The 197,283-nt window shown below is 59.5% G+C and carries 164 protein-coding genes and 7 pseudogenes; 81 read left to right on the forward strand and 90 right to left on the reverse strand.

The features are described 5' to 3' along the window. Positions 1–68: 68 nt before the first annotated feature. Positions 69–1,703: a methyl-accepting chemotaxis protein gene (locus tag WH299_RS04320; protein ID WP_122726819.1), complete on the reverse strand. Its 1,635-nt coding sequence runs from the start codon at positions 1,701–1,703 to the stop codon at positions 69–71. Between the two features lie 218 nt (positions 1,704–1,921). Here WH299_RS04320 and WH299_RS04325 point away from each other — a divergent pair, with 218 nt between their 5' ends. Together WH299_RS04325 and WH299_RS04330 are read left to right on the forward strand one after the other, a co-directional pair. Then, the gene (locus WH299_RS04325; RefSeq protein ID WP_122726821.1) at positions 1,922–2,752 is read left to right on the forward strand and encodes an undecaprenyl-diphosphate phosphatase; all 831 of its coding nucleotides are present in this window, start codon (positions 1,922–1,924) and stop codon (positions 2,750–2,752) included. After that, a complete protein-coding gene (locus tag WH299_RS04330) occupies positions 2,749–3,132 on the forward strand; it encodes a DUF1294 domain-containing protein (protein ID WP_122726823.1) in 384 nt (127 codons plus the stop codon). The genes WH299_RS04325 and WH299_RS04330 overlap by 4 nt, the downstream gene beginning before the upstream one ends. Positions 3,133–3,494: 362 nt before the next feature. On the opposite strand, the gene WH299_RS04335 is transcribed toward WH299_RS04330, so the two are convergent. The 3 genes from WH299_RS04335 to WH299_RS04345 are packed head-to-tail and all read right to left on the reverse strand — an operon-like array spanning position 3,495 to position 6,195. Beyond that, entirely contained in the window at positions 3,495–3,851 is a 357-nt protein-coding gene (locus WH299_RS04335) for an MmcQ/YjbR family DNA-binding protein (RefSeq protein WP_339549672.1), read from the reverse strand. Then, positions 3,848–4,756 (reverse strand): LysR substrate-binding domain-containing protein, encoded by a 909-nt coding sequence (locus WH299_RS04340; protein WP_122726828.1) that lies wholly within the window; start codon positions 4,754–4,756, stop codon positions 3,848–3,850. Before WH299_RS04340 ends, WH299_RS04335 begins: the two co-directional genes overlap by 4 nt. A gap of 59 nt (positions 4,757–4,815) precedes the next feature. Continuing rightward, a complete protein-coding gene (locus WH299_RS04345; protein ID WP_339549673.1) occupies positions 4,816–6,195 on the reverse strand; it encodes an NAD-dependent succinate-semialdehyde dehydrogenase in 1,380 nt (459 codons plus the stop codon). 159 nt (positions 6,196–6,354) lie between these two features. Here WH299_RS04345 and WH299_RS04350 point away from each other — a divergent pair, with 159 nt between their 5' ends. From WH299_RS04350 to WH299_RS04360, 3 genes are all read left to right on the forward strand, one after another. After that, the gene (locus WH299_RS04350; RefSeq protein WP_339549674.1) at positions 6,355–7,281 is read left to right on the forward strand and encodes an AraC family transcriptional regulator; all 927 of its coding nucleotides are present in this window, start codon (positions 6,355–6,357) and stop codon (positions 7,279–7,281) included. A 119-nt stretch (positions 7,282–7,400) separates the two neighbouring features. Then, entirely contained in the window at positions 7,401–8,012 is a 612-nt protein-coding gene (locus tag WH299_RS04355) for an FMN-dependent NADH-azoreductase (protein WP_122726835.1), read from the forward strand. Positions 8,013–8,240: 228 nt separating this feature from the next. Next, entirely contained in the window at positions 8,241–9,278 is a 1,038-nt protein-coding gene (locus WH299_RS04360) for an alpha/beta hydrolase family protein (RefSeq protein WP_028616041.1), read from the forward strand. On the opposite strand, the gene WH299_RS04365 is transcribed toward WH299_RS04360, so the two are convergent. The 3 genes from WH299_RS04365 to WH299_RS04375 form a co-directional block, all read right to left on the reverse strand. After that, positions 9,272–10,447, reverse strand: coding sequence for an MFS transporter (locus tag WH299_RS04365; RefSeq protein WP_339549675.1), 1,176 nt, complete (start codon positions 10,445–10,447; stop codon positions 9,272–9,274). The genes WH299_RS04360 and WH299_RS04365 overlap by 7 nt on opposite strands. Positions 10,448–10,601: 154 nt before the next feature. Next, positions 10,602–12,188 carry an ABC-F family ATPase gene (locus WH299_RS04370; RefSeq protein WP_028616043.1) on the reverse strand — a complete coding sequence of 529 codons (1,587 nt, stop codon included), beginning with the start codon at positions 12,186–12,188 and terminating at the stop codon, positions 10,602–10,604. A 142-nt stretch (positions 12,189–12,330) separates the two neighbouring features. Beyond that, a complete protein-coding gene (locus tag WH299_RS04375) occupies positions 12,331–13,569 on the reverse strand; it encodes an MFS transporter (RefSeq protein WP_123477823.1) in 1,239 nt (412 codons plus the stop codon). A gap of 154 nt (positions 13,570–13,723) precedes the next feature. Here WH299_RS04375 and WH299_RS04380 point away from each other — a divergent pair, with 154 nt between their 5' ends. Beyond that, the gene (locus WH299_RS04380; protein ID WP_339549676.1) at positions 13,724–14,536 is read left to right on the forward strand and encodes a class I SAM-dependent methyltransferase; all 813 of its coding nucleotides are present in this window, start codon (positions 13,724–13,726) and stop codon (positions 14,534–14,536) included. Positions 14,537–14,544: 8 nt separating this feature from the next. Here the strand turns inward: WH299_RS04380 and WH299_RS04385 are convergent, their stop codons facing one another. Next, positions 14,545–14,931: a TIGR03067 domain-containing protein gene (locus WH299_RS04385; protein ID WP_339549677.1), complete on the reverse strand. Its 387-nt coding sequence runs from the start codon at positions 14,929–14,931 to the stop codon at positions 14,545–14,547. 291 nt (positions 14,932–15,222) lie between these two features. Between WH299_RS04385 and lpxO the strand changes: the two genes are divergently transcribed. Then, positions 15,223–16,122, forward strand: coding sequence for a lipid A hydroxylase LpxO (gene lpxO / locus WH299_RS04390; protein WP_122726845.1), 900 nt, complete (start codon positions 15,223–15,225; stop codon positions 16,120–16,122). Positions 16,123–16,143: 21 nt separating this feature from the next. Here the strand turns inward: lpxO and ligD are convergent, their stop codons facing one another. Together ligD and ku are read right to left on the reverse strand one after the other, a co-directional pair. Beyond that, positions 16,144–18,603: a DNA ligase D gene (ligD, locus tag WH299_RS04395; RefSeq protein ID WP_339549678.1), complete on the reverse strand. Its 2,460-nt coding sequence runs from the start codon at positions 18,601–18,603 to the stop codon at positions 16,144–16,146. Between the two features lie 3 nt (positions 18,604–18,606). Beyond that, positions 18,607–19,437 (reverse strand): non-homologous end joining protein Ku, encoded by an 831-nt coding sequence (gene ku / locus WH299_RS04400; protein WP_122726849.1) that lies wholly within the window; start codon positions 19,435–19,437, stop codon positions 18,607–18,609. Positions 19,438–19,621: 184 nt separating this feature from the next. Here ku and WH299_RS04405 point away from each other — a divergent pair, with 184 nt between their 5' ends. Both WH299_RS04405 and WH299_RS04410 read left to right on the forward strand, forming a co-directional pair. Continuing rightward, positions 19,622–19,936 carry a hypothetical protein gene (locus WH299_RS04405; protein ID WP_122726851.1) on the forward strand — a complete coding sequence of 105 codons (315 nt, stop codon included), beginning with the start codon at positions 19,622–19,624 and terminating at the stop codon, positions 19,934–19,936. 12 nt (positions 19,937–19,948) lie between these two features. Beyond that, a complete protein-coding gene (locus tag WH299_RS04410) occupies positions 19,949–21,106 on the forward strand; it encodes a PQQ-dependent sugar dehydrogenase (RefSeq protein WP_339549681.1) in 1,158 nt (385 codons plus the stop codon). A gap of 91 nt (positions 21,107–21,197) precedes the next feature. Here WH299_RS04410 and WH299_RS04415 read toward each other — a convergent pair whose 3' ends face one another. Together WH299_RS04415 and WH299_RS04420 are read right to left on the reverse strand one after the other, a co-directional pair. Next, complete coding sequence (locus WH299_RS04415; protein WP_122726855.1) at positions 21,198–21,677, reverse strand: nuclear transport factor 2 family protein; 480 nt, start codon at positions 21,675–21,677, stop codon at positions 21,198–21,200. A 54-nt stretch (positions 21,678–21,731) separates the two neighbouring features. Continuing rightward, on the reverse strand, positions 21,732–22,295 hold the full coding sequence (locus tag WH299_RS04420; protein ID WP_339549752.1) for a TetR/AcrR family transcriptional regulator: 564 nt from the start codon (positions 22,293–22,295) through the stop codon (positions 21,732–21,734). Between the two features lie 125 nt (positions 22,296–22,420). Here WH299_RS04420 and pssA point away from each other — a divergent pair, with 125 nt between their 5' ends. After that, entirely contained in the window at positions 22,421–23,764 is a 1,344-nt protein-coding gene (pssA, locus tag WH299_RS04425) for a CDP-diacylglycerol--serine O-phosphatidyltransferase (protein WP_122726858.1), read from the forward strand. A gap of 160 nt (positions 23,765–23,924) precedes the next feature. Beyond that, on the forward strand, positions 23,925–27,764 hold the full coding sequence (locus WH299_RS04430) for a hypothetical protein (RefSeq protein ID WP_339549683.1): 3,840 nt from the start codon (positions 23,925–23,927) through the stop codon (positions 27,762–27,764). 62 nt (positions 27,765–27,826) lie between these two features. Here the strand turns inward: WH299_RS04430 and efeO (WH299_RS04435) are convergent, their stop codons facing one another. From efeO (WH299_RS04435) to efeU, 4 genes are read right to left on the reverse strand one after another with little or no spacing between them, the layout of a single operon-like run. After that, positions 27,827–28,645 (reverse strand): iron uptake system protein EfeO, encoded by an 819-nt coding sequence (efeO, locus tag WH299_RS04435; RefSeq protein ID WP_339549685.1) that lies wholly within the window; start codon positions 28,643–28,645, stop codon positions 27,827–27,829. Positions 28,646–28,671: 26 nt separating this feature from the next. Continuing rightward, on the reverse strand, positions 28,672–29,970 hold the full coding sequence (gene efeB / locus WH299_RS04440) for an iron uptake transporter deferrochelatase/peroxidase subunit (protein WP_126570138.1): 1,299 nt from the start codon (positions 29,968–29,970) through the stop codon (positions 28,672–28,674). A 14-nt stretch (positions 29,971–29,984) separates the two neighbouring features. Further along, positions 29,985–31,187: an iron uptake system protein EfeO gene (gene efeO, locus WH299_RS04445; protein ID WP_339549686.1), complete on the reverse strand. Its 1,203-nt coding sequence runs from the start codon at positions 31,185–31,187 to the stop codon at positions 29,985–29,987. A gap of 10 nt (positions 31,188–31,197) precedes the next feature. Then, positions 31,198–32,043, reverse strand: coding sequence for an iron uptake transporter permease EfeU (efeU, locus tag WH299_RS04450; protein WP_028616059.1), 846 nt, complete (start codon positions 32,041–32,043; stop codon positions 31,198–31,200). Positions 32,044–32,212: 169 nt separating this feature from the next. On the opposite strand from efeU, the gene WH299_RS04455 reads away from it, so the two are divergent. Next, positions 32,213–33,229, forward strand: coding sequence for an AraC family transcriptional regulator (locus WH299_RS04455; RefSeq protein ID WP_339549687.1), 1,017 nt, complete (start codon positions 32,213–32,215; stop codon positions 33,227–33,229). 85 nt (positions 33,230–33,314) lie between these two features. Here WH299_RS04455 and WH299_RS04460 read toward each other — a convergent pair whose 3' ends face one another. From WH299_RS04460 to WH299_RS04495, 8 genes are all read right to left on the reverse strand, one after another. Beyond that, positions 33,315–34,730, reverse strand: a complete 1,416-nt coding sequence (locus WH299_RS04460) for a TolC family protein (protein ID WP_339549688.1) — start codon at positions 34,728–34,730, stop codon at positions 33,315–33,317. Next, entirely contained in the window at positions 34,727–37,906 is a 3,180-nt protein-coding gene (locus WH299_RS04465; RefSeq protein WP_122726871.1) for an efflux RND transporter permease subunit, read from the reverse strand. The genes WH299_RS04460 and WH299_RS04465 overlap by 4 nt, the downstream gene beginning before the upstream one ends. A gap of 15 nt (positions 37,907–37,921) precedes the next feature. Further along, positions 37,922–39,163 carry a multidrug efflux RND transporter periplasmic adaptor subunit MexE gene (gene mexE, locus WH299_RS04470; protein ID WP_122726873.1) on the reverse strand — a complete coding sequence of 414 codons (1,242 nt, stop codon included), beginning with the start codon at positions 39,161–39,163 and terminating at the stop codon, positions 37,922–37,924. A 231-nt stretch (positions 39,164–39,394) separates the two neighbouring features. After that, positions 39,395–41,008, reverse strand: coding sequence for an ABC transporter ATP-binding protein (locus WH299_RS04475; RefSeq protein WP_339549689.1), 1,614 nt, complete (start codon positions 41,006–41,008; stop codon positions 39,395–39,397). Further along, the gene (locus tag WH299_RS04480) at positions 41,005–41,904 is read right to left on the reverse strand and encodes an ABC transporter permease (RefSeq protein ID WP_323623559.1); all 900 of its coding nucleotides are present in this window, start codon (positions 41,902–41,904) and stop codon (positions 41,005–41,007) included. The genes WH299_RS04475 and WH299_RS04480 overlap by 4 nt, the downstream gene beginning before the upstream one ends. A gap of 3 nt (positions 41,905–41,907) precedes the next feature. Continuing rightward, on the reverse strand, positions 41,908–42,858 hold the full coding sequence (locus WH299_RS04485; protein ID WP_339549690.1) for an ABC transporter permease: 951 nt from the start codon (positions 42,856–42,858) through the stop codon (positions 41,908–41,910). Then, positions 42,855–44,465, reverse strand: coding sequence for an ABC transporter substrate-binding protein (locus tag WH299_RS04490; protein WP_339549753.1), 1,611 nt, complete (start codon positions 44,463–44,465; stop codon positions 42,855–42,857). Before WH299_RS04490 ends, WH299_RS04485 begins: the two co-directional genes overlap by 4 nt. Positions 44,466–44,509: 44 nt before the next feature. Then, complete coding sequence (locus WH299_RS04495; protein ID WP_445262698.1) at positions 44,510–46,930, reverse strand: TonB-dependent receptor plug domain-containing protein; 2,421 nt, start codon at positions 46,928–46,930, stop codon at positions 44,510–44,512. A 241-nt stretch (positions 46,931–47,171) separates the two neighbouring features. On the opposite strand from WH299_RS04495, the gene WH299_RS04500 reads away from it, so the two are divergent. Then, positions 47,172–47,618, forward strand: coding sequence for an anti-virulence regulator CigR family protein (locus WH299_RS04500; protein ID WP_122726888.1), 447 nt, complete (start codon positions 47,172–47,174; stop codon positions 47,616–47,618). Here the strand turns inward: WH299_RS04500 and WH299_RS04505 are convergent. The 14 genes from WH299_RS04505 to WH299_RS04570 are packed head-to-tail and all read right to left on the reverse strand — an operon-like array spanning position 47,599 to position 73,846. Next, on the reverse strand, positions 47,599–48,984 hold the full coding sequence (locus tag WH299_RS04505) for an isochorismate synthase (RefSeq protein WP_339549691.1): 1,386 nt from the start codon (positions 48,982–48,984) through the stop codon (positions 47,599–47,601). The genes WH299_RS04500 and WH299_RS04505 overlap by 20 nt on opposite strands. Then, the gene (locus WH299_RS04510) at positions 48,981–49,289 is read right to left on the reverse strand and encodes an isochorismate lyase (protein ID WP_028616070.1); all 309 of its coding nucleotides are present in this window, start codon (positions 49,287–49,289) and stop codon (positions 48,981–48,983) included. The genes WH299_RS04505 and WH299_RS04510 overlap by 4 nt, the downstream gene beginning before the upstream one ends. Beyond that, on the reverse strand, positions 49,286–50,044 hold the full coding sequence (locus tag WH299_RS04515) for a thioesterase II family protein (RefSeq protein WP_339549693.1): 759 nt from the start codon (positions 50,042–50,044) through the stop codon (positions 49,286–49,288). The genes WH299_RS04510 and WH299_RS04515 overlap by 4 nt, the downstream gene beginning before the upstream one ends. After that, positions 50,041–51,639 (reverse strand): (2,3-dihydroxybenzoyl)adenylate synthase, encoded by a 1,599-nt coding sequence (locus tag WH299_RS04520; RefSeq protein WP_339549695.1) that lies wholly within the window; start codon positions 51,637–51,639, stop codon positions 50,041–50,043. Before WH299_RS04520 ends, WH299_RS04515 begins: the two co-directional genes overlap by 4 nt. Continuing rightward, positions 51,632–52,351: a VOC family protein gene (locus WH299_RS04525; protein ID WP_122726899.1), complete on the reverse strand. Its 720-nt coding sequence runs from the start codon at positions 52,349–52,351 to the stop codon at positions 51,632–51,634. Before WH299_RS04525 ends, WH299_RS04520 begins: the two co-directional genes overlap by 8 nt. Beyond that, positions 52,348–53,493, reverse strand: coding sequence for a Gfo/Idh/MocA family oxidoreductase (locus tag WH299_RS04530; protein ID WP_122727437.1), 1,146 nt, complete (start codon positions 53,491–53,493; stop codon positions 52,348–52,350). Before WH299_RS04530 ends, WH299_RS04525 begins: the two co-directional genes overlap by 4 nt. Further along, complete coding sequence (locus tag WH299_RS04535) at positions 53,490–54,668, reverse strand: cytochrome P450 (RefSeq protein WP_126570163.1); 1,179 nt, start codon at positions 54,666–54,668, stop codon at positions 53,490–53,492. Before WH299_RS04535 ends, WH299_RS04530 begins: the two co-directional genes overlap by 4 nt. Continuing rightward, on the reverse strand, positions 54,665–56,335 hold the full coding sequence (locus WH299_RS04540; RefSeq protein ID WP_339549696.1) for a class I SAM-dependent methyltransferase: 1,671 nt from the start codon (positions 56,333–56,335) through the stop codon (positions 54,665–54,667). The genes WH299_RS04535 and WH299_RS04540 overlap by 4 nt, the downstream gene beginning before the upstream one ends. After that, a complete protein-coding gene (locus WH299_RS04545; RefSeq protein ID WP_123477311.1) occupies positions 56,332–57,366 on the reverse strand; it encodes a class I SAM-dependent methyltransferase in 1,035 nt (344 codons plus the stop codon). The genes WH299_RS04540 and WH299_RS04545 overlap by 4 nt, the downstream gene beginning before the upstream one ends. Beyond that, on the reverse strand, positions 57,363–58,466 hold the full coding sequence (locus WH299_RS04550; protein WP_339549697.1) for a saccharopine dehydrogenase NADP-binding domain-containing protein: 1,104 nt from the start codon (positions 58,464–58,466) through the stop codon (positions 57,363–57,365). Before WH299_RS04550 ends, WH299_RS04545 begins: the two co-directional genes overlap by 4 nt. Further along, complete coding sequence (locus WH299_RS04555) at positions 58,460–60,205, reverse strand: ABC transporter ATP-binding protein (protein ID WP_339549698.1); 1,746 nt, start codon at positions 60,203–60,205, stop codon at positions 58,460–58,462. The genes WH299_RS04550 and WH299_RS04555 overlap by 7 nt, the downstream gene beginning before the upstream one ends. Beyond that, on the reverse strand, positions 60,202–61,935 hold the full coding sequence (locus WH299_RS04560; protein ID WP_339549699.1) for an ABC transporter ATP-binding protein: 1,734 nt from the start codon (positions 61,933–61,935) through the stop codon (positions 60,202–60,204). The genes WH299_RS04555 and WH299_RS04560 overlap by 4 nt, the downstream gene beginning before the upstream one ends. Beyond that, entirely contained in the window at positions 61,932–67,388 is a 5,457-nt protein-coding gene (locus WH299_RS04565) for a non-ribosomal peptide synthetase (protein ID WP_339549701.1), read from the reverse strand. Before WH299_RS04565 ends, WH299_RS04560 begins: the two co-directional genes overlap by 4 nt. Before the next feature lie 38 nt (positions 67,389–67,426). Continuing rightward, positions 67,427–73,846: an amino acid adenylation domain-containing protein gene (locus WH299_RS04570; protein WP_339549702.1), complete on the reverse strand. Its 6,420-nt coding sequence runs from the start codon at positions 73,844–73,846 to the stop codon at positions 67,427–67,429. Between the two features lie 294 nt (positions 73,847–74,140). Between WH299_RS04570 and WH299_RS04575 the strand changes: the two genes are divergently transcribed. The 3 genes from WH299_RS04575 to WH299_RS04585 are packed head-to-tail and all read left to right on the forward strand — an operon-like array spanning position 74,141 to position 80,256. Beyond that, positions 74,141–75,025 carry an ATP-binding cassette domain-containing protein gene (locus tag WH299_RS04575; RefSeq protein ID WP_122726919.1) on the forward strand — a complete coding sequence of 295 codons (885 nt, stop codon included), beginning with the start codon at positions 74,141–74,143 and terminating at the stop codon, positions 75,023–75,025. Further along, a complete protein-coding gene (locus tag WH299_RS04580; RefSeq protein WP_339549704.1) occupies positions 75,022–78,075 on the forward strand; it encodes a hypothetical protein in 3,054 nt (1,017 codons plus the stop codon). The genes WH299_RS04575 and WH299_RS04580 overlap by 4 nt, the downstream gene beginning before the upstream one ends. A 33-nt stretch (positions 78,076–78,108) precedes the next feature. Continuing rightward, positions 78,109–80,256 carry a TonB-dependent receptor gene (locus WH299_RS04585; protein ID WP_339549705.1) on the forward strand — a complete coding sequence of 716 codons (2,148 nt, stop codon included), beginning with the start codon at positions 78,109–78,111 and terminating at the stop codon, positions 80,254–80,256. A gap of 84 nt (positions 80,257–80,340) precedes the next feature. Here the strand turns inward: WH299_RS04585 and WH299_RS04590 are convergent, their stop codons facing one another. Further along, entirely contained in the window at positions 80,341–82,392 is a 2,052-nt protein-coding gene (locus WH299_RS04590; RefSeq protein ID WP_339549706.1) for a TonB-dependent receptor, read from the reverse strand. 232 nt (positions 82,393–82,624) lie between these two features. On the opposite strand from WH299_RS04590, the gene WH299_RS04595 reads away from it, so the two are divergent. After that, the gene (locus tag WH299_RS04595) at positions 82,625–83,614 is read left to right on the forward strand and encodes a helix-turn-helix domain-containing protein (RefSeq protein ID WP_073859997.1); all 990 of its coding nucleotides are present in this window, start codon (positions 82,625–82,627) and stop codon (positions 83,612–83,614) included. Between the two features lie 711 nt (positions 83,615–84,325). Here WH299_RS04595 and WH299_RS04600 read toward each other — a convergent pair. The 3 genes from WH299_RS04600 to WH299_RS04610 form a co-directional block, all read right to left on the reverse strand. After that, positions 84,326–84,682: a type II toxin-antitoxin system RelE/ParE family toxin gene (locus tag WH299_RS04600; RefSeq protein ID WP_046036275.1), complete on the reverse strand. Its 357-nt coding sequence runs from the start codon at positions 84,680–84,682 to the stop codon at positions 84,326–84,328. Positions 84,683–84,684: 2 nt separating this feature from the next. Then, positions 84,685–84,975 carry a type II toxin-antitoxin system ParD family antitoxin gene (locus WH299_RS04605; RefSeq protein WP_046036276.1) on the reverse strand — a complete coding sequence of 97 codons (291 nt, stop codon included), beginning with the start codon at positions 84,973–84,975 and terminating at the stop codon, positions 84,685–84,687. A 201-nt stretch (positions 84,976–85,176) separates the two neighbouring features. Then, the gene (locus WH299_RS04610) at positions 85,177–85,392 is read right to left on the reverse strand and encodes a hypothetical protein (protein WP_046036385.1); all 216 of its coding nucleotides are present in this window, start codon (positions 85,390–85,392) and stop codon (positions 85,177–85,179) included. A gap of 519 nt (positions 85,393–85,911) precedes the next feature. Here WH299_RS04610 and WH299_RS04615 point away from each other — a divergent pair. Then, a complete protein-coding gene (locus WH299_RS04615) occupies positions 85,912–86,223 on the forward strand; it encodes a hypothetical protein (protein ID WP_126570205.1) in 312 nt (103 codons plus the stop codon). A 522-nt stretch (positions 86,224–86,745) separates the two neighbouring features. Here the strand turns inward: WH299_RS04615 and WH299_RS04620 are convergent. Continuing rightward, positions 86,746–87,693, reverse strand: coding sequence for a helix-turn-helix transcriptional regulator (locus WH299_RS04620; protein WP_099491913.1), 948 nt, complete (start codon positions 87,691–87,693; stop codon positions 86,746–86,748). A gap of 173 nt (positions 87,694–87,866) precedes the next feature. On the opposite strand from WH299_RS04620, the gene WH299_RS04625 reads away from it, so the two are divergent. The 3 genes from WH299_RS04625 to WH299_RS04635 are packed head-to-tail and all read left to right on the forward strand — an operon-like array spanning position 87,867 to position 90,332. Further along, positions 87,867–88,295, forward strand: coding sequence for a hypothetical protein (locus WH299_RS04625; protein ID WP_099491914.1), 429 nt, complete (start codon positions 87,867–87,869; stop codon positions 88,293–88,295). A 3-nt stretch (positions 88,296–88,298) separates the two neighbouring features. Beyond that, positions 88,299–89,660, forward strand: a complete 1,362-nt coding sequence (locus WH299_RS04630) for a M48 family metallopeptidase (protein ID WP_256591515.1) — start codon at positions 88,299–88,301, stop codon at positions 89,658–89,660. 3 nt (positions 89,661–89,663) lie between these two features. Beyond that, entirely contained in the window at positions 89,664–90,332 is a 669-nt protein-coding gene (locus tag WH299_RS04635; RefSeq protein WP_256591518.1) for a hypothetical protein, read from the forward strand. 124 nt (positions 90,333–90,456) lie between these two features. Here WH299_RS04635 and WH299_RS04640 read toward each other — a convergent pair whose 3' ends face one another. Further along, a complete protein-coding gene (locus WH299_RS04640; protein ID WP_099491915.1) occupies positions 90,457–91,008 on the reverse strand; it encodes an ankyrin repeat domain-containing protein in 552 nt (183 codons plus the stop codon). Positions 91,009–91,243: 235 nt separating this feature from the next. Here WH299_RS04640 and WH299_RS04645 point away from each other — a divergent pair, with 235 nt between their 5' ends. Then, a complete protein-coding gene (locus WH299_RS04645; protein WP_099491916.1) occupies positions 91,244–92,296 on the forward strand; it encodes a DUF1176 domain-containing protein in 1,053 nt (350 codons plus the stop codon). Positions 92,297–92,369: 73 nt separating this feature from the next. On the opposite strand, the gene WH299_RS04650 is transcribed toward WH299_RS04645, so the two are convergent. From WH299_RS04650 to WH299_RS04660, 3 genes are all read right to left on the reverse strand, one after another. After that, positions 92,370–93,185 (reverse strand): hypothetical protein, encoded by an 816-nt coding sequence (locus tag WH299_RS04650; protein ID WP_339549716.1) that lies wholly within the window; start codon positions 93,183–93,185, stop codon positions 92,370–92,372. A 69-nt stretch (positions 93,186–93,254) separates the two neighbouring features. After that, positions 93,255–93,749, reverse strand: coding sequence for a hypothetical protein (locus tag WH299_RS04655; protein WP_256591520.1), 495 nt, complete (start codon positions 93,747–93,749; stop codon positions 93,255–93,257). A gap of 396 nt (positions 93,750–94,145) precedes the next feature. Further along, positions 94,146–94,628, reverse strand: a complete 483-nt coding sequence (locus WH299_RS04660; protein WP_099491919.1) for a GNAT family N-acetyltransferase — start codon at positions 94,626–94,628, stop codon at positions 94,146–94,148. A 119-nt stretch (positions 94,629–94,747) separates the two neighbouring features. On the opposite strand from WH299_RS04660, the gene WH299_RS04665 reads away from it, so the two are divergent. Beyond that, the gene (locus tag WH299_RS04665) at positions 94,748–95,272 is read left to right on the forward strand and encodes a GNAT family N-acetyltransferase (RefSeq protein ID WP_099491920.1); all 525 of its coding nucleotides are present in this window, start codon (positions 94,748–94,750) and stop codon (positions 95,270–95,272) included. Positions 95,273–95,625: 353 nt separating this feature from the next. Here the strand turns inward: WH299_RS04665 and WH299_RS04670 are convergent, their stop codons facing one another. After that, positions 95,626–95,862, reverse strand: coding sequence for a hypothetical protein (locus WH299_RS04670; RefSeq protein WP_099491921.1), 237 nt, complete (start codon positions 95,860–95,862; stop codon positions 95,626–95,628). Between the two features lie 1,162 nt (positions 95,863–97,024). Here WH299_RS04670 and WH299_RS04675 point away from each other — a divergent pair. Together WH299_RS04675 and WH299_RS04680 are read left to right on the forward strand one after the other, a co-directional pair. Then, the gene (locus tag WH299_RS04675) at positions 97,025–97,270 is read left to right on the forward strand and encodes a hypothetical protein (RefSeq protein ID WP_099491923.1); all 246 of its coding nucleotides are present in this window, start codon (positions 97,025–97,027) and stop codon (positions 97,268–97,270) included. Further along, positions 97,267–97,518, forward strand: coding sequence for a hypothetical protein (locus WH299_RS04680; protein ID WP_099491924.1), 252 nt, complete (start codon positions 97,267–97,269; stop codon positions 97,516–97,518). Before WH299_RS04675 ends, WH299_RS04680 begins: the two co-directional genes overlap by 4 nt. Here the strand turns inward: WH299_RS04680 and WH299_RS04685 are convergent. The 3 genes and pseudogenes from WH299_RS04685 to WH299_RS04695 all read right to left on the reverse strand — a co-directional run. Then, positions 97,502–97,699, reverse strand: a pseudogene (locus tag WH299_RS04685) (site-specific integrase); the annotation flags it as partial. The gene WH299_RS04680 and the pseudogene WH299_RS04685 overlap by 17 nt on opposite strands. Before the next feature lie 101 nt (positions 97,700–97,800). Beyond that, entirely contained in the window at positions 97,801–99,519 is a 1,719-nt protein-coding gene (locus WH299_RS04690; protein ID WP_099491927.1) for a diguanylate cyclase, read from the reverse strand. A gap of 168 nt (positions 99,520–99,687) precedes the next feature. Then, the gene (locus WH299_RS04695; protein ID WP_099492267.1) at positions 99,688–100,017 is read right to left on the reverse strand and encodes a hypothetical protein; all 330 of its coding nucleotides are present in this window, start codon (positions 100,015–100,017) and stop codon (positions 99,688–99,690) included. Positions 100,018–100,478: 461 nt separating this feature from the next. Between WH299_RS04695 and WH299_RS04700 the strand changes: the two genes are divergently transcribed. Further along, positions 100,479–100,910: a tetratricopeptide repeat protein gene (locus tag WH299_RS04700; RefSeq protein WP_099491926.1), complete on the forward strand. Its 432-nt coding sequence runs from the start codon at positions 100,479–100,481 to the stop codon at positions 100,908–100,910. Positions 100,911–101,452: 542 nt separating this feature from the next. On the opposite strand, the gene WH299_RS04705 is transcribed toward WH299_RS04700, so the two are convergent. Further along, complete coding sequence (locus WH299_RS04705) at positions 101,453–102,232, reverse strand: AraC family transcriptional regulator (RefSeq protein WP_225930642.1); 780 nt, start codon at positions 102,230–102,232, stop codon at positions 101,453–101,455. Positions 102,233–102,319: 87 nt separating this feature from the next. Between WH299_RS04705 and WH299_RS04710 the strand changes: the two genes are divergently transcribed. Further along, entirely contained in the window at positions 102,320–102,925 is a 606-nt protein-coding gene (locus WH299_RS04710; RefSeq protein WP_240035891.1) for a VOC family protein, read from the forward strand. Positions 102,926–103,035: 110 nt separating this feature from the next. Continuing rightward, positions 103,036–103,278: a hypothetical protein gene (locus tag WH299_RS04715; RefSeq protein ID WP_178076783.1), complete on the forward strand. Its 243-nt coding sequence runs from the start codon at positions 103,036–103,038 to the stop codon at positions 103,276–103,278. Positions 103,279–103,665: 387 nt separating this feature from the next. On the opposite strand, the gene WH299_RS04720 is transcribed toward WH299_RS04715, so the two are convergent. Both WH299_RS04720 and WH299_RS04725 read right to left on the reverse strand, forming a co-directional pair. Next, entirely contained in the window at positions 103,666–104,019 is a 354-nt protein-coding gene (locus tag WH299_RS04720; RefSeq protein WP_099491929.1) for a hypothetical protein, read from the reverse strand. Between the two features lie 233 nt (positions 104,020–104,252). Then, positions 104,253–105,143, reverse strand: coding sequence for a LysR family transcriptional regulator (locus WH299_RS04725; protein ID WP_065876902.1), 891 nt, complete (start codon positions 105,141–105,143; stop codon positions 104,253–104,255). Positions 105,144–105,312: 169 nt separating this feature from the next. Between WH299_RS04725 and WH299_RS04730 the strand changes: the two genes are divergently transcribed. Beyond that, entirely contained in the window at positions 105,313–106,275 is a 963-nt protein-coding gene (locus tag WH299_RS04730; RefSeq protein WP_065876903.1) for an alpha/beta fold hydrolase, read from the forward strand. Positions 106,276–106,663: 388 nt separating this feature from the next. Here the strand turns inward: WH299_RS04730 and WH299_RS04735 are convergent, their stop codons facing one another. Continuing rightward, positions 106,664–107,497: an AraC family transcriptional regulator gene (locus WH299_RS04735; protein WP_099491930.1), complete on the reverse strand. Its 834-nt coding sequence runs from the start codon at positions 107,495–107,497 to the stop codon at positions 106,664–106,666. Between the two features lie 229 nt (positions 107,498–107,726). Between WH299_RS04735 and WH299_RS04740 the strand changes: the two are divergent. Together WH299_RS04740 and WH299_RS04745 are read left to right on the forward strand one after the other, a co-directional pair. Then, positions 107,727–107,869: pseudogene (locus tag WH299_RS04740) on the forward strand (IS5/IS1182 family transposase); the annotation flags it as partial. Positions 107,870–108,161: 292 nt separating this feature from the next. Further along, the gene (locus WH299_RS04745) at positions 108,162–109,112 is read left to right on the forward strand and encodes an alpha/beta fold hydrolase (RefSeq protein WP_158235493.1); all 951 of its coding nucleotides are present in this window, start codon (positions 108,162–108,164) and stop codon (positions 109,110–109,112) included. A gap of 52 nt (positions 109,113–109,164) precedes the next feature. Here WH299_RS04745 and WH299_RS29595 read toward each other — a convergent pair. Together WH299_RS29595 and WH299_RS04750 are read right to left on the reverse strand one after the other, a co-directional pair. Next, positions 109,165–109,314, reverse strand: a pseudogene (locus tag WH299_RS29595) (IS30 family transposase); the annotation flags it as partial. Positions 109,315–109,316: 2 nt separating this feature from the next. Beyond that, a pseudogene (locus WH299_RS04750) lies at positions 109,317–109,479 on the reverse strand (helix-turn-helix domain-containing protein); the annotation flags it as partial. A 384-nt stretch (positions 109,480–109,863) separates the two neighbouring features. Here WH299_RS04750 and WH299_RS04755 point away from each other — a divergent pair. From WH299_RS04755 to WH299_RS04775, 5 genes are all read left to right on the forward strand, one after another. Beyond that, positions 109,864–111,006 carry a tyramine oxidase subunit B gene (locus WH299_RS04755; protein ID WP_065873529.1) on the forward strand — a complete coding sequence of 381 codons (1,143 nt, stop codon included), beginning with the start codon at positions 109,864–109,866 and terminating at the stop codon, positions 111,004–111,006. 80 nt (positions 111,007–111,086) lie between these two features. Further along, on the forward strand, positions 111,087–111,461 hold the full coding sequence (locus tag WH299_RS04760) for a Rid family hydrolase (protein WP_256095395.1): 375 nt from the start codon (positions 111,087–111,089) through the stop codon (positions 111,459–111,461). Positions 111,462–111,513: 52 nt separating this feature from the next. Next, positions 111,514–112,806, forward strand: coding sequence for an NAD(P)/FAD-dependent oxidoreductase (locus tag WH299_RS04765; protein ID WP_339549724.1), 1,293 nt, complete (start codon positions 111,514–111,516; stop codon positions 112,804–112,806). A 43-nt stretch (positions 112,807–112,849) separates the two neighbouring features. Continuing rightward, a complete protein-coding gene (locus WH299_RS04770; RefSeq protein ID WP_065876905.1) occupies positions 112,850–114,253 on the forward strand; it encodes an APC family permease in 1,404 nt (467 codons plus the stop codon). 622 nt (positions 114,254–114,875) lie between these two features. After that, positions 114,876–115,832 (forward strand): LysR family transcriptional regulator, encoded by a 957-nt coding sequence (locus tag WH299_RS04775; protein WP_083221603.1) that lies wholly within the window; start codon positions 114,876–114,878, stop codon positions 115,830–115,832. Positions 115,833–115,927: 95 nt separating this feature from the next. Here the strand turns inward: WH299_RS04775 and WH299_RS04780 are convergent, their stop codons facing one another. The 5 genes and pseudogenes from WH299_RS04780 to WH299_RS04800 form a co-directional block, all read right to left on the reverse strand. Next, complete coding sequence (locus tag WH299_RS04780; protein ID WP_065876906.1) at positions 115,928–116,533, reverse strand: TetR/AcrR family transcriptional regulator; 606 nt, start codon at positions 116,531–116,533, stop codon at positions 115,928–115,930. A gap of 17 nt (positions 116,534–116,550) precedes the next feature. Next, positions 116,551–117,771, reverse strand: coding sequence for a multidrug effflux MFS transporter (locus WH299_RS04785; protein ID WP_056858394.1), 1,221 nt, complete (start codon positions 117,769–117,771; stop codon positions 116,551–116,553). Positions 117,772–117,844: 73 nt separating this feature from the next. Further along, a pseudogene (locus WH299_RS04790) lies at positions 117,845–118,093 on the reverse strand (hypothetical protein); the annotation flags it as partial. A gap of 284 nt (positions 118,094–118,377) precedes the next feature. Beyond that, positions 118,378–120,117 carry a methyl-accepting chemotaxis protein gene (locus tag WH299_RS04795; protein ID WP_445262699.1) on the reverse strand — a complete coding sequence of 580 codons (1,740 nt, stop codon included), beginning with the start codon at positions 120,115–120,117 and terminating at the stop codon, positions 118,378–118,380. Between the two features lie 210 nt (positions 120,118–120,327). Then, positions 120,328–121,518, reverse strand: a complete 1,191-nt coding sequence (locus tag WH299_RS04800) for an acyl-CoA dehydrogenase family protein (protein WP_056858396.1) — start codon at positions 121,516–121,518, stop codon at positions 120,328–120,330. A gap of 259 nt (positions 121,519–121,777) precedes the next feature. Between WH299_RS04800 and WH299_RS04805 the strand changes: the two genes are divergently transcribed. Then, positions 121,778–122,305, forward strand: coding sequence for a flavin reductase (locus tag WH299_RS04805; RefSeq protein WP_099491934.1), 528 nt, complete (start codon positions 121,778–121,780; stop codon positions 122,303–122,305). Positions 122,306–122,361: 56 nt separating this feature from the next. Here the strand turns inward: WH299_RS04805 and WH299_RS04810 are convergent, their stop codons facing one another. The 5 genes from WH299_RS04810 to WH299_RS04830 all read right to left on the reverse strand — a co-directional run bounded on the left by WH299_RS04810 (position 122,362) and on the right by WH299_RS04830 (position 127,738). Beyond that, entirely contained in the window at positions 122,362–123,303 is a 942-nt protein-coding gene (locus WH299_RS04810; RefSeq protein ID WP_065876909.1) for a LysR family transcriptional regulator, read from the reverse strand. Continuing rightward, the gene (locus tag WH299_RS04815) at positions 123,304–123,861 is read right to left on the reverse strand and encodes a cytochrome b (RefSeq protein WP_056858398.1); all 558 of its coding nucleotides are present in this window, start codon (positions 123,859–123,861) and stop codon (positions 123,304–123,306) included. It abuts the gene before it with no gap. Next, on the reverse strand, positions 123,861–124,937 hold the full coding sequence (locus WH299_RS04820) for a catalase family peroxidase (protein WP_065876910.1): 1,077 nt from the start codon (positions 124,935–124,937) through the stop codon (positions 123,861–123,863). Before WH299_RS04820 ends, WH299_RS04815 begins: the two co-directional genes overlap by 1 nt. 260 nt (positions 124,938–125,197) lie before the next feature. Then, positions 125,198–126,151, reverse strand: a complete 954-nt coding sequence (locus WH299_RS04825) for a PDR/VanB family oxidoreductase (protein WP_015372132.1) — start codon at positions 126,149–126,151, stop codon at positions 125,198–125,200. Positions 126,152–126,217: 66 nt separating this feature from the next. Beyond that, on the reverse strand, positions 126,218–127,738 hold the full coding sequence (locus WH299_RS04830; RefSeq protein WP_339549726.1) for an aldehyde dehydrogenase family protein: 1,521 nt from the start codon (positions 127,736–127,738) through the stop codon (positions 126,218–126,220). A gap of 384 nt (positions 127,739–128,122) precedes the next feature. On the opposite strand from WH299_RS04830, the gene WH299_RS04835 reads away from it, so the two are divergent. Beyond that, the gene (locus WH299_RS04835; RefSeq protein ID WP_339549728.1) at positions 128,123–128,755 is read left to right on the forward strand and encodes a TetR/AcrR family transcriptional regulator; all 633 of its coding nucleotides are present in this window, start codon (positions 128,123–128,125) and stop codon (positions 128,753–128,755) included. Here the strand turns inward: WH299_RS04835 and WH299_RS04840 are convergent. The 4 genes from WH299_RS04840 to WH299_RS04855 form a co-directional block, all read right to left on the reverse strand. After that, positions 128,739–129,737 carry a LysR family transcriptional regulator gene (locus WH299_RS04840; RefSeq protein ID WP_256095393.1) on the reverse strand — a complete coding sequence of 333 codons (999 nt, stop codon included), beginning with the start codon at positions 129,735–129,737 and terminating at the stop codon, positions 128,739–128,741. The genes WH299_RS04835 and WH299_RS04840 overlap by 17 nt on opposite strands. Before the next feature lie 236 nt (positions 129,738–129,973). Continuing rightward, a complete protein-coding gene (locus tag WH299_RS04845; RefSeq protein ID WP_065876914.1) occupies positions 129,974–131,278 on the reverse strand; it encodes an NAD(P)/FAD-dependent oxidoreductase in 1,305 nt (434 codons plus the stop codon). A 71-nt stretch (positions 131,279–131,349) separates the two neighbouring features. Further along, positions 131,350–131,790, reverse strand: coding sequence for a Rid family hydrolase (locus tag WH299_RS04850; RefSeq protein ID WP_003232737.1), 441 nt, complete (start codon positions 131,788–131,790; stop codon positions 131,350–131,352). Between the two features lie 53 nt (positions 131,791–131,843). Further along, positions 131,844–132,983 carry a tyramine oxidase subunit B gene (locus WH299_RS04855; protein ID WP_065876915.1) on the reverse strand — a complete coding sequence of 380 codons (1,140 nt, stop codon included), beginning with the start codon at positions 132,981–132,983 and terminating at the stop codon, positions 131,844–131,846. A gap of 483 nt (positions 132,984–133,466) precedes the next feature. Here WH299_RS04855 and WH299_RS04860 point away from each other — a divergent pair, with 483 nt between their 5' ends. From WH299_RS04860 to WH299_RS04895, 8 genes and pseudogenes are all read left to right on the forward strand, one after another. Further along, a complete protein-coding gene (locus WH299_RS04860; RefSeq protein ID WP_339549732.1) occupies positions 133,467–133,973 on the forward strand; it encodes a nuclear transport factor 2 family protein in 507 nt (168 codons plus the stop codon). Further along, complete coding sequence (locus WH299_RS04865) at positions 133,970–135,070, forward strand: amidase (RefSeq protein ID WP_065876917.1); 1,101 nt, start codon at positions 133,970–133,972, stop codon at positions 135,068–135,070. Before WH299_RS04860 ends, WH299_RS04865 begins: the two co-directional genes overlap by 4 nt. A 603-nt stretch (positions 135,071–135,673) precedes the next feature. Next, a complete protein-coding gene (locus WH299_RS04870; RefSeq protein ID WP_065873524.1) occupies positions 135,674–137,098 on the forward strand; it encodes an APC family permease in 1,425 nt (474 codons plus the stop codon). Between the two features lie 165 nt (positions 137,099–137,263). Further along, positions 137,264–138,547 carry an aromatic ring-hydroxylating oxygenase subunit alpha gene (locus WH299_RS04875; protein WP_065873523.1) on the forward strand — a complete coding sequence of 428 codons (1,284 nt, stop codon included), beginning with the start codon at positions 137,264–137,266 and terminating at the stop codon, positions 138,545–138,547. Next, positions 138,548–139,024, forward strand: coding sequence for an aromatic-ring-hydroxylating dioxygenase subunit beta (locus WH299_RS04880; RefSeq protein ID WP_099491937.1), 477 nt, complete (start codon positions 138,548–138,550; stop codon positions 139,022–139,024). Between the two features lie 505 nt (positions 139,025–139,529). Then, on the forward strand, positions 139,530–140,855 hold the full coding sequence (locus tag WH299_RS04885; RefSeq protein ID WP_339549737.1) for a hypothetical protein: 1,326 nt from the start codon (positions 139,530–139,532) through the stop codon (positions 140,853–140,855). A 468-nt stretch (positions 140,856–141,323) separates the two neighbouring features. Further along, positions 141,324–142,486: pseudogene (locus WH299_RS04890) on the forward strand (IS3 family transposase). Between the two features lie 425 nt (positions 142,487–142,911). Further along, positions 142,912–143,211 carry an Arm DNA-binding domain-containing protein gene (locus tag WH299_RS04895; RefSeq protein ID WP_339549739.1) on the forward strand — a complete coding sequence of 100 codons (300 nt, stop codon included), beginning with the start codon at positions 142,912–142,914 and terminating at the stop codon, positions 143,209–143,211. Between the two features lie 207 nt (positions 143,212–143,418). On the opposite strand, the gene WH299_RS04900 is transcribed toward WH299_RS04895, so the two are convergent. From WH299_RS04900 to WH299_RS04915, 4 genes are all read right to left on the reverse strand, one after another. Next, complete coding sequence (locus WH299_RS04900) at positions 143,419–143,775, reverse strand: type II toxin-antitoxin system RelE/ParE family toxin (protein WP_099491940.1); 357 nt, start codon at positions 143,773–143,775, stop codon at positions 143,419–143,421. Position 143,776: 1 nt separating this feature from the next. Continuing rightward, complete coding sequence (locus tag WH299_RS04905; protein WP_099491941.1) at positions 143,777–144,067, reverse strand: type II toxin-antitoxin system ParD family antitoxin; 291 nt, start codon at positions 144,065–144,067, stop codon at positions 143,777–143,779. Between the two features lie 262 nt (positions 144,068–144,329). Next, positions 144,330–144,578, reverse strand: coding sequence for a DUF4400 domain-containing protein (locus WH299_RS04910; RefSeq protein WP_339549742.1), 249 nt, complete (start codon positions 144,576–144,578; stop codon positions 144,330–144,332). Between the two features lie 38 nt (positions 144,579–144,616). Beyond that, on the reverse strand, positions 144,617–145,357 hold the full coding sequence (locus WH299_RS04915) for an SDR family oxidoreductase (protein ID WP_339549743.1): 741 nt from the start codon (positions 145,355–145,357) through the stop codon (positions 144,617–144,619). Between the two features lie 97 nt (positions 145,358–145,454). Between WH299_RS04915 and WH299_RS04920 the strand changes: the two genes are divergently transcribed. Next, a complete protein-coding gene (locus WH299_RS04920; protein ID WP_099491943.1) occupies positions 145,455–146,357 on the forward strand; it encodes a cupin domain-containing protein in 903 nt (300 codons plus the stop codon). On the opposite strand, the gene WH299_RS04925 is transcribed toward WH299_RS04920, so the two are convergent. Next, positions 146,354–146,728 carry a MarR family winged helix-turn-helix transcriptional regulator gene (locus WH299_RS04925; RefSeq protein WP_256591529.1) on the reverse strand — a complete coding sequence of 125 codons (375 nt, stop codon included), beginning with the start codon at positions 146,726–146,728 and terminating at the stop codon, positions 146,354–146,356. The genes WH299_RS04920 and WH299_RS04925 overlap by 4 nt on opposite strands. Before the next feature lie 363 nt (positions 146,729–147,091). On the opposite strand from WH299_RS04925, the gene WH299_RS04930 reads away from it, so the two are divergent. From WH299_RS04930 to WH299_RS04980, 11 genes are all read left to right on the forward strand, one after another. Then, a complete protein-coding gene (locus tag WH299_RS04930) occupies positions 147,092–147,520 on the forward strand; it encodes a RidA family protein (RefSeq protein ID WP_339549745.1) in 429 nt (142 codons plus the stop codon). Positions 147,521–147,548: 28 nt separating this feature from the next. Continuing rightward, a complete protein-coding gene (locus WH299_RS04935; RefSeq protein ID WP_099491946.1) occupies positions 147,549–148,463 on the forward strand; it encodes a tRNA U-34 5-methylaminomethyl-2-thiouridine biosynthesis protein in 915 nt (304 codons plus the stop codon). A gap of 51 nt (positions 148,464–148,514) precedes the next feature. After that, positions 148,515–149,330, forward strand: coding sequence for a tRNA U-34 5-methylaminomethyl-2-thiouridine biosynthesis protein (locus WH299_RS04940; RefSeq protein ID WP_099491947.1), 816 nt, complete (start codon positions 148,515–148,517; stop codon positions 149,328–149,330). A gap of 136 nt (positions 149,331–149,466) precedes the next feature. Then, positions 149,467–150,942, forward strand: coding sequence for a 2-hydroxymuconic semialdehyde dehydrogenase (locus WH299_RS04945; RefSeq protein WP_339549746.1), 1,476 nt, complete (start codon positions 149,467–149,469; stop codon positions 150,940–150,942). After that, positions 150,935–151,720, forward strand: a complete 786-nt coding sequence (locus WH299_RS04950; RefSeq protein ID WP_099491949.1) for a 2-keto-4-pentenoate hydratase — start codon at positions 150,935–150,937, stop codon at positions 151,718–151,720. Before WH299_RS04945 ends, WH299_RS04950 begins: the two co-directional genes overlap by 8 nt. A 9-nt stretch (positions 151,721–151,729) precedes the next feature. Beyond that, positions 151,730–152,500: a 2-keto-4-pentenoate hydratase gene (locus tag WH299_RS04955; protein ID WP_099491950.1), complete on the forward strand. Its 771-nt coding sequence runs from the start codon at positions 151,730–151,732 to the stop codon at positions 152,498–152,500. Positions 152,501–152,504: 4 nt separating this feature from the next. Continuing rightward, positions 152,505–152,942 carry a RidA family protein gene (locus tag WH299_RS04960; RefSeq protein ID WP_099491951.1) on the forward strand — a complete coding sequence of 146 codons (438 nt, stop codon included), beginning with the start codon at positions 152,505–152,507 and terminating at the stop codon, positions 152,940–152,942. An 11-nt stretch (positions 152,943–152,953) separates the two neighbouring features. Beyond that, positions 152,954–153,898, forward strand: a complete 945-nt coding sequence (locus WH299_RS04965; RefSeq protein WP_099491952.1) for an acetaldehyde dehydrogenase (acetylating) — start codon at positions 152,954–152,956, stop codon at positions 153,896–153,898. Between the two features lie 2 nt (positions 153,899–153,900). Continuing rightward, a complete protein-coding gene (gene dmpG / locus WH299_RS04970) occupies positions 153,901–154,920 on the forward strand; it encodes a 4-hydroxy-2-oxovalerate aldolase (RefSeq protein ID WP_099491953.1) in 1,020 nt (339 codons plus the stop codon). 154 nt (positions 154,921–155,074) lie between these two features. After that, positions 155,075–155,980 carry a SphA family protein gene (locus WH299_RS04975; RefSeq protein ID WP_099491954.1) on the forward strand — a complete coding sequence of 302 codons (906 nt, stop codon included), beginning with the start codon at positions 155,075–155,077 and terminating at the stop codon, positions 155,978–155,980. A gap of 59 nt (positions 155,981–156,039) precedes the next feature. Continuing rightward, positions 156,040–156,942: an alpha/beta hydrolase gene (locus WH299_RS04980; protein ID WP_339549747.1), complete on the forward strand. Its 903-nt coding sequence runs from the start codon at positions 156,040–156,042 to the stop codon at positions 156,940–156,942. Positions 156,943–157,466: 524 nt separating this feature from the next. Here WH299_RS04980 and WH299_RS04985 read toward each other — a convergent pair. The 3 genes from WH299_RS04985 to WH299_RS04995 form a co-directional block, all read right to left on the reverse strand. Further along, the gene (locus WH299_RS04985; protein ID WP_126570222.1) at positions 157,467–158,030 is read right to left on the reverse strand and encodes a cytochrome b; all 564 of its coding nucleotides are present in this window, start codon (positions 158,028–158,030) and stop codon (positions 157,467–157,469) included. An 82-nt stretch (positions 158,031–158,112) separates the two neighbouring features. Beyond that, positions 158,113–159,567, reverse strand: a complete 1,455-nt coding sequence (locus WH299_RS04990) for an aldehyde dehydrogenase family protein (protein WP_339549748.1) — start codon at positions 159,565–159,567, stop codon at positions 158,113–158,115. Between the two features lie 27 nt (positions 159,568–159,594). Further along, positions 159,595–160,971: an aspartate aminotransferase family protein gene (locus WH299_RS04995; protein WP_099491958.1), complete on the reverse strand. Its 1,377-nt coding sequence runs from the start codon at positions 160,969–160,971 to the stop codon at positions 159,595–159,597. Between the two features lie 210 nt (positions 160,972–161,181). Here WH299_RS04995 and WH299_RS05000 point away from each other — a divergent pair, with 210 nt between their 5' ends. Beyond that, entirely contained in the window at positions 161,182–162,198 is a 1,017-nt protein-coding gene (locus WH299_RS05000) for a helix-turn-helix domain-containing protein (protein WP_339549749.1), read from the forward strand. Here WH299_RS05000 and WH299_RS05005 read toward each other — a convergent pair. Both WH299_RS05005 and WH299_RS05010 read right to left on the reverse strand, forming a co-directional pair. Further along, a complete protein-coding gene (locus WH299_RS05005; RefSeq protein WP_339450642.1) occupies positions 162,146–164,284 on the reverse strand; it encodes a methyl-accepting chemotaxis protein in 2,139 nt (712 codons plus the stop codon). The genes WH299_RS05000 and WH299_RS05005 overlap by 53 nt on opposite strands. Positions 164,285–164,412: 128 nt before the next feature. Further along, entirely contained in the window at positions 164,413–165,906 is a 1,494-nt protein-coding gene (locus tag WH299_RS05010) for an MFS transporter (protein WP_099491961.1), read from the reverse strand. A gap of 307 nt (positions 165,907–166,213) precedes the next feature. On the opposite strand from WH299_RS05010, the gene WH299_RS05015 reads away from it, so the two are divergent. The 3 genes from WH299_RS05015 (at position 166,214) to WH299_RS05025 (ending at position 170,541) form a co-directional block, all read left to right on the forward strand. Next, positions 166,214–167,662 carry an APC family permease gene (locus tag WH299_RS05015; protein WP_099491962.1) on the forward strand — a complete coding sequence of 483 codons (1,449 nt, stop codon included), beginning with the start codon at positions 166,214–166,216 and terminating at the stop codon, positions 167,660–167,662. Positions 167,663–167,743: 81 nt separating this feature from the next. Next, positions 167,744–169,165, forward strand: a complete 1,422-nt coding sequence (locus tag WH299_RS05020; RefSeq protein ID WP_099491963.1) for an aldehyde dehydrogenase family protein — start codon at positions 167,744–167,746, stop codon at positions 169,163–169,165. 53 nt (positions 169,166–169,218) lie between these two features. Continuing rightward, complete coding sequence (locus tag WH299_RS05025; RefSeq protein ID WP_339549750.1) at positions 169,219–170,541, forward strand: hypothetical protein; 1,323 nt, start codon at positions 169,219–169,221, stop codon at positions 170,539–170,541. Positions 170,542–170,567: 26 nt separating this feature from the next. Here the strand turns inward: WH299_RS05025 and WH299_RS05030 are convergent, their stop codons facing one another. After that, positions 170,568–171,326 (reverse strand): IclR family transcriptional regulator, encoded by a 759-nt coding sequence (locus WH299_RS05030; RefSeq protein WP_065930139.1) that lies wholly within the window; start codon positions 171,324–171,326, stop codon positions 170,568–170,570. Positions 171,327–171,614: 288 nt separating this feature from the next. On the opposite strand from WH299_RS05030, the gene WH299_RS05035 reads away from it, so the two are divergent. The 9 genes from WH299_RS05035 (at position 171,615) to WH299_RS05075 (ending at position 181,085) form a co-directional block, all read left to right on the forward strand. Further along, complete coding sequence (locus tag WH299_RS05035) at positions 171,615–173,156, forward strand: acetolactate synthase large subunit (RefSeq protein WP_099491964.1); 1,542 nt, start codon at positions 171,615–171,617, stop codon at positions 173,154–173,156. An 11-nt stretch (positions 173,157–173,167) separates the two neighbouring features. After that, positions 173,168–174,658, forward strand: a complete 1,491-nt coding sequence (locus tag WH299_RS05040; RefSeq protein ID WP_099491965.1) for an aldehyde dehydrogenase family protein — start codon at positions 173,168–173,170, stop codon at positions 174,656–174,658. Between the two features lie 27 nt (positions 174,659–174,685). Beyond that, on the forward strand, positions 174,686–175,480 hold the full coding sequence (locus tag WH299_RS05045) for an SDR family NAD(P)-dependent oxidoreductase (RefSeq protein ID WP_053129953.1): 795 nt from the start codon (positions 174,686–174,688) through the stop codon (positions 175,478–175,480). Positions 175,481–175,492: 12 nt separating this feature from the next. Continuing rightward, positions 175,493–176,533, forward strand: coding sequence for a VPS10 domain-containing protein (locus WH299_RS05050; RefSeq protein WP_078833284.1), 1,041 nt, complete (start codon positions 175,493–175,495; stop codon positions 176,531–176,533). 11 nt (positions 176,534–176,544) lie between these two features. Continuing rightward, positions 176,545–177,003, forward strand: coding sequence for a VOC family protein (locus WH299_RS05055; protein WP_065930135.1), 459 nt, complete (start codon positions 176,545–176,547; stop codon positions 177,001–177,003). 15 nt (positions 177,004–177,018) lie between these two features. Further along, positions 177,019–177,621 (forward strand): amino acid synthesis family protein, encoded by a 603-nt coding sequence (locus WH299_RS05060; RefSeq protein WP_065930134.1) that lies wholly within the window; start codon positions 177,019–177,021, stop codon positions 177,619–177,621. A gap of 61 nt (positions 177,622–177,682) precedes the next feature. After that, a complete protein-coding gene (locus WH299_RS05065; protein ID WP_099491966.1) occupies positions 177,683–179,290 on the forward strand; it encodes a bifunctional 3-(3-hydroxy-phenyl)propionate/3-hydroxycinnamic acid hydroxylase in 1,608 nt (535 codons plus the stop codon). Then, positions 179,287–180,093 (forward strand): 2-keto-4-pentenoate hydratase, encoded by an 807-nt coding sequence (locus tag WH299_RS05070; RefSeq protein WP_099491967.1) that lies wholly within the window; start codon positions 179,287–179,289, stop codon positions 180,091–180,093. The genes WH299_RS05065 and WH299_RS05070 overlap by 4 nt, the downstream gene beginning before the upstream one ends. Before the next feature lie 50 nt (positions 180,094–180,143). Further along, on the forward strand, positions 180,144–181,085 hold the full coding sequence (locus WH299_RS05075) for a helix-turn-helix domain-containing protein (protein ID WP_065930131.1): 942 nt from the start codon (positions 180,144–180,146) through the stop codon (positions 181,083–181,085). 101 nt (positions 181,086–181,186) lie between these two features. Here the strand turns inward: WH299_RS05075 and WH299_RS05080 are convergent, their stop codons facing one another. The 6 genes from WH299_RS05080 to WH299_RS05105 all read right to left on the reverse strand — a co-directional run bounded on the left by WH299_RS05080 (position 181,187) and on the right by WH299_RS05105 (position 185,509). After that, positions 181,187–182,095 carry an ABC transporter six-transmembrane domain-containing protein gene (locus WH299_RS05080; protein WP_099491968.1) on the reverse strand — a complete coding sequence of 303 codons (909 nt, stop codon included), beginning with the start codon at positions 182,093–182,095 and terminating at the stop codon, positions 181,187–181,189. Continuing rightward, entirely contained in the window at positions 182,083–182,445 is a 363-nt protein-coding gene (locus WH299_RS05085; RefSeq protein WP_078833289.1) for a hypothetical protein, read from the reverse strand. The genes WH299_RS05080 and WH299_RS05085 overlap by 13 nt, the downstream gene beginning before the upstream one ends. 55 nt (positions 182,446–182,500) lie before the next feature. Continuing rightward, entirely contained in the window at positions 182,501–182,698 is a 198-nt protein-coding gene (locus tag WH299_RS05090) for a hypothetical protein (protein ID WP_099491969.1), read from the reverse strand. Between the two features lie 37 nt (positions 182,699–182,735). Beyond that, the gene (locus tag WH299_RS05095) at positions 182,736–183,827 is read right to left on the reverse strand and encodes an ATP-binding protein (RefSeq protein ID WP_099491970.1); all 1,092 of its coding nucleotides are present in this window, start codon (positions 183,825–183,827) and stop codon (positions 182,736–182,738) included. Continuing rightward, on the reverse strand, positions 183,824–184,552 hold the full coding sequence (locus WH299_RS05100; protein ID WP_099491971.1) for a response regulator: 729 nt from the start codon (positions 184,550–184,552) through the stop codon (positions 183,824–183,826). The genes WH299_RS05095 and WH299_RS05100 overlap by 4 nt, the downstream gene beginning before the upstream one ends. 132 nt (positions 184,553–184,684) lie before the next feature. Next, positions 184,685–185,509 (reverse strand): AraC family transcriptional regulator, encoded by an 825-nt coding sequence (locus WH299_RS05105; protein WP_065930128.1) that lies wholly within the window; start codon positions 185,507–185,509, stop codon positions 184,685–184,687. 183 nt (positions 185,510–185,692) lie between these two features. Here WH299_RS05105 and WH299_RS05110 point away from each other — a divergent pair, with 183 nt between their 5' ends. The 7 genes from WH299_RS05110 to feaR all read left to right on the forward strand — a co-directional run bounded on the left by WH299_RS05110 (position 185,693) and on the right by feaR (position 192,926). After that, positions 185,693–186,832: a tyramine oxidase subunit B gene (locus tag WH299_RS05110; RefSeq protein WP_099491972.1), complete on the forward strand. Its 1,140-nt coding sequence runs from the start codon at positions 185,693–185,695 to the stop codon at positions 186,830–186,832. Positions 186,833–186,865: 33 nt separating this feature from the next. After that, a complete protein-coding gene (locus tag WH299_RS05115) occupies positions 186,866–187,288 on the forward strand; it encodes a RidA family protein (RefSeq protein WP_017846980.1) in 423 nt (140 codons plus the stop codon). A gap of 58 nt (positions 187,289–187,346) precedes the next feature. Continuing rightward, positions 187,347–188,639 (forward strand): NAD(P)/FAD-dependent oxidoreductase, encoded by a 1,293-nt coding sequence (locus WH299_RS05120; RefSeq protein ID WP_099491973.1) that lies wholly within the window; start codon positions 187,347–187,349, stop codon positions 188,637–188,639. A 66-nt stretch (positions 188,640–188,705) separates the two neighbouring features. Further along, on the forward strand, positions 188,706–189,554 hold the full coding sequence (locus tag WH299_RS05125) for an alpha/beta fold hydrolase (RefSeq protein WP_145338149.1): 849 nt from the start codon (positions 188,706–188,708) through the stop codon (positions 189,552–189,554). Beyond that, the gene (locus tag WH299_RS05130) at positions 189,551–190,762 is read left to right on the forward strand and encodes a Bcr/CflA family multidrug efflux MFS transporter (protein WP_145338148.1); all 1,212 of its coding nucleotides are present in this window, start codon (positions 189,551–189,553) and stop codon (positions 190,760–190,762) included. Before WH299_RS05125 ends, WH299_RS05130 begins: the two co-directional genes overlap by 4 nt. A gap of 119 nt (positions 190,763–190,881) precedes the next feature. Continuing rightward, positions 190,882–192,003: an MFS transporter gene (locus WH299_RS05135; protein WP_256663586.1), complete on the forward strand. Its 1,122-nt coding sequence runs from the start codon at positions 190,882–190,884 to the stop codon at positions 192,001–192,003. A gap of 23 nt (positions 192,004–192,026) precedes the next feature. After that, entirely contained in the window at positions 192,027–192,926 is a 900-nt protein-coding gene (gene feaR / locus WH299_RS05140) for a transcriptional regulator FeaR (RefSeq protein WP_339549751.1), read from the forward strand. 49 nt (positions 192,927–192,975) lie between these two features. On the opposite strand, the gene WH299_RS05145 is transcribed toward feaR, so the two are convergent. Together WH299_RS05145 and WH299_RS05150 are read right to left on the reverse strand one after the other, a co-directional pair. Further along, positions 192,976–194,460, reverse strand: coding sequence for an aldehyde dehydrogenase family protein (locus WH299_RS05145; protein ID WP_099491978.1), 1,485 nt, complete (start codon positions 194,458–194,460; stop codon positions 192,976–192,978). Positions 194,461–194,597: 137 nt separating this feature from the next. Continuing rightward, positions 194,598–195,074, reverse strand: coding sequence for a MarR family winged helix-turn-helix transcriptional regulator (locus WH299_RS05150; protein WP_065930120.1), 477 nt, complete (start codon positions 195,072–195,074; stop codon positions 194,598–194,600). A 192-nt stretch (positions 195,075–195,266) separates the two neighbouring features. Between WH299_RS05150 and WH299_RS05155 the strand changes: the two genes are divergently transcribed. The 3 genes and pseudogenes from WH299_RS05155 to WH299_RS05165 form a co-directional block, all read left to right on the forward strand. After that, on the forward strand, positions 195,267–196,391 hold the full coding sequence (locus tag WH299_RS05155) for an amidase (protein ID WP_099491979.1): 1,125 nt from the start codon (positions 195,267–195,269) through the stop codon (positions 196,389–196,391). Between the two features lies 1 nt (position 196,392). Further along, positions 196,393–196,914, forward strand: a complete 522-nt coding sequence (locus WH299_RS05160) for a nuclear transport factor 2 family protein (protein WP_099491980.1) — start codon at positions 196,393–196,395, stop codon at positions 196,912–196,914. Positions 196,915–197,001: 87 nt separating this feature from the next. Further along, positions 197,002–197,175, forward strand: a pseudogene (locus tag WH299_RS05165) (NIPSNAP family protein); the annotation flags it as partial. Between the last annotated feature and the right edge of the window lie 108 nt (positions 197,176–197,283).

Below are 197,283 nucleotides of genomic sequence, written 5' to 3' on the forward strand. Positions count from 1 at the left end.
GCGCCGGCGGCGGGGGGGGGGGGGGGCGGCCCCCCCCGGCCGGCCCCCCCCCCCCCCCCACCACAGGGTCAGACCTTGAATTGGCGCAGCAGGCCGTCGAGCTGTTCGCTCAGGCCACGTAAATGCACACTCGCCACACTCGACTGTTCTGCCGCCAACGCCGTGCTGTGGGACAAGCCCGCGGCTTGGGTGACGTTCTGGTTGATGTCCTCCACCACGTGGGCCTGTTGCAGGGTGGCGCTGGCAATCGAGGCATTGAGGCCATTGAGGTTGCGCAGCGCCTGGCCGATGGCGGTCAGGCTGGCCCCGGCCTGGCCGGCTTGTTCGATGGTCAGTTGCGAGGCGCTGTGGCTGTCGCTGATCACCTTGACCGCGGCTTCCGAGTGGCCTTGCAGGCGTTCGATCATGCCCTGGATTTCGGCAGTGGATTTTTGCGTGCGCTGGGCCAAAAGCCGCACTTCATCGGCCACCACGGCGAAGCCACGTCCTTGTTCACCGGCGCGGGCTGCTTCAATCGCGGCGTTGAGGGCCAGCAGGTTGGTCTGGTCGGCAATCGAGCGGATCACTTCAAGCACGCTGCCGATCTGGGTACTTTCCGCAGACAGGGTGCGAATCACTTCCACTGCCTGGCTGATGGTGCTGGAGAGCTGGTCAATCTGCTGCAGGCTGCCGTCGATATTCACTTGGCCTTGCTGCGCCTGAGCCTGGGCGTCGCGCATTTCGCTGGCGGCGTGTTCGGCGTTCTTGGCCACGTCCTGCACGCCGTAGGTGACTTCGTTGATGGCGGTGGCCACCAGTTCCATCTGCTGGGATTGTTGCTGGCTGCGGTCATGGGCCTGGGTCGCGTTGCTGCCCAGTTCTTGGGACGACTGGCCCAGTGCATTGGCGCACACCTGCAATTGGCCCACTACCTGGCGCAGCTTGGCGGTGAAGCTGTTGAAATGCCGGGACAGTTGGGTGACTTCGTCCTGACCATGGGTATCGAGGCTGCGGGTCAGGTCGCTTTCGCCGCTGGCGATGTTACCCATGGCGTTCACCGCGTCCTGCAACGGCCGCACAATACTGCGTGCGATCAGTGAGACCAGCAGCGCCATCACCAGTGCGATCCCCAGGCCGATGAACGAGGCTTTCCAGACCTGGCCGCTGAACTCGGCCTGCACATCGTCGACGTACACACCGGAGCCGATGATCCAGCCCCACGGTTCGAACAGTTGGATATACGAGGTCTTGGCCACCGGCGCTTCGGCGCCCGGTTTTGGCCAACGATAGTTGACGATGCCGGCGCCCTTGGCCTTGGCCAGGATCACGAACTCGTTGAACACGGCAAACCCGTCAGGGTCGCGGATGGCCGAGAGGTTCTGGCCGTCGAGCTTGGGGTTGGCCGGGTGCATGATCATCACGGGCGTGAGGTCATTGATCCAGAAATAGTCGTCATGGTCGTAACGCAAGCCACGCACCGCGCTCAAGGCTTGCTTCTGGGCGGCTTCGCGGGTCATCACGCCCGTGGTTTCGAGGCCATGATAAAACGTCAGGATCCCACTGGCGGTCTGGACTACGTGCTGGGTCTGCTGGCTCTTGGCCTGGTACAGGTCGTCATGAATCTGCTTGAGCATCAGCAAACCCAAGGCCAGCAGCATCAGCACGGCGACTATCAGGATCAGCCACAGGCGCCGGCTGATCGACATATTGCGCAAACTGTTCATCGTCCTGTCACTCCGTGCTTTTATAATTGTGGGTGCTGCATCGACTTTTCCGCCTTGTCTGATAGGCTTTCGGCCTGTATTCGGAAAACCTGAGTACTGTCTGATTTTTCACAAGATTTTTGCAGGTCGGGGTTGAAACTCAACACCGCGTCTTGTCGTCAGTGAACCATTAAAAAGATTAACGAGGCTTGCCATAGCGCAAGACCTTTGGGGGAAGCATGGATTTTTGGACCGCCATACAGGCATTGATTCTTGGCGTTGTGGAGGGGCTGACCGAGTTCCTGCCGATTTCCAGCACCGGCCACCAGATCATCGTCGCCGACTTGCTCGACTTTACCGGCGATCGCTTCAATGCGTTCAACATCATTATCCAGCTGGGCGCGATTCTGGCGGTGGTGTGGGAGTTTCGCGGCAAGATTTTCGAAGTGGTCAGCGGCCTGCCGACCCAGCGCAAGGCCCAGCGGTTTACCGTCAACCTGCTGATCGCCTTCCTGCCGGCGGTGGTGCTGGGGGTGATTTTTGCCGACCTGATTCACCACTACCTATTCAACCCGATCACCGTAGCCACGGCGTTGGTGGTGGGTGGCGTCATCATGTTGTGGGCCGAGCGCCGCGAGCATGAAGTGCATGCCGAAACCGTCGATGACATCACTTGGAAAGACGCGCTCAAGGTCGGCATGGCCCAGTGCCTGGCGATGATCCCAGGGACTTCGCGTTCCGGCTCGACCATCATTGGTGGCTTGCTATTTGGGCTGTCGCGCAAGACCGCCACCGAATTCTCGTTCTTCCTGGCGATGCCGACCATGGTCGGTGCGGCGGTGTATTCGGGCTACAAGTACCGTGACCTGTTCCAGCCTGCGGACTTGCCGGTGTTCGCCATTGGCTTTGTGACCTCGTTCATCTTCGCGATGATCGCAGTGAAGGGCTTGCTCAAATTCATTGCCAGCCACAGCTACGCGGTGTTTGCGTGGTACCGCATTGCGTTCGGTTTGCTGATCCTGGCGACCTGGCAGTTCGGTTGGATCGACTGGGCGGCCGCCAAGGCATGATGATCCAGCACCCCCGCCTGAAGGCGGCGATCTTCGTGCTGCTGTGTGCAGCGCCGTTGCTGGGCTCGGTGCTGGTGTGGCAGCGCGGCGAGACTGTGATTCCGCTGGCGGCTTATGGCGTGGTCAGCGTGATCGCGTTCTTCCTTTACTGGAGCGACAAGCGCAAGGCGCGCACCGACAGTTGGCGCACCCCGGAAAATATCCTGCACGCTGTGGAACTGGCGGGCGGATGGCCGGGGGCGTTGATTGCGCAGCAGGTGTTTCGGCACAAGACGCGCAAGGTGTCTTATCAGGTGTTGTTTTGGGTGATTGTGTTGCTGCATCAGGTGTTCTGGCTGGATCAGTTGGTCCTGGGGGGCACCTTGCTTTCAGTGCTCTAGGCTTGGGCCAGACCTGTGGTGAGGGAGCTTGCTCTGATGGTCGACCGAGCTGTATCAGGTGTAATAGATCAAAATGTGGGAGCGGGCTTGCCCGCGAAAGCTATGTGTCAGGCGCTAGAGTTCTGAGATCGGAGTACATATCCATTTATTTGGTAACGGCTGATATTGGTTCCGCCCTTACGGCGGGTCACTTTTGGAAGAGCGCCAAAAGTAACCAAAAACGCTTCGCCCCACCACTCGGCACCTCGCCTAGGCTCGGTGTGCCCTCACTCCGGCCAGCGTGGTTGACGGGGCGCCTGAGATCAAAAGCAAATCAAAAGCAGAGCAACCGATATTCACTTAGATACCTAGGTGCGATTGCGTCAATCGTCCAGCAACAACCCAATCTGCGTACGCTTGGGCAACTTGCCGACGACAAGCTGGTGAGAGCGCCGCAACAACCCACGCAACTCCTCAGCACCCAGTGGATACGGCGTATTCATGATGACCCACTGCGCCCGCGCCAGGTACGGCGCCGGGTGAATACCTGGGCGGTCCACATGGCCGAGGAACAACTCCTTGTCGACCTTGAACGCCAACGACTCACCCCGCAGGTTCTGCAGCGCGAACATCTTGTTGCCCGCAATCGAAAATACGCGCACACCGCCCCATTTATAGTCCTCCCGCGCGCCGGGCAGGCTTAGGCAGAACGCGGCGACTTGTTCCTCGGTCATCTTCATAGCAGGCGGTCTCCGCAACCTTTGAAACCTTCTTCCAGATAATCGATCCAGGCACGAATGGCCGGCAACACGCCGCGACGATGCGGGTACACCGCCTGTAACCAGCCGCCGGGCAAGGACCACTCCGGCAGGAGTTGCACCAACCGGCCGTTGGCCAATTCCTCTTCGCAATACATCATCGGCAGTACGGTAAAACCCAGGCCCATGATGGCGCTGGCCTTGCGCACGATGAAATCGTCGATACCCAGCCGTGCTTCCATCGCCAGGTCGTGGGTGTTGCCCTGGGGGTCGAGGATGCGTTGATGCACCAGGCGATCCGCCTCCAACGCACCCAGGATCGGTAGCTGCTTGAGATCTTCAAGGGTCGCCACCTGGCGGCCGTGCATCAGCACGGGGCTGGCCACCAGCACCGTCTGGGCTTGACGCAGGCGTTTGGTGACCAGCAGCGGGTCCTCGTCCCCCAATTCGCGCACCCGCAAGGCGACGTCGATGCCTTCAGCGACCAGATCGACGCGGCGGTTGACCAGCGTCATCTCCAGTTGCACCTGGGGATGAGCCGCCAGAAACCCGGCCACCAATTCCGGCAGGATGTGCTGGGCCATGCCCACCGGGCAACTGACCCGCAGCCGTCCACGGGGCTCGCTGGACATGCTGGCCACCGCCTCATCGGCCATTTCCGCTTCCAGCAGCATCGCCTGGCAATGCCGCAGGTAGCGCTCGCCGACGGCGGTGAGGGTGAGTTGGCGGGTAGTGCGCTGCAACAGGCGCGCGCCGAGGCGTTCTTCCAGTTCGGCGATGCGCCGCGACAGCCGCGACTTGGGAATCCCCAGCAGCCGGCCGGCGGCGGCGAAGCCACCGGCTTCCACCACTTTGGCGAAATAGTAGAGGTCGTTGAGGTCTTGCATGGGCAACCTATTGTCCTGTCAGTGGGACGAACTATCCGCGTCTGACGAGGGCAAATCCACTACAAATGTGCGCCGGCCATCAACACGTACTTCACGTGCACATACTCCTCGATGCCGTAATAGCTGCCTTCACGGCCGTAACCGGACTGTTTGATGCCACCAAACGGCACGGAAGCGGTGCCCACTGATCCTGAGTTGAGGATCACCATGCCGGCCTCCAACTGGCGCGACAGGCGCAACGACCGTCCCAGTGCGCTGGTGTAGGCGTAGGCCACCAGGCCGAATTCGGTCTGGTTGGCGCGGTTGATCACTTCGGCTTCATTCTTGAACGAATAGATAGCGAACACCGGGCCGAAGATCTCCTCGGTCGCCAGGGGAGAATCGTCCTGCAAGCCAGTTAATACCGTCGGCTCGTAGAACAGACCGCCTTTGGCGTGGGGCTTGCCGCCCATCAACACCTTGGCCCCGGCGGCCTTGGCGTCTGCCACCAGGCGCGTCACCTTATCGAAGCCCAGTTGATTGATCATTGGTCCGACCACAAAGTCTTCACGCAAGCCTTGGTCCACTTCGATCTCGGCCACGGCGCGCTTCAAACGCTTGATGAAATCCTCGAGGATGCTGTGTTGCACGAAGATGCGGTTTGGAGAGATGCACACCTGGCCGGAGTTGCGCAGTTTGGCGCTGACCAGTCCTTTCACCGCTTCGTCGAGGTTGGCGTCCTGGAACACGATAAACGGCGCATTGCCGCCCAGTTCCAGGGTCATCTTCTTGATGCTGGCAGCGCATTGTGCGGCGAGCAACTTTCCGACGCCGGTGGAGCCGGTGAACGAGATTTTGCGGATGCGTGGGTCACCGGTCAGGATCGGGCCAATTTCGTTCGGGTCGCCCACCACCACTTCCAGAACGCCTTCCTCAATCCCGGCCTTGCGCGCGTACTCCAGCAACTTGAGGGCGGTGAGTGGGGTGTCTTCAGCGGGTTTGATCACCATGGTGCAGCCGGCCGCCAGCGCCGTGGCGACCTTGCGGGTGATCATCATGAACGGGAAGTTCCACGGAGTGATGGCGGCGACGGGGCCGATGGCTTCCTTGGTCACCATCACATTGGCATTGCGGTCGTGAGTGGGAATGGTGTCGCCGTACACGCGCTTGGCCTCTTCGGCGTACCACTCGATAAAGCCCAGGCCGTAGTCGATTTCGCCGCGGGCTTCGCTCAGGCACTTGCCGTTTTCGCGACAGAGCAGTTCGGCGAAGGCTTCCTTGTCGGCTTTTACCGCGTCGTGCCAGCGGCGCAGGATGTCGCTGCGTTCCTTGGCAAGCTTGGAGGACCAGTCAGCGAAGGCGACACAGATGCGGTCGACGGCAGCCTTGACCTCGTTTGCGGTGTGCTTGGCGACACGGCCGATTTCTTCACCGTTGGCAGGGTTGTAGACGATAAGCATGGGGGAGATCTCCGAGGGCTGAAAGTGCTGTTTCAGGCTACGCAAGTGCGGTATTCGAGCGAATATCCATTCCAATGTGCTGATTGCCTATTCCTATTAGTCCGTAGCCTCTTGGTGGATTGCGCGTTAACGTGGCGTTTTACGCAAAGGCCAGCAGTCATGGATCGCACAGGCAGAATCATCGAGCTGATGGGCGCTTTAGCGCCTGTGGAAGGCTATAACCTGAGCACACTGGATGACGTGCGTTTCCTGCGCTCCAATCGCCCATTACATCGGGTCCCGGTGCTGTACGACCCCGGCATTGTGATTGTCTGCCAGGGGCAAAAACGTGGTTACCTGGGGGATGACGTTTACTTGTATGACGCCCAGCACTACCTGGTGGTGTCGGTGCCGGTGCCCTTCACCATGGAGACCGACGCCAGTGAAGCCGAGCCGATGCTCGCGGTGTACCTGCGCCTGGACTTCACCCTCGCGGCGGAGCTGATGGTGGCGCTGGATGACTTCCCCCAATTGATCGAGGCCAAACCACGGGGCATGTATTCGTCACCCATGGATGACCGGCTCAGTGAGTCATTGCTGCGCTTCCTGCAAGCGATGAGCGTGCCGATGGATGCGCAGATTCTCGGGCCGGCCTTGATGCGCGAGATCTACTATCGAATCCTGACGGGCGAGCAGGGTGGTTCGATGCGTGCGGCCCTGAATCGCCAGGGCCAGTTCGGCAAGGTGGCGCGTGCGATTCGCAAGATCCATGGGTGCTATCACCAGCACCTGGACGTAGAAGTGCTGGCTCGGGAGGCGATGATGAGTGTGCCGAGCTTTCACGCGCATTTTCGCACCGTCACCGACACCTCGCCGATGCAGTACCTCAAGTCAACGCGCTTGCACCAGGCGCGCCTATTGATGCTGCGCAGCGATATTACCGCCGCCACGGCCAGTGCTCAGGTCGGATACGAAAGCGCCTCGCAGTTCAGCCGCGAGTTCAAACGCTTTTTTGGGCGCACGCCCCAGGCAGAGATCCAGTGGATGAAACGTACCTACGCTTTGCCCGCGCCGACGTCAGCGTCGATCTATGTGTCGTCGCACTGAGCATTGTCCTGCCAGCAGGACAAACAGTCGCATTTCAGCTGTCTAATCGTTCATTCGAATCATCTGTAGGATCAACCCCACTTGATCGCCACGTCGCGATCCTCACTTGGAGATCCCACATGAAACTGTTGCATATCGATTCCAGCATCCTCGGCGACAACTCGGCGTCCCGTCAGCTCAGCGCTGGTGTGGTCAAGGCTTGGCAAGCGGCTGAGCCGGGCGTGGAAGTGACCTACCGTGACGTGGCCGCCGAAGGCTTCAACCACTTCTCCGGCGCAACCCTGGGCGCCTTGGGCACTCCGGCTGATCAGCGTAGCGCTGCGCAGCAACATGAAGCTGAGCTCAGCGCCAAGACCCTGGCTGAATTCCTCGCCGCCGACGCGGTGGTCATCGCCGCCCCAATGTACAACTTCACCATCCCGACTCAATTGAAAGCCTGGATCGACCGCATCGCCGTCGCCGGCCAAACGTTCCGTTACTCCGAAGCCGGCCCCGAAGGCCTGTGCGGCAACAAGAAAGTCATCGTTGTGTCGACGTCGGGCGGCCTGCACGCCGGCCAAGCGACCGGCGTGGCCCATGAAGATTATCTGAAAGTGCTGCTGGGATTCCTCGGCATCACCGACATCGAATTCGTCCGCGCCCACGGCCTGGCGTATGGCGATGAGTTCCGCAGCAAGTCCCTGAGCGACGCCAACGTACTCATCAACGAACAATTGTTCGCGGCTGCGTAAAGCTTAGGTAAAACCCTGCCTTTCACCGTTTCATTCTGAAACGGGACGTCTAAACTCTGTATTCTGATCGCCTCAAAACGACCGGACTACGGAGTTTTTTCGTTTACCCGCTGTCATTACTTTGGCCCAGGTTATGCACGCATGGGTTTATCACCCGGTCGAGCGCCTTGAACCATGGACTTTTCAACCCGACATGCCGGTCTTTATGCAGCAAAGGTGGACATCCTCATGATGCGTCTTTGTGCTGTTATGGTTCTTTCCTTGCTCGGTGGCCTGGTTTCAGTGCACGCCGCACCTGCGCCGCACCCCCATTGGAGTGTGGGCTTCCATCGCATGACCTTCCTTGATCCGCTGGATTTGCAGCCGATGAAGGCCATCGCCTTCTATCCCTCCACCGGGCTTGAGCACAGCACACCGCTGGGCGCCTATCGTGTCGCCGCCACGGAAGATTCCAAGATTGCCATCGGCCGTTTCCCGATGCTGATGCTGTCGCACGGCAACACCGGCACGCCGCTGGCCTTGCACGACCTGGCCACCTCGCTGGCGCGCAAAGGCTTTGTGGTGGTGGCAGTGCTGCATCCTGGCGACAACTACAAAGACCACAGCCGCCTGGGCACGGTGAGTAACCTGTATGGCCGGCCGATCCAGATTTCCGAAGCGATCACCGCCACCTTGGGCGACCCGATGCTATCGCCGTTCGTCAATGTGGATCAGGTGGGCGTGATCGGTTATTCAGCGGGCGGCGAAACTGCGTTGATCCTGGCGGGTGCCAAGCCGGACTTCGACCGCCTGCGCCGCTACTGCCAGGAACGCCCGGAAGACCGTGACGCCTGCACCACCAAAGGCGAACTGGTGGTGGACCGCGACGACCTGCAACCGCAATCCGATCCGCGTATTCATGCTTTGATGTTGATGGCCCCGTTGAGCCTGATGTTCGGCCGTCACACCCTGGCCGACGTGCATGTGCCGGTGCTGCTCTACAGTGGCGACGGCGACAAGCTGGTGGCCGTGGACAAGAACGCTGCGGCGCTGGCGCGCAAACTGCCGGAACCGCCGGACTTCAAGCTATTGGCCGGGGCAGGGCACTTCGTGTTCATGGCGCCGTGTGACAGCGATCAGTTGGCGGCCATGCCCGCGATTTGCACCGATGCCGATGGTGTCGACCGCGAAGGTATTCACCGTGACCTGATTTCCGAGGCGGGGCGATTTTTCAGCCACACACTCGGCCAATCCACCCGCGCCGGGATGCAGACGGCAGATCAGTAAGCGCGACGCTTGAGCAGAACGGTCACGCCCAAGGCAGTCACCGACAACAGCGCGGCGCAGAAGAAGATCCAACCATAGCCGAGGTTCAGTGCCACGGCGCCCATCAACGGTCCTGCAATCGCCAGGGCCAAATCAAAGAACACCGCGTAAGCACTCAGGCCTGCACCTCGGCTGCTATTGGGCACCTGCTTGATGGCTTCCACGCCGAGCGCCGGGTACACCAGCGACAAGCCAAAACCGGTCAGCCCTGCGCCAATCAACGCCACGCCCGTCGATGGCGCCAGCCATAGCAGCGTCAGGCCCAGGGTCTCGATGGTCATGCAGGCGATGGCGGCACGAAAGCCGCCAAACCGGCTGATGGCAGAGATAAACACCAACCGCGACAGGATAAAGCACACGCCAAACACCGTCAGGCAGTACGCTGCACCGGCCCAGCCGCGATTGAGGTAGTACAGCGTAATAAAGGTGGTGAGGGTGCCGTAGCCAATGGAGGCCAGGCACAAGCTGGCGCCAAAGGGCGCGATACGCCCGAACACCGCCCAGAACGGCAAACGCTCACCGCGCACTACCGGCACTGAGGGTTTATTGCGGATCAGTACCAGGCCCAGCGCGGACAATACGGCCAGTGCAATGCCGAGGCTGTTGTAGCTGTATTCAGCCACCATCACCACGCCGAGCGGCGCACCAATGGCGATGGCTCCGTAGGACGCGATGCCGTTCCAGGAGATCGAGCGTGCCGTGTGTTCCGCGCCCACCGCGCCCATGCACCAACTGATGGTGCCCACGCCGATCAGCCCTTGAGCCACACCCAGCAACAGTCGGCCGACGATCAAAATGCCCAGGCTCAAGACGGGCATGCTCTGTAGCAATGTCGCAAAGAATGTCAGCACGCCGCTGACCAGAATCCCCGCCAACCCCAACACAATCGCGCGCTTAGTGCCGACGTTGTCCGACATGCGCCCGGCCATGGGCCGACTGAGCAAGGTCGCCAGGTATTGCGAGCCGATCGTAACCCCGGCCACCACGGCGCTGAAACCCAGTTGCTCATGCACATAGCCAGGAATCACCGCGATTGGCAGGCCGATGCAGATAAACGCGATGAAGGTATAGAAGACAATGGAGACGATCTGCAAGGTGATCGACAGGGAGTTGGGGGCGGCGGCAGACATGGGCACTCGTTCGCGGGCGGGCGGTGAGGGCATCATGGCAAGGGGAGGAGAGAAAAGGAAGCTGCCTAACGATAAACTCGGGCGGGCTCCTACAGGGTATGCATCAATAAAAAACCCCGTCATAGGACGGGGTTTTTTATTCGGCGCGCGGTGCTTAGAACACTACACCCTGGCTACGCAGGTAATCATCATAGGTGCCGCTGAAGTCGATCACGCCTGTGGCGCTCAGCTCGATGATGCGTGTGGCCAGGGACGATACGAACTCACGGTCGTGGCTGACGAAGATCAGCGTGCCCGGGTAGTTCTCCAGCGCCAGGTTCAGCGCCTCGATGGACTCCATGTCCAAGTGGTTGGTCGGTTCGTCCATGATCAGCACGTTCGGCTTTTGCAGGATCAGCTTGCCGAACAGCATGCGGCCTTGCTCACCACCGGAAATCACCTTCACCGACTTCTGGATCTCGTCGTTGGAGAACAGCATGCGACCCAGGGTGCCACGGATCATTTGCTCGCCTTGGGTCCACTGGCCCATCCAGTCGAACAGGGTCACGTCGTCTTCGAAGTCGTGGGCATGGTCCTGGGCGTAGTAGCCCAGCTCTGCAGCGTCGGTCCACTTGATGCTGCCGGCGTCCGGGGTCAATTCGTTGACCAGGGTACGCAGCAGGGTGGTCTTGCCAATACCGTTCGGGCCGATGATCGCCACGCGCTCGCCAGCTTCAACCTGGAAGCTGAAGTCTTTGAACAGCGGCTTGCCGTCGAAGCCTTTGGCCATTTTTTCGACCATGACTGCCTGACGGTGCAGCTTTTTGTTCTGCTCGAAACGGATGAACGGGCTCACGCGGCTCGATGGCTTGACTTCGGCCAACTGGATCTTGTCGATCGCCTTGGCACGGGAAGTGGCCTGCTTGGCTTTCGAGGCGTTGGCCGAGAAGCGGCTGACGAAGGATTGCAGTTCGGAGATCTGCGCCTTCTTCTTGGCGTTGTCCGACAGCAGTTGCTCGCGGGACTGGGTCGCTACGGTCATGTACTCGTCGTAGTTGCCCGGGAACAGGCGCAGCTCGCCGTAGTCCAGGTCAGCCATGTGGGTGCACACGCTGTTCAGGAAGTGACGGTCGTGAGAGATGATGATCATCAGGCTGGAACGCTGGGTCAGGATGTTTTCCAGCCAGCGAATGGTGTTGATGTCCAAGTGGTTGGTCGGTTCGTCGAGCAACAGCACTTCAGGATCGGAGAACAGCGCCTGGGCCAGCAATACGCGTAGTTTCCAGCCTGGAGACACTTCGCTCATCGGGCCGAAGTGTTGCTCCAACGGGATACCCAGGCCCAGCAGCAGCTCACCGGCACGGGATTCGGCGGTGTAGCCGTCCATCTCGGCGAACTCGGTTTCCAGCTCGGCAACGGCCATGCCGTCTTCTTCGCTCATTTCCGGCAGCGAGTAGATGCGGTCGCGCTCGGCCTTGACCTTCCACAGCTCTTCGTGACCCATGATCACGGTGTCGAGCACGGTGAATTCTTCGTAGGCGAACTGGTCCTGGCGCAGTTTACCCAAGCGTACGTTCGGCTCCAGCATGACCTGGCCGCCGGACGGATCGAGGTCGCCGCCAAGGATTTTCATGAAGGTCGACTTGCCGCAACCGTTGGCACCGATCAAACCATAACGGTTGCCGGCGCCGAACTTGACCGAGACGTTCTCGAAGAGCGGCTTGGCGCCGAACTGCATGGTGATGTTAGCTGTGGAGATCAATTACTTTACCTATCAATGGGTTGCGAGCGTGGCGGCAGGAGCCTTCAGGCATGCGTCAACAGCGACATCGAGGCGCGAAACCCGGTCGCTGAGCAGAAAATTTTGGATGTGTGTTGGAATTTGGCGCGCATTGTCGCATATGTCAGGCGACAGTTGTATGTCCGGCGAAGGATGGTTTTGCCAAGGTCTCCGGCATCGCCAGCCACAGCAGTGCCAACGCCAGCGCCGCCACGCCGGCCAGGGTCAGGAAGGCCGCGTTGTAGCCGGCCTGTTGCACCACGAAACCCGCCAGGCTGCTGCTCAATGCCGCGCCCAGGCCGAAGACGGTGGAGAGGGCGCCCAGGCTGACGTTGAAACGTCCGGTGCCTTGGGTCAGGTCCTTGACGATCACCGGGAACAGCGCACCGAAGATCCCGGCGCCGATGCCGTCGAGCATCTGCACGGCCACCAGCCAGTACGGATCGCTGGACAGCGTATAAAGCACGCCACGCAGCGGCAGGATCATGAAGCCAGCCATCAGCAAGGGCTTGCGTCCCCAGATGTCGGCCTTGAGCCCGACTAGCCAAGCCATCGGTACCATTACCAACTGCGCGGCGACGATGCATGCCGACGTCAGCGGCGTGGCCATCTGCAGGTTGATCTGCGAGAGTTTCTGGCTGACCAGCGGCAGCATCGCGGCGTTGGCCAGGTGGAACAGGGCACAGCAGATGGCGAACAGCAGCAGTGGGCGGTTGGCGAGCAACACGCGGATACCGGAGGGTTGTTCGTGGTCAGTGTGATGCTCCGGGTCAAAACCTCGGGCGACTTCATGGTCGATCGCCTCAGCCGACACGCAACTGATCGCAATAACGCTGGCCACCGCCATAAACGCCATCAGGTAGAACACCACCACCGGCCCGAACAGATACGCCAAGCCGCCGGCCAACAGCGCCGCCACGGCGTTGCCGGCGTGGTTGAAGGTTTCGTTGCGCCCGGTACGGCGGGTGAACGCGCGTGGCCCGGTAATGCCCAGGGAGATCGCGCTGATGGCCGGTGCGAATACGGACGCGGCGACGGCGCTGGCGGCCTGGGTCAACGCCACCAGGCTGAAGGAACTGACAAAGGGCAGCAGCAGGCAGCTGCCGGTTACCACGATGGCGGCCAATGCGACTACCGCGCGCTTGCTGCGGGTGCGGTCGATCAGTGCACCCGCCGGTCCTTGGGTGAGTAGGGCAGCGATGCCTGCCAGGGTCATGACCACGCCGATGCTGGCCGGGTCCCATTTGTGTACGGCCAGCAAATAAATGGCCAGATAGGGGCCGAGGCCGTCGCGCACATCCGCCAGGAAGAAGTTCAGGCTGTCCAGGGACAAGGTGTTGCGCAGATCGGAGTGTTTGGCCACGGCGCGGTCTTCGGAGATGGCGTTCAAGGGCTGAACACGCATTGCGTTAATGACCTGTGGGGCCTGCGTTAAGTTTCGTGCGCTGCTCGGGTTTTAATCCGAGGGCACTTGGCTTATTTTCTGACACCCGCTTTCGTGAATACTTGGAGAAGCAATGGACATGCCTTCAGCTCAACAGGCGATTGCCAGCAACAAGGACGCCTGGGACCAATCCGCCGACTTGCACAAAGCCACTGACACTTGGAGCGCGTTGCTCAACAGTGTCGGCGCGGCTGACTTTTCTTGCCTGGACCCCACGCTGACCGGCGTGTTGCGAGAAGTGGGCGTGGACGGTAAGGATGTGGTGCAACTGTGCTGCAACAATGGCCGCGAAAGCCTTTCGCTGTACGGCCTGGGCGCGCGTTCGGTGGTGGGCGTCGATCAATCCCGTGCGTTTCTGGAACAGGCCCGTGAACTGGCCGAGGTCTCACCGCACAACCCTGAGTTTATAGAAAGTGATATCCACCAGTTGCCGCAAGAGTTGCAGGCGCGCTTCGATATCGCTTTGGTGACCATTGGCGTGTTGGGCTGGATGCCGGATGTGGGGCAGTTCATGCGCCATGTCGCCAGCACCTTGAAGCCCGGTGGCACCTTGGTGATGTATGAAACCCACCCGTTCCTGGAGGTGTTTGATCCACGGGCGCAGAACCCTTTCCTGCCGGCCAGTTCCTACTTTCAGCGCGAGCCGTTTGTGCTGCAGGAGTCAATTGTCTACGAAGGCCAGGGCGAGGTTGCTGGGCCGACTTCTTATTGGTACGTGCACACTTTGGGCGACGTGGTCACTGCAGCGATCTGCGCACAGTTGCAGATCAGCCACCTGCAGGAGTATCCGCATTCCAACCGCGAAGAGGTGTACGACCAGTACGAGCAGCAGCCTGCGCAATTGCCGATGTGCTTTACGTTGACTGCCACCAAACGTCCCGATTGAGGGGCTTTTCAGTGGCGTCGCAGGAACGTGCGCATGGTTTGCCCTGGGCCCGTACTGAAAATGGTTGGCCTGGGCATACCTTCGTCGGCTGCAATGAATGCAAATTCCTCACCGTCAAGGCGATAGCTGGCGGGCAAGTGTTTACCTGCGTCATCTCCCATGGAGTCAATCCAGGTAATGCTCTTTGGCACGGTGCTGCTGTCCAGGAAAAAACGTCCTGCCAGCAACACCTCGCCGCTGACAGTCTTCACTTCGAAGCAGTCGCCACTGATCGTGGTGATCGCGCCAGGGGCACTGTGGGCATCGATGGGGTTGAGCATGCCGCTGTCTTCGAGTGACGTCTGCTCCCACGCACCTTGGAGGGCTTGAAAGTCCGCATCTGTAACGGATGACATACAAATTCCTTTTTGCTGAAGGGTGAATCGTCGATGGCGACGCCAAAGCGGCGCATTTTTATCATTTGAGCGCTGATTGCGCATCACATTCACAAGACAGCTTTTCACAATTCCTAGTTAACTTTTAGTTACAACCTGTGGCTAAATAACTAGCAAAGGGCCACGAACCGGGTTGTCACTGAGCCGGTCGAGCCGATTGTGTGAATCGTGATTTCAGGTGCTGCTATCCAACCTCGGCCGTTGTGGGCACGCAGGAGCAGCCTGTTCTCTTCTGACATGTGACGAAATCTCTTGAAACTCATCATTGTTGTTCTCTACGTTGCCTCGATTGCGTATGTACACCTGCGTGGCCGGGTGCGGCACAAGCTGGGCCGCCAGCTCAGTGATCATTCGACCTTCCTGGCGCCGATCAACTGCTTTCTCTACCTCTTCTCCAAACTGCCCAGCCGGCCGTATCTGTCGCCCAGCGATTTCCCTGACCTGAGCCCGCTCCAGGAACACTGGGAAGAAATCCGCCTGGAAGGGCAGAACTTGATGCGTGCCGGCGAGATCAAGCGCTCGGACCAATACAACGACGTGGGTTTCAACTCGTTCTTCAAGTCGGGCTGGAAGCGTTTCTACCTCAAATGGTATGGCGACAGCCATCCGTCAGCGATGAAGCTGTGCCCGCGCACCACTGAGTTGGTACAAAGCATCGGTTCGATCAAGGCCGCGATGTTCGCCGAGCTGCCACCCGGTTCCAAACTGGTACGCCATCGTGATCCGTATGCCGGCTCGTACCGCTATCACCTGGGCCTGGATACCCCGAATGACCCCGGCTGCTACATCAATGTGGACGGCGAAAACTACTACTGGCGTGACGGTGAGCCGGTAATGTTCGACGAGACCTACATCCACTACGCCGAAAACACCACGCAGCAGAACCGCATCATTCTGTTCTGCGACGTCGAGCGCCCGATGAAGTACCGCTGGGCCGCTGCGTTCAACCGCTGGTTCAGCCGTAACGTGATGGCGGCTGCAGGTTCGCCCAACGATGACGGTGACAAGACCGGTGGGCTCAACCGCGCGTTCACGCGCCTGTACAAGATTCGTCTGCGCGGTAAAGAGCTGAAAAAGCGCAATCGTACGCGCTACTACCTGGAAAAATGGGCGATCTTTGCTGGGTTGGCGGCGATTTTCCTGCTGATCTGAGTGTCGCTGTGCGGGCGCCGTTCACTTCGGTGGATGGGCGCCCAGTTTGTCCCACATCTTCTTGCTAATCTTCTGTCGATTGGCATACCCCGCCCAGGGATCCGCTTTCAAAGCGTCCAAGCGCTGCTGCAGATTGGCGACTGTCCATTGCTGCGCACCGCGTAACCCCTTCAACTCCTCACGACTGATCGGCACCGACACCGGCAAGCCTGGCCGTGCGCGCACGGAATACGCCGCTACGGTGCTGGCTCCCCGTGCATTGCGCAGGTAATCGATAAAGATCTTGCCGACCCGGTTCTTGGGCCCCGACGTCGCGGTAAAGCGTTCCGGCAACTGCTCGGTCATGAACTGGGCGATGGCCTTGGCGAACGCTTTTACGGTGTCCCAATTGTCTCGGCGCGCCAACGGCACGATCAGGTGCAGGCCTTTGCCGCCGCTGGTCTTGACGAAGGCTTGCAGCCCCAACTCATCCAGTACCGACAGGGTCAGTTGCGCAGCTTCGAGCATGGCTTTCCAGGGCAACGCCGGGTCCGGGTCGAGATCGAGCACAAACAGGTCCGGGGTTTCGATCTTGTCCGAGGTGGCGCCCCAGGTATGAAACTCTACGCCGCCCATTTGCACCGCGCCTATCAGGGCGCCGACGTTATCGATTTCCATCAGCCGCGCATGGCCGGGATCAAGTGCCTGATCCAGTTGCTTGATGTTGGGGATGGCCAGGCGCTCCGAGTGTTTCTGGAAGAATTGCTCGCCCTCGATACCCTCCGGCGCTCTCAGCAGGGACACCGGCCGGTGACGTAAAAAGGGCAGAATCCACTGGCTGATGCTGTCGTAGAACTGCGCCAGTTGCTGTTTTTGTGTGCCACTTTGTTTGTCGATCACACGGTCTGGGTGGGTGATATTGACATCACCGCGGGTCTTTTTGGCGGGTTTCATGGATTTGGCCGTTCGCGGTTGTTCATGAACGATCTGCGCTGCGGGTTTGTCGGTGCGCAGCCCGACGAACGCGGCTTGGCGGACCACGCCCTCGCGTGTCCACTCGGCAAACTGCACCTCACCGACCAACGTGGGCGCTACCCAATGCACGCCACGTGCTTGGGTGCTGGTCAGCGGTTTCTCAAGCGGCGATGTCTTGCGCTCCAACGGTGTGAGTTGCGCATAAATAGTCTTGAGCGACGCTTGATCAAAACCCGTGCCTACGCGGCCTGCGTACACCAGGCCAGTCTCATCATTTACCGCCAGCAACAACGCGCCGAACCCCGTGCGTGAGCCTTGGGGCCGGGTATAACCGACAATCACAAACTCCTGGCGCAACCGGCATTTGAGTTTGATCCAGTCGGCATTGCGACTAGAGACGTACGGACTGCCCAGGCGCTTGCCGATCACGCCTTCGAGGGCCAAGTCGCAGGCGCTTTCAAAGATGTCGCGGTGATGCGCGGTAAATGCCTCGGAAAACCGCAGCAATTTGCTGCGGCTAGCGGCCAGCGCGACTTTGAGGGTGGCGCGGCGATCCTCGACCGGCGTCTGGCGCTGGTCCTGGCCATTGAGAAAGGGCGCGTCGAACAGGTAGTAAACGATGTCCAAACTGCGGCCGATATCAAACGCATTTTGCAGCGCCTGGAAGTCAGGCAGGCCATCGCCATTGAGGCTGACCACCTCGCCATCCAGCCAGCTGTCCTTGAGCTTCAGAGCCTGCAATGCCTTGACCTGGCGGGGCAGACGGTCGGTCCAGTCGTGTCCGTTGCGGGTAAACAGGCGCACGTCCCCGTCGCGGATGCGTGCGAGCATGCGGTAGCCGTCGAATTTGATTTCGTATTGCCAATCGCCTTCCGGGGCGCGATCCACCAGGGTGGCCAATTGCGGATTGAATTGCTCGGGGAGGGCGGCTTTTCTGACTTTGGCCCCAGCCTTGGGTTTACCCACTGAGGCATCGCTGAGCACGCTGTTCGGCTGAGCCTGGACGATATCGTAGTCGTCGGCCGCACGCGCCTGCTGGTCCTTTTCCTTGATCAGCAGCCATTGTTCCTTGTCGCCGCTGCCTTTCAAGCGGGTACGCACCAGCGCCCAGTCGCCGGAGAGCTTCTCGCCTACCAGGGTGAATTTGAGCTTGCCGGTCGCGTAGGCCTTGCGGGGTTCGTCATGGGGCTGCCAGATGCCACGGTCCCACACGATGACGTCACCGGCGCCGTATTGGCCGGCGGGAATGCTGCCTTCAAAGCCGCCGTAGCTCAGGGGATGATCTTCGACGTGAACGGCCAGACGCTTCTGACTGGGATCCAGGCTCGGCCCTTTGGGCACGGCCCAACTGAGCAGCACGCCGTCGAGTTCCAGACGAAAGTCATAGTGCAGGTTGCGTGCGTCATGCTTCTGGATCACGAAGGACAGTGCCGAGGCTTTGCGCTTGCGTGCAGGCGAGTTGCCTGCGGGTTCGCCGGTAATACCGAAATCACGCTTGCGGTTGTAGTCGCTGAGGGGCTTGGACATGACTCAGGAGGCCTTGGTGGATTTCTTCGTGGCAGGCTTCTTCGCGGGTTTGCCGGCCAGGCTACGCTTGAGCAGTTCCGTCAGGTCGATCACATCGGCGGATTTGCGCTCTTCGCTGTCCCTGGTCTCCACATCCTCGATCTTGCCGGCCTTGGCCTTCTTGGCCACCAGCGCCATGATTTTTTCCTGGAAGCTGTCGCGGTAGTCATCCGGCTGCCAGTCGGCGCTCATGTCGTCCACCAGGCGCTTGGCCATGTCCAATTCGCCCTTGGCCAGGCTCGGTTTGGTCACGTCACTGCCCAGCTCCAGTTCGTCCAGGCTGCGCACCTCGGCGGGCCAGCGCAGCATCACCAGCACCAGCGCCGAGTCCAGGGGCATCAACGCCGCCAGGTGCTGCTTGGTGTGCAGCACCACATTGGCCAGGGCGACCTTGCGGGTTTTTTTAAGGGTTTCCCTTAGCAAGGCGTAGACCTTGCCGCCACGCTTGTCCGGTGCGAGGAAGTAGGGGGTATCGATGTTCTGCAACGGGATCTGGTCGCTGGCAACAAACGCGATGATCTCGATGGTCTGGGTCGATTTGGGGTGAGCCGAGCGGATTTCTTCTTCGCTGAGCACCACATAGCGGCCTTTCTCGAACGCGACGCCTTTGACGATGTTGTCCTTTGTCACTTCTTTGCCGGTGGTCTTGTTGATGCGCTTGTAACCCACCGGGTCCATGCTGCGCTTGTCCAGCCAGTCAAAGTCAACGCCTTGAGAGGAGGTGGCCGAAACCAGTGAGACCGGGATATGCACCAGGCCAAAGCTGATGGCGCCTTTCCAGATTGCCCGTGGCATAGGTGCGATTCCTTACGAAGAGGCTGTGTTCTGGTGACTCGGATGATGTGGGAAAAGTTTCCCCAAGCAGATGCGCGGACAGATCGTGTTACACCTGATGAGAAACTATTTAGTGTCGAAAGCCGAACCCAAGGCGTAGCGTGTTATCGAAAGCACGTACTCCTCGTCCCAGAGAGGCTTTGTCATGAACAGTTGTACGCGTCACGTAGCAGCGCTGTTGTTGGGTCTGGCCCTTATGCCTGTGGCCCAGGCGCAAAACCTGCCCGGCAACAACAACGGCAACAACGGCCCGATCCACCGGGCCAATCCCAACAGCATGCAGGGCACCCAGCCGAATGCGCCGGCCGTTCGCGGTATCCAGACCGGGCCGACCACGCGCACACCGACCCTGGAAAACGGCGGCATCGGCAACAGCTATCCAAAACGCGACGCTGCCCCCAGCCGCCCGGCCACCGAAACCAAAGCCCCCACTTATGATGCCAACGGCAATCGCCGGTAAGGATCTCGCCTTATGTTTCTACGCAAAAGCCTGCTAGCCGCCCTTTGCGCCACCACGCTGCTGCCGTTGACGGCCACTTACGCTGCCGATGCCCAGCAGTTCCCCAGCGAACAGGGCAGCATCACTGCGACGCCAATCGCCAAAGGCCTGGACCACCCATGGGCGGTGGCCTTTTTGCCGGACAAGCAAGGCTTCCTGGTGACCGAGCGTCCTGGCCACCTGCGCTTTGTCAGCCCCGACGGCAAGCTGTCCGCGCCACTCAAGGGCGTGCCGGAAGTCTGGGCCAAAGGGCAGGGCGGTCTGCTGGATGTGGTGTTGTCGCCGGACTTCAAAGAGGACCGCATGGTCTACCTGTCCTACGCGGAAGGCGGTGGCAAAGGCGGTACCGCCGGCACAGCAGTGGGCCGTGGGCGCCTGGCGGCAGACCTCAGTAGCTTGACCGACTTCCAGGTGATCCTGCGCCAGGAGCCCAAGCTGTCGACCGGTAACCACTTCGGCTCGCGCCTGGCGTTCGACCGCGATGGCTACCTGTTCGTGACCCTGGGTGAAAACAACGATCGCCCGACGGCCCAGGATCTGGACAAGTTGCAAGGCAAGGTCGTACGCATCTACCCGGACGGCCGCGTGCCGGATGACAACCCCTTCGTCGGTCAGCAAGGCGTGCGCCCGGAGATCTGGTCCTACGGCCAGCGTAACCCTCAGGGGCTGGCGCTGAATCCTTGGAGTGGCACGATCTGGGAAAACGAACACGGGCCGCGCGGAGGTGATGAGATCAACATCATCGAACGCGGCAAGAACTACGGTTGGCCATTGGCAACCCACGGCATCAACTACTCCCTGACACCGATTCCCGAAGCCAAGGGCAAAACGGTGGAAGGCACAGTGCCGCCCCATCATGTGTGGGAAAAGTCGCCGGGTATCAGTGGCATGGCGTTTTACGATGCGGATCGCTTCAAGCCCTGGCAGCACAACGTGTTTATCGGTGCGCTGGTCAGCCAGGAGTTGATCCGCTTGCAGTTTGATGGCGACAAGGTGATCCACGAGGAACGCTTGCTCGGTGGATTAAAAGCGCGGATCCGTGATGTTCGGCAAGGGCCAGATGGCTTTTTGTATGTGCTGACGGACGAGGATGATGGCGTGTTGTATCGAGTTGGCCTGAACCAGGATTGAAGCTCCATACAATCAGTAGGCGCCCGGCTTGCCGGCGATGGCGAGTTTGATACCGTCATCGCCGACAAGCCGGGCGCCTACAAGGGAGGGGTCAAAGGCCTAGTTCAGACAGCCCAGGATGATCATCCGGGCGTCGGCCCAGCGGCCAATGGAACTTGCGCTCGCTTTCCTTGATCGGCAGATCGTTGATGCAGGCAAAACGATTGGCCATCAGGCCGTTCTCGTCGAATTCCCAGTTTTCATTGCCGTAGGAACGGAACCAGTTGCCCGAATCGTCGCGCCACTCATAGGCATAACGCACCGCGATGCGGTTATCGGTGAATGCCCACAACTCCTTGATCAGGCGGTAGTCCAGTTCCTTGGCCCATTTGCGGGTGAGGAAACCTTTGGCTTCTTCGCGGTTATGCGCGAATTCGGCGCGGTTACGCCATTTTGTGTCCAGCGTGTAGGCCAGGGACACCCGCTGCGGATCACGGGAGTTCCAACCGTCTTCGGCCAGACGGACTTTCTCGATGGCCGACGCGCGCGTGAACGGCGGCAGGGGCGGACGTGTTTCTACAGTCGATGACATTGGGCAGTTCCTCAATGAATAAGGATGTATCTGAAGTTGCGCCTACTTGCGGGTTCACAGTCCCAATAACGTTTGCGCCATGCATTGCGCATTATCGGCAGCTGTTGAATCGCCCATCACCAGGGCAACGGTAATGGCGCCATCGATCAGGATCAGCAGTTGCGCGGCCTGCCGCTCGGGATCGGGGGTGCCATGTGCTTGACACAGTTCAACTGCGTACTCGAACAGTTTTTGTTTGTGCGCCTTGGCCAGCAGGCGCACCGGGTCGTGCGGATCACCGGTTTCGCCACTGGTGTTGATGAACGCGCAGCCCCGGAAGTCGGGAGTGCCGAACCAGTCCTTGAGCGCGCTGAACAGCCCCAGCAGGCGTTCTCCGGTGTCTTCGCGGCGTTCCACTTCAGTGCGCAGCCACTGCATCCAGCGTTCATCGCGACGTTGCAGGGCGGCAATCACCAGCTCGTCTTTATTGGCGAAGTAGCGGTAAATACTTTTTCTCGACACGCCGGCGGTTTTCACCAGGAAGTCCATGCCGGTGGCGGCGATGCCATGGCGATAGATCAACTTTTCAGTGACGTCGAGAATAATGTCGCGGGTTTCATTACGGGTCATGTCGTTCATGCTGCGAACAGTAGAACGATCGTTCTTCTTGGTCAATTAAAATTTTTCCATGCGCCGCAGCGAGACCTGAGCACCCCCATGGTGTAAGCTCGGGGCCTCTTCGGATTCGACCCATTGCGAGCCTTATGCCGTCGTTCTTCAAACGCTCCCTGTTGCCAAAACTGCGCGGTTTCCCCCTCACTCCCGATGCCCTTGAGGTGCTGTCCGGCGCCGACGCCTATCGTCGTTGCCTGCTGGAGAAGATTGCCCATGCCACCCGGCGCATCTATATCGTCGCGCTGTACTTGCAGCAGGACGAAGCGGGGCAGGAGATCTACGACGCCCTGCACGCCGCCAAAGCTGCGCGGCCGGAATTGGACATCGTGGTGGTGGTCGACTGGTTGCGCGCCCAGCGCGGCTTGATCGGTGCCGGCAAGCAGCCGGGCAACAGCGCCTGGTACCAGGCGATGACTCAAAGCCATAGCAGCGAAGTGCCGGTGTATGGCGTGCCGGTGCAAACCCGCGAGTTGTTCGGTGTGTTGCACCTCAAGGGTTTCGTGATTGACGACACGGTGCTGTACAGCGGCGCCAGCCTGAACAACGTGTACCTGCACAAATTCGACAAGTACCGCTTCGATCGGTACCACTTGATCCACAGCAAAGCGCTCGCCGACTCGATGCAGCACCTGGTGGAGCACGGCCTGGTGGCGTCCAAGGCGGTCAATCGTCTGGACCTGCCCAATCCGCCCACCACCCGCAGCCTGCGCAACGACATCGGCGATTTGCGCAGCCGCCTGAAACACGCGGCTTACGACACCACGGCCGGGCAACTGCCCAATGGTCACCTCTCAGTCAGCCCTTTGCTCGGGGTCGGCAAGAACAACCCCCTGAACCGCGTGATTCTCGAACTGATCGCCAGCGCCCAACATCAGCTGACTATCTGCACCCCATACTTCAACCTGCCGCTGCCGGTAACCCGCGAAATCAACCGCGCGCTGGCGCGTGGGGTGAAGATTGACATCGTCGTCGGCGACAAGACCGCCAACGACTTCTACATCCCGCCCAGCGAGCCATTCAAGGTCATTGCGGCGCTGCCCTACCTCTACGAAATCAGCCTGCGCCGCTTTGCCAAGCGCCATCAGCCGATGATCGACAGCGGCCAGTTGAACCTGCACCTATGGCGCGACGGCGATAACACTTACCACCTCAAGGGGATGTGGGTCGACCAGCGCTACACCTTGCTTACCGGCAACAACCTCAACCCGCGCGCGTTCCGTCTCGACCTGGAAAACGCCTTGTTGATCGATGATCCCAAGAGCGAGTGGCTGGGGCCGCGACGTACCGAACTGGCGCAGATTTTCCAGCACACCGCTCGCATCGAGCGTTATCAGGACCTGCAAACGCTGCCGGACTATCCCGAGGCGGTCGGCAAGTTTTTGCGTCGGGTCAGCCGGGTGCGGATCGAACGGTTGCTCTACCGCATCTTGTAAGTGCGCCTAGGCTTGCCGTAATGGGGCGCCTTTGTGTTCATATTCTTCCGTCAATGTATTGAGAAACCCCCTATGCCTGGGCTCCGGGGTAGACCGTAGGATTTTGGGGGCCGGTTCTTAAGGACGAGACCTCTTACGGTTAACCTTTAGAGAGCTTGATATGTTGACAGTCAATGAAAATCGTAGCGCCACGCAGGCTGTTGTTTTGGCGGGGGGCGGGGGCGAATCCCATGGCCTCACGAATGTACCGCGTTCTCAGGACCTGTCGGGTGCGGGTGGGCAGTCATCGGTTACAGGCGTGCTACGCCAGCGCGGCGGGCAACTGACCCAACTCAGGCTTGAGCAACCCTTGGTACGCCACAAACGGGCGGACTTATCGGCTGAAACCGGGCGCAACGTCGCGGTTTATCCAACGGTCGAGGCCGCGAAAAAAGCGGATGCCAGCCTGCAAAGTAACCTCACCCACTATTTGCTTACAGGCAGGCTCAAGATTTACCCCTTTCCTCCAGATGCGTCGATTCGTCCCTTCATGGATGCCTTTGTCGACGCCGCGCGCGAGCCACGGGTCCAGGCTTGGTTGCAGTCCAAGGGGTTGGATTTGGCGACGATGCGTGTTTTCAGCGACGGCGTTGAAGGCGCGGTGTTGATTGATGGCAAACACGTTACGCGAAGATTTACGACGACGGATGGTTCCGGTTGGTGGGAGGTGGGCGCAAACCTCAGTGAGGCAGCGAAAATGCTGCGCCCGGATAATGGGGGCGTTTTACTGCCGGGTGACTATGCGGTCCCATTCCGTGATTTAGATGCGGTCCTTCATTTTTACGGCGTGGAAATGTCCAGCCCTTCAGAAAATAAAAAGCAGATCGGCGAGCGGCTAAAAGAACACGGCTGGCCGGCCATCGCCAATGAGAAACGTACCGACTGGCGGCAACAGTTCGAGCAACTGACGCAAAATCACAGTGACGTCGCCGATCGCTCGCAGCTGGCGTCAAACCTGCAAGCACTGGTCAAAGGCAAGAGCGAGGGGGACACGCTCCCCTTGAGCAGCCAGCCCGCGCTCGTTTCCCCCGGATCGACGCTGGCGCAGAAAAGCCTGCTACCCCGTGAGCGTTTGGTTGAGTGGCTGCTACTGCCGGCGTTCAAGGCCTTCATCGAGAAGATTGGCTTGGCGGCTGCGGATAACGTTTACCGGATAGCCGACGGGAACCTTGAACTGCGCGACTCCGCCAATCAATGGATCTCCTTGCAAGTCTTTCTGGACGATGAGATCAGCAAGGTCTCTGCAGGCGGTAGCCCGGCCGAGAAAGCGGCGGTCAACACCCTCAATCATGATTTCAACCAACTGGTAGAGATGAGCGGGGTAACCGGGAACGTTCTGTATTCCCAGCCCCTGTATGACATGCGACAGATGCTGGCGTTCTCCGGGTTGGGTAGCCCCGAAACGGTTGCCCAGGTGAACTCGGCCATTGGCTGGTTGACGATCAAGCTGCCGCCTTCGCCAATGGCGGGTGACTATGCCGGTTTGTCGCCCTATAACTGGCGCCCTGGGGGGCTGTCTGCGGGTGATTTCACCGCGTTGAAGGTGGCGGCCGCCGCGCCTGGCTCGGTGACTCAACTGTTGACCAACTACATGGCCGGGGAGGGCTTGCCGAATGATCCGGACCTGCAACTGCAACGGTTTTTCGACTCGCCCCAAGCAGTCGTCAAGGCCCAAGCGTTGGCGCAGCAACTGAACATGGTGGAGGTCAGGGACGGCGCTCCGCTGCCAAAGGCAGTCCGTCATCAACTCCTGGCAGCCGCGATCAAGGCCAGCGTCAGCGATGAGGTGCCAGGCAAGCCGGGCGTGGTTGCCGGCTACGAAATCTATCAACCCGGCAACCTTGGTCGCGCAATGCGTGACGTGCGCGACGACATTCAAACGCAATTGAAAACCAAGGGTGCCGACGTCAGGACCGCGCCCTTGATCGCCCATTTGATGTTGGCACAAGCTGCTCCAGAGTTTCTGCTCAAACCTGATCCCAACCTGTGGGTAGACGCGCCTGAGTCGCTTAAGCTGTCTCCGGGGCTGGTGAGCATTGGGTCGACAGCCTGGATGAACCTGCGCCAGGGTTGTGAAATAGCGGAAAAACTGGGAGGGGCAGGCAGTTCGCGGGCATTGAACATCGCCGAAGCCCAGGCGCTCACCCGGCTCAACCCCATGGGGCCGGATCACGAGGTGCTTTTCAAGTGCCTCGGCGTATCGCCACTGCTGGATTGGGCGGTGATGAGCGGTGTGTTTCCGAAAAGATCCGATGGACTCTATTCACCTGGGGATTACAGCGCAGCCGCCCAGGCGTTTGCCGATCGCGAGAGCGTTACGCTTGCTGCGTTCCAGAGCTTGACGAGGGAACCCCCCACTCAGATGAGCCTGTTGATTGATCAATTGGTTGTGCTGTTTCCCGAAATGACCCGAGAGGAGATCGCCGCGTTCAAGCTGGAGCTCGATACCGACAAGCCGTTCAATCCCAGAAATGAGGCGCACCTGGAAACGCGTACTCCGTTACTGACTGAATTGATCCTGACAGAACAAGCTAAGTTGGACCCATTTCTTGCCTTCCAGAAGTGGCTGAACGATACAGTGTCCGGGGTGAAGAAATACACATTCACCCACCCCAGAGTCTCTCAGGAAACCTTCAACGAAAGAATCAAGCAACTGCCCATCATCGAGCCGCTGGTTGCGCCGGCCGTGAAGCAATACTTGGCTGACCAGCGTAAAGCCCAGGAAACAGTGATCAAGCTGATGATCTCCAATGCCCCCCTGGATGTCCGGCAGGGATTGGAGAATGGCGATGTGGAAATCTTCACTTTGCGTGAGGAGACCGGAGACCCCCTGGCACAGGACGATGGGGAAAACTCGAACGTTGCCGAAAAGAGGGCCAGGCAGGGGGTGTTGTTACGCTACAAAGACGAGGGGTCGAACGGCTGGTTCACCTATCTGGAAATGTTCCCGGGATCAATGAAGGTGTCCAAGCGCTTTATGCTGTTCTCGACGCTCAAGTTGGACGGCGTGGTTGAAAAAGGCCTCGTATCCTACGGTCCTTTCGCCTACGTAGAAAGGGACTTTCGCAAGGCAACACTGGTTGACTTCGACCTCGACGCCTACAAGACCGGCAGCGCGCCGCGCACGGGAGTGCGGACTAACGCCATTATTGAAAAGTTCGGGAGGACCTTGCCGGGTCAGACGGAATCGAGGAGGTCGGTCGGCACGGCGCGTTCTGTGCCCAACAGTTGGGCGTCGAGAAAAACGAACGATATCGCCAAGGCCATCGTCGATGCGACGTTCAAGGAAGAGTCTGGGCCGTTGATGGAGTACGCCAACCAGCCGACAGCGCTGAATACAAGACGCAGCTACCCATTTGATTCCGGAAAGATCTTCACCAAGGAAAACCTGAAAACGGTGTTAAGCCTTATCCCATTCGTAGGCGGCCTCGCTGATATCGCCGATGGGAACATTGGCGCGGGGGTCAAAGGGTTGTTGATCGACTTTGCATCATTCATCGTAACCGGCGGGGTGTCCGGCGCAAGACGTTTTTTCAGTGGGTTCAAGGCGCTTGTTCCATTCAGCGGCCGTGCATTCAGGATGGTGGCTGCGAAAGAGGCAGCACCTTTCTTTCGCAGTTTGTTCAATCCACTGGATGGCCTTTCGGATGTGCTCCGAATCGGCCCGAAGGCAATGGGTGCAGCCCAGCGGGTGATGAAGGGCGAACTGGTTTCTGTCGGACGAGGTTTTTTTCTGACGACCACGGCCTTTGAGAAATGCCGCTGGGGGATAGGGGCCTACAACGCGTTATCACCTCTGCCCGAGAGCCGTGCATACCCGGGAAGCCAGATGGGCGCGAGTCAAAATCAGCCGTTATCCGCCGTGAAACTCGGCGTTGACTGGTACGCCATTGACCCGATCACGCAAAAGCCGACCGGCACGCCGCTTGAACATTTCACGCCAGACACGCCTGCAGGGTAAACATGCGCAAGCCTCGTCCATGCATTGCAACACGGTCGCAATGCATGGACGAGGACTTGTTATCAGTTCAGGCCCAGCTTGCCACGCAGGGTCGACAGGTCTTCAGCCAAGGTGTTGACCGGGCCCACCAGGGCCTTGCGGTCATTGTCCTTCACCTTGTCATAGGTCTCGAAACCACCGTCCTTGGTCTTGTACTTGGCCAGGATCTTGTCCACGGTGGCGAAGTTTTTGTCGACCTTGGCCAGGAAGGCTTTGTCTTGTTTCTCGATCTGGCCACGGAATAGGTCGACGATTTTCTTCGCCCCGTCGATATTGCCCTGGAAGTCATACAGGTCGGTGTGGCTGTAGCGGTCTTCTTCGCCGGAGATCTTGGTGGCGGCGACTTCTTCCAGCAATGCTGCGGCACCGCCCACGACTTTCTCAGGCGGGAAGGTCAGACCATCGACGCGGGTCTTGAGATCGTTGACGTCGGTGTTGAGCTTGGCGGTCAGCGTTTCCAGGCCCTTGGTGGTGTTCTGCGAGAACAGCGCGTATTCGATACGGTGGAAGCCGGTGAAGTCTTCGGCGGTCACGCCTTTTTCGTGGTCGTCGACGCGGGAGTCGATGGACGCATCAAGGTCGCTGAACAGCTCGGCGATCGGCTCGATGGACTCATAGTGCACGCGGGTCGGCGCGTAGAGCTTCTTGGCGGTGGCCAGGTCGCCTTTGTTGATGGCGTCAGTGAAGGCTTGGGTCTGGGTGACCAGCTCGCCGATTTCTTCGGTGACGTAGATTTTGTAGTCCGACACCGGCCCTACCAGGTCCAGCGGCGCGGTAGCGGCGAAGGCTGCCAGCGGCGAAAGGGTCAGCAATAACGACAACGCGATAGACGACTTTTTCATGGGACGATTTCCGCTCTGGGTTTGTTTTAGGTCTGGGCAGTGGTTTGAGGGTGCGTTGCAGTTAGCAGCGTGCGCCCGATGAAATCCTTCGGCCCCGTGACGCCCGGCAAGGTGAAGAAGTACCCGCCACCGACCGGCTTTAGGTATTCCTCCAGGGGCTCGCCGTTGAGCCGGGTTTGCACGCTGATAAAGCCTTTCTCCAGGTCAGCCTGGTAGCAGATGAACAACAGCCCCATGTCCAGCTGACCGTTTTTGTTGACGCCGTTGGAGTAGTTGAACGGCCGGCGCAGGATCAGGTTGGCCTGAGTCTGCGGGGTGCGCGGGTTGGCCAGGCGGATGTGGGCATCGAGCTTGGTCACTTTGCCTTCGGGGTCCTTGCTGTAGTCGGGCACCTGGGTCTCTTTGTCGCCGTCCATGGGCGCACCGGTCGGCTTGATGCGGCCGATGATGCTCTCCTGTTCTTGCAGCGGGGTACGGTCCCAGCGCTCGACGAAGTTGCGGATGATGCGCACGGCCTGATAACTGCCGTTGGCCGCCCAGGCCGGTTCGTCGCTGCCCGGTTGTACCCACACAATCTGGTCCATGGCCTTGGCATCGTTGGAGTTCGGGTTGGCCGAACCGTCACGAAAACCCAGGAAGTTGCGCGCGCTCTGCGCAGGCTCGCCGGGTTTGCTCGGCGCTTGGGGCGGCACGCTGCCTTCCTGCTTCCAGCGCACCAGCAGCAAGTCCGGAAGATTCTTCACGATGTCGCGCAGGGCGTGGATATTGGTGTCCGGCGTGTTGGAGCTCAATTGCAGGCTCAGGTCGCCGTGGCACTGCGCCGGTTCCAGTGCATCGTTGGGGAAGCCAACCATGCGGCTCAGGCGCTTGGGCTTGACTGCGGTGAGGCCGAAGCGCTCATCGAACAGTGATTCTCCGACGGACACGGTAATGGTCAGGTTGTCCGGCGTGACCACCGGGCCGAGGATGCCGGAGTCGGTCGGCGGCAGTTTCGGATCGACTTGCGGCACGGTGCCGCCGGTCATCAGGAAAGCGATGCGTTCGTTCAGGGTGCGGAACAGGCGCTCCAGGTCTTCACGATCACTGGCCAGCACATCGAACGCCACGAGCATGCCGCAGGCTGGGCGCGGCGTGACGATACCGCTCTGGTGCTTGCCAAAGAAATCGTGGTGGTCCTGGGTCTTGTCGCTGCGCGGTGCGGTGGTGACTTGCTCGGCGGCCATGGCCGGGCAGGTCAGGGTGCTGCCGGCAATGGCGGCGCCGGTGGCGGCCATGCCCAGCAGGACACGGCGGCGAGTAAGGTCAAATTGTTCTGAATCACTCATGTTTGCGGTCGTCTTCACTGCAGGCCGGAGAGGCCAAGGGCGGGGTCGATTCCATCGAGTGCAGCGGCCAGAGCCTTGGCCTTGTCGGCGATCTGCTCGCGCTGATCGGCGGTTACGCTGTCGTAGCGGCGGTACTGGCCGTCGACTTTCAATTCGTTGAGTTGGCTGTCGAAGGCCGTGAGAGCGCTGTCGACTTTAGGCAGCAGGTCTGCGGCAGACTTGGTCAGCAAAGGGCGCATCAGGTCGACGACTTTGTGGGCGGCCTCCAGGTTGGCGGCGAAACCATTCAGGTCGACGTGGCTGTAGCGCTCTTCTTCACCGCTGATGGCACGTACATCGGCCAGGCTGTTGAGGTTGCGCACCACAATGCTGACCAACTGCTCCGGCGGCAGCGACTGGGCGAGCAGTTGTTGCTTGAGGGTGGTGACGTCGGTCAGCAGGCGCTGAGCAACCGGCGCCAAGCCATCGAGACTGCGTTGCTGGAACAGGCTGTATTCCAGGCGATGGAAGCCGCTGAAGGCCGGGTCCTGCTCGCGCTTTTCAAAGTAGTCGGCGCGGGCGTTGATCGCGTTGTCCAGCTCGGCCAGGCGTTGCGATGCGGGGGCCAGGCGTTGGTAAGCCTCGCGCGCCGGAACATAGAGCGCTTGAGCCTGGGCCAGTTCGCCGGCGTCGACGGCCTGTTGCAAGGCGGTGACGGCCTTGATCAATGCGCTGCCTTGGCTGCTCAGGTACACGCGGAATTCCGACAGTGGCCCGATAAACGCCACCATCGACGGCTTGGCCTTGGCTTGCGCATCGGACTCGGCGGTCGGCGTTACGTGCAAGGTGCCGCGCGGGTTGCTCAGCAGGCCGCAGGTGATCGCGTAGTCGCCGGGCAGCAGGTTAGCGTTGATCACCTGGCTCAGGCCGGGGGCGATATTTTCGCGCTCTTCGACCACTAGCACGCCGTCGAGGATTTCCCATTCCACCGCACGGTCGGAGCGGTTGATGATGCGAAAGCTGGCGCGGCCGGCGGGCACGGTCAGCTCATTCGGTTCGCAGGCGTGGCCATGGATGGTCACGGCGATTTCATTGTGGTTGGTCTGGCGCTTGCTGGCCGCCAGTTGCGAGGCGTAATAGAACAGGCCTCCGGCGGCGATCATCACGACCACCGAGCCCGCCACGGCCCAGCGCAGGGCGCGGGGTGGCGAGGACGGTTGAGGAGTAGGGTTGGACAAGAGGCGGTCCTTACTGGTTGGCAACAGAAGAAGGTGAGGCGGCAGGCTTGGACGGTGCGGTGGGCAGGAAGAACATCACCAGGGCCACCACCAGGTAAATCAGGTAGGCGCCGAGGGTGCTGATGGTGGGCGCTTCCTGATAGCCGAACATCCCGGCCAGCACCGAGCCCAACGGGCTGTCCATGGGCAGCGCGGCGCTGAAGTCGAACAGCACGGTTTGCAGGTGATTCCATACCCCCGCTTCGTGCAGGGCTTGCACCGAATTGGCCAGGATGCCGGCGGCCACCACGAGGATAAACAAGCCGGTCCAGCGGAAAAACGCGCCCAGGTTCAGGCGCATGCTGCCGGTGTAGATCAGGAAACCGACGATGATCGCCAGGATCAAGCCGAGCAGGGCGCCAATCGGCGCGCCTGGGCCTTCACTCTGTTGGAACACGGCCAGCAGGAAGAACACGGTTTCCAGGCCTTCGCGGGCCACGGCGAAAAACACCATGAGGATCAGCGCGGTGACCTGGTGCTTGGAACCGGCCAACGCGTGATCGAGAGATTCGTGCAGGGAATGCTTGATGGAACGCGCCACCTTGCGCATCCAGAACACCATGGAGCTGAGGATGCCCACGGCGACCAGGCCGACGATGCCTTCGAACAATTCCTGTTGTTTTTGCGGGAACTCGGCGCTGACCAGTTCCAGGCCACCACCGACCAACAGGGCCAGTGCGGCGGCGAGAAATACGCCGATCCATACGGCCGGCATCCACTGGCCGCGGCCGGTCTGTTGCAGGTAGCTGGCGATAATGCCAACGATCAATGCGGCTTCAATGCCTTCGCGCAGCATGATGAGGAAAGGAACGAGCATTCGGCACCGCGTGACAACTAGATAGGGTGCTAAGTTGTAACATAATGATACTCATTGCTAAACAACAATTCTTGACGTTTGCTGAACAGTGGCTGAACGGTGGTGGCAATGCGCATCCGCCCTTATGATGCGTGCCATTCTTTGCGCAGCTTTGGATACGCGGTCCACCATGTCGGAAAAAGACACCATCTCTATTCACCTTGTGCGCGAAGCCTTGCTGCAAAGCTGCGCGCCGGGGGCGACGAGTGCCGAAGTGCTGCACAAAGCCGGGATTGACCCACAGTGGCTGGCCGAGCCTGCCGCGCGGGTTTCGGCCACCACCTACGCACGGCTGTGGCGCCTTTTGGCACGGCGCACCGATGATGAGTTCTTCGGTATGGACCCGCGCAAGCTCAGGTCCGGCAGCCTGGCGTTTCTCTGCCGCGCTGCAATGGCGCAGCCAACGCTTGCCACGGCCCTGGAGGCCGGGCTGGAGTTCCTGTCACTGATGCTGGAGCGACTGCCCGCTGAGTTGGTGCGTCAACAAAGTCTGGCGGAGATCGTATTGGTCGAGCCCGAGGCTGAACCTAATCGGGCCTTCACTTACTTCACTTACTGGATGATCGTCCACGGTGTCGCGTGCTGGTTGGCAGGACGACGTATTCCAATCCTGGCGATTGAGCTGCGCTGCGCAAAGCCGGAATTCTGTGACGACTACCAGGTGATGTTTTCCGACAACCTGCGTTTCGACCGACCCCGCACGCGGATGATCTTCTCTGCCGACTGCCTGGACCTGCCGATCAAGCGCACCCCGGAAGAACTCAAGCGTTTCCTGGCCCATGCACCGGCCAATATCCTGGTCAAGTACCGCGACCCCGACAGCCTCGCCACCCGCATCAAGCACGACCTGCGCCAACTGCCCCCCGACACCTGGCCGGAAACCGAAGGCCTCGCGGTCAGCCTGTGCATCTCGGCCTCAACCTTGCGCCGTCGCCTGGCAGAAGAAGGGCAGACCTATCAGGGGCTCAAGGACAGCGTGCGTAAGGAATTGGCGATTGTGTGGTTGGCGGAGCCGCAGATCAGCTTTGCCGAGATTGCGGCGCGGCTGGGGTTTGCTGATACGAGTTCGTTTTATAAGGCGTTTCGTAAGTGGAGTGGGTCGAATCCGGGGCATTACCGGAGTTTGATTCTGGGTGAAGCTGGTTAATCAAGGACCAAAAAAAGCCCCGTGACCGAATGGATCACGGGGCAAAAAATTGGCTGGATGCGACCAACCAAAGGAGCTCTTTACATCACTTGGCGCTGGCGACCACCGTATCCGGCTTCCAACCACCACCCAGCGCCTTGTAGATCGCGACGATGCCGCGATACAAATCCACTTCGGCCTGGGCCTGGGAGTCTTCGGCGGCCAGGCGCTCACGTTGCGCGTCGAGCAATACCAGGAAGTCCACGGTACCTTCGCGATAGCGGATCGCGGCCAGGTCGGCGGCGGCGCGGCTGGATTCGCTTTGGCGGATCAGCGAAACCAAACGTTGCTGACGCTTGCCGTAGTCGCTGAAGGCGTTCTCGGACTCTTCCAGCGCCAACAACACTTGCTGCTCGTAGGTTGCCAGGGCGCCATCCGCCTCGGCATCGGCGCCGCGCAAACGGGCGCGCACGCTGCCCAGGTCGAAGGCTGCCCAGGTGATGCTTGGGCCCAGGGCCCAGGCATTCGCGGCGGACGAGCCGATCTGCGAGCCGCGCCCGGCGGTGAAGCCGAGGAACCCGCTGAGGCTGACCCGTGGGAACAGGTCGGCCTTGGCCACGCCGATACGCGCGGTGGCGGCGGCCAGTTTGCGTTCGGCGCTGAGGATGTCCGGGCGACGTTGCAGCAGTTGCCCTGGATCGCCGATCGGCAACGCCTTGGCAATCGCCGGCAGGTCTTTAGGGCCCAGGTCGACCGTCAGCTTGTCCGGACGCTGGCCGAGGAGGGTAGCGATGCGGTTACGCTCGCGCACTTGCTCGGCCTGTAGTTGCGGCACGCTGGCTTCGACTGCCGCGAGGCGTGCGTCGGCACGCTCCACGTCGAGTTGGTCGCCCACACCGGCATCCCGCAGGCTGACCGTGATGGTGCGCGATTCCTGCTGGTTCTTCAGGTTGTCCAGGGCAATGCGTTCACGCAGTTGCGCGCCACGCAGTTGGCCGTAGGCATCCACCAGTTCGGCAATCATGGTGACTTGCAGTTGGTACAAGTCAGCCTCGGCGGCTTGCTGGTCGGCGTCGGTGGCTTCCAGGTTGCGCTGGATGCGGCCGAACAGGTCCAGTTCCCAGGCCATGTCCAGGCCGAGGTCGTAACGCTCGGTCTTGACGCGGCTAGTGGTCTGGCCCGGGATCTGGCCTTTGCCCTGGTCACTGCTGACCCGGCTGGTGATGGTCGGCATGGCGTCATTGCTGGCGTCATCGCGGATCGCACGGGCCGCCCGTAGGCGGGCAAAGGCGACGCGTAGATCCCGGTTACCTTGCAGCGACTGGGTCACCAAACGGTTGAGGGTCGGGTCTTCGAACTGCTGCCACCAGATGCCTTCGAACTTGGCGTGGTCGTACTGCTTGGCATCGGCAGCGGCCGTGATGTTGGCCGCCTCCAGGGTCTGGGCTTTGTAGTCCGGGCCTACGGCACAGGCGCTCAGCGCCAGTACCAGCAAGCTCGGCAGGAATACTTTCACACTCATTGCTGTGTCTCCAGCTTCAAGGCCTTGGCCGCTTTGCGTGCCTCTTGGCGTTCCACATAGCGACGGATCAGTACGTAGAACACTGGCGTCAGCAACAGACCGAAGAAGGTCACACCGATCATCCCGGAGAACACCGCCACGCCCATGGCATGACGCATCTCGGCACCGGCACCGCTGGACAATACCAGGGGCACCACACCCATGATGAAGGCGAACGAGGTCATCAGGATCGGCCGCAGACGCAGACGGCAGGCTTCCAGTACCGCAGCGAGCGGGTCGAGGCCTTCTGCCTGTTTGTCCTTGGCGAACTCGACGATCAGAATCGCGTTCTTACACGCCAGGCCCACCAGTACGATCAAGCCGATCTGGGTGAATATGTTGTTGTCGCCACCTGAGATGATCACCCCGGTAATCGCTGACAGCAGGGTCATCGGTACGATCAGGATCACCGCCAATGGCAGGCTCCAGCTTTCGTATTGGGCGGCCAGTACCAGGAACGCCAGCAGTACGCAGAGCGGGAACACGAACAGTGCGGTGTTGCCCGAGAGGATTTGCTGATAAGTCAGGTCGGTCCACTCGTAGGTCATGCCGTTGGGCAGTTCTTCTTTCAGCAGTTTCTCGATTGCCGCTTCAGCCTGGCCCGAGCTGTAGCCCGGTGCAGCGTTGCCGTTGATTTCTGCGGTGATGAAGCCGTTGTAGTGCATCACGCGGTCCGGCCCGGAGGTGTCGCTGACCTTGATGAAGGTCGCCAGCGGGATCATCTCGCCTTTGTTATTGCGCACTTTCAGCTGGCCGATCTGGTCTTCGTCCAGGCGGAACTGCTGCTCAGCCTGCACGTTGACCTGGTAGGTCCGGCCGAAGCGGTTGAAATCGTTGGCATACAACGAGCCCAGATAGATCTGCAGGGTGTCAAAGATGTCGCTGATCGCCACGCCGTGGGTCTTGGCCTTTTCACGGTCGATGGCGGCATCGACCTGGGGCACGTTGACCGTGTAGCTGGTGAACAGGCCGAACAGTTCCGGCGTGGTGCGGCTCTTGGTGATGATGTTCTGCACTTCTTTGTACAGCTCGTCGTAACCCAGGTTGCCACGGTCTTCGATCTGCAGGCGGAAACCACCAATCGTACCCAGGCCCTGTACCGGCGGCGGTGGGAAGATCGCCATGTAGGCTTCCTGGATGCTGCTGTACTTGCCGTTCAGTGCACCGGCAATCGCTCCGGCAGACATGCTCGGGTCTTTACGCTCGTCGAACGGTTTCAAGGTCACGAACACGATGCCGCTGTTCGGGCTGTTGGTGAAACCGTTGATCGACAGGCCTGGGAAGGCCACGGCGGCTTCCACGCCCGGCTGTTTCAGCGCGATGTCGGACATGCGCTTGATCACGTCTTCGGTGCGGTCCAGGCTTGCGGCGTCCGGCAATTGGGCGAAGGCCACCAGGTATTGCTTATCCTGGGCCGGTACGAAACCGGTCGGGGTGTGGGCAAAACCGAACCAGGTCAGCACCATCAAGCCGGCATACAGGAACAACGCGATACCACTGCCGCGAATGACCCGACGCACGGTGCCGACGTAGCCGTGGCTGGCTTTGTCAAAGAAACGGTTGAACGGTTTGAACAACCAGCCACCGAAGAGCTTGTCGAGAACCTTGGAGAAACGATCCTTCGGCGCGTCATGGCTGCGCAGCAACACGGCGGCCAGGGCAGGGGACAAGGTCAGCGAGTTGAACGCCGAGATCACCGTCGAGATCGCAATAGTCAGGGCGAACTGTTTATAGAACTGTCCGGTCAAGCCGCTGATGAATGCAGCCGGGATGAACACCGCACACAGCACCAACGCGGTGGCGATGATCGGGCCGGTCACTTCGCTCATGGCTTTTTCAGTGGCCGGGAACGGTTCCAATCCCAGCTCGATGTTCCGCTCGACGTTCTCCACCACCACGATGGCGTCGTCCACCACGATACCGATCGCCAGTACCAGGCCGAACAGCGACAGCGCGTTGAGCGAGAAGCCGAACAGGTGCATCACCGCAAACGTACCGATCAACGATACCGGCACCGCCACCAACGGAATGATCGAGGCGCGCCAGGTCTGCAGGAACAGGATCACCACCAACACCACCAGGATCAGCGCTTCGAACAGGGTGTGCACCACCGCTTCGATGGAGCCGCGCACGAAGATGGTCGGGTCATAGACGATGCTGTAGTCCATGCCTTGCGGGAAGCTCTTTTTCAGCTCTTCCATCTTGCCGCGCACTTCGTTGGAGATCTCGATCGCGTTGGAACCTGGGCGTTGGAAGATCGGGATCGCCACGGCCGGCTGGTTGTTCAGCAACGAACGCAGGGCGTATTGGCTGGAACCCAGCTCAACCCGTGCGATGTCTTTGAGGCGGGTGATTTCACCGTTATCGCCGGAGCGAATAATGATGTTCTCGAACTCTTCCTCGGTCACCAGGCGACCTTGGGTGTTCACCGACAACTGGAACGCGGTAGCGGTCGGGGCAGGTTGTGCACCCAGGGCACCGGCGGCCACTTGACGGTTCTGCTCACGGATTGCCGTCACCACGTCAGTGGCCGTCAGGTTGCGCGAAGCGGTCTTGTTCGGGTCCAGCCATACACGCAGGGAGTAGTCGCCCATACCGAACAGTTGCACATCACCCACACCGCCCAGACGCGCCAGCTCATCCTTCACGTTGAGCAAGGCGTAGTTGGACAGGTAGAGCATGTCGTAGCGCTGATCCGGGGAGGTCAAGTGCACCACCATGGTCAGGTCGGGGGAGGCCTTGTCCACGGTGATACCGATGCGCGTCACTTCCTCAGGCAGTTTCGGCTGAGTCCGAGTCACGCGGTTTTGCACTTGCACCTGCGCGTTGTCCAGGTCGGTGCCCAGGGCGAAGGTGATAGTCAGGGTCAGCTTGCCGTCGGCGGTCGACTGCGAGGACATGTACAACATGTTCTCGACGCCGGTGATCGCCTGCTCCAGCGGCGCGGCCACGGTTTCACCGATGACCTTGGGGTTGGCGCCCGGGAAGTTGGCACGTACCACGACGGTCGGCGGCACCACTTCCGGGTATTCGCTGATCGGCAATTGGAACAGCGAGATCGCGCCGGCAATCAGGATCAGCAGCGAAAGCACCGCTGCGAAGATCGGCCGCGAAATGAAGAACTTGGAAAAATTCATCTTGAGTCGTATCCCTTAACCGCGTGGAGTCGCAGCGCTGGCAAGTTTCGGCGCGGCTTTATCCGGCGTTACTTGTTCCAGGTTGCTGGCTTCAAGCGCTTGTCGTTGTTGGGCCAAGGCGGCGAGGGTTTCCTTGCTGGCCATCGGAATGGTTTCCGGAGCGACCGGCGATCCTGGGCGCACGCGTTGCAGGCCCTTGACGATGATGGTGTCTTCTTTATTGAGGCCGCTGCGCACGATGCGCAAGCCTTCGATTTTCGGCCCCAGTTCTACCGAGCGATACGCCGGCTTGTCGCCTTCCATCACCAGTACGAACTTCTTGCCGAGGTCGGTGCCGACGGCTTCGTCGTTGATCAACACGGCGGAGTAGGTGCCGCTGCCGACCAGCTTCAGGCGGGCGTACAGGCCAGGGGTGTATTCGCCCTTGCTGTTGTCAAACACGGCGCGACCACGGATGGTGCCGGTGGCCGGGTTGACCTGGTTGTCGACGAAGTTCATCTGGCCCAGGTGCGGGTTGCCGGTTTCGTTGGACAGGCCCAGGTACACCGGGGTGGTCGCACCGCGACGGCCTTGGCGAGCCAGTTCGGTGTACTTGAGGAACACGCGTTCATCGGCATCGAAGTAGGCGTAGACCTTGTCGGTGGAGACCACACTGGTCAGCGCGGTGACATCAGCGGTCACCAGGTTGCCGGCGGTGATTTCGGCACGGCTGACACGGCCGCTGATCGGCGACGTGACGCGGGTGAAGCTCAGGTTCAGCTTGGCCAGGTCCAACTGCGCCTGGATCCCGGCGACAGCGGCGCGGGCTTCCTGAGCGGCGGTGGTGCGCGAGTCGGCCAGTTCGGCGGAAATCGCATTGCTCTGGCGCAGGCGTTCGCCACGCTGGGCTTCGTTATCGCTACGGGTGGCGGCGGCGCGGGTTTGTTGCAACTGAGCTTCAAGGCGACGCACTTCAGCCTGGAACGGACGCGGGTCGATCTGGAACAGCAGGTCGCCTTTCTTGACCAAAGCGCCTTCGGTGAAAGCGACTTGGTCAATCTGGCCAGAGACCCGAGGACGGATCTGCACGGTTTCCGGGGCTTCCAGACGACCGGTGAACTCATCCCACTCGTTGACCGGTTGTTCCAGCACCTTGGCCACGCTGACTTTGGCAGCTGGCATGGCGGCCGCTTGTTCCGGGGTCTTGCCGCACGCGCTCATCACCACCACGGCCAAAATCGCCAGGGGGAAGCGCAAATGTTTGAGTGACTGTTCCATGAGGTGCATCCGCCAATGTATTTGAGATGGGCGGATCATGCGCGGCGATGTGCTATGTCACGAATCGAATGAAGCAAAGGTAACTATCATTCGGAATGATATAAGCGCGAGATTAGCCCTCTAGCATGGGGGTTTCGTTAGGGGGCTATCAATAGGCGTGATGACAAAGGACCGTTGCATGGACTGCAAGGAACTCGCGCGCTCGCCGGTGTTCTCGCGAGCGCGCCTTGATTATGCGGCCCTTGTGGCGACGTGTCGGCCAGGGATCGCAGCAATCAATTCACGGGTGTATTCGTTGGCGGGGTGGTTGAAGATCCGTTCCACGCTGCCTTGTTCGACTACCTTGCCATTGCGCAACACCAGCACCTCATGGGCAAAGTTGGCCACCACCGAGAGGTCATGGGACACCAGCACATACGCAATGCCCATCTCCCGTTGCAACTCTTCCAACAAATCAAGAATGTGCGCCTGCACCGAGACATCGAGTGCACTCACCGGCTCGTCGAGCAGCAACAGGTCCGGCTTCAACGCCAGGGCCCGGGCGATGGCGACGCGTTGGCATTGGCCGCCGGACAATTCGCGTGGCAGGCGGTCCAGGTAGCTGGCTGGCAGGTGTACGCGGGAAATCAACTCGCGGGCGGCCTGTTCCAGCGCGGGTCCCTTGAGCAGCCCGAATGACACCAACGGCTCGACGATGCTATCGAACACCGTGAAACGCGGGTCCAGCGCGGCAAATGGGTTTTGTTGCACCAGTTGCAGGCGCTGGCGCAGCGGGCGGAAGTCGCGCCAGCTCAGGTGCGTGACATCCTGTTGTTCGAACCAGACCTGGCCTTGGCTCGGTTTCTCAAGGCCCAGGGCGATGCGCAATGCGGTGCTTTTGCCCGAGCCTGATTCGCCGACGATGGCCAAGGTCTGGCCGGGGTACACCTGAAGGTTGAGCTCTTCCAGCGCCACGAAAGTCGAGTGCTCACCCTTTACCTTGGGCAGCGCAAAGGTCTTGCCGACGTTTTTCAGGCTCAGGATGGGGGGCTGCGTCGGATCAACCCGCACCAGCGGTTCGCGACGCTTGGCGAACGCGGGCGCGGCGGCGATCAGTGCGCGGGTGTAGTCGTGTTGCGGCGCGTCGAGAATCTGCCGCGGCGCGCCCTGTTCGACCAGTTCGCCTTGTTGCATCACCAGGATCCGGTCGGCGCGGTCGCTGGCCACGCCGAGGTCGTGGGTGATGATCAGCAGCGAAATCCCACGCTCGCTGACCAGGCGTTGCAGGTGGTCGAGGATCTTGCGCTGCACGGTGACGTCGAGGGCGCTGGTGGGCTCGTCGGCGATGATCAGGCGCGGGTTGCCGGCCAGGGCAATGGCGATCAACACGCGTTGGCGCATGCCGCCGGACAGTTCATGGGGATACTGGCGTGCGCGCAGCACGGGCTTGTCGATACCTACCTGTTGCAGCAGCTCGACAATGTCTGCATCCACAGCGGGGTAGCGTTTGCCCTTGGCCAGAATCAGCGCCTCGGCGATTTGCTGGCCCACGCGCAGCGTGGGATTGAGGCTGACCATCGGGTCCTGGGGCACCAGGCCGATGGTGCGGCCGCGCAAGGCACGCTTTTGGCGTTCACTGGCGTGGGTCAGGTCCTGGCCGTCTACCCACAGTTGGCCGGCGGTGATCTGCGCACTGTCCGGCAATAGACCCAGGATAGCGTTGGCCAGGGTCGACTTACCCGAGCCGGACTCGCCGACAATCGCCACGGTCTCGCCCTGGGCGACGCGCAAGGACAGGCGATTGACCGCCGTGTTGCCGTGCCGATAGCGGACACTGAGTTGGCGAATATCCACTAAAGCATTCATCGCTGGGTTTCCTCGAAGGTGCGGGCGATATGGTTGAGACTGAACACCACGGCCACCAGGAACAGGCCTGGTAGCAGGGACACCCACGGGGCGGTGATCAGGAAGTGTCGGCCATTGGCAATCAGCGTGCCCCATTCGGCGGCAGGGGGCACCGCGCCAAAACCGAGGAAGCTCAGCCCGGCAGTCGCCAGGATCGCAGCGCCAAAGTCGAGCGTCGCCAACACCGCCACCGGGCCCCAGGCATTGGGCAGGATGTGGCGCAGCAACGTACGCCCCCAACTTGCACCGCCCAGGCGCGCGGCTTCCACATAGGGCAAAGTCTTGACCCGTAACACCTCGGCGCGGGTGGTGCGGGCGAACCCCGGAATGATCCCGACGCCCACCGCGATGGCCACCGGTACGGTGCCGAAGCCGATCGCCGTGACAATCGCCAGGGCCAGCAGCACGCCGGGCAAGGCCAGCAGGACATCGACGAAGCGCATGATCACCGAGTCGATACGCCCGCCGGCAAAACCCGACAGAATGCCCAGCCCTAAGCCGCCCAATAGGGCGATGCCGACGGCCAGCGAAGCGGCCAGCATCGACAGGCTCGAACCATAAACCACCCGGGTAAATAGGTCGCGGCCCAGTTCATCGGTGCCAAACCAGTGGGTGAGGTCTGGCGCGCGTAGCTTTTCGACAGGCGAGGTGGCGTAGGGGTCATAGCTGCTCAGCACGTGTGGCGCCACGGCTGAAATCAGTGCGAACAGCACCAGCAACAGTGCCAGGCTGAAACCAGGCCGTCGCAGCAAGGGCAACAACACTGCCGTCGCGCGCTGCCATCGGCTGCGGCGACGCCACAGCGGTTGGCTGGCCGTAAGGGAGGTACTGCGCAGATTCTGCTCAAGGATGGTCATGGTCTAGGACACCTTTGGCGTGTGGGAGATGCGCGGGTCGAACCAGGGGTAAAGCAGATCGACCAGCAGGTTCACCAATACAAAGGCCGCAGCCGACACCGCGACGATGGCCAGCACCACCGGGATATCCTGGCGCAACACGGCTTCCTGGGCCAGCCGGCCAATGCCGGATCGCGCAAAGATGGTCTCCACCAGCACCGCGCCGGACACCGTATTGCCGACCTGTAAGCCGATCAGGGTCAGGATCGGCAACGCGGCGTTCTTGAACCCATGGCGCGCCTGCACCTGACCCCGGCTGAGGCCTTTGGCGTAGGCGGTGGTGATGTAGGACTCTTTCCAGACACCCTGAAAACTGCGTTGCAATACCTGGGCGTACACCGCGGCACTTGGAATGGCCAGGGTCACGGCCGGCAGCACCAAGCTTTCGAAGCCCCGGCTGCCGGTGGCGGGAAACCAGCCCAGGCCAAAGGCAAACACCTGGATCAACAACAACCCCATCCAGAACACCGGCACCGAAAAGCCCAGAGACGGCAAGCGCGTCATCGCTTTCTTCAACGGTTGCCAGCGGATATAGGCGGTCAGGTAAGCCAGGCCAATGCCGCCAAGCAACGACAGGAAGATAGCCAGGCCCGCCAGGGACAAGGTTTGCGGCAGGCGTTCAACCAGTAGTTCGGCCACTGGACGGTTGAGGGAAAGTGACTGGCCGAAGTCACCGCGAACCGCCCCCCACAACAAGTCGAAATACTGTTCGAATACACCCTTGTCCAAGCCGTAGTAAGCCCGCGCCTTTGCCAGGTCTTCCACCGACAGCGCGTCAGCCTCCATGCCTGAGGCGCTGAGCATCAGTGACAGCGTGTCGCCCGGCAGCAGATAAAGGATGAAATACGTGATGCTGTAGGCACCCCACAACACCAGGAGCGCCTGGCCGACCCGACTGATCAGGTAGCGGCTCATGGTGTGCCGATCTCGATATCACCCAACAGCGCAAAACCCTCGGCGGTCCAGCGGAAATTTTTCACCTTGGGCGAGGTTGCCGCCTGCCACACGCGCTCGTAGATCGGGAACGCCGAGCTTTCGTCAATCAGCAGGTCTTGTAGATCGCCATAGGCGGCCGCGCGCTGCGGGGTCTGGGTGGCGGTGATGCCGGCATCAAACAACGCCTTGGCTTTATCCAGTACCGCCGGTTCGAAGGTGTTGGTCGCCACGGTGGAACTGTTGGCGCTGCGCGGATCGAGGATGGTTTGCAGGATGATCGGGTCGGCGCGGGTCATGTAGTTGATGGTCAGGTCGTAGTTGCCGGCGGAGTTGTTGGCGACCCATTCGGCGCGGGTGACCACGCTGAGTTTCAACTCGATGCCGACCTTGCGCAGTTGGTCCTGGATCAGCACGTCGCCGGCAGTCTCGGCCGGGCTGATGTTGTAGCTCAGGCTCAGGCGCTTGCCGTTTTTCTGCCGGTAGCCGTCCGCGCCCTTGGCCCAGCCGGCCTGGTCGAGCAGGCGCTCTGCACCGGCCGGGTCATAACCGAGCTTGGCGGCCTGGCTTTTGACATACGGCGTGGTCACATCAAACACGCCGTCCACCACTGGGAATTCGGCGTTGTACACCGTGCTGGCGTAGCTCTTGCGATCAATCGACTTTTGCACGGCCAGGCGCACGTGTTTGTCAGCCAGCAGGCGCTCGCCACGGGTGTTGGGGAAGAGGTTGAGCGCAGGGCCCGGCAACGAACGGCTCTGGATCGTCGCGCCCTTGGACTGAAACAGCTTCAGGTCAACTTCGGAGAACGGGTTGCGCGGCCACAGGATGTCGGCCTTGCCTTGCAGGAACAGGCCGTTTCGTACGCTTTCCTCGGGGATGTAGCTGATGTCTACCGCGTCCAGGTGCGCTTCGCCCTGGTTTTTCATATTGGCCGAAGCCCAGGCGTAGCCCTTGCGCTTGGTCAAACGTGCGCCGACTTCCGGCGTGTAGCTGGTCAATACGAACGGCCCGGTGCCGATGATCTTGCCCAGGGAACGCTCTTTCACCGTCAGTGCGTAGGAGGCGGGCGCGAGGATCGCCAGGTTGGTGGTGGAAGTCGCCTGCAGGAAACCCGCGTTGGGCTTGGACAGCACCAGCTTGACGGTGAAGTCATCGACCACTTCGGCATGGTCGTAACCTGCCAGGTAGGTGGCGCCGAAGGTGGCGGGTAGCTCGGTGGCCAGCGCTTTGTCGCTGTCGAACGCGGTTTTCACCGCCTTGGCATCGAAGCGCTCGCCATTGCTGAAGGTGACGTCCTCACGCAGGTGGAAGGTATAGGTCAGCGCGTCGTCACTCATCTCCCAACTTTTGGCCAGCCAGGGGATGATCTTGCCGGTCTCCGGGTCCTGGTCGGTCAAAGACTCGGCGACATTGCGCAACAGCACGCGGTGTTCCAACCAATACACCTGGAACGGGTCGACGCTGACCAGGGTGGTGTTGTCGCCAAAAAACGCGATGTTCAAGGTTTTGCCCGCCTGGGTGTCAGTCCCGGGCGAGCAGGCGGCGAGGCTCAGCGCCAAGGCGCAGGGGGCCAACAGACGGCTCATCAAGTTGGAGGTATTCAATGGGGTGCCCTCAGGTGGCGTTTGGATCAGAAGTCGTAGGCGAGCTTGGTGTACCAGTAGCCGCCGCCGGGGTAGAACGGCGGGTTGCCATAGGCGGCCAGGCCGAGGTTGCTGTACACCGCGTGCTTGTCGGGGCGTACGTCGAAGATGTTGGTGCCGCCGATGCTGACGGTGAGGCTGTCGACGAAGGTGTAGCTGATGTCCAGATCGGTGATCCACTTGGCGCCGAAGCTGCGGTCGCCGCTCGGGTTGACCGCCAGTGTCTTGACCGCGCCGTAACGGGCGGTTTGCAGGTTGACCGCCAAGTCCTCGACCTTCCAGTTGGCGCCCAGGATCCATTTGGTCTTGGGTGACGCGTCGGTCAGGTCGCCTTCACGGTCACGGCCCACCAGGGTCACGCCTGAACCGGCCAGCGCACCCGGCGTGTCACGTGTGCCTTCGATGGTGGTCTTGTTCCAGTTGAATCCCAGGCTCCAGCGCACATCGCCCCAGGCGTCCAGTGGCGTGGTGTGGTCGGCGACCACGTCCAGGCCCTTGGTGCGGGTGTCGAACGCGTTGGTGTAGTAGTTGACCCAGGTGCCAGTGGGCACGCCTTGGGCGGCGAGGATGGCGTTGATCGCGCCGTTGCCACGGTCGTAGATATTGCTGGTCAGGGCGATGCGGTCGTCGATGTCGATCAGGTAGGCATCGGCGGTGATGCTGGTGCGTGGCGCCGGTTGCCAGGTCAGGCCCAACCCGAGGTTGCGCGACTTCTCCGGCTTGAGGTCATCGCCACCGAGGGCTTTGGCCAGGTTGCTGCCGGACGGGGTCAGGCGGGTTACGGCTGGCACCACGTTGCCGTTCGCATCGATGGCCACACGGTTATCGGCCACGGTGTAGCCGATCTGGGTCAGGGACGGTGCACGGAAACCGGTGCCCACGGTGCCGCGCACGGCCACGGTGTCGGTCAATTCATAGCGTGAGTTCAGTTTCAGGCCGAAGGTGTTGCCCGAGTCATCGTCGTAATGTTCCACGCGGCCGGCGACGTCGAGGAACCAACGGTCGGTGAGGTCGAAACCCAGGTCCAGGTAACCTGCGTAGTTATTGCGGATCAGGCTCACTTCGTCTTCCGGGCGAATCGTCACGGCGGCCTGCGCGCCGGAAGCGGCGGGGTAGGTGCCGGTAATATAGGCCTCGCGGTCGCCAGCGAACGTACTGAAATGCTCCCAACGATGCTCCAGGCCGGCCGAGACCTGCACCGGCGACGTCAGGTTGAACAGGCTGTCGTAGCGGCGGGTGAAGTCCAGGTTGTTGACCCATTGCTCGAAGCGGAAGGTCGCCAGGTTATCGAACTTGGTCGGTGACGCTGTGCCCAGCGATGGGTTGATGTTGAGGTCGCTGGAGTGGTGCACGTTGTTGCGTCCGTAGGTGGTGCTGAGGTCCCAGTTCCAGTCGGCCACCAACCCCTTGCCGCCGAACAGCAGTTGGTAGTCGCGGTCCTTGATGTTATTGAGCGGGAAGTAACCGTCCGGAAAAACCTCGGGCACTGCGGCCGTGCCGGTGGGCAGGCGGAAGTAGTTGGCGGCCTCGGCATCGCGTTCGCCGTAGGTGGAGAACGAATACAGCGTCAGGTCTTCCAGCAGCAGTTCGGCGTTATAGGCCAGGTTGAAGGCCTTGAGATCCGGGTCGCCGTTCTTGATCGCGACGCGATCCCACGCAGCTTCCTTGGCCGGGTCGCTGAACGCCCGCACGCTGCTGTCCGCCTTGTCGTTCCAGGAAGCGCTGCCGCGTTTGCGCGCATCGGCCGAGAAGTGGAAAAAGCCGCCCTGGCCCAGTTCGAAGCCTTGGTCACCCGCGACCTTGATGGTCTCGCCCTGGCCGGAATAGAGCTGGCCGTAACTGGTTTCCAGGTGGCCGCCACTCTTGGTGTTCTTGAGGATGATGTTGATCACGCCCGCCACCGCGTCGGAGCCGTATTGTGCGGCAGCGCTGTCTTTGAGCACTTCGATATGGTCCACCGCGCTGACCGGGATCAGGTCGATGTCAACCGCATTCGCGCCACTGTTGTCGATCGAGCCGCGCTGTCCCGTCGCGCCGTTGTGGCGGCGCTTGCCGTTGACCAGCACCAGCGTGTAGGCCGGGCCGAGGCTGCGGTTGCTCAGGGGACGTGTCACTGAGTTGTAGCCGGCGATGTTGGTGCCGAAGTTGAACGATGGCAGCAGCTTGGCAATTGCCTCGGACAGCTCGGCGCGACCGGTCTTGAGCAGTTGGTCGCTGTTGATCACATCGATGGGCGCCGGGCTGTCGGCCACCGTGCGCTCCTGGCCGCGCAGGCCGGTGGAGATCACCGTCACGGTGTCGAGCTTGGCGTCTTCAGCGAAGGCGGGCGCCGCTGCCATCAGCATGGAGCTGGCCAAGAGTGACAGGTGAAATTTGTTAAGGGAGGTGGGGAGTGCGATGTCTGGCATGTAGGCGACCTGGGGGATAGGGAATACGTCCTCCGCCAGGTATGGGGTCGGTCTGTGAAGCGAAGATAATCCTATAAAAAACCTGAGTGAAAGGCTATTTTGGAATAAGCTAATTATCAGTTAATATTATTTAATTTAACCGTATGATTAACTGTTTTTATTATGTGTCAGGGCGGGCACAGGATTCATAGGTAAATATCGTCTACATTCCTAGGGTAGTTCCCATCTGGAGAAGACGACCATGTTCAAATCTCGCATGTTGGCAGTTGCATTGACCGGCACTGTTTTGCTTATGGGCTCGGTGGCGACTGTAGCCGACCCTGGCAACGGCAAGGGTCAAGGCCACGCAAAGGGCAACGCACAAGGGGGCCAAGGTCATAAGGGCAAGGGCTCCGACGTAGATGATTGGCAGCGCGGCCCCAGCATCGACCGGGGCAGCATCCTGGGTGTGGTCGGAGGCTATCGTGACTATTGGAGCCCAGGCCCATCACTGCCGCCTGGGATACAGAAGAATCTGGCGCGAGGAAAACCTATGCCTCCGGGCATTGCCAAGAAGTTGGATGGTCGCTTGCTGGGCAGGTTGCCACATTACGACGGCTATGAGTGGCGGCAGGCGGGTACGGATTTGATCCTCGTCGCCATTGCTTCCGGCCTCATTTATGAGGTGCTCAATGGTGCTTTCGATTAGGGTCGGGATGGAGATCAGGTAACAATGCCTGCTCCATGCTGGCAAGCTTGATTTGGGTTTCCTCATATTCATCGGCTGGCCTAGATCCATGAACGATTCCGCACCCCGCGAACAAATGACAGTGTCGTGGGGTCATCAGCGCCGAGCGCAGAGCGACCAGGAAATCCCCATTGCCCTGTGAATCCATCCAACCCACCGGCGCTGCATACCAGCCTCGGTCGAAGCCTTCGTGGCGACGGATGAAATCCATGGCGGTCGCACTTGGCAATCCACCCACTGCTGGCGTTGGATGCAGCGCGTGGATGCCGTCCAGCAAACGCTTGTCTGGGTTGAGTTGCGCCATGATCGGCGTGCTCATGTGCTGCACGTTGGTCAGCTTCAGCAGGTGGGGGGATGACGCGGCCTGGAGGTTGCTGACTTTTCCGTCCAGGGCTCGGGTAATGGTCTGCACCACCAGTCGGTGTTCATGTTGCTCCTTGGGATCGGCCAGTAGCCGTTCACCGATAACGTGATCCTCGTCGGCCGTAATGCCTCGTCGTGCGCTGCCTGCCAGGGCGTGGGTGGTCAGGCGACCCGCCTGACAACTGAGCAGTCGTTCGGGGGTGGCGCCCATGAAGCAATGCTCGCCACGGTGCAGCGCGAACAGGTGGGAGGCGTTGCGTCGTGCATGCAGGCGCTGCATCACTGAACCACTGTCGAGGGGCGCGTCCAACTGGTACTCGATATGCCGCGCCAACACTACTTTGTTCAAGTCACCGCGTGAAATGGCCTGCAACGCTATATCGACCTTACCCTGCCATTGTGGGGAAGGCAGCGCATTGCGTTCGATAACATCGGGCGCAGTGGCCGTCGCGGCGGGAGGGTTGAGCAGTTGCGCATAGGCCGCGATGCTGTCGCGGGCCAATGCCTGCGGGTCGCTGTCGGGTTCGACCACTTGCTGGCAGCGTAGCCAGCAGCCGTCGGTGTCTTCGCTGAGCAGCCAATGGGCCAGATGAAAACTGGCGTCAGCGAAGGCGGCCCAATGCGGTGCGCACGGCCGTTGCTCGTCGAAGCGCATGCCGCCCAGCAGCAAGGGTGCCTTGGGCCCATCGATCACCGCGTCGGCGCACAGGGCGAACCATTGCCGGTCGACGTCGAGCATGCGCTGGGGGCCGCTGGCCTCGATCTGCCAGGCGCAGCCCAGGCCGAACAGTGTCAGGTCTGGCGAGTGCGCGCGCCAGAAGAAACCCTGCCGGTGGGCTTCGTAAAGGGCCAGGGCCTCCAGCGTCGGCGCGCGGTGTGAAGAAACGGCGATGACTGGCCGTTGATACGCGACCGCACGCTGGTGCGCGGTCTGGAATACCTTGAGCAACGCGTCCAGGTTCATACCACCTTGCTCTTTTTCTGCAACCAGAAGGCGGTCTGCTCGGCGATGTACCAGTGGATGATCTGGTTGAACAATCCCTCGATAAACTCTCCGTCCAACCCAGCCTCCTGCGCCCATTGCCGGCGTTGCGGCAACATCGCCGCGACACGTTCCGGGGCGGCGATGCTGGCCTGGTCGGGCTTGAACGCGGAGGCGGCCTTGACGTACTGCATGCGCAGGCCGAGGGCTTCGATTATCTGCTGGTCGAGGCTGTCTATGGCTTCACGAATGTCCGAAAGGCCAGTGCAGTGTTCCGGGGTTTTCATACCGAGTCTCCCTGTAGGTAGGCAGTGCGTTGCAACAGGTGATGGATCACCGGTCGCGGCTGATGCTTGAGGTAAAAGTGGTCGCCGTCGAACAGGCGGATATCCGGGGTGTGGTCGCTGAGGTCAGCCCAGGCACGGGCCTGCTCAAGGCTGACTTCGGCGTCATCGCGGGCCAGCAGCACGTCGAGTGGCGCCGACAAGCGGGTAAGCTGCTGGGGGCGCCAGGTTTCGATGGCCTGGTAGTCGCTGCGCAGGGTTGGCAGGAACAACGCACGCAATTGGGGCTTGGCCCACAGGCCGGCAGCGTCGGCGTCCTGGCGCAGGATGTCGGCGATCAGCGCGGCGTCGTCCTGGCGATGCAGGTCACTGTCTGGTTGCCGGTGTGGCGGCGCATGACCCGAGACGAACACATGGGCGGCGCCAGAGCCCGCCGCTTGCAGGCGCACTCCCACGGCGTAGGCGAGGGCGGCGCCCATGCTGTGGCCGAACAGCAGCAAAGGCCGGGCGGGCAACGTTTGCAGTGCTGCGCCAATGTGCCCGGCGAGACTATCCAGGCAGGGGATATGCGTTTCGTTGAAACGCTCTTCGCGTCCCGGAGATTGCACGGCCAGCAGGTCGATATCCCCCGGCAGGTGCGCCAGCCACGGACGGAAAAAACTCGCGCTGCCCCCGGCATGGGCCAGGCACACCAGGCGTGCCCGCGCCTGTTGGCTTTCTCGCAGCACGCGCAGCCATGGCGATGCAGCGCCGCTCATAGCGCCAGCACCTGTTCTGCCAGGGCCTTGCGGTTGACCTTGCCGAGGCGCGTCAACGGGAACTCGCGCAGCACCTGCAAGCGATCCGGCAACTTGTAGGCGGCCAGCCCACGTTCGCGCAGCCAGGCGTTGATCGAGGCCAGGTCGAGTCGCTCGCCGTGGGCCAGCACACAGGCGCAACTGCGCTCCCCGAGCAACTCGTCGGCCAGTGCCACCAGCGCCACATCGCGAATCAACGGGTGGCCGAGCAGCAGGTTCTCGATCTCTTCCACGGGGATTTTCTCGCCCCCCCGATTGATCACATCCTTGCTGCGACCCTCGACAATCAAATGCCCTTCGGGCAGGCGCCGCACCAGGTCGCCGCTGCGGTAAAAACCGTCGGCGGTAAACGCGCGCTGGTTCTGCTCGGCGGCGTTGTAATAGCCGCGAATGGTGTAAGGGCCGCGCACCAGCAATTCACCGACGGTGCCGGGGGCGACCGGCTGGTCGTCGGCGTCGACGATGCGGATCTCGTCGTCGGCGGTCAGCGGCAGCCCCTGGGTGTCGAACACCCGCGCCTGCGGATCATCCAGTGGCGTGAAGCACAGCAAGCCCTCGGCCATGCCGTACACCTGTTGCAGGCCGCAGCCCAAGACCGGGCGGATGCGTGCGGCGATCTCGGCCTTGAGCCGGGCGCCGCCGACCTGCAGCCATTGCAGGCTGCTCAGGTCGTTATCGGACCATTGCGCGACTTCCAGCCACAGCAACACCAGCGGTGGGATCAGGGCCGTGTGGGTGATGCGTTCGCGTTCGATCAGCTCAAAGGCGGTGTCCGGGCTCGGTTCCGGTGCCAGCACCAGGGTAGCGCCGACACTGAACACGCCCAAAGCACCGGGAGAGGCGAGGGGGAAGTTGTGCGCCACCGGCAGTGCGGCGAGGTATCGGGTATCGGCATCGAACCCACACGCCTGGGCGGCCAGGCGCGCATTGCATGCGTAGTCGTCATGGGTGCGCGGGATCAGTTTGGGCAGGCCGGTGGTGCCGCCGGACAACAGCAGCACCGCCACCTCCCGCGAATCCGGCGCAGGCAGTTCGCGCGGGCTGGCCACGCACTGCGCCAGCGGCACGAATTCCTCGGCGGCACCGACCACCCACACCTGTTGCAGGCTCGGCACTTGCTCGCGCAGCGTGCGCGCCAACGGGCGATAGTCGAAGCCCAGATGCTGATCGACAATCACATAGGCCACTGCCTGGCTGAGGTGTGCCAGGTGCGCCAGTTCATGTTCGCGATGGGCCGGCAGCGCAAACACCGGGATCACGCCCACACGCAGCAGGGCGAAGGTCAGGCTGAAGAACTCGGCGATATTCGGCAACTGCACCAGCACCCGCTGGCCCGCCACCAGCCCGCGCTCGGCAAGGCCGGCGGCCAGGCGGTCGGCCTCATGGTCGAGCTCGGCGTAGCTCCAGCGCCGCGAGCCGTCTACCAGCGCCTCCTTGTTTGGCGTGCGCCGGGCCTGCTCGCGCAGCAGTTCGCCCAGGGGCGCGCCGTGCCAGTAGCCTTGCTCGCGGTAGCGGCGAATAAAGTCGTCGGGCCAGTCAGTGCATCCATCAAGCATGGCAATCTCCTTGGGCAGTCGGGCAGCCCAGCAACTGGGCACCGTGCAGATTCAGCGGGTGCGCAAGGCCGGTGACTTGCACCGCCTGTACGCCGGTGTGCGTGGCCGGTTGCAGGCGCAGCAGCGGATCATCGCCGGCCAGCAGGTGAAGGGCGGCGTGATCGTCGGGGTGTACGCCCAAATGAATCGCGGCCAACCCGGTAGCGCCATTGGGGTGGACCCTGTGCGCCGGGTGCTGGGACGGTGAGTAGGGCGTGACCAGGAAGGGCAAGCGATCATGGCGCGGGTACACGAAACGAAAGCGCGTCTGACTGCCATCGGCGCAGGTGCGCCGCCAGTTCACCGTACGTCCCATGCTGACGCCGCAAGCCACCAGGCCCTTGAGGCGTGGCGCCAGGGCCGGGTCTTCGCACAGCAGGGCCAGGTCGCAGAAGCCTTCGCCCTGGGCGGCCCAACGCAACATGCGCCGCCCGGCCCCCCGGCCGGCCAGGCAGTCAATGGGCCACTTGAACAGCCAGGCATGGCGCGGCGTGGTCAGCAGTTCGATGATTGGCCCCTGGCTGAACCAGATGTGCGCGTGTTGTGCGCTGGCTTCAGCGGTGGCGTAAGTGACCTCGAAGCCGGCGTCGCGAAAATTCGCCACGGCCTGATGCAAGTCGCGCACCCACAGCAGCACATGGCTGCAGGCGGAAGAGGATTGGGCAGTGTTCAAAACGGCAGGGCTCCCAGCAGTTGGGCGGTGTCGTCACCGCAAGGGGGTTGTACGGCGTCGGCACGGGCATGGAGTTCGGCCAGTGACAGCGCACGTGGCACCCTGGGCTCGATCAGTTCGGGCATGCCGATCAGGCCGTTCATTTCGCGCCAGGCCATGGACACCTCGGTGGCCCACACGCCGCTGCGCAGGCGGCGTGCGGGGTCGTCGATGTCGCGACACAGTTCACCCAGCGCAAGGCTGACCGCGTCGGGCCAGAGCTGGTTGAACACCTGGTGATAGCTCGCTGGAATCTGCGGGTCGAGCACCACCATCGTCGGCCCGGCCAGGCGTTCGCTGCCTGGGCCGGCCATGATCAGGCGGTCGGTGTTGTCCCGTGGGGCATGCAGGCGCGGGTTCCACAGCACCGGGCCATGGGTGTCGCCCAGGCTCAGCACGCCGGCTTCGCAGCCCACTTCGAGGCGATGCAACAGGAAGGAATGGTTGTCCGGGTCCCGGGGGTGCACCTGGTTCTGGATGCGCAGGCTGATCGGCACACCGTTGAAACTCGCGTTGAGCCGCATGAAGGGTTGCGCCCCGACCCCGGCGGCTGGCGCCGCGAACACCCAGGGCCGCAGGCCACCGGCCAGGCGCCCGAGAATGTCCAGCAGCGGGTAAGCCACCTGGCTGTTGCAGGCCGCGTCTATGTACGCCAGCCCTTGCTGTTCGCGCAGGTACTCGGCCACGGCGAGAAAACGCCGGATCGCGAGGATGTTCGGGTACAGCGTGTTCACCGCGTAGGCTGCCTGGCCTTGACGAGCGGCCTGCATGCACGCCGCGATTTCGCGGTGGTGCACCGGGTGTTCCTGCAGCACGTGGATGCCGCGTCGCAGCAGTTGCTGGGCCAGCTCGCTGCCGGCGCCGCCTGTGGCACCGGAGCGTACCACCACGCAGGCGATGTCGACGTCATCCGGCACTTGCTCCACCGCCTCGTACAACGGTACGCCATAGTGCGCGGCGCAGGCGCGCGAGTAGGCATTGCCGCGCGACAGGATGCCCACCAGTTCATAGTCGGCCTGGGCGCGTGCCAGGGCTTGCAGGTAGATACGGCCAAACGCAGTGCCGGCGACGATCACGCGTTTGCGTGCAATGGGGCGGTTCATGACCAGGTCACCGGCAGGCAGTGGGCGCCGCGAAAGAACGTCGCGGTTTTCCATTGCACGTCGCCACAGCGTTGCAGGCTGGGCAGACGCACCACCAGGGCGTGCAGCGCCTCCTGCAATTCGACCCGCGCCAGGGCTGAGCCGATGCAGTGATGCAGGCCGTGGCCAAAGCCGAAATGGCCGCTGGCATCCCGTTGCAGGTCCAGCGCCTGTGGGTTTTCAAAGCGGGCCGGGTCATGGTTGGCGGCGCCGATCGAGGCGAACACCGCGTCGCCCTGGCGCACCAGGGTTTCACCGACCTGAATGTCTTCCAGCGCGTAGTGCACAAACATCGCCGCCGAGGCCAGCGGGATGTAGCGCAGCAGCTCTTCGACCGCCTGCGGTATCTGCTCGGGATCGGCCTTGAGCTGTTGCCACTGCGCGGGGTTGTCCAACAGCACCTGGATAAAGTTGGGGATCTGCGAGGCACTGCCTTCGTAACCGGCGACCAGGATCGCAATGCACAACAGCAGCAATTGCTCCTCGTTGAGGGACTCGCCCTTTTCGTCGGGCTGGGTCAGGGCGGTCATGAAGTCATCGCGTGGCGCGCGTCGACGTTCGGCCACCAGGTCTTTGATGTACGCGGCCAGTTCGCCCAGGTGAAGCTGGGTCTGATCCGCGTCTTCAGGGCGGGTCGACAGCAGGGAGTCGTTCCAGACCTTGAAACGGTCACGGTCCTGCACCGGCACACCCAGCAGCTCGCAGATCAGCGCCAGAGGCAACGGCAAGGCGTAGTCGTTGACCAGATCGGCCGGCGGGCCGGCGGCGAGCATGCGGTCGATCAACTGATGGGCGTAGTCGCGGGCGTGGGGACGCAGGGCTTCGACGCGGCGGCGGGTGAAAGCCTGGGCGGCGCGCGAGCGGATTCGCGTGAGTTGCGGCGGATCCATCATCACGATGCCACCGGCGATGCGTGGGAAGGCACGCGGGCTATCGTCGCGGCGAAACGCTTCGCTGCGACTGAAGCGCCGGTCGCCGAGCACCAGGCGTACGTCGTCATAGCGAGTAGCAAGCCAGGCGGGGGCGCCGATGGGCATCTGGATGCGCAACAGCCCCGGTGCCTGTTGGGCATGGCGATAGGGTTGCGCCAGCTTGAGGTCGGTGAAGCGGTTGAATGGGTAGGCCAGCGGGGTCATGGCAAGTCCTTGGCGGTGCTGAGGTCGGGCAAATGGTCGAGCAGCTCAAGCTGCAGTTCGGGGTCTTCCAGATGGGCCGCCAGTGCGGCGCGGCTCAGGCGTTGGGCCGGGACCTGGGCCACGAATACGCGATGGCCCAGGCGCGCCAGCGGGTGTGTGGCGGCGGGCAGGCTGCGGTTGCCGTGGAATCCGGCCCGCACCAATGCGCTTTGCCACTGCGACAGGTCGAGGAAGGTGGCGCTGCTGAGCTGGCGTTCGTCGCTGGCCTGGTTGAGCATGAAAGCCTGGGAGGCCATCACCCAGAATTCCTCCTGGGTCGGTTCGCTGAACACCAGCCAGCCGCCCGGCTTGAGCAAGGCGAGCAGGGTGGCCAGGGACCGCTCGGTGTCGCGGGCGGCATTCAGCACGCCCCCGGCAACGATCAGGTCCCAGCTCTGGCTGGGATAACCCTGGGCCAGGGCCGGGCGGTCGATATCGAACACGCCGTGACGTACCCATGGCCAGTCCTTGAGCCGCTCGGCGGCTTGCTCGCTGAAGTAGCGCGACACGTCGGTGCACAGATAATCCACGCTGGCATTCGCCAAGGCGGGCAACACCGCTTGGGTGGTGGACCCGGTGCCGGCGCCGACTTCCAGCACGCGCAGCGGCACACCGGCCGGCTGGCGTGCGGCCCAGGCGCCGATCCAGTGCGCGACGGCGCGGTGCTGGTATTGCGCTGCGAGGCTCTCGCGGTACAGCGCCGCCGCGCGCTCGGTGCGGCCTTCGGGAAACAACAGGTGCACCGCCGCACACTCACCGCGCATCAACAACGGCAACTGCCGCGCATTTTCCCGCGCATAGTCGAGGGTGCCGCTGCCGCCTGTGTTGCGTGCCCACTCCACGCTCAACTGGGCCCAGATACCTTCCAGGGCGATATCGCTCCAGGCATTCGCGTCGAGGGTGGGCTGCAACCGATCGGCGACGCGTTGCAACAGGCCTTGGGACTGCAGCACATCCAGCCAGCGCGCAATCAACGGCCGGTGACCAGGGGCAATGCCCGCCAGTGCCAGGCTGTGGGCCACGTCATTAAGCGGTGCCGGCAGCAACCCACACTGCTCAAGCCCATTGAGCATGGAGAGGAGCGCGACGTGACCCAGTCGATCATTGAGTCGCACCGACTCCACCAGTTGTGCAGGTTCAAAGGCTTGGTCGAGGGCGGTCTCGGTTGCGGCCAGGTGATCGTCCACCGGCCTGCTCGGGCAAGCATGCGGCACCACGAACAGCGTCTGGCCGTGCAGGGCAACGGCATTGACTTGAGGATGGCCCAAAGCGCGCTCACGCCAGCGTTGATGCGCCAGCTTGACGCTGGCCAAGTCGTGCCATTGCTGCGTGAAACCTTGCACGCGGCAATCGAGTTGCGCCGCGGCACGCTCCGCGAGCTGCCAGTCACCCGGGCGGTGGCTGACGAACAGCAACTGTTGCAGGTGGCTCAAATCACTCAACGCCAGTGCGGGGAAATCCAGCAGGCGCTCCAGCTGTTCGGCGCTCATCATCACCACAGCCGGGCGTTGGCGCTCAAGCAAGGCCAGCAGCCGGGCGGGCGCCAACTGATGAACGCCCAGGTCGGTAAACGCAGGCAGTTGCCAGGGCGCAGTGGGCAGGTCGATCAGCAGGGTGTCGACGTTCATCGGGAAACTCCGGTGGCATGGAACAGACGTTGCCCGGCGGCGGCCAGCGGGTCGGTCGCCGCGGGCCACAGGTCGAGCAATTCAAAGCCCGCGACGTGCAAGGCCTGGCGCCAGACTTCGGGTGGCATGAACACTTCGTCGGTGGCCCGAAGCGGCGCGCCGGCCGGCGGAGACAGCAACAGGTGCATGAAGGTCAGCATCGCCGGGTTGTCGGCAATGGATTCGCTGAACAGCAAGGTGCCGCCGTCGCGCAGGCAAGCGCGGATTCGCGCCAGGCTGCGCGGCAGGTCGCAGGCGTTGTGCAGCACGTTGCCGGCGATCACCAGGTCCTGGCTACGGGGCGCGATGCCTTGCTCGCTGAAGTCGCGGTCCAGGTCGAGCAGGCCTAATTGCATACCGGGCTCCAGGCGGAATGCGCGCTGAGCCGCGCCGGTGAACAGTGAGCTGATATCAGTGAAGCGATAAGCTTTTTCACGGTTCTCCAGAGCTGCCAGCACGGCACGCGTGGTACAGCCGGCACCGCCGCCGAGCTCCAGCACCTGCAACACGTCGTCGGCGGCGCTGGTTTCCCGCGCACGGGCCGCGAGCGTCTGGTTGATCGCGGCGGTGAAGTGGTTGCGCTGGTACGCACCGAGTACCGCCACCGGATCCCCGGCGAGCACCAACAACGGCGCCAGGGCGATGCGGTCGCGCAGCAACTCGGGCAGGCACTCGATGACCTGGGCATGGAGTTGCGCCATGCTCGACGGGAAACCCAGCTCGGCATACAACCCTGGCAAATCGCCGATGGCGGCTTGAGGCGGCGTGCCATTCCAGGCCAACCGCTCGCCGTCTACCTGCACGGCTTCGGCTCGCGACAACGCCGCGAGCCAGCGTCGCACGATCCAGGCGTGGCGCGGTGCGGTGCCGAGCGCTTGGTTAAGCTGTGCGGCGGTTCGCCAGACCTGCATCGGCAAGGCCTGGGTACGCAGGAGCACGTCGGCCATGACACCCAGGCTCAGTTGTTCCAGTGCGTTAAGGGCGGTGTTCATAGGCAACCTTCTTCGGCGTGTTGCAGGTGTGCGAGTGGGTGGTCCAGCAGGGTCAGTGCGTGGATCGCCTGAGTGCGTTGCAGGCGCTCAAGGCTGGCGGCGGGCGGCAACGCGTACGCGGCGTCATGGCAGCCTGGGCGGATTTCGCCTTCGAACACACTCACCACCGTGACTGCCGCCATGGCGCCGGTCAGAGGCGCATTGCCCGCGCCGCTGACGACCAAGCTGCGGGTGTACGCCTGGTCGTCGCAGAGGCCATCGAGTTGCAGCAACAACGTGACAAAGGATGGCTGGCCACTGAGGTCCAGCTGGCTGGCCGTACATAAGCGTTGCACCGCTTCGGCACGCGGCAGGCTATGCGCCTGGTCGAGGGCCTTGAGTACATGGCCGTCGGTCATCACGTTGAACCACTGGCCTGTTTCCAGGCGCAGGTCCCTGGCCAAGCGTTCGCCTTCCCGGTTCAGGTAGGGCAGCACATGCACCGGCCCGGGGAAACACGGCAGCAGCACATCGTGCCTGCGTCGCAGTGCGCGGCTGCAACGGCCGTTGTGCCAGGCCGCCAAGGGCTCGCTGGAGCCGTCTACCGCCCCTTGCAGGAAGTCGTCGGCGGCGACCGCCGTGAAGTGGTCACGCAGACCGAAATAGCTGTTCAGCCCCAGCACCCGTGTAAACCCCTGCATCGCGAGCCAGCGTGGCAGCAGGCCGGTGAGGCCCGGTTGCAGACCCGCACCAAGCACCGCGCTGCGCCCGCGCCATAAAGCCGGGTCGAGCTGGATATCGCCCGCAGCGTCGACGTAATGCGCATCGGCGTTCAAGGCGGCCTGCGCGACACGGTCCGCCACGCGCCAGGAGGGGCCGGCGCAGTTGAGCAGCACGTCGCAGCCACGGGCGAACCTGGCCAGGGCTGGCGTGTCGTTGAAATCCACGGCCGCCCACTGCAGGCGTGCTTCGGGCCATTGTTGCTGGAGCAGCGCCAGGCAGCGCGCCCCGTTGTGCGCATCACGCCCGCCCAGGCGCAGGTCCTGCAGGCCCAGGCTCAACAAGGCCTTTGCGCTGGCCAGGCCGACGTCGCCACTGGCGCCCAGCACCCCGATCAGCATGGCTGGGCCTGCGCATTCAGGCGCCAGCCACCCGCGCGCTGACGGTCATGCCAGAACCCGGCGTAACGCCCGTTGAGGCTGAGCAGGTGTGCGTGGGTGCCTGATTCCACCAGACGACCTTCGTCCAGGACCAGAATCTGGTCAGCGGCCATGATGGTCGGCAAACGATGGGCGATCACCAGCACGGTCGAGTGTTGCATCAGGCGTTGAATCGCGGCCTGTACGAAGGCTTCGTTGTGCGGGTCGAGCGCGGCGGTGGCTTCGTCCAGCAGCACGATGGGCGCACGCTTGAGCAAGGCGCGCGCCAGGGACACGCGCTGGCGCTCACCGCCGGACAACGATGCGCCACCTTCGCCCACCGGTGTGTTCCAGCCTTGGGGCAGGCGGGCGACGATTTCATCGACACCGGCCAGCCGTGCCGCTTCGGCGACGTCGCGGGCACTGGCGTCCGGGCTACCGACGCGGATATTCGCTTCCAGGCTGTCGTCGAACAGGTACACGTCCTGCATCACCAGCGACAACTGCGCCATCAGCGCCGCGTTGGACAGCTCGCGCACGTCCACGCCGCCGACCTTGACGCTGCCCGCCGTGGTATCGAAAAAACGCATCAACAGGCGGGTGACGGTGGTCTTGCCCGAGCCCGACGCGCCGACAATCGCGGTCATCGAATGCGCCGGGGCGCTGAAGGTCAGGTCGCGCAACACCGTCGGACCGCTCGGGTAGGCGAAGCTCACGTGTTCGAAGGCCAGGCTGCCGGGCGCTGACAGGGGCAGGCTGACGGCGGGTTCGGGCAGCGGCGGCTCACGCAGGATACCCACCAGTTGATCCAGGTCGTTGCCGGCCATGCGCAACAGGCCGCTGCGTGCTGCGGCTTCGGCCAATGGCCCCACGAATCGTGCTGCCAGGGCGAGCAGGGCCACCAACTGGATCGCATCGATTTCACCATGAGCCGCCAGTGCAATGCCCACGCCGACCAGTAGCGCAAAGGCCAGCTGCACGGTCAAACCACCGGCGAGCAGCTTGGGAAAGGTCTGCGACAGCATCGAACCACCCGCCAGCTTTTGCGCCTGATTGGCCGCCTGTAACGGCGCGTAGCCGTCCTGGGTGCGGCCAAACGCGCGCAGCACTTGCTGATAGCGGGCGAACTCCACCACCCGGTTGCCGGCCAGTGTCGCGGCGGCTTCCACTCGCGCATCGTTGCTGCCGATGGCGGCGGCCGACCAGTGATGGGTGAAGTAGATCAGCGGCGCACACAACACAGCCGTCAGGCCCAGGCGCCAGTCGAACACGAACAGCGTCAGCGCCACGGTGGCCGGCACCACCACCCCGGACACCACCGGCCCCAGGTAATGGGCAAACAAACCGGTGACCATCAACGTGCCGCTGGTAGCGCTGCGTGACAGGCGCCCGACCTTTTCCGAGTTGAACCAGCCCAACGGCAGGCTTACCAGGTGCTGGCCGAGGCGATCATGCAAGGTCGTCAGCACCAGCAAGGCCAGGGCAAAGCCCTTCATGGCCTGCTGGTAGTGGGCGATGCAGGTCAGCACCACCATGGCCGCCAGGCCCGCCAGCCAGGCGGTGGCCGTGGGCAGGTCGCCGGCGAACAACGCGTGCAGGATCGGCACCAGCAGCGCCACGGCCAGGCCTTGCAGCACGGCGCTGGTCACCAGCCACGCCAGGTAACGGTAGAGGCGCGGGGCATGGGCCGGGCCCAGTAAGGTCACAAGGCTGCGAATCACAGGGACATCTCCACGGCAGGGGTTTCGGTGCCGGCTCGCCACAGTCGGGCATAGGCGCCATTGGCGTTCAGCAGGTGTTCATGGCGGCCGCTTTCCAGCACGCGGCCCTGGTCGAGGACGACGATCTGGTCGACCCCGCTGATGCTCGCGAGGCGATGGGCAATCACCAGCACCGTGCGGCCACGTGCCAAGGCAGACAGCGCATCCTGGATCAGTGCTTCGGACTCGGGATCGGCGTGGGAGGTGGCTTCATCGAGGATCAGCACTGGCGTGTCGGCCAGCAGCGTGCGGGCGATGGACACGCGCTGCGCCTCGCCACCGGAGAAGATCGCATCTTCGCCGATCACCGATTGATAACCCCGGGGCAAGGCCTGGATACGCGCATGGATCTGCGCTGAGCGCGCTGCCGCCTCGACCTCTGCATCGCTGGCCTCCGGGCGGCCCAGGCGCAGGTTGTCGGCGACCGTGCCGTGCACCAGTTGGGCGTCCTGCAACACGAAGCCCACGTGTTGATACAACTGGCGCGGGTCGATCTCGCGCACATCGGCGCCACCCACGCAGATACGGCCGGCGTTGACGTCATGAAAGCGCGGCACCAGCTTGGCCAGGGTCGACTTGCCGGCGCCGGACGCGCCGACCAATGCGGTCACGCTGCCGGCCGGGCAGTGCAAGTCGACGCCCTTGAGGATCAGGTGCTCGGCGTCGTAGCCGAACTGCACCTGTTCAAAGCGGATGTCGCTACCCTGGGGTTGGACGCAGGCCTTGGGCGAAGGCAATTCCTCAACGTCCAGCAGCGCTTCGATGCGATCCGCTGCCGCCAGGGCCGTACGCTGGGCCGTGAGGCTCTGGTTGATCACCAGCAGCGACTGCGGAATGACCACCGCCACCAGGGTTTCGGCGAACAGCTCCAGCGGTGTGATCCAACCGTGCGCCAGCAACAGGCTTCCCACCCCCAGGCTCACCAGCAGGATCACTGGCACACTCAAGGCCATCGAGGAAAAGGCTTCCAGGCGCAGCAGCGGCTTGACCCAGCCGGCGTACTGCTCGCTGAACTGGCTGACCGCCTGCTGATAGCTACGGTGCGCCTGGCCGACCTGGCCGAACGCCTTGACCACGGCAATGCCGTGCACGAACTCGACAATTGCCGCGCTGACCCGGGTCATGCTCTTGTCCAGCAACTGCATCTTGGCGCCAAAACCGCGCATCATCAGGGTGTAGGCCACCGCGTAGATGGGCAGTGTCAGCACCGCCAGCAGCGCCAGCCGCCAGTTCAGCGTCGCCAGCCACAGCAGGCCCGCCAACGGCGTGACGATGGCTGCGGTGAGTTCCACCGCGTGGTGGGCGACCAGGTGGTGCAGGTCTTCGAGGTCGTCCTGCACCACCTTGCGCACGGCGCCGGAGGTGGTGTCGGTGTACCAGCCCAACGGCACGCGCCCGAGCTTGCGCACCATGGCTTCGCGCAAACTTGATTGCAGCCGGTGGTCAGCCACATGGGTCAACCACAGCGCCACGCCACTGGCCATCCACCCCACACTCAGGGCGATCACCACCAGCGCGGCCCACAGCCACAGGGTCTTGCTGTCGGCGCTGCCGGCCAACAGCAAGCGGCCCAGTTCGGTGAGGCCGATAAAGGGCACCAGGTTGACCAATGCGCCGAGGGCGGCGAACGCCACACCAAGACGGATGAGGCGATTGACCGGGCGTTTCAGAGTATCCAAGGCAGTGGTCATGAGTTTTTCCGAAGGGCCTCAAGCAGGTGCGCAGTAACGGTGTGGACGTGGGGCGGTTCGATCACGCTGAAGTGGTTGCCAGGTACGTCGATCAGCTCGAAGCGGCCCAGGCACGCGTCTTCCCAGAACGGTGCGGCCAAATGCCCGACGCCGCCGGTGATGCCGAACGATTGCTGCTCCAGGCAGCGCAGGTAGGTCATGTTGCCGAGGAACGGCGGCGGATCGAACCGCGCCGCCCGCATGCTGTGGCGGCACACACGAAACAGCGTCGGTACCAGTTCGGGGCCGATCGGCACCCCGGCCTGGCCCGAGGCCAGGCGTGCGTATTCGGCCAGGCGCTCCTCCTGGCTGCGCGCCGATTGCTGTTGGACCGCCAGCGCCAGCGCGTCCAGCCCCGGATCGCCGCTCAACGCCGCCATGGCCCCGGCCGGCACGCGGCGGTTGTCGCGGGCCATCAAACAGTCGATGGCGCGGTACACGTCGTAGTCTTCGATGTGCGCGCCAAACACGGTTTTCACTGGATCCAGGTTCAGGTTGGGCACGAAGATCGCCTCGTAGGCCAGCTCTTCGTCGGTGTCGATGAACATCGGGATGCTGTCGATCAGGCTCAGGTCGACCACCTCCATGCCGCGTTCGAGCAAGCGCCGGGCAACCTCAGTCGCCAGCAGCCCGCCGAGGCAGTAGCCGATCAGCTGAAAACGTTGATGACCGTCGGCAATCAAGCGCTCGGCGTAGTCCTCGGCCACGTGCTCGATCAGGCGTTTGGGCTCCAGCGCCAGGTACTGTTCGGTGTCAGCCACGGCAAAGCCAATCACCGGGCCGGCCTGTTGGTCGGCAAGGGCGCGGCCCAGGTGCTGGAAATAATCCAGGGTGCCGAGGGCGGCGTGGAACATCACCCGGACCGGGCCGACGTCACCTCCGCCAAATGGCACCACCAGCGCGTTGCTGCTCGACGAACGTTGCGCTTCATCGCTGGCGGCAATCGCGCCCGGCGTGGCTTCACCCTGATTGAGCAGGCGCGCGAGGGCGGCGACATTCGGCTCGTTGAGCATCTGGCGCAGCAAGGTGTCGTAGCTCAGGCTTTGGGCCTGGGGCAGTTGCTCACGCAGTTGGCCAGCGACGCGGGCGAGGATCAGCGAGTCGGCGCCTTTTTCATAGAAGCTGTCCTCTACGCCGATCTGCGCCAGCCCCAGGGCGTCGGCCCACAGGCGGCACAACTCGGCGCTGAGTGGATCGCTCGGCGCTTCCTGGCTGCTGGAGGCCTGGGCATCGGCGGCAGGGCGCCAGCCGGCCAAGGTCTTGCGGTCGACCTTGCCGTTGGCGGTCAGCGGCAAGCGGTCGAGTACCTGCAGGTGCGCTGGCAACATGTAGTCCGGCAGGCGTTCGGCCAGGGCGCGGCGCAGGCTGTCGACACTCAGGCGCTGCACGCCGGCCTTGAAGCGCGCGGCGAATACCTGCATGCCGAGGGCGGCCAGCGGATGATCGGCCTGGGGCAGGGCAGGCAGGCATTCGCCACCGAAGGCCTTGACCCGCGCCTGCCAGATATCGGCGTCGCGCAGGCCACTGCGGCCCTGGTCGTGGTCGCCATTGGCCGGTGTCATCATGAAGCCCTGTGTCAGCAGGATCGGCGGCCATTCGCCGGTCGGTTCGCTGAACACCAGCCAGCCGCCAGGGCTGAGCAACTCGGTGATCTGGCCGAGGGCATTGTCGATGTCCTTGACGCTGTTGAGCATGCCCGCACACAGCACGATATCCACACTGTTGCTGGCCAAACCCTGAGGGCGGATGTCCTGGTCGATGTCCAACACGCCATAGCGTACCCAGGCCTGTTCAGCGAAGCGCTGCTTGGCCGCCGGCAGGAAAAACGCGGTCATGTCGGTAAACAGGTAGTCGACTTCCAGCCCATCGAGCAAGCTGATGACCGGCGCGCTGGTGGCGCCGGTACCGGCGCCGATTTCGAGGATGCGCAGCGGGCCGTCGCCTTGATGGTGGGTGGCCAGGCGGTTGATCAGCGCCGCGATGTTGTGGTTGTTGTAGCGCGACACGGCATCCCCGCCGTACAGCTGCAAGGCCAAGTCCAGTTGGCCTTGGGGGAACAGCAAGTCGAACGGGTTGACCTCGCCCTTGAGCAGTTGCGGCAGTTGCCACACATGGTTGAGCTGGTAGTCGAGCAGCGCCTGGCTGCACAGCCCCGAGGCGACCGCCTGTTCCACCCGGCCCCACGCCAGCGCCGGGTTGGGCGCGGGTTGCGCGAGGCGGTAGTGCGAGTGGGGGTAGTGCAGCAGACCCGCCTCGCACAGCGCGCCCAACCAGCGGCGAACCAGCCAATGGTGACGCGGCTCGGCCTGCAAGGCGTGCAGGATTGTGGCGTCGTTGGGTTCGGCCCGTTCGCCGCTGAACAGTCCGGCCTTGAGCAACACCTCCAGCATCGAACTCAATGCGGCGGCACTCAGGTCAGCCTGGTACTCGCGCACCTGTTGCGCATCGAAACTGCCCACCTGGCTGTCGGCATAACGTTTGACCGCCGTAAGCAACGGCGCGCCTGGCAGCGGCTCGGGTTCAGCGCGTGCAGCGGTGACGAACGCCAACAGGTCGCCACTGACCAGGCTGACCGCAGTGTCCACGCCAGGGGTGGCGAGCAGTGCGGCCTCGACCTCACCGAGTTCCACCCGATGGCCGCGGATTTTCACTTGGCCGTCTTCACGACCCAGGAATTCCAGCTCCCCCCCCGGCAAATAGCGGCCACGGTCACCGGTGCGGTACAGGCGCTGGCCGTCGAGCGGGTGAGCAAAGAAACGTGCGTCGCTCAATGCCGGATCGCCCAGGTAGCCCTGGGCCAGGCCGACACCGGTGATGTACAGGTCGCCCGGCACCCAGGTCGGCGCATCACGCCAGTGGCTGTCGAGTACCCGAAAGCCCTGGTTGGCCAGCGGCAGGCCGTAGGGAATGCTGCGCCACGCCGGATCGATGGCGCCGATGGGGTGCAGGTTCGACCAGATCGAGGCTTCGGTGGCGCCGCCCAGGCCTACCAGTTTCAGGTCGGGCAACAACGCCTGGAGTTGCGGTGGCAGGTTCAGCGGGATCCAGTCACCGGACAGCAAGGCCAGGCGCAGGCTGTCCAGTGGGCGGGGTTCGGCGTGCAGGTAGTCGGCGAGCATGTGCAGTTGTGCCGGCACCGAGTTCCACAGCGTAACCTGATGGCGCTGCACCAGTTCGGCCCAGTGCGACGGGTCGACGCCACGTGCCGGGTCGGGCAGCACCAGGGTTGCGCCCATGGCGAGGGGCCCGAACAGGTCATACACCGACAGGTCGAAACTCAACTGCGCCAGGCCCAGTACGCGGTCATTGGCGTTGACGTCGAAGCGTCGGTTGATGTCTTGCACGGTATTGAGCGCGGCGCGATGGCTGATCATCACGCCCTTGGGTTCGCCGGTGGAACCGGAGGTGTAGATCACGTAGGCGAGGTCATCGGGGCTGCCCTCGATCAGCTCGAAATCCGCGCCCGCCGAGGGCAACCGGTCTACGGCGTGCCATTGCAATGTCTCGGGCAACGGCGTGTTCGGCTGCGCCAGGGAATGCCCCAGCACATGCCGCACCTTGGCGCTTAGCAGTACGCGGTCGCGGCGTGCGGCCGGAGCGTTGCTGTCCAGGGGCAGATAGGCCGCGCCGGCGAGCAACACGCCGTAGGCCGCCACCACTTGGTCGAGACCCTTGGGCATCAGGATCGCCACGGGTTCCTGCGCGCCGCACCCGGCCTCACGCAGGGAGGCGGCCACGGCCAGTGCGCGTTCGGCAAGGGCGGCGTAGGTCAGGCTGCCACTGGCATCGATCACCGCCAGGGCGTGAGGATGTTCCCAAGCCATGGCCAGCAGGCCGTCGTGCAGGCGACCGGTGGGCAACGGGGCGGCGGTGGCATTTGCTGCCAGGCGTTCGCGCTGTTGCCAGGCCGGCAGTGGCACTTGCACCGGATGTTCCCAGGCGGCCGGATCGAGGGCGAGCAACTGCAGTTCGGCGACAAAGGCCTGTTGCATGTCGTCCACCAGGCCGTTGGGGAATACGCCTTGGCGCACGTCCCAATGGATGTGCAGGCCGTTGGCGTCATCCATCACTTGGCAATCGAGGGTGACCTGCGGCGTCTGGGTGATGCCGTGGCCCACCCGGCGTTGACTGGCCGGCGGTGCCTCGATCCCCAGGCCGATGGCGCTGGTGAAGACCACCGGCATGGCCGCCGCTTCACGCCCACGACGGCGACCGATTTCGCGCATGACCTGGATGCCGGAAAATAGCCGGTGCTCCAGGTCGGCAAACAATTGGCTGCCCAACTGGCGTGCCTGGGCGGTGAAGTCCAGCCCTTCGGGATCGTTGACCTGCAACAGGCTGACCGAGGTGAAGTCGCCCACCAGGCGATCCACCTGCGGGTGCAGTGGCAGGCGGTTGAGCAATGTCAGGTTGAGGCTGAAGGCAGGCTGCTGGCTCCAGCGTTGTAACGTGGCGACGTAGGCCGCCAGCACCACGATGGATGGGGTAAGACCGCGTTCGCTGGCAGCGCTTTTCAGGGCTGCCCATGGCTGCGACTCAAGCTGCGCCGAGTGCCGTTGAAAACGGGGCACGCGGGTGTCTTCGCCGCTCAGGGGCGCCGGCAGTTGTGGGGCGGCGGGCAATGCGTCGATGCGGGCCAGCCAGTAGTCACGGTCACGTTGGTGGCGGCTGCCTTCGAGCAAACTGCGCTCGGCCAGTAGATAGTCGCGGAAGGTGATGTCCAGGGCAGGCAACGTTGCCTGGGGATCCTGCAGCAACAGCTCCAGCTCATTGAACAGCAGCTGCGCGCTGGCCCAGTCGGCGATCAGGGAGTCCATGGAGAAGTGCAGCGTGTCGCCGTTGTCGCTGCGGCTCATACGCAGTTCGAACAGCGGCCAGACCTCGGTGGGGTAGAGCTTCTGCTCCATGGCCTGGCGAATCTGTTGCACCGCGTGCTGGTGCTGCTCGCGGGTGGCGCCACGCAAATCGGCGATGGCCAGAGGATAGTGGTCGACGTCGGGCAGCACACGCTGCGAACCTTCGCTGGCGATCACCGCTCGCAGCATGTCGTGGCGGGCGATCAGGCGGTTCCAGGCCTGTTCCACCTGCTGCGGGTCCAGGGTTGGCCAGCTCAGTTCCAGGTAGCCATGGCAGGCGACATTGCCGTAGCCGAAGGACGATTGGCGGCCCAGCAGGTAGGCATTCTGCACATCGGTGAGGGGAAAGGGCGTGTGGTGCTGCGCCGGATCGGCCTGCACGAGCGGGCGTTCCTGTGTCTCCAGCAGGTGCAGGATCTGTTGCTTGTGTTCGCGCAGTTGCGCCAGGCGTTCGGTGTCGAGCAGGCCCTGGGGCGCGCGGAATTTCAGTTGGCCATCCTGGGGCCAGAGTTCGACGCCCAGGGACTTGAGTTCGCTTAGCAGTTTGGCGGCGGGCATGGGGACAGCTCCTGGAAAAAAGGGTGGTTGCGCGGGCATCAGATAACGCCTTCTTCAACGGTGTGCGGGGTGGGTAGGCGTTCGAGGGTCTGCGCCACTTCCAGCAGGCTGGCGGCACCGAACAACTGGCCCATGGGCAGTTCCACGCCCAGACGGCTGCGTAGCATTTCGAGAAAACGCGTGGCCAGCAGGCTGTCGCCGCCCAGGCGGAAAAAGTTGTCGTGGCGCGAGACGCTCGGCACCTTGAGCAAGTGCTGCCAGAGCTCGGCGATCACCTGTTCGCCGGCGCTCAGTGGTTGCTCATCCATCGCGTCCCGTGGCTGGGCAGCGGCGCTCAAGGGGGCGAGCAGCGCACGGCGGTCGACCTTGCCATTGCTGCTCAACGGCAGGCGTTCCAGCACCAGGATCTGTTCCGGGCGCATGTAGGCCGGCAGGCACTGCTCCAGATGCTGTGCGAGCACCTCGGCGCAGGTGCTGGCCGTAACGGCGGCCATCAGTCGGTGGTCGGCGACCAGCGCCACGGCGCTGTTCACACAGGGGTGACGCGCCAGGGCGGCTTCGATTTCGCCCAGTTCGATGCGATGGCCACGGACCTTCACCTGGCTGTCGGCGCGCCCGAGAAACTCCAACAGGCCATCGGGGTGGTAGCGGCCGAGGTCACCGGTGCGGTACCAGCCATCGACAAAGCGCTCGGCATTCAGCTGCGGCGCGTGGCGATAACCACGCGCGACGCCGGCACCGCCGATCCACAGTTCCCCCGTGACCCAGTCCGGGCAGTCACGGCCCAGGGCATCGACTACCCGGTAGGCCTGGTTGGCCAGCGGCACGCCGTAGGGAATCGAACGCCAGCCCGGCATTGCCTGGCGTACTTCAAAGTGATTCGACCAGATCGCTGCTTCGGTCGCGCCGCCGAGGGCGATAAAGCGGCAACCGTGGGCCTGCTCTTGCAGGCGTTGCGGCAGATCAAGGCCTATCCAGTCGCCGGACAGCAGAGCGACCCTCAGGTCCAGGGGCTGGCGGTCTTGAGCGTTGGCTTCCAGCAGCATGTCGAGCAGCGCCGGCACGCTGTTCCACAGGGTCACGCGGTGCTGTTGCAATGCCTTGAGCCAGGCGCGGGCATCGCGGCGCTGGTCTTCGTCGATCAGCACCACTGCGGCGCCCACCGAGAGCAGGCCGAACAGGTCATACACCGACAAGTCGAAGTCCAGCGCCGACAGGGCCAAGCCCCGGTCGGTGGCTTGGACGCCATAACAGCGGTTGATCTCGGCCACGGTATTCATCGCCGCGCGGTGGGTGATTTCCACGCCCTTGGGCTGGCCAGTGGAGCCGGAGGTGTAGATCACATAGGCCAGTTCACCTGCCGCGAGAGGCCGTGGCGCCGCCAGCGGTTCGGCCTTCAACGCGGTGGTGGGCTTGAGGTGTTTGACGCCGGGCAGTTGCGGGTCGTGCTCGGCGAGCATCAGGGTCACGCCGGCCTGTTGCAGGATGCGCTGGCAGCGCTGCAATGGCTGATCGACACCCACCGGCAGATAGGCGGCGCCGGCCGCCAGAATACCCAGCACACAGGCCACCTGCTGCGGCCCTTTGGCCAGGGATACGGCCACCAGGTCGCCGGGTGCGGCACCTGCGTCCATCAGACTGTGGGCGATACGCAGCGCGCGGTCGGCCAGTTCGCCGTACTTCAGCGTGCCGTGTTCACCCCATAATAAGGCGGGGCGCTGCGGAGCATGGCGCGCCTGTTCAAAGAAACCTTGATGCAGCGTCGGGTCGCCCGGCACGCAGTCGACCGGGGCGTTGAGTTGGGCACGCCGTTGCGCTTGGGCCTGGGGCAGCAGGTCGGGTGGCGCGCTGTCCCAGGCGTGCTCGGCCAACCAGTTGAGGCTCTGCAGGTAAGCGTCGAACATCGCTTCAACCAGACCTTCGGGAAACAGGCCGACCACACGGTCCCAGTTAAGGGCAATACCACCGTTGGCTTCGACGACCTGGTGGTCGAGCCACACTTGCGGGGTTTGTGTCAGGCCGAACACTTGGTGGGCAAACGGTCCGTCCACCGGTGCCGCCGTGCCATCCGGGACGCCCAGGGCGCTGGTGAACACCACCGGCATGCTCACCTGTTGCTCGCCATTGCCCCGGGCCAGCTGGCGCAGCAGGCTGACGGAACCCACGCAGCGATGCTCCAACGCCTCGCCCAGGGATTCTTGCGTACGCCGTGCACGGTCAACCCAACGCTCACCCGCCACGGGCACATACCCGAGCAGGGTCAGCGATGTGAAGTCGCCCATTACCTGGTCGATCTGAGGGTGCACGGGGCGGCGATCGAACAGTGTGAGGTTGAGGCTCAGGTCCGGGCGTGCACTCCAGCGGCCGAGGGTTTCGGCAAAAGCGCAGAGCAGTACCGCCGAGGCGGTGAGCCCCTGTTGCTGGGCCTTGGACAGGATCGCTTGCCAGGCGCTGGCATCGATCTGCCCTTGCAGGCGTTCAAAGCGTGGTCGGCCCAGGCTGGCGGGATCGGCGGCCAGTGGCAACTGCGGATGCGGCGGCAATTCGGGCAGGCGTTCCTGCCAGAAGCGCTGCGCGGCGTGCAACTCTTCAGATGCAGCGGCGCACTGCAATTGGTAATCGCGAAACGACAGATCCAGCGGGGCCAGCGCAATGTCGGGCTCGCGGTACAACGCATCGAGTTCGGTGTAGAAGCGCAGGATGCTCAGGGCGTCGAGGATCAAATTGTCCAGGCTGATCGCCAGGCGTGTGTGCCGGCCGTGGGTCACCGTTTGCACATCGAACAGCGGCCATTGGTGAGGGGCGAACACGCGATGGGCACAGTGTTCACGCAGCTCTTCCAGGCTGGCGTGGCCCTGGCCGATCACGAAGGCCGGCACTTGTTGCAGGATGCGCGCCTGGCCACTGTGATCGAACACAGCGCGCAGCATTTCGTGGCGTTCGATCAAGCGCTGCAAGGCGTGTTGCAGGCGCGGCAGGTCAAGGTCCTCGACGTCGTATTCACGGTAGAAGTGGCAACTCACGCCCCCTAATACCAGGCTGGGGTCGCGGCCCAGCCAATAGGCCTGCTGCACCTCAGTCATAGGGAAGGGCGCGTGGCGTTGCGCCAGGTCTGCAACAACGGTGTGTGCGGGTTCGGCCTGTGCCTGTTGATGCAGGTCGACACAAAATTGCGCCAGCACCGGCTTGGCAAACACCTGGGCGATGCGTGCACCGCCCAGCCCTTGTTCGGCGAGCAGGCGCACCAGGCGGGTGGCGCTAAGAGAGTCGCCACCCAGGGCAAAGAAGCTGTGTTCGCGGCACACCTCACCACAGCCAAGCAACTGCTGCCAGGCGCGGGCCACCTGTTGTTCGATAACGCCGCAGGGCGCCGTCAGGTTGGCCTGCTGCACCGGGCTATGCTGGACGAGCCACGCGTGCAAGGCCTTGCGGTCGACCTTGCCGTTGCCGGTCAAGGGCAACTGCGCGCAGCCGAGGATCAGCGAGGGAATCATATACGCCGGCAGGCGCTCGGCCAGGCCCGGCAGGTCGATCTGCACAGGCTGCACGGCGCCGTGCGCCAGACGGACCACCGCCGCCAATTGCTGGCCGGTCAGCAACACGACCGCGTGCTCCACGCCTGGGCAGGCCAGCAGCGCCTGTTCGACTTCGCCGGCCTCGATGCGGTAGCCATGCAGCTTGAGCTGAAAGTCGCTACGCCCGAGGAACTCCACAGTGCCGTCGGGGTGGTAGCGCGCCCGGTCGCCTGTGCGGTACCAGCGCAGGCCTTGATAGTCGACAAAACGTTCGGCGCTGCGCACGCGGTCGCCGCGATAACCCTGGGCCACCCCGGCGCCGCCGATCCACAGCTCCCCGGCCACCCAGTCCGGGCAGTCATGGCCCTGGTGGTCGACGATGCGCAGGCTGACGTTGTCCAGCGGTTTGCCGTAAGGCAGGCAGTGCCAAGGCAATGGCTGGCCGGGTAGGGCTTCGAACAGCGTCGAGTGGATCGCCGCTTCGGTGGCGCCGCCCAAGGCCATGAAGCGACAGCCCGGCGCCTGGGCCCACAACCGTGGCGCCAGGTCCGGGGCGACTTTGTCACCGCCGAGCAACACCGCACGCAGCGGCAGGCGCGCGTCGGCCGGGGCGCAACCGAGCAACATGTCCAGCAACGCCGGCACGCAGTTGAGCACGCTGGCGCGGTGCTGCAAGGCCAGTTCACGCCAGCGCTCGGCATCGCGCTGCGCTTCGGGCTCGATGCCAATCACCGCCGCGCCGTTGGACAGCGCAGCAAACAGGTCGAACACCGACAGGTCGAACTCCAGCGCAGAGAGCGCGAGAATGCGGTCATCGGCGGTCAGCTGGAGGCGCCGTTGCAGGTCTTCCACGGTGTTGGCGGCGGCCAGGTGGCTGATTTCTACGCCCTTGGGTTCGCCAGTGGAACCGGAGGTATAGAGGATGTAGGCCAGGTCGCTGACCGCACCGGGCCGGGGCGCGTCCAGCGCGGGGCCCGCAGGTGGCAGGGCCTTGAGCAGCAACCGCGCACCTGAGCTTTCGCAGATTTTCTGGCAACGCGCGTCGGGCTGGTCGATGCCGATCGGCAGGTACGTGGCGCTGCAGGCGAGGATGCCCAGTACCGCGATGACTTGCTCGGGCCCCTTGGGCAGTTGCAGCGCCACGACATCGCCGCGCTGGATGCCTTGGTCTTCCAGGTACGCTGCAACTTGCAGGGCCCGCTCGGCCAGCTCGCCATAGCCGATGACGGGAGGGTTGCCCTGCAGCAGCGCGGGCAAGGTGGGCGTCAGGCGTGCCTGGGCAAAAAATGCCTCGTGCAGGCGCTTGGCGGGCAGGGCAGCAGGCTGGCCTTGCACGGTTTGGCGCAGGGCCAGTTGCTCGGCGGGGATCAGCGCAGGCGGTGCCTGATGCCAGGCGTCCGGGTCAAAACACAGGCGTTGCAGCAGGTCGGTATAGGCCTTGAACACGCCATCGAGCACACCGTCGGCGAACAGCCCTTCACGCGCATCGAGGTTGATCAGGATGCCGCCGTCCAGCTCGGTGACTTGCGCATCGAGCCACACCTGCGGGCCCTGGGAAATGATCCACGCCGGCTGGCCGAAACTGGCCTGCACGCCCTCGGCGAACAGCTCACCCAGGCCCAGTGCGCTGGTGTATACAACGGGAGCCAGGACTTGTTCACCGCGTTGGCGGGACAGTTCACGCAACACCTCCAGGCCGGAAAACGCGCTGTGTGCGACATCGCTGTGGAAGCGGCGTTGCAGGGTGGTGGCGCGTGCGGCAAACGTGCCGGCGACCCGGCCGTCCCAGGCCAGCAGGATCGACGAAGTGAAATCCCCGACCAGGCGATCGACGTCGGCATGCAGCGGCGTGCGGTTGAATAGCGGTAGGTTGAGCAGCAACTCGGGTGTATCGCACCACGCGCCAAGGGCTTCACTGAACACCGCCGCCAACGCCATGGCCGGCGTGAGCCCGTGCTCCCGCGCCTGGCGTTCGAATGCCTGGCGTTCTGACGGCGGCAGCCAATGGTGACGGCGGCAGACCTGGCGGTCATCGCCCTGGGCCTTGATCGGCAGGCTCGGCGCACCGGGCAACTGATCGAGGCGCTGCAACCAGTAGTCGCGCGCCTGTTGGTGACGATCCCGCTGCTCGGCGCTGGCCTGTTCCTGGCGCAGGTCAGCCAGGTAGCGGGCAAAGGTGTAGTCCAGCGCGGGCAGGGGATGTTGGCGGTACAACAGCACCAGGTCGCCGAGCAGGGTGCGCAGGCTCAAGGCATCGGCGGCGAGCATGTCGAGGTTCAGGTGCAGGCGGGTGCCGTCGGGCAACAACGACAGCTGGATATCCAGCACCTGGCCTTGTTCCACGGCCAACTTGCGATGGGACAGCTCGGCGCGCAAGGCAGCCAGCCGTTGTTGCACCTGTTCGGCGCCGGCCTGGCGCAGGTCATGCACCGTGAGCCCCGGCCACGGGCTGTGCGCGAGGACCTGCTGGCGGCCGTCATCGAGAAACTGCGCCCGTAACATCGGGTGCCGCGCGAGCAGGGCACGCACGGCGGCTTCCAACCGTATCGGGTCAACGTCGTGGCCATCGAACTCGTTATAGAAGTGTGCTGCCACGCCACCCAGCGCTTGGCCAGGGGCGCGACCGATCCAGTAAGCGTGCTGCATCGGCGCCAGTTCGAACGGCAGCCCGTCATCGGTAGCGGTGCTGACCGGCGCGGGGGCCGTGGGGGCGGTGTCAAGCAGGGCTAGCCAGGTACATAGGCGTGGGTCCGCCACCAAGTCGGCGAAACGCGCGGCCAGGCCCTGGCGCCGCCATTGGCCGGCAAGACGGATCAGGGTGACGGAGTCCAGGCCCCATTCGATCAGGTTGGCCTCCAGGGGCACCTGGTCGGCGGGCAGTCCAAGTGCGTCGGACAGGGATTGGCGCAGCAGTGTTGCGGTTGAGGTGCTGGGAGTGGCCATGGCTCAACGTCTTCTCATCGCTAGGGCCCGGGCCGGGGTTGGCCCAGGCGCTGGGGGCAGGCAAATGCATGGGGGAGATGCTAGTCATTCTCATTTTGGCGACTACCCGGATCGAATCGTTTTTGCCCCGTATCCGTTTGCCCAGTGCCGATTGCACGGGCGCAGTTGCGGGACATGACGCCGATACGCCGCGCGATGCGGTTGGAAAATGACTTGAATCGGGTAGAGCCCGGCCCACGGCCTTGACTACCGTCGCTCGCCGCCCTCTTGCAGGGCCTCTTCATGGAGTTGCGGATGTCTGTCGATTCGGGTTTACAAGTGCGCGGCCTGCGCAAGCGCTACAAGAATGGCGTCGAAGCGCTGCGCGGCGTGGACCTGAGTGTTGGCCCCGGAATGTATGGCTTGCTCGGTCCCAACGGCGCCGGCAAGAGCAGCCTGATGCGCACCCTGGCGAGCCTGCAGCTGCCGGACGCCGGCAGCATTCACCTGGACGGCGTGGACGTTCTGCGCGGCCCCGACCATCTGCGTCGCCGCCTGGGTTACCTGCCGCAGCAACTGGGCGCGTACCCCGGCGTGAGTGCGCGGGATTTGCTCGACCGGTTCGCCTGGCTCAAGGGCCGTACCGACAACCGCCAGCGCCGCGAGGAAATCGAGGCCCTGCTGGATAAGGTCAACTTGCAGCAGGCGGCCCACCGTGCGTTGGCGACCTATTCGGGCGGCATGTTGCGCAGGTTCGGTATCGCCATGGCGCTGGTGGGTTCGCCGCGCTTAGTGATCGTCGATGAGCCCACGGCGGGCCTCGACCCGGCCGAACGCAACCGTTTTCATCGAGTGCTGGCGGATGTCGCCGCCGAATCCATCGTGCTGCTCTCGACCCATATCGTCGAAGACGTCGAGAACCTGTGCAGCCGCCTGGCGGTGTTGGCCGGCGGGCAGATTATTGTCGAAGGTCGCCCGGCCGACTTGCTCGCTGCCGAACAGGGCCGCTTGTGGGAAGCGCCGTTCAGCCGTGGTGAATCGTTGCCCGAAGCATTGCATGTGGCCGCCAGCCCACAAGGCAGTCGCGTGATCGTGCACGGCGAGCGTCCGGCAGACCCGCGTTTCAGCCCCCACGCGCCGCGTCTGGAGGATATCTATTACCTGGCGCTGGCCCAGGCCGGCGAGGCGGTGGACGCATGAATACCGTCGCCTTGCTGTTGCGTGAAGCCTGGGTGGAAGTCCGTGCCGGGCTGCGCAGTGGCATTCCCTTGTTGGTGTTTCTCGGCCTCACCGGCTACCTGCTGATGTCTCTGACGAATGCCGACTACGTGCAGAAAATGGGCGCCAGCGACATCGCCCGCAATGCACCCAGCCTGATTTACCTGATGTCGTGCGGTTGCATGTTCTTCCTGTTTTTTGCCTGGGCCTGGGTGTTTGCGCAGCCGGCCCTGCGCGACCGCAAGGCGCAGTTGGAAGAGGTGCTGCTGGCCTTGCCGCTGTCGCTGCCGGCGCTGCTGTGGGGGCGTTTTATCGGCGCGGCGCTGGTGGGTGGGTTGCTCGCCAGTGCGTTGATTATCGGCTTCCTGGTCAGCCCGGTATTGGGCTGGCTCGGCTGGGTACCAGCGGCCAGTATCGGTGCGCCGGTCTGGTCGGCGTTGGCCTTTGCCTGGGTCGCCTTGCTGTTGCCGGTGAGCACTGGAATCGGTGCGTTGTATTACCTGCTGGCGTTGCGCAGCCGTGGCCTGGCTGCGCCCTTTGCCCTGGCGACGGTATTGATGCTGCTGTGGATGTTTGCAGTGGTCGTACTCAAGGGCGGGCATATCAACCCGCTGTTGGCGGCCAGCCTGGACCCGTCGCTATTTACCTTTGCCCAGGCCCAGGTCGAAACCTGGAGCACCGCGCAGAAGTCGCAGTCGCTGTTGGCGCTGACGCCGGGGTTCTGGCTCAACCGCGCGTTGTGGTGTGTGTTGCCGCTGCTGGTGCTGGCCGTGGTGTTGGCGCGCACCACGCGCCAGGGCCTGATGGGCAGGCGCAGCGGTGCGGTGCTGACGGAACCGCCGATGCTGCGCAGCCGTGACGTGCAATTGCCGGGTCCTTTGACGGCCAGTCGTTGGACGCACGCCTTGTGGCATGAAGCGCGCTGGCAGGTACGCCAGTTGTTTGCACGGCGGATCTGGTGGGTGGCGCTCGGCTTGCTGCTGGTGATGGGCGTGCTCAGTGGTTTTGTCCACGGCGTGTGGCATGCGCGCGGGCCGATGGTGCCACGGGCGGATCTGACCCTGCCGCTGTTGTCGAGCGCGTTGTTCCTGGTGATCGCCTTTATTATCGCGGCGCTGGTGGGCTTGGTGTGTCGGCGTGATGACGTCGAAGGCCTCGGGGCGATGTTGCAGGCGACCCCCGCACCGACCTGGCTGCGATTGTTCGGCCGTACGGCCTGTGTGTTGTTGGCGACCCTGACCTTGGCGCTGGTGCCAGGCATTGCCAGCCTGCTGATCAGCGCCATCGCTGTGCCCGACAGCCTGGCGCCGGGCTTTGTACTGGTCTACCAAGCGCTGGTGTTCGCGCCGCCGCTGCTGGAACTGGCCGCGCTGACGGTGCTGGTGCACGCGTTGATACGGCGCTCGGGGCTCGCGTACGCCACGTCGATGCTGCTGACGTTTTTCCTGGTGCTCAACCACGAATTGGGGCTGGTCAGCTACCCCGCCTATGCGATGGGGATACCGGCGCATGTGGCGTTGTCGCAACTCGCCGGCTGGGCGCCCTGGTTACCGTATCTCGGCACCCTGGCAGGCTGGAAACTCGCAGGTTGCGCGGTGATGGTCGGCGTGGCCGCACTGGTATTGCCTCGCGGTCCCGAGCGCCGCCGTTTCGCTGACGTGCGCCAGCCGTTGCCGCTCGCCGTGTTGGCCCTGGGCGCCTTGGGTCTGCTGGGCAGTGGCGTGGCTTTGCACCATCATCTGGTGGAGCAGGGCGACTACCAATCGGTGGCCGAGGAGCGTGTTGAACGCGCCGCCTGGGAACAGCGCTGGCTGCCCGGCGCAACGGCCTGGCAGGTGGCGGGCGGGCGCGTGCAACTGCGCGTGGATTCCGCTGCGCGTCAGGTTGAGGGTCAGTGGACGCTGGACGCCGTGGTGGCCAGCCAATTGGACGCCGAGTTGCCGCCAGGTTTGCAGGTGACGGCGGTGAGCGTGATGGGGCAACCGGTCACGTTCGAACAGGCCACCGAACACCTGCGCGTTCCCCTGGCACCTTGTGCGACGAACGCCTGCACTGTGGAGTTGAACTGGACGGTCAGCGCCAACGGCTGGCCGTCGGAAGGCGAAGCGTTCTGGTTGGGGCCGCACGGTGTGTGGCTGCAAGCGCGCCGCGTTATGCCGCGCCTGGGGCTGGACAGCGAGCGGCTGCTGCGTGCGCCGGTGCAACGCAGCGAGGTCGGTTTGGCAGCCGACGTACCCACCTTGGCGGCAGGTTCCGCCGTCGCCGTGGAGGCCATCGCGCCGGCGGGCGACTGGCAATGGCACGTTGAGATTGATGGACAGGACTTCAACGGTCACAGCGCGGCGCCCTTGGATTTTGCCTACAGCTTGCAGGCTAAGGCGGATGCCAGCCGCCAGCAAACGGCTGTTGAAGTGCGCGAAGACCTGGACCTGATGAGCACCTGTGTGGCGCGACGCCTGGGCAGTCGCCCGGTGGTGGAGGGCGTGAGCCAGTGGCCGACCGGCATGGGCGACAGCCGCTTGAGCCACGGTCAGCTGTTGCTCGCCCAATCGCCGGATTGGGACGTGGCCGCGACCGGCGTCGGGCGTTCGGCACGCCGTGCGCATATTGCCGAACTGCTTGCCCGCCGGGTGTTGATTGACGCCAGCGACCTGCGGCAGGTGCCGGGTTACCTGTGGTTGAGCCAGGGCGTGGCGGGCGCGATCGGCTTGCTGTGTGTGGCGGATGTAGACGGTCCTGAGGCGCGCGCGGCACTGGTGAAACTCATGGCCGATGACCTGACCCGCGCGCTGGGCAATGACGGCGAACCCGTCGGCACCCTGGCTGATGCCCGCGAGCATGGCTGGGCCGCCACTTATGCAGCCCTGGCGAGTCTGGCATGGACCGCTGAACAAAGCCCCGAACAACTGACGGCAATGACCGCCGCCATCCGAAACGGCCAGGGATGGCCGGCTGCGATCCAGCCCTTGTTGGGCGCGCCTGATCCTGACGCGATTGCCGCTGCGCTTGAGCGCTGGGGCCCTGCGCAATGAATTTGAACCATCCCTGCCTTTTGGAGCGTTGTCATGTCATCTGCACTGTTAATCCAACCGCTGCGCCGCCCCCTCGGCTGGCGGGCCAACGTCTTGACCCAGGCCATGGCGCTGGGCTTGTCCAGCCAGATGTGCACGGCCTATGCCGCTGACTATCAGCCGCAGGCCCCTGCGGAGGCCATCGAACTGGCACCGCTGACGGTCAGCGCGCGCTTGAGCCAGGAGAGTGCCAAGGACATTCCCTTTGGTCTCTCGGTGATCGATGGGCAAACCCTCGAGACTCGGCGCCTGCGCACCCTGGAAGACGCGCTGCGCACCACGCCGGGGGTGGATGTGAACTCCTGGGGCGGCGCCAATGACGCCAATGTGCGTATCCGTGGTGTCGGGTCACTGAACCAGATGAGCATGGATGACGGTTCGGTGGTGTTGAATGTGGACGGCGTGCCAATGTCAGTGCGCAATGCGGCGCTGGCGACGCTCGACGTGCAGCAGGTGGAGGTGCTCAAGGGCCCGCAGGGCACATTGCTGGGGCGCAACAGCGAGGCGGGCGCGATCAACGTCACCACCCGCAAACCGACGCGCGTGCTGGAGGGGTATGTGCGTGGCGAAGTGGGCAACCAAGGCCAGTTCATGACGGAAGGCGCCGTGGGCGGGCCGTTGACCGACTCGCTGGCCGGGCGTATCGCGGTGCGTCGCAGCGGCTTTGATAACTGGGTCGATGACCAACAGGACGGCGACCCGCTGACCAAACCCCGGGACCTCGCTCTGCGCGGCAGCCTGCTGTGGGACAACGACCAGGGCACCACCGGCCTTTTGACCGCCGAGCGCCAGCGCGCCGAGCACTATGCGGGCCTGGAACTGCTGCGTCCGTTTGGCAATCGCCCGAGCCTGGACTACACGCCAGGTACCTTTGATGGCAACCAGAAGACCAACGAGCGTTACTCCTTCGAACTCAATCACGACCTGGCGCAGTCGCGCATCACCTCGATCAGCGCCTATACCAGCACCGACTTCAATGCCGTCAAAGGCTACGATCGCAACATCACGCGGGCGTTGTACGGTTCCCCGTTCGAATACCTGATCGAAGACTCGGCCCATGAGCGCGTGTGGAGTCAGGACCTGCGTCTGGGATCACTGGCGGATGCCGATGTGTTTTGGGTGACGGGGCTCAACCTGTCGCGCTCCGAACGCAGTTTCGATTCCAACAACTTCACCAATGGCGCGCAACAGTTGCGCGACTTCAGCACCAACAGCTACGCGGCCTATGGTGAGGTGACGTACCCGATTGCCGAAGACTGGAAACTCACCACCGGCCTGCGCCACACCTGGGACCGCAAGACCTATGGTGCCGATTATTCCAGTGGCGGCGCGCAGGTCAGCGACAGCCGGCGTTTGCAGGACAACTACAGCACCGGACGCGTGGCGCTGAGCTACGCGCTGACGCCGCAGACTAATGTGTATGCGGTGCTGTCACGGGGCTATAAGTCGGCGGGGTTCAACGACTACGCCACGTCGATCAAGGACAGCGAGCCCTACAAGGCCGCCAAGGTGAATTCCGCCGAACTGGGCTTCAAACATGAAAGTGCCGGGGGCGACCTGAGCCTGGAAGGGGCGTTGTTCATCACGCGCGTGCAGGACGACCACCTGCTGGGCTACGACTTCAACACCCTGGCGGTCAGCGCAGTGAATGCCGACACCCGCAGCAAGGGCGCTGAGCTGTCGACCACCTGGCACGTCACCGATGAACTGACCTTGGGCAGTGCCGTGAGCTACACCAATGCGGTGGTGACATCGGATGCGCCGGGTGTGTCCGGCGGTGACGTGGCGGCGGGCAGTCGCGTGCCGGATGTGCCGCTGTGGAGCGGCAACTTCAGCGTCGCCTGGCAAAAGAACCTGGGGGCCTTGCTCGGGTTGCCGGCGCCACGCCTGAACACCTTGCTCAATTACCGCGTACAGAAAAACCGTCCGGCCGACCCGCAGAACCACTACGACCTCAAGGGCTACGCCAAGCTGGACCTGCACCTGGGCCTGGAGAGTGGCGGCTCAGAGATCTACCTGTGGGGCGACAACCTGCTGGATGCACGCTACGACCTGTACGGTTCGTACTCCACCGACCAGGTGCTGACCGGCATGCCGGGACGCGGGCGTTCGGCAGGCGTGGGGTATAGCTACCAGTTCTGAGCCCCAGTTGTGGCCATCGCCGGCGGGCTGGCTCCTACAGGTTGCCATTGGTGTAGGAGCCGGCTTGCCGGCGACGGGGGCGGGTCAGAACTGATAGGTGTAGCCTACGCCCAAGGTACGGCGGCGTGCCGGTGCACCGTAGGCCACCGGGTCACTGTAGAAACCGTAGGTGTCGTAAGTCTGGTTCAGCAGGTTGTCGGCGAAGGCATAGACTTCGCCGTATTTGCTGTCGAGGCCCGCGCGCAGGTCGAGTTTCTCGTAGTTGTCCAGGTTGAAGTGGTTTTGCGGGTCGGCTGCGCGCTCGCCCACCAAGTGATAGTTCAGGCTGGTGTTGAGGGTGGTTTCACCGAGGCTGGCGAAGGTGCCCAGTGGGTGTTTCCAGCTGGCGTTGAAGTTACCGCTCCAGCGCGGAACATCCGGGGTGCGGTTGCCGGCAGCGACGTCACCGGCCTGGATGCCTTGCACGCCGCTGGTGATCTTGGCATCGAGGTAGGTGGCGCTGGCGGCCAGTGTCAGGCCGTAATCGAAGCGCCAACTGCCTTCCAATTCGGCACCACGGGTGCGGGTGTCGGCGTTGAAGGCATTGGTGGCGAAGGTTGCTGCGTCATAGCCGAGCAGGTGATCGTCGTGTACCCGGGTGAAGAACAGCGCACCGTTGAGGCTGCCGCGACGGTCTTCGGTTTCACTCTTGAAGCCCAGTTCCGCGGCTTTGCTGACAGCGGCCTTGTAGGGTTCGCTGTCGGTGACCTGCGAGGCATAGTCATTGAAACCACCGGATTTATAGCCCCGCGCGAGTTGCACGTAGACGTTGGTTTGCGGCGTGAGGGCGTAGCTCAGGGCGACGCGGCCGGTGCCATAGTCGTCGGTCAGCTTGCGGGAGTCTTGCACCGCACTGCTGCCAGAGAAGTACTGACCGTCGTAGGTCTTGCGGTCCCAGGAGTGGCGATAGCCGGTGGTGAGTTTAAGGCGCTCGGTGAGGGGGAAGGTGACTTCGCCGTAGCCGGCGTAGGTAGTGGTGGTGAAGTCACGGTATTTGGCGCCGGAGGTGCCGTAGGTGTTGCGTGGCGTGTCGTAGCTGCGCTCGTTGCGGCTGGCGGCGAGGCCTGCCACCCAGAACACGTCGGAGTCGGGCAGCGAGCTCAGGTGCAGGTCCTGGCTCCAGCTGCGCTCGAAGGATTTGTCCACCACCCAGAATTCGCTAGGGGTTCCGTACAGGGCGCCCATGAGTTTGCTGTCGTAGGCGATCAGGCCTTCGAAGTCGGCGGTGGACGTGGCGGTGGTGGAGGTCAGGCGGCTGTTGGCGAAGTCGTGATCGACCTTGAGCGTATAGCGCTCGGTGGTCTTGTAGTTGTCGTCGAACAGGCCTGGCGTCAGGTCAAGGCTGGGGTCGCTGCCGTAGGGGCGGAACACCAGCGAGTTGGTGGCGCGCTCGGTTTTCTGGCGTTCGGCGCTGACCAACACATGGGTGTCATCGTTAAGGTCCCAGAGCAGGCTGCCTCGGTAGGCTTCGTTACGCGGCTTGGTGATGGGGTGATTAGTCTGGTCGTTGTCGATCCAGCTGTCATAGCCGGCACGACGCACAGCCAGGCGACCGCTGAGGCTGTCGCTGATCGGCCCGCCGATGGCGCCTTCGGAGAGGAACTGGCCTTCCTGGCCGACTTCGCCACGCACATAACCCTCAAGTTCGCGGGTAGGTTGGCGCGTGGTGATATTCACCGCGCCCGCCTGGCCAATCGCACCGGACAACGTGCCCTGAGGCCCCTTGAGCACTTCAATGCGCTCGACGTCGAGGGTGCCGAAACCGAGGCTGCGCGACGACACTGGAACGCCATCGATATTGAACGCCACTGAGCTGTCATCCATCGACATCTGGTACAGCGAGCCGACGCCACGGATCAGCACATTGAAGTCATTCGGGCCTCCGGAGGAGTTGACGCTCACGCCGGACGTGTTGCGCAGCGCGCTTTCCAGCGTGTCGAGGCGCTGGGTGCGCAGTTGCTCGCCGCTGATCACGCTGAGGCTGATCGGCACTTCCTTCGGGTCTTCCTGCTCCATGCGCGCAGTCACCGTCGAGGCCGGCAGTTGCACGGGCTCGGCGGCGGCGGCGAGCGCCGAATTGGCCAGTGTGAAACTCATGGCTATTGTTATAGTATTACATTTATAGCAAGATTGGCGGGTAGCCGTCGTGTTGCATCGTGCAGACATGATGGGACCTTGACTGAGGATTCTGATCGGCGCGCGTTGCGAGGTGGCAGCGGCGATTTGGCGGAGCCTTTGCAGCGCGCCAGATGCTAATAATTATCAATTGCGCACATCTACCCCGATGTGATCTGATTCGAGCCGTATCCGGTCAGCCAGGAGATTTACGATGTCAGCCGTTCAAGGAGGCGCAGGGGAGCCGATGCCGGTCTCGCGAATCATTACGGGAGGATATGGAAGCGACCTCGGGCCAGGGGCGCACTGTCGCGTCACCCGCGTGTCGCTGCAGGACGGGCTTGACATCGTGCGGTGGCAAAGCACGTTCGAACAGCCGATCGAGTTGCCCTTGCAGGACGACAGCGATTGCATCCATTTCAGTTTCACCAACCTGCTCAAGGGCAAGGCCTCGTGCAGCTTTCAAGAGGGGCGTCGGCAACGGCGCTATGCGATTGACGAGGGCGCCGGCAGCATCAGCTTTGGTCGTTGCCGCCACGGTCTTTATCACCAGCACGGCGAAATCGATAACATCACTGTGATGATTCGTCCTGAAGTGCTTGAGCAGTGGGAGCTGAAACTCGACCCACTGCTGAACAAAGCGTTGGCCTGTGACCATTGCTTTCTCGATGGCCATCGCAGTGGCGAAATGAGCGCGACTGCGCACCTGCTCGGCACCGCCATGGACCAGGGTGCCGGATTGCCCCCGGCCCAGCCGCGCAGCAGTCTGTGGCTTTACGGGCAGAGCGTTACGCTGGTGAGCTTGTTCCTGGAAGTACGCCAGGACGCCGAGTGTACCTGCCGCGTCAGTAACACCGATCGCCAACGGCTGGTGCGTGCCCGTGAGCGTCTGCTTGAAGACCTGGGCAAGGCACCGAGCCTGTCTGAGTTGGCGCGTGAGTCCGGGTTGAGCCAACCCAAACTGACACGCGGGTTTCGGCAACTGTTCTTCAACAGTGTCTATGGCGTATTCCAGCAAGCACGCATGATCCAGGCACGCAGCCGCTTGATGAGCGGTGATGACTCCGTGATGCGCATCGCCTCGGACCTGGGCTACGCCAATGCCAGTCATTTTGCGACAGCGTTTCGTAAGCAGTTCGGAATCAACCCGTCGACGCTCAAGAATGGCGGGAGGAGCAAATCACTGGGTATTAATGCGTCGTGAATGAAGATGTGCCTAAGCGCACTGATTTCGTTTGACGCACGGGCGGATGCGGCATGGAGCTGAAGTCAAGCATTCACTAGAGGCTATCGGGGTCCCCAAAAAACATTTTGACTGGGCTCTAGCACGGTAGTCGCAGCCTGAAAAAAACGAATTATGCCCCCAGTTATGCCCCCAGTTGCGCGTAGTGTTCGAGCGATCGCGAATGGCGATTTCTGGCACGGACTTGGGTGGCTTTGGCTGGTATTCAGTGCGCCTCCGTATACTGGATTAGCAACCCGTATCTGGCAAACCCTTGCTCGTCCGGAAGAGGATATGGGTAATGAGTCGATATCCTTAAATGGTGTTGTTGGGTCTTTCTCTCTGCACCTATCCTGAAATTGACTCCAGAGATGCTCGTGCTCTGCGTGATGTTGCCAGGGCTCTGGATGCTAGGGACGTTGATCCGCATGTCCATCGGCAGTTGCAGCGTAATGCGAGGCGCCTAGGCACGGAAAACGCCTACGAAGCGGTTGTTCAGCATTGAAAGCGGTGGGCAAAATTGAACATCGTGTTTCTTGTCGTGGATCTCGATATTCCGGTCGGGGCCAGAGCATCGTGCTTCAATTGGCCGCCGAATCGGCTGGCAGCGGGGGAGGGGCTCAGGTTGCGATGTAGAGGGGGCGCCTACCTTTGCTGTTCATGGCCGGTTAAACTGTTGTGCCCGGTCGGTGATCAGTCGTTCGGCAAGTGCAACTGCACTTCCATGGCGTCATGAAGGAGTCGGACGACCTCGATCAGGGCGTCATTTGCCACACGATAGAACACGATATGGCGTGGGCTTTTGACCCTCCCATGGGGGTGTTTGACCTGCTGGCGTGAATAGGTGAGGTGATAGCTGCGAAGGCCCGGTGCAAGCTCATCACGGTCGTGGCTGCCAATGCAATAAGGAGTGCTGGCAAGAGCTTGCAACGCCGTGAGTATCAGCGCCTGGTAGCGCTGCCGTGCTTGATCGCCGAACTGCGTCTGGGAGAGCCTGAGGATGTCGACAATGTCGGCGCGCGCCGCGTTGGAAATCCGATACTGCGGCATGCTCAGTGTTTCTCGCTCGCGAGAGTGGTGGCCTCCAGGCTCAAGCCCTCTAGGTAAAGCTCCAGATGCCCTTCGTTCAATTGAGTAAAGCGCCCGTGTTCAAGATCCATGATGCCGATCGAGGTCGCCAGACGCAGCGCCTCAATTTTGGCAGTGTCTTCGGCGACGCGCTGCTCCAGTAAACGCAAACCTTCTCGCATCACTTCGCTGGCATTTTGATAACGGCCGGACTGGACCAGGTCTTGGATAACCTGTTCTTGGTGAGGGGTGAGCACAACGTTTCGCGTCGCCATCATTAGCTCCAACTCTGGGCAAACATATTGTTTCGATCGTTGGCATATTATGCCATTTTACATAAACTCAGGGAGTTTGGGATTTGTATCTGACGAACTGTAAAGTGTGGGGTCATCCTTTGCGCCGAACAGATGGCCCGGACTGTATGCGCACAAAGTCCAAGCAAGGCTGTCGCATGCGGGACGTCGTGGACAGCTTAATTAGTGTGGGCCTCGGGCCTTCAGTTTTGCCAAGCCTTGTTTGATGTGTCCGGCGTTCTCTCCAATCGTTTGTAGCGCGCCGCGGATATTGTCGCCTGTGTCCGTCGTACCCTTGCGCTCAATCCACAACGTCAACTCCATCACCGCCGCCTCTAAGGCGAACTGGTTTTGGTACAGACGCTCAAGGACATCAGGCAGTGAATATTCAGTGGGTATTGTTTCGACTCCAATGAAGGAGCCGAAAGCGTAGCAGCGGGGGAGGCGGATGTCCCGAGCCACCCGTGAGTTAAGTGAATGAAACGGTTTAGAGTGAGGGTCAGCATTCGCCAAAAACTGCCGTTGCGACAGGCAGCAGACGGCCAAAAGCTGACGTCACCCAAGCCGCTTCCGCTAACGTAGGACGGTCAGCCTGGGTGTGCAAGGTGACATCGGCAGACGCTTACCGAGGTACTTCAGCATCATGTAGATGTCCTCATTTTCGGTGGCGATCACCAGCAACCCCAGCGAATCGAAGCCGTGCGTTATGCGCGGGCCACGTCCGCACTGGAAGGCATTCGACCTACTGAACTTCTGCTCAAGCTGCAGACCCTATTCCTTGGAGGCGAGATCACGATCGAGGAGTCCAACGCTGAGGCGCGACGGCACTACGGTTTGCCCGTTCTGCCTGAGCCCCTGTCACGCCGTGGTGCATTACGAAGTTGATAATCTAGTGCCATACTCAAGGAACGGCGTTCGATGTATGTTTCTTTTAAAACAAATATTGGGAAGGGAAAAGTTATGAGTAGCGAAAATCCGAAAATTGAAGTTGTGGGGCCTAAAGGGACATATCAAATTTGCCTCAAGTCGGGTGCAACTGTTGTGCTAGATGGAGTTGAGCTGTGTACATATGCGCCTATCCCAAATCCTCCAGTTCCAGTAGAACCGCAGTATTTTTTCTTCCAGAAAGAGGGGGTGCGTGTCAGCTTTACGGCACATTTTGTGGGTAAAAATACACACGGAGAGAAGCCGCTGGATGATGTTATTGACGCGATTTTCCGTCTGAAATGATCTGAATGGTTCCCCGGCGCTTATCGCTGAGCAAGCGCAATGCCTTCGGCTTCTGTCCCGGCGCCCTGGAGGCACTCGACGTCGAAATAGAGGAAACGATCGACTTCCTACTCAATCATAGCTCTCGCCCAGGAACGGCGTTCGACGTATTTTCCTGGTCACGCCACACGCGGAACGCGTCCAGCAAATCGCCTTCCGGCCAGCGACCTTTCTCGACCCGCTCAGTAAGGCTGAATCGCCCCTAATTTCGTAGACACGCCGAGTGACCGCTTCTGGCCGATAGCGGCCTGTCATGGATGCCCCTCAACGCCAAACATGTTCAATGCGTTTCATGCCGTCGATGCCAGACCATAAGCACAGAGCAGACAACCGCTCGAAAATTCGAGCAATCGACTTAAGAGACAGTGGCTAGCCGAAGGGCCCGAGTAGGTTTAGAACGCTGACAATGCCCCGAGCAAGAGGCCAAGAGGTGAGCCTTTTGACGCACTGATGCGTAAGCCAGCACAGCAGGCGTACCGAACGTCAGGACTCCGCCCCTGGCGGATAGCCGAAATACGCCTTATACGCATGGTTGAAATTGGCAGGGTTGGCGTAGCCCAGGCGGTGGGCAATTTGTGCGACGTGCCATTTGCGCTGGCGCAGCAGGTTGCGGGCCAGTTCCAGGCGCTGTTGGCGCACGTAATCGAGCATCGACTGGCCGTACACCCGGCTGAAGGCGCGTCTCAGGGTGGTTTCACCCACGCCCAGTTCCCGTGCCAGCGCCAGAGTGCCGGGTGGGTTCATCAGGTCGGCGTCGAGCTTGAACCGTGCTTCATGCGCCAGGTCCGAGTGGCTGCGCAACCAGGCCATAGGGTTGGCCGGCTGTGGCGCCAGGTGCGTCGCCAGCTCGATCAGCACGGCCAGGCTCAGGCTTTCCTGATTCAGCCGCTCCAACGTCCCCTGGTAGGGCGAGTGATAAAGGCGCTCGAACAAACGCCCGACGACACGGCAACCGTGCAGTTCTGAAAAGTGCATGCCATCGTCGAGCAGCCTGGCCAGCGATTGCAGTGACGGGTCTTCTTCGGCCAATTCGCGTAAGTAGTCGCCGCCGATGCGCAGCCCGGCCATGCGCGCACGGCTGCCGGCGGGCATCTGGTCCATGGCTTCCATGCTTTCGCTCAAGCCCAGCACATGAGGCGCGCCGGGGGTGTATTCATTTAGCCGACCGTCTACCCGATGCTGCCATTGCCCACCCAGTACCTGCACGATGCATACGCTGTCGGGCAGCACCTTGTGGATACGTAAAGGTTCGGGGAACTGCAAATCGCAGTCGAAATACTGCAGGTGCGACCGCACCGTCTGAGCGCGGTAATGGCCGATCGCGCTGCCGATGACCTGCCGCGCGCTGGCATCGAATACACCGGCCTCGTCCAGGGCCTCTGGGTGATCGAAGCAGAAGTGGGTGTCCAGATAGGGGTTGCGGCGGTCCATTGGTAAAAGCGTCCGTCAGAGCGGGTGGGCAGCGTTGCATGATATCGACATCGGGTAGCCCGATCAGTTGTTGTGACCCACGGCCTTATTGTTGTGCGCCACGGCCGGACCGCTTGGCAGGCGCCGGCGCTTTGATTTCAATGCTCGGCTTTTAACTGTCGAGGAAGCCATAAATGTTGATGTATCGCAAGTGGGCAGCGCTGCTGGGCCTGGTTCTGGCCGTGATCGCGGGCCTCGCCCAGGCTGAAAACCGCCCGGAAGCCGCGGAAAAAGTGCTGGCCTATGCTGGCGAAGGCGGCGTGAAAGTCTGGACCCTGCGCATCGGTGCGCGCAATGACAATCAGGCGCTGGTGCAGTTGGAGGGTGTGGACCACGACTGGAACATGAAGATCCAGAAAATGGCCGTGGAAAAGACCAGCAAGGACACCCGCTATTTCACCACCGTGGACGGCCGGAAATTCGTGGTGTTGGTGCTGCAACAAGGTTGGGGCGAGCTGTACCTGCCTGGCGAATCGCAGGCGCTGAATGTCGGCTATGACGAGTTCCTGTCCAGCCAAGGCAATGCACAGGCTTTCCTGACCGACTATTTGCAGGCCAACTGAGCCATGGGCCGATTCGCGCGGTGGTCGTGGCCGCTGACGATGTTGCTGCTGCCGCTGGTACTGATGGGCTGGGCCAGTGTGCAAGGCGGGCGGGTCGATGACGTGCTGCGCGAAGCACAGGGTATGGGCAGCCACTACGTCTGGCTGCGCGTGCGTCAGGTGCTGGCGGGGCTGGCCTACTGGCTGGCCCTCGCCGCGTTGGTGGCCGGACCTGCGACGTGGCTCAAGCTGAGGCTGGATGCCTGGCGCGCGCTGAAGTCCAGGGATTTTCTCTACGACCGCCTGTTCCTCTGCTGGCGTGCCTTGGGGCATTGGCTGGTGGCGTACACCGGGCTGTTGGTGGGCGCGTTGGCCCTGAGCCTGGTGTATGAACTGAGCTGGGGCTGGGACCACTTCAAGGCCGGTGGCGCGTTCATGCTGGTGGTGGCGGTGCCGCTGATTGCGGTGCTGTGGGCGGGATGTTTGTTGATCGGGCGTCTGCGCCAGCGATGGCATGCCCTGGATAGCCCGTCCTCGGCGCTTCTGGGGCAAAGGATCGGGCGTGACAAGGCCCCGGCCTTGTGGGCGTGGATTGAACAACTGGCCACAGCCACCTGCGCGCCGGTGCCCGACCATATCGTGGTGGGCATCGACCAATCATTTTTCGTCACCAGCGTCAATGTGGCCCTGCAACCGGCCTGCGACTTGCTCTGCGGGCGTACCCTGTACCTGCCGCTGACCTACCTCTCGACCCTGAGCCAGGCCGAGACCGCGTCGATCATCGGTCATGAGCTGGGCCATTTCAGCCGCCGCGACACCGAGCGCGGCAGCCAGATCGGTGCGCAATTCAGCCTGATGTGCCTGCACTTTGCGTTTATCCGTGCCGAGGATGCCGACCCGGCGTGGATCGAGCGCCCGGCGATCTGGATGACGCAACGTTTCCTGCATTACTTTCAACTGGCGGTGCATCACTGGGGACGCGCTCAGGAATTGGTCGCGGATCGGGTGGGCGGCAATATCGGCGGTGAGCGCCTGTTCTGCCAGGCGCTGTTACGGGTGATCGCGTTGGACGGTGAAATCGCCACGCTGCTCGCCGAGCATCACTCCAACCTGATCCAGGCGCTGGCCGACCACCTGAGCCACACGCCGCTGCGCCTGAACGAGGCGGCGCTGAACCACGCCATCGCGCACCCGTTCGATACACACCCGCCGACGGCACTCCGCCTACAGCAACTGGGCGTAACCCTGGATGACGCGCTGCTGGCCGAGGCCACCCGTGTACCCACCGAACACGACCGACACTGGTTCAGCCAGCTCACCCATACGGCGTCGTCGGCTGCCACGCAGCCCGTATCACCGCCGATACCAACCGTCCAAAGAGAATGACCCATGACCCAACCTTCCGATCCGCTGTCGGATCTCGCGAGCTCACTCAGCCAGGAATATGCCGAATCCCGCGACGCCCAGCGCGAACGTGCGATGGCCGAACTCGAGCAGGTTATCCAGCGCGTCCCCGAACAGACCGAATTCACCAACTCGCGCCGCTACAAGGTGCGCAGCCCGCTGTTTTTGCTGGTTGCCCTGGGCTTGCTGGGGTACGCCCTGAATAGCGGGTCCACCAGCCTGGCCGTGTGTGCTGCGGTGATGGCGGTGGTGTTTGCATTGATCACCTGGCAGCACCGCAACGCCGGGCAACACGTGTTTATGCGTTTGACCCGCCGCCAGCTGTTTGCGGACACCCTGAGCGCACCCGTGGATCTGCTGGACATTGTCGACGTCTCCATCAATGACGAAGGCTGGCTGACGGAGCAGAAACTGATGTTGCGTGCCGATGCGCCCCTGCCTGTTCATCGCTCCGCGCGACAGATATTCGGCAACCAGGCCATGGCCCTCAAAAAGCCCCAGCCGCAGATCCGCATCCTGTCTGCCGGCCTGGTGCATGAAGGCATCACCCTGGATTGCGACCAGATTGCACACATTCTCAACGCCTATTGCCAAGCCGCCCACGCACAACGACAGCTTGATGCGCTGCGCCAGGGCACTCGGAGCGATTCCTGAGCGGTTGTACGGTGAAATCTGGGTCATGAAATCAGGGTCGGACCACACTTCAGATAGTGGTGGCCTGACCCCGTTTGTATGGCCCCGCATGTATGCGATGGGCAAGGCCGATAGACAGGGCATTTCACATACGCAGCATCGATTCACCGTCCATTCCGCAGGGAGGATCGAATGTGCCATGCCATCCAATCAGCGGGCGCCCAAACGAATCTGCGTAATACTTGGCTTCGCTGGGAATTTGTACCACTCCTCCCGCATAGGCAACGAGCATCAACGTACTCGCTCGATGCTCATTCGCCTCCTGGAAAAGGTTACTGCTGGGCAGCAGAGCTGGGTTGGACGGAACTGACCACAAGGAGCGATCCTCAAAGCTTGACCGATCCAGTAGAAGAGCGAGTTCACTGTGTCCATGCTCCCGAGCCACCTCAATTGCGGACTTCCCTTTGGCGTTCTGCCTGGCAGCTGAACCCCCAAGGCGAATGAGTTCAACGCATGCAGCCTCGTGCCCGAAATAAGCGGCTTGGTGCAAGAATGTCCAGCCGGAGGAGGGCGCCTGGTACAGGCTGCAAAGCCGGCCGAGCAAAGGCTCTTGCATCCACTGCGACATAACGCTGTCCCAGTCTCCATTTTTGGCCTGCTCGTAGATTTGACTTATCAGATAGTTCAGAGCGCTCATGCGTTTACGACCTATGATCGACAGTGTGGTTCTAATCGGGATCAGGTTGCGCGGGATTATCTACGATGGAGGTAACGCTGCGACATATCAGTTTTTCATGTGTTTAAAGTCTGCCCCCTTTTTTTATTGCCGATTGTTCATTACGGCAATTCTGTTGTGACTGACGGCCATGCAATAGGTATGAGCAAATAATTCTGTCCTAATAGGCTTTTACTGGTTCAAAGGCGTCTGTCTGATGATACGAAGCACTTTCATATTCCTTTTGGCTGCGGGCATTGGCTGCGTCCACGCGGCCGAGAAGGTGCCGTTGGCGCGCGAAATCAAGGACTGGATTATCGGCTGCGATAACACACGAACATGCACGGCCATCAGTGCCGTGCAGCAGCGCGATGACACTGGTTTTTCAACGTTCAGCGTACGAATCACACGTGAAGCCGGCCCGCAGGGCGCCTTGCATGTCGGGGTGTTCAGCTACACGAAACCCCTCGGCCAGCCAACACTTGATGACGAACCGCTGAAGTCTCAATTTGAGCCTGGCGAACTGAAAGAAGGCGATACACCCGAGGTGTTTGCGCTGAACGGTAAGTCAGCCCAAGCCCTGATCACAGAATTGCGCAACGGGAACTACCTGGTACTGCCGTTCAAGGAGGATAAATCGTACGCATCGCTAAGCGGGATGAGTGCGGCGCTGTTGCTGATGGACTCGGTCCAGGGGCGGGTCGGCACGCAGGACGCCCTGATCTCCAAGGGGCCGGCGCCCGCTGGCAGCGTGCCGCAAGCCGCTGCCGCTCCGCTAGCGCCAAGTTGGCAGGCACCTGCCGTGCTGACGCCGGACAAAGCAAAAGAGATCACGGATGCCGTGGTGGTCGCCACGCGCAAGGACTGGCAGGAAGATCTGAATGAAGGTGTCGTGCCAAAAGCCAAAGCGTATGCCTTGAGTTCAGATCAAGCGCTAGTGATCATCGAAACCGGCTGTGGGGCCTACAACTGTTTCTACACTATTTACCAGGCGCCTCTGGAACACCCGGAGCAGGCGCGTGCGGCGCTGATCGCCGAAGTGCCAAACCTGCCGGAAAGAGAGCCCCAGGGCTTCGTAGAGTTTGATCCGGCCACGGGTGAACTAAACAGTCAGATAAGGGCGATGAGTATGGGCAATTGTGGCACTGCGCTGCGCTGGCGTTACGATGGTAACGGTTTCACGCTGACGCATGCGGCTGAAATGATCCCGTGCATGGGGCTGGATCAGGTGTATTGGCCTGTGTTGTGGCGTACCCAGGCAAGCCGCTGATACTGTCGGATATCCCCCCATGCTGACGTTCCTGATTGATCCGAGCAGTGACACATTGGTTGCCTTGGAATGGTCAGGCCGTCGAAAGAGCAATCGCTTTTTCTAAGACGGCTTGTAACATCTTCTCCGGTGATTGTGCCTTGTTGAAGACGCTCGGTGAAAATTTATCAGCGTCGTTTTCAGTCGATTGCCTGAGAAGGGCGAGCGGCCCCGATTGTTCTAACTGCTCTTGGTAAAGATTTTTTATACTGTCCCTAAAGCCATCAGGGTATGCCGCTTTCTCGACCGCTGGAAGATCATCGAAATAGTCCATGATGCCTTTGAAGATTTCACTGTTGTCACCGCCGTTCGTGATATTGGCGTACAACTTGGAAAAATAGGTTTCATCCTGCTTACTAAGCTCCCCATAGGCAGCATATCGTTCTGCATCCGTATAGGTTCCTGAATCGTCATAAACAATATTGCTTAGCCCGTTTCGAGCCATACCTTCAAATGGGTTTGGAAGTTTTTCCGGAGGGAGTTTAGAAAGCCCAATTGCGTAATCCAGTGACTGCTGACCTAACGCCAAACGGGCAGGGTCGTCTGTTTTGGGAAGCAGGCCCTCATTATTAAGATTCCCGCCAGCAATCCGCTGCCCGAAATTGTATATATCGCTCTGACCTTTTGCATATTGTCCTTTTAAATCCTTATTGGACATAGAGGCTTGTTTATCATCAGCCTTACTTAATGCGTACAGTGCCCGTGCAGAATCGGAGATTGTGACGGTCTCCGTCGTCTTGAGGGCGACATCCCCTGAAGGTAAATTTACAGGGTTGGACGAAGGCGGCTTCTCTTGTGTAGACACTTTTGCCTGTGTGCTTGCTTGATACGATTTAATCGAAACATCCATGGTGATACTCCATACGATGGAGATAGATCGAGAGCTATCTCCAGCTAGGGTGCCTATACAACTGTAGGATTATTTGATTTCAAATTCGACAGTGTAGTTATAGGGAGGCGCCGATTGAATTGCTGTGATAGTGGCATTGCAAGTAGCCATATTAGAACCAGTGCTTGTGCCCATTTTAGTCCAGCTAGGAGCTTTAGTCGTTGGATTGACTTGGTGGCTTGCTGCAAAACGACATTTCTTATTACCTGACGTATAGACGAAACGCATTCCTGACACCGTATCCGCCACACTGGTCAGGGCAAATGTGGTCGTTGCAGACGGCAGAATCATACTTGGGGAGGGGGCTACACTCCCTGAAAAGTACTCGAAAGTGTAGGCGGCTGGACCGGTCGTAGAGTTCTTTACCTTGACGGTGACGATTATGCCTGCCTGGGCAGATGCAATCATAGAGGTGAATAGAGTTGCTGCCCCGAACAGTTTAGCGAATCTCATAAATATCCCTTTAATTTGATAATCACTATGACTCTTGTACTTGCGCGTCGTCTTGTATAGAAAAGACAGCAAGACTCAACCTCTATAACGGCAGGTGACCAGAATTCTTTAAGCCAAGGGTTGCGTTTTGGACACATCGGATGAATAACGAATTCACAACCTGCGGGAACTAATACATATCCAGCCTGCAACCCTTCAATTTCAATAGCTTGCGCAGTGGTCCTGGTTGCCGCTGCCGGCTATCACCATAGTGGCGAGGAACTGCGCAGCGAGAGTCCTTATCACTGCTGCTGACCCTGCCAGCAAACCTTCCGCTTCACCCCAAAGGCGGGCCAGGACTATGAACTGATTCTGTTGGACGGTGGCCGGTGCCTGGTCGCGTTGTAGGGCTTGAACCCGGCTGGCCAAGCTGAAAACAAGCCTGTTGAAAAGGCAGAGCTTGCGTACGTCGAGGTGCATCATATCCAGCTAGCAGGCTGGGCCAATCGCCGGAACATTCTGACGAACATAATAATTGTCGAATTCACTGCTTTCGACGAACTGGAAGCCATGGCGGGTATAAAAGCGATTGGAAGCGCTTTCCTTGAGAGCACCCACTTTAATAGGAAGCGCAGCTGCATCCGCCTCTTTGAAAATCTGCGTGAGAACAGCGGACCCCACCCCTGATCCTTGCGAGCTCGGCCTTACATACAAGTGGTCTAGCAAGAGTTCATTGTGGTGATGTTTGACCACTACGAAACCCACCCTCTCTCCAGATACCTCGATGTAACGTGTGCAGCGAGCTTCAAAACCGCTAAGAAACCGCTCCCGCGCACGGACCGGATCAAACCGCCCAACACTCTCCAGACTTTCGCGCATGGCCTCAATTCGAATGGCTACCAGATTATCCAAGTCGCTTTGTTGAGAGGGGACCAAAGTGATGGGGGAATTTTGATTGGGTGTGACGGGCATATGGTGTGCTCCAACTACCATCCTGGGAGCTCAGTATAGAGAGTCTGATACTGATATAGCGACCCGCATGGTATGTTCACGGCATAAATGGAGTAATGGACCCCAGGAAGGAAATCGCAATGCCAATCGACACCCACCCAATCCGCATTCTCTCGCAACGCCTTAGTATTGAGCCCTTCTGCGAGCAGGACGCTGCTGAGTCTTTCCCTTGTCTCACACCGTCTCTGACTCGCTACATGTCCTGGGAGCCGCCTGCCTCGCTAGAAGAGTACGCGCAAGTCTGGGAGCAGTGGCTGCCTGCGATAGCGGATGGCAGCGACATCGTGTTCACGGTCAGGGAACTGGTGAGTGCCCGTTTTACCGGCTTGGTCGGGCTGCACCATACCGGCAGTGAAACACCGGAGTTGGGTATCTGGATCCGTGAAGATAAACACGGGCTGGGCTTTGGTGGTGAAGCGGTGCGGGCGGTTGTTCAGTGGGCTAGCAAGCGGGTGGCGGCAAAGCACTTCATCTATCCTGTTGCGACGCAGAACCGTGCGAGTCGACGTATTGCCGAAGCTTTGGGGGGAGTTGTCATTGAGAGGCGGACGTTGGAGAAATATGATTCGGTTGTGTACCAGATACCGGGGTTAAACTCTGGGTAACAGGTTTGCCGATTGTTGTCCTTCACGAATGGCAGAAACCGGCCAAAAGCAGTCACTGCGCGGATGCTGAATGGGAAGCGGTGAGCGTCTGGTGTGATGTGAGTTCGAATCTCTCCTTCACCGCCAAATTGCAAAAACGCAAACCCCTGATTTTCCTAGAGAAAATCGGGGGTTTGTGGTTTTTGGCGTCCGAAAAATGCCCCCATGGGACCGTCATGGGACTGGTGCGTCTTTTTGGTGCGTTTGTGGGGGGCGCACACGTCCGCCGTTCTCGTGATTCCAACTGCGGATTGAGAGGGGAGTAAAGGGGACAGGTTGAGCTTTCGCAGAAGGCTAATCAGGTACTGAGGGTGCTACTGATCTGGTTTCAGATGAGAACGAGCTTCTTCCCAAGCTCTTCGTGCTTCAGCATATTTTGCATCTGCCAGGTCTTTTGCAGCCTGAAACTTTCTTATAGTTTCATCTGTGGTCGGCCTAACGCTCAGCAATGCATATGCAATTTCATTCAAATGATCAGCTTCAGCAAATAGACGGTTACTTTCCGCAGTTTCCTCCGCCCATATCCGTTTGGATATTTTTTGGTGCCGCATATTTCCTCCTGGTACCACGATCTGCAGAAAAGGCCGGGCTCGAACCACATTGTTCAAATATCGAGCGTTAAGGGAGTTAAATCAATGATGTCATAAAGCCTTCAACTTACAGGATCCTAATTATCGAATTTGCAAGGACGGCACTTATAGCGCGGCAAGGCGACCTATACACGGGAATGATCTACACTCAGGCCTCGCTTTTCTGGCATCAATAGGGGCCTTTGTGAACATTCGGGAGCTGGTTCTGTGGTCCCTAGGAAGTGCTGCAGTATGGATTTCGATTGTCGTGGTTTTGGTGGCCATTCTTTGATGGGGAGATGAGCCATCAGTAGATGTAGCATTCAGTGTCAATGAGCGTACAGTCGGTGCTCCACTGTTAACCAACGGTGAGCGTGGCGGGTGATTCGTGATCAACTCTATAGGCGACATTCACCCAATTAGATCTGAGGCGGAAGATTTGCTTGGCAAAATTGTTAAGGCGAATTCCAGACTCCAAGTCTTTAGTGTTGAAGGTGAGGTCCTAGCTTTGATGTGGAGGCTTGAAACAGATGACGGAATTTCAAGGCTCGACATTGATAACCTTCGCGTCGTATTCAAAATGGCGTCAGAAAAACGCCTCCATGAGTTAGCGCGTCAAAAAAGTTAAGCGCGCCGTTACTAATAACGCCGTTTATGTTCAAAAGGCCCCCACACTTTAGCCAGGTACGGGGGCCTTTTTGTGTGCTCACGCAAACCAGAACCCCCTAGACTGGTATACCGACTCCCCCTAAAGTGCTGTCACGCAACACCTGACACCTACTCGATAAGGAATCGCGATATGCCGTTACCCGTTACGCCGTACTTTGCGGAGCGCCTGAGGTCCCTAGGCGCTTGTTCCGCAAACGTAGCGTTTCTGGATGGGCCTAAAGAGGTCGACCATGAGCGTGCTTGACGATAACGAGGGAAGCGTGACGGCTTCCTTGGAGGAATGGGCCCGTGACTGGGAACTGGGCAAGAGTTGGTTGGTATGCAGGCACTGCAAAGGCCTGCAGAGTTACCGTGGCGGTAGTTCGCAGTTGCCTTTCCGTGCGCATCTAGCCCAATGCCCAGCTTTGAATCGTAGGGAACAATTTCCATTGTTGGAGTTGCGCGCCGCCTTGGACGCGCTCCGTCCGGTGACGCCATGAGTTTGATTTTTACGCTGAACGGAATCAGCCTGCCTGACCTGATACGCACCAAGTTGGCCAACCACCTGGAGCGCCTTGCCCGAGTTGAGGATCTGCGCGCCCTGGAGCTGGCCCGGGAACGCGCGGCAGGCTTTATAGAAGGCGTGGAGGCGGCGCGTGCGTTGACTCCGGCCACCATCGAGGCGCTGCTTATTGCGGTTGAGGAAGCGGCGTTGGCGCGCCGCCTGGAGCTGACGCCATGATCGGCGAAGCGATACAGTCAGACACCCTGATAGCATTGGTCAGCCAAAACGAGGTGCGTGAGGCTGTGGTGGGCCGCGTTGCCGGCGATAACAGCCAGTGGACTTTATCCATCCGCTTGGGTGGTCCTACGGCGCGCCTGATACCAGTGCGTTCGCGACGTGAGCCGTTACGCACCTGGGCGAGTCTCACGGCCGTAGGCCGGTTCGCCGAAGCGGTGGGGCTCAATAGGATCAGTGTTGAGCTGTGACCGGTGATAGCTTCAACGCCAGTTGCAGCATCCCCACCATGTCTGGCCCGTCCTGGTTGATCCACGTGCCATAGTGCTGACGGATCATGTTGCCGTTGGTATGCCCCATTTGTTCGGCGATCCAATTAATTGAAGCAATGCCAGTGGTCAGAAACAGACTGGCGTGCGTATCCACGCATTGGAGAAGTTCTCGCGAATGGCCGCTTTTGGCCGATTGCTGCCTGTCGTGAGGGTCAGCAAGCGGCCAGAAGCAGACGCCCAGATATCTCAACGAATCAGGCGTTATCCGCCAGCAATGCAAACGCGGTTGCGCCCACAGTGCTTGGCCTCATAGAGCGCAGCGTCGGCGCGCTGGAACCAGAGCTGCGAATCGGTCTCGCCGGCATGGGCAGCGAGACCCAGACTGAGCGTGTGCGAAATGATCTGATCTTCGAATTCGGTCGGCGTCGCCTCGAAGGCTTCACGCAGGTGATTGGAGATGCGTTCAGCGCCTTCGCGATCAATACGCTCAAGGACCAGGATGAACTCCTCTCCACCGAAACGGCCGACGATATCAGTCTGGCGCGAGTTGGCGCGTAAAATATTGGCAAAGCTACGCAGTACAGCATCGCCGGCAGCATGACCATAGGTGTCGTTGACCGTCTTGAAGAAGTCGATATCAACAATCGCGAGCCACAGTGTATCCCGTGTAGCAGGCTGTTTCATCAGCTCGTCCAGACGACGCTCGACGCATTTGCGGTTATTCAGCCCGGTAAGGCCATCAGTATTTGCCGAATGCTCAGCAGCGAGACGTTCCTGCTGCTGGGTACGTATCCACAGCGCAAGAGAGATGGCGAAGCATAGGACTTCGATCAGCGCGGCACTCTGAGTGATCGTCATCGGTGCGATCATGTTGATTTCCGGAGGCTCGCCCTTAATACCGTACCAGGCCCAGGTGACGCTGAGCGCACTGAGACCGAAGGTCGCCCAGCCAATCAGCAGCCAAATTGCATGCGGCGTACCACGCCTCCAACTGACAAAAGCAAAGTACGCATTGATAATCGCGGTGGCGTTGAAGAAGCGGTACATGAGGAAAAGTGTATCGAGAGGCAATGCGCGCAACGCACACAAGATCGCAACCACGGCATTCGCCAACGCAAACCCCAGGGCAACGCGGTCGAGTATCGGAGCAACGGAGTTCAGGCGCAGTGCCTTGCGGGAAAATAGAAAGGAAAAACACAGCGCGCCGCTGACCAGCAGGCCGAGGCCTTCGTTCGTCCAGAAACTTGTATCCGGTGCAAGATGCTGCGCGAGCAGGCCGCGCAAGTTGAACCACGCGAAGCCAGTACACGTGACGAAGGCGGCATAGGTGATAAAGGTCGGCTGACGCAGCACGATACCGAACAGCAGCCAGATGGCACCCAGCGTGATGTATACGCCCAAGTGTGTTGTGTAGATAGCGGTATAGGCCTGCAGGGCCGCCATGAACGCAGCAGGCTGGTACAGGCGCAAGGTCAAACGCATATCGTCGCCCGACACTGAGCGCAGCCGCACGAAAACCCGCTGTGTTTCGCCAGGGGCAATGCTGTGCATGATCGCAGGTAGGGGCGAAGGCAGAACGCGGCTGGAAAATGGCAGGCGATCGCCGACTTCCCGCTGCCATGGGGTCGGGGCTGTCACAAAAACCGTCATGGAATCAATCCATGGCGTGTCATCAACAAGCACCCAAGGCTGGGCATCCGCGCCTGGATTGTGCAGCGTTAGCCGCAGCCAGAACCCGTCTCGGGTGATGCCCTGATAAAGATCAGCTTGTGTCAGCGGCTTCCACGCGGAGGGATCGAGTTGCTGCAGCGACTCGTAATTGTGTGGATCGCGCTGAAATTCGGCATGGCCAACCATCGACAGGCCATCGAGATTTGCATCAACCGCAATAGGCTCCAACGCATATACATGTGAATGCGCCAGCAGCGCCAGAACAACCAACAAAAACCGAAACACCGCCAAACCTCGATGCTCTCTCATACATTCCCTGCTATTGCTCTTCGTGCGAGTTGGTTTAAGTAACAATATCCCTATGAATAGGCTGCGCTACGCTAAAGCCTCCGAGCATAAATCAGGAGTCACGTCGCCAGCAGTCAACGGCTCCTTCTGGCCGACAGCTTCCTTTCAAAGCACCCGCGAAAATGTGCGTTACATTGACTTTACCGATACAACTTCTACATACCTGAATTTTTTCCTGGCTATCTTGGTAGCCTCCTGCTCTGCCAGCAGGGTACTCAGCGTATCGGCCTCATGAACGATCTCGTAGGTCTTACCCTCAAATTCGTTGCTCACCCGCAGAGTCACCTTGAGCCTAGGGGTAAAGCCATTCGATACTTTCTTCTTTGCAGCTTTAATAGGCTGCACTGCTATGGTTTCCCGGACGATGTCCTGTTGGCGCGATTTAGGTGCTGACGCAGGTGGTTCGGTTTGCCCAAATAACGCCCGGCGCATCTCTTCTTCAATAAGATCTGTATTCATCATTTTTCTCAGAGAACCTGATGTGTGAGGTATTCAATTCTAACTCAGCCACAGATTTGCTTGCTGGTGGCGCAGATGCCGGTTGTCTCAGTCAGCACTACCGCCTTACCTGTGGTTCCCGCTCCTATCTAGACAATTAGGCTACTTGTTGTCTACCGCAGAGGACCGCTATGGGTCGACTGCTGCCGGTCATGAGCGAAAAACATCAGCCTTTTCGGTGATGGATTGGAACTGCTAATCCTGTAGGCCACGTACTACTTGCCCTACAGAGCCGACCTGATAGCTGCGTACCAATTTTGTACCGACATGAGTCCATACAGCGACGCCCTGCTCCTCACGACAGGCGGCCATCGGCCGTTAGCTGGCCTATATATCGTCGTGATTTTTACGATTGTTTATCGACCAGCTTGGTTGCAAAATCGGCGGCTCACGCGGTTGAGCCTTATAGGTAGGGAGTTCAGATGGAAACTTTCGAATTGGATGACTTGACCCATGAGCAGATCAAGGCGTTTTGCCAATTGGGTGATGAACATCTGGAAGGCGGTGATTTCACGGCTGCCATCGGTCAGTACAACCTAGCGTGGGAGTTGATTCCAGAACCCAAAAATAACTGGGAAGCGGCGACATGGGTGCTTGCCGCTATCGGCGATGCCTGTTTTCAGGGAGGATTCTTTACCTCCGCAAAAGAGGCCCTTGAGTATGCGATGACTTGTCCCGATGCAGTCGGCAATCCATTTTTGCATTTGCGTTTGGGCCAAGCACTTTACGAGAAAGATGAAGCTGATCGAGCCGCCGATGAACTTATGCGAGCATACATGGCGGCTGGAGATGAGATTTTTGACAACGACGACCCCAAGTATTTCGCGTTCCTAAAAACGCGGGCCGTGATTTAAAAATCGGAACAGCCGATAACAAAAGCTCGACGGCGGCAATAAGTGGCCGATAACTGCCGTTTTCGAGACCCCGCGATTGGCCGATTTTTGCCGTTCGTGACGGGCAGCAACCGGCCAGAAGCGGACGTTGAGAACAGAGAAATAAATCTGTTCTCTTTTCCCAATGGACATCATTGCGGGGTACGCAAGGCTATCGTGTGGTGCGCGCAGCGCTCTGTACAAAAGCACCTTAGCACTTGGCGCCGCACAATTAGGCGAAGCATGGACTTCGCGTACACTAACGTTATGCCTGAGCCAATGCACTAACGAACAGCTCGTAGAGTGCTTGTGGTGGTATTGGGGGGAATACGCAACTAGCACGGTTGAAGTTACAAGCGCCAGCTGAGTGCAGCGTGAGTGCCCCACCAGTTAAAAGAAAACTGATGCTCTGGCGACTCCTGAAGTGGCTGGCATTTCTTTCTTCATCTGTTCCGGCACATGGTTGAAGGTCTAGCCTGTAGCGTGCAGGATCGGGTTGGATGGTACAGCGGTTCTTACACCCATCAACTTGATCTAGAAATTGCCTCTTTGCTAATCAGTGTCTGCGCACGCACATATTGTCCTGGCGTAACACCCATTATCCGACGGAACATGGCAATGAAAGCACTAATATTTTCGTAGCCAAGCTCAATCGCCGTTGTCGTCACTGACATCCCCTCGACCAATAGTTGAATAGCGCGCAACGTGCGCGCACGTTGTCGCCATTCAGAAAAACTAAAACCGGTTTCAGCGACCAGACGCCGGGCAAGTGTTCTAGGTGCCATACCTGACCAAGCAGCCCAATCCTCAAGTGATCTATTGTCATCAAGCTGAGCAAGTATCGCATCGGTGATACGCCTCAAGCGCGGGTCATTGGGGTGCGTCAGACCGATGGGTTCAGCGGGTGAGGTAGCAATTTCATCCAAGATGACTGCTGCAACCCGCGACTCCATTTCGTTGCGGGGTGGTTGTCCCCACGATGCAGCGCGGCTTACCGCTTCGCGCAGCAAACTGCTGACCCTAAATGTGCATGGCATTTGATGCAGGATCCCGCACTCTTGCTCCGCGATATAGACCATCGCTCCTGCAAAAGCGCCATGTGACATCATCGCGTGTGCGACACGGGGAGGTATCCAAATGGCATGGGTAGCTGGCACTACCCATGAGCCGCCGTCAGTGCTGACGGAAAGCAGGCCGGCAAGGCTTGCGATTAGTTGGCCTGTCGTATGAGTGTGGGGCGCCGTTTCGCGGATCGCCCGGTCGCGTTGCTCTATCGCCAACAGTGGCATAAGCGCGCGATTCATGGCTGGTTTACGTTATCCAATGTCATATCCGAGGTAGCCATATCCTGAATGCCTAATGGAGAATAAGACCGGTCAGACGAATACTCAATGTCTAAAAAACGCAAATGTTGCTTCTCTTGGATTGGCCTGATTATGCGTACCTCTCACACATTTATTTTCTGTGTTTTGGCCGTAACAGCTGGATGCGCAAGCTCACCTCCCTATTTGGCCCGTGAATCTTTAAAGGATCATTTGATGAATTCTAACCACATGGTGCATGCCGTCGATCATATTGGCTTCGCAGTCAGTTCATTGGAAGAAGCCATTCGCTTCTGGACAATTGGACTTGGGTTCACTCTTGAGCGTCAGTCGGAAATGGGCGGATCATTCATTTTGCAAGTAACCGGCACCGCCGATCCGAGCGTGCGAACGGCAATAGTCAAAGGCCCGGATGGCAGCCGAGTAGAGTTGCTGGAATATTCGCAGGGTGACCGCCACGGTATCACTCCACCTACGGCATCAGCGATTGGTTCAGCGCATTTGGCATTGAGAGTGCAAGACATATACGCCGTACTCGAACGCATTGAGCAAGCAGGCTGGAAAGTAAGAGGCAAGCCTCAAGCGATTCCCGCAGGCCCACGCAAGGGAACTCTAGTTGTATATGTGACCGGGCCAGATCATATCACTCTGGAACTGATGCAGGCTAATGAGTAGCTTCCTACCGAAGGCTGTTAAGCTTATTTCCCTAAAGCAATTACTTAAAGCGCTCTCCGTCGCGCATGACGTCTCATGCCAACTGGTCTCAATGGTTATCATCGGTTGGCATGTCCCCCGATAGCTTCTCCAGCAGCCTCAAATTTGACCAGTCTGAGCTGGCAATCGACGCGGCCCGGCGCGATCAAGGTTTAGTGCTTACCAGCCCTAGGTTGGTTGAAGAAGACGTACAACTAGGCTTTCTCGTACCTGTCTTTGAATCTGTACTAAAGACTGGCAAGGGCTATTATTTGGTGCAGGCCAAAGATGTGGTGCTGGGTGAAGCAGCCCAACTTTTGCGCCGGTGGCTTTGAGATGTAGCGCAGCGAGTTCAAAAAAACTGATGACTTAAGGGCGATGCTTTCTATTTAACGTGAACGGCAGGGGTCGAGAAGGTGACGTTGCCAGACGCCTTTCGCCAAGGCGCCAGGATCAGTGCAATCGCGCAACGCAACCTCACAGGTTCACCGGACGACCGGACGAAGGTGTCCACCATTCTGGAGCCCCATTTATGGGGCGGCATGGTGGTGCCGCTCAACAGTTCTCGGCCATGTGCGGTCTCATTAGTCGTTATGACCTCAAAGTCGTATTTGAGCGAGTTGGTGGTTACGTCGTACTGTCCAGCTTGCCGCCGTTTTTTATCTGGCTCAATCTGTATTGTGTACTCAGTATTCGTCGCGGGTGCTCCTGGAACGGTGCCTTCATTTCTTCGCAGATGTCCATCGTCCTTTCTTACCTGAGCGCAATTTGCCGGCGAGCCATGACAGCGCTATCGCCGGAATTGAGAGAAAGGCCGCAATGATGATACCAGCAGCTAGCAACGGGGATGTACCCGAAGTCGCCAAAACCACGGGGATCTGAGAGAGCATTACAATGCCGCCTGCGGACCACTGTGAGCTTTTTAGAACGGCTCCAAGGATCACGGACAACACTAGCGCGGCGGGATAGATGATGGTCCAGTAACTAGCTAGGTCCCAAGGCTCCGCAGCGCCTGTGATTGCTGAAACAACAGTCCAAAAAAACAGGGACACAACGCAGGTAACAATGAATGGCATGAACAATTCCTGGAACTTGGGGGCAAATCGGCTTTGGTCGTTATCGTAATCGTGGTTGATGGTCCAGTCTCTTAATTTTGTTCTTAACTATCTTGTGAAAAAATGACGAATCCCCGCGATTGCTGCCAACTTAGAGGTTTTCGGCCTCTAGCCCACTTCGTCGGCGTGTTCGCGCCAACATCCCCGATATAAGTCTTATGCCATCTGAATGATGACGCACGCCATCGCTGAATTTACTGATCCAGGCGTTGACGAAACCGAGGAACAGCAAAATCCAAAAAACGCCTCATTTTCAGGGGCATGTGTCCAGGTGACATGTGGATCAGGTTGATAGGCGCCGACAAAGGCTCATATTTATCCAGCACAATCTCCAGCAGTCCCTTGCTGACCGCTTCCGCGACTTGGTAGTGCAATAACTGAACGACTCCAACGCCATCAATGGCGGCCTGTGCTGCGGCTTCAGCGGTCGTTACCGATAAGCGCGGGGTAATCCGCCTCGTTAATTCCGCCACGCCATGTTTGGAGTGTTGAAAAGGCATAGGGGCGTCAAGTCGCACGGTTGGAAAATGCTGCAGATCTGCGGGACATTCAGGTCTTCCATAATCTTCCAGCAGCCTAGGACTAGCACAAATTACAGTTCTCATGGCCCCCACCTGAGTGGCGATCATGCCGCTATCAGCGAGTGTTCCGATGCGCACCGCCATGTCCACGTGGTCGTCAACGAGGTGCGCGTTGCGATCTGAAAGCAAGAGCCGAATGTTGATTTCGGAAAACTCCCCTAAAAACGCGTTGACGATCGGCAGCACATGCAGCCGACCGAACATGATTGGCGCGGTCAGGACCAGCTCGCCTTTGGGGGCAATGAATTCTCCGGCAGCTTCGCGTTCGGCCACCTCCAACTGCTCCAATATTCGGCGCGCCGCATCCACATAAGCCACCCCTGCATCGGTCAACGAGAGCCTGCGCGTGGTTCGAATCAATAAACGGCTACCTATCAGCATCTCCAGGTCAGAAATTTTCCTGCTGATGGTGGGAAGGGGTATGTCGGCTAGCCGGCCGGCCGCCGTCAGGCTGCCAGCATCAATCGCAGCCACGAGCAGCTTCATTGCCTCAAATCTGTCCATGGAGTGTTCCAATATTTGGTAGAGAGATTCCCGATATTATCGGATTATGCATTTTTATTGAAACTGGCAAGATAGCCCTATCAAGTGGGTGCGCCTTACGCTCGACAAGCCATGAACTCACCGCCTGATAGACCACTTATCTTTTTCATTCAGTGTCCAAGGAATTTGCGTGAGCATTAAAAGTTTATTAGCGGCAACGGCCCTCAGTGCAGCGCTTGTCAGCGCAGGAGTCGAAGCGGCGGACATTAGCCATCAAAGGGCAAGCGACGTCCAACACCATTTTGTCGAGGTAAAAGGGGTCCGCATCTTCTATCGGGAAGCGGGCGACCCATCGGCGCCAACCATCGTGTTGCTTCATGGGTTCCCTACCTCATCCTTCATGTATCGCGACTTGATGTCGAAGCTGGCGGACCGTTACCACGTGATTGCCCCTGACTTCCCGGGTTTTGGATTCTCGGACAGCCCTGATCGGGCGAAGTACTCATACACGTTCGACAACATCGCCAAAACCATGGACGGGTTTACTGAAGCGCTTGCGCTGAAGCGCTACGCGCTTCAAGTTTTCGACTACGGTGCGCCTGTAGGCTGGCGGATGGCCGTCGCACACCCCGATAGAATCACCGCAATCATCAGCCAAAACGGCAACGCTTACGTTGAAGGCCTCAGCGAGGGTTGGAACCCTATTCAACGTTACTGGAACGCTCCCACTGCCGAGAACCGCAACGCATTGCGCGAGCTGCTCAAACCTGAATCAATCAAGTGGCAATACACGCATGGCGTAGCGGACCCTGACAGTATCGCACCTGAAACATACACCTTGGATTACGCGTTCGTTTCGCGACCAGGTAACGATGAAATCCAGCTAGACCTGTTCGCAGACTATGCTACCAACGTGAAGCGCTACCCCGAGTTCCAGGCGTATTTCCGCAAATATCAGCCGCCGATGTTGGCTGTTTGGGGAAAGAACGATCCGTTTTTTCTCCCGGCAGGAGCGAACGCGTTCAAGCGTGATATTCCCAAAACTGAGGTACATCTCTACGACACCGGGCACTTCGCGCTGGAAACACACTTGAACGAGATCAGTGGCGAAATCCACCTTTTCCTAGACCGGAATGTGGTGCAGCAAAAATAAGCCCTGTCGCACTTCTGCAACGGCGGGCCGTGCGCTCGCTGTTGGTGGTCCTCTCTACTCACTCGTTAGCGTGTTGTGTGTTACGTGGCTCAAAGCGCCTAGCTTCGTAGAAACATCCGACTGACTGCCTTTGGCCGATCTCTGCCCTTCGCGAAGGGCAGCAATCGGCCGATTTTGTTGAAAAAGTCGGCGTCCCCAAGCGGTCGGAACATTTCGACCCGCGCAGCGAGGCCGTCGATGGATTTTCAAAAGTCCACCGGTTTGGGGTAGGGGTACATTTTTTCGACTTTTGCGTCGGGTCGCATCATGGCGGGGCTGGCTCCGGAAGGAGAGCGGGAGCGCAGCATACATAACGGAGCGAAATAACTACTGCGCGAAGCAGATGGCTTTAATAGAAGTGCATTCTGCTAAAAAAGTTTTCCTTGAGTATACGGTTTTTATAGTCCAGCGGAGTTACACTGACCAAACGTTTGAATTCTCTTAAAAAATGAGGTTGATCACTAAAACCCAAGTCAAATGCTAAATCGCTAAACCCAATATTATTATGATGAATTTTATAAATCGCGGACTGGCAGCGAATGATGCGACAGAACATTTTTGGTGTCATTCCCAGATCATCGTGAAATGAGCGCTGTAAAGTTCTAATGGTATAGCCCGTTAGCGACTCCAGATTTTTAATACACACATTCCCTTGGGCTTGGCAAATCATATTTACGACTGGAAGAGTCAGCTTTAATGATTTTCGCGGAGCTGTATTCGTCAAGAAAAATTGCTTTAGAAAAGTGAGTTGCGTTATAAAGCTTTTCTCACGCACTACCTGCTCAAAGACACGTTCGGCATTATCGCTAACGTCAAGAAGGTCGAAAGAGCCTTCAATCAACTCTTCCGCAGAAAGATTTAAAAAATCAGGAACAAAGCCAGGTGAAAACCGCACGCCAAAATAGCGGCGCCCCTTGCAAAATTCCACAGAACCGGCTTGCAGCATTGTTCCATGTACGCTTACAGAAGGATTGGTGTCATCACAGTCAAATATTATATCGATACAGCCGTCCGGAACCGACAGCATGAATGCCGAGGATAATTTTGTTTCAAAACTATAAAAGTGTGAAATTAACGGACTGTCCGATATCGAAACTGAAAATTCTTTAGCGGCTTGCAACACAAACCATGGTTGGTGGGAGTGCATGCTTAAATAGGGACAAGCCAATGAAGATACTGACATAACCTGCACCTGCTTATTAAAATGATCACCTGAGTCCAAGCAGGTATCGTGCCATGTTGGTTGATAGTAAATTTTGCAAATGTCGTGAAAATTCAATACTTAAAAATATCAGAGTTATAGGTTTGTTCCAGCCGAAAAATCGCTACAGCGCCTAAGCTTGATCACTAAGGGGGCTCTAAAAATTCCTGATCTTGGCAAGCAATCAGGATCCTGAAAGCGGAGCCTTCCTGTGAGGCAGGTTACCTTCGTTGATGCCGAGCACTCCGGCAGGCGCAAACAGATCCGTAACGAGTTGTTCTTGATCGGGCTCGATCAAGTGCCTCCCTGGAAGGGCTTGATTGGCTTGATACGAGCCGCACTGTCGTAAAGGGCGGAGGCGGCCGTCAGGCCTACTGGTTTGGAAAAGCTTCCAGAAAATGATGGCGGTAAGGTTATCTGGCAGATGGTGGCACATCGCAGCACCAACAAAGGCTCTACAAGTGGGGTGTTCTGTAACAAAGCCATACTGGGGTCGAGGATCCATTGTGGGTGTTCACGCACCAGTTCAGTGCGCCTTGTTCAAGATATATATCGTGTAAGTGGCATTGGCGCTATTCAGTAACGCATCGATTACAACTGGTTTTCAGACGTAACATAGTTGTTACGCTACATGCAGAAGACGTTCGTGAAAATTTTGAAATTGACGAAGCTTTTCTTGGGAAATCCGACTCGGATTTATGGTTGTCTCAATATAAAAACGGTTAACGATATGACGATTTCAAGTTCTTGTTCTGTTCAGGGCGTCACTGATCAGCGCGTATTTAATTATATTGATACGAACCTGGGCCAACTTCATTACGCGGAGTCGGGTGCAGGTGATGTGATGATTTTATTGCATCAAACACCGCGCTCACTGGATGAGTTCGCTGAAGTCCAACCGCTGTTGGCAACTCGCTGGCGTACAATAGCTATGGATATGTACGGTTTTGGGCAGTCTGCAAAATTTGCTGCTCCACAGACGGTTGAACACTATGCCCAAGGTGTTTTGGCACTGGTTAATGCGTTAAATATAGAGAGGTTTTCTATACTTGGGCATCACACAGGTATGTTCGTTGCTTCAGAGGTGGCGGCTATCGCTCCAGAGCGTGTGACCGCTGTGGTTCTTTCTGCTGGTGATATTGTTGATGCAGAGTTTCGAGAAGCAATGGAGGCGCTGGACGTAGATGTAGCTGAAACGAGAGAGGATGGCTCACACCTCATGGAACTTTGGCGAAAACGTTTGAATTTATACCCAGCAGGGCACACTGATGTGTTAAATCGATTTATTCGAGATGCGCTTGCTCCTGGGGTAACTCCTTTAGAGGGGCATCTTGCAGTTGCAAGATATGATATGGAAAATAGAGTTGGCCTTGTCAAGGCGCCGGTGTTGGTTCTGGCAGCTACAGAGGATCCTGTAACATACTCTCGGGCTCAGGTAGTAGTTGATGCTTATTGTAATTCCTGTTTCGTGTCCCGCGCAGAAATAAAGGGAGGCGGGATACCTTTAATGGAATTAAAATTTAAAGAAGTTGCAGGTGCAGTGCATGGTTTTTTTGATTATCTTGAATGTAATGTTATAGGCAAGAAACTCGACTGATTTCTTGAATCGACTTTATACGTGGCAGTTGCGGGAGCTGAGTGCAATACGGTTATTGAATTGAGGGTTGAACGTCATACCGCATCGCCATGGCGTCCTGCATCACGTTGCCCATAACTTCGCTTGGCATCTGAAGTCAAAGCGCTTACGTGGGCCCATTGGTCAGTTGCAGTGCGATCGGATCCAGTTCTTCATGACGGTGTGTTGGGCCACGCGGGCCGAGTAGCCGTCACGGGCTCTCGATTGCGGCGCAACTCCCGGCTGATGGTCGAAGGGGATCGGATGATCAAGCAGGCAATCCTACGCAGGCTGAAGCCTGGGCATGACCAATTTGATGTCGCAAAAATTCAATATCCCGGCAAATAATAACTTTAGGATTGTTTGAGACGTTAAATACGCCAGGGTCATTTTTCATCGCCCTGCGCCGGTAAATTCAAAGCAAGTCCGTTTAAGAATTTTTCTTGATCCTGAAGGGGTGGGTAGTGATGGGGAAGATTTAGATTTCCTTGAGCGACAAAATGGCCGCCTAGTGCGAAGGCGGCTGTCAGCCTTATATGAATAGCTACTCGCTTGGCATGACCAGGTGCACTACGAAACTGGAAATGCAATTTGCGTCTTTGAGTGGGTGGATGACACGTCGATAAAGTGCGGGAGATGTGACTCACATCCCCTAGACGTAAGCCTGGAAGAAAATCCGAACAGATTTTCAATTAATGCCAATTACAACATAATAATATTGCGGATAAAAACTATGTCAAAACATAATGCCAAGATCGATTTCATTTATCTCTCCGAGCAGGACATGATCAAAGCCGGAGTGATGGACATGGCTGAGTGCGTGAACACCATGGAGCAAATGTTTATTCTGCTTCAGCAAGGTGATTATCGCATGGCAGGTGCTAATAATGACTCTCATGGCTCACAAATTACATTTCCCGCAGATTCTCCCTTTCCCAACATGCCGAAGCCTACACCTGATCGTCGCTTAATGGCTATGCCCGCCTACCTTGGCGGGGACTTCCAGGCCTGTGGTGTGAAATGGTACGGCTCTAACGTTGCGAATCGCGAAAAAGGTTTACCACGTTCAATTTTGACGTTCATTTTAAACGATGTCGATACCGGCGCGCCACTGGCTTATATGTCAGCCAATCTGTTGTCGGCTTATCGAACTGGGGCGGTTCCTGGCGTAGGCGCTCGTCACCTTGCGCGGAAAAATTCAAAAGTTATTGGCTTGTTAGGCCCGGGCGTCATGGGCAAAACATCGGTCACTGCATTTATGTCGACGTGCCCAGAAATTGACACAATCAATATCAAAGGCCGTGGAGAAAACAACTTAAATAGGTTCGTTAAGTGGGTTAACGAAGTGTTTCCTCAAATCAGAAATGTCAATGTGGTCGATACAGTTGAAGACGTAGTCCGCGGTGCTGACATCATTACTTACTGTAACTCCGGTGATGTCGGCGATCCATCGACGTATCCCTTGGTGAAGCGCGAGTGGGTTAAGCCGGGTGCTTTCCTTGCGATGCCTGCCTTTTGCCGTTTGGACGACGGCATGGAGCAAGCAGATGTACGCAAAGTACTTGATAACACAGGGCTTTACGATGCGTGGTATGAAGAACTACCCAAGCCGGCCCATAACCTGATCCCGTTAGTGGGTATGCGATTTATGGATCTGGTCGGGGAAGGAAAACTTTCCCGCGATGCGCTGGAGGACTTGGGTGACATCTGTGCAGGCATAACACCCGCGCGCCAAAACGATGAGGAAATCATCATTTTGTCTGTTGGCGGTATGCCGGTTGAGGACGTAGCTTGGGCGACAGTGATTTACCGCAATGCAGTTCAAAAAGGTATTGGGGTAAAACTTAATCTATGGGATGAGCCAGTACTTCGTTAAATATAATTTATTATTTAATGTCATAGGCGTTTCTCATGATGAAAGATATTATAAAAGTAAATACCGGCTCAAAATTTTAAGTGCTAGGCAGCTACTCTCGAGCGGTGGCGGTAGATAACTGGATTTATGTATCTCTCACTGCGGGGCGTAATCCAGATACTAAGGAAATTCCTGAGGATGCCGTTGAGCAGGCTGTGCAAGTGTTTCGGATTATTGAAAAGATCCTAGCTTCACTGGGCTCTTTTCTGGCTGACGTCGTGATGTCTCGTGTCTTTGTCCAATCACCCGAGCATGTAAATGCTGTGATGGGATTCATCGCGCAGAAATTCAAAGGCATCAATCCGGCCACGACGATCACTTGCCCACCATTAGGCTCAACCGTATACAAAGTAGAGGTGGAGGTTACAGCGTACCGTGGTACGTCAAATCTAAATAAAGTTAACGTAGAACTATAGTAACGACGGTTGAGCATTTCAGATACTCTCGCGGGCACCTCAGGAAATTGTCATGACGAAAACTCTCGAGTCAGTGAGGACTACTGATCAATTACCAAAATCCACCACTGTCGTCATTATCGGAGGTGGCATTATTGGTGTGACAGCGGCATTGACCTTAGCCGAGCGAAATATTCCAGTTGTCCTCCTGGAAAAAGGGCATATTGCAGGCGAGCAATCCTCGCGAAATCTTGGATGGGTGCGCAAGACTAATCGGCACGCAGCTGATGTGCCATTAGCTCTGGCGGCAGATCGCTTATGGGCAGGTATGCCTGAGCGCATTGGCCGCGAAGTGGGTTATCAGCAATCCGGTATTATGTTTCTTGCAGCAAATCAAGAGCACTTAGCGTTACATGAACGCTGGTTGAAGTCGGTGGAGTCTTTATCCTTAGACTCCCAAATGCTTAGCGCACGCGAGATTAATGAGCGTGTACCTAGAGGCAAAGGTGAGTGGGCGGGTGCTCTCTACACACCTTCAGACGGCAAAGCAGAGCCCCATCTGGCCACCTCTGCGCTTGCACAGGCAGCCATCGAAAAAGGGGCAGTCTTAATTCAGCACTGTGCCGTTAGAACACTATCAACGACGGGTGGGAAAGTTAGCGGTGTCGTTACCGAGCACGGTGAGATTCGCTGTGATCAGGTGCTATTAGCCGGTGGCGCCTGGTCTCGCCGTTTTCTAGGTAATGTTGGAGTTAGTTACCCAACTCTTCCTCTCACATGCTCCGTGCTTCGCACTACCCCAATGGAGGGTCCCACTGATATTGCCGTTGGAGGCCCTGATTTTTCATTTCGAAAACACATAGAGGGTGGTTACATCATCATCCAGCGCGCGGCCTTGGACGCTAATCTAACCTTGGATCACTTATTAATTGGCCACCGGTACCTCAGTCTGCTTCGTGGGCAAGGTTCCTTTTTACGCGTTTCTTTAGGCAAACCTTTCCTCCAGGACCTTGCCCTAAAGCGCCGCTGGCGTGCAGACCAAACCTCACCGTTTGAGCGCGTTCGAACACTCGACCCGTCTGTCAACGAAAGCCTTATCCAGGAAGCCTTGAGCAACCTTCGCAAGGCCTGGCCGATTTTTGAAAACGCAAGCATTTGCGAAGCTTGGGCGGGGCAGATTGATATAACCCCAGACTCAAACCCTGTCATTGACCATATTAAGTCCATTCCTGGGCTGACGATTGCCACTGGCTTCTCAGGTCATGGTTTTGGTACCGGCCCCGCTGCTGGGCAACTGGCAGCAGACCTCGTAACCCATATGACCCCACTCGTTGACCCAGCTCCATACCGGTTTGATCGCCTCTGAAGTAATCGAGTATTGGCCCTTAAATAATAAATGGACACTAAACATGAGCGAATCTACGAAGATATCCAGTTCCAATCTCACGGCTGCTGGTGCGAATCCGCAACTATCCAAAAAGTTCGGATTACTCACGATGATGTCAATTTGTATCGGCTTGGTTGTTGCTCAAGGCGCAATGATATCGACGGCACAGGGCGTTGGTTTTGGTGCCATGACATTTCTGGCTGCCATGGTGGCAGCGTTGGCAATTTCACAATGTAATGCGATGAGTTTTGCCGAGCTTTCTCTGATGTTTCCTCAAAAAGGAACACTGGCTACCTATACCCAAAAAGCACTAGGTCATGTCCCAGCTATTGTTGCCGTTTTTGCCGGTTACATTGTTGTATCCGTGCTGGCGGTGCCGGTTGAGATGTTTATGATTGATATTATTGTGTCCAAACTGCTGCCTGGCTTCGTGCCAACTAAGTCAATATCTCTACTTATTCTGGTCGGCCTTACCATTACTAATTTAATGGGGACAGACGTATTTGCACGAGTACAAAACCTGCTTGTTGTAGTCATGGTGAGCGCAATTGCACTGGTGTCATGTGTTGCTATCACGGGAACAGCACAACCACACCCAGAGTTGGCGGGTACTCCGGTTGACTGGAGTTTTGCTAGCGTGACTAACTTCGGTTTTATCGGATTCATTGCACTCTCGATGTGGTGTTTTGTCGGCATAGAGTACATTTGCTCGCTGATAGGCGAGGTAAAAGATCCACATAAAAATGTTCCTCGCTCCATGCATCTTTCCTTGTTCGTAATATTTTTCTTATTCGTCGGGTTTGGCTATGGTATAACCTTTTATATGGACTCGGAAACCTTGGTTAGTGCTAAAATGCCATATGTTGACTTTATCATGGCTGTATTTGGTAGCTCTACCGGTTTGGTGATTACAGCCGTTGTTGCACTTACTGCGACTTCCAGTTCTGTTAATACTGTACTGGCAGCCGTTCCAAGAATGATGCATGGGATGGCTGAACAAAATCAGTTGCTACCCATTTTCAAAAAAGTTAATCGTTATAATGTGCCTTGGGTAGCCACCGTAGTGCTGAGCATTTCGATAGTTATTCCTTACTTATCGCTTGATATTGACTCGATCATCCTATTTGTTATCGCGGCCAGCACCAGTTACCTTATCGCCTACTTGATTGCGCATCTGAATGTGATTGTCTTGCGTAAGCGGATGCCGGATCACCCACGTCCATACCGCTCTCCGTTCTTCCCTTTACCGCAAATCTTTGCAATTGTTGCCATACTGTATGTGGCCATCAATAATTCCCCCTCGCCGGCGTTGACGAGTTCTGTTTATGCCATTACTGGCGGCATGCTTTCGTTCATCACCATCTGTAGCGTTATCTGGGTTAAATTTTATATGAAACGGGGTATTTTTGAGCCTGATATGGACTAATAAAACTGGGCGCAAGGTAGGCGTTCATTGGTAAGCGCCTACCCGCTACGCTCAATCGATTAACTTGGCCATCGGTATTTCCACTCTTGCAGCGTTGATCGCTGGCAGCATACAAACCAGCGCCTACGAACTTTACTCAGATGAAGATACTCACCTCAGCGCTAACCTCGAAGCCACGTGCGGTGTCTTTAACAGCCAGCAGAACTACTCGAACTCCGGCAGTAAGTCTAAGGGTTCGTCTACCAGGCGCGAAGGTTATATCAAGTACGGAATCAGTGGTGATCAGTGCCTGGCTTGCGCTCTGGCGAACGGTTCGAGGCACTGCGTAAAGACGGCCCAGACGTGTCCTTCGGCCGCCAGAGGGTTACGGTCGGCGATGGTTTTCTAATTTGCGGCGACGGCACGAACTTCGATAACGGTTTGGCCGATAGCGAGTATAAACGGGGTGGCAGTACCTACTTGGTTGGGAGCATGCAAGAACTTCGACAAAAAGGCCGTGCTGCGTCTCGATGGTCAGGAGGGTTGGCGCAGAGAAACGTGAACCACCTAAGCGATGAGACGTGTCCGGGATTCAAAATGCGTCTTAGTCGGACAGAAAGTAGCCTGATGAGCGGTGACAGTAATGAGATCCAATGTCCTACTGGACTTCCAGGACCAACAACTCAAATATCTCTTCTTCAGCCATCAACTCGGATCGATGCGTGCAGCGGCTGACGAGCTAGGCATTGCCCCCTCGTCGATCAGTCGACAGATTGCCAAGTTAGAGGCGGAACTAGACATTGATCTGGTAGAGCAGGGCACTCATCGGATTCGCCTGACTGAGGCTGGGCAGGTTGCGATTGATTATTACCGTGCCAGGGCTAGCCAGCATGAAGCGTTGCTGGATCAGCTCAGCGAGTTGCGAGGGCGTTTTCTAGGTACGACTATCATTGCCATCGGAGAAGGATTGCTGGGCTCCCAGGCAATCGTGGAACTGCAAAACTTTTTCAAGCAATACCCCGATGCTCATATCGAAATCATCATCGCGCCGTCTTTTGAGGTACAGCGGATGATCCAAGATGACGAAGCGCACATTGGCCTTGCTTTTGCGCCAGCAAGCACAGCCACCCTCCGCAGTTTGTATGCGTTCGAGCAGCCGCTCCGTGCGATTGTGTCCAGGGAAAGTCCGTTGGCAAAAAAGCATGTGCTGACGTTAACAGATCTTGCCAATACACCGTTGGTTTTGCCTGGCCCCAAATACCGCGTTAGGGAGCTGGTTACTCAAGCTTGCAAGGATGAGCCGTTTACGATTGAGCCGGTGGTTACCGCCAACTCACTACAGGTCATCCTGGACCTGGTCCGCGCAGGGATAGCCAGTACCGTGCTGCCAGAACTGCCCTTGGTTTCCGAGCTGACATCAGGGTTGTTCAAGGCGATCCCGTTAGCATGTGAGGCAATGAGCAGTACCGAAATGCGAATCATCGTTCGCCCATCCCGCAAGCTTTCCCCAGTGAGCCACGCGTTGATACGCCATCTTGCCAGAGCTATTTCATTGATGCGTAGAGGCGATGGCCGTACTGCAAAGAGTGTGCTTGTCTGAGTGTGTTTCTCATTAAAAAGGCAGCACGGGAGGCGGGCAAGGGAGCAAGGCGGATGATAGCGTTTAGATGTTTTTGCAAAATTTGAATGGTTGATTTATCCATGCGCCACCTTCCCCACAGCCAGAGACAGCGAATCACCAAGAATGCGCCACAAAGCGGTAAGACGCCGACAGTAGGTGCCTTCACTACAGTAAATCAACTCGACATGAAGGCTGTCGACAACCGCTATATAAGCATCCTGAAACATTGAAATCTCGTTCGCCGACAGGGCTGGATACCTGTTCTCAAGGCTTGCGCCAAAGCGTTCACGAAGACGGTCCAGATAGGCTTCAAAGCCACTTGTCACCGATGCCTTTAACTCCGAAGGCGGAAAGAATGCCGTTCGCAGCAGGAAACGCAGGGCAGCGGAAGACTCGTAGCGGTTTGAAAGATTGTCCGTGTACAGCTTGCCGGGCTCGTCATCATTCGCCGGGACGCTTGCAAACATCTCTTCGATATAGTGCCTCTCCGTCGCCAGCGCCAGATTCAGCACGGCGTTGAACAGATCATCCTTGCTCTTGAAGTGCGCGTATAACGAGGGCTTGCGCATACCTGCCACGACCGCGATTTCATTGAGCGACGAGGCGTCGTATCCCCGCTCAGCGAAATGCACCAGAGCGATATCACAGATTCTGCTTGCGGAAGGACTCAGCACTTTCATCGGGATGACCTTTTAATTCAGTGATTTAACGCGGTGATGTGCTCGGCCCTGCCTTCGCGCACACTGACCCAGGTCAGCGCACCCACCATAACGGCGCAGACTATCAGGAATGCGCACCAGGCAATGGCGCCATAGCTGCTCGCCCAACCGGTCAACGGTGTGGCGAAGGCCGAGATGCCAAGCTGAAACGCGCCGAGCAATGCAGCCGTTGAACCCAGGGCAGTGGTTTGCGAAGACATCACCAGCGTCATCAGTGAGGTTTCTGCAATCCCCAATCCAAGCAGTGCTACCGCGACACCGGCAGCCAGCCAGTACAAACTAGAACCAGATACTGCTGCGCCGTAGGCCATGACAGAACCTGCAAAGATGCAAAAAGCTCCAGCCGTTGCCATGCGGGCCAAACCGTACTTGCCCACCAGTCTGGTAGCCACGACGGCCCCTATGAGAATCGCGATGCCGGTTGCGCCAAACAGCGTACCGAACTGGGCAGCAGGCAGTCCGTATTCCTTCTGATAAACAAATGTAGCGCCGCCCACATAGGCAAAGAGAAAGAAGAACACGGCTGACAGCGCTAAAGCTGGCCTTAGAAAACGACCGTCTTTTGCGAGGCGCGCATACGTGCGTATCGCAAGGCTCATATTCAATGGCTCGCGCTTTTGCATTGGTAGTGTTTCAGGCAAAACAGCCATCGAATTCACCGCCACCAGCGCACCGAGAACAGCCAGTACCAGCATGACGGCCCGCCATCCGAAATGCGCCTCAATGTAACCACCCAACCCCGGGGCGATGATGGGAGCAACACCTTGAATGGTCAGCAGCAGGCCAAAAAGTTTTGCTGCCTGAACGCCCTGAGTGACGTCACGCACCATGCTCATGATGACCACCAACGTCAAAGCACTGCCTATCCCTTGGGCAAATCGTGCCACGAGTAGCCACTCAAGGGTTGGTGCCGCTCCTGCAGCCAGCGCACTCAAACTGAACAGCAACAAGCCTGCTATCAGTGGACGTCGACGGCCCAAGGCGTCGACTACCGGCCCGAACAGCAATTGTCCAAGCCCCATTGCCAATAAAAAGACCGTGAGCGTCAGCTGAATGCTGGCAACACTGGTCGAATAATCAACCGCCATTTCGGGCAGGCTAGGCAAATACATATCGACGGCTGAGGGCCCCAGTGCGGCGATGGCCCCCAAGGCAATGGCAAACTTCAGTGAAGGATTGCCGAAATGACTCTTTTCCATAACAAACTCATGATTGACTTCCTACCGGAAGGTAGGAAAGTGGCGTGAAGTTAACGAGAACCGAGAGGCAAGGTCAAGCGGTTATTTTCTTAGTGGCCAGGCAGCACCTGCCAGCGCTCCGCGCAATGCATGCGCACGAAAGTGTTTTAGGCTTCAGTTCAAAGTGTTTTTTCAAGAAGCGGCTGAAATGAGCGGAATCTGTGAAACATCATTTTTAAGCGATCGAGGTAAGCGACTCAGTGCGCAGCAACGGGTTGGCCAAATCGATCACGCTGCGTTCGAGCCTGGCGCGCTGGATGTATCGACAGACGCCGTCACCTTCCGCACCAGCTATGGGGCGGAGAGGGTGGCCATCTCGTTGTAGTCGGGGCAATTTGGAGGCAACACAGAGGACCACCTGGCGCCGTTATCCAGCGCCACGGGTGGCCCACACGCCAACGGGACACTTAGCGCCAATGGCCGTAACTTTGTGGGCGGGATCAGGGTTCAAATTGAACTCTATGAGAGCCAGACTTGCCTGCGAACTAGGCGCCTTGGTGTATCAGGCAGACCTCTTCATCGTACGCGCGTGCAAGCCTCGATCCAACAGATGGCCTCCGATACCTCTTACAAGCGAAACCTCGACACCATGCTGTTCAGGTCAACCGCCAGGCGGGTCAACTCTCCGCTGGCGGCGCTGGTCTGGGCGGCGCCGTTGGAAGATTGCGTCGACAGGTCCCGGATGTTGACCAAGTTGCGGTCCACTTCACGGGCGACTGCAGCCTGTTCTTCCGCAGCGGCGGCGATGACCAGGTTACGCTCGTTGATCTCGATCACTGCGGTGTTGATGGTTTCCAGCGCCAAGCCTGCGCCTTTCGCGATGCTCAGGGTAGATTCAGCACGGTCAGTGCTGTTACGCATTGAACTGACCGCTTTTTGGGTGCCGCCTTGAATGCTGCCAACCATACGTTCAATTTCGCTTGTGGACTGTTGGGTGCGATGGGCCAAAGCGCGTACTTCATCGGCGACAACCGCAAAACCGCGACCGGCTTCACCGGCCCGGGCCGCTTCGATAGCTGCGTTCAGCGCCAGCAGGTTGGTCTGATCCGCCAAGCCACGAATCACGTCCAGAACCTTGCCGATGTCGCGGGACTCCTCCGCAAGATTACCAATCAGATCGGCGGTGCTTTGCACATCCCCGCTCATGCGTTCGATAGCGTTGACGGTTTCGTGAACTAGATCCCGGCCATCGCCTGCTGACGCCGTCGCGTTTTTTGACGCCTCTGAAGTGCTCACTGCGTTACGCGCCACTTCTTCGACGGCGCTGGTCATTTCGTTGACTGCAGTCGCGGCTTGTTCTATTTCGTTGTCCTGCTGCGCAAGGCCGCGGGCGCTTTCATCGGTAACTACGTTCAGCTCCTCGGCAGCGGAAGCCAGTTGTGTTGCGGATCCGGAAATACGCATCAAGGTATCGCGCAGTTTCTCCTGCATTTTTTGCATGGCGAGCAGCAACCTGCCCGCTTCGTCAGTGCCATCAACCTTTATCGGTCGGGTCAGATTACCTTCGGCTATGGTTTCAGCCGCTTCAAGTGCCAACGCTATAGGTTGGGTGATGCTCTTGGTCAGCAGCCAGGCAAACAGCATGGTCAGCAGCGAGGCAATAATGAGGAGGCCGACAACCCAGTTGAACGCAGAGCTGTACTGGTCAGCAGCGGATTGATTGATGATAGCCAGCTGGGCGTTATTGAAGTCAGTAAGCTTACCCAACGCCACGTTTATCTGCTCAGCGTTAGCCGCAGACTCGGCGTTCAGCACGCGCGTTAGCTCCTGCAGATCGCCAGCCCGACTGAGGGTAACAAGGCGCGTTTCAATCTTGCGATATTCACCCATCAGCCGCATATAGTCGTTGTAGTCGGATTGCTCTACAGGGGATGAAATCAGTTTGGCGTATGCTGCCTGCGACTGGTTAAGTTGTTGGTTTTGTTCCGCAAGTAATTCGATGGTCCTGTTCTGAATATTTGGTTCGCGATCAGTTAACAGCCGATGCGATAAAACCCGCATGCGGACGCCCGTCACCGTTAGAGCATTCAGGGTCTGAAAGCTAGGGACGCCATTTATCGCGATGTCGTCGCCAGCTGCTCGGATCTTGCTCATCTGAGACAGGGCGAAGAGGCCGAGAATCAGCATGAGCGCGCCTATGAGGGAGAACCCCAGAAATGCGCGCGGAGCAATGTTCATTGTTCTTATTGTCATGGTTTTCCCAGAGCGTGGAATGTGCTCCCCGCAAGCAGCGGCGGATGGCCCAGCGCATAAGTTTTTATCGGTCGCTTGATGACACACTTGAGCGAAAACAGCTGTGTGCCGCATATTAAAACTGATATTGCCCACTCACCAACTTACATACATCGACTGATGTCGGCCCGATGCAGCCCGATTGCGACAATCTTCAACCCAGACGACCTGGACGCGATTTTCGTTCAGTTGGTAGAGACTCGCTAACAAGGTTGCATATTTCTCTTACAGAATCAGCTCTAGAGGCTGCAGCAGCGTGACAGAAGCTGCTGTGCATAGTGGTGCTCAAGGATAGGGGATGGTCGGTTCGATGCCCGCGAACACCGCGCCAGCGCCGTCGTAAGTCGCTTCGCCGAGGAAAGCATGCTGTGTCACTACCATGGAGTCGCGTACGATCCATTGCAGACGATTGTCATTGAAGATGGCTGCAGTCCCCGCCAGTCGATAAGCCTTCATGACTACGTCCGCTCCGGTATGAGCGGCATGGGTGGCGCTGAGGCGTAATAAGTTAGTCTGCTGCAGGGTCACCGGATTACCGGCGATGAGCGAGGCCCATACAGCTTCGGCGGATTCGTAGAAAAACGCCTGGGCGCTTCGCAGCATCGCCTCTGCCTTACCCAGTTCGCTGCGGTAATAAGCGCGATCACCCAAACGCGGGGCACCGGTGACAGTCTTGGTGCTGCCCGACATTGCGATCACCAAGTCCAGTGCTGCGCGTGCCAGCCCAAGGTTAACGGCGGCGTGAACTTGCGCCTGGTAGGAAACAGACGGGTAATGATAGAGGGGCTCGTCAATTGTGGAGGCACTGCCCCGCACGAAAGTCCACTCGCGTTGGACGTTCTTTTGGTGCAATTTGAGGTCATGGCTCCCCGTGCCTTGCATCCCGACAACATTCCAGTTGTCGACGATCTGCACTTCGCTTGCCGGGAACACAGCGGTCAGCGGTTTGCCTGCCGTCGGTCCTCCACCGTTGGCCGATGTGCCACCGATGCCGACACCAATCCAGTTGGCACCTTTGCACCCACTAGCAAACCGCCAGTGCCCGCTGACTTCCCAGCCATTTTCAGTCTCTTTGGCAGGTTGTAGAGGGTAAAGGCCGCCAGCATAGACCTGGTCTGGCCCGTTGGCATAAATCAATGCTTGGGTTGCCGGGGGGAGTGCCGCCAGGTAGATGTTGGCTGAGCCGAACGCGGTCACCCAACCGACCGAACCGTCGGCTTCGGAAACCCGCTCTACGATGCGCAGGAACTCGGCTGGAGGCAGCGCATCGCCACCGAAACATTTGGGAGTACTGGCGCGGAAGATACCCACTGCTTTCATTTTTTCAATCATGTCTAAAGGGACATGGGAGCGTTGGTTAAACTCGCTGCGACGCTCGGCAATCTCCGCAATCACATCATCCAGGGAAATCGCCTTGATGCTGATTGGAGCGCCTTCACGTGTGTCACGATCATCGAAATTGTTTTTGCTGTTCATGTTTATTGTTCTCTGGCTAGGGTGATTGCATACACGTTCAGAATGCGTGGGATGATAAGAAAAAATCAAATTCGGAATATGAATAAGCTAAATAATCCGTGGGAATTAACTGTCGTGCCATGCGCCTCTAAAGGGGAGGGCGTTTAAGGGCGATGGCTATTCCTGCTGTCAATAGTGCGTATGAGTAAAGCGAATTTGACCGAATGAACAATCCCTCTCAACATGGATTCACCAAGTCAATAATTAAAAGGTGAAGGTTATGGTTAGCGATCAATCAAAACAACATTTTCGGCAAGCGCTGTCATTGTTGTCTGCGGCGGTGAATATCATTACTACCGATGGCCCCCATGGTCGCTTCGGATTAACTGCGAGTGCGGTCTGTTCGGTCACTGATACGCCCCCAACATTATTGGTTTGCATCAACCGTAACAGTTCAATTCATGAAGCGTTGCTGGGCAACAGGGCGTTGTGCGTAAATATACTGACCGGTGATCTGGAGGGTGTTGCGCGAAAGTTTGCTGGCATGACCGACCTGCCGCCTGCTGAACGTTTTGCCGGCCAGGATTGGCGGACAGGCTCCTCGGGCTTACCGGTGTTGAACGACGCCCTAGCAAGCCTCGAAGGAAACATAGTAGATATCAAGGAAGTCGGATCGCATTCGGTATTATTTGTCGAAATTAACCAAATTCAGGTCCGTGAAGAGGGGGAGAGTCTGATTTACTTTGGGAGAAACTTCCACCGTCTGGGGCGGGCTGCAGCCGTCAACGTACAGACGTCGGCATCCTGAATAATTGCAGTTCCCCATTCGTGGGTTACAGGGTTTATAAAGAATGCTCGCACGCCTCATTTGATATGAACTCCAGTATGGCTGCCGGAGGCAAACAGACTAATGATTAACCCGCGCAGCCAGGTTATCCCGGCATCCGATAGGAAACGGCTATGGCAATAAAGTCCCACCGAGATGGCTGGCAATTCGATGGGCAGACTCAGCAGCCGATAGCGCTGGTCGTGGTTTAGCTGCATGGCAATGGCACGCGGCAGAATCAATGCCAGATCAGTGTTGGCAACGATTTTCGGGGCAATCGTGAAGTTAGGCACTTTCAGAGCGATTTCGCGCGCAATGCCGGCCTTTCCGAATGCTGCATCGGCGGTTACGCCATGGCCGGTAATATTGCTCGAAACGTCAACATAGCGCAGGGCGAGTATGTCCAGAACGCTCAATTCATCTTCCTGAAAAGGATGGCCGTCGCGCAACAGACAAATGAATTCGTCGTCTAGCAAGTTTTCGTGGATGCACTCTTCACCAAGTTCTACCAGATAGCCTATCGCGATATCTACATCACCTTTGCGCAATGCCATAGCCAGTTGCTCTATAGGCATTTGACGCACATCCAGGCGTACTTTCGGCGCCTCGCGCGCTAGCACTTCCATCACCGTCGGTAGCACATAAAGTTGCGACATATCCGACATGGAGATGCGAAAAGTACGATCCGCTGTTTTCGGTTCAAAGTTCGAAAACATCATTAATGCGCTTTGAATAATAATCAGCGCATGTTCAATGGGCCCGTGCAGGCGAATAGCTGCGTCAGTCGGCTCCATCGACGTTGCTGTTCGTACGAACAGCGGATCGTCAAACACATCGCGTAGTCGACGCAGTGCGTGACTGACGGCGGGCTGGCTGAGGTGTAGGCGTTCGGCCGCGATTGTCAGGCTGCGGTGTTCCCAAATAGCCACAAAAGTCCTGAGAAGATTCAGATCGATCGTGGCCATGTTGATGTGCGTCATTTATTTACCACGAGCCTTACGCGTGATGCTGGAAAAGACGCCGTCGCGGTATATCCAAGCATGTATCAGCGCTGCGCAAAGATGTCCTAACACAAGCAGAAACAGAGCCCAGGCGAATAACCCATGTGCGGCCCGAAACCAAGCGTAAAGCGCGGAGCTGACAGGAGCAATAGGTGGAAGGTTCCAGCCCGCGAACATGGTGACAGGCCAATTTCCGGCAGAGAGCGTCGCCCAACCGAGCAGTGGCAGGCAGAGCATCAGCAAGTAGAGCAATAGATGCGAAACATGCGCCGCCATTGCCTGCCAGTACGGTACGCTGGCAGGCAATGGCGGCGTGGTGCTTAAAAGCCGATTGCCTAGACGCAGGATAGCCAAAAGAAGAATGGCGATTCCCAGAGGCCTATGAAGATCAATGAGCCAGGGACGCAGGCTCAGAGAAGCCATCATGCCTACACCTATAAATAGCATAGCCAGGATAAGGACAGCCATGAGCCAATGGAGAAGCCGTGCCGCGAAGTTGAAACTTTGCACACCGGTGTGCTTCTGCTGGGTATGCATTATTTGATTTCCTTTTTGCCAACCGCGTCAGTGGCTTTACCAAAACCGACTTCTCGTAATCGGGCGTTATAGGACTGGGAGTAAATACCCGCACGGGCTGCAAGCACCGGATCGTCTGAAAGCGCTATTCCTGAAGGTACAAGCGTCGGGTCAAAGTTAATGTCACGACATGCCCCATGAGTTTGCTCTACCACCTGGTTGACCTCTAACGTCCCAGCGATTACCTCCTTGCGGTTGCTCGGCCATGGTTGAGAAGGGTCGTTCACCGGATCTCCCGCCTCGGCCAGTTGGAATACCAGATCCCAGTACAAGGGTGCTACACCCACACGCTGAGTTATTTCATTAAACAGGAAGTCATGACTGGCTTGCGCATGAGCCTCTATGCTCAACATCTCTACCGCCGCATGAGGGCGCATGGACCAGCGCACAGGTTGACGTTTTCCATCCGCTGCAATGAGTACGAAGGCGTTGATGGAATTATATTCGGTTCCTGCAAAACTGGCCGGCCAAGTCGCGTTCGCCTCTCGCTCTACAGACTTGCGAGCCTCTGGATATTTTTGAAAAAACGCGGCCACCTTGTCCGGGGCTGGTTGTCCAGTGGCAGCCACCGGTTCAAAGGCCTCGACCTGCGCCAGGAAACCCTCGGCATCCCGAGTCGCGAAGTAGGGTTCGTTGTTGAGCTTCATTCGCCACTGTGACTTGTCGTCGCCTACCAGCATGAGTGCCATGCTGACGGTCGCCGTCGAATTGTCCGCCGCATGCGGGTCCACGGTGCCGATTGAAAAACGCCCGACGGCGGGGATGTTGGCCGGTAGAAAAATACGTGAGGTCGACAGAGGGACGGCCTCGCCGCTCGCATGAAAAGTCCCACTGAAACACATACCCTTACCGTGGGCCCGTCGATAGCCTGGTGGAAAATTATCTAGGGAGTCACCCAGAAACTCTTTTGTGGTAACGCCGGTGCCTAAGAATCCTCCTGCCCAGGCAAAAGCCAGCACAAGAGCAGTCGCGATACTGAATATGCCCAACAACGGCACTCGATATTTCCATAAACCCTGAAGGTTATTCTTAAGCATAAAATTCTCAGCTGCACGTTGTCAGGCAGCGCTGGATTGAAACTGCCGAATGGCTAGCGCCAACACTAACCGGCGCAAAGCAGTAGTCATGTGTAAGACAGGGGGATTTGAACCGCCGATACGGCAAGAAAAAATCCCGGTGGGCTCAATGGGTTTGCTTGAGCGGCAACGCATGACAATCCCTGCGCCATAGCCTGTGTGTCATTACATTGCTGAGGACGGCCAAGGCAAATGACGCCGGCGATGCACCGCTTTTGACGTTATATGTCCAGCACCAATCGTGGAGATTTTGATCGTGAACAGCATACCAATATCGTATCGTTCGCCGCTTTTTCATCAGCAGTGAGATACACATCGCGATGGTCTGGTTCACCCTCTAAAACATCACAGAGGCATGTGCCACAAACACCCTGCTCGCAGGATATTTCGATATCAATACCTACTTCAGCCAGTGCTTGATAAATGGTCTGCCCGGTCATGACATTGACGGTTTTACCGCTGCGCGCCGCCACAACCTCAAAACCAGACCCATTGGTATCAATGTCGGCCTGAAAGTATTCGCGGTGAATGTGTGCATCAGGGTAGCCGAGTTCGAGAGCATTATTGATAACCCACTTCATAAAACCTCCCGGTCCACATGTATAGATGTGAGCCGTGTCCTGGCTGCCTCCTAATACGCGTTTGAGGTCCAGTTGGCTTTCAGGTTCATCGTCGAAGTGCAGCTGGACAGCTTGGGAAAATCCGGAGAGCTCCAACTCTTCAAGAAACGCACTTCGGCTACGTGAGCGTGCGCAATAATGCATTTCAAACGCCTTGCCCCTGGCTTCAAGCGCATAGGCCATGGCCAGCATCGGTGTGATGCCAATACCCCCTCCGAGCAGGATTGAACGTTCGGCATTCAAGTCCAGCGGGAAATGGTTACGAGGCAGGCTTATGTTTACCTTTACGCCTTCAAGTAATTCCTGATGGACTGCAATGGACCCACCCCTGGATTGAGGATCTCTCAATACCCCAAGCCGATAAATGCCTGCGTCAGCGGGATCGCCGCACAACGAATATTGGCGGATCACATTTGAGGGTAGGTGCACATCAATATGGGCACCGGCCTCAAAGGTCGGTAAATTGCCGCGGTCTGCCCGCGCCAGCTCGATGACGACCACATCATCACCTTGCAGCACTCGTTTAAGCACGACTACGTTTAGGAGTTCATTCATCGGGTAATACCTGTACGTACGCGGGAAGACAATTCATATTGATGGTTTAAAAAAGCTCGCCAATCTTCATTCAGCCTGATCAAAAACACGCATAACACCGGCCTTGAGTGACGTGTGGGCGAGTAAGCCTTCTTCACCCAATTCATGACCTGCGCCTGAATCCTTCATGCCGCCGAAGGGGAGACTGAGATCCAGCACATTGTGGTTATTGACCCAGATAGTGCCTGCCTTCACGCCGCCGAAGAAGCTCGTGATCCGATCAACGTTTTTGGTCCAGATACTGGCCCCCAAACCAAATGAGGTCGCATTGGCGCGCTGGATAACCTCACGGTCGTCCTTGAAGGAAAAGGCTGTTAGCACCGGCCCAAAAATCTCCTTTTGGGATGTGATGCTGTTGTTTGTAAGGTCGGTCAAAATGGTAGGCTGAATATAAGCGCCAGGGCTGTTGATCGTTTCGCCCCCACACAGTAATTCTGCACCGGACTCAAGGCCCTGGTGGATCATGCTCATCACCTTGTCGCGGTGGGCGTGATGAACGAGTGGACCCATCTGCGAACTTAAATCCAGACCCGGGCCAATTTTGATGGTCCGTGCGATTTCAGCGACTCCCGCAGTGACTTCGGCGTAGTGGCGTTCGTGGACGTACAGCCGAGAACCTGCGCAGCAGTTTTGACCATGATTGCCGAAAATAGCCCAGGCAGCGCCGGGAATAGCGATGTTCAGATCGGCATCTTCGGCGATGACGACCGGTGACTTACCGCCGAGTTCAAGCGTGTATTTTTTCATCAGGGGCGCTGCTATTGCGGCGATTCGTTTCCCTGTCTCAGTCGAGCCTGTAAAACTTATCTTGTCCACGCCAGGGTGCTCAACAAGCGCCGCACCTACTTCATGACCTAGGCCGGTAATGACATTGACAACTCCAGGTGGAATGCCAGCTTCATTACACAGCTCCGCCAGGCGCAAAGTAGTGAACGGGGTTTGCTCAGCGGGCTTGAGAACAACAGTGCACCCCGTTGCAAGAACAGGTGCCAATTTCCAGACCGCTTGGCAAAGCGGAACGTTCCACGGGGTAATTGCTGCGACGACACCCAGTGGCGATCGTTTTGTGAAACCAAAGAATTTTTGATCCGGCAGGTAAGGAACGGACAGATCCAGGGTTTTTCCAGATATTTTGGTGGACCACCCGGCCATATAACGCAGCGTATAAACCGACAGGTCCGCATCGAATGCGCGAGTGTTTCGAATAAGGCGGCCACTGCTGAGCGTCTCGAGTTCAGAAAGCTCCTGAGCATTTTCCGCAATCAAATCAGCGAGCCGCAGCATCAAAGCTTCACGTTGATAGGGTCTCATTCTGGACCAGGCGCTGTCTTCAAATGCCTTGCGTGCAGCGGCCACTGCCAAGTCGACGTCAAATTGGTCTGCCTGTGCGATTTGACCTAATTCAAGACCGTTACTAGGATCGGCGATAGAAAAGTATTTTTCTGAATGCGGGTCCCTGAACTCACCATTAATGAAGATTTGGGTACGTTTGCCGATCCTGGATTTAGCCCCAGCGGTGAGGTGTTCGTAGTTATTTGCCAATGTCATGATCGAATGCCCATTGTTATTGTTTCAGGGGCCGCTATCGTACTAGCGGAATATAAAGGAAATTAATATCCCGCACCGTCACGAGTTGGACAATGACAGCAGAGGTACCTATTGTTGCCCTTGCTGCAACAAAGGCGAATCATCCAGGTGGTGCGTCCAATGTCTCACTTGCGTGTAGGGCGGATTGGTTTTTGCTGATCGTGCCCTAGGTCGTGGACCACGACTGCACTAAGCTGAGACGATGACGATATCGGGTAAAACAGTAGTGCATCTGACCGGACAGGTATATCTGGCCTGTATGGAAGACAAGCAAGTATGGTCTTTAAGGAGAATTAAGAGTGTTGTATAATTTCTGCAATTTTTTAGGTGAAAAGGAAATTCTCAATGAGGGTTGCTAAAAACAATCAAAAGACTGAAGAGAAACGTACTGCTATTTTGGTCGAGGCAAGGATGGTATTTCTCGACTCGGGAAATGCTGGATTCAGTATGAGAAGCGTGGCTAAAAAAGTCGATATGTCGCTGAGTCATCTTCAATATTTTTTTCCGACCAAAGATCAACTATTTTTGGAGATGGTCAGGTATACCGTAAATGACTATCTGAAAAATTATAAAATCATCATGATGGAGTCCTATAGTAGTCCCGAACAACAGATGTGTGCTGTGTTGGATTATTTGTTTAGCGATCTCATGCGACTGGATGTTACAGCCATCTTCGTCGAGCTCTGGGGGATGGCACTCCGGGATGTAGAGGCGCGCCTTTTTCAGCGTAAACTGTACAGAGTCAATAGGCGAAAATTTTCGACAATCCTTACCAGGGTTTACCCTGATTCATCGCCTGAGACCATCAAGCGGGTCGCAACCCAGGTGCTGTTACACATCGATGGCATTATGGTGCTTTACATGGTGGATTGGCCGGATGCGCAGAATTATGAGCGAATAGTTCAAGACGCTAAATCCATCATATGGAGAATCATGGAAAATATCGCTCAGAAAAAAGAGGCTAGTCAACTGCCGTAGCTATGGCATTTTTCCGAACCAAGAAAATCTTATTGGGATTTCTGCTGGTGCAGTCACGAATGCGCCGAATCTGTGCGTTTATCGCCATTGCCAAGTAATGCACCAAATCACGCGAAAGAGGGGACAGCTTCCTGGATTGGCGCGAAATAATTTGTACTTGTGTTACATTCAATGCGTGATAATCGATAGGAATAGCTTTTAATGTGCCGTTGCATAACTCATCAATGACGGGAAAGTCACTGAGTATTGTCGAGGCTATGCCATTGCGCGTGAGGTCCAACATTATCTTCAGTGAGTTTGAAGTAATGTAAGGCTGGAAGTGAGCGCTGCTTTCACTTTGCAACTGATCAATAATTCCTCTGATCCGGTACTCAGGCGGGGGTAGAACAATATCTTCGTCAGCCAGGTCTTGAAGACTGAGTATCGATCTGCCCGCCAGCGGATGGTCGGGGTGGACAATAGCTCTCATGGGTTGATCGAAAGAATGGAGCCTATTGATGTTGGTGGTCTTTGTAGGGGAAAACACCAACCCTATGTCTGCTTCGTCTTCAGCGACCATTCGCTCAACTTCGTGAGAGGGCGCAATCAACAGCTCAGTGTGCGATTGTCGGTTAGTTTTGAAAAATTGATAAAGCTCACCTATGGCCTGAGTACTAAGTAGTCCTTCGCCCACCGCAATGCTGGTTCTATTTAAATATCCTTCTTTGAGTTGGCCGAGTTTTTTCAAAAGTTGATTGTGATGACCCATACGCTCAACATAATAATCAACTGCAGCCTGACCAGCGGCGGTCAGGCAGATCCTGTGAGTACCTTCTTGTATGAGCTGAATACCTAGATCGGACTCCAGTTTCGCAATCTGGCGACTGATGGAGGAGACGGCGAGCTCCAGCTCTTCGGCCGCCGCGCGCATGGTTCCCAGTCTGGAGCTCAAATACAGATACTTGAAGCGTTGATCTTGAAGCTCAGTTTGGGAATTCATCATGGGTGCCTCGCACGGTTCGCATCATCAAGTTTTTATTATGCTGACGAATCTATGCTAGCGAATGCCGGGAAGCAATACTGCGGGCTAGTTTTTTTGGTCAGTGACCTACAATATTTTTATAGCTTTTTGATCTAAGAGGGCGTTTCTGTCTGCGCCGAAATTTGCGGTTCCAGGTTGCACGTTTAACGTTCTATGGAGCTCTTGATTGCTGAGGTACCCCTGATTTCCTGGCTTGATCAGCTGTGCTGGCGCTTGAGGTGATACGGTGCGGGATTAACTATGGGTGTGTCGCCAGTGACGAGATCAGCGATCAGTTGTCCGGCTGCTGGAGAGGTGCCAAAACCATGCCCTGAGAATCCGGAAGCAAGCGTCAAGCCCGGGATTTTATCCACGGGGGATATCACTGGGAGGCCGTCCGGCGTTACATCGATCATGCCAGCCCATTCGAGCTCTATGGTGGCTTTTTTAAAAGCGGGCCAAGCTTCAGTGAGATTGCGTAATGCAGCCCGATTCAGTCCGTGATTGACCTTTGGGTCTATTGTCCGTCTCTGCTCGAAAGCAGACGTACCTTGGTCAGAACTGCGTCGCGACAGGGCCAGTTCTGTCATGAACTCTCGTCCCAGGGAAAGATTCATGTTTTTCCATTGGGAACGCAGTGTGGAAAAGTAGTGATGCCCGATCAGCAAGCTGTCAGGTACGATCGGCACCATGAAAGCTCCCCGGTTCGTGATGATGTATCCGCCGTCCTGGTGTTTGCGAAAAGAGATATCTGGAGTGCCTACTGCGACTTCAGTCATGCCCTCTATCGTCAGAGGAGCCGTTCGAAGGACTGAGGCGACTACCGGTAACGTCAACAGGGGAACACCGCAGGTAGCCAGGAAGCGTCTCGACCACATGCCGCCGGAAAGGATTACGTTGTCGCAACGCACTTCCCCCCGCTCGGTTACAACACCGCTTACTCTGCCTGCCGACATGGATAGCGTTCGCACCGCGCAGTTCTCCACGATGATAACGCCTTTAGCGATAGCCGCCCGTGCGATGGCACTGCTGGCAAGAGTAGGTTCTGCTCGGCCATCAGAGGCTGTATAAATTCCGCCTGCCCAATCGACGGTGCACCCTGGAGAAAGATCAGCGATTTCTCTCGCCGTGACCAGGCGTGAGTCGAGCGAGACATCAGCGACTGAGTTCAACCATTCTTGATGTGAAGCCATTTCCCCGGCTGAGCTGGCGGTATACAAAATACCGGTCTGTCTGTAGCCAACATCGGCATTGAGCCGTTGTGCCATGGTGCCCCACAGTTTTTCTGCGGCGATTGAAAGAGGGAGGTCCAGTTTGGCCCGCCCCATTTTCCTGATCCACCCCAGATTTCGCGAAGATTGTTCGCCAGCAATTCGGCCCTTTTCAAGTACTGCGACGGGGATGCCACGTTCTGCCAGCGACAATGCCGCAGTGAGTCCGATAATGCCCCCTCCGATCACCACCACTGTCGTGGCGGCAGGAAGAACGACAGAAGTCTGAACGGGAGAGATAGAGGGGGCCAAGTTTCTTGTCCTTGATACTGTATACGTTATCGAAAGTGCACTGAATCGCTACGCCCTGAGGCTGCTAAGTGTCACGTATTGTTATGAGTAATCGTGATTTCTTTGACATTGGCCTTTGAGACCCCGCGATAGGCGGTGACTTCAATTTCAACTTTGTATATCTCAGATCCCAGAGGAGGGCTGGTCAGCGTCAGCGTTGGATTAATACCGCGCATTTTTTCTGCGTAGGTGGCCATTACGATATCTATGTCCTTCGCAAACGGTATGAACACGCGCGCGGCAACGATATCGCCAAGCGAAGCGTCAACGGCCGAAAGGGCATGTTCTATATTGGCCAAGACTTGAAGGGTCTGCTCAGCCGGGTCTTCGGGCATTTCCTTTGTGGCGGGATTGCGGCCGGCGGTATTGGATACGAAAATCAGATCGCCGACGGCGATGAGGCGCGAATAGCTACCCAGTTCCTCAAACTTGGATCCGGTTTTAACTTTAATAACGTCGATAACTTCTTTCATGTGGAGTGTCCGATATTCAATGAAAACTCAGAAGGCGCGGTGGCCGTGCGGGATCAACTTAGCGTTGGGGCTTCCCAGAGATTAAGTTTGACGCCTATGCCTTTTTCGCAGGCGTTGCGATAAATCACGGTGCCCCACGCAACGTCTTCTACCGGCATACCGCCGACCGACATGATGATGATTTCATCGTCGTTTTTGCGGCCAGGTGCTTCACCGACAACAATCTTGCCCAGATCCTCGAGCTGGTCAGGTGACATTTTTCCTTCGTCTATCAGATCCAGGAATTGGATGCCCACTACTGGCACGATGTTGTGCACTGGCTTGGGATTTTCTTCATGCCATGCCTGGTAGAGAGGAGGATTGTCCAGAACCTTGCGGATGTCGGGTAACTGCATGCCTTCATCGATACTCGTCAAGGCGGGCATGGACAGAAACGTACCAGGGCTTACCCATTCACGCTTCACCACAGGATAGGCAGAGGCATCACCAATTGCTCCGGAATTGCAGAATGTGACGATGTCGCAGTCGCGTACCACAGCTTCGTTGGTGTCAACCACATGAATGTTGACAATCTGCGGAAAAGTCTCACGAACCCACGATGTAAACGCATCGATATTTTTTTGGCCGCGTCCCTTGACTTTAACTGTGTCAATCTCAGGACATTCGGCAACGAATGCCGAAAGTGAGGTCTTCGCCATCACACCTGGACCCAGGATGCCAACCACCTTCGAATTCTTTTTGGCCAGATGGCGGGCGCCTACGCCAGGCACGGCGCCTGTTCGATAAGCAGAAAGAAGATTCGCTGACATGATTGCCAGAGGAGCGCCCGTATCGGCATCGTTGAGTATGAACAGAAGGATGGAGCGGGGGAGGCCCTTCTCTCTATTCGCGATGTTGGATCCGTACCATTTCATCCCGGCTGTTCGAAATTGACCGCCAAGGTACGCAGGCATCGCCATGAAGCGTCGATCGGGGGTAGGTTTGGGCATGTCCGGAAAAGGTGAGTCTTCGGGAAATACCACCACAGATCCGTGGGAATTGTTATTGGGACCTGCCATCCGGTAGTCGCCGTGGTACATCAGGGAAAACATTTCTTCCATCGTGTCAACGCAGGCTGCCATATTGGTGACGCCCGCCTGAATCATGTCCGGTTCGGAGAGGTAAATGAAATCAATATTTGGTAAGTTGTGCATAGTCGTTGATGCTCATTTTGAAATACTGCTCTTGCCGCTGATACGAACCTTTCTCAGCGGGGACGTGATCTGACCGGTTGCGCTCTAACCTTCAACGCCGTTGTCATTCTGAATCGAACGGTCCAAATCGCAGGGCCTTCGAATAATCGGGTGAGCCATGACGGTTATGCGCTTTTTTCGGCGCTTAACTGCTCCAAATCAGCCTTGGAGCATTCGGCATGAGTTCTGGCGCTCAAGCTAAACTAGGTAACAGACCACGCTTATCCTACAGTTCGTTTTTTTGAACTCGATGACATTCGAGGCGACACTTGTTGTGGTAATGACAACGCTTGCGCTAGCAGGGTATAGCGGCTATTCCGGTCAAGCACCGATCAACATCATTGCCTAAAAAGCAACATGATCCCTGGTTGCTGTGATTGTGGCCCGATTTCTATGTCAGTAATTTCCTTGTCTTGTTTTTGCAGATTCGACAGGAGCCTTTTCATGATTTCCCCCATTTCTGACATTTCCCTGCTGGAAGAGCGTATTCGGGTACTTGAGGCCGAATCTGCGGTTCGCCATTTACTGAATCGGTATATGTTTTTGTGCGACGTTCCCGGGCCTGAAACACGTGAAAGCGAGCTGGGCCAATTGTTCTGCCAGGACGCAGTTTGGCAGGGGGTCGGATCTCGGTATGCCCTTAAGTTTGGTCGTGTAGGCGGACGCAAAGCGATAGTGGAGATGCTCATGAGTTACCTGCCACCGGCTCCACACTTTCTGTCAAATATGCACTTTCTTTCCGGTGAGCAGATAGCTGTCGATGGTTTTCAAGCCAAAGGCCGATGGGTAATGCAGCAACTCAGTCGCTACGAGTCTGGCCAATCAGGATCAATTGTCGCCGCCCTCACCGTGGAATTTCTCTGGGAGGCAGACGCCTGGCGCATCTCCTCTTTTTCAACTGAACGCGTTGATGCCTTTCGTCTCGAGAATGTCCAGGGGGCGTCACTGTGATCCCGCTGGTCATTGAAGGTTGCATCGGGGGGCCAGGTCGGACGGTCGCCATCAAGGATTCTTTGGATGTGGCAGGTTGGCCAACACGGTGTGGGAGTCGTGCTTTCGAACACGCCCCGCCAGCCCAAAACCATGCAACTGTTGTGAAGGCGCTTCTCGACGATGGTTGGCAAATCATTGGCAAGACTGTGCTGCATGAGCTGGCTTTCGGTGTGACCGGTATCAACGAGTGGGCTGGAACGCCAATTAATCCACAGGCACCGGATCGGATACCTGGTGGCTCTTCCAGTGGCTCAGCGGTCATCGTTGCTCAGGGAAGTGTGGATGTGGCATTGGGTACTGATACAGGAGGTTCTGTGCGCATGCCGGCTGCCTGCTGTGGGGTCTTGGGTCTCAAGCCATCGTTCGGTCGTTTGAGTCGTCACGGTGTGTATCCGGCTTCCAGTTCTCTTGATGTTGTAGGACCCATGGCTCGTGATCTCGAGACGCTCGTGGCTGCGATGACTTCAATGGACTCAACTTTCTCGGCGCATAAGCCTCTCGGGAAATTCCGGATAGGGTTAGTCAATGTCTCTTGCGATCCTGCGATTGAGCAAGCCATACGGGACGAGATGAATCGTCGCGGCTGGGCCTGGGAAGTCGTCACGCTGCCGCTTCTTGATCAGGCATTCGAAGCTGCATTGACCGTCATTAATGCTGAAACGTGGGCTGCTTATGGTCATTACACCGGCCAGGCTTTACTGGGTGCCGATATTGAGGCGAGGTTACTGCGTGCGGCCAACACTGATGCCGTAGCCGTACAAGCTGCGCATGCGGTGCGCATGGCATTCAGCGAACAAGTAGACCATTTGCTGGAACGCTTCGATACACTCGTCCTTCCGAGTTTGCCTCGTCTGCCACCGCTATTGGTTGATGTATGCAAGGGTGAATCGGTGATCGATCTGACGCGCTTCCTCAGGCCGTTCAACTTGAGCGGGCACCCGGCATTGAGTGTGCCAATTCCCTATCCGGGTTCCTCCATTAAAACCAGCCTGCAACTCATCGGAGCAAAGGGTGACGACGCACGTCTGTGTGCCATTGGTGGCGCGTTCCTTTGAATAAATCAGCGTTCGTCATCGAGCGCAGCAAGCACGCGGGTCCGGCGATGCAATCAGCAGGCGGCGCAAGCAAAAAGTGACTCAGTTCCTTCTCGGGCGACCAAGGGCCTGATCAGGGATGTCACTCAAAAGGTTGCAGCGTTGCAATTTGTACAACGAATGTCGCTTACGGTGTCATCGTTTTCGCGGCGAAGTACTGCAAGGATACCGGTAGGCCGTATACCGCTATGAAGCCGGCTACATGTGATGCGCAATCTACATCGCGCCGACAATTAGAAGGATACGCTTGAACCAGATTCAATCCGCTTGCCAAGGCCAGGAATATACACTGCACATTGATGCCTCGTTGAATAGGCGTCATGAATCGTGTCATCGAAGACAAGTGATTGGTTTGAGTTTCTGAGTACCCGCCTTTTGGCAAGATAAGAGTTTGATGAACTCGGCAACGAGTGAAGAGCGATATAAAGAATGGCCAGGCTGCGGTTTTCAGGGGCAGCGGGCAGGTATCGCTTGCGCTTGAGGAGCGCTCGCGTTGGTCCGCAAGGACGCTGCTGCATCGATTTATTTCCGTTATTCATAAAATAATTAGAGTGGAGAATTGGGATGACAGAGTTATCCGAGCCCCTATCTGCAGATGTGCCTGCAGGCGGCCAGCAATTAGAAGGTAATCTAAGTGCTTATAAAATCGCGTTATTGGTGATTGCAGCCGCAGGACCGTTAGGGGCCGTTCTTACCGCAGCCCCCATTGCTTTTGAGCACGGTAATGGCGCTGGCCTTGCCGGAGCATTCCTGCTGGCAGGAATTCTGATGATTTTTTTCTCGATAGGGTATGGCGAGTTAATCCGGGCGATCCCGGGGGCCGGCGCATTTTACAAGTACCTCACGGTGATCTTTGGGCGGGGCGTAGGAGCGGGGGCTGCATGGGTTGCCTTAGCCTCTTATCTGGCGATTACCACGGCGATTGCCGTGGCGTCGGGGTATTACACGAATATGACCATGCAAGGGTTTGGTATTGATATCGGCTGGGCAGCATGGACCGTCTTATACGTGGGGGCGATCTGTTACCTGGGTCGGGCGAATATTGATTTTGCCGCAAAGATCCTCGTGCCTTTGGTGCTTGCAGAGTTCTTTGTGCTTTTTCTACTGGGTATTTCCATATTCTTGGATAAAGGTCTTAACGCCTTCCCGGTTCAAGCCATCTCGGTAGACGCAATAATGCTGCCGGGGCTGGGGGTTGGGCTCATGGTGGCGCTGGCATCATTCCTCGGTGTTGAGTCCGCCGCGCTTTATGCGATGGAAGCCAGGAAGCCAGCAAAAACCATTCCGCATGCCACTCGTTTGGCGGTCGTTTTGGTAGGCGTCGCCTATTTGATCATTATCTGGCTGATCATCGGTGAGGTTGGGTTTGACTCCATCAAGGACGAGGCGGCAATAGCGAAGGGCGGGTTGGTCATTAATTTGTTCACGACTCGTTTGGGTAGCACGATGGCGACAATTGTTTCTCTCATGCTGTGCACCAGCAACTTTTGCTGTTTGTTGTCACTGCATAATGCTGCGACGCGGTATGTTCAAGTTTTGGCCAAAGACAGGCACTTGCCGAATGTTCTTTCACATGTTCATGAAACGAAAAAATCTCCAGCCAATGCAAGTCTGCTTGTGACCGTGCTCGTTGCACTGACCATTATCGTCTCTTCCTCCCTGGGCTATGACGCCTTTGTATTTTTGTTTCCCGTAACGGTGGCATTGTCGACGCTTGGATTGATAGGGCTTCAGACATTTGTCACATTGGGGGTCGTCGTTCACTTCAAAAAAGCCAACGATAAACGGTATTTTAAAACGTTACTCAGCCCACTCATCGCACTGGCTGGGCTTAGTACAGCCGTTTATCTCATCTACGACAATTACGGCATGCTGACGGGCAGTGAATCTGCCTGGGTCAATGGCACTCCATTACTTCTGGTTGTCTTGTTTCTCTACGGGATAATCAAGGGACGCTTCAGGAAAGCCGACTCGTCCGGGATCAAATGATATAGGCCATGCCTACACCACCGTTTAGCTTGATCCAGGTGGGCTGACGCTTGTTGTCTTTAAAACAATAAACCTCTCGCGGTCGGCGGTTGATGAGCTGTGGGTGCGGGCTTAAGGTTATTTCAAAATAACTCTCGTCACATTGCGATAGAAAGGTAATTAATTGTGAGCGATTTAATTAACGTTGTCGGGCTTGATATGGAACCCGCAAGCTTGATCAAGCACGACCGCGTGCACACCTCGTTGTACACCGACGCCAAGCTGTTTGACATGGAACTGGAAAAGATTTTCTACAGTACCTGGGTCTGGGTCGCGCACGTCAGCGAGATCCCGGAGGCGGGCAGCTACAAAAGCACCTACATCGGTAAGCAGCCGGTGATCGTGGTGCGCGACCGCAAGAAACAGGTCCATGTGCACCTCAACCGCTGCCGCCATCGCGGCGCTACGGTATGCGAACACAAGAAGGGCAAGACCAACAGCTTTGTCTGCCCATATCACGGCTGGAGTTACGCGCTGGATGGTTCACTGCGTGGTGTGCCGAGCCCTGAAAGCTACGGTGATTGCCTGGATAAGGGCGAGCTGCCTCTGGTCAGCCTGCGTGTTGAAGAATATGCGGGCATGCTGTTTGCCACTCTCAAGGATGACATCGAACCACTGGTCGACTTCCTCGGGCCTGCCAAGAAATGGATCGACCTGTTCATGAAGCAGGGCGCCGGTTACCCGATCAAGGTCCCAGGCGAGCACCGTTTCCGCTTTCCGGGCAACTGGAAAATCCAGTTGGAAAATACCACAGACGCTTACCACTTCCCGCTGGTGCACAAGTCATTCCTGGCATCGGTTGATGAGCAAACCCTCAAACTGTTCGACTTCGTTGAAGGGCCGGGTTACGTCGAAGACCTTGGTAACGGGCACAGCGTAATGGTGATGATCCCCGACCTAGTGGATCTTGAAGCCGATCTCGACAAACCGATTCCGGAGCGCTTCGAGGAGCTTGCTGCGCAATTGCGCGAAGACGGTATCGAAGAGCAGCAAGTGCGCCGTATTGTTCGTGCTGTCGGTGGCTCGGGTTTCAATCTTAACCTGTTCCCCAACGTTGCCTGTTCCATGGCGTTTTTCCGCGCGCTGCAACCGATATCGGTGACAGAGACAGAAATTCATCACTCGGTAATCACCATGGACGGCGGCCCTGCTATAGCCAACCGCTACCGCCTGCGTTTGCATGAGCACTTCCAGGGTCCGATGGGCTTTGGTACTCCGGACGATTCCGAAGCCTGGGAGCGTGTGCAGAAAGGCGCCAGTGCTGGCGAAGACCTGTGGATCATGTTGAACCGTGGCCTGCCGGGTGAGATACCGACTGAAGACGGGCTGGTCAGTGACGTAAGCGCCGAGACCGGCATGCGCGCTGCTTACCAGCAGTGGAAAAAGATGATGACGGCAGAGACTAAGTAAATGAACTTGCAATTACTGAACCAAGTCACCGCTTTTATCTGGGCTGAAGGCGACATGCTCGACCATGGCGAATTCGACACCTGGTTGAGCCTGTGGGACGAAAAGGGTACTTACATTATCCCGATCAATCCCAAGGAAGAAGACTTCGAAAACACCCTCAACTACGCCTATGACGATCATCACATGCGTCAGTTACGAATCCAGCGTCTGACCGGAGGTGATTCGATTTCCACCAGCCCGCAGCCGCGTACCGTGCGCACCCTGTCACGTTTTCGTGTGCTGTTCGAAAGCGATGAAAAAGTGACGGTCCGTTGCGCGCAAAACGTGCGCGAGTTCCGTAAGGACTCGCTCAAACATTACAGCGCGGACATCGTCTACGAGCTTGAACGCGTCAGTGACATTTTCAAGATTCAGCGTAAGTTGATTCGTTTGATCAACGCTGACGACGCGCTCGCCGGGATAGGTTATATACTTTAAGTTAACAGCTCGGGTGCCGGGGACGAGGAGTGTCGCACTGTTTCTGCCGGCTATAAGAGCGGTGCCTTCTGAAACTTGCCAAGCGTTTTGATCGGAAGGCACTTTGTCGGGGTTGAACAGCGTCTGCTGAGGATGTCGGTTATAAATTCAAATATCAGTCTATGTAGAAGCGGGTGTTTTATGTTGGGTCAGCATAGTTAAGTTTTTATCCCTTCCTATACTTGCCACATGCTCTAAAGAAAAAGCACGTCAGACTCATGCGATTGTTGTACAGATAATAATGCTCATGTCAGTCCTGGTAGAGAGTTATTCAAGCAGGCTATCGCGAGGAGGTGAAGATTTAAAAAAACGCAACAGATGTTTAAAAATAGACTGCGCAATTATTAATCGGTAACTCGCATTGACTACCCCAACGACTGCAGAATCCTGGCGATATTTAAATGCAGGTGAGGAATAGCCCATTTAGTGTATCGCTTAATCCAATAAAAAAAATGGAAATGCAACCATGCGTCGATATTCCCTGCTTCACTTTTGTACCCTCGCTGCACTGTTCAATGCAACAACTTCCGCGGGCGCTTACGAGCTTTTTTCCCGAGATGACACCCATCTCAATGCTAACCTGGATGCGGTTTTTGGCGTTTTCCACAGTCGTGAAAGTTATCCAGCCTCTGGCCGGTTAACACAGGGAGCGTCCTCATGGAGAGAGGGCTACGTCAAGTATGGCATGAGCGGCGATCAGGGATTGCGAGGCGCAGGGACGGCCTATGGTGCCTTCTCACTGGTCAGTTCGGCCACTTGGGGGGACGGGGACGCTGCAGGCTACACTGATGGATCTGAGCGCACCACCAAGATTGAAGATGCTTATCTGGGATGGCGCTCGGGCAACCTGTTTGAAGTCCTTGGCAAAGACGGCATCGACTTTTCATTCGGTCGACAGAATATTGCAGTGGGCGACGGCTTCCTTATTCAGGGCGATGCCTTCAGTGCGGGTCGCGGCCTCGGCGACGGACAGTACAATCGTGGAGGTGCTTTCTACGTGGCTGCCCGCAAAGCGTTCGATAAGACAGCCGTGTTGCGCATTGGCGGTAAAGAGGGCTGGCGTGGCGATCTGATGTGGCTTAAATCCGATAACCCCTCTCAGGCCAATACCGAGATGTACGTCGGTACGCTGGAACACGTGGCTGCAGCCGGAACGGTTGGCCTGACTTACGTCAACACCACGAAAATTTCTGAACAGTACGCTTCGCCCCTGCAGCTTGAGCGTGACGGCATGAAGACCTACAGCGTGCGCGCAGTGGGTAATGCGGGCGTGGAAAACCTGTTTTTGTCGGGTGAGTACGCCAGGCAAAACAAACCGAATGCGGCGAATGAGGACGCTTGGTATCTGGAAGCAGGGTGGACCTTTGCTGATGCTCCGTGGAAGCCGAGCGCCAGCTATCGCTACAGCCGCTTTTCAGAAGGTTATGACACCTTGTTTTATGGGACGGGTCGGGGCTACGGCACATGGTTCCAGGGTGAAGTGGCCAGTAACTATGCCGGCCCCTTCAACAATAATGCTCGTATCCAGAATGTTACGTTCAAGGTCAATCCTTTGGAAAGCCTGACCCTCGGAGCCATGTACTTTAATTACGACACCATCGATCGTAACGTGCGTAACACCGATGGTCATGAAATCGACCTGTATGCCGAATGGCGGGTTAATCAGCACTTGACCGTTTTGCCGTTGTTAGGCATCTACCAGCCAGACAAGAGCGCAGAGAAGGGGGGGACGCAGTTAGGTAACAACAATACAAATGTGTACACCCAGCTGGTGTTTGCTACGACATTTTGATACCTGACAGGTGGCTAATGTCACCTGCTTTTGTTCCAGGCCGTTTAGATAAAGTTGTATCCATACACACTCCATAGCCCACCGTCGGATCGCCGAGTTTTGCCTGGCAAACGTTTTGTACTTCTTGCGAGATCTAGCTTGATAAAAGAAATGCATGACGTAAATAACGCAGTCAGTGATAGAACCCGGCAGAGCGTTTCATCCGTTCGGCTGGAATAGTTTCCACTTCTGCTCCTTGGTGGAGGTGCCTTCGTTCTCGAGGGCACCCTTTTTAGACAGCCACTCTTTTTGAGCGGCTCTTGGCTGCTTTATTCTGGCGTCGCGTGGCGCAAGATTATTTCGTCTGGAGCACCCACGATTTTAGCCCAATCGACTTTCCTGACAGCGTCGCCGCGACATCGAGCTGTAGTGGTCAACTAATCCCTGACACCCATTTAGGCGAGAATGCTCGCCAGATCGAGGTGTCAGATGACCAAACAACGCCGCTCCTTTACTCCAGAATTCAAGCGCGAGGCTGCCGACCTTGTGCTCAAACAAAACTACAGCTACATCGAAGCCAGCCGTTCACTTGGCGTTGGTGAATCGGCATTGTGCCGCTGGGTTGACCAGATTCAGAAAGAACATAAAGGCGTCACCCCGCAGAGCAAGGCACTGACTCCGGAACAGCAAAAAATTCATGAGCTGGAAGCCCGGATTGCTCGGCTTGAGCGAGAGAAATCAATACTAAAAAAGGCTACCGCGCTCTTGATGTCGGAAGATCACGAGCGTTCGCGCTGATTGACCAGTTGAACGCCCATGAACCGGTTGATTGGCTGTGCAAGGTGTTTGACGTCACTCGCTCGTGTTACTACGCCCAGTGCCTGCGGCGCCGCACGCCCGATGTTGAACGGCTTCGATTGCGTAGTCGCGTCAGTGAGCTGTTCTCGCAAAGTCGCAGCTCTTCGGGCAGTCGCAGCATCCTGTCGCTGATGCGTGAAGACGGTGAGCAACTCGGTCGATTCAAAGTGCGTAGCTTGATGCGCGAGCTTGATTTAGTCAGCAAACAACCCGGCTCCCATGCCTACAAGCGAGCAACAATAGAAAGACTGGATATCCCGAACACATTGAACCGCGAGTTCGACGTGCCAGCGCCCAATCAAGTCTGGTGCGGCGATATCACTTACATTTGGGCGCAAGGAAAGTGGCATTACCTGGCTGTCGTCCTGGATCTTTGTACGCGTCGGATCGTGGGCTGGGCGCTGTCGGAAAAGCCAGACGCTGAGCTGGTGATCAAAGCGCTGGATATGGCTTACGAGCAGCGTGGCAGGCCTTCCGATCTGCTATTGCACTCGGACCAGGGATCGCAATATGCAAGCCGACTCTTTCGCCAGCGGTTGTGGCGATACCGCATGCGCCAGAGCATGAGTCGACGAGGAAACTGCTGGGATAACGCACCGATGGAGCGCGTATTTCGCAGCTTGAAAACAGAATAGATACCGACCGCGGGCTATCGAACTGCGCAGGAAGCACAGCGGGATATCAGCCATTTTTTGATGCATCGCTACAACTGGATTCGGCCTCACCAATTCAACGATGGGTTGGCGCCAGCGCGGGCCGAGGAAAAACTTGACGTCGTGTCCGGGATTAGTTGACCACTACATGTCCGGATGGTCATGGAATCCGCAGTCTATGCGCAGAATCCAATAGCCTTGCTTAGAATTAACCCTTTTTCGCTCTTGAAACACTACCAAAACAAGTCCAAAATTGAGTCTTTTTCTGCTTCAGCAAGAAAATAAACCCCTTAGATTTCAATGAGTCGGACGCCAGATGCGAGTCTCGTTTCCCGCTCCAATTATTTTCTATAGGCTTCCGCTGAAGTATGTAGAAACCCAAAAAAGAGGCTTAGGCCTCTTTTTTAGTTCCAGTAAGTTTCACTCGAAAATACTGTCATCCAAGTTTTTATAGTACATTTTTTAGTACATTAATTCGGCGCTTGGTAGATCACTTTGTCGTGGGACTGACCTCTCTGGAAAATGTACAAATCGCCCCTAATTCAAAAAGAGGCGGAGATTTTACGATGGTTCTGACCGAAACTGCAGTCCGGCACGCCAAACCCCGTGCCAAGGACTACACCCTCCCTGACTACAACGGCCTCGCTCTTTTCGTGAATACGAAAGGCGCCAAGTGCTGGCACGTCCGCTTTTCCTGGGCAGATAAGCAACCGCGTATTTCTCTCGGTACCTATCCTGAAATTAGCTTACGAGATGCTCGCGCTTTGCGTGATGTTGCGAGGGCACTGGTCGCTCGGGGCATCGATCCGCGTGTCCATCGGCAGCTGGAGCGTAATGCCAGGCGCCTGGTCACGGAAAACGCCTAAGAAGCGGTTGTTCAGTATTGAAAGTGGACGCAAAGTTGAGCATCGTGTTTCTGGTCGTGGGTCTCGATAGTCCGGTCGGACCCAGAACCTCCCGCTTCCATTGGCCGCCGAGTCGGCTGGCAGCGAGGGCGCTCAGGTTGCGATGTAGAGGCGGGCGCCTTACCTTCGCTGTTCATGGTCAGTTAAGCCGTTGGGCCTGGTCGGTGATCAGTCATTAGGCAAATGCAACAGCACTTCCATGGCGTCATGAAGGAGTCGGATGACCTCGATCACGTCGCCGTCTGTCACACGAAAGAACACGATATGGCGCGGACTTTTGACCGTCCCATGGGGGTGTTTGGCCTGTTGGCGTGAATAGATGAGGTGATAACTGCGAAGGCCCGGTACAAGCTCATCGCGGTCGTGGCTGCCAACCCGATAAGGCGCGCCGGCAATCGCTTGCAGCGACGCGAGGATCAGCGCCTGATAGCGCCGGCGTGCTTGATCGCCGAACTGCGTCTGGGAGAGCCTGAGGATGTCGACAATGTCGGCGCGCGCGGCGTTGGAAATCCGATACTGCGGCATGTCAGTGTTTCTCGCGCGCGGGGAGGGCGGCCTCCAGGCTCAAGCCCTCGAGATAGTCCTGCAGATTCCCTTCATTCAACCGCGTAAAGCGCCCGTGCTCAAGGTCCATAATGCCGATCGAGGTCGCCAGACGCAGGGCCTCAATTTTGGCGTTATCTTCGGCGACGCGTTGCTCCAATAGTCGTAAGCCTTCCCGCATTACCTCGCTGGCATTCTGATAACGGCCGGACTGAACCAGGTCATGGATAACCTGTTCCTGGTGGGGGGTGAGCACAACGTTTCGCGTCGCCATGATTAGCTCCAGCTCTGGTCATAAAGGACCTTTCGACTATTGGCATATTATGCCATTTTACCTGCCAGCACATAGTTTGGGATTTGTAACTGACGGACTGTAAAGTGTGGGGTCATCCTATGCGCCGGACAGATGGCCCGGACTGTATGCGCAGATAGTCCAAGCAAGGCAGTGGCATGCGGAACGTCGTGGACAGCTTAATTAGTGTGGGCCTCGGGCTTTCAGTTTTGCAAAGCCTTGTTTGATGTGTCCGGCGTTCTCTCTAATCGTTTGTAGCGCGCCGCGGACATTGTCGCCTGTGTCCGTCGTAAGCCCCATCTCTGGCATACGCTATGAATCGCCCCGGATTCTCGAAACACCATTCGTATACGAACCCAACAATCCAGCGTGCTGTGTGGTCCGGGTCTTGAATCAAAAGACTTTGGGTGAACGACTTGGATATCCACTCGTGCTCGCTATTCAGCATGTCCCCCGAGTGATGCCATCCTTCTTCCGGCCACAAGAAATACAAACCGATCCACTACGTCACAATGCTGAAGAACAGCCAGATCAGCAGGATGCCGAGTAAGGCGAATGGCAGACTGTTGCCAACGCCACGGCATCCGCACCCGCCGGAAAACGCAGTTGCCCCGACGTATCGTTTGCCGCGCGCCATACGCCTTCGGCTACGTCCTGTTCGGTGGTGTATTGGCCGCTGCCCAACTCGGCGAAAATCGCCTGGGCCACTGGCGCGTAGCCCGCAGGAATCATCCCTGCCATGCGCTCGCCCGCGTTTTCGCTGAAGCGGGTAGTGGGGGCATAGCCGGGTTCCACCAGCTTGGCGCCCACATTGAAGGCCGCCAGTTCCAGCGCCAATGAGCCGGTAAACCCTTCAATCGCCTGCTTGCTGGCGGTGTAGGCGGCGATCAGTGGCATGGGCGCCAGGGTGGCGCTGCTGGTGACGTTGATCACCACCCCAGAGCGACGGGCGCGCATTTGCGGGATCACCGCCTGGGTCATGGCCATCGCGCCGAAAGTGTTGGTTTCAAAAATCTCTCGCACCGTGGCCATGGGCGTGGCCTCCAGCGCGCCGAACAGGCCGATCCCGGCGTTGTTGACCAACACATCAATCGGCCCGTTGGCCTCAATGGCGGCGGCGATGCTGTGGGGCTGGGTCACGTCCAGGGCCAAGATGCGCAGGCGCTCCGAGGCGGGCAACAGCGTGGTCTTTGGCGTGCGCATGGTGGCGAAGTAGCGCGCGGTTTCAAGGCCGTAGCCGGAGGAGCAGCCAGTGATCAGGACGGTTTTCATGGGGTATTCCAGGCAGTGAGTGTGGTGAAAACGATAACTCTGCCAGGCAGGACTCACTATAATCAGATGTCCATATTTAATTCGCAGGAGTCCTTTTGTGAGTGACCCACTGTCCGACGTCATCGCACTGCTCAAGCCGCGTGCGGTGTTTTCCAAAGGCATCAGCGGCGCCGGGACCTGGGGCGTGCGCTATTCCGAGTTCGGCTTGCCCAGCTTTTGCGCGGTGCTCGAAGGCAGTTGCCGGCTGGTCATTGACGGCCAGCCTGAACTGGTGCTGGAAGAGGGAGATTTTTTGCTGCTGCCCAAGACGCCCGCGTTCACGCTTTCGGGGTTCGCGCCAGTAGAGCCGTTGGCGATGGTGCCGGTGTATGGCAGTACCCAGCCCGATGAACTGCGCCACGGCGACCCCGACGCACCGGCCGATGTGCGCCTGTTGGGAGGGCATTTCGACTTCGAATCCCCCGAAGCCGCCATGCTGGTAGCGATGTTGCCGGCGCGGGTGCATGTGCGCGGTGTCGAACGTCTGGCGACGCTGGTGCGCCTGCTGCGGGAGGAGTCCACGGCACAGGCGGCGGGGCGCGAGTTGGTCCTCACGCGGCTGGTGGAAGTGTTGCTGATCGAGGCCCTGCGCTCGATCCCGCCTGCGCACACGCCCCAAGGCTTACTGCGCGGCCTGGCCGACCCCAGGCTGGCCAAGGCCCTGCGCCGGATGCATGGCGACCTTGCCTATGGCTGGACAGTGCCGCAGTTGGCCCAAGTGGCCACGCTTTCCCGTTCGGCGTTTTTCAAACGCTTCATGGCTACCCTGGGCCAGGCGCCGATGGAGTATCTGCTGGGCTGGCGCATGACCGTGGCCAAGGACCTGCTGCGCAGCACGCAACTGGGCATGATCGAGGTGGCGGAGGGCGTGGGGTATCGATCGGCCAGTGCGTTCAGTACGGCGTTTACCCGGCATGTGGGGGTGCCGCCGAGTCAATACGCCAGAGGCGCCAGCCGCTAGGTGTTGTCAGGCACGAGCATCAGCTTCAGGCATTTTAGAAACAGCGGCCGATATTCTTCCGGCAGGCGTTCCAGCAACTTTCTTTCCACCTCAAAATCCCTTGGTAGCACCCGGTCCAGCAAATCGGTGCCGGCAGGCGTCAGGTAGAGCTGGTAGGCGCGCTGGTCGTTCTGTGCGCTGGTGCGTTGCAGCAGGCCGTTGGCGCACAGGCGCTTAACCATCTCGGCAACGGTGTTGCGATCCATGAACAGATGCCCGGCCAGGGCGTTCTGTGTAAGCCCAGGATGCTGGAACACCACCACCAGTGCAGCCTTCTGCCTTGGGGTGAGCGCCTCGGCGGCAAACTCGGCGCTGAACAATTCCTCAGCCATGAAGTGCGCTCGGCGCAGAAGGTGCGAGGCCACATCTTCAAGATGGAACTGCTCTACCAGCTTTTGGCTTTCAGGTGAAAGGGCGGGGGGATTTTGGCTCGATGGCATGGCAGTCGAAGTCTTCCGTGTGCGTCTTCCCTACATAAACAGTTTGGGAGACGGTGAGTTTGTATGTGCACGTATCAAATATAGAAAAATCAGCGACATAAGTATTGGCCTTTCGTTGGCTCGAAACAAGCCGAACATTCGTCGGGGTTTTAGCCCGTATAAGTTGTTTTTTTGCTTGTAAAATCTGTTGACAATGTAGTTATCACTACATACCATTGGCCTAAATTAGGACGTGCACGTACATAAGGGAATAAAATGCTCACTTCCGATCCTCTCCATACGTCAAAACTCTGGGCGCCGATTCGCAGCTTGACGTTACCCGCTCCGCATTTTTCATACAGCCCGGTAGTACGTGCCGGGGCGTTTGTCTTCGTGTCCGGTCTGGTGGGGCTGGAGCCCGACTCGGGACGCTTGATTGAAGGCGGTATGGAAGCTGAAACCCGGCAAATACTCAAAAACCTCAAGCGCCTGAGTGCGGAGCTAAGCCTGGACCTTGACCAACTGATGCTGGCGCGGATCTATTGCACCGACTTTTCCCGGTTTGGCGAGATCAACCAGGTCTGGGAAACCTTTTATAAAAACAGGACACCACCAGCGCGTACGTCGGTGGGTGCCACAGCGCTACCCTTGGGCGCCTTGGTCGAAATGGAATTTCAGTTCGTGATTGATCCTTCACTGCCTTGATCCACACAAAAAAAACAGGAGAAGCGACATGGCAACTGGTGAAATTATCAGCGGATTTCTGGCTCCCCATCCGCCGCACATGCTCTATGCGGAAAACCCGCGGCAAAACGAACCACGCTCAAACGGTGGTTGGGAACAACTGCGCTGGGCCTATGAAAGGGCGCGCGCGAGTGTTGAGGCGCTCAAGCCGGATGTGCTGCTGGTGCATTCGCCCCACTGGATCACTTCGGTAGGGCATCACTTCAGCGGGGTGGCCGAACTTTCCGGGCGCTCGGTGGACCCGATTTTCCCCAACCTTTTCCGCTTTGATTACGCGATGAAAGTCGATGTGGATTTGGCCGAAGCATGCTGCGAAGAAGGGCGCAAGGCGGGTCTGGAAACCAAGATGATGCGCAACCCGCGCTTTCGGGTGGACTACGGCACCATCACCACCCTGCACATGATCCGCCCGCAGTGGGACATTCCGGTGGTGTCCATCTCGGCCAACAACACCCCTTACTACATGAGCATGGAAGAGGGTTTGACCGAAATGGATATGTTGGGCAAAGCCACCCTGCAGGCCATCCGCAAGACGGGCAAGCGGGCTGTGGTGCTGGCGTCCAATACCCTGTCGCACTGGCATTTTCACCAGGAGCCCGAGCCGCCGGAAGATATGACCAAGGAGCATCCCGAAAACTTGTTGGGGTATCAGTGGGATATGCGCATGATCGACTTGATGCGCCGTGGCCAGATGAAGGAAGTGTTCCGTTTGTTGCCGCAGTTCATCGATGAGGCATTCGCCGAGGTCAAGTCCGGGGCATTTACTTGGATGCATGCAGCCATGCAGTACCCGGAGCTGGCCGCCGAACTGCACGGCTACGGTACGGTGATCGGCACCGGTAATGCGGTGATGGAGTGGAACCTGGTCAAGGCAGGCCTTGCCCGCGCAGCCGTAGCGGGCTAATGGCACTTGCCTCGAGTGGTACCCGACTTTCCTTCTTCTGGTGAATTGATCATGACCATTGTTTCGGCTTTTCTTGTTCCGGGCAGCCCGCTTCCACAACTGCGTGGGGATGTACCGGGTTGGCGCCAATTCCAGCTGGCCATGCAGCAGGCGGGCGCTGCGCTGCGGGACTCACGCCCGGATGTGGTGCTGGTGTACTCCACCCAGTGGTTTGCGGTGCTGGACGAAATCTGGCTGACGCGACAGCGCAGCCAGGACATTCACGTCGACGAAAACTGGCACGAGTTCGGCGAACTGCCCTACGACCTCTACAGCGACGTTGATCTGGCCAACGCCTGTATCGACGCCTGTCGCGCCCAAGGCACCCCAGCTCGTGGAGCAGATTATGAAGCATTCCCCATCGACACCGGCACCATCGTCGCCTGCACGGCGTTGGGCATTGGCGATGAGTCGCTGCCCCTGGTGGTGGCGTCTAATAACCTCTATTACAACGGAGAGGCCACCGAAAAACTGGGGGCCATTGCCGCGCGCTGTGCGTTGGAGCAAGGCAAGCGTGTCGCGATCATCGGGGTGGGCGGGCTGTCAGGCAGCGTGTTTACCCGGCATATCGAACCGACCGACGACCATATCGTGAAGCCCGAAGAGGACCAATGGAACCGCACCATCCTCGGTTTGCTCGAGACCGCAAACCTTGCTGCGCTGAAGGAGCAACTCCCGCTCTACATCAAGCAAGCACGGGTCGACATGGGGTTCAAGCACTTCAGTTGGCTGCTGGGTGCCCTGAACGGCCAGTTCAAAGGGGCAAAAGTTCACCACTACGGTGCGCTCTATGGCAGCGGCGCGGCCGTGGTCGAGTTCACCTTGTAAGTTAGCTGCACCCCCACAGCGTTAGCGATTCAAGGGCTTCGACGACAGTTAAAGCCACGGGTTTCCTGCGCCTGAAAATCGTCAAAAGCGTTGCAGTTTCAGACGCATTTTTTGCCAAGTTTCACTGAGGTCAGTCATGAAGCACTATCGTAACTATGTAAACGGGAAGTGGGTCGAAAGCCAGCGCACCTTCGAGGACATCAGCCCGGTGGATGGCTCGCAGGTTGCGATCGTCCACGAAGCCAGTCGCGAGCTGGTAGACGAAGCCGTCAAGGCTGGCCACCAGGCGCTGGCCGGTGAGTGGGGGCGTACCAACGCCAGCCAGCGGGTGGCGGTGCTGCGACGCATTGCCGATGAGATGGAGCGTCGCCAGGATGACTTTCTGGCGGCAGAAATGGCCGACACCGGCAAGCCCCACGCCATGGCGTCAACCATCGACGTGCCCCGGGGCATCGCTAATTTCCGGATGTTCGCCGACATCCTCGCCACCGCCCCGCTGGACAGCCACCGACTGGACTTGCCGGACGGCGCCTACGCGCTCAACTACGCGGCCCGCAAACCCTTGGGCGTGGTCGGCGTGATCTCGCCGTGGAACCTGCCGCTGCTGCTGATGACCTGGAAGGTCGCTCCCGCCCTGGCCTGCGGTAATGCCGTGGTGGTCAAACCCTCGGAAGACACGCCGGGCAGCGCCACGCTGCTGGCCGAAGTCATGGAAGCCGCTGGCGTACCGCCTGGTGTGTTCAACCTGGTGCATGGGTTTGGGCCCGACTCGGCCGGCGAGTTCATCTCCCGACATCCGGACATCAGCGCTATCACCTTCACCGGCGAGTCCCGCACTGGCACCACCATCATGCGTGCGGCTGCCGAAGGCGTGAAGCCGGTATCGTTCGAGCTGGGTGGCAAGAACGCGGCGATCATTTTTGCCGACTGCGACTTCGAAAAAATGCTCGATACCATGATGCGCGCGCTGTTCCTCAACAGCGGCCAGGTGTGCCTGTGCTCCGAGCGCGTTTACGTCGAGCGGCCACTGTATGAGCGCTTCTGCGAAGCCTTGGTGGCACGAATCAAGGCCATGAAAGTCGATTGGCCGAACGACCCAGCCACGCAAATGGGTCCGCTTATTTCGGCTAAGCATCGCGACAAGGTGCTCGGCTATTTCGAGTTGGCCCGCCACGAAGGCGCCACCTTCCTGGCCGGTGGTCGTGTTCCGTATTTTGGTGATGTGCGCGACGAAGGCGCTTGGGTCGAGCCGACTGTCATCACCGGCCTGGGGGACGACGCCCGTTCGGTGCGTGAAGAAATCTTCGGTCCGATCTGCCATGTCTCGCCCTTTGATACCGAGCAGGAAGTCATCGCCCGCGCCAACGACACGCGCTATGGCTTGGCTGCGACTATCTGGACATCAAACCTTGGGCGCGCCCATCGCGTCAGCGAAGCCATGCGTGTGGGCATCAGTTGGGTCAACACCTGGTTCTTGCGGGATCTGCGCACGCCATTTGGCGGCGCGGGTTTGTCGGGGATTGGCCGTGAGGGCGGCCTGCATTCGCTGAATTTCTACAGCGAATTGACCAACGTATGCATTCGCATCGACGAGGAGGCAAGTGATGTCTGAGCACTTGAAACGGGTGGCCGACCTTTTGCAACACGCTGCGAAAGCCGGCCAGGCGATTGACCCGATCCGTGATCAATTGCCCGGTGGCGTCGCTGACGCCTACAAGGTGCAGCAGCTCAACACGCTGCGCCAAGTCAGCGAAGGGCGTCGCGTCACCGGCCGGAAAATCGGCCTGACCTCGGTTTCCGTCCAGCGCCAGTTGGGCGTCGATCAGCCGGACTTCGGCACTTTGTTCGACGCCATGGAATTCACCGACGGCGAAGAGATCCCGCAGTCTCACCTGATGCAGGCCAAATGCGAAGCCGAAGTAGCGTTGGTGCTTGAGCACGACCTGGACCTTGAACACATCGTGCTCAGCGACTTGATCGCGGCCACCGCCTATGTGCTGCCGGCTATCGAAGTGGTGGGCAGCCGGATCGCCAACTGGAACATCGGCATCCTCGACACCATCGCCGACAACGCTTCGGCCGGGGTTTACGTGCTGGGCCAGCGCCCGGTCAAGTTGCAGGACCTGGATCTGCGCCTGGCAGGCATGGTCATGGAGCGTCGGGGCGAGCCGGTGTCGTTCGGCGTTGGTGCGGCATGCTTGGGCAACCCGCTCAATGCAGCTCTGTGGCTGGCTCGCACGCTGGCGAGCGAGGGCACCGCCTTGCGCGCCGGTGATGTGATATTGACCGGGGCGCTGGGCCCGATGGTCGCGGTGACGCCGGGCGATGTCTTTGAGGCTCGCATTCAAGGGTTGGGCAGTGTCCGTGCCTGCTTCGAACACGCCAGTTGAGATAAACCAATGAAAATCCAACGTATTGCAAAGCGCCTCGACGACGCCGCACGGCACGCAGAAGCCACCCCGCAACTGACCGGCGAAGACGCGCTGACCCTTGAGGAAGCCTACGCGGTGCAGCGCTTGCTTATCGAGCTGCGGCTTGGCCGGGGCGCGCGCCAGGTGGGAATGAAGATGGGTTTTACCAGCCGCGCGAAGATGGCGCAGATGGGCGTCAGTGACCTGATCTGGGGCCGCCTGACCGACGACATGCTGATCGAGGAGGGCGGCAGCATCGATCTGTCGCGCTATGTGCATCCGCGGGTCGAGCCGGAAATCTGTTTCCTGCTGGGCAAGCGCCTGCACGGTGACGTGACACCCTTGCAGGCCATGGCAGCCGTGGAGGCTGTGGCGCCTGCTTTGGAAGTGATCGATTCACGCTACCGGGACTTCAAGTTCTCGCTTCCCGATGTGGTGGCCGACAACGCTTCGTCATCCGGGTTTGTGGTGGGCAACTGGCAGCGCCCGGACCTGGACTTGAGCAACCTGGGGTTACTGATGAGCTTTGATGGGCGAGCGGTGGAGTTGGGCAGCACGGCGGCGATTCTCGGCTCGCCGGTGCGCGCACTGGTGGCCGCCGCACGCTTGGCCGCGCAACAGGGTGAAGCGCTGGAGCCCGGCTCGTTGGTCATGGCCGGTGCGGCGACGGCAGCCGTGGCCTTGCGCCCCGGCGTAGCAGTGCGCTGCGAGTTCCAATCGCTAGGGGCCGTGGCCTTCAATACAGTACGCGAGGGATAACACCATGAACGAATCACTTTCCGGCACCGCCAGGGTTGTCGATGGCAAAGCCACGCCCTTGGGCACGTTTCCCCATGTGAAACGGGCGGGGGATTTCCTCTACGTCTCGGGCACCAGTTCGCGTCGTCCCGACAACAGCATCGCCGGGGCCGGGCTGGATGCCGCCGGCCACGTGCACCCGGACATCGCAGTGCAGACCCGTGAGGTGCTGCAAAACATCCGCGACATCCTGCGCAGCGTCGACGCCGACCTCAGCGATGTGGTCGAGATCTGCAGCTACCTGGTCAACATGAATGACTTCTCCCAGTACAACCAGGTGTATGGCGAGTTCTTCGACGCCAGCGGACCTACCCGTACCACCGTGGCCGTGCACCAGTTGCCCCATCCGCAACTGGTGATCGAAATCAAGGCCGTGGCCTACAAACCGTTGCCGCGCCAATAGGGAGCCGGAGCATGTCTACTTTTCCAATCCCCGTGGCGATCATTGGCTCGGGCAACATCGGCACCGACCTGATGATCAAGATCTTGCGGTATTCCAAGTGCCTGCAGGTGGCCGCTCTGGTGGGTATCGACCCCGCATCCGACGGCCTTGCACGCGCTGCCCGCATGGGTGTGCCGACCACTGCCGAAGGCATTGACGGGTTGCTGGCGCTGCCGAATTTCGCGGATATCCGCATCGTGTTCGACGCCACGTCTGCCACTGCCCACGCGCTCCACAACGCCAAGCTGCAACCCCATGGGGTGCGGGTGATCGACCTTACGCCAGCGGCCATCGGGCCCTACGTGATTCCGGTGGTCAACCTCGACAAACACACGCAGGCGCCCAACCTGAACATGGTGACTTGCGGCGGCCAGGCGACCATTCCGATCGTGCATGCGGTGGCCCAGGTGGCGCCGGTGCATTATGCGGAAATTGTCGCCTCCATCTCCAGCAAGTCCGCCGGCCCAGGCACTCGCGCCAACATCGACGAGTTCACCGAGACCACCTCCCGGGCCATCGTCGAGGTCGGCCAGGCGGCACGGGGCAAAGCCATCATCGTGCTCAACCCGGCCGAACCGCCGCTGATCATGCGCGACACGGTGTATTGCTTCGTCTCGCCCGGTGCCGACATCGAGGCCATCCGCGCAGCAGTGCAGGCCCGGGTGGCCGAGGTGCAGCAATACGTGCCGGGCTACCGTCTGAAACAGGAGGTGCAGTTCGAGCATTACGGCGAGGACAACCGCCAGAACATCCCGGGGCTTGGCTGGAGCCTTGGGACGAAAGTCTCGTTGTTCCTGGAGGTAGAAGGCGCCGGGCACTACCTGCCGGCGTATGCGGGCAACCTGGACATCATGACCAGCGCGGCCGTGTCGGTGGCTGAGCGGATCGCCCACAGCCACGTCAGCGGAGGGGTTTGAAAATGGTTGCGACAGCGAAGAAAATCTACGTCAGCGACGTGACCCTGCGTGACGGCATGCACGCCATCCGCCATCGCTACAGCCTTGAACAGGCTGCGCAAATTGCCCAGGCCCTGGACGAGGCGGGCGTCGACAGCATCGAGGTGGCCCACGGCGATGGTTTGCAAGGCTCCAGTTTCAATTACGGCTTTGGTGCCCACACCGACCTGGAATGGATCGAGGTGGTCGCCGATACGGTAAAACGTGCGCAGATTGCTACGTTGCTGCTACCGGGGATCGGCACTTTGCATGACCTCAAGGCCGCCTATAACGCCGGCGCCAGGGTCGTACGGGTGGCCACCCACTGCACGGAGGCCGATGTGTCGCGCCAGCACATTGAGTACGCTCGCCAATTGGGCATGGACACCGTCGGCTTCCTGATGATGAGCCATATGCAGACTCCGGCCGCCCTGGCTGCCCAGGGCAAGCTGATGGAAAGCTACGGCGCTCAGTGTATCTACGTGGTGGATTCGGGAGGTGCGATGAGCATGTCGGACATCGCCGAACGTTTCAAAGCCATGAAGGATGTGCTCGACCCGGCCACAGAGACCGGCATGCACGCCCATCACAACCTGAGCTTGGGCGTCGCCAATAGCCTGGTAGCGCTGGAGCACGGCTGTGACCGCATCGATGCCAGCCTCACCGGCATGGGGGCGGGCGCGGGCAACGCACCGCTCGAAGTGTTCATCGCCGCCGCCGAGCGCATTGGCCTCAATCACGGCTGCGATGTGAAGCGTCTTATCGACGCTGCGGAAGACATCGTGCGGCCCCTGCAAGAGCGGCCAGTACGGGTCGACCGCGAAACCCTGGCGCTAGGGTATGCCGGGGTTTACTCGAGCTTTCTGCGCCACGCCGAAGTGGCCGCCAAGACCTACGGACTGTCAGCGTTCGACATTCTGGTGGAACTGGGCAAACGCCGGATGATTGGTGGTCAGGAAGACATGATTGTCGATGTGGCCCTGGACATGCTCAAGGCGCGCTGACACGTCACACCCTTTGTAAAAGGTTGCATGAATGAACGGCGTATCCCGTTCATTCGTGGGCCGGTGCTCGTCCGTTATGTCTAGACATTTGAAGTTGTTTTTTCCCAATAAAAATAAAACCAGACAACTGCCAACTCATGATGGATATCGACAAATGAATCTTAAAAACCGGGTCAGGCACACAGTGGGGCTGGCGCTGAGTTGTTCGCTGGCGAGTATGGGGCAGGTCGCGTTGGCGACTGAGGGTGGGGCGTCTTCGTATCCTATGGGTGTGGAGAACTTCATGTCCGGGGCAATGCCGCCGCCGGGGGTGTATGGCATCGTTTACGCGCAGCACTACGAAGCCGACCGCCTGATGGGGAACGATGGAGGGCGGCTGCCGGTGGACTTCAAGCTGCGGGCCAACGTGATTGCGCCGCGAGTGGTGTGGATTACCGAACAGCAGGTGCTGGGCGGCCAACTGGCGTTTGAAGTAATTGCGCCGTTGGTGGACCTCAAGGTGGCTGTCAACGTGGCCAGCGACCACAAGCGCGAACTGGGGGACATCACCTTCGGCTATGGCCTGGGTTACTACTACAGCGACAAGTTCCATGCGGTTTACGGCGTCGACGTCATTGCCCCCACCGGGCGCTTCGACCGCAATGAACTGCTCAACATCGGCCGCAACTACTGGGCGGTGCAGCCGGTGGCGGCATTCACTTATGTGGACCCCGCAGGCTTGAATGTCGACCTCAAGACCATGTATGACATCAACGCCAGAAACCCCGACACCGATTACCGCTCCGGCCAGGAGCTGCATGCTGACTTCGCCGTCGGCTGGGGCCTGGACAATGGTTGGGTGTTGGGCGTGGGCGGCTATGTCTATCGGCAAACCACCGATGATAACGTCGACGGCGAGCGCCTCAAGGACAACAAGGGGCGGGCGTTTGCGATCGGCCCGTCACTGAAATACGCCAGCCCCCACGGCTGGTTGGTCACTGCCAAATGGCAGCAGGAGAGCAGCGTGCGCAATCGCGCCGAAGGCAACGCTTACTGGATCAAGTGGGCGTTTCCATTCTGACTTGCTACGACGTACGCAGATTAATATCAATTGAGCTGAATTTTCGAGAGGTAGTGACGATGGCTGGCCCCTTGTACAAACACTTCAACACCCCGCAGGAACTCAACGAGCAATACGACATTGAAGCCTCGGTGGCGGATTTTGGCGCCTATGTCACGCAGTTCGTCGAGGGCAGTCGCGCGGTTCGCGAAACCCTGCCCAGCCAGTTGGACGTGCCCTACGGCCCGACCCTGAGCGAAACCCTCGACGTGTTCTTCCCGCCCCAGGCAGCGGTTGACGGCGCCGGCCGCCCGGCGGTGTTTTTTGTGCATGGCGGTTACTGGAAGGCCACCAGCAGCAAGGAGTGGAGCTATGTGGCCAAGGGGTTGAGCGATTTGGGCGTGATCACCGTGGTGGAAAACTACGCGCTCTGCCCAAACGTCTCCATCGCTGAAATCGTGCGTCAGCACCGTGCGGCCTTCAGCTTTATCTGGTGCAATGCCGAGCGTTTCGGTATCGACCGCCAGCGCATCGTGCTGGTCGGCCATTCGGCAGGCGCCCATGGTGTTGTCGAACTGCTGGGTACAGACTGGCTAGGTGAATATGGCCTGCCGGCGCAGCCCTACGTTGGCGCGGTGGCGGTCAGCGGGGTCTACGACCTGCGACCTTTGCCTCACACCTTCTTGGCGCCCACACTGGGCATCACCCCCGCACAAGCCGAAGCACTCAGCCCGCAATTGCGGATACCGGCGAATCTGCCGCCGCTGCTGATGCCCTACGGTCTCAAGGAGCCCGCCGAGTTCCAGCGTCAGACCGTCGACTACGCCGCCGCCTGCGTGGCTCGCAGCGAAAATGTGGAGGTGCTGGCATTGGCATTTGACCACTTCAACATCCTCGACGAACTGGCAGACGGAAGGGGGCCTATCTTCACGCAAGTAATGGAGTGGCTCACTGTAGAGGAGGATGTAGGAGTACGCATATGAGCTCTCCTAGGAACGGCAAATACGGCTACCGAACTCGAGAATTAAGGTCGATAATGTCCATCTGTTTTAAGGCTGGGGGCATCCTTTTTCAACCATCTATCGCATGCCCTCAGATATGCCCCCAGATGTCTAATGCTCTGGAAGTAGGTAGAGCCCCATGGCCTATGAAAAGACAGAAGTGATCAGATAAACAGCCGGCCCGACGAAGCCTGGAGACTCTCAGGGGCGCCAAAAAACATTTCGACTGGGCTCTAACTCGGTAGTTTCAGTTTGAAAAAATCTTAATATGCCCCCAATTTTGCCCCCACTCAGACGCCGTACATAAGCGATCACGAATGGCGATTCCTGACGAAATCCAGTATGGCTCTGGATGGCTTTCGGTGTACGCCCAAACTGGGTACCGGCGGCAGTCCTGTCAACGCAAACTCATCAATACCGATTTGCTCTGTGCTGCTCAAGTCGACCCGTTCAGCGAGCGGTCGGGTCGCCAAGTTGTAAACAAACTCACCGGTCGCCTCATCCCGTCAGAGCATGCGGCGCAACACGTCGTTGCGCGGGTCGCGGTCGTAGAAGCGATGCTTGAGGGCGCCCGCCACATGCAGCACGATCAGGACCAGCAACGTATAGGCGAGGACTTTGTGCAGCCATTGGAACACCGCGAACCAATCGTCATTCTTCGGCAACAGCTCCGGCAGGTTAACCCCAAAAAAGAACACCCCATCGCTCATCGTGTAGGTGCTCGACATGGAGTAGCCCATCAACGGCACGATCACCAGCAGCACGTACATCACGCGCTGGGTCAGGCGTGACAGGAACCGTTCATACCCCGCCAGGGTTTCCAGCGGCTGCGGCAGCTTGGGGGTGCGAAAACGCACGGCGAGCTGAGTCAGGACCACCAGGAACGTCAACACCCCAAAGGACTTGTGCCACGGGTAATAGAGCTCGTATTTGCTCGCCACTTCATCGTTCATGCCGGTCATGTGCCAGCCGACCCACAGCAGGCCCAGGACGAGCACGGCACGCACCCAGTGCAACACGCGCAGGGAGGTCGGGTACCGATCGATTGTCGGTTGATCTATTGGGTTCATATCAGGCTCTCCACGGAGCGATGCACGGTTGAATGGCCACCCTCAACGTTGGAGGGTGGCTCGGTCGGGGTAGGCGCTGCACTCAGGCCGGCAGTAGCACGGTGATGACTTTCTCCTCGGTGTAGGCCAGTGCGCCGCTGAACCCACCTTCACGCCCGATACCGCTGGTCTTGACGCCGCCCCAGGGTAGGTTGGCGTCCAATGGGCTCCAGCAGTTGATGCCCACGGCGCCGGCTTTCACCGCTGCCGCGACGCGGTGCGCTCTGACCAGGTCGCTGGTCCAGACCGTGGCCGCGAGGCCGTAGCTGCTGTCGTTGGCCAGGGCTATCGCTTCGTCTTCGCTGTCGAACGAGATCAGCGTGCCGACAGGACCGAAGATCTCGTTGCGGGCGATTTCCATGTCGTTGCGGGCGTTGGCGAAGATCGTCGGACGCACGAACCAGCCCTGCTTAGGGGCCGAAACGCCACCGGCCAGCAGCGTTGCGCCTTGGTCGATACCCAGCTGTATGTAGCGGTTTACGCGATCGAATTGCGCCTTCTTGGCCACTGGGCCCATCTGTACGCCGGGCTCGCGAGGGTCGCCCACGGTCACCGCCTGTGCGGCCTCGGCCAGCGCGGCGCCGAAGCGTTCGGCGATGCTGCGCTGCACCAGGATTCGCGAGCCGGCCGCACACACCTGGCCCAGGTTGGCGAACAGGCCGAGCGTACAGCCGCGCAGGGCGTCCTCGAAGGAGGCATCGTCGAACACAATCTGCGGGCTCTTGCCGCCCAATTCCAAGGCCACGCGCTTGAACAACACACCGGCGGTGCGCTGGATTTCACGCCCGGCCTCGGGACTGCCGGTGAAGCTGATCTTGTCGACATCCGGGTGTTCGCACAGGGCGCGACCGACTTCGTTGCCGTAGCCGGTGACCACGTTGATCACGCCGTCCGGGAAGCCCGCTTCTTGCGCCAGCAGCGCCAGGTGCAGGGCCGACTGCGGGGTTTCTTCCGATGGTTTGATTACGACGGTGCAGCCAGCCGCCAGCAATGCAGCGAGCTTCCACACGGTGATCATCAGCGGCGAGTTCCAGGGCACGATGGCACCGACTACGCCGACGGGCTCGCGTACCGTGTACGACAAGGTCTTGGTGCCAAAGTAGCCACCAGTGGGAATGGTGCGGCCTTCAAGCTGGTTGGCCCAGCCAGAGGCTGCGCGCAGGTTGGCAATCGCGTTGGGCAGGTCCATACGGCGCGGTTCGATAGGGGAGCGACCGATGGCGTTGGCGTCCAGATCGGCCAGCAGTTCGCTGTCGCGCTCAACCAGGTCGGCTAGCTTCGATAGCAGTCGGCCACGCTGGGCGCCGTCGAGTTGGCTCCATTCGCCGCCTTCAAGTTGCCGGCGTGCAGCCGCCACGGCACGGTCCACGTCCTCACTGGTGCCACGCGCGGAGCTGCCATACACCCGTTCGGTCACGGGGCTGACCAAGTCGATACGACGACGGTCGAAAGCTTCGCAGGACGTACCTTCGATGAAATGATTCAAGTGCTCAGTCATTTTGCGGTCCTCGAATAGTGGTCAGGTTCACGCCTTGAGGGACGCCAGGGCGTCGCCGAAGATGTTCAGTGCCTTGAAGAACAGTTCGCGGGAGATCGTCAGCGACGGCATCACACGCATCACGTTGCTGTAGCGGCCACAGGGAATCATCAGCACGCCGTGGTTGAGCAGATAGCCCATCAGTTGGCCGATCCTCTCGCCCGCCAGGGGCGCCTTGGTGAGCGGGTCTTCGACCAGTTCGATGCCGATCATCAGGCCGCGCCCGCGCACTTCACCGACCAACGGGCTGTTGAAGCCACGAATATGCGCCTGTGCCTCCAGCCCCAGCGTGTGGGCGCGGTTGAGCAGGTCGAGTTCAGGATCCTGCAGGATACTGATGTTGGTCAGAGCCACGGCGGCCGACAACGAGTTGGCGGCGAACGTGTTGGGCATGGAACCGTCGGGGATTTTCGCTGCCAGGTCCGAGCGCATGATCAGGCCGGCCATGGGCAGGTCGCTGCCGATGCCCTTACCGAAGGTGAGCATGTCGGGCTGCACGCCGGAATGTTCGACCGCCCACATTTTGCCGGTGCGCCCCGCGCCGGACTGCACTTCATCGACGATCAGCAGTGTGCCGCTGCGGTCGCAGGCCTTGCGCAGCAATTGCAGGAATTCCGGCGATGGGGGCACGTAGCCGCCTTCGCCCTGTACCGGTTCCACGATCACGGCTGCCACGTCATCGGCGGCGGTGTAGGGAGTGTTCAACAGGTAGTCGATGTACTCGCCGGCGATCTGCTCGGCGCTTTTGTGGGTGGTGTCGAAAGGGAAACGGTAGGCGTAAGGGTAGGGGGCGTGAATCACGCCACCCATTTGCGCGCCAAAACCTTTGCGGTAGGCCGTGCCAGTGGTCAGCGAACCCGAAGCGTTCCACACGCCATGGTATCCGCCGTGAAAGGCGATGATCTGGTGCCGCCCGGTGATGCGCTTGGCAAACTTGATCGCCGCTTCCAGTGCATCACTGCCGCTTTGTGTGAAGAAGGTGATGCAGTCGCCACGCAAACCCTCGGGCGCGATTTCGGACAGCTTGGCGGCCAGCTCGGTACGCCGGGTGCTGTTGATTTCCAGGGCATGCATCAGCACTTCGGACTGTTCGCGAATCGCCTGCACCACTTTGGGATGGCAGCGGCCTACGCTGCTGACACCGACGCCGGCGGACAGGTCGATGTAGGTGTTGCCGTCCGGGTCCTTGAAGGTTGCGCCGAAGGCTCTGTCCATGGCGATCGGCATGCGTCCGCCGCCGCGCGCCATCGACTCGGTACGCGCCGAAAGCGCCAGGGCCTCGCACGTTTTGGGGCCGGGGAGCGTGCTGGAGGTGATGTGCGGTGCATCGGCGAAATGCAGGGCTGCAAGCTTGGCTTCACTCATGACGGATTCTCTGCGATGTTGATTGATGTGGCCTGATCATCTACGCGACGCGGGTAAGGCTGGTAGCCCGAATCGGCACATGTGGGGCGCTGACGCAGGTGAGGCGGCGTGAACTGAAGCTTTCACGAAATTTGCATTAATTGCGCTATGTGAGAATATCTATAAATAAATCGACCTTAAAATAAAAAATATCCGAGGGTATCGCTCATTATGAGAAATAACAGCGTCGGTCATTTTAAGGATGTTCACGTTCATGCGGCCAACGTGCAGCAGTGGAACCAGGACTACAGCCAGTTAACCGCCGGTTCGACCGAGAGTTCGCTGATGCAGTTGACCACCGGCGGTTGCCACGTTTTCCTTGAGCAGATCAACCAGCGTGTCGTGCAGCACGGTGTCGCGCCGCGGGGCAAGATGTGCTTCGCGGTGCCGATCAACGTGCCCGGCTCGATGCGAATGCAGGGGCGCGAGGTGGACGACAGCAGCCTGTTCTTTCTGCGCGGTGGCGAGGAGTTCATGTTTCATATGCCGATGGGCATGCAGCTGCTGTCCATCACGTTCGAGCGTGAATTGTTCGAGCAGGCGCTGGCGCAAACCGCGTCGGCCAAGGATGTGAGCCTGTTGCTGCGTCAGCCGGTGATCAGGGTTTCCAGCCAACGTTTCGCCGATGCCCGTCGGCGCTTGCTGGCGGTGTTCGCCCAGGCGATGGCCAGCGATGCTCACGACAGCGCACAAGAGCGGCAACACGACGAGGCGCTGGAGCAGGCCATGCTCAGCGAGTTGATGCAGCTCATGGCCGATCCGGCCTGCGATAAGCAGCAGCGCACGAGCAGTTCCACGCGCAGTTTTATCGTCGAGAAATGCCACCGCATGGCGACCACCGGGCTGTTCGACGTGCCCAGTGTGTTCGAGCTGTGCGAACGCCTGCAGATCAGCCGGCGCACGGTGCAGAACAGCTTTCGCGCCGTGGCCGAGACCACGCCGCTGAACTACCTTCGCTGTGTGCGGCTCAATGGCGTACGCCGCACCTTGATGTCCACCCAGGCCGCGCATCTCTCGATTGGCGATGCCGCGGCCCAGTGGGGGTTCTACCACCTCAGCCATTTTGCGGCTGAGTACCATGCGCTGTTCGCCGAATTACCGTCCCAGACATCACGCGCCGCCATACCGCCGTGTGTTACACGCGGAACTGATCCATCAGCTTCATCTGTTGATTGGCCCGCGCGTTGAGCTGACTGCTGATCTGCGCCGACTCGGCGGCCTGTTCCGTCAGGGTCTCGGTCACGCCACGGATGGTCGAGACGTTGCGATTGACCTCTTCGGCCACCGCACTTTGCTCCTCCGCCGCGCTTGCAATCTGCAGGTTCATGTCGCTGATCACCGTTACCGCGTCGCTGATCTTGCCAAGCGCCTGCACGGCCTGATGAATCTGCCCGGCGTTGTCCTGGGCGAGCGTCTGGCTGGAATGCATGGTCGCCACCACGCCCCGCGTGCCGGTTTGGATGCGTTCGATGACCATGCGGATTTCCTCGACGGAATCCTGGGTGCGCTTGGCCAGGTTGCGGACTTCATCGGCCACCACCGCAAAACCCCGGCCGCTTTCCCCGGCACGCGCCGCTTCGATCGCAGCGTTGAGTGCCAGCAGGTTGGTTTGCTCGGCAATGCTGCGGATCACTTCCAGCACCGAACCGATCTGCTCGCTGTTGACCGCCAGGGCTTCGACTTCCGTCACGGCCTTGCTGACCTCGCGGGCCAACGCATTGATGTCCTGGGTGCTGCGCTCGATAAGGGTGATGCCATCCCTGGACGCCTGGTCGGCACCGCGTGCTGCCTGGGCGGCATTCGAGGCGCTGTGGGCGACTTCATGGGCGGTGGCGCTCATTTCGTTGGAGGCGGTTGCCAGTTGATCGATCTCGCGAAATTGCACCTGCATCCCTTCACTGGTCAGCCGCGCAATTTCCGAAGACTGGTCGGCGGTGCCGCGCGCATCGGTAATGCTCTGCTTGATCTGCGCCACAGTCGGCTGCAGTTTGTCGAGGAAACGGTTGAACCCGTTCACCAGTTCGCCCAGTTCATCTTTCTTGCGGTAGTGCAGGCGTTGGGTCAGGTCGCCGTCGCCACTGGCAATTGCCTTGAGCATCTGCGCGACACTGTTGATCGGGCGCGTCACCCCGGAGGCAGTGAACCAAATGAGCAGCAGGCCCAACAGCCCGGAGCCGATGGCCACCAGCAATGACTCCAGCGTGTCGCGGGTTTGGGTCTGGTCAAGCACGGTCTGAAGCGCTACCGAGTCGGCCAGCAAGACTTGTTTGGGCAAATCAATGACCACCCCCCAAGCTGGCGCGTCGGGGATTGGTGCGACGGGGTAGACAGCGCGGATCAAATCATTCTGGGCCAGTACCAGCGGTTTTTTTTGCGTCAATGCCGCAAGTATCGCCTTGCTTTCCTCGCCCAATGCGACGTTGAGCGGCTTGGCAACCTGGGCGACATCCTTACTGTAGGCCGCGAGCACGCCGCTGTCAGACACGATCAGCATGCTTCCCGAGCCGTTGAACAGCATGCGCTGGGCATCGTTTGCGGCCGCTTGCAGGGCGCCGAGTGCGAGATCCACGCCGAGGGCGCCGATCACCTTGCCATCGGCAATCAACGGTATCGACAGCGTGGTCATCAGTTGTACCTGCCCGGCCTGGGTGTCGGCATAGGGCGCCATCAGGCAGGTGCGCCGTGTGTCTCGCGGGCAGGTGTACCAACTGTTGTAGGGGGTACCACTGATGCTGAGCTCGGTCTTCTGCAAATCGCTTTCGGGAATCAGTATGTTCACCGACTCGCCGGCGCCACGATTCCAGGCACTGGCAAAGCGACCGGTTTCGTTGGAGGCGCGCGCGGCGTCGTTGGCGAATGCGTTGTCTTGCCCCTCCAGCGCATTCGGTTCGAAAACCAGCCACAGCCCGAGTATCTGCGGATTGCGCTCGAAGGTTGCCTTGAGACTCTGGTTCAGCTCCTCACGCAACGTCGCGGCCGGCAAGCCGCGCTGCGCGGCCATGTTACGCAAATGTGCTGCCTGGTCGGACAGGGCGGTAATGAGCAGCAGGCTGTTGCCGAAGATCCGCTGCAGGTTACCCGTCTGCTCGGCGGCCTTGGCCAGCAGCAGGGTCTCGCCGCTCTCGGTGAGCATCTTGCTGCTGGACGTACTGATCAACCGGTTGTTCTGGTTACTCTGATAGAGGTTCAGGCTGACGATCAGACCGATTACGCCCAGAAGGCACAGGCCGGAAAGCAGGATGATTTTCAAACGGATGGAGAGGGCGTCGAGCATCGGAGTATCTCGCAGGTGAACAGCATGCTTGTTGACCATCAGTTGGCCCGGGCCACTGACTTCTTATTGGGTATGTCGTATATCGGCCGGTCTCGGGTGTTAGGGAGGCCGGTTCGGTAATTCTCTCGTTATCGCGCTATGACGGCCGTCTGCCCGCTGAACTTGACCAGCAGCGCCGCAACCAACAACAGGGCTGTCAGCACCGCGAGCACCGCCACGAAGCCGGCATCGAACGCCGAACGTGCCAGCCCCGTCAGCAGCGCCGCGTCATCGGTCGATAACGTTGCAGAGACCAGCAGCGCGTCGTCCAGGCTCTCGAACGTCAAGGGGTTCAGGCCCAGCCGCGGCGGGATCGTCAGGCTGACACACCCGGCATAAATCGCCGACAACAGGCTGCCTGCCAGCGTCACCCCGGCGGCACCGCCCAGCTCGAAGGAAACCTCCTCGATAGACGCGGCCATGCCGGCCTTATCGGTGGGGACGCTGAGCATGATGGTGCTGGAAGCTGCCGTCAGCGCCGCGCCCATGGCCATGCCCAGTAGCGCAAGGCTGGCAACCTGCAGCGGTACCGCCGCGTTGCACAGCAACACGTAGGCCAGCATGCCGGTCGCCGAGAGCAGCAGGGTCCAGAACAACATGCGTCGATTGCCCAGGCGTGACAGGTAGTAGCCGGCCAATGGCCCGCCAACGAAGGAACCCAGTGGCAGCGGCAGGATAAAAAGGGCTGCCTGCAGGGGGGACATACCCAACACCAATTGCAGGCGCTGGCTGAACACCAGCTCCATGCCGATAAACGCGGCGGCTGAGGCGAGCGCCGCAATCACGGCATTTCTGAACAGCGGTATGCCGAACAGCGACAACTCCAGCATTGGCTGCGCGACGCGGCGCTGACGTCGAATGAACAGTGTCATGAACAACGCCCCCAGCAGTAGCGCAACCAGCATGGCCGCGAAGGAGGGCGACCGTTTGCCGAGTTCCTTGACGGCATAGGCCAGGCTGACCAACGCGATCATGACCTGCAGCGACCCCAGCCAATCCCAGTGCCGCTGGGCATTGCCCGGATGAGCATGGATCAGCATCGCCCCGAGCAGCAGCGCCGCCAGCACAATCGGAACGTTGATCAGAAACACCGAGCCCCACCAGAAATGCTCCAGCAGCAAGCCGCCCACGACCGGGCCGAGCGCCGCACCGCCGGAGGCCACCGATGCCCAGATACCAAATGCCATGGCCTGTTCGCGCTCGTCGCTGAACGTCAGCCGGATCAGTGCCAGGGTGGCGGGCATCATCATTGCCGCGCCGACGGCCAGGCCACCACGGGCGCCGATCAATACATTGGCCGAGGGCGAGAATGCAGCGATGAGCGAGAACAGGCCGAACACACTCAACCCGCCGAGGAACAGCCGTTTGTGCCCCAGGCGATCACCGAGCGTGCCCATGCCCAGCAGCAGGCCGGCGGCGATCAGCGCGTAGATATTGATAATCCAGAGCTTTTGCGAGGCCGTGGCGCCGAGCTCGCGGGTCAGGGTGGGCAAGGCGGTGTACAGCACGGTCATATCAATGACGATGAGCAGCAATGCGCTGGAAATAATGGCAAGGATCAGCCAGCGGTGCTTGGAGGGCATAGTGTGGGCTCGATAATTGAATGGCCAACGCCGGCAACTTCAGGTCAGCCAGGCATAGGACGGGTGAACCTAGCATGCACGAGCGCGCACCCGCGCCGTTATCCCAAATCGGCGGGAGAATAAGTCGGCCCCGACCTGTTTTGGGGCGCTGGCCGCGATGTTACCGATTTGGGATAGCGAGGGTTACGTGGCGGGCATAGGATCGAATCCAGCGTGCAACCTCAAGAATAAAAGCGCTACCCGGCACCGATAGCGCCTGGATCGGGGCCACCCCACAGCGACTGCCTCATACAATAAGGTCAATAACATGAGTGTAACTCTCCCGGTCAACAGCTCTACGGAGCTCAAGCGTGGCGCCCTGGGTGTCGGCTTCATCATCTTCTTTGTGATTTCGGCGGCAAGTCCGCTCAGTGTGATTGCCGGTGGGTTCCCGATCGGCATCATGCTGGGCAACGGTGCCGGCACCCCAGCGTTACTGCTGCTGGCATTGCTGGTGCTGTTGGCGTTCTCGGTGGGTTACACCACCATGTCCCGCCACGTCACCAACGCCGGCGGTTTCTACGCCTTCACCTCCCGTGGCCTGGGCGGCCTGGCCGGCGGCTCGGCGGCAGTGCTGGCGATGTTCGCCTACAACATCTTGCAGATCGCCCTGTATGGCATGTTCGGTGGTGTGGTCGCCGGTACCATGGAGAGCATGGCGGGCGTGATATTGCCTTGGTGGTCCTATTCGCTGATGGCGATGGCCAGCATTGCATTTCTCGGCTATCGCAATATCGACCTCTCGGCGCGGGTATTGTCGTTGGTGGTGATCGCCGAATACCTGGCGATCCTGATCCTCGACTTTGCCATTCTGAAAACCGGGGGTGACAGCGGAGTCAATCTTGACTCATTTACCAGTCAGCATGTGTTCAGCGGCACTCCGTCCATTGGTCTGCTGTTCTGTTTCGCCGCCTTCATCGGCTTCGAGGCCACCACTATCTACGGTGAAGAAGCGAAAGACCCGAAGCGCACCATCCCAATCGCGACCTACAGTTCGGTGTTGCTGATCGGTGGGTTCTATGCGCTGTCGGTATGGTCGATGGTCGTGGGAGTGGGCGCAGACAAGATCGTGCCGATGCTGCAAGCCATGCAAGACCCCACCACCTTTATCTACGGCATGTCCGATCACTTCGTCGGCCCGCACCTGACCCTGGTCATCCGCGTGCTATTCATGGTCAGCATCTACGCCGGGCTGTTGGCGTTCCATAACGCCGCAGCGCGCTACTTCTACGCCATCGGCCGTGACGGCTTGCTGCACAGCGTGCTGGGCACCACCCACCGCGTGCACCAGAGCCCGCACATGGGGTCTGCTTTGCAGAGCCTGATCGCGGCCGTGGTGGTATTGATCTTCGCCGCGATGGACGCCGACCCGATCCTGCAACTGTTCGCCTGGTTCTCCAACCTGGCAACCCTGTGCGTGATCCTGCTGATGGCGATGACCTCGATCGCAATCTGCGTGTATTTCCATCGGCACCCCGAACTCAAAGTCGGCCTGCTGCGAGGGCGCATTCTGCCGGTGGTGTCGTGCCTGGCATTGCTGAGCGTGCTCGTACTGGCGGTGGCGCATTTCGATGTGCTGACGGGGGCCAGCCAGCTCTTGTCCTACAGCTTGTGCGCGGTGATTCCCGCAGCCCTGCTGGGCGGCCTGTATCTCGCCGCGCGCCTGCGCAAGGTGTCGCCGCAGCGGTTCCTGGCCCTGGGCAGTCACAAACTCTAAGGCCTGGTTCGAAACCTCTCTCCTGTGAATTGTTCACTGCCGTTGTGCGGCAGGGCTCGTCTGCGTTAAAGGAAATTGCATATGCACCATTACAAGATGCTCATCAACGGCGTTTCGGTTGCCGGTGAAAACGGCCAGTTTGACGTGATCAATCCGGCCACCGGCGCCGCATTCGCCCAATGCCCGGCCGGCTCGCTGTCCCAGTTGGACGAGGCGGTGGCCGCCGCTCAGGCCGCTTTCAAGACCTGGCGCCACAGTACCCATGGGCAGCGCTGTGAGCACCTCAATGCGATTGCCGATGCGATCGAAAAGGACGCTGATGCACTGGCCCGGCTGATCGTGCAGGAGCAAGGAAAACCGCTTGAGCTGGCGTTTTCCGAAGTCATGGGCGCCGCCGCCTGGACCCGCTACGCCGCCGGGCAGGAGATCGCCGTGGAACTGGTGGAAGAAACCCCGACCCAGCGCATCGAACTGCACCGCAAGCCCTTGGGTGTGGTGGCGTCCATCACGCCGTGGAACTGGCCTTTCATGATCGCCGTGTGGCACATCATGCCGGCGCTGCGCGCGGGTAACTGCGTGATCAGCAAGCCATCGAGCCTGACGCCGCTTAGCACGTTGCGCCTGGTCGAAATTATCGGGCGCCATGTGCCACACGGTGTGATCAACTGCGTGACCGGCGAGCAGGGTTTCGGCAGCGCGATCACGTCGCACCCGGGGATCCAGAAGATTGTGTTCACCGGCTCCACCGCCACCGGCCAAAGCGTGATGCGCGGGGCCGCCACCAACCTCAAGCGCCTTACCCTGGAACTGGGCGGCAACGACGCGGCGATTGTATTGCCGGGTACGTCGGTGGAGGAGGTGGCCGAAGAGATCTTCCAGGCCGCCTTCCTCAACATGGGCCAGACCTGCGCCGCACTCAAGCGCTTGTACATTCACGAATCCCAGTACCAGGCGTTTGCCGAGGCCCTGACGCGGATTGCCGAGCGCCAGGTGGTCGGTGATGGCCTGGAGCCCGACGTCAACTTCGGTCCGGTGCAGAACCTTGATCAACTGCAACTGGTGGACGCCCTGATTGCCGATGCGCGGGCACACGGTGCGCGGGTGCTGTGTGGCGGCGCACGCCTGGATCGCCCTGGGTTCTTCTACCCGCCCACGCTGGTGGCGGATGTGACCGATGGCCAGCGTCTGGTCGACGAGGAACAGTTCGGGCCGGTATTGCCGCTGATCGCTTATCAGGATGTCGAGGATGTGCTGCGCCGCGCCAATGCCGGCGACATGGGCCTGGGCGGTTCTGTCTGGGGCCCGGACGTTGAGCAGGCGCAGGCATTGGCAAGCCGTCTGGAGAGTGGCGTGGCCTGGGTCAACTGCCACGCGCGCATTCAGCCGAACACGCCGTTCGGCGGCAGCAAGATGTCCGGCTTCGGCGTCGAGTTCGGCCTGGAAGGGTTGCTGGAATTCACCGGCCAGCAGTTGCTGTTCGTCAACAAGCGCGCAGCCGAATAACACCTCAACAACTAAGACAGCCTCTCAAAAGGCGCACCCAAGGAGCTTCGATCATGCGGTATCCCTCCACGTCATTTCTCAGCGGTACGTTGGCCTGTACGTTGACGCTTTGCGCCATCAGCCAGGTCCAGGCCTATGAGTTGTACAGCGATGAGAGCCGGCATCTGAATGCCGACATGACTGCCGTTTTCGGCATGTTCAACAGCCGCAAGAACTATGATGGCACGCCGGGCGGTTCGACCTGGCGCGAAGGTTTCATCAAGTATGGCTTGAGCGGCGACCAGTCCCTGGCCGGAAATGGCACCGCCTATGGCGCCTTCGCGCTGGTCAGTTCCGCGACCTGGGGTGACGGTGACCCGGCCGGTAATACGCTGGGCAGCGAGCGCACCACCAAAATCGAAGACGCTTACCTGGGCTGGCGCTCAGGCGACCTGTTTCCAGCCCTGGGCAAGGACGGCGTGGACATTTCCGGCGGCCGCCAGGTGGTCAAGCTCGGCAGTGGCTTCCTGATCAACGATGACGGGGCGAACTTGGGCAAGGGCCCGGCCAATGGCACGATGAACCGTGGCGGTGCGTATTACCTGGGCGCGCGGCACGCCTTCGATCAAACCGCGTTCCTGCGCCTGGGTGGAAAGGATGGCCTGCACGGCAGCCTGCTGTGGCTCCAGTCCGATAACCGCGCTCAGGCTGAAACTGAAGTGGCCGCCGGGACCCTGGATTACACCACCAAACCCGGCACACTGGGATTGACTTGGGTACATGGCATCGATGTTAACGAACGCTGGGCAAGTGATTTTCAGCGCCAGCGCAAGGGCATGAACGTCTACAGCGTGCGCGGCGAAGGCGACGCAGGTCTGCCGAATGTCAGCCTGGCGTTCGAATATGCCTGGCAGGACAAGGACACCGGTCCCGAAAAAGCCTGGTACGGCGAAGCCGGCTACACCTTTGCCGATGTTGCCTGGGCGCCAAAGGTCAGCTACCGCTACACCCGCTACTCACAGCAGTGGGATTCGCTGTTCACCGGCTTGAGCACTGGCTATGGCACCTGGCTGCAGGGCGAAGTCGCGGGCAACTATGCCGGGCCGTTCAACAGCAACACCAGCATCCAGCACGTGGCTCTCAAGGCCACGCCTCTGGAAAACCTGACCCTGGGTGCGCTGTACTTCGACTTCGACACCGTGCGCAAGAGCAATGCGCTGAACCTCAATGCTCGGGAGCTGGATGTATACGCCGAGTGGGCCGTCAACCCGCACCTGATCGTCACGCCGCTGATCGGCCTCTACAAGCCCAAGCAGGACGCCACCACGGGCGGCAACCAGGTCGCCGGCAACGGCACCAACGTTTACAGCCAGTTGACCATCGCCGTGCCGTTCTAGCCCACCGCAGCCGCCGCGCCTGAACCTCAGGATGCGGCGGCGCCCGGCGGATTGCGCAGGTTCTCGGCAATCCGGCGGGTGGTGTCCATGACCATTTCAATCACGGTTTCCTGGCGCAGCAGCTTGAAGCTCTGGGTGCTGCCGACGGCGGACAGGCTGCCGATCACCTCGTCGATATCCGGCTGGATGATGGGCGCGGCGATGCCGGTCAGGCCGAGGTTGAGTTCATCATGGGTCATGCAGTACCCATCCTTGCGAATCTTCTTTGTGGCCTTGGCAAAGCTGGCCCAGTCGTACGGGCTTTCCGGGTCGCTGGCCATATGCTCTTCGAACAGACGCTGCAGGCGTCGACCTTTCTGGAAAGCGATCAATACCTTGGACTGCGCGCCGCGAAAAAAGGGCAGCGGATGCCCGCGCCCGAAGGAGAAGTGATACGTGTCGGTGGGTTCGGCAATGTAGGTGTTGATGATGCGTCCGTCGTAGAAGACGCTGGCGAACACCGCCAGGCCGGTCTGCGCCGACAGCTCGTGCATCAGCTCGCGCCCCGCCAGAAGGATGGGGTCGTACTGGCGCATCATCCAGTCCAGCTCGATCACGCGCGGCCCCAGGCCGTAGTGGCCGGCGTCCACGCGGGTCAGCAGGCCGGCGTCGCACAATTCCTTGACATAGCGATACGCGGTGGCGCGCGACAGGCCCATGCGCTCGGCGATGGTGTCCGGGTCGATCTTCAACGTCGCCGGACCGAAAAGGTCCAGGACATTCAGCAATTTACTCAGGCTGCTCATTTCGTTCCTAGAGAAGGGATGGCATGCGGGTAAGCACTATAGGCGAAAACAGCGCAGATCCAATGTGGGAGCGGTCTTGCTCGTGAAAGCGGTGGGCCAGTGATGGAAGTTACTGACAAACCGCATACTCGAGCAAACCCGACCCTGCAGGTCGACAGGCTAAGCTTTTCAGATTATAAATTCACTTAAATCTCAAATTAAGAGATTTCATTCATAAAATGCTTGTCTGGCTCTCTATATTGTGTGATAAATCTCAACAAAGAAAACGCTCAAGCGAGAGGGCTGACAATGAATGGCGCGCAACTGATAGTGAATGCGGCAGCGGCAAGCGGTATCGAGTACTGCTTTGCCAACCCGGGCACCACCGAGATTCCGCTGGTGGCGGCCATGGCCAGCGCACCTGCTCTCAAGCCGGTGTTGTCGCTGTTCGAAGGGGTCTGCACCGGCGCCGCTGACGGCTATGGCCGCATCGCCGGCAAGCCGGCAATGACCCTGACTCACTTGGGCCCGGGCTTTGCCAATGGCATCGCCAACCTGCATAACGCGCGTCGGGCCAATACGCCGATCGTCAACGTCATCGGCGATCACGCCTCCTGGCATGTCAACTACGATCCGCCCTTGGCCAGCGACATCCAGGCCTTAGCCGGCACCGTTTCTGGTTGGGTGCGTACCTCGCGCACGGCGGCGGGTATCGGTGAAGACTTGCAGGAAGCCGTGCGTGCGGCGTGGCAGGCCAAAGGCCAGATCGCCAGTTTGATCCTGCCTATGGACCTGCAAGCCCACGCGGTGACGCACAACGGTGTATTCGCCCCGTTGCGCGCGCCGGTTCGCCGGTTTGCCGGTGACCGGGTAGAAACCGTGGCGCAGGCACTGCGTGATGGTCAGCGGCTGGTGTTTATCGTCGGCGATGAGGGCTTGTCGGTCGCGGGCCTGGAAGCAGCGGGGCGCCTGGCGCAACTGCCCGGCGTGCGCCTGTTTGCCGAGACCTTTCCGCGCCTGAGCTACCGTGGCGGTGGCTTGCCGGACCTGGATCGCCTGCCGTATTTCCCGGAGGTGGCGATTGAAATTCTGGAGCAGTACGACCTGGTCATTTGTGCAGGCGTACCCGAGCCCATCAGTTACTTTGGCTACGAAGGTATCCCGTCGCGCCTCGCAGAACGTGAGCGTCTGCTGACGCTGGCAGAAGTCGGTGACGATGTCGCCGGCGCGCTGGCGGCGTTGGCCGATGCCCTGAATGCACCGGCCTATGTGCCGACCCCGCAGGGTATCGAACTACCGCCCGGCCATGCCGAGCTGACGCCACAATCCATCGGCCAAGTGCTGGCCGCGTCACTGCCCGAAGACAGCATCGTCTCGGTTGAGGGCGGCACCTGCGGCTATCCCTTTTTTACCGCCTCCGCCCGCGCCGCTCGGCATCGGGTATTGACCAATACCGGTGGCGCGATTGGCCAGGGGATTCCGGTGGGGTTCGGTGCCGCCTTGGCGGAACGCGGCAATAGCGTGTTCTGCCTGCAATCGGACGGCAGCGCCCAGTACACCATTCAAACCCTGTGGAGCATCGCCCGCGAGCAGTTGCCGGTGGTGATCCTGATTGCCGCCAACCATCGCTACGCGATTTTGCAGAACGAGCTGCGCCGTTTCGGCATGACCGAAATGGACCCGCAAGCCCTGCGCCTGACCGTGCTCGACAGCCCGCGTATTGACTGGAAGGCCTTGGCCAAAGGCTACGGGGTACCGGCCTGCACGGTACAGACCAATGCCGAACTGCAACGCGCGCTGGCCAATGCCAAGGCCGACCGTGGTCCTTGCCTGATCGAAATGGCGCTGTGAAGGAGTCGATTATGTATCAGCCCGAATTATTACCTGCCGTCCAGGTGTTCCTGGCCCAGCCAGGCCGCCTGTTTATCGGCGGCACCTGGCAGGACGCCGCCAGCGGTCGTCGCTTTGCCGTGGAAAACCCGGCCACCGAACAGACCCTGACCGAAGTCGCCCAAGGCGATGAGCGTGATGTGAATGCGGCCGTTGCGGCCGCGCGCGCAGCCTTTACCGGCACCTGGGCCTTGCAGTCACCGGCGCAGCGCGGCCTGTTGCTGTTTCGCCTGGCCGATCTGTTGGACCAGCACCGCGAGGAACTCGCGCAACTGATCACGCTGGAGAACGGCAAGCCTATCGCCAACGCGCGCGGTGAAGCGGCCAGCGCGGCGAACATCATTCGCTACTTTGCCGGCTGGCCCACCAAGATCGAAGGCAGCACGCTGCCCGTATCGCCGGCCAGCGGCGCGCCGATGCTCAACTACACGCTGCGCGAACCGGTGGGGGTCTGCGCGCTGATCGTGCCGTGGAACTTCCCGTTGACCATGTGCGTTTGGAAGCTCGGCCCCGCGTTGGCCACCGGTTGCGTGGCGGTGCTTAAGCCCGCCGAACAAACGCCGCTGATCGCGATCCGCCTGGTGCAACTGATCGAGGCTGCAGGCTTCCCCGCCGGCGTGGTCAACCTGATCACAGGCCTGGGCGCCGACACTGGCGCACCATTGGCACAGCACCCCGATGTGGACAAGATCGCCTTTACCGGCTCGACCCAAGTCGGGCGGCTGATCGCCCAGGCGGCCACCAGCAACATGAAAAAGGTCTCGCTGGAGCTGGGCGGCAAGTCGCCGAACATCATCCTGCCCGATGCCGACATTGCGCGCGCCGCCAAGGGGGCCGCCGATGGGATTTTCTACAACCAGGGCCAGGTATGCACGGCGGGCTCGCGCCTGTATGTCCACGCCAGTGTGCTCGACCAGGTGCTCGAAGAACTGCAGCGCCACGCTGCCGCCTATGTCCTGGGCAATGGCCTGGACCCGGCCAACAGCATGGGGCCGTTGGTGTCCGCGCGGCAGTTGAAGACCGTCAAGGGTTACCTGCAGCGGGGCCAGGAGGAGGGCGCCGAACTGATCTGCGGCGGCGGCCGTCCCGAACACCTCGAGCATGGGCATTTCATTCAACCGAGCGTGTTCCTCGACCGTGCCGAGCGCGCCTGTGTGGCCCGAGAAGAAATCTTCGGCCCGGTACTGACCGTCATGAGCTGGACCGAAATCGATGAACTGGTGCTGCGCGCCAACGATTCGCCCTATGGCCTCGCTGCTGGCCTGTGGACCCGCGACTTGCGCTCGGCGCACCGCGTGGCTGCACAGCTCAAGGCTGGCTCGGTCTGGATCAACTGCTGGAACGTGGTCGATCCCTCTTCACCGTTCGGTGGCTACAAACAATCCGGCTGGGGCCGGGAGATGGGTAAAAACGTGATCGATGCCTACACCGAGACCAAAAGCGTGTTTGTCGATCTGGCCTGAACTGAATAATCACAAGAGGTAATTGCTATGGATCTGGAATTGAAAGGCCGCGTGGCCATTGTCACCGGTGGCGGTATGGGCATCGGCAAGGAAGTCGCACGTTTTCTCTCCGAGGAAGGCTGCAAGGTGGTGATCTGCGCGCGGCGCATGGCGTTCCTGCAACTGGCGGCCGAAGAGATCACTGCACAGACCGGCAATGAAGTACTGCCGCTGTTCTGTGACACCAATGACATGAAGGCCGTGTCGGAGATGGTCGAGGCGGCGCACAAGCATTTCGGCCGCATCGACATCCTGGTCAACGGTGCCGCAGCGCCGTCGGGTGTGGTGCGCAATGACATCGAACACGCCGGCGACGATGAACTGCTGTCGGACCTCAACACCAAGGTGATCGGCTACTTCCGGTGCGCCAAGGCCGTGACCCCGCACATGAAGGCGGGCGGCTTCGGGCGCATCATCAACATCGGCGGCCTCACCGGGCGCAGCAGCAAAGTGCTCTCGGGCATGCGCAACCTGGCCATCGCCCACATGACCAAGACCCTGTCCGACCAGCTCGGCCCTTCGGGCATCACGGTCAACCTGATTCACCCCGGCGTCGTCGATACCCCGCATATCCAGGAGTTGTACGAGCGCGAAGCAGTCAAGCAGGGCAAGACCGCCGAGCAGGTCGAGCAGGCCTACATCGACGCGACGCCGATTCGCCGCACCCTCGCACCGATTGAAATGGGCTGGCTGATTGGCTTCCTGGCGTCGCCGAAAGCTGCTGCGGTGACCGGTGAATCCATCGGAATCGACGGCGGTTTGACCCGTGGCATCTATATCTGAGGAGTATCACAGATGAGTAATGGAACCCTTCTGGTCGCCACCGTCGGGCAAGCGGTGATCCGCAGCGCCGACGATGGCAAGACCTGGCATCGCCTGGGCCTGGGGCAGGACCTGGAGTTCGATGCGATCACCCGATCCCTGAGCGTGCATCCCGACGCACCCGAAGTGATCTACGCCGGCACGGACGTGGGCTTGTGCATCAGCCGCGACACCGGTGGCCATTGGCAGCGCGTCGATTCGCCGTTCAACGGCGAGACGGTGTGGAAAGTCGCCGTCGACCCGCAGGACGCCAAACGGATTTTTGTTGGCACCGGTGCGCCATCGCGCGCCGTGTTATGGCGCACCCTCGACGCCGGCCTGAGCTGGGACCGTGCCCCGGTTGAGATTCCAGAGTTCTGCGACGGTGTCAGCCGCCCACGCCTGCTGGCCTTCGCCTATGACCCCACCGACCGCAATCAGCTGTGGTTTGGCCTGGAAGAGGGTGGCCTGTTCCATTCGCGCGATGGCGGCGACAGTTGGACCCGCGTCGATGACCGACTGCTGTGGGACTACAACTCGGACATCCACAACATTGTGGTACTGCCCAATCACGGCAAGAAAGTCATCGTGGTGGTTTGCGTGAATGCGGTCTACCGCAGCCTGGACGAGGGTCTGACCTGGACCGGCATTATCGGTCGCGAAGCCTTCGGCCTGTACTACCTGCGTGCCATGAATGCGCCGCTGGGCACTCAAGACGAGCTGTACCTGAGCATTTCCGATGGTACGCCGGGCACCACCAGCAAGATCCTCGTCTCCCATGATGCCGCCCTCAGCTGGAACGTGCTGCCGTTACCGCAGCAGCCCAATTCCTGCGTCTGGGCCATTGCCTTCAACCCGGCCAACCCGCGCCAGATGGTGGCGGGCACCAAGTATGGGCACTTGTTTACATCCGACAACGGCGGTGATGGCTGGCAGAAGCACTGGCGCGAATTCAGCGAGATCGCCGACGTGCTATGGACGCCTGCCGTGGCGCAAATCAAGGCCGGGCATCAATCCATCGTCAAGAAAAACTGAGGTAAACAGTGATGAAAGTCGAAATCCTTCGAACTCACTTATCGCTCTGGGTGAGTGATCCTGATGTGTCGGCGCGCTGGTATGCCGACATTCTGGGCATGCACGAAAGTGCCCGTGGCGAGAGCTGGGTGATGATGGCGTTTGGCACCAAGCATCACGACATCGCGTTGATTCGCGCAGAACCCGGCGCCCACCAGGGCGGGCTGGGGCTGCAGCACTACGGATTGGAAATCGCCGGTGACATGACCACCTTGCGCCAGCTCTACGGCATGTTGCTGAAGAAGGGAGTGGAGGTGGTGAAAATTACCGATCATGAAATCGGCAACGGCCTGTATTTCAACGATCCCGATTGCAATCGCATGGAGTTTTTTCTCGAAACCGAGCATGACGATGCGTGCGGTAAGGCCCGCTTCAAGGCCGCCGGTGCGCCGAGTCGCAACATCACGCTTGACCCACTCGACCCCCTTTGAACAGAGGCAGCCCCGATGAAAACCGCAAATTTCGCCAGCTATCACATCCGCAAATGGTACAGCTTCGTTGAAGAGACCCTGGCCAATGAAACCGGCCAGTTGGCCGATGGCGAGCCGGTGTTCAAATACGCCGTCGCTGCAGTGATCGCCAACCCGTATGCCGGCCGTTACAGTGAAGACCTTTCGCAATTGATCGAGCCGTCGCCACTGCTGGGTGAAGAGTTCGGCCGGCGCATCCAGGCCCTGGCCGGTTCGCGTCAGATTGAAAGTTACGGCAAGGCCATCCTGGTGGGCAGCGCAGGCGAGTACGAGCACGGCAATGCGTTCCTGACCAACCCGGCCGCCGATCCGATCCGCGTCGCCCTGGGCGGTGGCAAGTCGTGGGTGCCCTCCACCGGCAAGCGGGGTGGCCCAGGCTCGACCATCGACGTGCCGCTGGCGCACAAGGACGCCCTGTACGTGCGCTCGCACTACGACAGTTTCTCGGTGACCTTCGGCGACGGCCCTTCGCCGGATGAGATCGTCGTGATCTGGGCCTTCGCCACGCGCGGACGCCTGCATGCGCGGTTGGGCGGGCTCAAAGCCGAAGACGTAAAGGGCCTTGACGGTCTGCACTGATAAGCGCGCAGGATCAAGCGGTGCTGGACCCAAACCACAACAAGAAAAGCGGTGAATAGCGATGAAGCAGGAGAAGACCCAAGTTGTCATTGTGGGCGGTGGCCCCAACGGCATTACGGCCGCGCACTATATGGGAATGTACGGTGTCGACTGCGTCGTCCTTGAGCTGGCCGACGGCATCCTGCCTTATCCTCGTGCAGTGGGCATGGACGATGAGGCGTTGCGTGTGCTGCAGGGAATCGGCATCGCCGAGCTGGCGGTGCGCGACATGATCTGTGACGTGCCGCTGCGCTATTACAACGCACGCGGTGTGTGTTTCGCCGAGGTCAAGCCGAGTGCCGCGCAGTACGGCTGGCCGATGCGCAATATCTTCATGCAGCAGTTGCTCGAAGGTACCCTGCGTGAACACCTCGGCCAGCATGCCAGCGTTGAGCTGCGTCAGGGCCACGAATTGCTGGAACTCGAGCAGGATTCCGAGGGTGTGACCCTGCAGGTGCGCGATGCCGAAGGCGAGATCTACCAGCTTCAGGCCGACTATGTGATCGGTGCCGACGGCGGACGCTCCACCGTGCGCAAAAAGCTCGGCATCGAACTGCTTGGGCTGACCCATCCGCGCAAATGGGTGGTGGTCGACACCGCCAACGACACACTTGATGCGCCCTACACAGCGCTGCATGCCGACCCGCAGCGGCCCTTCGTGTGCATCTACCTGCCTTACCAGCAGCGACGCTGGGAATTCATGCTGATGGAGGGCGAGGACGAAGCGAAAATGTGCGAAGAGGCGACGATTCGCAAACTGATCCACGGGCATATCGGCGATGCCGTGAACAACCTCAACATCATCCGTATTCGTGCCTATACCCACCACTCGCGGGTCGCGGCGCGCTTTGTCGAAGGGCGTGTGGCACTGGTGGGCGACGCCGCGCATATCTCCCCGCCGTGGGCCGGGCAGGGTCTCAACTCGGGCCTGCGCGACGTGGCCAACGTGGCCTGGAAACTGGCAGCGATCATCCAGGGCCGCGCGGCGCCGTCGATCCTCGCTACCTACGACCAGGAGCGGCGTGGTCACGCGACCGAACTGGTGGCTCTGGCCGACAACATGGGGGCGGTACTCGGCTTGACTAACCCGCTGATGGCTGGCGTGCGCGACTGGCTGTTCCAGGCGGTGAACAGCGTGGATAACCTGCGCTCGCACTTGCTGGAATTCAAGTTCAAACCCAAGGCCACCATCACCAAGGGCTTGGTTTATCACGAGCGGGCCGAGTTGCGTGAGGACGATCTGGTCGGGCAGTTGTTCATCCAGCCGAACATCGAAGACGACCAGGGCCAGCGGCGGCGCCTGGACGAGGTGCTCGGCAATGGTTATGCCGTGCTGGGGTATCGCGTGAACCCGCGTGAGCATCTCAGTGAGGCGATGGCCGAGTATTGGACGCGTTGGGATACACGTTTCATCCAGGTCAATCGTTCGCGCAGCGGCGTCGGGCGGAACCAGCCGTTGAAAGCCAATGATGCCTTGAGTGTGGAGGATGTGGATAACCGCCTGGGCGAATGGTTCTCCAAGGTGCGCGACTGCATCGTCGTGGTGCGTCCGGACCGCTTCGTCGCCGCCATCACCACGCCTGAGCGGCTTGACGGCGTGCTGCGCAAGCTGGCGGAGCAACTGTCATGAGTGGCGCTGACGAGTTGCTCGACCAACTGCACGAGGCCGGGCATAGCGCCCGGGCCATCGCACCGTTGCCGCCCGAGGCACTGGACAAGCAGCAAGGTTACTCCCTGTTGCGCCAGGGCTTGGCCCAGCGCCTGGCAGGTGGCGAGCGCCTGAGTGGTTGGAAGGTGGCCTTTGCCGGCCGGGCGGCGCAGGCGCGTTTTGGCCTCGACGAATCGGTGTATGGCGCGCTCACGTCGGCCATGGCGGTCGAGCCGGGCAGCGCGGTGTCGTTCGAGCGGCTGATCCAGCCCAAGCTTGAGGTTGAACTGGCGCTGGTGTTCGGGCGGCCCCTGGCGCCAGGCGATTACCCTGACGAGGAGATTCTGGCGGCAATTGCCGAGGTGGCCCCGGCCTTCGAAATCGCCGACTGCCGCTGGCAGGGCTGGGCTTTCGGGCTGGGTGCGTTCCTGGCCGATAACGCCGCCGCAGGGCTTTACTGTGTCGGGCCGCGCGTGTCGTTTGATGCGGTGCGGCATGCGTGCGTGGAGTATCGCCTGGAGCATGACGGCGCATTGCTCGGCAGCGGTGATACCCAGACGCGCGAAGACAACCCTCTGTTCAACCTGTGCTGGCTGGTGCGGCGTCTGTTGGCGGACGGTTATCCCGTGGACGCCGGGCAGGTCGTGTTGTCCGGTGCATTGCTGGCACCGCTGGATATACGACCGGGCGCTTATCGTTTGCGCATGCTTGGCACGGAACTGGCTTTGGATTTCCACCCAGGCCTCGTGCCTGCGCAATCGCCAGCGACTGTTATGGATGACTGAGCCCGCCTTCAGGCCAAAAACAACAATCTGGCCGCCGAGGAATGACGCATATGCTCGCCGAAGTCCGTACCTTCAATGACTCTCAACAGCACGCCGGCTCGATCCAGGGCTGGCAGCAGGTGTATGACCAACTCGGTCGTGGTTGCCTGACCAGCGAACTGTGGCAGTTGTCCGGCGATCGTTTCCAGATCTTCCAGGAGGTGCTGGACAAGCGCGTGGTGCAGCATGGCCGCTCGCCCAAGGGGCGCTTGTGTGCGGCCATGTCACTGGGCAGCCCGCCGGTGGTTCAAGGCCAGCAGGTGAGCGCGCAAAGCGTGGTGCTGTTGCGTGACGGCGAAGAGTTCGTGTTGCATGCGCCGCAAGGCACGCACTTTTTCGCACTCAATGTCGATGCCGTGCGCTTTGCCAAACTGGCCGCCTTCGAACTATCCAACGATCAGCTCAAACGCCTGACCAGCGTGTCTGCGCTCAGCGTGGATGAAACGTTACTGTTGCGCATTCGCCAGCGCATCCACCCGCTGTTTCGTCACTTTTTGGAACATGCAGGCGCTATAAGCCCGGCCTCGGAAAAGATGCTGGAAGACGAATTGCTTGGCGCGTTCCTCGATCTGTTCAGCCATGCCAGCGACGAGGTGCGCTGCCGGCGTGGCAATTTCGCCGTCAGTGCCTACCTGGTCAGGCGCAGCCAGGAATTGATCATTGCCAGCGGCGATACGCCGTTGAGCATTCTTGATCTGTGTGAACAGCTGCACGTCAGTCGCAGGACCCTGCAAAATAGTTTCCAGGCCGTCACCGATATGCGACCGGTCGAATACCTGCGCAATTTGCGACTCAACGCCGTCAGGCGACAGTTGATCGCAACCCCTGCGAGCGAGAAAAACATCGGTGAGATCGCCGTGGCCATGGGTTTTTTTCACCTGAGCCATTTCGCCACGCATTACCGTGAGCTGTTCGGTGAATCGCCGTCCGAAACACGCCGAGCGTCATACTGACACGACAAAGCGCGTGCCAATGCGGGTGGATCTTCAACGTTGCCAGGATGACGCAAGGAAACACACATCGGCGCAAAGTGCATCGCCCACCTGTCACGGCCTTACGCCAGCCCCGGGTCCACGCGCTTGCCGATATCTTTGAGCCGCGCCAGTTGGTCGATCGTCGACGGCGCGTCATCCAGGCAACTGACGAAGGTCCACAAGTAGGTCATCACCGCATAGATATGCCCGGCCTTCACCTCCGGCGCCAAGGCCAATTGGCTGATGGCAACCACGAACAGCAACGCCGCCAGCAAGCCGATGGACAGGAAGGCGACGGCCTCGCGGTCGGACACCCCGATTCGCAATCGCGACAGCACGTGGTAGTGACGGCGCAGGGTGTTGGCGCCGGCTTTTTCCACCAGGCCGATTTCCTTTTCCAGGCGATTGTTCAAGCGTTCATGCAAGCGCTGGTTGCGCCGTGCGAAGCCCGGCATGAGGGTAACGCACAGCAGCAGTGCGAGCAGGCAGGCCAGGCCGACCCAGGGCTCGATCACCAACAGCATGCCCGCTGCGCCGACAACCGACACCAGCGCAGTGGCTATGGTGGGCACATGCTTTTCGAAAAAATCGACGAAATCCCGCGCCAGTACCACTCGCGCCGCCGCCCTGGAGGTGCTGTGGCGTTGCAGGCGCTGGTTGAGAATTACTGGCACCGCGAGGTCGGCATAGATGCGCGTGAACGTGCGCGTATCCACGGCCCGGCGAGCCGCGCCGACCACCCAGAAACCGAGGACTACGGCGGCGTACCACACGGCACTGCCGACATCGCCACGGATGATCGAGTCGACGGCAAACCCGGCGAACAACGGGTAGGCCAGCAGCAAAGCATTCTCCAACGCAACCAGCGACAAGGTGCCGAACAGTTTGCCGGGATAGGCTTTGGCGATCGCCTTGAGGGTCTGGCTGGCGGATTGCTGCCCCAGTCTTTTACTCTCTTCGAGCAGAGTCGGCGGCGTTACGGGCTGCATGGGGCACCTGCGGCGCGCGTAGTTCGCTGATAGATGCCACGGGTGACATCGAGCAAATATCGCGCTTCATCGGTCATCAATAAAAGATCGATCTGTACTTCTTCGATAATGATTTCCACGGTGATCAACATACAAATAGCGGGTGCGATGACCAGCCAGTGGTAATACGACAGCGTCACTAAAGAAACGCCCACGCCGATCAGCCACAACGCCAATACACACCGCGGCGCGTACTTCTGCAGGGGAATCCAGAAACGTTGCAACTTTCTCAATTTAAACGTGTAGAGCGTCAGTGACGCTTCCACTTGTTTAAGGTCGATAGTGTTCCGAGCTGAATGCTGTGTCGGCATAACAGTTATCCACGTAATAACGTTAAACATCAGAGCCAGGCGGCAGGCGATACGGCTATTCGCTGCCCTGGCGCTCCTGGCTTGGCAGCGTTTGGCTGAGCCAGGCGAGATTGACTTCGTTGACTTCCACCCATTCACCCCTGACAGGAATCCCTTCGCAACTCAAGAAAGCAACGCAACGTCCGTGTATGTCCAGTAAGGCAAAGTGGCGATACTTTATTGCTCTCTTGAACAGGCCAATAGAGAGACGCATGCCATCACCTTAGTTGGTATTAATTGTTTATTGGTTGTCAGGCTTGAGTAGTAAACAAGGCGCCGCATGGCCAACTCAGCTCAAACACCGTGCCGCTGTTTATCGCCGTTCGACAGGTCACTGCGCCGCCATGGGCGAGGGCAATTGCCCGCACCACGGCCAGGCCCAGGCCACTGCCGCCCTGGGCACGCGAGCGTGAGCTTTCGCCACGCTGAAACGCATCGAAAATGTGTGGGGCGAATGCTGCGTCGACCCCCGGGCCCTCATCTGTGACCCTCAGGAAGTGGCCTCGCTCGTCACCGCCCAGTTCAATGCTGACGGTGCCCGGTGTGGCGTGTTGGCAAATATTGTCCAGCAGCGCGAGCAAAGCCTGGCAGATGCGATCGGGGTCGCAGTACACCGGGCCCTTGCGCAGGTTTAATTGCAGGGCAAAACCGGCGCTGTTCAGGCTGGGCTCGAACAAGCGCGCTTCAGCCTCCAATGCATCGGCCAGCTCCACCTCCTTGAGCGCCAATTCCAGGTGACCGTTGTCGCCCATGCCCACCACGCGAAGGTCTTCGACCAGGCGGGTCAAGCCTTCGACCTGGCCCAAGAGGCTGTAGAACTGCGCGGTATCCGGCTCGAATACACCCTCGGCCAGTCCCTGCAAGCGACCGCGCAGGATGGTCAGCGGGGTACGTAGTTCATGGGCAATCGCGGCGTTCCAGAAGGCTTGTTCCTCGGCCATGCGTTTCAATCGGTTCGCCATGCTATTGAAGTCATCCACCAGCAGGGCAGCTTCGCCCAGGGAAAGATCAGGCGCCACGGCGCGGGCATCCAGGTCACCGTCGGCCAGCCTGCGCAGGCTCACGGCTACCGAGTTAAGCGGCGTCAGAATACGCTTGGACAACTTGACGGCCACCGCCACGCCGAGGCCCAGGCTGACGCAGGTGATCAAGCCCATCCACACCCATTCCACGCCGCTGGGCAGCCACTCATCCGACTGCATCTCCAACTCCGTCGGCGGCGAAAAGGTCCAGAGCAATGCATAGAAGATGTAGGACCCGACCAGCGCAAGGGCGATCACACACATCACCACGGCCGACATCGACACGATAATCTGCCGGCTCAAACTGTTGGCCACTTTCATGCCTGGCTCCCGAACCGGTAGCCCACGCCACGGATGCTGGCCGGTACGCCGTGCAGGCCAAGGTCTTCGATCTTGCGACGCAACTTGCTGATATGGCTGTCGACGGTCCGCTCCAGGCTGTCGCTCTCCGGCGAGCAGAGCACCAGCAGTTCGGCACGGCTGAACACGCGGCGCGGCGCCTTGGCCAACTGTGCGAGCAACTTGAATTCGGTCACCGTCAGGTGCAATGGTTGTTTTTGCGTGCCGATGTGTACGTTCACCTCATGGCTGTCGATGTCGATTTCAAAGGCGTCGACGCGCAGTACGCGGTGGTCGGCGCCATGGCCTTGATCGCTGCAGCGGCGCAGCACGGCCTGGATCCTGGCGATGACTTCTGCCGGGTTGAAGGGTTTGACGATGTAGTCGTCCGCACCAATGCGCAGGCCCATGAGTTTATCCATGTCCTGGTCGTGTGCAGTCAGCATGATCACCGGGGTGATACCGCGATGACGCAACTCCGCCAGCACCATCCAGCCATCCAGCTTGGGCATCATCACATCGAGCAGCACCAGGTCCGGCTTGAGCAGTTGATGCAGTTCGAGCGCACGACGCCCATCCTGCGCATGGGCGGTACGAAAACCCGCACGCTTGAGGTAGGCCGTGAGGATGTCGGCGATTTCCGGCTCGTCTTCGGCGATCAGCACCAGCGCCTGGTTAGAGAGCGATGCAAGGAGTGGTTCAGTCATGGTTTGCTCGGTGGGTGTACGGTTTTTCAGCAACGGATTGAATAATGCACCGCAAGCATGCACGTTCGGCGAAGGTTTTATGGAGAAATGATGGAGAGGGGAATTGATTTTTCGCGGAACGGGGGAGGGCACTCAGGCGAAGCGGATGCGCTCGGCGTAGGCGCTCTGCAGCATTCGGCGCTGGTAATCGCAGGGCGTCGTACTGACCAGCTTCTTGAAGTCGCGCAGGAAATGCGACTGATCGGAAAAGCCCAGGTCCAGGGCCAGGTCTGAAAACGACACATCGTGCCGGGTGTTCAGGGTTTCCAGCGCCGCCTGGCAGCGAATGATCCGGCAGAACGTCTTGGGCGACAGGCCGGTGTCCTGGCTGAACTGGCGATGAATCGTGCGGCTGGTGTACCCGCTGAGTTCTTCCAGTTGCTGGATACGCAGGTCACCGCGATGTGCAAGCGCCTGTTGGATGACCATGGTCGTGAGTTTCGAGCTTCGGCCGATTAGGCGCGGGGCCAGGTAATCGCTGAACAGCTTTATCTGCTCCTGCAACTGTGGGGCCTGGACGATGCTTTCGAAAATGCGCTGGGCAAACGTCGATACTTCCAGCAGATCCCATTCCTGTTCGGTCAGGTCCTCGGCCACGACGTTGATGAAACCTGGGATAACCCCCGGCGCAAAGCGCACGCCGAAGTAATGGTGACCCTGCAGCAGTTCGACCTGCTGCGCCTCCAGCGGGGTACCACAAATCCTCACACTTGGGCGCGTGGCGTCACAGTCGAAAACGATATCCACGCAGCCGTCCGGCACCGCCAGCAGATCAGCCGAGTGAGCGACATCGAAGGCGTAGAAATGCGAAATCGCCGGGTGCTCGGAAGGCATTACCGAATACCGTGAAGAGTTGAGTACGAACCAGGGTTGTTCGTAAGCGGTTTGCCGCAGCGATGGTGAACACAGGTTGGGCATGGCCGGACCTTGGCGTGGTATATGCGGGAATATTCACGCATTTATCGCGCCAACTCTGCGGGCGGGGACGAACCTTGATGTCCGAAATTTACAATACCGCCATGAAACACTCAATGATACTCGACCTCGATAGCGTGGGAGCAGCGCCTACCGCAGCGACTTCATCTTCAGTCGAGAATAATAATGTCCACTACCACAAAAATTGACTTCATCTATCTGTCCGAGCAGGACATGATTCGCGCGGGCGTAACCGACATGCTTGCCTGTGTGAATACCATGGAAGAGATGTTCGGCCTGCTCTATAGCGGCGACTACCGCATGGCCGGGCCAAACAACGATTCTCACGGCGCGATGGTGGTGTTTCCGAAGGATTCGCCTTTCCCGAACATGCCCAAGCCCACCGCTGACCGCCGCATGATGGCGATGCCGGCCTACCTGGGCGGCAGCTTCTGCACCGCAGGCGTCAAGTGGTATGGCTCCAATATTGCCAACCGCGAAAAAGGCCTGCCACGTTCGATCCTGATGTTCACCCTCAACGATCCCGACACCGGCGCACCGTTGGCGCATATGTCTGCCAACCTGCTGTCGGCCTACCGCACCGGCGCGATTCCCGGCGTGGGCGCGCGCCACTTGGCACGCAAGGACTCGAAGGTGGTCGGCCTGCTCGGCCCCGGCGTGATGGGCAAGACCACGCTCGCCGCATTCATCGCCGTTTGCCCGCAGATCGATACCTTGAAGATCAAGGGCCGTGGCGAGAAAAGCCTGAATGATTTTATTGGCTGGGTGAAGGACACCTACCCACAGGTGACCACGATCACCGTGGTCGACAGCCTCGAAGAAGTGGTCCGTGGTTCCGACCTTGTTACTTATTGTAGCTCCGGTGAGACAGGCGACCCCTCAAACTACCCAATTGTGAAGCGCGAGTGGGTCAAGCCGGGTTGCTTCATGGCCATGCCGGCATCCTGCTCGTTGGACGAGGGGATGGAACGCGCCGACGTGCGCAAGGTGCTGGATAACACCGGCCTCTACGAAGCCTGGTTCGAAGAATTGCCCAAGCCTGCGCACCACTGCGTGCCGGTGATCGGCGTGCGGTTCATGGACATGATCGCCGAAGGCACGATGCAGCCCGAAGAACTCGAAGACATCGGCAAGATCGTCGCCGGTGATGCCCAGGGCCGTCGCAACGATGAAGAGATCATCATCATGTCGGTGGGCGGCATGCCTGTGGAAGACGTGGCCTGGGGCACCGTGGTGTATCGCAATGCCGTGGAAAAAGGCATCGGCGTGAAGCTCAACCTGTGGGAAACCCCCGTCCTGCGCTAAGCCATCCTTTAACCCACTGACGAGACTTACGACATGACCAAAATCATCAAGCTCAAGACCGGCTCACCCTTTGAAGACCAGGCCAGCTATTCGCGCCTGGTAGTGGTGGACAACTGGATCTATGTGTCCAATACCGCCGGGCGCAACCCGCAGACCAAACTGATCCCGGAGGACATCCTCGAGCAGACGCACCAGGTGTTCGCCAACATCGAAACCGCGCTGGCCGCCGTCGATGCAAGCCTGGCCGATGTGGTGTGTTCGCGGGTATTTATCCAGGACCCCAAGGACGTGCCGGCGGTGATGGGCCTGATCGGCGAAAAATTCCGTGGTGTCGACCCGGCCAGTACCGTCACCTGCCCGCCGTTGGGTTCGACGGTTTACAAGGTGGAGCTGGAAGTGACGGCGTATCGCAACGCCTCCAAGGCCCAGGTCGAAGTGATTCGCCTGTCGCAATAACCCGTCCTGCGGCCGCGCCCTCGCGCGGTCGACCTCTATAGTTTTGCGAGTCTTGATCATGGCCCCGACTATTGCGCCCGTGAATACGTCCACCGAATTTCCCTCCACGACCGCCGTCGTCATCATCGGCGGCGGCATCATCGGCTTGACTGCGGCACTGACACTGGCCGAACGCAATATCCCGGTGGTGGTCCTGGAAAAAGGCCGTATCGCCGGCGAGCAGTCTTCACGCAACCTGGGCTGGGTACGCAAGACCAGTCGCCACGCTCACGATATTCCGCTGGCCCTGGCCGCTGACCGCTTATGGGCGCAAATGCCCGAGCGCATCGGTGCGGATGTGGGTTATCGCCAGGAAGGCATCATGTTCGTCGCCCGCAACGAGGCGCAAATGGCGATGCATGACAGTTGGCTCAAATCGGTCGAGCACCTGTCACTGGATTCGCGGTTGCTGAGCAACCGCGAAATCGCACAGAAAGTGCCGGGCGGCGCGGGTGAGTGGGCCGGCGGCATCTACACACCATCCGACGCGCGCGCCGAACCGACCCTGGCCAGCAGCGCGATCGCCAAGGCCGCCATGGCCCTCGGCGTGGTGATCATCGAGCAGTGTGCGGTGCGCACGCTGCAGATGTCCGCCGGCAAGGTCAGCGGGGTGGTCACTGAAAAAGGCGAGATCCGCTGCGACCAGGTGTTACTGGCTGGCGGCATGTGGTCGCGGCGATTCCTGGGCAACCTCGGGGTGTCGTTGCCGACCCTGGCCTTGACCTGTTCGGTGTTGCGCACCCATCCGATGCTGGGCCCCACCGAGATTGCCGTGGGCGCGCCGGACTTTTCGTTTCGCAAGCACAAGGACGGCGGCTTCATCATTACCCAGCGCGGCAAACTGGATGCTTTCCTGACCCTCGATCACCTGTTGCTGGCCAAGCAATATATGCCGCAATTTCGCGCGCAGCGCAGCGTATTGAACGTGTCACTGGGCAAGTATTTCTTCAATGACCTGGCGCTTTCGCGACGTTGGTCGGCCGACAGTGTCAGCCCCTTCGAACGCGTGCGCGTACAGGACCCGGCGGCCAACCCGCGGCTCAATAACGACGCGATGAACAGCCTCAAGGCGGCCTGGCCGGTGTTCGAACAAGCCAGGATTGCTCAGGCCTGGGCGGGCACGATCGATGTGACGCCGGACTCGAACCCGGTGATCGGGCCGGTCGCGCAAATCCCGGGCCTGACCGTGGCCACCGGTTTCTCCGGGCATGGCTTCGGTACCTCGCCGGCGGCCGGCCACTTGGCCGCCGATATGGTCAGTGGGCATACCCCGATCATCGACCCGAGCCCTTATCGGTTTGATCGTTTCTAGGTCGCATGCACCGCGACAGTCCCAGAAAAACGGTGTTTCTCCTTTACTGAGCGGCGGAGCCAGGCAATGTCCCCAGACAGCATTTTTTTCACCAATCGCGCAGGCTTGCGTCTGCATTTTCTACGCTGGGGCAAGCCGGGCGGCGTGCCCTTGGTACTGCTGCATGGTTTGCGTGCTTATGCCCAGACCTGGGAGTCGCTGGTAGAAGCGCTGGGCGATGGCTATTGCATCTATGCCCTGGACCAGCGCGGACGCGGGCTGAGTGACTGGGCACCGGCCGCCAGTTATCACACGCAGTCCTATGTGGAAGACTTGCAGGACTTTGTCGCCTATGTCGGCTTGCAGCGGTTCGTGTTGCTGGGTCACTCGCTGGGGGGCGCCAACGCATTGGAATACGCACGGCAGCACCCGGGGCGCTTGATTGGCCTGATCATCGAAGACATCGGGCCAGGTTCCTCCAGCCAGGGCGACGGTGCGGCGCGCATTCGCCGCGAGATGAACCAGACCCCGTTGCGTTTCGACAACTGGGACGCCGCCCGTGCGTTCTGGCAGGCGTCGCGTCCTGGCTTGTCGGCGCAGGGCCTGGCGTCGCGGCTGGCGCACTCGATGAAGGACAGCGCGGGTGCGATCACCTGGCGCCACGATCAACAAGGCATCGCCGAGGCACGCCTGAGCATTGAGCCTACCGATCTGTGGCCGGCGGTACGCGCCCTGGATTGTCCGACGTTGTTCATTCGCGGTATGCGCTCGGACTTTCTGCCGGCGGCGACGCTGCAAGCCATGCGCGACAGCAATGCGCACGTGCGCACGGCCGAAGTCGCGGACGCCAGCCACTATGTGCATGACGACCAGGGTGGGACGTTCAACCGGCTGGTCACCGCATTTCTTGACAGCCTCGCGATCCCCGGCCGATGAAACCGCGGGCTCGCTTGATTGTGCTGCTCTCATCCCTGACGGCCTTCGGGCCATTTTCGATTGATACTTACCTGCCCAGCTTCCCGCAAATCGCCGAGGACCTGTCGACCAGCACCGCGCAGGTGCAACACACCATCAGCGCGTTTCTCGCCGGGCTGTGCCTGGGCATGTTGTGCTACGGTCCGTTGTCCGACCGCTACGGCCGTCGCCCGTTGCTGCTCGGCAGCCTGGTGCTGTACGCGGCTGCGACCCTGGGTTGCCTGTTTGCCGGTAGCGTCGAGCAACTGATTGCCTGGCGCTTTTTCCAGGCGCTCGGCGGCGCGGGTGCGCTGGTGCTGGCGCGCGCCGTCGCCCGGGACAGGGTAGGCCTGGCGGAGGCAGCCAAAGTGCTGTCGTGGATGCACGTTCTGACGATGATGGCGACACTGGTCGCGCCGATGATCGGCACTTGGCTGGTGTTGATCCAGGGTTGGCGCACGATCTTTGCCACCTTGTTCATCCTGTCCAGCCTGTGCCTGCTGCTGGTGGCCCTGACCCTGAAGGAAAGTCTGCCGGCGCAGGATCGCGGGGCGTCCGTTGGGGCGGCCTTCGCGGCCTACCTGACCATCGCCCGGCAACCCAGGGCGATGGCGCTGATCCTGTGCATGTCCCTGGGGTTTGGCGGCATGTTCGCCTTCATCACTGCTTCGCCTTTTGTGTACGTCGTGTATTTCGGTGTCTCGCCACGGGTGTTCAGCGCGTTGTTCGCCCTGAACATCCTCGGCATCATCCTGGTGACCTTTATCAACGCGCGTTGGGTGGGCCGTTTTGGGCCGCAACGCATGCTCGGCGTGGGGGCGGTGCTGGTGAGCGGGGCAGGGTTGGCGCTGATGCTGGTCGGGTATACCGAATGGGGCGGGCTGACGAGCATCGTGTGTTGCATGGTGCTGTACATGGGCGTGACCGGTTTGATCGGCGCCAATTGCATGGCCAGCCTGATGATGCTGTTTCCGCGCCAGGCCGGTGCGAGCGTGGCGCTGGGGGTTTCGGTGCAATTCGCCACAGGGGCGTTGGCCAGCCTGTGGGTCAGCCATTTGGCTGATGGCAGCGCCTGGCCGATGTGTTGGGTGGTGGGGTGTTGCGGGATGGGCTCGTTGGTCGCTTATTGCGTGACCCTTCGCACGCCTGCCCGGGCGGTTGCCGTGACGGCCGTCGTTAAGCAAACGTGAGCCGCAGTTAAAAAAGCCAGGATATTCAAATGAAAACTACAAAAATAAATCCGATCGATACAACCTCCGTCTATGTGTGTGCAGGCTTGGTTTCGGGTGCAGGTGCCTTGTTATTGAACGTGCTACCTGTGCTGTTTGGCGCGTTTGCCGAGCGTTTCGGGCTCGGCGAGCACCAACTGGGCAACCTGGCCATGGCCATGAACCTGGGGTTTGGCGCATTCGGGCTGGCGTCCCTGCTGTGGATTCACCGGCTCAGTTGGCGAGTCATATCGGCACTGTCGTCGGCGCTGGTGGTGGGCGCGCTCGTGTTTGTGCTGCGCGATCCTTCCTATGAAGCGCTGCTGGCGATCATGGCTCTGGCGGGCGCCGGTACCGGGGCCTTGTACGCCCTGGCGATGACGATCTTCGGTGACAGTTCGCAGCCTGAACGAGCGTTTGGTTTCAAGCTAGGTATCGAGACCGTGCCGGGCGCCTTCCTGCTCATCGTGCTACCCGTGGCGGTGGCGCCGGTGTGGGGCTTTGAAGGCATGCTGATCACCATCGCCATTGCCATGGTGGTGATGGGTATCCTGCCGCTGCCTTGGGTGCCGCGCCGTAGCGAGCGACACCTGGAAGCGTCCGGTACCGCCGTGCGGATTGCCAGCGCCGAGAGTCGCACCATCGTATGGTTGAGCCTGGTGGCCAGCCTGGTTTTCCTGACCGGCATCATGTCGGTGTGGGCGTTCCTGGAGCTTATGGGCAAAAAGACCGGCTTGGCCTCCGACACCATCGGCATGGTGCTGGCGCTGGGTTTTCTGATCAATGCCGGCGGCGGCTTCATCGCCTCGGCGATCGGCTTGAGGGTGGGACGCTTCATGCCGGTGGCCGTGATTATCCTCGCCGAGTTACTGGGTCTGGTGGCACTGGCGCAGTTTTCTTCCCTGACGACCTACGTCGTAGGCGTTATTTGCTTTCTCTTTTCGATCGGCTTCGTGCTGGCTTATACCTTCGGCGTCATGGCTGAGTTCGACCTGTCGGGCAAGCTTGTCGCGCTGGGCGCGCTGTGCCTGTCCCTGGGGGCGGCGTTCGGGCCAGCCATCGGTGGGTTTCTGATCGAGGCATTCGGCTACTCGGCGGTGTTGGTGTTCTCGGGCGCCTGTTCGGTGGCGGTGCTGGTCATCTATGGCGCGGCGGTGTTGAGAGCCCAGTGGGCGTTTCAACGCATGCGGGCTTCGGGTACCGCCGTGATGTCCGGGTTGTGAGCGAGTGAAGAGGGGGAACACCCATGCGTGGTCAAGCGTTGTCGACCTGGAACGAATGTGTGCGCGCGACCTGCGGTCGTTTCGACACGCGCTATGACCATTGCCAGAGCCTTTTCATCGGGGAAATGCAACAGACGCGGGTGGGCACCACGGCGGTCGCCCACATTCGCAGCAATGCCAGTGTGATTGCCAAGGTAGCTCGCTCAAGCGGGCGCAGCTCATCGGCCCGGTGTTTTCTTGTGTTGCAACAGCAGGGCTCGATGGTCATTGAGCTGGGCGACAAGGTGCTTGAACTGCACGCAGGTGACCTGGCTTTGCTGGACTTTTCCGGTGCGGTGAAAATGACCCCCAAGGGGTTGTTCGCCCATGTGTCGATCCCGTTGCCGTGTGAGTTGCTCAAGGGGCTGGACCGTAGCCGCTTCGGCAAGCTGTCGACCACGGGGGTGTGTGGCCAACTGCTTGGCACGCTGGTACGACAGGTCGCTGCGGGTGAGCTGGCCCAATGGTCTTGCCCGCAGGATGGTGATGGTCTGCCAAGGGCGCTGGTTGCCTTGCTGGCCTCGGTGTTGGAGTACCGTGCGAGCGACCATTCGCCTGGGTGGCAGCTGCATGAAGTGCAATCCGTCATCCAGCAGCGGCTTGACTCACCCCGGCTGTCGCCGGCGTCGCTGGCCGAAGAGCTGGGCATCTCCAGCCGCCAGCTCTACAGGTTGTTTGAGGCGAGTGGCGACAGCGTCTGCCGCTATATTCTGCGTGAGCGGCTGTTGAAGGCCGCGCAGGACCTTCGCGATCCCGTTTGCGCACAGCGCTCGATCACCGATATCGGCAGCTATTGGGGCTTTGCTGATTCGTCGCATTTTTCCAAGACGTTCAAGAAGCAGACGGGGCTGACACCCAGTAGCTATCGGCGCCGCGGGCACTGAGCCTGGTTGCGGCGTGGGAGCAGGCTCCCTCGCCACAGATCCGATGTGGTCAATAGCGGATGATCACGGATTTCAGCTCGGTGTAGTCGTCGATAAACGCACTGCCGAATTCACGCCCCATGCCAGACGCCTTCATCCCGCCAAACGGCACGCTCGGGTCGACAAATGTGTGCATGTTGACCCACACCGTACCCGCCTCGATTCGCGGGATCAGGCGCAAGGCCCTGGACAAGTCGTTGGTCCAGATACTGGCTGTGAGGCCGAACGGGCTGTCGTTCATCAAGGTGACCAGTTCTTCTTCATCGTCGAACGCCAGCACGCATACCACTGGGCCGAAGGTTTCCTCATGCAGCAGCGGATCATCCTTGCCGTTGGCGATGATCAGCGTCGGTTCCACGTAGTAACCGGCACGGTCCACTGCACGCGCACCGCATACCACCTGGTTGCTCTGCAGGGCACGGTCGAAAAAGCCGAGGATCTTGTCGAAGTGCGGCTTGTTCGACAGCGGGCCGAACTGAGCATGTTCATCCATAGGCGAGCCTATGACCATCTGCGACAACATCGCCGCCATCTTCTGCGTCACCTGCTCGACGATGGAACGGTGCACGAACAAACGCTCGGGGGCCGCGCACACCTGGCCCTGGTGCACATAGGCCGATTGCACGAAGCGCGCTACGGCGTCATCGACATTGGCATCGGCCAGCAGCGCGGCGGCATTCTTGCCGCCCAGCTCCAGGGTGACGCGGGTCAGGTCGGCGGCCATGGCGGCCTTGCCCACCGCGATGCCGGTGGGCACCGAACCGGTGAACGACACCTTGCGCACGGCCTGGTGTTCGATCAACTGCTGGCCCACCTGGCCGCGCCCGTTGACCACGTTGATCACGCCCGGCGCAATTCCCGCCTCGATCGCCAGTTCCGCCAGGCGCAACAGGGACAGCGGTGTGTATTCGCTGGGTTTGAGCACCACCGTGCAGCCGGTGGTCAGCGCGGCGCCCAGTTTCCACACGCCTATCATCAGCGAGAAGTTCCACGGCACGATGGCCGCTACCACGCCCACGGGCTCGCGCAGGGTGTAGGCGCTGTACTGCTCACCCGCCATGGAAGGGAACGACGGGGTCATTGTCTGGCCGCCGATCTTGGTCGCCCAGCCGGCGAAGTAGCGCAGGAACACCGCGCTCTGGCCCACTTCGATATGCCGCGACAGGTTGATCGATTTTCCGGAACTCAGGGTTTCCAATTGCGCCAGTTCTTCGCCGTTGGCTTCTATCAGATCTGCCAGACGGTTGAGCAGCACGCCGCGCTGGTAGGGGGTGACTTGCGCCCAGGCGCCCTTGAAGGCAGCGGTGGCGCTGTCGACGGCCAGGTTCACATCCTCGGCCTGGGCGTCACGCAGCTGCGCGACGGTCTCGCCGGTTCCGGGATCGACCACGCCGATGCGCTGGGTGGAGGCGCTGGTGTGCGCGACGCCATCGATGAAGTTGGAATGGTCGCGACCCAGGAAGGCAACGACTGAGGGCAGCAGGGCAATGTGCATGGTGGCGCTCCAATGAAGGATTCGTCGCGCCCGGGGGCGCTCGAAAGACCCTTGCATTAAAAACCGATGCACGCGTGGCTGCTTGTTCGAGCCTGCCTGGAAATTGGTTATGCCTGACAGGTTTGGCCGCCGCTGACCTAGGGTTCGCCGAGGTTGTCGAACACCGTTTCGAGCATGCGGTTCAGGCGCTGGATCTGCGCTTCGGTCATACCGGTGAAACTGCGCTTGAACAGGTCACCCGTGGCGACCTGGATACGTTCAATCGCCTCGCGCCCTTGTTCGGTGATGCGCACCTGCGTCACGCGGCCGTCGTCCTCGCAGGGCGCGGTGTCCACCAGGCCGTCTTCCTTCATGCGATACACCGTCTTGGTGATGGTCGAGAGCTTGGCGATGGCGTGGGTGGAAATTTCGGAAATGCTCGATTGGCCGTTCTCCTTGAGAATGAACAACACCCGCCAGCGCGGGATATCCAGGCCGATTTTCTTCAGTGCCTTTTCCATGTACTGGCTGTAGCGACCATGCACCATGGCCAGCCAGTAGAACGGGAAATCCTCTTTGTGAAAGTCTTCACTGCCGGGGTCGTAGCGGCCTGCGTGTTTTTTGGGTGCGCTCATGGTCTGCTCATGTCGGGGCGGCGGCCAATCATAAACTTTTCTCGTGAATTCGGCACGGCTTTTGCCCGGACATCAGCCTGTTTGTGCTGGGGAATTTAGTTGACAATTCACGTAATATTCGGTGAGTGTGAAAAAAAGGAAAGGGCGCATCGGGCGCCCCCATTCCGCATTTCACAGTGAAGGTAACCCGACATGACCCTGGTGATTGAACAGCTTTTCCTTGGCGGCGATGGGCCGACCGTGATGGTCAAGGACACAATTGATCTGGCTGGTCTGCCTACCCGTGCATCGAGCCAGGCCCTTGAGGATGCCGCACCTGCCACGGTCCACGCCGATGTGGTGCAGGCGCTGCTGGAGAAGGGCTGTCGCCTGGTGGGGAAGACCAGCCTGCATGAACTGGCGTTTGGCACCACGGGCATCAATCACTGGACCGGCACTGCGCCCAATCCGCGTTTCCCCGGGCGTATTCCGGGCGGTTCCTCCAGTGGCTCGGCAGCTGCCGTGGCGGCCGGGCTGGCAGATTTTTCCCTGGGAACCGACACCGGCGGCTCTGTGCGCATACCGGCGTGTTGCTGTGGGGTGTTCGGCTTCAAGCCGACGTTCGGGCGGGTCAGCCGCCGTGGCGTAATGCCGGCGCACAGCAGCCTCGACTGCGTCGGTCCGTTTGCCGCGAGCCTGCCGATGCTGGTCACGGCCATGCAGGTGATCGACGCCAGCTTCAAGCCGGTGTCGGCGCCGGACTCGCCGCGCCTGGGTGTCGTGACGGTGCAGGCTGGCGCCGCCGTACAGCGAGTGATCGATGCCGCCATCGCGGTGATCCGTCTACCCGGTGAACGTCTCACGCTGCCCAGCCTCAAGGCGGCCTATGACGCTGGCATGGTGGTAATCAACCGCGAAACGTTCGATGCCTGCGGTCACTTGCTGGAAACCGGCAAGGTGGGCGCCGACATTGCCGCGCGCCTGGCCGCCGCCGGCAATACCACGGCGGCCGCGTTGGCCGAAGCCGAGCGGGTGCGCAGGCAGTTCACGGCCGAAGTCGACGCCGCCTTGCAGCATGTCGATGTGCTGGTACTGCCGACCATGCCTGACTTCCCCTTGACCCTGGCCGAGGCCACTGACACCCAGGCAGTGCTCGGAATGACCGCCTTCGTGCGCCCGTTCAATCTGTCGGGACACCCGGCGCTGAGCATTCCGCTGGCCAGCGCCGAAGGACTTCCGGTGGGCCTGCAACTGGTGGGGGCCAAGGGTGCCGATGAGCAACTGCTGGCCATTGCCGGCCGCCTGCTCGAGCGTCTGTATGCCGGGGGAGAGGTCTGAAATGAACGCAACCATCCCGCGAGCGGACCTGGAGCGACGCCTGCGCCGTTTTGAAATCGAAGCCAGCGCCCGTGCCTGCATGAACCGCTACATGGTGCTGTGTGATGCGCTCGATGCACGCACGCCACTCCTCGAACTGGCCGGTCTGTTCACCCTTGATGCCGTGTGGGAGGGCAAAGGCGCGAAGTACGCCCACAGCTTCGGTGGCTATCGTGGACGCGAAGCGATTACCGCGATGTTCGCTGGTTACATGAAAACCCCGGCGCACTTTGCCCTCAACGTGCACTTCCTCACCAGCGAGCTGATCGAGGTGCAGGACGATACCGTGCTCGGCAGTTGGGTAATGTTGCAGACGTCCACCTTCGCCAGCGGCGCCTCCCACCTTAACGCCGCGCGCCTGAACGTGCGCTTTGCCGAGGAAGACGGGCAGTGGCGCATGGCGCACTTCCAGACCGAAAACCTGTTCAGCCGCCCGGTTGAGGCATGGAACAGCGACGCCGAGTTACCGGTGCCTCGCCAATAGCGCTCACTTCCCCCCCCTCGTTTTGCACGCTCCCGCGACTGCCCGACAAGGGCGGTCGCGCCGTGCGCGTAGTCCCTGGAGATTGCCTTGAAACTGTTCGAATTGTTGACCTTTACCCTGCGTGTTCGCACCGTGCCTCAAGCCTTGCCGCGTCTGGAGCGGAGCTTGCGCGAAGCGGGCGAGGGCGTGCATTTGATGGGCTGCTGGGTGTCGGAAATCGGCCAGCATAATCGCATCGCGGTCCTGCGCGGGTTCGACGATGGCGGGGGGGGGGGGGGGGGGGGGGGCGCGGGGGGGGGGGGGGGTGGGGGGGGGGGGGGGGGGGGGGGTTTTTTTGGTGGGGGGGGGGGGGGGGGGGGGGGGGGCCCC

It is taken from the genome of Pseudomonas sp. MYb541 (assembly GCF_037479595.1).
Lineage (GTDB): Bacteria > Pseudomonadota > Gammaproteobacteria > Pseudomonadales > Pseudomonadaceae > Aquipseudomonas > Aquipseudomonas canadensis.

Bases quoted from the DNA above. Each gene is read 5' to 3' on its own strand.
- WH299_RS04320 (WP_122726819.1), bottom strand. From the start codon at position 1,703: ATGAACAGTTTGCGCAATATGTCGATCAGCCGGCGCCTGTGGCTGATC.
- WH299_RS04325 (WP_122726821.1), top strand. From the start codon at position 1,922: ATGGATTTTTGGACCGCCATACAGGCATTGATTCTTGGCGTTGTGGAG.
- WH299_RS04330 (WP_122726823.1), top strand. From the start codon at position 2,749: ATGATGATCCAGCACCCCCGCCTGAAGGCGGCGATCTTCGTGCTGCTG.
- WH299_RS04335 (WP_339549672.1), bottom strand. From the start codon at position 3,851: ATGAAGATGACCGAGGAACAAGTCGCCGCGTTCTGCCTAAGCCTGCCC.
- WH299_RS04340 (WP_122726828.1), bottom strand. From the start codon at position 4,756: ATGCAAGACCTCAACGACCTCTACTATTTCGCCAAAGTGGTGGAAGCC.
- WH299_RS04345 (WP_339549673.1), bottom strand. From the start codon at position 6,195: ATGCTTATCGTCTACAACCCTGCCAACGGTGAAGAAATCGGCCGTGTC.
- WH299_RS04350 (WP_339549674.1), top strand. From the start codon at position 6,355: ATGGATCGCACAGGCAGAATCATCGAGCTGATGGGCGCTTTAGCGCCT.
- WH299_RS04355 (WP_122726835.1), top strand. From the start codon at position 7,401: ATGAAACTGTTGCATATCGATTCCAGCATCCTCGGCGACAACTCGGCG.
- WH299_RS04360 (WP_028616041.1), top strand. From the start codon at position 8,241: ATGATGCGTCTTTGTGCTGTTATGGTTCTTTCCTTGCTCGGTGGCCTG.
- WH299_RS04365 (WP_339549675.1), bottom strand. From the start codon at position 10,447: ATGTCTGCCGCCGCCCCCAACTCCCTGTCGATCACCTTGCAGATCGTC.
- WH299_RS04380 (WP_339549676.1), top strand. From the start codon at position 13,724: ATGGACATGCCTTCAGCTCAACAGGCGATTGCCAGCAACAAGGACGCC.
- WH299_RS04385 (WP_339549677.1), bottom strand. From the start codon at position 14,931: ATGTCATCCGTTACAGATGCGGACTTTCAAGCCCTCCAAGGTGCGTGG.
- ligD (WP_339549678.1), bottom strand. From the start codon at position 18,603: ATGTCCAAGCCCCTCAGCGACTACAACCGCAAGCGTGATTTCGGTATT.
- ku (WP_122726849.1), bottom strand. From the start codon at position 19,437: ATGCCACGGGCAATCTGGAAAGGCGCCATCAGCTTTGGCCTGGTGCAT.
- WH299_RS04405 (WP_122726851.1), top strand. From the start codon at position 19,622: ATGAACAGTTGTACGCGTCACGTAGCAGCGCTGTTGTTGGGTCTGGCC.
- WH299_RS04410 (WP_339549681.1), top strand. From the start codon at position 19,949: ATGTTTCTACGCAAAAGCCTGCTAGCCGCCCTTTGCGCCACCACGCTG.
- WH299_RS04415 (WP_122726855.1), bottom strand. From the start codon at position 21,677: ATGTCATCGACTGTAGAAACACGTCCGCCCCTGCCGCCGTTCACGCGC.
- WH299_RS04420 (WP_339549752.1), bottom strand. From the start codon at position 22,295: ATGAACGACATGACCCGTAATGAAACCCGCGACATTATTCTCGACGTC.
- pssA (WP_122726858.1), top strand. From the start codon at position 22,421: ATGCCGTCGTTCTTCAAACGCTCCCTGTTGCCAAAACTGCGCGGTTTC.
- WH299_RS04430 (WP_339549683.1), top strand. From the start codon at position 23,925: ATGTTGACAGTCAATGAAAATCGTAGCGCCACGCAGGCTGTTGTTTTG.
- efeO (WP_339549685.1), bottom strand. From the start codon at position 28,645: ATGAAAAAGTCGTCTATCGCGTTGTCGTTATTGCTGACCCTTTCGCCG.
- efeB (WP_126570138.1), bottom strand. From the start codon at position 29,970: ATGAGTGATTCAGAACAATTTGACCTTACTCGCCGCCGTGTCCTGCTG.
- efeU (WP_028616059.1), bottom strand. From the start codon at position 32,043: ATGCTCGTTCCTTTCCTCATCATGCTGCGCGAAGGCATTGAAGCCGCA.
- WH299_RS04455 (WP_339549687.1), top strand. From the start codon at position 32,213: ATGTCGGAAAAAGACACCATCTCTATTCACCTTGTGCGCGAAGCCTTG.
- WH299_RS04460 (WP_339549688.1), bottom strand. From the start codon at position 34,730: ATGAGTGTGAAAGTATTCCTGCCGAGCTTGCTGGTACTGGCGCTGAGC.
- WH299_RS04465 (WP_122726871.1), bottom strand. From the start codon at position 37,906: ATGAATTTTTCCAAGTTCTTCATTTCGCGGCCGATCTTCGCAGCGGTG.
- mexE (WP_122726873.1), bottom strand. From the start codon at position 39,163: ATGGAACAGTCACTCAAACATTTGCGCTTCCCCCTGGCGATTTTGGCC.
- WH299_RS04475 (WP_339549689.1), bottom strand. From the start codon at position 41,008: ATGAATGCTTTAGTGGATATTCGCCAACTCAGTGTCCGCTATCGGCAC.
- WH299_RS04480 (WP_323623559.1), bottom strand. From the start codon at position 41,904: ATGACCATCCTTGAGCAGAATCTGCGCAGTACCTCCCTTACGGCCAGC.
- WH299_RS04485 (WP_339549690.1), bottom strand. From the start codon at position 42,858: ATGAGCCGCTACCTGATCAGTCGGGTCGGCCAGGCGCTCCTGGTGTTG.
- WH299_RS04490 (WP_339549753.1), bottom strand. From the start codon at position 44,465: ATGAGCCGTCTGTTGGCCCCCTGCGCCTTGGCGCTGAGCCTCGCCGCC.
- WH299_RS04495 (WP_445262698.1), bottom strand. From the start codon at position 46,930: ATGCCAGACATCGCACTCCCCACCTCCCTTAACAAATTTCACCTGTCA.
- WH299_RS04500 (WP_122726888.1), top strand. From the start codon at position 47,172: ATGTTCAAATCTCGCATGTTGGCAGTTGCATTGACCGGCACTGTTTTG.
- WH299_RS04505 (WP_339549691.1), bottom strand. From the start codon at position 48,984: ATGAACCTGGACGCGTTGCTCAAGGTATTCCAGACCGCGCACCAGCGT.
- WH299_RS04510 (WP_028616070.1), bottom strand. From the start codon at position 49,289: ATGAAAACCCCGGAACACTGCACTGGCCTTTCGGACATTCGTGAAGCC.
- WH299_RS04515 (WP_339549693.1), bottom strand. From the start codon at position 50,044: ATGAGCGGCGCTGCATCGCCATGGCTGCGCGTGCTGCGAGAAAGCCAA.
- WH299_RS04520 (WP_339549695.1), bottom strand. From the start codon at position 51,639: ATGCTTGATGGATGCACTGACTGGCCCGACGACTTTATTCGCCGCTAC.
- WH299_RS04530 (WP_122727437.1), bottom strand. From the start codon at position 53,493: ATGAACCGCCCCATTGCACGCAAACGCGTGATCGTCGCCGGCACTGCG.
- WH299_RS04535 (WP_126570163.1), bottom strand. From the start codon at position 54,668: ATGACCCCGCTGGCCTACCCATTCAACCGCTTCACCGACCTCAAGCTG.
- WH299_RS04540 (WP_339549696.1), bottom strand. From the start codon at position 56,335: ATGAACGTCGACACCCTGCTGATCGACCTGCCCACTGCGCCCTGGCAA.
- WH299_RS04545 (WP_123477311.1), bottom strand. From the start codon at position 57,366: ATGAACACCGCCCTTAACGCACTGGAACAACTGAGCCTGGGTGTCATG.
- WH299_RS04550 (WP_339549697.1), bottom strand. From the start codon at position 58,466: ATGCTGATCGGGGTGCTGGGCGCCAGTGGCGACGTCGGCCTGGCCAGC.
- WH299_RS04560 (WP_339549699.1), bottom strand. From the start codon at position 61,935: ATGACCACTGCCTTGGATACTCTGAAACGCCCGGTCAATCGCCTCATC.
- WH299_RS04565 (WP_339549701.1), bottom strand. From the start codon at position 67,388: ATGCCCGCCGCCAAACTGCTAAGCGAACTCAAGTCCCTGGGCGTCGAA.
- WH299_RS04570 (WP_339549702.1), bottom strand. From the start codon at position 73,846: ATGGCCACTCCCAGCACCTCAACCGCAACACTGCTGCGCCAATCCCTG.
- WH299_RS04575 (WP_122726919.1), top strand. From the start codon at position 74,141: ATGTCTGTCGATTCGGGTTTACAAGTGCGCGGCCTGCGCAAGCGCTAC.
- WH299_RS04580 (WP_339549704.1), top strand. From the start codon at position 75,022: ATGAATACCGTCGCCTTGCTGTTGCGTGAAGCCTGGGTGGAAGTCCGT.
- WH299_RS04585 (WP_339549705.1), top strand. From the start codon at position 78,109: ATGTCATCTGCACTGTTAATCCAACCGCTGCGCCGCCCCCTCGGCTGG.
- WH299_RS04590 (WP_339549706.1), bottom strand. From the start codon at position 82,392: ATGAGTTTCACACTGGCCAATTCGGCGCTCGCCGCCGCCGCCGAGCCC.
- WH299_RS04595 (WP_073859997.1), top strand. From the start codon at position 82,625: ATGTCAGCCGTTCAAGGAGGCGCAGGGGAGCCGATGCCGGTCTCGCGA.
- WH299_RS04600 (WP_046036275.1), bottom strand. From the start codon at position 84,682: ATGCCGCAGTATCGGATTTCCAACGCGGCGCGCGCCGACATTGTCGAC.
- WH299_RS04605 (WP_046036276.1), bottom strand. From the start codon at position 84,975: ATGGCGACGCGAAACGTTGTGCTCACCCCTCACCAAGAACAGGTTATC.
- WH299_RS04615 (WP_126570205.1), top strand. From the start codon at position 85,912: ATGTATGTTTCTTTTAAAACAAATATTGGGAAGGGAAAAGTTATGAGT.
- WH299_RS04620 (WP_099491913.1), bottom strand. From the start codon at position 87,693: ATGGACCGCCGCAACCCCTATCTGGACACCCACTTCTGCTTCGATCAC.
- WH299_RS04625 (WP_099491914.1), top strand. From the start codon at position 87,867: ATGTTGATGTATCGCAAGTGGGCAGCGCTGCTGGGCCTGGTTCTGGCC.
- WH299_RS04630 (WP_256591515.1), top strand. From the start codon at position 88,299: ATGGGCCGATTCGCGCGGTGGTCGTGGCCGCTGACGATGTTGCTGCTG.
- WH299_RS04635 (WP_256591518.1), top strand. From the start codon at position 89,664: ATGACCCAACCTTCCGATCCGCTGTCGGATCTCGCGAGCTCACTCAGC.
- WH299_RS04640 (WP_099491915.1), bottom strand. From the start codon at position 91,008: ATGAGCGCTCTGAACTATCTGATAAGTCAAATCTACGAGCAGGCCAAA.
- WH299_RS04645 (WP_099491916.1), top strand. From the start codon at position 91,244: ATGATACGAAGCACTTTCATATTCCTTTTGGCTGCGGGCATTGGCTGC.
- WH299_RS04650 (WP_339549716.1), bottom strand. From the start codon at position 93,185: ATGGATGTTTCGATTAAATCGTATCAAGCAAGCACACAGGCAAAAGTG.
- WH299_RS04660 (WP_099491919.1), bottom strand. From the start codon at position 94,628: ATGCCCGTCACACCCAATCAAAATTCCCCCATCACTTTGGTCCCCTCT.
- WH299_RS04665 (WP_099491920.1), top strand. From the start codon at position 94,748: ATGCCAATCGACACCCACCCAATCCGCATTCTCTCGCAACGCCTTAGT.
- WH299_RS04670 (WP_099491921.1), bottom strand. From the start codon at position 95,862: ATGCGGCACCAAAAAATATCCAAACGGATATGGGCGGAGGAAACTGCG.
- WH299_RS04675 (WP_099491923.1), top strand. From the start codon at position 97,025: ATGAGTTTGATTTTTACGCTGAACGGAATCAGCCTGCCTGACCTGATA.
- WH299_RS04680 (WP_099491924.1), top strand. From the start codon at position 97,267: ATGATCGGCGAAGCGATACAGTCAGACACCCTGATAGCATTGGTCAGC.
- WH299_RS04690 (WP_099491927.1), bottom strand. From the start codon at position 99,519: ATGAGAGAGCATCGAGGTTTGGCGGTGTTTCGGTTTTTGTTGGTTGTT.
- WH299_RS04695 (WP_099492267.1), bottom strand. From the start codon at position 100,017: ATGAATACAGATCTTATTGAAGAAGAGATGCGCCGGGCGTTATTTGGG.
- WH299_RS04700 (WP_099491926.1), top strand. From the start codon at position 100,479: ATGGAAACTTTCGAATTGGATGACTTGACCCATGAGCAGATCAAGGCG.
- WH299_RS04705 (WP_225930642.1), bottom strand. From the start codon at position 102,232: ATGAATCGCGCGCTTATGCCACTGTTGGCGATAGAGCAACGCGACCGG.
- WH299_RS04710 (WP_240035891.1), top strand. From the start codon at position 102,320: ATGTCTAAAAAACGCAAATGTTGCTTCTCTTGGATTGGCCTGATTATG.
- WH299_RS04715 (WP_178076783.1), top strand. From the start codon at position 103,036: ATGTCCCCCGATAGCTTCTCCAGCAGCCTCAAATTTGACCAGTCTGAG.
- WH299_RS04720 (WP_099491929.1), bottom strand. From the start codon at position 104,019: ATGCCATTCATTGTTACCTGCGTTGTGTCCCTGTTTTTTTGGACTGTT.
- WH299_RS04725 (WP_065876902.1), bottom strand. From the start codon at position 105,143: ATGGACAGATTTGAGGCAATGAAGCTGCTCGTGGCTGCGATTGATGCT.
- WH299_RS04735 (WP_099491930.1), bottom strand. From the start codon at position 107,497: ATGTCAGTATCTTCATTGGCTTGTCCCTATTTAAGCATGCACTCCCAC.
- WH299_RS04755 (WP_065873529.1), top strand. From the start codon at position 109,864: ATGTCAAAACATAATGCCAAGATCGATTTCATTTATCTCTCCGAGCAG.
- WH299_RS04765 (WP_339549724.1), top strand. From the start codon at position 111,514: ATGACGAAAACTCTCGAGTCAGTGAGGACTACTGATCAATTACCAAAA.
- WH299_RS04770 (WP_065876905.1), top strand. From the start codon at position 112,850: ATGAGCGAATCTACGAAGATATCCAGTTCCAATCTCACGGCTGCTGGT.
- WH299_RS04775 (WP_083221603.1), top strand. From the start codon at position 114,876: ATGAGATCCAATGTCCTACTGGACTTCCAGGACCAACAACTCAAATAT.
- WH299_RS04780 (WP_065876906.1), bottom strand. From the start codon at position 116,533: ATGAAAGTGCTGAGTCCTTCCGCAAGCAGAATCTGTGATATCGCTCTG.
- WH299_RS04785 (WP_056858394.1), bottom strand. From the start codon at position 117,771: ATGGAAAAGAGTCATTTCGGCAATCCTTCACTGAAGTTTGCCATTGCC.
- WH299_RS04795 (WP_445262699.1), bottom strand. From the start codon at position 120,117: ATGCGGCACACAGCTGTTTTCGCTCAAGTGTGTCATCAAGCGACCGAT.
- WH299_RS04800 (WP_056858396.1), bottom strand. From the start codon at position 121,518: ATGAACAGCAAAAACAATTTCGATGATCGTGACACACGTGAAGGCGCT.
- WH299_RS04805 (WP_099491934.1), top strand. From the start codon at position 121,778: ATGGTTAGCGATCAATCAAAACAACATTTTCGGCAAGCGCTGTCATTG.
- WH299_RS04810 (WP_065876909.1), bottom strand. From the start codon at position 123,303: ATGACGCACATCAACATGGCCACGATCGATCTGAATCTTCTCAGGACT.
- WH299_RS04815 (WP_056858398.1), bottom strand. From the start codon at position 123,861: ATGCATACCCAGCAGAAGCACACCGGTGTGCAAAGTTTCAACTTCGCG.
- WH299_RS04820 (WP_065876910.1), bottom strand. From the start codon at position 124,937: ATGCTTAAGAATAACCTTCAGGGTTTATGGAAATATCGAGTGCCGTTG.
- WH299_RS04825 (WP_015372132.1), bottom strand. From the start codon at position 126,151: ATGAATGAACTCCTAAACGTAGTCGTGCTTAAACGAGTGCTGCAAGGT.
- WH299_RS04830 (WP_339549726.1), bottom strand. From the start codon at position 127,738: ATGACATTGGCAAATAACTACGAACACCTCACCGCTGGGGCTAAATCC.
- WH299_RS04835 (WP_339549728.1), top strand. From the start codon at position 128,123: ATGAGGGTTGCTAAAAACAATCAAAAGACTGAAGAGAAACGTACTGCT.
- WH299_RS04840 (WP_256095393.1), bottom strand. From the start codon at position 129,737: ATGATGAATTCCCAAACTGAGCTTCAAGATCAACGCTTCAAGTATCTG.
- WH299_RS04850 (WP_003232737.1), bottom strand. From the start codon at position 131,790: ATGAAAGAAGTTATCGACGTTATTAAAGTTAAAACCGGATCCAAGTTT.
- WH299_RS04855 (WP_065876915.1), bottom strand. From the start codon at position 132,983: ATGCACAACTTACCAAATATTGATTTCATTTACCTCTCCGAACCGGAC.
- WH299_RS04860 (WP_339549732.1), top strand. From the start codon at position 133,467: ATGATTTCCCCCATTTCTGACATTTCCCTGCTGGAAGAGCGTATTCGG.
- WH299_RS04870 (WP_065873524.1), top strand. From the start codon at position 135,674: ATGACAGAGTTATCCGAGCCCCTATCTGCAGATGTGCCTGCAGGCGGC.
- WH299_RS04880 (WP_099491937.1), top strand. From the start codon at position 138,548: ATGAACTTGCAATTACTGAACCAAGTCACCGCTTTTATCTGGGCTGAA.
- WH299_RS04885 (WP_339549737.1), top strand. From the start codon at position 139,530: ATGCGTCGATATTCCCTGCTTCACTTTTGTACCCTCGCTGCACTGTTC.
- WH299_RS04895 (WP_339549739.1), top strand. From the start codon at position 142,912: ATGGTTCTGACCGAAACTGCAGTCCGGCACGCCAAACCCCGTGCCAAG.
- WH299_RS04900 (WP_099491940.1), bottom strand. From the start codon at position 143,775: ATGCCGCAGTATCGGATTTCCAACGCCGCGCGCGCCGACATTGTCGAC.
- WH299_RS04905 (WP_099491941.1), bottom strand. From the start codon at position 144,067: ATGGCGACGCGAAACGTTGTGCTCACCCCCCACCAGGAACAGGTTATC.
- WH299_RS04915 (WP_339549743.1), bottom strand. From the start codon at position 145,357: ATGAAAACCGTCCTGATCACTGGCTGCTCCTCCGGCTACGGCCTTGAA.
- WH299_RS04925 (WP_256591529.1), bottom strand. From the start codon at position 146,728: ATGGCTGAGGAATTGTTCAGCGCCGAGTTTGCCGCCGAGGCGCTCACC.
- WH299_RS04930 (WP_339549745.1), top strand. From the start codon at position 147,092: ATGCTCACTTCCGATCCTCTCCATACGTCAAAACTCTGGGCGCCGATT.
- WH299_RS04935 (WP_099491946.1), top strand. From the start codon at position 147,549: ATGGCAACTGGTGAAATTATCAGCGGATTTCTGGCTCCCCATCCGCCG.
- WH299_RS04940 (WP_099491947.1), top strand. From the start codon at position 148,515: ATGACCATTGTTTCGGCTTTTCTTGTTCCGGGCAGCCCGCTTCCACAA.
- WH299_RS04945 (WP_339549746.1), top strand. From the start codon at position 149,467: ATGAAGCACTATCGTAACTATGTAAACGGGAAGTGGGTCGAAAGCCAG.
- WH299_RS04950 (WP_099491949.1), top strand. From the start codon at position 150,935: ATGTCTGAGCACTTGAAACGGGTGGCCGACCTTTTGCAACACGCTGCG.
- WH299_RS04955 (WP_099491950.1), top strand. From the start codon at position 151,730: ATGAAAATCCAACGTATTGCAAAGCGCCTCGACGACGCCGCACGGCAC.
- WH299_RS04960 (WP_099491951.1), top strand. From the start codon at position 152,505: ATGAACGAATCACTTTCCGGCACCGCCAGGGTTGTCGATGGCAAAGCC.
- WH299_RS04965 (WP_099491952.1), top strand. From the start codon at position 152,954: ATGTCTACTTTTCCAATCCCCGTGGCGATCATTGGCTCGGGCAACATC.
- dmpG (WP_099491953.1), top strand. From the start codon at position 153,901: ATGGTTGCGACAGCGAAGAAAATCTACGTCAGCGACGTGACCCTGCGT.
- WH299_RS04975 (WP_099491954.1), top strand. From the start codon at position 155,075: ATGAATCTTAAAAACCGGGTCAGGCACACAGTGGGGCTGGCGCTGAGT.
- WH299_RS04980 (WP_339549747.1), top strand. From the start codon at position 156,040: ATGGCTGGCCCCTTGTACAAACACTTCAACACCCCGCAGGAACTCAAC.
- WH299_RS04985 (WP_126570222.1), bottom strand. From the start codon at position 158,030: ATGAACCCAATAGATCAACCGACAATCGATCGGTACCCGACCTCCCTG.
- WH299_RS04990 (WP_339549748.1), bottom strand. From the start codon at position 159,567: ATGACTGAGCACTTGAATCATTTCATCGAAGGTACGTCCTGCGAAGCT.
- WH299_RS04995 (WP_099491958.1), bottom strand. From the start codon at position 160,971: ATGAGTGAAGCCAAGCTTGCAGCCCTGCATTTCGCCGATGCACCGCAC.
- WH299_RS05000 (WP_339549749.1), top strand. From the start codon at position 161,182: ATGAGAAATAACAGCGTCGGTCATTTTAAGGATGTTCACGTTCATGCG.
- WH299_RS05005 (WP_339450642.1), bottom strand. From the start codon at position 164,284: ATGCTCGACGCCCTCTCCATCCGTTTGAAAATCATCCTGCTTTCCGGC.
- WH299_RS05010 (WP_099491961.1), bottom strand. From the start codon at position 165,906: ATGCCCTCCAAGCACCGCTGGCTGATCCTTGCCATTATTTCCAGCGCA.
- WH299_RS05015 (WP_099491962.1), top strand. From the start codon at position 166,214: ATGAGTGTAACTCTCCCGGTCAACAGCTCTACGGAGCTCAAGCGTGGC.
- WH299_RS05020 (WP_099491963.1), top strand. From the start codon at position 167,744: ATGCACCATTACAAGATGCTCATCAACGGCGTTTCGGTTGCCGGTGAA.
- WH299_RS05025 (WP_339549750.1), top strand. From the start codon at position 169,219: ATGCGGTATCCCTCCACGTCATTTCTCAGCGGTACGTTGGCCTGTACG.
- WH299_RS05030 (WP_065930139.1), bottom strand. From the start codon at position 171,326: ATGAGCAGCCTGAGTAAATTGCTGAATGTCCTGGACCTTTTCGGTCCG.
- WH299_RS05035 (WP_099491964.1), top strand. From the start codon at position 171,615: ATGAATGGCGCGCAACTGATAGTGAATGCGGCAGCGGCAAGCGGTATC.
- WH299_RS05040 (WP_099491965.1), top strand. From the start codon at position 173,168: ATGTATCAGCCCGAATTATTACCTGCCGTCCAGGTGTTCCTGGCCCAG.
- WH299_RS05045 (WP_053129953.1), top strand. From the start codon at position 174,686: ATGGATCTGGAATTGAAAGGCCGCGTGGCCATTGTCACCGGTGGCGGT.
- WH299_RS05050 (WP_078833284.1), top strand. From the start codon at position 175,493: ATGAGTAATGGAACCCTTCTGGTCGCCACCGTCGGGCAAGCGGTGATC.
- WH299_RS05055 (WP_065930135.1), top strand. From the start codon at position 176,545: ATGAAAGTCGAAATCCTTCGAACTCACTTATCGCTCTGGGTGAGTGAT.
- WH299_RS05060 (WP_065930134.1), top strand. From the start codon at position 177,019: ATGAAAACCGCAAATTTCGCCAGCTATCACATCCGCAAATGGTACAGC.
- WH299_RS05065 (WP_099491966.1), top strand. From the start codon at position 177,683: ATGAAGCAGGAGAAGACCCAAGTTGTCATTGTGGGCGGTGGCCCCAAC.
- WH299_RS05070 (WP_099491967.1), top strand. From the start codon at position 179,287: ATGAGTGGCGCTGACGAGTTGCTCGACCAACTGCACGAGGCCGGGCAT.
- WH299_RS05075 (WP_065930131.1), top strand. From the start codon at position 180,144: ATGCTCGCCGAAGTCCGTACCTTCAATGACTCTCAACAGCACGCCGGC.
- WH299_RS05080 (WP_099491968.1), bottom strand. From the start codon at position 182,095: ATGCAGCCCGTAACGCCGCCGACTCTGCTCGAAGAGAGTAAAAGACTG.
- WH299_RS05085 (WP_078833289.1), bottom strand. From the start codon at position 182,445: ATGCCGACACAGCATTCAGCTCGGAACACTATCGACCTTAAACAAGTG.
- WH299_RS05090 (WP_099491969.1), bottom strand. From the start codon at position 182,698: ATGCGTCTCTCTATTGGCCTGTTCAAGAGAGCAATAAAGTATCGCCAC.
- WH299_RS05095 (WP_099491970.1), bottom strand. From the start codon at position 183,827: ATGAAAGTGGCCAACAGTTTGAGCCGGCAGATTATCGTGTCGATGTCG.
- WH299_RS05100 (WP_099491971.1), bottom strand. From the start codon at position 184,552: ATGACTGAACCACTCCTTGCATCGCTCTCTAACCAGGCGCTGGTGCTG.
- WH299_RS05105 (WP_065930128.1), bottom strand. From the start codon at position 185,509: ATGCCCAACCTGTGTTCACCATCGCTGCGGCAAACCGCTTACGAACAA.
- WH299_RS05110 (WP_099491972.1), top strand. From the start codon at position 185,693: ATGTCCACTACCACAAAAATTGACTTCATCTATCTGTCCGAGCAGGAC.
- WH299_RS05115 (WP_017846980.1), top strand. From the start codon at position 186,866: ATGACCAAAATCATCAAGCTCAAGACCGGCTCACCCTTTGAAGACCAG.
- WH299_RS05120 (WP_099491973.1), top strand. From the start codon at position 187,347: ATGGCCCCGACTATTGCGCCCGTGAATACGTCCACCGAATTTCCCTCC.
- WH299_RS05125 (WP_145338149.1), top strand. From the start codon at position 188,706: ATGTCCCCAGACAGCATTTTTTTCACCAATCGCGCAGGCTTGCGTCTG.
- WH299_RS05130 (WP_145338148.1), top strand. From the start codon at position 189,551: ATGAAACCGCGGGCTCGCTTGATTGTGCTGCTCTCATCCCTGACGGCC.
- feaR (WP_339549751.1), top strand. From the start codon at position 192,027: ATGCGTGGTCAAGCGTTGTCGACCTGGAACGAATGTGTGCGCGCGACC.
- WH299_RS05145 (WP_099491978.1), bottom strand. From the start codon at position 194,460: ATGCACATTGCCCTGCTGCCCTCAGTCGTTGCCTTCCTGGGTCGCGAC.
- WH299_RS05150 (WP_065930120.1), bottom strand. From the start codon at position 195,074: ATGAGCGCACCCAAAAAACACGCAGGCCGCTACGACCCCGGCAGTGAA.
- WH299_RS05155 (WP_099491979.1), top strand. From the start codon at position 195,267: ATGACCCTGGTGATTGAACAGCTTTTCCTTGGCGGCGATGGGCCGACC.
- WH299_RS05160 (WP_099491980.1), top strand. From the start codon at position 196,393: ATGAACGCAACCATCCCGCGAGCGGACCTGGAGCGACGCCTGCGCCGT.